The organism is Pseudomonas sp. GW456-L12 (genome assembly GCF_059424045.1).
On record NZ_JBWKZA010000006.1, the window covers coordinates 142505 to 331110 of the forward strand.

The following is a 188606-nucleotide window of genomic DNA, read 5'->3' on the forward strand; positions in this document are numbered from 1 at the left end:
GCCAGGCGGCGCGGTGCATCAGGCGGATCGAGGTGGATGGTTTTGCGTCTGCTGCGCGCCCGATCGCAGCCTGCGGCAGCGGCTACAGGGAACGTGTTCTCAGACAGGCCGACCGGCAGGTCGCCTCGCGTTGTTTTTGATTTTCTTGCCCCGTCGGGAGGCCGAGTGGAGGTTCTGCGCAGTGGGCAACCCGGCAGGGATGCCGGGTTAGCCGCCCCAGGCCATGGATGGCCTGGGGCGGCGGCCCACGGAGCAGGACCGGAGCGAGGGAATCCGAGCCCTAGCGAGGACCGGACGCTGGGGGCAAGAGCCTTTTGGTTACTTTGGGGCTTTTCCAAAGTGACTCGCCGTAAGGGCGAAACCGCCAGTGGCCGTTACCGCAGCAACGGATATGTACCCCGACCCCGCCGTAAGGGCGGAACCGCCAGCCGCCGTGACCGCAGCAACGGATATGTACACGGTCAAGCCCACGACCACGGCCAAGCCCCGGAGTTACTCCCATGAACCCCCAACTCCCTTACGCCTGGGCCAAATCCCAACGCATCCTCCTGCGCCATGGCGAGGAGGGCGCCGTACTCCTGGTCTGCCCCTCGACCCCCGGCTGGTCGATCAGCGAAGCGCGCCGCCAGTTCGGCCCGGCGCGGCTGGAGCGGGTGCGCGACGAAGAACTCGACGGCCTGCTGGCCAGCGCCTATTCCGACACCGGCAGCGCCGCCGCGGTGGTCGGCGCCGCCGAGAACGAGGTCGACCTCGACCGCCTGATGCAGGACATCCCGGAAATCACCGACCTGCTGGACACCCAGGACGGCGCGCCGGTGATCCGCATGATCAACGCCTTGCTGACCCAGGCCGCGCGGGACGAGGCCAGCGATATCCATATCGAGCCCTATGAAAGCCATTCGGTGGTGCGCTACCGGGTCGACGGCACGCTGCGCGACGTGGTCTCGCCGCGCAAGGCCCTGCATGGTGCGCTGGTGTCGCGGATCAAGATCATGGCCCAGCTCGACATCGCCGAAAAACGCCTGCCCCAGGACGGTCGCATTGCCTTGCGCGTGGCCGGGCGGCCCATCGATATCCGCGTGTCCACGGTGCCCACCGGGCACGGTGAAAGGGTGGTGATGCGTCTGCTGGACAAACAGGCCGGGCGCCTGCAACTGGAAACCTTAGGCATGGACCCCCAAGTGCTGGGCAAGCTCGACCACCTGATCCGCCAGCCCCACGGCATCGTGCTGGTCACCGGCCCCACCGGCAGCGGCAAGACCACCAGCCTCTATGCTGCCCTGGCACGGCTGGACGCCAGCACCAGCAATATCCTCACCGTCGAAGACCCGGTGGAGTACGACCTGCCGGGCATCAGCCAGATCCAGGTCAACGCCAAGATCGACATGACCTTCGCCCTGGCCCTGCGCGCGATCCTGCGCCAGGACCCGGACATCATCATGATCGGCGAGATCCGCGATCTGGAAACCGCGCAGATCGCCGTGCAGGCTTCGCTCACCGGGCACCTGGTGCTGGCGACCCTGCACACCAACGACGCGGTGTCGGCGGTCAACCGCCTGATCGACATGGGCGTCGAGCCGTTCCTGCTGGCCTCGTCGATGCTCGGCGTGCTGGCCCAGCGCCTGGTGCGGCGGCTGTGCCCGCACTGCAAGGAAGAAGACCCGACCGCCCCCGGCACCTGGCGCCCGGTGGGCTGCCCGGCCTGCAACCAGGTCGGCTACAGCGGGCGGACCGGCATTCACGAACTGTTCTGCATCGACGACGACATTCGCAGCCTGATCCACCAGGGCGCCGACGAACAGGCGCTGCGCGCCGCCGCACGGCGCGCCGGGATGTTGAGCATGCGCGAGGACGGCGAGCGCTGGGTGCGCAGTGGCGCCACCGCCCCTGAAGAAATCCTGCGCGTAACCCGGGACGCCTGATGAACCGCTATCGCTACGAAGCCGCCGACGCCCTCGGCAAGATCGAGTCCGGGCACCTGGAAGCCGACAGCCAGAGCGCTGCTTTCGGCGTGCTGCGCAGCCGTGGGCTGACGGCGCTGATGGTGCAGGTCGAGAGCAACACGCCCAAGGCCGGTGGCGGGAGCCTGTTCAGCGCCAAGCTGTCGGACAACGACCTGGCCTGGGCCACCCGCCAGCTGGCCAGCCTGCTGGGCGCCAGCCTGCCGCTGGAGGCGGCGCTGAGCGCCACGGTCGAACAAGCGGAAAAAAAGCACATCGCCCAGACCCTCAGCGCGGTGCGCGCCGATGTGCGCAGCGGCATGCGTCTGGCCGAAGCCCTGGCGGCGCGGCCACGGGACTTTCCGGACATCTACCGGGCACTGATCGCCGCCGGCGAAGAGTCGGGCGACCTGGCCCAGGTCATGGAGCGCCTGGCCGACTACATCGAAGAACGCAACACCTTGCGCGGCAAGATCCTCACCGCCTTTATCTACCCCGGTGTGGTCGGGCTGGTCTCGGTGGGCATCGTGATCTTCCTGCTCAGCTACGTGGTGCCCCAGGTGGTCAGCGCCTTCTCCCAGGCACGCCAGGACCTGCCGGGGCTGACCCTGGCGATGCTCAACGCCAGCGACTTCATCCGCGCCTGGGGTTGGTTGTGTTTCGGCGTGCTGGCGGGTGGCTTCTGGAGCTGGCGTATGTACCTGCGCAATCCCCAGGCCCGCTTGAACTGGCACAGCCGGGTGCTGCGCCTGCCGCTGATCGGGCGTTTCGTGCTGGGCCTGAACACCGCGCGCTTCGCCTCGACCCTGGCGATCCTCGGCGGAGCCGGGGTGCCGCTGCTGCGCGCCCTGGAAGCGGCGCGCCAGACCCTGTCCAACGACCGTCTGAGCCAGAGCGTCAGCGACGCCACCGCCAAGGTCCGCGAAGGCGTCAACCTGGCCGCCGCGCTGCGGGTGGAAAAAGTCTTCCCGCCGGTGCTGATCCACCTGATCGCCAGCGGCGAAAAAACCGGCGCCCTGCCACCCATGCTCGAACGCGCCGCGCAAACCCTGTCCCGCGACATCGAACGCCGCGCCATGGGCATGACCGCCTTGCTCGAACCGCTGATGATCGTGGTCATGGGCGGGGTGGTGCTGGTGATCGTCATGGCGGTGCTGCTGCCGATCATCGAGATCAACCAGCTGGTGCAGTAACGACATCGATTGCCGGCTCGCTTTTCTGTAGGAGCGAGCTCGCTCGCGAAAAAGGCTCAAGGCAGCGGGATGTTTCGGCAAGAACCGCGTCAAGGTTCAGGGCCATCGCGAGCAAGCTCGCTCCTACAGGGGTAGCCTCGGCCCGGAGAATTTTTTCCGCCTCGTCCTCACCACCCGAGCGGCACATCCGCCGAACTCGGGTTCCTCGTTCTGTCATACACAACCACCCCCAGCGCCCCCAACCAAAGACCCGCGCCGCGCCTGGCCAAGAGCTGGCAAAAGGCCCCGCGACACCTCGCTGTCACCTGCGCTGAAAAGCCCGCGCCAGGGCCCTCGAACACCCGAGAAAGTTTTTGAAAATCAAGGTCTTTCTCCCGAGGTTTTTTCCTTTATCTGTCACCGGAAACTGCGAACTTCTTACCCATGGCCTCACCCCGCACAACGCTCTCAGAGCAGGGCAGAGGATCTGAGCGCCATGGCGTCATGCAAGAACCATTGACCTCCGTATACACACGACGAAAGGAGATTCTTCATGTTTAAGCGCACTATGATCGCAGCTTCCATGGCCGTAGCGGCTCTGGCTTCGGCCCAATCGATGGCTGCTGTTGTGGGTGGCGGTGCCACTCTGCCACAGAACCTGTACGGCACCACCGCCGGTACCGGCATCCTGGCTTCCTCGACTCCTGGCTTCAACCCTTACATCGGCGTAGGCAGCGGCGCAGGCAAGCAGGCCTTCTTCAACAATGACTCCACCAAGTTCAACCTGGCAGCTGGCATCAACGTCGACTACGCCGGTAGCGACTCGATCGTGAGCCTGACCGAACTTAACGCCTACAACGCCAGCGCCGATAAGGGCCGTGCCTCTTTCGGTCCTCTGGTTCAGATCCCGGCCGAAGCCACTTCGGTGACTGTGCCTTACAACATCGCTGGCCAAACCACGCTGAACCTCACCAGTGCTCAACTGGCCGATATCTTCTCGGGCAAGATCACAAACTGGAATCAAGTCGTCTTCGCCGGGGCTGCCGGTCCAGACCTGCCGATCAAGGTTGTTTATCGCACTGACGGCAGTGGCACCACCGAAATCTTCACCACTCACCTGAACGCGGTGAAACAAGCCTCGGTACCCGCCGCCAGCAACAACTTCGCCACCGCCGTGGGCTTCAACCCGGCCACCAACGCTCCAGCCGGCTCGACTTACATCGGCGTTTCCGGTAGCGGCGCGATCGCTTCCAACGTGGCCAGCACCAATGGCGCCATCGGTTATGTCAGCCCTGACTTCGCCGAGTTCAACAACGCTGCCAAGGTGGCAACGGTCAACGGTTTCCTGCCAACTGAAGTCAACGTGCAGATCACCCTGGATACTGAACGTCCACCGACCGATCCTCTCAGCGGCAAGGACGTCACCAATCCACGGGATTGGGTACCGACCTTCCCTAACCCAAGCACCGGCTATCCAATCGTTGGTTATACCAACCTGGTTTTCAGCCAGTGCTACAAGGACGCCGGTGACAACCTGCGCATCCGCAACTTCCTCAATACCCACTACACCGGTGGCAACAACACTGCGGTGTCGAGCCACTCCTTCATCCCGCTGTCGGCTACTTGGCAGGCCGCTGTACACAACACCTTCTACAACACCTCCAGCGCCCTGCGCGTCGGCAACACCAACGTCTGCAACGGCATCGGTCGTCCGGCCTGATACCCCGCCCTCGGCAGGGTTCGCGTAACAGCCGGCAATGGCTCAGGTCATTGCCGGCTTTCTCGTTTCCGCCTGTTGTCGCGCAGATGAACTTTGCATGACAAGAGTTCGGTCGCGCCTGCCCATAACCGCCTTAGCAGTAACCCCGCGAATGTTTTGGCGTCAACCGCTGCATCCGCCATTCGCCCGAACCGTAAGAAGGACTCGCAAGTGATGCGCTCTGAGCCGAATCTACCTGTTTCCCGACTCATCAACGCCTCCGCTGCCGCCGGGCAGCCGGTGCTGCGACTCAAGCCGCTGGCGCATGCCATTGCCTTGTTGATGCTCGCCGGCACGGCCCAGGCGGCGCAGCCCCAGGCTTTCAGTTCGGGCTGGTTCGGGGCCATGGGAGGTGGCCAGAACGGGGGGACGCACGGAGCCGGCGGGGCAGGGCTGGCGGTCGGTACACCGCCGCCCCTGGCGCAACAGCAGCGGGTCAGCAGTCAGCTGCAACGCTCGATGAGCAACCTCAACAACACCGTGGCCGCCATCGCCGCCCAGCAGGCCGCGCAAGCGGCCGGGCGCGCGGCGGCGCTGACCGCTCCACAGACTGTGCATAACGGCCTGGGGGGCAATGGCCTGAATGTGCTGCTCGGGGCCGACGGCAAGCCGCTCTTCGTCAATGCCGAGGGGCCGGTGCAGACCGATGCCAACGGCAAGGCGCTGGTGTCGATCAAGCAGACCGCCGACAAGGCGATTCTCAACTGGGAAACCTTCAATATCGGCCGTGACACCACCGTTGAATTCCAGCAGAACGCCGATTGGGCCGCGCTCAACCGCGTCAACAACAGCACCTCGCCCAGCCAGATCCAGGGCGCGCTTAAGGCCGACGGCACGGTGATGATCCTCAACCGTAACGGCGTGGTGTTCAGCGGCAGCAGCCAGATCAATGTGCGCAACCTGGTGGCTGCAGCCACCACCATCAGCGACGAGCAGTTCAACAACCGTGGGCTGTTCAGCGCCAGCGACAGTGCGCCGACTTTCAGCGACGCCGCTGGCAAGGTGCTGGTGGAGCAGGGCGCATTGCTCCAGACCCACACGCCTGGTTCTTCCACCTCCAGCGGCGGTTATGTGCTGTTGCTCGGCAAGGAAGTGGATAACGCGGGCAGCATCAACACCCCGCGGGGCCAGACCGCTCTGGTCGCCGGCGACAGCTTTGTGATCAAGAAAGGCTACAGCACCGACGGCAACCCGACCTCGACCACCCGTGGTAACGAGGTCGTCGCTTCAGGCGGCGGCAAGGTCAGCAACCATGGCTCGATCCTGGCGGCGACCGGCGACATCACCCTGAGCGCCCAGGAGGTGCTGCAACAAGGCCTGGCCCTGAGCAGCACCTCGGTGGACGCCCGTGGCACCCTGCACCTGAATGCCCGGGGCAGCGACGCCAAGGTCACCCTGGGCGAGGGCAGTACCAGCGCGATCCTGATCGACAGCAGCACGGCCCTGGACAGCCAGCGGGACGGGTTGCTGACGCCCGCCTTGAACCAGGCTGGCAACGCGACGCCGGCCGATACCTATCGTCGCGACCAGTCACTGGTGGAGATCATCAGCGGCGGCACCGTGGACTTCCAGAGCGGTTCGATCACCCTGGCCACCGGCGGCCAGGTCGCGGTGAATGCCGGACAGCGCAGCCTGGTGCGCGACGGTGCGGTGATCGATGTGTCGGGGGCGGTGGGCGTCAAGGTGGCGATGGAGTCCAACAGCGTCAAGGTCAATATCCAGGGCAACGAGCAGCGCGACGCCTCGGTCAACCGCGACAGCAAGAACCTCAACAGCAACGATGTCTGGGTCGACACCCGCGAGCTGGTGCTGGTCCCGGCGGGGACCAACGGCTACGCCACGGATCGCTGGTACACCGCTGGCGGCTTACTGGAGGTGGGCGGTTATCTGGGAACCCAGCCGCACAACATCGGCGAATGGATGGCCCAGGGCGGCAGCGTACGTCTGAGCGGTAATGAGGTAGTGACTCAGCAGGGTTCGCAGATCAACCTCTCCGGCGGCACCCTGGACGTGCAGGACGGGATGATCCAGCAGACCTGGCTGCGGGCCGCCGATGGCCGGCTGATCGAGTTGTCCAGGGCTCCGGGTGACATTCTCTACAGCGGGCTCTACAAGGGCTTCGAAGAACACAGCGTGCGCTGGGGCCAGACCGAGTATCACTACAACCCGTTGATCGCCCCCCGCGAGCGTTTCGAACAAGGCTACAGCGTGGGTCGAGACGCCGGCCGCCTGGAAGTCAGCACTCGCCATGCGGTACTTGAAGGGCAGATCGTCGGTGATACCTTCCAGGGCGATCGCCAGACTCAGGCCCCACGCCCGGGGCTCGATGGCTACCAGCAGGGACAAAACGCCGTGGCCCGGGGCGGGCAGTTGGTGGTGGGGGCTTATGTGCCTTACTACGTCAAGGACAGCGCCAGCCTGCAGTACGCCCTGAGTGCCGATGCCAATACCGTCAAGCAAGTGGTGCTGGGGCAGGCCGCGGCGATAGCCAATGGGCTGGACCTGGACACTGTTCTGCCCGATGAGCGCAAGGGCACCTTGTGGCTCGACACCGAGCAGCTCAACGGCTTCCAGCTCAGCAGCATCAAGGTCGCCGCCACCGGCAGCATTCTGGTTGATGGTGCGCTGCAGGTCAGTTCCGGCGGCGATATCACCCTGTATGGGCCACAGGTGCAGGTTGATGCCGACCTGACAGCCCATGGCGGCAGTCTCGCCCTGGGCAATGTGCTGCAGCAGATCACCAGCAATGGCAAGCTCGACACCACCCTGGCGGCGACGGGGGGCAAGCGCGCGACGCTGACAGTTGGCAGTGGCGTCCGGCTGGACGCCAGCGGTCTGTGGAGCAACCTGTTGCTGGACCCCGCCGATGGCAGTCGCTTGCCTTACCTCAATGGCGGCAGCGTCTCGCTGCGCAGCAGCGCCGATGTCGCACTGGAGAGCGGCAGCCTGATCGACGTGTCGTCGGGCGCGGCGCTGATGAGCGACGGCAAGACCCGCGCCGGCAAGGGCGGCAATGTCACCCTGGCGGCCAATGCCAACAGCGCGGCGGCTATCGGTACGCTCACTTTGGACGGTGAGTTGCGCGGCTATGGCGTGAACGGTGGCGGCACCTTGAGCCTGCAGAGCGGCAAGGTGCTGATTGGTGAGCGCGCCGCCGACACTGCTGCCGACACCCTGGTGCTGGCCCCGCAGTTCTTCGACAAAGGCTTCGCCGCGTATGACATCACCGGCAATCAGGGTCTGAAGGTGGCCGACGGGGCACAGGTCGAGGTGACCCAACCGGTGTATCTGTTGGGCGATCAGGCCAGGAGTATGGCAACGGGCGCGGACCTGACCTCTGTGCTGGAGCGCTGGCTACCGGAGCTTTACCAGGAAGACCCGATCAAATCCGTACTCGGCCAGCGCCAGGGCGCGAGCATCAACCTGCGGGCCGGCACCTTGCGTTCGAGCGCGGCGGACATGGCCAGTACCCAGCTGGTGGTGGGTAAGGGATCGGCCATCAGTGTCGATCCGGGCCAGTCGATCACCTTGGGCAGCATCGGTCAGTTGACCGTGGACGGTGCATTGAATGCCTGGGGCGGCGCCATCACCTTGAGCGGTATCTCGGTTGCGCCGGATGTGGCCGAAGACGTCGAGAGCGCCGGTCATGGCCGCTCGATCTGGGTGGGGGAACAGGCGGTGCTCGATGTCGCCGCGCGGGCGGCTACCGCGACCGATGCCCTGCGGCGTCGCTACGGGAAGGTGGACGCGGGTGGCAGCATCGTGATCGGCGGGCAAATCGATCCGCAGACCGGTATCGCCAGCGCGGCCAATCAATTCGTGGTGGTGCGTGAAGGCGCGCGCCTGGAGGCTTCCGGCGCCCAGGCCATAGTCGATGTGGCGGGTCAAGGGCCGGTGGCGATTGCCAGCGGCGGCGGCAGTATTTCCCTGGCGTCGAACAACGGTTTGTACCTGGACGGCAGTTTCAGCGCCCACGCTGGTGGCAGCGGCGCGGCGGGCGGCTCACTGAATGTGGCGCTGGAGACACCGCTCTACCGCACCAATGCGTCGCAGCGGGTGCGCCAGGCGCGGGAGATGGTGGTTGGCCAGAACAGCGCCGACAGCTTGCTGCTCAGCGGCGCCGGTCCCGAAGCCGCGCAAGGCGACCTTACCTATGGTCATGCCCGGCTGGGGCTGGACAAGGTCCAGGTGGGCGGTTTCGATAACCTGTCGCTGCTCAGCAATGGCCTGATCAGTTTCGACGGCGCGCTGTCGTTGGCCCTGGGGCAGAGCCTGCAGCTGTATGCCGGCGCCCTGGCGTTGAACGATGGCGCCGCGACCGGTTCGCGGGTGCAACTGGCCGCGCCTTATGTACGCCTGGCGGGTGTCGGCGCGGTGGATGCACCTGATCGCTCGATGCGCCCTACCGTGCAGGGTGGGGTTTCGACCCAGGCTTCGACGGGCAGCCTGTTGGTCACGGCGGGTAACGTACTGGACATCCGCGATGGCGTGAGTATCGGTGCCCATGGCACCACCCCCAGCGGCCTGAGCCAGGCCATAGACCGCCGTGCCTTCGATGACACGCAACTGATCAGCCAGGGCGACCTGCGCTTCCTGGCCAGCACCGTCAATACGCGCAACACCAACCTGAGCACCCAGGCCGACCTGCGGCTGGCCGCTGCGCAGATCTACCCGGCCACCGGCGCGGTGGCGCAGGTGCTTGCGGGTTATCGGGGCAATGGCCTGGACTACGACCCGGACCGCACCCTGAGTACCGGGCGCACCGGCAGCGCCAATCCGGCGCAACCCTATTCGGTGTTCGGCAAACTGACCCTTGGTGCGGCCGTCATCGAGCAGGGTGGCGTGCTGCGGGCGCCCCTGGGCAATATTTCCCTGGGCACCCAGGAGGGGATATTGCGCTACACCAAACAACTCAGTCTGCTGCCGGGCAGCCTGACGTCGGTCAGCGCCGCGGGCCTGACCTTGCCCTATGGCGGCACGGTGGACGGCGTGACCTGGCGTTTCGACGGTCAGCAAGTGGATTTGCTGGGTGTGGGCGGCACCAGTTCCAGCGGTAACCTAGTGGTGGGCGCGCAGTTGCTGGGGCAGTCGATCGAGGTGCAGCAGGGCGCGGTACTGGACCTCTCCGGGGGCGGCCAGTTGCTGGGCGCGGCGTTCGTGTCCGGACGCGGCGGTTCGACCGATGCGCGCTATAACCCCTTGGTGCAGTTCGGCGCCGATGGCCGCTTTACCTTGCCGGGGCTGGACACCAACCCGGTGTATGCCATCGTGCCCGGGGTCCAGGCCAATGTCGCGCCCAGCGGTGGCGAGGCGGGGGCGACAACGCCCTTGGTGGGCCAGCAGATCAGCATCGACGCGGGCGTCCCCGGTTTGCCGGCGGGCACCTACACTTTGCTGCCGTCGACCTATGCCTTGCTGCCGGGGGCGTTCCGGATCGAGATCAATGGCTTGGCCGCGCCATTCGGCGCGACCGCGCTGACCCGCGGCGCGGCCATGCGCAACGGCTCCTGGTCCAGCGCCGGCCGGCTGTCCATTGCCCAGACCGGGATTCAGGATGCCTTGAGCCACCTGGTGATCCTGACCCCGGCCGCGGTGCTGCGCAGTTACTCGCAATACAACGAAACCCCGTATGCCGATTTCGTGCGCAGCGATGCCGCGCGCCAGGGCGTGCCTCGGGCGGCGCTGGAGGCCGATGGCAAAACCTTGCGGGTCAGCTTGATCGCGGGCCAGAACGGTTCTCCCAACGGCTTCAAGTTCGCTGGGGTAGCACGTTCGGCGGCGGCCGAAGGCGGTTTTGGCGCGGGCCTGGAGGTGATGTCTGGATCTAGCTCCAGCCCCATCGAGATTCTGCCGGCCGGGGCCACTGCCAGCGGCAACGGGGTGGCGTTCCATGCCGATGACCTGAACGCCATTGGCACGGCCCGCATGAGCATTGGCGGAGCACCGACCGTGGTGTACGGCCAGGGTGGCAATTTTGTTGGCTTCGATGTGAACCAGGCCGCGAACTCGGTGACGTTGCGCCAGGGCGTGACCTTGTCGGCGCCTGAAGTGTTCCTCGTTTCCGGCCGGCCCAGTGGCGCGATCCAGATCGAGCAGGGCGCGTCGATCAACACCCTGGGCCGTGGCGACGCTGCCTATGACTCCACCGACGGTTTTATCTACCAACCCGGAGTTCGCAGCGTGCTGGCTGTCTCCAACGGTGTGCTGCAAATGCTCGCGCCGACCGAGGGCGATATTTCCCGGGGGCCTGGCAGTATCTTGATCGGGGACTGTGCACAGGCTACCTGCCAGGGCGAAACCACGCTGTACTCCCAAGGCACCATTGCCTTCGCCACCACCAACACCTTCAGGTTGGGGGACGCGGTGCGTTACGGCACCCGTCACCTGGCGCTGGCGGTCGGTGGGATCAATGTCGGCAGTCCAGAGGCGTTGGCCGCCGCCCAGGCGCGCAATGCACTGCCGTCGGGGTTGACCCTCAACCAGGACGTCATGAACCGCTTGCTGCGCGGCGATATCGCCAGTGGGGCGCCGGCCCTGGAAACCCTGTCGTTGACCGCCGGCCAGTCATTGAATTTCTACGGCAGCACCACCCTGAGCACCCTGGACAGCAATGGCCAGTCGATGCTCGACAACCTGATGCTCAGTACCCCGGCGATCTACGGCGCCGGCGCGGCCGGCGATGTGGCGCTGATCCAGACCGGCAACCTGATCTGGAACGGGGTCGCCGGTACGCCCGCCGCGGTGATCGCCAACGGTGCCGGCACCGGCAGCGGCACCCTGGAAATCCAGGCCCGGCGCATCGAATTCGGCTATGGCCCCAACACTCAGCCCGATCCTTTGGCCGACTACTCACGCCTGGCCCTGGGCTTTACCAACGTCAACCTCAGCGCCAGCGAACGCCTGACCGCCAACCATAAGGGCAGCCTGGCGGTCTATCAGTCCCAGGGGGCCTATGAAGCCGGCAAGGGCTTCGTCTACAGCGGCGGCAACCTGAATATCAGCACGCCGTTGCTCACCGGCGAGGCCGGTTCGGTCAATCGCCTCACGGCGGGGGGCGACCTGCGGTTGAGCCGCGCGCCGGGTCAGCAGGCGGCCTTGCCGGCCATCGACAGCCTTGGCGCTGAAGTGTTGCTGGCCGGTAACAACGTCGGACTGGACAGCGCCGTGGTTCTGCCTAGCGGCAAGCTGACGGTCAATGCCGAGCATGCCTTGAACCTGACCGACAGCGCGCAGCTGGACCTGGCCGGGCGCCAGGTCACCTTCAACGAAGTCAGCCAATACAGCTGGGGCGGCGATGTGATCCTGCAAAGCCGCGAGGGCGATATCCGCCAGGCGGCGGGATCGCGGATCGACTTGTCGGCAGAGAACAACCACGGCGGCAATCTGAAAGTGCTGGCGGTGGGCGAGGGCGGTGGTCAGGTGGATCTGCAAGGCGCGCTGCTCGGCGCCAGCAGCGGGTATTACGACGCCGGTGGCACCCTGGTGCCCTACAAGGCTGGCAGCGTCGATATCCGCGCGCAGACCCTGGGGGACTTCGCCGCGCTCAACCAGCGCCTCAACCAGGGCCAGGTATTCGGCGCCCGCAGCTTCCAGATCAAGCGCGGCGACCTGACCATCGGCAACGAACTCAAGGCCGGCGAAGTCAACGTGTCCGTGGACAACGGCCAGCTGACGGTGCTGGGCAGCATCGACGCCAGCGGCGAGCGGGTCGGCAGCATCCGCCTGGCCGCCAGCCAGGGCCTGACCCTGGGCGGCAGTGCCTTGCTCGATGCCCATGGCACGGCCCTGCGGGTCGACAGCTACGGCAAGATCATCGATTCGCCGAACCGTGCGCTGGTCGAACTCAACTCTGGCCAGGGCCAATTGACCCTGGCCGACGGCGCACGCATCGACCTGCGCCATGGCACCTCGGTCGCTGCCGGTACGGCGCCCGGCCAGTACGACGACCAGGCCCGCGGGACGCTGGAGCTCAATGCCCCGCGCCTGGATGCCAACGATCCGACCCTGGGCGATATCGCCATCGACGCCAGTGGCCGGCTGAACATCCTGGGGGCCCGTTCCATCGCGGTAAACGGTACCGCCCGTTACACCGATGCCCCCGAGGGCACAGCGCCGGCCGCCAGCGGTCGGCCGTATCAGGTGATCGATCAGGCCTACCTGGACGCCAAGCATCAGGACAGCCAGCGCTTTATCGACAATGCCTTGGGCAATGCTGGCCTGATGAACGGCAAGCTGGCCGGTTTGAACAACGCCAGCTATGCCGACGCCTTCCACCTGCGCCCGGGGCTGGAGATCGTCACCCAGGGCGATCTGGTGATCAGCGGTGACCTGGACCTCTCCGGCTATCGTTATGCCAGCGTCAATCCCCATGCGCAGAAAACTGCGGTGTATGGCTCCGGCGAACCGGGCAACCTGGTGATTCGCGCCGGTGGCAACCTGGATATCTACGGCAGTATCAACGATGGTTTCGCGCCGCCGCCGCCGACCCCGGACGATGCCGGCTGGGTCCTGACTCCCGGTCGTCAGTCATTTGGCGGCGACGTGGTGGTGCCGGGGCCGGGGGTGACGCTGGCCGACGGTAGCCTGTTCCCGCCCGGCAAGACCCTCAACTACGCCTTGCCGATCAAGCCGGTACGCCTGGCGCAGGGGACCGTGCTGCCGGTCGAGGCGACCCTGCAGGCCCCGCTGGAACTGCCGGCCGGCACCGTGCTGCAAGCGGCAGTGCGCGACAGCGCCGGCAATCAGGTGTATGCCGCCGGCACCCTGATCCGCGAGGCCGTGACCCTGGCCAGCGGCATGACCCTGGACGCCGGAACGCGGCTGCCCCGGGCGGCCTCGTTGGGCGCCATGACCTGGCCGGCCGGGGTGCCGCTGCCGAGGCGCGACAGCTTTGGCCCGAACAACCCGGACGGCGTGCAACTGGCAGGCTCGCTGGCGCTCAAGGTGGGCGCGTTGATCCCGTCGGAAACCGATGTCAAGTTGCCGTCCGGGGTGATTTCGGTGCCCCTGCGCACAGTGACCGGCGGGCGCCAGGGCAGCAACTGGGCCGTCGCTCCGTTGTTGCCGGAAGGCTCGTTGTCCTGGTCGATGCGCCTGGTTTCGGGGGCCGATACCCAGGCGGCCGACACCCGGGCGATCAAACCGGTGATGGCTGGCGACCTGACCTTGGCCGACACCCATTACGCGGTCTTCGAGGGGCACGAGACCATCATTATCCCGGGGACTCCGGAGCGTCCGGGCGGCGCATGGTTCTGGAGCGACTTGGGGGTGTTGATCGACCCGAGCTTCATTGAAGGCACGCGGGTTTCTCCAGCCGATGAAAGCTGGTGTGTCGATGGCCTGTGCAATCGCTTCAACTACGTCTGGAGCGATCTCGGGGTGTTGATCGACCCGAGCTTTATCGAGGGTACGCCGGTGACGGCGGAGTATGAGTCCTGGTGTTCGGATGGATTGTGTGTCTCGCTGGGCGAGGCCATTCCCGGCACGCCGGAGCAGGTCATCGTCGGCCCGGTGAACAGAGTGACGCCAGTCACCCAGCACTTCAGCGTATTGCGCACCGGGACCGGGGATCTGGAGCTGCTGGCGGCGGGTAATGTGGCCATGCAGTCGTCATATGGGGTCTATACCGCCGGGGCTTCGACGGCTGCACGAGCCGGCGATCTGCAGGCTGCTTTCGATCAGGCGCGCAGTCGGGGCAGCGATGGCAGTGTCCTGGGCAGTGCAGGGGCTGCTTACGAAACCCTGGTCAACGAGGGCCCAGGGAGTCTGTATGCGGCCTGGTACCCGGATCAGGGCGGCAACCTGCTGTTGCGTAGCGGTGGAAGTCTGACCGGCGATGTGTTCAGCAGCTACACCCTTCCGCGTAACGAGAATGCTCGTACTCAATTGGCCAGTTCTAACCTGGGCAATTGGCTCTGGCGTCAGGGGACGGGCGACACGGCCGGGGTTACACCGATTCCTGCCAGTTGGTGGATCAACTTCGGTACTTATGTGAGTGGCCGCGGAGGCGAGAACACCGGTAATCCCGATAGCAGCTTGATTGCGCAGTTGCCAATGCTGGTGGGCTTTACCGGTATCGGCACCTTGGGTGGCGGCAATCTGACCCTGGACGTGGGGGGGGATGCCGGCTTGCTCAGCCGTCGTGGTGCTCCGGACGCGGTTTCCTCGCCACGCAGTCAGGGGCTGGTGCTGGCGGTGGGCAGCAGCGGCCGAGTGACCCCGACAGGCGAGTTGTTGCTGACCGGAGGTGGCGATCTGGATGTGCGCGTCGGTGGCGGTCTGAACCCCGGATTGTCGGCTCGGGCCGCCACCACTACATCATCGATTACTAATCCGCTCTCCACCGACTACACCAAGCAGGATCTGCGTCTGAACGGAGTCTTGAGCAACCTGCGTGGCGCGCTCGGCCTGCAAGCCTCTAGCCTGGGGGGGATTGCCTTGAACTATGGCAGTCTCGCGCTATCCAACGACCGCAAGGAGACCCGCGCCTACGATCCGTTCAATGCGTCCCTGGGCACCGCGACAGGGGGCATGGTGTTGATGCTCGGCGACGCCACGGCCAGCTTGGCCACCCGTGGTGACCTGGTGCTGGCCGGTACGGGCGACCCAGGGCGGACGTCTACTGAAAACGCCTCGGCATTCACCTATGACGGTACTTCTTATGGAACGGGGGGCTATGGCTGGTTCTCGCTGTGGACCGATAGCACTGCGATCAACCTGTTTTCGGCGGGTGGCAATCTGACCCCGAGCGTGCAGGCCGGTGATATAGGCAGTAACGGTCAACCTATTGGCAACCGCAACAGCTCGCCGACCGATGGCCGATTCATCTTCCCTTCGCAATTGAGCGCAGTTGCCGTCAGTGGCGATGTGTTCATCGGCGGCTCGGCGTTGGGGGGTACGAGTAACAACTCGCAGTACGCGTTGCTGTTGGCGCCGTCGACCCAGGGTCGCCTGGAAGTGCTGGCCGGGGATTCGATTTATGCCGGCGGGTATTCCATCAACCAGTCTGGAGCCGCTCTGAGCGCGATGCCCACGCCTTTTACACCGGCATTCGCGGGTTGGGGTATGGACCCTAATAACCCCATAGCTAACCCCATAGTGACTAATCTGAGCAGCGATGGCATTACGATCCCGAACACCAAGGCCGAGTTTTCGCTGTTTGCCTTTGGTTCCAACACCGCCAGCAATCAGTTTGCCAGCCGTGACGCGGCGCGCTTTTATGCGGTTGGCGGGGATATAGTCGGGTTGCGCAGTGGTGAAATACTGAACTTCGCCGCCGGTTCACGGCTTGGACAAACCTGGTACGAAGCGGCCGGGCCGGTGTGGATGAAGGCGGGGCGCGATATTGTCAACTCGGGAACTGCTTTGGGCGAGCCGACAGGGGTCCCCGGCATCATTGCCAGTTCCCTGGGGAATATAATGCCCGATGTCGGCACCAGCAGCGGCAACCTGTTTGTCCATAACAACCCCAACGATATCTCCATCGTTTCCGCCGGACGCGACCTGCTGTTCAGCTCCTTCAACGTCGCCGGCCCCGGCACGCTGGAGATCAGCGCCGGACGCAATATCCTGATGCAGGACAAGGCCTCGGTGAGCAGTCTCGGTCCGGTGGTGGCCGGCGACTCGCGGCCTGGCGCCAGCATCGTCATGCAGGCCGGTGTCGGGGCCGCCGGCCTGGATTACCTGAAGTTCGTCACGCCGTACCTGGACCCGATCAACCAGGCTCAGGCCGGCGTGCCGCTGGCCGAGCAACGGGGCAAAGTCGCCAAGACCTATGAAGCGCAATTGTTGCAGTGGCTCAAGGAGCGCTTTGCCTTCGAGGGTTCCGGCGACGAGGCGCGGGGCTACTTTGCCAGCTTGCCGGCGGAGCAGCAGCGGGTCTTCGCCCGTCGCGTCTACTTCGAGGAACTGCGTGAGGGCGGCCGCGAATACAACGATGCCAACGGCCCGCGTTTCGGCAGCTTCCTGCGCAGTCGCAATGCGATCGCTTCCTTGCTGCCAACCAAGGATGTGGCGGGCAACCCGATCGTTTACGACGGCGACATAACCATGTACGGCGGCGCGGGCGTACACACCCTGTTTGGCGGCGATATCCAGATGCTCACCCCGGGCGGGCAGCAGGTATTCGGCATCGAAGGCGAAGCGCCGCCGGCCACCGCCGGGGTCATCACCCAGGGCGCCGGCGATATCCAGTTGTATTCCCAAGGCAGCATCCTGCTGGGGCAGAGCCGGGTTATGACCACCTTTGGCGGGTCGATCCTCGGCTGGTCGAACGCCGGCGACATCAACGCCGGGCGCGGCTCCAAGACCACCGTGATCTACACCCCGCCCAAGCGGGTCTACGACAACTGGGGCAATGTCACGCTGTCGTCGAACGTGCCGAGCTCGGGGGCGGGGATCGCCACCCTGGCACCGATTGCCGAGGTGCCCGCCGGGGATATCGACCTGCTGGCGCCCTTGGGCACCATCGACGCCGGCGAGGCGGGGATCCGGGTGTCGGGCAACGTCAATATCTTCGCCCTGCAAGTGGTCAACGCCGCGAATATCCAGACCCAGGGCAAGTCTTCCGGGATTCCGGTGGTGGCGTCGGTCAACACCGGGGCCCTGACGTCGGCCAGTTCGGCGGCGTCTTCGGCGACCCAGGCCGCCGAGGATGTGGCGCGCCAGCAGCGGGCGGCGGCGCGGCAGAATATGCCGTCGGTGTTTAGCGTGCAGGTGCTGAGTTTCGGCCAGGAACGCCTGGCTCCGACCCAGGATGGCGCCAGCCGGGCCAACCCCGGTTACAACCCGAACAGCCCGGTGCAGGTGCTGGGCGCCGGGCCGCTGAGCGATCAGGCGCGTCAGCAGTTGACCGAGGAGGAGCAGCGGCAACTGACCTTATAGGTTCTCTCGTGGCAACACGCTTGGGGGCGATCATTGATCGCCCCCTTTTTTTGTCTGCACCTCTAGCGGTGGTCGGTCGCCGCCTTTGCGATGATTTATGATTTGGATAGTGGCAATTTAATGGCTCTGCACATTATCCTGCGTCGCCCGAATACCCTGGGGGCGTCGGGCGACCTTGTTTTCTGAATCGGAACCGGATGGATGCCAATGATTGAAGTCGCCATGAAATACCTGAAACTCGCAAGCTTGCTGCTGGTTGCCACGGCCTTGTTCGGCTGCGCCACCAGCCGTTCGGTGGTGGGCATCGATGGACCTGAAGTGGCCAGTGGCAACGGCCAGAAGGTGGTGATCAATGTGCTCGACGAGCGTCGTTTTGAAGCCGATCCGCGCAGTGCCGACATTCCTTCGCTGAAGAATGGCGAGATCGACGACAAGGCGATCACCGAGCGCGCGATTGCGCGCAAGCGCAATAGCTATGGCATGGGCCTGGGCGATGTGCTGTTGCCGGAGGGCGTCAAGGTCAGCGCGCTGATTGCCAAGAGCATCGGCGCAGCCTATGGCAAAGCCGGCTATCAAGTGGTGCCGAGCACCGAGCAAGCGCCGGACGCCAGGACCATCACCGTGCATGTGGTCGAGTTCTGGTCATGGATGTCGCCGGGTGCGTTCTCCGTTGCGGTGAACAACAAATCGCACCTGAAGGTGGACACCGGTAGCGCGTCCGCGCCTGTCGAGGTCAAGACCTTGAAACGCGAAGGCATGCAGATGATTACCGAGAATGACTGGAAACTAATCACCGAGGCTGGTTTACAGGCCATCAGCGAGTCCATGGCCAAGCAGCTCTGAATCCAGGTCGTTCAATTGCCGGGCGCCCGCAGGTTGATGGGGCCCCGAGCGCTTAGTTTCCCGACGCTTGCTCTGTAGCCGCTGCCGCAGGCTGCGATAAGGCCGAAGGCCTTCAGCGATCCCAAAACCTTGCGCCTGCTGCGCAGTCGATCGCAGCCTGCGGCAGCGGCTACAGGTACCGGGTGTCAGGCCTGCAGGCGCCAGCCCATGACGTCGAGCAGGTCGCAGCTATCACGCAGCAGGATGGCGCCGGCGTTGGCCAGGTGTTGCAGGTCGGTTCCGTCGGCGTCTTTCAGGTCGAGGCGGGCGAGGCTTTCCAGCACTTGGGTAACGGCCAGCAGGCGGGCTGCGCTGTTGGCGTGGAGGACGTCGAGTGGGGTGTTTTTGTCGATCAGCAGGCAGGGGATGAGGCTGTCGATGCCCGTGAGGGGGATGTATTGCTTGTTCATGGGGTACTCCTTCGCGGATGAGAGGAGCTGCCGTCGTCGCCAAACGAAAGGGTGGCAGCTGCACGCAGGTTGGCGAACCGACCATCCACAAATCGGCAGATCCGAAGATCTCCCGCGCACAGCCGCCATAAAAGATCGCCGCGAACATAAAGGCTCGATGGCAAAGATTGCAAGCGTGACTGCTTGTAGATGAGTGGCCAGGTCGCCAAACCCGGTCGCCTTATGGGCGAGCAAGGAATATAGGACGCGGTTTCCGGGGCGGACAAGTCAGCACTTTCTGCAAGTTGTGTAGGGCCAATCGCCGTCCGTTGTCCTTTGTTCTGCGCGGGTTTCAGAGGGGCAAGCTTTTCAGGATCGCCTGATTCAGCAGTCGATTATGCGTCGTTACGTTCGAGGGCCCATCCCTCACCAGGAACGTACGCCATGGCTTTTGTCATCAGGGAAGGCGACCCCACCACAACCGGCGGCAAGGTCATTGCCGGCTCGGCCACCACCTTTGTCGTGAATCAACGGGTCGCCCGCATTGCCGACCCGGTCTGGTGCCCGGTATGTCAGACGGTCGGTTTTATCGCCGAAGGCCATCACACCTGGGTGGATGACCAGCAAGCCACGGCGGTGGAGGGCGGCCTGGTGCAATGCGGCTGTCCGAGCGGGGCCAATCGGCTTATCGCGACCCAGTGGACGGTCTGCTCCGGGAATCAGCCGACCATCCCGCTCGACAGCGATTGCGTCGGGCCGGCGGTGATCAATACCCAACGATGGGCCGACGCCATTCATAAGGGCTACCCGCAAAACGAGTTTGCCGATGCGGTGCCGCGGGATCAGGTGCGCGGCCTGAGCGTTGCTCATGGCGATATCGTTTCACCGCCGCTGTCCGTGCAGGACACGCAGCATCTGGTAGAGCCGGGGTTTCATATCGTGCAAACGCCCATGAGCCGAGCGGCGCTGGAGACGGTGCTGTTCGGTCAGGCCGATGAAGCTGTGCTGGAGAAATTTCGCCGGCTCAATCCTCAACTCTCAAACGATGCCAAGCCTGGGCAACTCGTCGTGCTCAGTCATCCTGACAACTACCAGTGCACTCGCGAAGAAGCGCTGCTGATGGAAGCGGCGGAGAAGGTCAGCGCGGTGTTGGCGTCCATGAGCGATGAGGAAGCGGCCTTTATGCTCAAGTACCGGGCGCAGGTTGAATCGATACTGTCCTATGGCTCAACGGCATTAAACGTGGGGGCGGCGGCCGCGGGCAATCATATGGATGGCCTGAAAAGAACCTTGCTGGATATCGAAGCGCTTCATCAGAAGTTCTTTCTGCGGGATGGGCATCTGCGCAGCGTTGAGTTCTTCAGTGAAAGGAGAAAGCTGTTTGCACAGTTGGACGCTAGCCTGCTGTCCATTACAAAAATGAGCATTGCCTTTCCCGATCACCCCAGCCTTAAGAGTGCCTTGGGGATCTCCAGTCGGAGTCTGGTGCATCGCTGGACCCAGGCGGGCGCGGTGGGGCAGATACCGGGATATGCAACGCATATTGAAGGTGTTTCCCGAGCCTCCAGGATTCTAAAGTGGGGCGGTTGGCTTGGGACAGCATTGGGTGGTGGAGCGTCTTATGTGAAGGTTCAGGATGTTTGCTCAGCGGGGAGTAAGGAGGCTTGTGAGAAGGTACGGCTTACAGAAGCCGGAAGCTTTACGGGGGGAGTGGCCGGTGGTGCCGTTTTGGGGGGATTAATCGGTCTGGGTGGCGCGGGAGGAGTTTGTTTGGCTATTGGAGTCCCTACGGGTGGTATTGGCTCTGTAGTCTGTGGCTTGGTTGTGGCAGGTGGTGGGAGCTACTTTGCCACTAAAGGCGGAGAGTCAGCCGGAGAGTTTTTGGGAGAGTTGATTTATGAGGGAGTAAATACATGGTAATCATCACAACGCATATTGTTCTGGGTGTGTTTATTGGAGTTACGTTTCTCGGAATGTTTACCCTGATTGGGTACTACTTTTATTTAGGCTATACCCGCATGGATAGCATTCTGGAGGCGGTCAAGAACTGCTCGCTGATCAATAGCTATCGGTTTTATCTATTCATGGGGCCTTGGGGGAAGATGATGATGGTGGCGGGAGTGGGCAACTGTTTGTTGTTCTCGAAATATCTCATTAAGCATGGGGCGTTGGACAAGGGGGATATCGAGAACTTTCCGGAGCCTCTCAAGGGGCGATTGCTTATGTTGCAGTACATCGGATGGGTGTTGTTGGTGAGTCTTTTTTTGGAAGTTATCGCAGTCAAAATTCTTAGAGGTTAAATACAACTATAAGGAGCGACTGCCGAGCGAGCGCTTTTCATGTTCAGTATGGGAAATACCATCCTGTCTGATCAATTTCAGTAAACCGGCATGCAAGCATATCGCTGTATCCACCAGGTCATTCCAGACAAGGACAAACCCATGACAGACCTCAAGCCCTCGCAACCGGGGGCTGTCGATGCTATTGCCTACAACCGGGCCTCTTCAGCCTTGCAGCAAGCATTTGCCTTGTTGCAGCAGCGGGTCTATCCCGAGCCGGACGCGCCTGAAGAAGCGGCGGTCGCAGCGCTGCACGATCCTGTGTTCGACGCATTCTCGTTTTATATCTGCGCGCCTGACAGGGTGGTCAGCTATGCCGCCGTTGTCATGAAGACCATCGAACATGGCGGCGATACCTTCGAGATTGGCGGGCTCAGCTGTGTCATGACCGATCCCGACTGTCAGGGCCAAGGCCTGGGGCTGAGGACAGTCGCCGCGGCCACTCGCTGCATGGAACACAGCCATCTCGATATTGGCGTCTTTACCTGCGATCCGCCGCTGGTTCCTTTTTATGCCCGGGCCGGCGGTTGGACGATTGCGCCGGATGTGGTCCTGATCGGTAACCGGCACGACGGGGCGTTGCGCAGCGATACGCTGGGGAAGGTCGTGCTGTTGCGGCTGCTTTCGGCGAAGGCCAGGGCGGTGGCTTCGGCATTGGCCAGTGGGGTTATCGATCTGGGCCTGCCAGACGGGCAGTTTTTGTAGGGGGTTGTACCCCATCTAGCATCACCCGCGACAGTGCCGACGCTATCGCGGACAATCGAGCGCCGACAGGCCGCTCCTGCAGGTCTCCGGACTAGCTTGCCGATGAACGCGGGCCCCCAGTCTTCTCCAGCCTGCTTTTCTGCGGGCTGTCTCGCCGATTCCCCCGTCTTTCCTGCAGGCCGCCATCCCGTATTTCCTAGTCGGGTGCGCAGGTGTTCCTGGGCATCTCGGACAAGTCCCTCCCTCTCCTGAATGAAGCTTTTGTGACAAAAGTTCGGTAGCACTTCGCCAGTCCCGTCATGGATATGTGACGCGCTTGAGGGGGCCTTCTGGCCACTGTTCTGAGCCGAGGCGGGACGCCGGGAGTGAGGTGATGGGGACTATGGAACGCTACGCGAAAGTGGGCATGCAGGAGCTGGACCAGCGGCTGTCGAAGATCGTCGAGGCCGCGCGCAAGAAGCCGGTGTCGGTCTATCGCTACGGTGCGCCGTGGGTCTGGATCGTTTCCCAGGATGACTGGCAGGGCGCCTTGAAGGAGGTGTCGAGCTACATCCCGCCGGGCCATTCGCTGGTGTTGCTGCGCCCGCAGATCGACGCCTTGCTCGACCAGCACCGCGACATTCTCCAGGGCCTGGATGCCGAGCCCGGCATGCTTATCGCCCCACGCACGGTGATGCACATCCTGCTGTTGCAGCTGCTGTATTCGGTGCCCGGCGAGCAGCAGTTGTACGAGCAGCTCAATTACAACCTGCTGTTTCGCTGGTTCGTCGGCCTGGACCTGAACCACAAGGTCTGGAGCCTCGGCGTGCTGAGCCGCGATATCGCCACGCTGTTGAACGACGCGCGGGCGGTGCTGCTGATCCAGAAAATCATCGGTGAAGTGTTCTGTGGCGCCTTGCTGCAAATGCCTGAGTTCTCGTTGAACTTCGCGCTGCTGCACAGCTGGCTGGCCAAGCACGCCACGACATCGACCTTGAGCAATTGAGGCGGCCAAACGCCGTACAGACGGCGACGGCGGTTTCGACGCGGTTGGACATTCTTGGAAATCTAGGGGGCGGTGTGGAGCATCTGTTCGATAGGGGGCGGCCGGGGCCGACCAGGCGCTGGCTGCCGGTGTGCGGCTGGCTGGCGCTGGTCGCGCTGAGCCAGCCGTTGTTGGCCGAGGAGGGCGGCCCGGTGGAGGGCGAACCGGTGCAAGGCGGCGCGGCGCAAGGCGAGGCCGCGCCCGCGCGGCTGGTGGATGTGAATGAGTACTTCGTGCGCGGCAACACTGTGCTCGATGCCCGGGCCATCGAAGAAGCGGTGTATCCCTTCCTCGGCCCGCAGAAAGCCCTGAGCGATATCGAGGGCGCCCGCGATGCCTTGCAGAAGGTCTACCAGGCCCGCGGCTACCAGTCGGTGTTCGTCGAGCTGCCGGAGCAGAAGGTCGAGGACGGCATCGTCTACCTGCAGGTCAGCGAGACCAAGGTCGGGCGGGTGCGGGTGGTGGGGGCCAAGCATTATTCGCCGGTGGAAATCCGCGACGAGGTGCCGGCGCTGCAGGAAGGCGAGGTGCCGGACTTCGCCAAGGTCCAGGGCCAGCTGGCGAGCCTGAACAAGACCCCCGGGCGCCAGGTCATGCCGCTGGTCCGCGAAGGCCAGCGCCCCGGCACCATGGACGTCGACCTGCAGGTGGAAGACCAGAACCCGTGGCAGGCCAGCGTCGGCCTGAACAACGACTACAGCGCCGACACCAAGCACCTGCGGGCGGTCACTAGCCTGGGCTACAACAACCTCTGGCAGCTGGGCCACAGCATTTCCCTGACCTATTTCACCGCGCCCGAGGATCAGGACAACGCCAAGGTCTGGTCCGGTTCCTACACCGCGCCGCTGAACGAGCGCTGGAGCCTGCAGTTCGCCGGCTACCAGTCCGACAGCAACGTCGCCACCATCGGCGGCAGCAACGTGCTGGGCAAGGGCCATTCCTACGGCCTGTCGCTGATCTATAGCCTGCCGGCCAGCGGCAGCTGGGCCAATTCGTTCTCGGTCGGGGTGGACTTCAAGGACTTCGAGGAGGAGCTGAGCCTGGGCGGCGACAGCGACAAGGTGCCGCTCAAGTACGCGCCGTTCACCTTCGCCTACAACGGTTTCCGCTACACCGAGACCTCCCAGCTGGGCCTCGGCCTGAGCCTGGTGGCCGGCACCCGCAGCCTGTTCGGCTATGGCAGCTCGGACGAAGACTTCGACTACAAGCGCTACCGCGCGAACCCCAGTTTCGCCGTGCTCAAGGGCGACCTGAATTACACCTACACCTTCGCCAACGACTGGCAGACCGGGTCCAAGGCGGCCTTCCAGCTGGCTTCGGGGCCGCTGGTGTCCAACGAGCAGTTCTCCGCCGGCGGCGCCACCTCGGTGCGCGGCTACCTGGCGGCCGAGCGCACCAGTGACGACGGCTACCTGTTTTCCCAGGAGCTGCGCACGCCGTCCCTGGCCAAGTACCTGGGTGGCTATGTCAACGAATGGCGCTTCTATGCCTTCGCCGAAGGCGCGCGGATGTACCTGCGCGACGAGCTTCCCGACCAGGAGGCCGACTACAGCCTGGCCAGCGTCGGCCTGGGCACCCGCGCCAGCTTGAGCAAATGGCTTTCCGGCAGCCTGGACTGGGGTTACCCGCTGCTTGATGGACCGAACACCCAGAAACAGGACTCGCGCGTGCACTTCAGTGTGCAGGCGACGTTTTGATCTTTCACGGAGTAACTTTCATGCAGCGCTTACTGATTTCCCTGTTGATCTGCCTGGGCTTAGTGCTCCCGGCGACCGCCCAGGCGTGGTGGCAGGACGACTGGCACTACCGCAAGCAGATCTCGATCGACACCACGCCGCAAGGCGCGGCCATCAACCAGGCCCTGGGCCGCACCGCGCTGCTGGTGCGCCTGCACACCGGCAACTTCAGCTTCGACGGGGTCAAGGAAGACGGCTCCGACCTGCGTTTCGTCAGCGCCGATGACAAGACCGTGTTCAACCACCAGATCGAAAGCTTCGACCCGCTGATGGGCATGGCCCTGGTCTGGGTCGATGTGCCGAACGTGGAGGGCGGCCAGCGCCAGGACATCTGGATGTACTACGGCAACCAGAAGGCCCCGGCCACCGCCAACGGCCAGCTGACCTTCGACCCGAACTACATCGCCCTCTATCACTTCGACGGCGCCAACGGCACCCCGGCCAAGGACACCACGGCCTACGGCAACCATGCGCAGAACGCCACCGGCGCGAGCATCGACGGGGTCATCGGCCGGGCCTTGCAGTTCAACGGCCAGCCGCTGCTGTTGCCGGCCAGCCCGTCGCTGCAACACACCGCCGACGGCGCCTTTACCTTCAGTGCCTGGCTGCGCCTGGACCAGGCCAGCGGCGAGCAGTTGCTGCTGGCCCGGCGTGAAGGGGCCAGCAGCCTGCTGATCGGGGTCAACCAGGGCGTGCCTTTTGTCGAGGTCGACGGCCAGCGCGCGGTGTCGACCCAGCCGCTCAACCCCGGGCAGTGGCAGCACCTGGCCCTGACCGCCCAGGGCAGCCAGTTGGCATTGTTGGTCAATGGCCGCGAAAGCGCCCGCCTGGCGGTGGCGCTGCCAGCGTTCAATTCGCCGCTGGCCATCGGCGCCGATTTGCCGCCGGCATCAACGCCAGGGGCAGCGGCCGAGGCCGAGGCCAGTGCCTTCCTGCCGTTCAATGGCGCCATCGACGAGTTGCGCCTGTCCAAGGTGGCCCGTCCCGCCGGCCTGCTGCTGGCCGATGCCGTGGCCCAGGGCGCCGAGTCGAAGCTGGTGGTGTACGGCGTCGATGAAGAACAGTCGGGCTTCGGTTTCGGCAGCCTGGGCTTTTTGCTCAAGGCCGTGCCGGTGGACGCCTGGGTGATCATCGCGGTGCTGGTGCTGATGATGTTCCAGTCGTGGATCATCATGATCCGCAAGAATCGCATGGTCGGCCGCGTCAGCAGTGCCAACCAGCTGTTCCGCGAGCAGTTCGCCCGGGTCGGCACCCGCCTGGAAATGTTCGCCGACGACCGCGAGCTGGCCCAGCGCCTGGAGCATTCCTCGCTGTGGCGCCTGTACCAGGTGGCGGTCCAGGAGATTCGCACCCGCCGCGAGCAGGGCGCCGACACCTCGTCGGTCTCGGCGGCGACCATCGAGGCCATCCGCTGCTCCATGGACGGCGTGCGCACCCGCGAGAACCAGCAGCTCGGTTCCAAGCTCTCGACCCTTTCCAACGCTATCGCCGGCGGGCCCTACATCGGCCTGCTGGGCACGGTGCTGGGGATCATGGTGGTGTTCCTCGGCACAGCCATGGCCGGCGACGTGAACATCAACGCCATCGCCCCGGGCATGGCCGCGGCCCTGCTGGCCACCGCCATGGGCCTGTTCGTCGCGATCCCGGCGCTGTTTGGCTACAACCGGCTGATCACCCGCAACAAGGAAGTCAGCGCCGACATGCGGGTGTTCGTCGACGAGTTCATCACCCGCCTGGCCGAGTTGCATGGCGCCAGCCAGTCCAGTGAAGCCGCGCCCGCGCGGGCTCATAACGCCAGCGTGCCGGCCTGAGGAGAAACGCCATGGCTTCTGTGAACGCCTCCCACGACGACGATGACGACGCGCCAGTGGACAGCATCAACATCACGCCCCTGGTGGACGTGCTGATGGTGGTGCTGGTGATGTTCATCCTCACCGCCACCGCCCAGGTCTCCGGGATCCAGATCAACCTGCCCAAGGCCAGCGCTTCGGTGTCGCTGTCCGAGGCCAAGACCAAGGCGATCTCGGTCAACGACGGCGGCCAGGTATTCCTCGACGCCTACCCGGTGACGCTGCCGGAGCTGGAAGAACGCCTGCGCATGGAAAAGGCCCTGAACCCGGACTTCCCGGTGATCGTGCGCGGCGACGCCACGGTGCAGTACCAGAAGGTCATCGAGGTCCTGGACCTGTTGCGCCGGCTGGAGCTGTCCCAGGTCGGGCTGGTCACCGGCAAACCGAGCCAGGGCTGAGCCATGACCGCACAACAACCTATCCAGTTGCCGCCAGTGAAAAACCGCACGGCGCCGCGCCTGCTCAAGTGGGGCGTGGGCCTGCTGCTGGGGGCCGGCGCCGCCTGGCTGCTCTGGCAGTGGGCCAACGACATGAGCGGGGTGCGCCGCGAGGCGCCCAAGGTGCCGACCATCATCCCGTTGCCGCCACCACCGCCACCGCCACCGGAAAAACCCAAGGAGCCGGAGCCGCCGGTCGAGGAGAAGGTGCCCGAACCGGAACCGACCCCGGAGCCGGAGCAGGTCAAGCCCGAGGAAGAGGCGCCGCCGTCGCCGGTGGACGACCTGGCTAACCCGATGCAGATGGATGGCGATGCCCAGGCCGGCAGCGACGCTTTCAACATCGGCGCCGGCAAGGGCGGCGGCATGGCCGGCTCCGGCGGTGGGCGCCTGGGCAACGGCACTTACAGCCAGTTCCTGGCCTTCACCTTCCAGCGCGTGCTGCGGGAAAACCCGGACCTGCGCAACCAGGCCTTTTCGCTGCAAACCGACGTCTGGCTGAGCGCCGTCGGCGAGATCACCCGGGTCGAGCTGGTCAAGTCCAGCGGCAACCCGCAAATCGACACCCAGGTGCTGGCCGCCTTGCGCGGCGCGGCGCATTTGACGGAGCGGCCACCGGCCTCCCTGACCTTGCCTGTACGCCTGTCCCTGCAGGGGCGGCGTCCGGGTTAACCGAACGACTGATGCAAGTTTTGCCAAAAGGAGCTGTGTGCAAATGATTTCCAACGTGAATCGATTGTCCCTGGCGATCGGCATGGTCATCGCGACCCTGGTGGGACCGGTAGCGGCCGCGCCCGCTGCGCCCTCGGAAAACGCCACAATCAATCTGATCCGTTTGCTGGTGCAGCAGGGCGTGCTGAAACAGGAACAGGCCGACGGCCTGATCGCCCAGGCCGAGCGCGAAGCGCAGCAGGCGCGCCAGGCCAGCACCGCGGTGGCGGCAGGGCCGGCGGCAACGCCGGGGGATGTGCGGGTGCAATACGTGCCGGCCATCGTCCGCGACCAGATCCGCGACCAGGTCAAGGCCGAGGTCATGGCCACCGCCAAGCAGGAGAACTGGGCCCAGCCCAATACCTTCCCGGACTGGGTGTCGCGCATCAGTTTCGACGGCGACATTCGCCTGCGCGACGAGTCGCGCTACTACTCGGGCAGCAACAGCAACGAAATCGTCGACTTCGCCAAGCTCAACGACAAGGGCCCGTACGACGTCAACCCCAACAGCAGCTCCAACCTGCCGCCCTTGCTCAACACCCGCGAGGACCGCGAGAACCTGTTCCGCCTGCGCGCCCGGCTGGGCATGAAGGCCCAGGTCGCCCAGGACTGGACCGCCGGCATCCGCATCGGCACCGGCTCGGACAACAACCCGGTGTCCACCACCCAGACCCTGGGCGGCGGGTTCGGCAAGAAGGACATCTGGCTCGACCAGGGCTACCTGACCTGGAAGGCCACCGACGCGCTGACCCTGACCGGCGGGCGGATCGCCAACCCGTTCTTCTCCACCGACCTGCTGTATTCCAACGACCTGAACTTCGACGGCGTGGCGGCGATCTTCAACCACAAGCTCAATCGCGACTGGGGCCTGTTCGGTACGGTCGGTGCGTTCCCGGTGGAGTACACCAACGACACCTCCACCAGCAACGGCTTCGACAAGGAAGAAAGCGACAACAAATGGCTGTACGGCGCGCAGATCGGCGCCAACTGGGCGATCAACGGCAACCACCGGCTCAAGGGCGCATTGGCCTACTACCGCTTCGACGACATCGAGGGCCGGCGCTCCGGTGCCTGCGAACCCTGGGCCGGGGCCCCGGGCTGCGACAGCGACGGCAGCCGCGTGGCCTTCATGCAGAAGGGCAACAGTGTGTTCCTGTTGCGCGACATCACGCCCAACCCGCTCAACCCGGCCGCCACCGCGCAGCCGCAGTTCGTCGGCCTGGCTTCGGAGTTCAACCTGCTGGACTTGAACCTGGTGTGGGACGCCGACCTGCCGGAGAACTTCAAGCTGCGCAGCCAGGCCAACTACGTCCACAACCTGGGTTACGACGAAGGCGAGATGCGCAAGCGCTCCGCGGGCCAGATCGTCAACAACCTGGACAGCAATGGCGAGCTGGAAAGCGGCGCCAACGCCTGGATGGTGCAGTTCACCCTGGGCAACAGCCTGGAGCTGGCCAGGCAGGGCGACTGGAACCTGTTCGCCGGCTACAAGTACATCCAGCCCGATGCGCTGCCTGACGGTTTCAACGATTCCTCGTTCCACCTCGGCGGCACCAACGCCAAGGGTTATTTCCTCGGCGGCAACTACGGCCTGGCCAAGAACGTCTTCGCCACCGGCCGCTGGCTGAGTTCCGAGGCGGTGTACGGCGCGCCGTTCGACATCGATGTCTTGCAGCTTGAAATCAACACGCGCTTCTAGGGCGCAAGGGGCATTGTCATGACCAGTCTTGCTATGAACAGCACGGCGATGAACACGCGAGCCAGGGCAGGGCGCTGCCTGTTGTTGGCCCTGGGCGTGCTGATGGCCAGCGGGGCCAGCGCCGAAGGCATGGAGGAGCGCTTGCGCACCCAGTTGCGCAGCACCACCCAGCAGTTGCAGGCCCTGCAGAGCGAACAGGCCCAGGCCAGCGCCGCCCGTGTCGCCGCCGAAAACCAGGCCAAGCAGGCGCAGGCGCAGATCAAGCAACTGACCGCCGACCTGGCCAAGGCCCGCGGCGTCGCCGAGCAACTGGCCGGCCAGCAGCAGAACCTGCACAGCCAGGCCCAGGCGCAGATGGCCGCCAGCAGCGAGCAGATCGGCAAGTTCAAGAAGGCCTATGACGAACTGCTGGTCATGGCCCGGGCCAAAGAGGCCGAACGGGCCAGGCTTGAGGCGCAATTGAGCGAACGTGACACACAAGTGCAGCAATGTTCGGTCAAGAATCAGCAGATGTATGGCGTGGCCAAAGAGATCCTCGCGGCCTACGAGAAGATCGACGTGGCACAGGTGATGAAAATCCGCCAGCCCTTCGCCGGCGGCGCCCGGGTCAAGTTCGAGGAACTGGCCCAGGGCTTTGGTGACGAGTTGTACAAAACCCAGTTCGATGCCCCACGGGCAGCGAGCACCCACTGAATACCAGGGAAGAATCGAGCATGACTGAACAAGCGCAACTGATCGCCAGCGTCACCCCGCAGAGCCTCACCGAGCTGCTGCAAGGCGCCGGCTACCGGGTCAACCAGACCGACCAGAACGGCATCGTGCAACTGCTCAGCGCCAGCCAGGGCATCGGCTACGCCGTGCGCTTCGGCAACGCGGCGGGGGTTGAACAGGGCCGCTATGTGGACTTCACCTTCAGCTGCGCGCTGCGAGTCCAGGGCGAGTTGCCGGCGGGCCTGGCCGAGCTGTGGAACGCCTCGCGGCGCTTTGCCCGGCTGTCGGTGCAGGGCGAGTTCCTGGTGATGGAAATGGACGTGGTGGTGGCCGGGGTCGGCCACGATCACCTGCGCAGCCAGCTGGAACTGTGGGATCGGCTGTTGCAGGAGTTCATCGTCTACCTGCGCGACTACAGCCAGCACGCCGCGCGCCTGCAGGCCCAGCCTGAAGCCACGCCACGAGCCACGCCGCAAGCCACGCCAGAAACCATGCCTGAAGCAGCGCCCGAGGCCGTCGCCGAGGCTGTCGTTGAGGTGCCTGGGCAGTGAAGAAGCCAAGCCTGGTGGTCGGTGTCGGCGCCCTGGCCCTGGTGGCGCTGGCGGTGTGGCTGGGCGTGCGTCCGGGCAGCGATCCGGTGGCGGCGCAACAGCCCAGGGTGGCGGTAGCCAGCCCGGTCGACGACGGCCCGGCGGTGGCGCGCCTGGGTAATCAGCGGGTGGCGCCGGAGGAGCTCAAGGCGCTGTTCGCGGCGTTGCCCGAGGCGTCCCGCGAGCAGCTGCGGGGCAATCGCCCGGCCCTGGAAAACTGGATTCGCACGCGCCTGGCGGAAAAGGCCGTGCTCGAACAGGCCGACGCCCAGGGCTGGCGCCAGCGTCCGGAGGTGGCCTTGCAGACCAAGGTGGCCACGGAACAGATCGTCTTTCGCGACTACTTGCGCTCAGTCAGCCAGGTGCCGGCCGGCTACCCGAGCGAGGCCGAGTTGCAGCAGGCCTACGACGCCGGCAAGGCGCAGTGGCAGACCCCGGCCTTGTACCGGGTCAGCCAGATTTTCCTCGCGGTGAATGAGCCGCAGGCGCTGGAGGCGACACGCAAGCAGGCCCAGGAACTGAGCAAGAAGGCCCAGGCCGCCCCCGGCGAGTTCGCCGCCCTGGCCAGCCAGTATTCCCAGGACCCCGACAGCGCCCGGCGTGGCGGCGACTCCGGGTTGCAGCCGTTGCAGCAACTGCTGCCCGAGGTCCGCGGCGCGGTGGCGCGCCTGAAGGTCGGCGCGGTGTCCGATGCGGTGCAGAGCGCGGCGGGTTTTCATGTGCTCAGGCTGACCGAGCAGCAACCGGCCCGCACGGCGACCCTGGACGAGTTGCGCGAACGCCTGACCCAGGCCCTGCGGGCGCAGCGCCAGGAACAGATCGCCAAGGCCTACCTGGAAGGCATGCTCGACACCGCGACCCTGAGTATCGACGGCGCGCAGTTGAACAAGGTGCTGGAGGAGAAGCTTTAGGCAAGCGGTGTGGCCGCTACCGCTTCGCGAGCAAGCTCGCTCCTACAGGATCGATGCAGTCCCCTGTAGGAGCGAGCTTGCTCGCGATAGACGGCAAAGCCGTCGCTGCCCGTACAACGCGCAATGGATGCCATCACCCACACGACAGGGAGTCACTCATGTCCTTTCTCGAACCCGTCCCGATCTCGGGCATCACCCCCTACATCGCCCAGGCTGAACCCCGGGAAGCCTGGCTGGCCCTGGCCGCCGGGATCGAGCCGGAGCTGGCCCAGTATTTCCTGGTCACCGCCCGTTGCGGCTGCTTCATGCAGGCGGCGCGCAGCCTGAACATCAAGTCGACGCTGCTGCGCAAACAGCTGGCGCATCTGGAGGAACAGTTGCGCCGCCCCTTGTTCAGCTTCCAGGGCAGCGCCCTGAGCCTCAGCCGCGAAGGCCAGCAGCTCAAGGCGCAACTGATCGCCCTGGCCCATGAGCGCATGCTGCCGGTGCTCGAACAGCCGCTGCTGCGCCTGGCCGTGGCCGAATCGATCCTGCACGACATCCTCGGTCGCGACCTGATTGCCCTGTTGCGGCGCAACGCCAGCGTGCGCCTGGAGATCATCTCCATCGACAGCGAGCTGTCGCTTCGGGCCCTGAGCGCGGACGTGGTGGTGTGGCTGGGCGGGGTGGATTCGCCCAAGCCGGGGCCGAGTTTCGTCACCAGCGCGCCGCAGCCGCTGGTGCGCCTGGACTACCTGCCGCATATCGCCAAGCGTTATTCGCGGGTCGCGGCGCGCCCCGACAGCCTGGACGACCTGGCCGACTACATGCTGGTGCAATGGCAGCAGGACCGTCAGGTCGAGCCGCTGCGGCCATGGAACCAGCTGGTGGAGCAGCGCCTGGCGGGGGTGGTGCAGGTGCATTCCTACGAGCTGATGCTGGAGATGATCCGCTGCAGCGCCTGCATCGGCCTGCTGCCTCATTACATGAGCCGCTTCGACCGTGGCCTGACGGCACTGCCGGGGCTGTTCGACGAGGCCATGGCGCGCCAGGTGTGGATGGCGGTGAACGCCGAAGTGGAGCACGACGCCGAGGTACAACAACTGGTCGACCTGATCCTCAATACCTTCCGGGAACGCAGCGAGTGGTTCGACTTCGACGACACGCCTCCGTAGGAGCGAAGCTTGCTCGCGATGGCGTCCTGCCTGATACACCGCGGCGCAGGCATCGCCAGCAAGCTGGCTCCTACAGAGAGAATCCCTGTGTCCGGCGCTCGCCATCCGCGGCGCTGGCGCTCTACACTCATCGGCCGTATCGCATGAACCAAGGAAGACTTATGCCCGCAGAGATCCCCAGCATCGTCATCGAACGCTTCAGCGAAGCCCATGTGCCGGGCATTACCGCGCTGTACAACGACCCCGCGGTCGCCCGTCAGATGCTGCAAATGCCGTTTCAACCTTCCGAGGTCTGGCGCAATCGCCTGGCGCCGAGCAACGAACGACTGGTGGCCCTGGTGGCGCTGCACCAGGGCGCGGTGATCGGCAGTTGCAGCATCGAGCAATACTCGCGCATCCGCCGCGCCCACTGCGGCAGCGTCGGCATGGGCGTGGCGGTGGAATGGCAGGGCCAGGGCGTCGGCAGCCGGCTGTTGGCGACGGTGCTGGACGTGGCGGACAACTGGATGAACCTGCAACGGGTGGAACTGAGCGTATTCGCCGACAACGAAGCCGCCCTGGGCCTGTACCGCAAGTTCGGCTTCGAAAGCGAAGGCCGGCTGCGCGACTACGCGGTGCGCGACGGCCAGTATGTCGACGTCATGAGCATGGCCCGCCTGCGCCGCACGCTCCAGGCCTGACTCGCCCCTGTAGCCGCTGCCGCAGGCTGCGATCGCCCGGAACGGGCGTGGCGATCTTCCGGGCGCCAGAGGTCCTACGACCAGCGTGGCCCGGACCATCGCAGCCTGCGGCAGCGGCTACAGATCATGTCTCTTGATCGCCCAGGGCAAACGCCACCGCCGCCCGCGCATGCAGCTCGGTGGTGTCCAGCAGCGGCAGGGGGCTGTGTTCAGGCTTGAGCAGCAGGCCGATCTCGGTGCAGCCGAGGATGATGGCCTGGGCGCCGCGCTCCATCAGGGTCTGGATCACCTGCTGGTAGCGCTGGCGCGAGCTGTCGCTGATAACGCCCACGCACAGCTCGTCGTAGATGATCCGGTGCACGGCCTGGCGGTCCGTGGCGTCCGGCACCAGCACCTTGAGGCCGCGATCAACCAGGCGCTGCTTGAGAAAATCCTGTTCCATGGTGAAGGCCGTGCCCAGCAGGCCCACGCTGAGGGTGCCGGCCTTGAGCGCGGCCTCGGCGGTCGGGTCGGCGATGTGCAGGAAGGGCACCGAGAGCACGGCCTGAATCTCGTCGGCGACCTTGTGCATGGTGTTGGTACAGAGCACCACGCATTCGGCGCCACCGGCCTCCAGGCGGCGCGCCGCATCCACCAGGATCCCGGCCGCGAGGTCCCAGCGCCCGGTGTGCTGGGCCTGTTCGACAGGCCCGAAGTCGACGCTGTACATTAGCAACCGCGCCGAACGCAGCGGCCCGAGACGGTCCCGTACCTGCTGGTTGATAAGGCGGTAATACTCGGCGCTGGACTCCCAGCTCATGCCGCCGATAAGGCCTATGGTGCGCATACACAGCTCCTGTTGCTGACAAACCTGAATGCCGAGAGTGTCCCGTGACGCAGCCCCGCGATCTATCAAGAAATTTCACATGCCCGGCGTGCTGAGCAGCAAAGTCCAGGATCACGAGCTGCTGCGCCGCGAACTGCTGGGCGGCACGCTCGACCTGCAACTGCTGCCGCGCGCGGCCTACAGTGCGCGCGATCCGCTGCAGTGGCAAAGCCTCGGCGTGAGCCTGGAGCGTCAGCAGGGCGTGCATGCCATCGGCAGCGACCGGCGCGAGGATTTCGACAGCTGGCCGGGGACCCTGGCCTTGACCCCGGCCGGGGTCGAGGTGTTTTCCGAGTCGCCCCAGGGCGGTGAATACCTGCTGCTGCGCTGGCTGGCCGACCCCCAGGCCCTGGGTATCGCCCGCGGTTCGCGACGCCTGCAACGGCCCGGACATGCCCGGGCCCTGGCGTTGGGACGCCAGGCGCGGCGGCTGTTGCTGGAACCCGCCGGCGATCCGTTGGCCCTGGAACAATGTGCCCTGCAGTTCGCCGGCCTCGCCGCCTTCGACCCAGCACCGGCCAAGGCCGCCAGGCGCACCGAGTTCAGCCGGGTGCTGACGCTGATCGAGCAGCAGTACGCCGAGCCGCTGTCGCTTGGTGAACTGGCGGCCTGCACCGGGCGTAACGAACTGCGTTTTCTGCGCGACTTCACCCGCGCCATCGGCATGACGCCCCATGCCTGGCTGGTCGAAGTCCGGGTGCAGGCGGCGCGCCGGCTGATCGAGCGCAGCGACCTGCCGCTTGCCGCCATCGCCCTGGAAACCGGCTTCGCCCACCAGTCCCATATGGGCAGCGCCTTTCGCAAGATCCTCGGCCTGACCCCGAGCCAGTACCGCGCAGGTTTTTAGTCATACGCCGACACCCCCCATCTGCCATGCTCAAGGTCCGCAACCGCGGTTTTTCGAAGAGGTATGAACATGGACGACGTACGGCAACTGGGCGAGATGCTTCGGCGCTATGCAGAAAGCGAAGTACACAAGAAACAGCTGTTCGAAAGCCAGAAGGTGCTCTGGGCGAGCCGTATCACCGAGCTGTTCGAGCATATCCAGCAGTGGCTGGCACCGGTGCTGATGCCGGACCTGCTGGCCTTGAGCCGGGAACCCTACTTGGCTTTCAGCCCCAGCGTCCCGGTGAAAACCTCGACCTTCAAGACCGAGAAGCTGACCATCGTCATCGCCGGCAAACCGGTGGAGTTCGTGCCCGATGTGATGGGCGCCGCCGGGCAGATTTCCCTGGCGGTCATGGGCCTGACCGCCGCGCGTTACGGCAGCGTGTCCCTGGTGGGCTTAGCCGACGGCAGCTGGCAATGGCGCCAGGCCAACGGCCTGAAGGAGTCCGACGTCTTTACCTTCGACGGCAACTTCCTGGCGTCGCAGCTGCAGGCGCTGATTCCCCGGGAGCGTGGGTGAGGGCCCGGGATCAGGGCTGCGCAGCTTCCAGCACCTTGAGTTGATAGGTCCTCTGTGCTTCCTGCCCTGTGCATTGAGTACCGTAGCTGCTGGTATACGCGTTGATGGTATAGGTGCCCGGTGTCAGCGGTTTACCGGTGATCAGCGCGTAATGGGTTCTTTTCTGGTAACTCAACTCCAGCCCCTCGGGTAACGGATGGTCGGGGTGAATATAAAAACCGGTCAGTGGCGTATCGGCGCCCACCACCTCCAGCTTGACGCTGAACGGCTGGCCGACGACGGCGGTGGGCAGGGTCTCTGGCTGCATCGTGAGATCCGGGCGGGTATAGCAGCCCGGAAGAAATCCCAGCCCACAACCGCTGAGCATGAGTGAAAGACCAATAGATGAAATCAGTGCGCGCTTCATGGGAGTTTCCTGGGAGCTGTTCAAGGGATCTTGCTGAACACAAGGCCGCCGTATATGTATTTGAGAATGGTCTGCAGGGTCGATCCCGCGGGGATCTGATGCAATAACTCACCCCAGGAAAAGATCATCGAGGAACTGATGGTGTCACTGGGTGCCGTGGTCGAGGTGATGGGGCCGGATAAGGTTTTCGCTGGTTGCTCCCAGGTCACCCAGTGGTTTTTCATTTGCCCTGCATTGGCTGCCAGCATCCCCGCACCGATAAGGGTCGCCATATGAGTGCCGGGGCGGATGTACTGGAACAGTTCGCTCAACTGATCCTGGTTTATATGGGACGAGAACTGGATGTTGTCGAAAAGAATCTCGGCTCCCGCTTGTTTGAACCATTTTCCGAGCCCGGCGGGCAGGGTGATCCCGGAGAACATGTCATCCGGCTCGTCATAGGCGAACAGCAGGTTTTCACTGTCGCGCAAGCAGGCCAGGGTGATCCAGTCGATAGCCCAAATGCGGTCGCCTTCTGTGCCACGGCTGAAGTTTTTCGGATTGCAGGCGCCGTGGCTCGGCTTGATGTGCAACTGCCCGATGGTGGTTTCACCCGTTTCCCATAGCTCGGTGATGGCTTTTGCGTACAGGTCGGGACGGTCCATCAGCAAGGCATAGAAGAAGGTGGCCGGACCGCAGAGGCTGGTGTCTTTCTGGTCGGGGTAGGGGCTGATTGGATGAAAACGTTTCAGGCTGCCGCCTTGCGCCTTTGCCAGGCGAGCCTCGATCTGCTCGTGAATCTTGCTCTTCTCGAACGGGTCTTGCGGGGTGCCCATGGGGTGAGCCTGATCGTTGAAAATCCGCTCCTTCATAGGCGCCGCTTGAAAGTCGTCGAGAATTTTTGCTGCCGCTGCCCGCGGATCAGCGACGACCGCCGGGATGGTCGGAGCCAGTGCCGCCACGGCTGGCGCGCCAGCCAGCGCTGCGGCCTGTGGGGCAGCGGCAGGCACTAGGGCCGCTGTGGCCGCCGCCAGGTTCGGCATCGCCGACACCGCGCTGACCGGCGCCGCTGTAACGGTATCGCCAATGATCACACTGCCCGAACCGCCGACGATAATGCTGCCGTGGCTACCGGTACTGCTCTGTACCGCTGCATTACGGCCATTGATGAAGACGGTTGCCGACACCCCACCGACGATCGCCGCGCCGCAGGCGCTCTGGTCGTCGCGCCGGGCTGCGGCCAGGCCGTCGAACAGGACATCGGGGGAGCCGCTGACGATGGGGTTGGTGCCATGGCCCGGCATCGGGCAGGAGGTCGGGTCGGTTACCCGGGCTGCTGGTTTTCCGCTCATTTTCGAAACGTCCGTGTTTAGTCAGCGGCGAAGACTAAGCGAAACCCCGGCCGCTGGCCAATCGGTTGTCCTTGGCGCGCAGTGGCGATCAGGCCGCGAGGCGGGGTCAGACCTCCATATTGCCCCAGCCGGGCCTGGCGGTTTGCGGTTCCGGCGCCACGGCGTTGATTTTCTTGCCGGTGGCCAGTTCCACCCGGCGCGCCACGTCCGGGTCGTCGGCGAAGGGGATCAGGCTGGCGTCGTCGAGGCTCTTGGCCGATTGATGGCGCAGGCAGTAGCCGATGCTGAGGTAGAGGAAGGTCACGCCGAGCAGGTCAAGGGCGAATTCGATCATCGGGGGGCTCGCTGTGCTGCAGGAGGGATGAGCGACGCGGGCCGGGTGTGGCCCGCGTCGTGCTCTTGGGCGATCAGGCGATCTGGGCGTCGCTGAGGGCGAGGCGCGGGTCGGCCACGCGCACGGTGCGCCATGTGTTGTAGGCCATCAGCAGCATGCCGCTGAGGAAGAACACGCCCCCGGCGAAGCGCACGATAAAGCCCGGGTGGCTGGCCTGCAGGGCCTCGACGAAGGAGTAGGTGAGGGTGCCGTCGTCGTTGACCGCGCGCCACATCAGGCCCTGGGTGATGCCGTTGACCCACATCGAGGCGATGTAGAGCACGGTGCCGATGGTCGCCAGCCAGAAGTGCAGGTTGATCAGTGGGATGCTGTGCATCTGCTCACGGCCGAAGACCTTGGGCACCATGTGGTAGATGGCGCCGAAGGTGATCATCGCCACCCAGCCCAGGGCGCCGGCGTGGACGTGGCCGATGGTCCAGTCGGTGTAGTGGGACAGGGCGTTGACCGTCTTGATCGCCATCATCGGCCCCTCGAAGGTCGACATGCCGTAGAAGGCCAGGGACAGCACCAGGAAACGCAGGATCGGGTCGGTGCGCAATTTATGCCAGGCGCCCGAGAGGGTCATCATGCCGTTGATCATGCCGCCCCAGCTCGGCGCCAGGAGGATCAGCGACATGGCCATGCCCAGCGATTGCGCCCAGTCGGGCAGGGCGGTGTAGTGCAGGTGGTGCGGACCGGCCCAGATGTACAGGGTGATCAGCGCCCAGAAGTGCACGATGGACAGGCGATAGGAATACACCGGGCGCCCGACCTGCTTGGGCACGAAGTAATACATCATCCCGAGGAAACCGGTGGTCAGGAAAAAGCCCACGGCGTTATGGCCGTACCACCACTGGACCATGGCGTCGGTGGCGCCGGAGTACACCGGGTAGGACTTGAACCAGTCCACCGGAATCGACAGGTGATTGACCACGTGCAGCATGGCGATCACCAGGATAAAGGCGCCGAAGAACCAGTTGCCGACGTAGATGTGTTTGGTCTTGCGCTGCACCACGGTGGTGAAGAACACGATGCCGTAGACCACCCAGACCACGGCCATCCACACCGCGCCGGAGAATTCGATTTCCGCGTATTCCTTGGTGGTGGTGTAGCCCAGCGGCAGGGTGACCAGCATGATCAGGATCACCGACTGCCAGCCCCAGAAGGTGAAGGCGGCGAGCTTGTCGGAATACAGCCGTACCTGGCAGGTGCGCTGCACCGCGTAGTAACTGGCGGCGAACTGGGCGCTGCCGGCGAAGCCGAAGATCACCAGGCTGGTGTGCAGCGGGCGCAGGCGGCCGAAGCTGGTCCAGGGCAGGTCGAGGTTCATTTGCGGCCAGACCAGCTGGGAGGCGATCCACACCCCCATGGCCATGCCGATCACGCCCCAGACCACGGTGGCGATGACGAATTGGCGTACCACCTTGTAGTTGTAGGCCGGTTCCATTGTTGCTGTGCTCATGGTCAATGCTTCCACGGTTGCAAAGGCTTGCCAGGCCACCCGGCCTGGCATGCCATGCACTGTAGAAAGCACGAGCGAAACAAAACAGGCTCAGAAAAACTGCATTAATACGGATCAGATTGACCGCCTGCCAGCACAGGTCCGAGAGCTGCTGATACGGTTTTTTAGTGTTTACCTGAATCTGTAACGTCCTGAGCTGCAAGTGCATAGTCACCGCCACACCAAAACCCCCCGGATCACCCCTGGAATGCATAACCCCGTGGCCACCCTGGCCCTGTAGCCGCTGCCGAGCGCAGCGAGGCAGCGAACGAGTTGGGCGGCATCCCGATGGAGCGCTCGCAACCCGGATGGTGCGGTCTGGCTGACAGAGCGCATATGCCGGTTTTGCGGCTGCCTTGCAGCCGATCGCAGCCTCGCTGCGCTCGTCAGCGGCTACAGATTGCGAGGCCAGCTCCAGGGGACAGGATCGGGGGCAGCACTGATGAGGCCGTGACATGTATCACTATGACGAGTACGACCGGGCCCTGGTCTTTGAACGGGTGGCGCAGTTTCGCGATCAGGTCGAACGCTTCATGGCCGGCGAGCTGAGCGAAGAGGAGTTCCTGCCGCTGCGCCTGCAGAACGGCCTGTACATGCAGAAGCACGCCTACATGCTGCGGGTGGCCATTCCCTACGGCACCCTCAGTGCGCGGCAGATGCGCACCCTGGCCAGCATCGCCCGCGACTACGACCGCGGCTACGGCCATTTCACCACCCGGCAGAACATGCAGTTCAACTGGATCGAGCTGGCCCAGGTGCCGGACATCCTCGAGCGCCTGGCCAATGTCGAGATGCATGCGATCCAGACCTCCGGCAACTGCGTGCGCAACATCACCACCGAAGCCTTCGCCGGGGTGGCCGGCGACGAGCTGATGGACCCGCGGCCCCTGGCGGAGATCCTGCGCCAGTGGTCGACCATCAACCCGGAATTCCTGTTCCTGCCGCGCAAGTTCAAGATCGCCATCTGCTCGGCCCGCCAGGACCGGGCGGCGATCATGATGCATGACATCGGCCTGTACCTGTACCGCGACTGGCGCGGGCAGATGCTGCTGCGGGTGATGGTCGGCGGCGGCCTGGGGCGCACGCCGATCCTCAGCCAGCAGATCCGCGACGGCCTGCCGTGGCAGCACCTGCTGTCTTACGTCGAGGCGGTGCTGCGGGTGTATAACCGCCACGGCCGGCGCGACAACAAGTACAAGGCGCGGATCAAGATCCTGGTCAAGGCCCTGGGTATCGAGGCCTTCGCCAAAGAGGTGGAGGAGGAGTGGCAGCACCTCAAGGACGGCCCGGCGCAACTGACCGAGGCCGAATACCAGCGGGTCGCCAGTGCCTTTGTGCCGCCGCTCTACGAACGCCAGCCGGCCACCGATCTCGACTACGGCAGCCGCCTGGCCGAGGAGCCGGCTTTCGAACGCTGGGTGGCGCACAACGTGCAGCCGCACAAGGTGCCGGGCTATGCCAGCGTGGTGCTGTCGACCAAGCCCGGCAGCGCCTCACCGCCCGGAGACGTGACGGCGGCGCAGATGGAGGCGGTGGCCGACTGGTCCGAGGCCTTCGGTTTCGGTGAAATTCGTATCGCCCACGAACAGAACATCGTCCTGCCGGACGTGCCCAAGACCGCGCTGCATGAACTGTGGCGGCTGGCCGGCGAACAGGGCCTGGGCTGCGCCAACGTCGGCCTGCTGACCGACATCATCGCCTGTCCCGGCGGCGACTTCTGCGCCCTGGCCAACGCCAAGTCGATCCCCATCGCCCAGGCGATCCAGGCGCGTTTCGACAACCTCGATTACCTGCACGACCTGGGCGACATCAGCCTGAACATCTCCGGCTGCATGAACGCCTGCGGCCATCACCACATCGGCAATATCGGCATCCTCGGCGTCGATAAGAACGGCAGCGAGTGGTACCAGATCACCCTCGGCGGCGCCCAGGGCAAGCACAGCGCGTTGGGCAAGGTCATCGGCCCGTCGTTCAGCGCCGAGCAAGTGCCGGGGGTGATCGAGCGCATCATCGCCACCTTCGTGCGTTACCGGGAGAGCGAAGAGCTGTTCGTCGACACCGTGCAGCGCATCGGCCTGGAGCCGTTCAAGGAGCGGGTCTATCCGAAAGTTCTGGAGATGCAGCCATGAGCCCGCAGCGCGAGCGCGCAATAGAAAGCACAGCCGTGAGCGAGGAATTAAAGCCGTGAGCGAGGAATTACAGCCATGAGCCAGGAGTTACAGCCATGAATAATCTGCTGCGTCTGCAAGATGGCCAGGCCGGGCGGGTCGAGGACGATCCCTGGAGCCTGGTGCGCGAGGTGGACGGCCCGCTGCCCCAGGGCCCGTTGATTCTGCCGCTGGCCCGCTGGCTGATCCGCCGCATCGAGCACGAGTCGGCGCGGGACGGGGTCTGGCTCGGCCCGGACGATGAGGTGGAAAGCCTGCGGCCCTGGCTCAAGCTGATCCCGCTGATCGCCCTGGACTTCCCCAGCTTCCGTGACGGCCGTGCCTACAGCCAGGCCTACCTGCTGCGCACCCGGCTGGGCTGGATGGGCGAACTGCGGGCGGTGGGCGATGTGCTGCGCGACCAGCTCAGCCATATGCGCCAATGCGGTTTTGACAGCTTTGCCATCCGCGCAGACAAATGCGCCGACAACGCCCTCAAGGGGCTGGCGGGCATGAGCGTGCTCTACGGGCGCTCGGCGATCGAGCCGCGGCCGCTGTTCCGGCGCCGCTGAGATCCGCCGCCGCTGAAGAGCAGCGCCTGCCCGGGCCGGCGCTTCGATCGATGCTCACAGTCGCCCGGGAACAGGGCAGGCAACGGCCATTGTCTGGTCGCCAGGGGCATTTGTCCTTGGGTCGATGATGGCGCTTTGGTAGAGTCGCACCTCTTATGAAGGAGCCAGGGATTGGCGTCCGGCGATCAGTCGCTGGCGTGCCTGGCATGAGCTATCCATGGAAGAGAGTCGCGGCTGTGAGCGTTGCTAAAAAGATACTCGGGTTGTTTTCGTTGTTGCTGCTCCTGACCCTGTGGGTCGGCTATTTCTATGTGTACCAGGATGCCCGCAGCGGGCGCCTCGGCGACCCTCTCGACAGCTACGGCTGGTGCGGCCCCGCCGCGGATTCGGTGCACTCCTTCAAGCGCGACTACCTGCTGCTCAGGGTGACCAACAGCACTCAGGGCGAGTTCAAGGTCTCGGGGGAGGTCAACGTTTCCGAGCGCACCTACAACCGCTACGAGCTGGGCCGCTACCCGCTGAAACTGCGCCTGGAACCCTTGCAGTCCACCTACAGCATGCCGCCGTTGTTCTTTGAAGAGGTCAAGGTCAAGCCCTTGAACCGCAACTTCAGTTCGCCGCACAAGAATGCCTACGCCGACCTGGAGAGCCGGCCGATCCGGGTCAACGGCGAGTCCAGCCGGTTTCCCTTCGAGGTCTACCGTTACGGCTACAAGCCGGTGCTGTACATCCTCAAGGGCAACGAGCAGGTCGACCTGCCGTTCAAGCGCATCACCACGCAGTTGAACCTGTCCAATACCTTTACCCCGACCCGCCTGTACAACCCGGCGGACTACATCGCCGAGCAGAACAGCCTGGTCCAGCCCGGCGACTATCCCGCCTATGGCGCCAGCGAGTGCGCCTTCAGCATCGAGCGCAAAGGCTCGTTCAAGATCATCGTGCTGCTGTTGTTGCTGGTGCTGTGCCTGCCGCTGTTGATGGTGCTGTATCGCGACGAGCCGACCATCGACTTTCTTGCCACCTTGCTGGGCGTGGCGGCGGTGCGGGTGTTCCTGGTCGGGCCGTTGCAGGACTACCAGTTGTACGGCATCGACTTCGTATTTGGCGCCGTGATCATCCTGGCCGGGACCTTTTCCCTGCTCAAGGCCATGCGCATCAACGCCTTGCGCGAGGCGGCGGCAAGGCGCGGAACCACCTGGTAATGGGGAGAGGTGCAGCGTTGACGCTGCACCTGTATCTTTCCGATCTGCTAAGAATTCTCTGGCCTGCTTTGGCGATTAATCCGCTTTTGCTGTGCTGATATGCCCGCTATTGGCTATACCTACACTTCCTAAAACCAGTAGCGCTTCCGGATTTCTGACAGGAGTTACCCTATGAAGCTCGCATCAATGATGAGCACGCTGTGCCTGGCCTCCCTAGGGTTGGTGGGCTGTTCCAGCAACGTCACCCAACCCGACGAGTACTCCGGTTTTCTCGGCGACTACAGCCAGCTCAAGGAAGCCAAGTCGCCGTCCGGCGTCGAGGTGATGCGCTGGGTCGATCCCAAGCTGGACCTGAAGCAGTACCGCAGCGTCTATATCGAGCCCACCCAGTTCTACCCCAAGCCGCAGCCGACGGTGAAGATCCCGCAGAACACCTTGTACGGCATCAACCGCTATTACGACGAGGCGCTCAAGCGCGAGATCGGCAAGGACTTGCCGCTAGCCACCGCGCCGGGGCCGGGGGTGATTGTGGTGCGCGCGGCGATCACGGCCGTGAGCAGCAAGACCGAAGGCCTGAAGCCTTACGAAATCATTCCCATCGCCCTGGTGGCGGCGGCGGTGAGCACGGCCAGCGGCATCCGCGACCAGGAAACCACCCTGGGTACCGAGGCGCAGTTCATCGATGGCGGCAACAACAAGGTGATCGCCCAGGTGGTGCGCAAGGGTAGCGGCAAGCCGCTGCAGAACGACACCCAGGTCATGCAGCCTGCGGATGTGAAAAACGTCATCGACGGCTGGGCCGCCGACCTGCATCAGTCCTTCCAGAAACTGAAAAAACAGTAGGGCCGGGGTTTCTCCCCGAGCTTTTTTTGCCCGCTGCGTCGGGGTCAGGGCGAATACCTGACCCCTTCACTGAGCAGTTCCGGCAGTCAATCAAGAACACAGGTTTCGCTGGCGAGGCGAGGGCGCAAGGCCTGCTGACGGCATCGTCCGTGACAGGTTTTCACGTCCGCGGCAGGGTGGCCAGCTCCAGGATCGAGTGGCGGCGGAGCTTCAGGCTGTGCCTTCTTGTTCATGTGGAGTGTGATTATTTCCATTCTTTTAGAGTGGTTAAGTTAAAGTGATTTGTTAAGTTAAATAAATTCAATAAAAACATATAGATAGAAAGTGTTTATGATGTCTTGAGTGAGGTTTTTTGAGGCTTTCAAGAGGATTTTCCAGCCTGCCTGTGCTCGAACGCACGACTTTCATTGCCGGTCGCAGCCCGGCCCAGGTGCTGGATTTCTGTCTTGAAGGCGCCAACTTCCCGAAGATCTTTCCCGAACGCATCACCCCCTTGCGGGGCGTGGATATCAATGACCTGCGGATCAGCGTCGGGCGCCAGTTCAGCTTTCGCCACTGGATGTGGAGTGTCATACCGGTGACATGGACGGTGGTTATACGTGAAGCAGGCTGCGATCGACCGCAACGCGGGTGCGGGATGCCGATATCGCCGAAGGCCTGCGGCCTTATCGCAGCCTGCGGCAGCGGCTACAGTGTTTTCGTGTTCCGCCGGTATTTCAACGGCCTCCAGAGTTGCGCTCCGCTCTCGGGGCTTGTTCTACAATTTGTATCCCGGGCATAGGTGGCCGGGCCATTTCATGTTTAACTTCCGGCCTCTCGATTTTCTTTACAGCTGTTCAATGACCATCGTTTAAAAGGACTCCGTTCATGGCTCAAGTCACCCTTAAAGGCAACCCGGTTCAAGTCAACGGCCAACTGCCACAAACCGGCGCCAAGGCGCCAGCGTTCTCCCTGGTGGGCGCCGGTCTGGCCGACATCACCCTGAGCAGCTTTGCCGGCAAGCGCAAAGTGCTGAACATCTTCCCGAGCGTCGACACCCCGACCTGCGCCACTTCCGTGCGCAAGTTCAACGCCCAGGCCAGCGGCCTGAACAACACCGTGGTGCTGTGCATCTCGGCTGACCTGCCGTTCGCCCAGGCCCGTTTCTGCGGCGCCGAAGGCCTGGAAAACGTGCAGAACCTGTCGACCCTGCGTGGCCGCGAGTTCATCGAGAACTACGGCGTGGCCATTGCCGACGGCCCGCTAGCCGGCCTGACCGCCCGCGCGGTGGTGGTGCTGGACGAGAACGACACCGTGCTGCACAGCGAACTGGTCAAGGAAATCGCTGAAGAACCGAACTACGACGCGGCCTTGGCCGTTCTGAAGTAACAGGTTTTACAATTATTCACGGCCTGGCCCTGTCCAGGCCGTTTTTATTTGTGCTTCAGTGGCTTAGCAGACACTTGCAAACGTAAGCCCAAGGTAAATTGCCGGTAAAGGCGCTTTGCTAAACACCGGCCAGTGCTTATCTTTCAGCCTTCTGAAAAAGATCCCCTCGCGCCCAATGGTTGATCACTCCATGCAATCCTCCGTTTCCCGCAACTCCCGTCGCTGGCTGCTCGGCCTGCTTGTCCTGTTGGCCATCGTCGGCCTGTGCTGGAAGTTCTGGCCGGCCTCGACCACCCCAAAGGATGCCGCCGGGCAAAAGGCCGCAGCCGGACACACCGGTCGCAGCGGGTCTATGCGGCCGGGGTTTGGCGGCGCGAGCGGGCCGATCCCGGTGCGGGTGGCGCCGGCCACGCGCGGGGACTTCGCGCTGTATTACAAGGCACTGGGCACCGTCACCGCGCTGAACACCATCAATGTGCGCAGCCGGGTGGCCGGTGAGCTGGTCAAGGTGGCCTTCGAGGAAGGGCAGATGGTCAAGGCCGGCGACCTGCTGGCGGAAATCGACCCGCGGCCTTACCAGAACGCCTTGCTCCAGGCCGAAGGCACGCTGTTGCAGAACCAGGCGCAACTGAAGAACGCCCAGGTCGACTACGAGCGTTATCGCGGCCTGTATGCCCAGGACAGTATCGCCAAGCAGACCCTGGACACCGCCGCGGCGCTGGTCGGCCAGTACCAGGGTACGGTCAAGACCAACCAGGCGGCGGTCAACGACGCCAAGCTCAACCTCGAATTCACCAAGATCCGCGCGCCGATCACCGGCCGCGTCGGCCTGCGCCAGCTGGACGTCGGCAACCTGGTGGCGGCCAACGACACCACCGCGCTGGCGATCATCACCCAGACCCAGCCGATCAGCGTGGCCTTCACCTTGCCGGAGAACAACCTGAGCAGGGTGCTGGAGCGTTATCGCAGCGGCGCCAGGCTGCCGGTGGAAGCCTGGGACCGCGGCGACCAGGCGCTGCAGGCCAGCGGCGTGCTGCAAAGCCTCGATAACCAGATCGACACCACCACCGGCACCCTGAAGTTCAAGGCGCGCTACGAGAACCGCGACCAGGCGCTGTTCCCCAATCAGTTCGTCAACGTGCGCGTGCTTGCCGACACCCTGAAAAACGTGGTGCTGGCGCCGTCGGCGGCGATCCAGTTCGGCACCAACGGCACCTTCGTCTATGCCCTGGACGGCGCCAACAAGGTCAAGATCCGCCAACTGCAGGTCGGCGACAGCAACGGCGATTCCACCGTGATCAAGGCCGGCCTGGAAGCCGGCGACCGCGTGGTGCTGGAAGGCACCGACCGCCTCAAGGACGGCAGTGAAGTGGAAGTGGTCAACACCCCCGAAGAAGTGCCGGCCACCCCGACCCAGCACCTGCAGGGCCAGCCGGCCAGCTCGGCGACCACGCCGGCCACCGAGACGCCGGCGGGCAAGGTCGGCGCATGAATATCTCGCGGCTGTTCATCCTCCGCCCGGTAGCCACCACCCTGAGCATGCTGGCCATTGTCCTGGCCGGCCTGATCGCCTATCGCCTGTTGCCGGTCTCGGCGTTGCCCCAGGTCGATTACCCGACCATCCGGGTGATGACCCTGTACCCCGGTGCCAGCCCCGACGTGATGACCAGCGCGGTCACCGCGCCCCTGGAGCGCCAGTTCGGGCAGATGCCCGGCCTGACCCAGATGGCCTCCACCAGCTCCGGCGGCGCCTCGGTGCTGACCCTGCGCTTCAACCTCGACATCAATATGGATGTCGCCGAGCAGCAGGTGCAGGCGGCGATCAATGCCGCGACCAACCTGCTGCCCAGCGATCTGCCGGCGCCGCCGGTGTACAACAAGGTCAACCCGGCGGACACCCCGGTGCTGACCCTGGCCATCACCTCCAAGACCATGCTGCTGCCCAAGCTCAACGACCTGGTCGACACGCGCATGGCGCAGAAGATCGCGCAGATCAGCGGCGTCGGCATGGTCAGCATCGCCGGCGGCCAGCGCCAGGCGGTGCGGATCAAGGTCAACCCCGAGGCCCTGGCGGCCAACGGCCTCAACCTGTCGGACGTGCGCACCCTGATCGGCGCCTCCAACGTCAACCAGCCCAAGGGCAACTTCGACGGCCCGACCCGGGTGTCGATGCTCGACGCCAACGACCAGCTGACCTCGCCCAAGGATTACGCCGAGCTGATCCTGGCCTACAAGAATGGCGCGCCGCTGCGCCTGAAGGACGTCGCGCAGATCGCCGGCGGCGCCGAGAACGAACGCCTGGCGGCCTGGGCCAATGAGAACCAGGCGGTGCTGCTGAATATCCAGCGCCAGCCCGGGGCCAACGTGATCGAGGTGGTGGACCGGATCAAGGCGCTGCTGCCGAGCATCACCGACAACCTGCCGGCGGGCCTCGACGTCACCGTGCTCACCGACCGCACCCAGACCATCCGCGCCTCGGTCACCGACGTGCAGCACGAATTGCTGATCGCCATCGCCCTGGTGGTGATGGTGACCTTCCTGTTCCTGCGCCGGGCCAGCGCCACGGTGATCCCGTCGATCGCCGTGCCGTTGTCGCTGATCGGCACCTTCGGCGTGATGTACCTGGCGGGCTTCTCGGTCAACAACCTGACCCTGATGGCCCTGACCATCGCCACCGGCTTCGTGGTCGATGACGCCATCGTGATGCTGGAGAACATCTCGCGCTTCATCGAGGAGGGCGACAGCCCGATGCAGGCCGCGCTCAAGGGCGCCAAGCAGATCGGCTTCACCCTGGTGTCGCTGACCCTGTCGCTGATCGCCGTATTGATCCCGCTGCTGTTCATGGCCGACGTGGTCGGGCGGCTGTTCCGCGAATTCGCCATCACCCTGGCGGTGGCGATCCTGATTTCCCTGGTGGTGTCCCTGACCCTGACGCCGATGATGTGCGCGCGCCTGCTCAAGCGTGAACCCAAGGAGCAAGAGCAGGGCCGGTTCTACCGGGCCAGCGGCGCCTGGATCGATTGGCTGATCGCCAGCTACGGGCGTCGCTTGCAGTGGGTGCTCAAGCACCAGCCGCTGACCCTGCTGGTGGCCGTCGGCACCCTGGCGCTGACCGTGTTCCTGTATATGGTGGTGCCCAAGGGTTTCTTCCCGGTGCAGGACACCGGGGTGATCCAGGGCATTTCCGAAGCGCCGCAGTCGGTGTCCTTCGCCGCCATGAGCCAGCGTCAGCAGGACCTGGCGAAAATCATCCTGGCCGACCCGGCGGTGCAAAGCCTGTCGTCCTATATCGGGGTCGACGGCGACAACGCCACCCTCAACAGCGGCCGGCTGCTGATCAACCTCAAGCCGCACCGCGAACGCGACCTTAGCGCCGCCGAGGTGATCGCGCGCGTCCAGCCCCAGGTCGACCAATTGGTGGGCATCCGTCTGTTCATGCAGCCGGTGCAGGACCTGACCATCGAGGACCGGGTCAGCCGCACCCAGTACCAGTTCAGCATGTCGTCGCCGGATGCCGACCTGCTGGCCCTGTGGAGCGGGCGCCTGGTGGATGCCCTGACCCACAGGCCGGAGCTGACCGACGTCGCCAGCGACCTGCAGGACAAGGGCTTGCAGGTGTACCTGGTGATCGACCGCGACGCCGCGTCGCGCATCGGCGTCTCGGTGTCGAACATCACCGACGCGCTGTACGACGCCTTCGGCCAGCGGCAGATTTCCACCATCTACACCCAGGCCAGCCAGTACCGCGTGGTGTTGCAGGCCCAGGCCGGGGAAACCATCGGCCCGCAGGCGCTGGAACAGATCCATGTGAAAACCACCGACGGCGGCCAGGTGCGGCTGTCGAGCCTGGCCCGGGTCGAGGAACGCCAGGCGCAACTGGCCATCGCCCATATCGGCCAGTTCCCGGCGGTGATGATGTCGTTCAACCTGGCGCCCGGCGTGGCCCTGGGCGAGGCGGTGAACGTCATCGAACAGGTGCAGCAGGACATCGGCATGCCGGTGGGCGTGCAGACCCAGTTCCAGGGCGCGGCCCAGGCGTTCCAGGCCTCGCTGTCGAGCACCTTGCTGCTGATCCTGGCGGCGGTGGTGACCATGTACATCGTGCTCGGGGTGCTCTACGAGAGCTACATCCACCCGATCACCATCCTCTCCACGCTGCCGTCGGCGGCGGTGGGCGCCTTGCTGGCGCTGATCCTCAGCGGCAACGACCTGGGCATGATCGCGATCATCGGCATCATCCTGCTGATCGGCATCGTCAAGAAGAACGCGATCATGATGATCGACTTCGCCCTCGACGCCGAACGCAACCAGGGCATGGCCCCGGAGCAGGCGATCTACCAGGCGGCGCTCCTGCGTTTCCGGCCGATCCTGATGACCACCCTGGCCGCGCTGTTCGGCGCCGTGCCGCTGATGCTGGCCACCGGTTCCGGCGCCGAACTGCGCCAGCCCCTGGGCCTGGTGATGGTCGGCGGCCTGTTGCTGAGCCAGATCCTCACGCTGTTCACCACGCCCGTTATCTACCTGGCGTTCGACCGGCTGGGGCGGCGGTTTGCCAAGCCAGCCGTAGGAGAAGTGGGGTGAGGGGCGTGAGCGGCAAGCTTCAAGCTGCAAGCGGCAAGCTGAATCAAAAGCCAGAGCCGCTGCGTGACCCGCTTTTCTCTTGCCGCTTGCAGCTTGAAGCTTGCCGCTGCTCTCTTGCAGCTTGGAGCTGCCGCCCATGAACCTGTCCGGACCTTTTATCAAGCGCCCCGTGGCGACGATGCTCTTGAGCCTGGCGATTATGTTATTGGGCGGTGTCAGCTTCGGCCTGCTGCCGGTGTCGCCGCTGCCGCAGATGGACTTTCCGGTGATCGTGGTCCAGGCCAGCCTGCCGGGGGCCAGCCCCGAGGTGATGGCGTCCACCGTGGCCACGCCCCTGGAGCGTTCCTTCGGCGCGATCGCCGGGGTCAACACCATGAGCAGCCGCTCCAGCCAGGGTTCGACCCGGGTCATCCTGCAATTCGACCTGGACCGCGACATCAACGGCGCGGCGCGGGAAGTGCAGGCGGCGATCAACGCTTCGCGCAACCTGCTGCCCAGCGGCATGCGCAGCATGCCCACCTACAAGAAGGTCAACCCGTCCCAGGCGCCGATCATGGTGCTGTCGCTGACCTCCGATGTGCTGGAGAAGGGCCAGCTCTACGACCTGGCCTCGACCATCCTGTCCCAGAGCCTGTCCCAGGTGTCCGGGGTGGGCGAGGTGCAGATCGGCGGCAGTTCGCTGCCGGCGGTGCGCATCGAGCTGGAACCGCAGTTGCTCAACCAGTACGGCGTGGCCCTCGACGATGTGCGCAAGACCATCGCCGAAGCCAACGTGCGCCGGCCCAAGGGCTCGGTGGAGAACAGCGAGCAGATGTGGCAGGTGCAGGCCAACGACCAGTTGGAGAAGGCTAAGGATTACGAGCCGCTGATCATCCACTACAAGGATGGCGCGGCCCTGCGCCTGAAAGACGTGGCCAAGGTCAGCGACGGCGTCGAGGACCGCTACAACAGCGGCTTCTTCAACGACGACGCGGCGGTGCTGCTGGTGATCAACCGCCAGGCCGGGGCCAACATCATCGAGACGGTCAACGAGATCAAGGCGCAACTGCCGGCGTTGCAGGCGGTGCTGCCGGCCAGCGTCAAGCTCAACCTGGCGATGGACCGTTCGCCGGTGATCAAGGCCACCCTGCATGAGGCCGAGATGACCCTGCTGATCGCCGTGGCCCTGGTGATACTGGTGGTCTACCTGTTCCTCGGCAATCTGCGCGCCTCGCTGATCCCGACCCTGGCGGTGCCGGTGTCGCTGGTGGGCACCTTCGCGGTGATGTACCTGTACGGTTTTTCCCTGAACAACCTGTCGCTGATGGCGCTGATTCTCGCCACCGGGCTGGTGGTGGACGACGCCATCGTGGTGCTGGAGAACATTTCCCGGCACATCGACGAAGGCATCGCGCCGATCAAGGCGGCCTACCTGGGAGCCAAGGAAGTCGGCTTCACCCTGTTGTCGATGAACGTCTCGCTGGTGGCGGTGTTCCTGTCGATCCTGTTCATGGGCGGGATCATTCAAAGCCTGTTCCGCGAATTTTCCATCACCCTGGCGGCGGCCATAGTCGTGTCCCTGGTGGTGTCCCTGACCCTGACCCCGATGCTCTGCGCCCGCTGGCTCAAGCCCCATGTGCCGGGCCGGGAGAACGGCCTGCAGCGCTGGAGCCAGCACGCCAACGACTGGATGGTGGCCAGATACGCCAGCAGCCTGGACTGGGTGCTGCGCCACAAGCGCCTGACCCTGCTCAGCCTGTTCGTGACCATCGGCGTCAACATCGCGCTGTACGTGGTGGTGCCCAAGACCTTCATGCCGCAGCAGGACACCGGCCAGTTGATCGGTTTCGTGCGTGGCGACGACGGCCTGTCGTTCACCGTGATGCAGCCGAAGATGGAGATCTTCCGCCGCGAAGTGCTCAAGGACCCGGCGGTGGAGAGCGTGGCCGGTTTCATCGGTGGCAATAACGGCACCAACAACGCCTTCATGCTGGTGCGCCTCAAGCCGATCAAGGAACGCAACATGTCCGCGCAGAAGGTCATCGAACGCCTGCGCAAGGAAATGCCCAAGGTGCCCGGCGCCCAGCTGATGCTGATGGCCGACCAGGACCTGCAGTTCGGCGGCGGTCGCGAGCAGACCACCTCGCAGTATTCCTACATCATCCAGAGCGGCGACCTGGGGTCGTTGCGCGAGTGGTACCCGAAAGTGGTCATCGCGCTGCGTGCCTTGCCGGAGCTGACCGCGATCGACGCCCGCGAAGGGCGGGGCGCCCAGCAGGTGACCCTGGTGGTCGACCGCGACCAGGCCAAGCGCCTGGGGATCGACATGAACATGGTCACCGCGGTGCTCAACAACGCCTACAGCCAGCGGCAGATTTCCACCATCTACGACAGCCTCAACCAGTATCAGGTGGTGATGGAGGTCAACCCGAAATACGCCCAGGACCCGGTCACCCTCAACCAGGTGCAGGTGATCACCGCCGATGGCGCGCGGGTGCCGTTGTCGACCATCGCCCACTACGAAAACAGCCTGGAAGACGACCGGGTCAGCCACGAAGGCCAGTTCGCCTCGGAAAGCATTTCCTTCGACATGGCCGAAGGGGTGACGGTGGAGCAGGGCACGGCGGCCATCGAACGGGCGATCGCCAAGGTCGGCATGCCCGAAGACGTGATCGTCAAGATGGCCGGCACCGCCGACGCCTTCGCCGCGACCCAGAAGAGCCAGCCGTTCATGATCCTCGGCGCGCTGCTGGCGGTGTACCTGGTGCTGGGCGTGCTCTATGAAAGCTACATTCACCCGCTGACCATTCTCTCCACGCTGCCGTCGGCCGGGGTTGGCGCCTTGCTGTCGATCTACGTGCTGGGCGGCGAGTTCAGCCTGATCTCGCTGCTGGGCTTGTTCCTGCTGATCGGTGTGGTAAAGAAAAACGCCATCCTGATGATCGACCTGGCGTTGCAGCTGGAGCGTCACCAGGGCCTGGGCCCGCTGGAGTCGATCCGCAGCGCCTGCCTGCTGCGCCTGCGGCCGATCCTGATGACCACCCTGGCGGCGATCCTCGGCGCCTTGCCGTTGCTGCTCGGCAGCGCCGAAGGCGCGGAAATGCGCCAGCCCCTGGGCCTGACCATTATCGGCGGCCTGGTCTTCAGCCAGATCCTGACCCTCTACACCACCCCGGTGGTCTACCTCTATCTCGATCGCCTGCGCCATAAGTTCAACCACTGGCGTGGGGTCCGTACCGATGCCGCTCTGGAAACGCCGCTATGACTGACTGTTCGCCACGCAACCTTCCTCAGCGCCTGGCCCTGGCCCGCGGTTCGCGGCTGTTGAGCCTGAGCTTGAGCCTGGCGCTGCTCAGCGCCTGCGCCATTGGCCCGGACTACCAGCGCCCGCAAGTCGCCGAGCCGGCGCAATACAAGGAAGCGGCGGGCTGGCGCCAGGCCAGCCCCAGCGATTCCCTGGCCCGCGGCGCCTGGTGGGAGCTGTACGGCGACCGCCAGCTCAACGGCCTGATCGACAAGCTCAACAGCGCCAACCAGAGCGTGGCGCAGTCCGAGGCCCAGTACCGCCAGGCCCAGGCCCTGGTGCGCAGCGCCCGTGGCTCGCTGTTCCCCACGGTGGACCTGAGCGCCGGCAAAACCCGCGCCAGCCAGGGCACCGGCAGCAGCAGTTCGGCCCTGAGCAGCTCCTCCAGCGGCATTCGCGATACTTACAACACCCAGCTTGGAGTGAGCTGGGAGGCCGATGTCTGGGGCAAGCTGCGCCGCGGCCTGGAAGCCAACGAAGCCAGCGCCGAGGCCAGCTTCGCCGACCTCGCGGCGATGCGCCTGAGCCAGCAGTCGGAGCTGGTGCAGAACTACCTGCAACTGCGGGTCATCGACCAGCAGAAGCGCCTGCTCGAAGCCACGGTGGCGGCCTACCAGCGCTCGCTGACCATGACCGAGAACCAGTACCGCGCCGGCGTCTCCGGCAAGGACGCGGTGGCCCAGGCGCAAACCCAGCTGAAAACCACCCAGGCCGACCTGATCGACCTGATCTGGCAGCGCGCCCAGCTGGAAAACGCCATCGCGGTGCTGATCGGCCTGCCGCCGGCCGAGTTCAGCCTGGCCGAGACCCAGGACATCCCGGCCTTGCCCCAGGTGCCGCTGAGCTTGCCGTCGCAGCTGCTGGAGCGGCGCCCGGACATCGCCTCGGCCGAGCGTTCGGTGATCGCCGCCAACGCCAATATCGGCGTGGCCAAGGCCGCCTATTACCCGGACCTGACCCTGAGCCTGGCGGGCGGCTACAGCAGCAGTACCTACGCCGACTGGATCAGCCTGCCGAACCGCTTCTGGTCGGTGGGGCCGAAACTGGCCATGACCCTGTTCGACGGCGGCCAGCGTTCGGCGGAAGTCGACCGCACCGAGGCGGCCTACGACCAGACCGTGGCCAAGTACCGCCAGACCGTGCTCGACGGCTTTCGCGAGGTGGAGAACTACCTGGTGCAGCTCAAGGTCCTGGAAGACGAGGCCGCGGTGCGCCAGCAGGCCCTGGATTCGGCGCGCGAGTCGTTGCGCCTGACCGAGAACCAGTACAAGGCCGGGGTGATCGCCTACCTGGATGTGGTGGTGGTGCAGGCCACGGCGTTGAGCAACGAACGTAGCGTGCTGACCCTGCTGCAAAGCCGGCTGGTCACCAGCGTGCAACTGATCGCCGCCCTCGGCGGCGGCTGGGACGGCCAGCTGCAGGCCAGCAAGGAATAACAGGCTGAATCCGCGATCCGCCTGTTTTTCGCAGGCTACGGACAGCCTGTAGCCGATGCCGAGCCTGCGAGGCTGCGAACGGTTCGCGTAGCGACCGCAAACCCTGAATCCGCGCTCCATCTGGCCTCACACGTTGTCCGTCCTACGACCGCTACGGGCTCAATCGCAGGCTGCGCCAGCGGTTACATCGATAGCGGCGTCCCTGGCGTTGTGTCACCGTTGCCAGCGGTCGAGTCGCTGTAACCGGTTTGTTTTATCAACCGGCTACTTTCGTCCGACTGATGGCTTTTTGCTTACTTTGTGAATGTGTTTCTATACGCAAGCAGTACAATTGCGCCTTTTTACCGCCGGGCATGGACGCTTCCGGCTAACGCCACGAGACGTTCATGCTCACCGGTACCTACTCTCCCGCCCTGGTTCTGATTTCCCTGTTTGTGGCGATTCTCGCCTCTTACACCGCGCTCGACCTGACCGGTCGCATCGCCACCACGCGTGGTCGGGCGGCGTTGCTGTGGATGGCCGGCGGCGCCCTGGCCATGGGCATCGGGGTGTGGTCGATGCACTTTATCGGCATGCTCGCCTTCAGCCTGCCCATCGACCTGGGCTACGACACTGGCATCACCGCGCTGTCGCTGCTGATTTCCGTGCTGTCCTGCGGTTTCGCCCTGTGGCTGGTGAGCCAGCAGAGCCTGCCGCTCTGGCAGCTGGCCTTCGGCGCGCTGATCATGGGCGCCGGGATCAGCGCCATGCATTACACCGGCATGGCGGCGATGCGCATGCAGCCGGGCATCGACTACGATCCGAGCCTGTTCGGCGCCTCGCTGCTGATTGCCGTCGGCGCCTCGGCCGCGGCGCTGTGGATCGCCTTTCACCTGCGCCGTAATACCCCTTATGTACGCCTGGCCCGTTGTGGGGCCGCGGTGGTGATGGGCATCGCCATTGTCGGCATGCACTACACCGGCATGGCCGCGGCGCGCTTCGCCGACGGCAGTTTCTGTGGCGCGGCGGTGGACGGCCTGAGCGGCAAGGGCCTGGACAACCTGGTGCTGATCACCACCCTGGCGGTGCTGGTCATTGCCTTGCTGACCTCGGTACTCGACGCGCGCCTGGAAGCGCGCACCGCGGTGCTCGCCGAGTCGCTGACCGTGGCCAACCGCGAGCTGACCCAACTGGCGCTGCACGACACCCTGACCGGCCTGCCGAACCGCACGCTGCTGGCCGACCGTATCGACCAGGCGATGCAGCGGGTGACGGAGCAGGGCGGTTGTTTCGCGCTGATGTTCATCGACCTGGACGGCTTCAAGCCGGTCAACGATGCCTTCGGCCATCACATGGGTGACCAGTTGCTGCGCGAGGTAGCGGTGCGCCTGCGCGAAGACCTGCGCAGCCAGGACACCCTGGCGCGGATCGGCGGCGACGAGTTCGTGCTGCTGGTGCAACTGAACGAGGCGGACGATGCCTTGCGCCTGGCCGCGCGCCAGGTGGGCCTGATCGGCCAGGCGTTCCGGGTCGCCGAACACGAGTTGCAGATCTCCGCCAGCGTTGGCATCGCGGTGTACCCGGGCAACGGCCTGACGCCCCAGGAACTGCTGATGAACGCCGATGCGGCGATGTATCACGCCAAGGGCACCGGCAAGAACGGCTACAGCTTCTTCGACGCCTCGATGAACAGCGACGCGCGCCGGCAACTGCAATTGCTGCAGGACCTGCGCCATGCCGTCGAGCACGGCGAGTTCCGGCTCTATTACCAGCCCAAGTTCGATGCCACCAACGGCTTGCCGGTGGGCGCCGAAGCCTTGTTGCGCTGGGAGCATCCGCAACTGGGGCTGCTGCTGCCGGACAAGTTCATCGACCTTGCGGAAAAGACCGGGCTGATCATCCCCATCGGCGAGTGGGTGCTCAACGAGGCCTGCCGGCAGATGCGCGAGTGGTACAGCGAAGGTTATGAAGGCTGGCGGATCGCAGTGAATATCTCCGCGTTGCAGTTCTGCCATGCCGGGCTGGTCGACAGCGTGGCCAAGGCGCTGAGCCTGCACCGCTTGCCGGCCAACAGCCTGACCCTGGAGATCACCGAGACCACGGCCATGAGCGATGCCGATGCCAGCATGACTGTGCTCAAGCAACTGGCGGAGATGGGCGTGGACCTGTCCATCGACGACTTCGGTACCGGTTATTCGAGCCTGATGTACCTCAAGCGCCTGCCGGCCAACGAGTTGAAGATCGACCGCGGCTTCGTCCGCGACCTGGAGCACGACAGCGACGACGCGGCGATCGTCTCGGCCATCGTCGCCCTGGGCCGGGCCCTGGGCTTGCGGATCGTCGCCGAGGGCGTGGAAACCGATGTGCAGCAGACCTTCCTGACCCAGTTGGGCTGCGATTCGCTGCAAGGCTATTTCCTCGGCCATCCGCTGCCGGCCGCACGGTTCATGCAGAACATCCATCAGGCCGAACAGCTGGCGCTCTGAGCGCGTCGAACGCCTGCCTGCTTCGCAGGTTCGCAGCCTTCGGCAGCGGCTACAGCGCGTCTGTAGGAGCGAGGCTTGCCCGCGATGACGATGGACCAGACGGTACAAAATCCCAAGACCGTGCTACCGCAGTAACATCACGGCCGTGCCGGCCGATCGCAGCCTGCGGCAGCGGCTACATCGATCGCGTTTTAGCCGACTCCTGTAGCCGCTGCCGAGCCTGCGAGGCTGCGTCCGGTCTGGGCGGCATTCCGACGCAGCGAGCGCAAACCCCAAGCCCGCGATCTGCCTGGATAGACACGCCGACCGGCGATCAGCCAGGGGGCGGATGACGGCCCCGAGAAGGTTTGCAACGCTCGCCGCAGGGTGTTTAATTGCTGGCGTTCAAAGATCAGCGAGGGAGTTGGCAGCATGGACAAAGTCATCCTCATCACCGGTGGCGGTCGCGGTATTGGCGCGGCCACCGCGCTGCTGGCCGCGCAACAGGGCTATCGCATCTGCATCAACTACCAGGCCGACGAACAGGCGGCCTTCCAGGTGCTGGAGCAGGTACGCGGCCTGGGCGCCCAGGCGATTGCCGTGCGGGCCGATGTCAGCATCGAGGACGAAGTGATCGCCCTCTACCAGCGGGTCGACGCCGAACTGGGGCGGGTCACCGCGCTGGTGAACAACGCCGGGACCGTCGGGCAGAAGTCGCGGCTCGACGAAATGTCCGAATTCCGCATTCTCAAGATCATCAAGACCAACGTGCTCGGGCCGATCCTCTGCGCCAAGCACGCGGTGCTGCGCATGTCGCCAAGGCATGGCGGGCAGGGCGGCAGCATCGTCAATGTGTCCTCGGTCGCCGCCCGCCTGGGCGCGCCCGGCGAGTACATCGACTACGCCGCCTCCAAGGGGGCGCTGGACACTTTCACCATCGGCCTGTCCAAGGAAGTCGCCGGCGAAGGCATCCGCGTCAACGGCGTGCGCCCGGGCTACATCTATACCGACTTCCATGCCCTGAGCGGCGACGCCGACCGCGTCAGCAAGCTGGAATCCGCCATCCCCATGGGCCGCGGCGGCCGCCCGGACGAAGTGGCGGAGGCGATCATCTGGCTGCTGTCGGACAAGGCCTCGTATTCCACCGGGACCTTTATCGACCTGGGCGGCGGCCGCTGACCGGGCGCTAGAGCCGGTCTTGCAGGCGCCTACCGGCCTGGTATCGGCGGCGGGCTGAAGCGGCGGGCGTACTCGAGCATGTCCCGAGGGAAGACCATATGCCGCACGGCGCTGTCGTCGAGGCCGTACAGGTAGGCGATGGCCGCCGCTTCGAACGCCCAATAACCAAAGTAACCGCCGTCCTCGTCGTCCAGGTGGCTGTCGTGCCAGGAGGCGTGCTCGAACGCCAGGTACCACTGGTTGCAATACTCCACCAGCAACTCGCGGGCCTCGTCCGGGTCATCGACATAGATGGCCTTGACCAGGGGCGTGTAGACCTCGTGGTTCCACTGGTCCACGTCCTCGCGGTCGGGCAGGTAGGCCTTGAGCAGGTCTTCGACCAGGGTGTCGTCACCTTTATAGCCGGCGCGGTCTTGCAGCAACGCCAGGCGTGGCAGCAGGTCGCCGCGTTGCAGCAGGATGCACAGGCCGATGACCTGCACGTACTCCTCGAAGTCGTGCGGGTAGTCATCGATGGCCAGGGGCGCGATGTCCGGCATCTCCTCATGCAGCGCCAGTTTGCGCTGATAGTCTTCGTAGGCCTCGATCACCCCGTCCAGGGCCTGGGCCAGTTGCTCCAGCGGCTCGCCGCCGGTGTAGCCCAGGATCAGGCGGTGCAGCCGTGCCTGCTGGACTTCCCAGGCCTTGAGGGAGGCTTCCTGAAGCGGGCTGTCGGCCATCATCGAGTGGCTCCGCCAGTGGGCTTCGACGCTCTCCAGGCTTTCGCGCTGCTGCTGGTACTGCTGGTGGCTGAGAAACACTTGTCTGCGGTTCATGTCGGGGCCTGGGCTCAGTAAACGGGAATCAGGGTGAAGGGCGCCTTGCGCTGGGAGGCTTCCAGCAGCAGGGTCGGCAGGTCCACCTCGCTCGGTTCCAGCTCAAGGGCTTCCAACTCTTCTTCCAACTGCCGCAGATCGGCTGGCAGGGCGCGGATCGGCAGGCGCTGGTAGGGCCGCGGGTCTTCGCCGTAGTACACCTGGGCCGGGCCGGGAGGAATGCCTTCCAGGCGGGCGAAGCCTTCTTCGTCCAGGCTGCCTTCGGCTTGCGAGCCGTCACTGAAGACGACCCGGTAGGCGGCGCCGGACACCGGTTCCAGGTTGGGGTAATGCAGGTTCAGCTCCAGCCAGTGGCCTTCGCCGGTGAGCGGTTCGAGGCCTTGGTTGATCGCCTGGATGGTGCGGGCGGCGTCGCGGGATTCGGCCGGCAATGCGTCGCGGACGGCTGTCTTGCCCGGCTCGAGGGAAGACTGCGGCTTGGCCAGCAGGGCCGGGCCGCGGCTGTGGGCGGCGGCCGAGTTGTTGCGCTGCACGGCGACCCAGGGCGCGATGCGGTTGCGCACCGACTCCATGAGAAATTCGCTGTGTTCCCGGGCTTCATCGAGGTTATGGATCACCAGCCGCTGTTGCTGGGGTGTCAGGCCATTGAAGGTGGAGGAGGCGCGCACGGCACTGACGATCTCGGGCATTTCCTCGCTCAGGTGCCGCGGGTCCAGGCATTTTTCCAGCAACTGCTCGGGGCTGGTCTTCAGGCGGCAGGCCAGCAGGGTATGGCGGATCAGGTCGAACAGGCTTTCGGCATGACGCTGGGGCGCGCGGTTGATCAGGCGCAGGATGATCTTCAACTCCTGGCCGGGGCCGGGGACCCAGCCGATCAGGGCCAGGGCCAGGTCGAAGAAGGCATCCTCCTCGTCCTTGGGATTGTTCACCGCGTCCAGCTCGAAGATCGCCTGTACACAGTCATAGGCGTTGAGCTCCTGGGCCAGCAGTGGCAGGCGCCCGCGCTGGATGGCCTTGGTCAGCTCGGCCTTGGCCTCTGGATAATCGTCGTAATACAGGTCTTCGACCATGCCGCGTTCCTTCCCTGGAAAATTGGAGCGCGGATGCTGCAGCAATTGTGGTGCGGCAGCAAGGCCTCGGATTAGAACGACCGCACGATCCTGCCCAGGGTTTCCATGGCCTGTTCCGCCGCTTCGTTCCACGGGCTGCCGTAGTTGAGGCGGATGCAGTTTCGAAAACGCTGGGTCGGCGAGAAGATCGGTCCCGGGGCGATGCTGATGCCCTGGGCCAGGGCCATCTGGAACAGCTTCAACGAATCCATCTGCGCCGGCAGCTCCAGCCACAGGAAGTAGCCGCCGGCCGGCTGGCTGACCCGGGTCTGCGCCGGGAAGTAGCGGGCGATGGCGGCGAGCATGGCGCTTTGCTGTTCTTCCAGGGCATAGCGCAGTTTGCGCAGGTGGCGGTCGTAGCCGCCGTGTTGCAGGTAGTCGGCGATGGCCGCCTGGGCTGGCATCGAGGCGCACAGCGAGGTCATCAGTTTCAGCCGTTCGATCTTCTGCGCGTAACGCCCGGCGGCGACCCAGCCGATGCGATAACCCGGGGCCAGGCTCTTGGCGAACGAGCCGCAATGCATCACCAGGCCCTCGGTGTCGAAGGCCTTGGCCGGTTTCGGTGCCTGCTGGCCGTAATACAGCTCGGCGTAGACGTCGTCCTCGATCAGCGGCACCTGATGGCTGCGCAGCAACGCCACCAGTTCCTGCTTCTTCGCCTCGGGCATGGTCGCGCCCATGGGGTTCTGGAAGCTGGTCATGCACCAGCAGGCCTTGATCGGGTGCCGCTCCAGGGTCTGCGCCAGCACTCCCAGGTCGATGCCGTCCCGCGGGTGTACGGGGATTTCCACGGCCTTGAGTTTCAGGCGCTCCAGCACTTGCAGGCTGGCGTAGAAGGCCGGGGCCTCGATGGCCACCAGGTCGCCAGGTTCGGTCACTGCCTGCAGGCACAGGTTCAGGGCTTCCAGGGCGCCGTTGGTGATCAGCAGTTCTTCCATGGGCAGCATCAGCCCGCCGACCATGTAGCGCAGGGCAATCTGCCGGCGCAGCTGCGGGTTGCCCGGCGACATGTCGGTGACCACCACCCGTGGGTCCATCTCGCGGCTGGCGCTGGCCAGGGAACGCGACAGGCGCTGCAGCGGGAACAGGGTCGGGCTGGGAAAGGCCGAGCCGAACGGCACGGTGGTCGGGTCCTTGATCGAGTCCAGCACCGAGAACACCAGTTCGCTGACATCGACCTCGGTGGACTCGTTGACCTGGCTGCTGATCACCGGCTCCGAGAACGGGCTCGGCGCATGGGTGTTGACGAAGTAGCCGGAGCGCGGCCGGGCGCGGATCAGGCCGCGCCGCTCCAGCAGGTAATAGGCCTGGAACACCGTGGACGGGCTGACCCCATAGGTCTGGCTGGCGTAACGTACCGAAGGTACGCGCTGGCCGGGGCCGAGCACCCCGGAGCGGATCAGTTCTGCGATGTCGTCGGCGAATTTTTCGTAGCGTTTCATGGGGCGGCTCGGGTTGGAGGCTGCGGTGGCTGAGCGATTTATCGCGAGCAAGCTCGCTCCTACAAGGACCAATGCGCACCTGTAGGAGCGAGCTTGCTCGCGATAGCCGCAAAGCGGCGCCCAGTCTAAGGGATCAACGGTTCAAGGGCGCAACAAACCGGCTCTTGGCCACGCTGTAGATCTCTGGCTGGTCGGCGTCGACCACCTTGAAGCTGAGTTCCTGGGAACTGCTCTGCGGCTGCTCGGCGATCATCGCCACCGACACTGGCAGGTCGACGATCTCGCCCGCGGCCAGGCTGACTTCGGTCTTGCCTTGCAGCTGGAAGCCGTCGCCGTCCACCAGTTGCAGGCGGTAATCCTGGCGTTGCTGGGTCTTGTTGATGATCTTCAGGCTGTAAATGTTCTCGATCTGGCCCAGGCTGTTTTCGCGGAACAGGCCACGGTCCTTGCTGACGTCCAGCGACACCATCGGCCGCTCCACCAGCGCCAGGGCCAGGGCGCCGATCATCACCAGCAGCACCGCGCTGTAGCCGATCAGGCGTGGGCGCAGCAGATGGGTCTTGCCTCCTTGCAACTGGTGCTCCGAGGTGTAGCTGATCAGGCCCCGGGCATAGCCCATCTTGTCCATGATCGAATCGCAGGCGTCGATGCAGGCGGCGCAGCCGATGCATTCCATCTGCAGGCCGTCGCGGATGTCGATGCCGGTCGGGCAGACCTGCACGCACAGCTGGCAATCGATGCAGTCGCCGAGGCCGATATCGGTGGGTTTCACGCCACGTTTGCGCGGGCCGCGGATTTCGCCGCGGGCCGGGTCGTAGGAAATGGTCAGGGTGTCCTTGTCGAACATCACGCTCTGGAACCGCGCATACGGGCACATGTGCATGCACACCGCCTCGCGCAGCCAGCCGGCGTTCAGGTAAGTGGCGCCGGTGAAGAACAGCACCCAGAACAGGCTGACCCCGCCGATCTGCAGGGTCAGCAACTCCTCGGCCAGCGGCCGGATCGGCGTGAAGTAACCGACGAAGGTCAGGCCGGTGAGCAGGCTGATGGCCAGCCACAGGGTGTGCTTGGCCGAACGGCGGATCAGCTTGTTCAGGTTCCAGGGCGCGGCCGCGAGCTTGATGCGCTGGTTGCGTTCACCCTCGGTGATCTTCTCGCACCACATGAACAGCCAGGTCCAGGAACTCTGCGGGCAGGTGTAGCCGCACCAGACGCGGCCGGCGAACACGGTGATGGCGAACAGGCCGAAGGCGCAGATGATCAGCAACGCCGAGAGCAGGATGAAATCCTGCGGCCAGAAGGTGGCGCCGAAGATGTGGAATTTGCTTTCCGCGAGGTCCCAGAGCACCGCCTGGCGGCCGCCCCAGTTCAACCACACGGTGCCGAAGAACAGCAGGAACAGGAAGCCCGCGCCGCTCATGCGCAGGGTGCGGAACAGGCCGGTGAAACTGCGGGTGTGGATCAGGTTGTCGCTGGATTTGGCCTTCGTCTTTGGGCGCGCAGGCTCGAATGTTTCTACTAATCGGACGGGGATTCTTTCGCTCATGGTCGTTCGCTCATCAGCCTCCATCAGGCAGACGAACTATGCCCAGCGATCTGTTTGCATAACAGACTCAGATATCGCAATAAAAAGCAGATCAGATGCCCGTCAGACGCCGCCCTGCGACAACTTGCCATACCCGGCCAGGCGCCCGCTATCGGGCGCCGTCGGCGTCTGGCACAGGCCTGCGCCGGGCGCCGTGATGCAGATCAGTCAAATCACCGAATCACTGTCGCTGGCGCGCAGATGACGCCGGCCGTCGGTGGCGCCTGCTACGGTCAATGCGTCGGCTTCTGCTTCGGTGATGTAGATACGCCGGCCTTCGAGGTCGACCGCCGACATCGACCTGGCCGCGTCGGTGATCACAGTCACGGCGCTGGCTGGCAGGCGGGCGTGAAGGTCTTCGGTGTCGAAATGGCAGATCCGGTTTTCGATGCGCAGGCTCATGGTCGAATCCTGTTGTGCGGTGGGTACGGTTTTCAGGGCCCGGCTGCCGTCCGGGGTTCTGCCCGACCGATCAATGGTCACCCGCTGGCGGATCGCACCTTTTGCCCGGCGTCGCTGTCCTTTCATTAAGGAGGGCTGCCTCGTTGCCCGCCCGCCAGCCAACAAGAACCTGAGAACCCGAACAGGAAAGGACCTGCACATGAACGCCTGGTGGCATGAAGTCTGGGTCACCCTGCAAGCGGAGTTCGCCGACATCGGCGATGCCCGGCAACTCACCCAGATCACCGTACGCCTGCTGATCGCCGCGCTGCTGGGCGGCATTCTCGGTTTCGAACGCGAGCACAAGGGCAAGGCCGCCGGGGTGCGCACCCATATGCTGGTGGCGCTGGGGGCGGCGCTGTTCGTGCTGGTGCCGCAGATGTCCGGCGCCCAGGTCGATGCCATGAGCCGGGTGGTGCAGGGGGTGATCGCCGGTATCGGTTTTCTCGGCGCGGGCACCATTCTCAAGGGCAAGCAGGACGAGGAAGGGCACGTCAAGGGCCTGACCACCGCGGCCGGGCTGTGGATGACCGCGGCGATCGGCGTCTCGGCGGGCGTCGGCCGCGAAGCCACGGCGGTGTTCAGTACCCTGCTGGCGCTGGCGGTCTTCAGCGTGATGCCCTGGATAGTGCGCAAGCTGGAAGGCGACGATGAACCGCCCGGATGAACTCCCTGAAGCGTCGCGGGCACACTCGCCGCCAGCAACGAAGGGATGCCCGCTGCCGGTTGGCGACGGCAGCGACGGGCAACCGATTGTCTACGCTTGTCATGGTTTGGGCGTAATGCTGTGACCGCAAGCGATGACCGGTGCCGGATCGCTCGGCGGCTCCTCCTTGGGCGGTGGGGTAGTTTCGGGTGGATCTTCCTCGGGCACCGGTTGCGGCTCGGTTGGCGGCAACGTCGGGTGGTCGATGTTCGGGTCGGGCGTTTCCGCCGGGATCGGGATACTCATCGGCATGGCCTCCTTTGTGCTTGGTTTTGCACAGTCTCCCAAGGTGGACCCTCGGCTCGGTGATTTGATTCCCGGCGCGAAGGGAGGCAAATCCGGGTGAACTTTCCCGGCCCTGGTGTCTCGGAACCTAAGTGCTTCGCTGATCCGCGCGGGTCGTCGCCGACCCTGGGGGCCGCTCCCAAGAGAGGGCCCGCGCCGGAATAGACCAGCAACAGAGCGTCCATGGGGCGTAAGGAGTGATGCTCGATGACTGCCGAAAAAAGACCGACTGAACTGCAATACAACCCGAACCTGCCCCTGTCGCAGGCCTTGCTGCTGCCGCGTATCGTCATCGAGAACACCCGGCCGCTGATCGACGGTGGCCAGTTCGCGGTCAAGGCGGTGGCAGGGCAGGTGGTGCGGGTCAGCAGCAAGGTGTTCGCCGACGGCCACGACAAACTGGCCGTGCGCATCCGCTGGTGCGCCGAAGCCGACAGCCACTGGCACAGCGAAACCATGGAAGACCTCGGCAACAACGGCTGGGAAGGCCAGTTCACAGTGCCCAGCCAGGGCCGCTACCTGTATTGCATCGAGGCCTGGATCGATCAGTTCGCCAGCTTCTGCTACGACCTGCAGAAGAAACACCAGGCCGGCATCGCGGTCAGCCTCGAATTGCAGGAGGGCCGCAGCCATGTGCTGCACGCCGCCGAGCGCAGCGAAGGGCCGCTACGCGAGCAGTTGCTGGCGCTGCACCATGAGCTGGCGACGCTGCTCGAAGCCGAGCAGGTGGCGCTGTTCCTGCACGAACGCAGTGCACGGCTGATGGCCGAGTCCGACTACCGTCCCTACCTGAGCCTGAGCCCGGAATACCCGCTGGACGTGGAGCGCGAACGCGCGCAGTTCGCCAGCTGGTACGAGCTGTTTCCCCGCTCGATCACCGATGATCCGGCCCGTCACGGCACTTTCAATGATGTGCACTCGCGCCTGGCGATGATCCATGACATGGGTTTCGACGTGCTGTACTTCCCGCCGATCCATCCCATCGGCCGCAGCTTTCGCAAGGGCCGCAACAACTCGCTGACCGCCGGCCCGGACGAGCCGGGCAGCCCCTATGCGATCGGCAGCGAAGAGGGCGGCCACGAGGCGATCCATCCGCAGCTCGGCAGCCGCGAGGATTTCCGCCGCCTGGTGGCGGCCGCCGCCGAGCACGGCCTGGAGATCGCCCTGGATTTCGCCATCCAGTGTTCCCAGGATCATCCCTGGCTCAAGCAGCATCCGGGCTGGTTCAACTGGCGCCCGGACGGCAGCATCAAATACGCCGAGAACCCGCCGAAGAAATACCAGGACATCGTCAACGTCGACTTCTATGCCATCGAGGCCATCCCCAGCCTGTGGCTGGAGCTGCGCGACATCGTGGTTGGCTGGGTCGAGGAGGGGGTGAAGATCTTTCGCGTGGACAACCCCCATACCAAGCCACTGCCGTTCTGGCAGTGGCTGATCGCCGATGTGCGGGCGCGCTACCCGGAGGTGATCTTTCTCGCCGAGGCCTTCACCACGCCGGCGATGATGGCGCGCCTGGGCAAGGTCGGTTATTCCCAGAGCTACACCTATTTCACCTGGCGCAACACCAAGAGCGAACTGGCGACTTACTTCACCGAACTCAATCAGTCGCCGTGGCGCGAATGCTACCGGCCGAACTTCTTCGTCAATACGCCGGACATCAACCCGTTCTTTCTCCATGACTCGGGGCGCCCGGGGTTTCTCATCCGCGCCGCGCTGGCCACCATGGGCTCGGGCCTGTGGGGCATGTATTCGGGGTTCGAGCTGTGCGAGGCGGCGCCGGTTCCGGGGCGCGAGGAATACCTGGACTCGGAGAAATACGAGATCCGCCCCCGGGACTTCAGCGCCCCCGGCAACATCATTGCCGAGATCGCCCAGCTCAACCGCATCCGCCGACAGAACCCGGCGCTGCAGACGCACCTGGGCTTGCAGGTCTACAACGCCTGGAACGACAACATTCTGTATTTCGGCAAGCGCACCGCCGACCTCGGCAACTTCATCTTGGTGGCGGTCAGCCTCGACCCGTTCAACGCCCAGGAAGCGCATTTCGAATTGCCGCTGTGGGAGCTGGGCCTGCCCGACGATGCGCAGACCCAGGGCGAGGACCTGATGAACGGCCATCGCTGGACCTGGTACGGCAAGACCCAGTTCATGCGGATCGAACCCTGGCAGCAACCGTTCGGCATCTGGCGCATCAGCGTTGCCTGATTCACACCGGTAGCCGCTGCCGCAGGCTGCGATCGGCCCGGAACGGGACGCGCTCTTGAGGCCGTCGAAGGTCCTTCGGACCTTATCGCAGCCTCGCAGGCTCGGCAGCGGCTACAGGTGCAGCGCTATCTGCGCGGCACAGACCCATGAATGTTCAGGAGTTACCCATGGCGAAGAAACCCAGGTCAGCCACCTTCATCAAGGACCCGCTCTGGTACAAGGACGCGGTGATCTATCAGGTTCACGTCAAATCCTATTTCGACTCCAACAACGACGGGATCGGCGACTTTCCCGGGTTGATCGCCAAGCTCGACTACATCGCCGACCTGGGGGTGAACACCATCTGGCTGCTGCCGTTCTACCCCTCGCCGCGCCGCGACGACGGTTACGACATCGCCGAATACCGCGGCGTCAGTCCCGACTACGGGACCCTGGCCGACGCCCGGCGGTTTATCGCCGAGGCCCACAAGCGCGGGCTGCGGGTGATCACCGAGCTGGTCATCAACCACACCTCGGACCAGCACCCCTGGTTCCAGCGGGCGCGCAAGGCCAAGGCCGGCTCCAAGGCGCGGGACTTTTATGTGTGGTCCGATGACGATCAGAAGTACGACGGCACGCGGATCATCTTTCTCGACACCGAGAAATCCAACTGGACCTGGGACCCGGTGGCCGGCCAGTACTTCTGGCACCGCTTCTATTCCCACCAGCCAGACCTCAACTTCGACAACCCGCAGGTGATGAAGGCGGTCCTGTCGGTGATGCGCTACTGGCTGGACATGGGCATCGACGGCCTGCGCCTGGACGCTATTCCTTACCTGATCGAACGCGACGGCACTAACAACGAGAACCTGCCCGAGACCCACGACGTGCTCAAGCAGATCCGCGCCGAGATCGACGCCAACTACCCGGACCGCATGCTGCTGGCCGAAGCCAACCAGTGGCCGGAAGACACCCAATTATATTTTGGCGATGTGAAAGGCGACGACGGCGACGAATGCCACATGGCCTTCCACTTCCCATTGATGCCGCGCATGTACATGGCGCTGGCCCAGGAGGACCGCTTCCCGATCACCGACATCCTGCGCCAGACCCCGGAGATTCCCGCCAACTGCCAATGGGCGATCTTCCTGCGCAACCACGATGAGCTGACCCTGGAGATGGTCACCGACCGCGAGCGCGATTACCTGTGGAACTACTACGCTGCCGACCGCCGCGCGCGGATCAACCTGGGCATTCGCCGGCGCCTGGCACCGCTGATGGAGCGCGACCGCCGCCGCGTGGAACTGCTCAATAGCCTGCTGCTGTCGATGCCGGGTACGCCGACCCTGTATTACGGCGACGAGATCGGCATGGGCGACAACATCTACCTGGGCGACCGCGATGGCGTGCGCACACCGATGCAATGGTCGATCGACCGCAACGGCGGCTTCTCCCGGGCCGACCCGGCGAGCCTGGTCTTGCCGCCGATCATGGACCCGCTGTACGGCTACCAGTCGGTGAATGTCGAGACCCAGGCCGGCGACCCGCATTCGCTGCTCAACTGGACCCGGCGCATGCTGGCGATCCGCAAACAGTCCAAGGCCTTCGGCCGCGGCAGCCTGAAGATGCTGTCGCCGAGCAACCGCCGGATCCTGGCCTATACCCGCGAATACACCGGGCCCGACGGCAAGCACGAAATCATCCTCTGCGTGGCCAATGTGTCGCGCAGCGCCCAGGCGGCGGAGCTGGACCTGTCGGCGTTCGCCGGCATGGTGCCGGTGGAGATGCTCGGCGGGAATGCCTTCCCGCCGATCGGCCAGCTGAATTTCCTCCTGACCCTGGCGCCCTACGGTTTCTACTGGTTTGTCCTGGCGGCGGAAAACCAGATGCCGAGCTGGCATGTGGAGCCGGCCCAGAGCCTGCCGGACTTCACCACCCTGGTGCTGAAAAAACGCCTCGAGGAATTGCTCGAAGCGCCGTCGCGCACCACCCTGGAGCAGAGTTCGCTGCCGACCTGGCTACCCAAGCGTCGCTGGTTCGCCGGCAAGGACAGCGCCATCGAACAGGTGCACATCGCCTATGGCGTGCGCTTTGGCGATCCGCAGCATCCGGTGTTGCTCAGCGAGCTGGAGGTCAGCGGCGGCGGTCAGAGCGGGCGCTACCAGCTGCCGTTCGGCCTGCTCGGCGAAGAGCAGATCGGCGCCGCGCTGCCGCAGCAACTGGCCCTGGCGCGGGTGCGCCGTGGCCGCCAGGTGGGGCTGATCACCGACGCCTTCGCCCTGGAAAGCTTTGTGCACAATGTCCTGCAGGCGATCCAGACGCACACCGTGTTGCCCTGTGGCGATGGCGAGATCCGCTTCGAGGCCACGGAGCAGCTGGCGGGGCTCGGCCTGGGCGCGGAATCCGAAGTGCGCTACCTGTCCGCCGAGCAATCCAACAGCTCGGTGGTGATCGGCACCAGCCTGGTGCTCAAGCTGATCCGCAAGGTGGCCAGCGGCGTGCACCCGGAACTGGAGATGAGCGCCTACCTGACCGCCGCCGGCTTCCAGCACATTTCACCCTTGCTCGGTTCGGTGATTCGCCGGGACGGGCAGGGCGAGGACAGCCTGCTGATGATCGCCCAGGGCTACCTGAGCAATCAGGGCGATGCCTGGGAATGGACCCAGAACAACCTGGAGCGGGCGATCCGCGACGAACTGGCCGACGCCATGTCCGAGCAGGACCAGCACTACAACGCCCTGGGCGAGTTGCGCGACTTTGCCGGCATGCTCGGCCAGCGCCTGGGGGAAATGCACCAGGTCCTCGCGGCACCGACCGCCAACCCGGCCTTCCGCGCGCGGCCGAGTACCGACAAGGACGCCCAGGCCTGGGCCAGGCAGATTGGCGCGCAACTGGAACGGGCCTTGCACTTGCTCAAGCAGCATCAGGCTGAGCTGACGGCTGAGGATCGACAGCGCGTGGCGTCGTGGAGCCAACACAAGACGGCGATCCTGGCGCATATCCAGGGCCTGGCGAAACAGGCGGTCGGCGGCCTGCGCATGCGCGTCCACGGCGACCTGCACCTGGGCCAGGTGCTGGTGATCAAGGGCGACGCCTACCTGATCGATTTCGAGGGCGAACCGGCCCGGCCGCTGGACGAGCGGCGGGGCAAGCACAGTCCGTACAAGGACGTCAGTGGGGTGCTGCGCTCCTTCGACTATGCTGCGGCGCTGGCCCTCGGCGGCCAGAGCCTCGACGCGTCGGCCCACGCCCTGGCGGCCCGGCAGCGGGTCACCGAGCGTTATCTGCGCGAAGCCCGCGAGTCGTTTGTCCAGGCGTACCGGCTGGCGGCAGCTAGTCTTGCTCATGCCTGGCAGGAAAAGAATGGCGAGGACGCCGCGCTGGCCTTGTTCAGCCTGGAGAAAGCAGCCTACGAAGTGGCGTATGAAGCGGAAAACCGTCCGGCCTGGCTCGCGGTGCCGCTGCGGGGGCTGCATGTGCTGCTAAGTGATATGAAGGTTGAGTGATGTGAAACCCTTTTCCGATACAAAAAGTGCTGGAGAGCAGTCATGAGTTTCTCGAACAAGGAACAGGGTGAGGTCAAACAGGCAATGCCCGCCGCGCGGGATATCGAGGCACTGGTGCGTGCCGAGCACCAGGACCCCTTTGCCGTGCTCGGCCCCCATGGCGACGGCGCCGGCGGCCAATTCATCCGTGCCTTCCTGCCGGGCGCCCTGAGTGTGCAGGTGCTGGCTCGCGATGGCGGGACAGTGCTGGGCAGCCTGGAGGGCACCGAGGTGCCGGGGTTGTTCGTCGGGCACTTTGCCCAGGCCCAGCCCTATCTGCTGCGCACGCAATGGGCCGGTGGCGAGCATATTGGCGAAGACCCTTACAGCTTCGGCCCGTTGCTGGGGGAGATGGACCTGTACCTGTTCGCCGAGGGCAACCACCGCGACCTCAGCGCCTGCCTCGGCGCGCAGCTGAAAACCGTGGAGGGCGTCGACGGCGTGCGTTTCGCGGTCTGGGCGCCGAATGCCCGGCGGGTCTCGGTGGTCGGCGACTTCAACGTCTGGGACGGACGGCGGCACCCGATGCGCCTGCGTCATCCGTCCGGGGTCTGGGAGCTGTTCGTGCCGCGCCTGGGCCCGGGCGAAGCCTACAAATATGAAATCCTCGGCGCCCACGGCATCCTGCCGCTGAAGTCCGACCCGGTGGCGCTGGCCACCCAGCTGCCGCCGGATACCGCCTCGAAAGTCGCCAGCCCGCTGAGCATCGACTGGCAGGACCTCGACTGGATGCAGGCCCGCGGCGAACGCCAGCGCACCGACGCGCCCTTGTCGATCTACGAACTGCATGCCGGCTCCTGGCAATGCGAGGTGGACGATCTGGGCGAGGTGGCGCGCCAGTACGACTGGCACGAACTGGCCGAACGCCTGATCCCCTATGTGCAGAACCTGGGGTTCACCCATATCGAGCTGATGCCGATCATGGAACATCCCTTCGGCGGTTCCTGGGGCTATCAGCCGCTGTCGCAGTTCGCCCCCAGCGCCCGCTACGGCAGCGCCGACGACTTCGCGGCATTCGTCAACGCCTGCCACCTGGCGGGCATCGGGGTGATTCTCGACTGGGTGCCGGCGCACTTTCCCACCGATGCCCACGGCCTGGCGCAATTCGACGGCACCGCGCTGTACGAGTACGGCAACCCGCTGGAAGGTTTCCACCAGGACTGGGACACCCTGATCTACAACCTGGGGCGCACCGAGGTCCACGGTTTCATGCTGGCGTCGGCGCTGCACTGGCTCAAGCATTTCCATGTCGACGGCCTGCGGGTGGATGCCGTGGCCTCGATGCTCTACCGCGACTATTCGCGCAACGCCGGGGAGTGGGTGCCCAACCGCCATGGCGGGCGCGAGAACCTCGAAGCCATCGACTTTTTGCGTCACCTGAATGACGTGGTGTCCCTCGAGGCGCCGGGCGCCCTGGTGATCGCCGAGGAGTCCACGGCCTGGCCGGGCGTCAGCCAGGGCACACAGCAAGGCGGCCTGGGCTTCGCCTATAAATGGAACATGGGCTGGATGCACGACTCGCTGCATTACATCCAGCAGGACCCGGTGTACCGCGCCCATCACCACAACGAACTGAGCTTCGGCCTGGTGTATGCCTGGTCCGAGCGCTTCATCCTGCCGATCTCCCACGACGAAGTGGTGCACGGCAAACGCTCGCTGATCGACAAGATGCCCGGCGATCGCTGGCAGAAGTTCGCCAACCTGCGGGCCTACCTGAGCTTCATGTGGACCCACCCGGGCAAGAAGCTGCTGTTCATGGGCTGCGAGTTCGGCCAGTGGCGCGAATGGAATCACGATCAGCAACTGGACTGGTACCTGCTGCAATACCCCGAGCACCGCGGCGTGCAGAAGCTGGTGGGCGATCTCAACCGGCTGTACCGCGAGCAGCCGGCGCTGCACGACCAGGACGACGCGCCCCAGGGCTTCCAGTGGCTGATCGGCGACGACGCGATCAACAGCGTCTACGCCTGGCTGCGCTGGAGCAAGGACGGCAAGCCGCTGCTGGTGGTGGCCAACTTCACCCCGGTGCCGCGCCAGGCCTACCGGATCGGCGTGCCCTTCGCCGGGCGCTGGGGCGAGTTGTTCAACAGCGACTCCGATACCTACGCCGGGTCCAACTATGGCAATGGCGGCGGGGTGTTCACCGAGGACGTGGCGAGCCACGGCCAGGCGTTGTCGCTGGCGTTGAACCTGCCGCCGCTGGCGGTGCTGATCCTGCAACCCGAAGCGTGATATCGACTGGCCGCTGCGCGCAGCGGATCGCGAGCAAGCTCGCTCCTACAGAGGTTGCGCGTTCCCTGTAGGAGCGAGCTTGCTCGCGATGACATCCGCCCAGACACCCTCAAGTTGTCCCTGAAAACCCAATCCCCTGTAGCCGCTGCCGCAGGCTGCGATCGGGCTCGCAGAGCCCGCAACCCGGACGACGCGTATGGCCGATGCTCCCTTTGCGTCGGCTGCGCCGCCAATCGCAGCTTGCGGCGGCTATAGGTTTTTACCAGCGCATCCGCACACCCAGGCTGCCGATCAGCCCGTTGAGGTCGTTGTCGTCCACGTCGCTGCTGTAGTCGGCGCTCACATACAGGCTGACGACAGGGGTAAGCCTGGCCACCAGGCCCAGGCCGACTTCGACCGTGGAGGACTTGCGGCTGCTGCTGATCTTGTCGACCTTGTCCAGGGTCAGGGTGTCGCCGCTGTACACCGTGTGCCACAAGCTGGTGCGCACATAGGGTTCCACCGAGTGTCCGGCGATGTCGTAACGGCCTTGCAAGTGGGCCCCGACGCGGCCGCTCCAGGCGTTCAGGTTGCCGGCGGAGTGGGTGCTGCTGTCGGCATTCGGGTTGTCCAGGCTGACGCGCTGGTTGATCAATTGCGCCTGGGGTTCGACCACCCAGTTGTCGCTGATGCCGATGGGAATCCCGCCTTGCACCGACAGGGTCACCGCGCTGCCTTCGGCGGCTTGCCGCTGGCCTTGCTCGGTGCGGCTGAAGCCGCTGACCCGGGCGCCGCTGGCCGACAGATCGACGTGCCAGCCCTGCGGACCGGTCAGGCTCCAGAACGCGCCAAGACTTTGACCCTGGACACTGAAACGGTCGTTACGCGGGTCGCTGAAGCCGCCGGGCACGCCCTGGCCGTTGGCCTGGAACTGGCTCTGGCCGCCCAGCAGGCCGATGCGCTGGGTATGCCCGCTGCTGCTTTCCAGGGTGTAGAGCACCGGGCCGCCGGGCGTGTCGTTGATGCTGCTGGCAAAACGCGAACCGAGGTAGCCGACTTCGGTCTGCCGCGCCGCGGGCCCGTACAGCGGGTCCCAGACCTGGGGGCTGCCTTGCACGATACCCAGGCTGTTGCCCTGGGGCTGGCTGGCCGGCATGGGCGTCGGGGATGTCGCGGGTGTCAACAGGCGGTTCAGGAGCAGGTCCTGGCGATACCAGAGCTGCGCCTCGTCCTCGGCAGGGGACGCTTGTACCTCCATGGAAGAACACAGCAATACCGAAGCGGAAACTGTGCACAGAATGATCTTGATCTCTTGTGGGGTGAGTGAAGTTTTCATGGAGGGCTACCTTGCAATCGCATGCCGTGTCTCGCCGTGGCGTCTCTCCTACCCCGAATGAGGGGCGACCGAGTTCGTTGAGGCAAGGCTCGGCGACCCGCTCTAGAGCAGGTATCCGAGGCTTGCCCCTGGTTGTATTTCCGGGGGTAGTAAGCTGTAGCTAAGGAGACGACTCCGCGATCGTCAAGAAAATGACCGACCAATGGCGTAGGTAATTCAGGCGCTGTAACCGACTGAAAAAAAGCGATTCTCTAAGTTCTTGTTTGTGCGAAAAAACGTCGGGAGAGACGGGGGAAAGCGATTTTCGGTAGCCCACTACCGACTCGTCCTTTGCGGGCGAGTCGGTGATTTTCCTGGGCCAAGGGCCGCGTCAGGCCTTGGCCAGCGCGCTGGCCGCTTCGTCGATCAGGCCGGCGACCGCGGTTGCCGGAGAAGCGAGAGTGGCCTGGTGGGCCGCCAGACAGATGATCCTCGAGGCCTGGGCGAAGGCATCAGAGGTGCACTTCCACCGCCAGCGGCAGGTGATCCGACAGGTGAGTCCAGGGCTTGTGCCCGAGGATCTTCGGTGCGTGGCTGCTGGCGTTGCGCAGGTAGATGCGGTCCAGGCGCAGCAGTGGCCAGCGCGCCGGGTAGGTCTTGGCCGGCCTGCCATGGTGGCGTTCGAAGGCTTCGTGCAGGTCGTCGCGGCGGGCGAGGGTGGCATTGCCATGCAACTGCCAGTCGTTGAAGTCGCCGGCGATGATCACCGGTGCATAGTCCGGCAGCGACTCGAGCAACTGGCACAACAGCGCCAGTTGCAGCTGGCGATGGCTTTCCAGCAGGCTCAGGTGCACGCAGATCGCGTGCACTTCGGCATGCCCCGGTACATCCAGCACGCAGTGCAACAGCCCGCGGCGCTCCGGGCCGGTGATCGAGACATCGAGGTTGCGGTACTGGCGGATCGGGTATTTCGACAGCAGGGCGTTGCCGTGATGGCCATCGGGATAGACCGCGTTACGCCCGTAGGCGAAGTCGCTCCACATGCTGTCGGCGAGAAACTCATATTGCGACTGCTGGGGCCAGTTGCCGTAGCGGCTGGCGTGGCGGTCGTGCTCGCCCAGCACTTCCTGGAGAAACACCAGGTCGGCCTGGGTGCTGCGGACCGCGTCACGCAGCTCCGGGAGAATGAAACGGCGGTTCAGGGCGGTGAAGCCCTTGTGGGTGTTGACGGTCAGGATGCGCAGGCGATGGACCGCCGGGGTTTCGTCTGGCGCTGCCGACGTGACCGGACGCCTGGTTGAATCGGTGCTCACGCTCACTCCTCGTAATCAGGGCGGTTACTCATGCGACTGACACTTTGCCGGTCAGTTCAGGTTTTCCCCCGGTCTGCCCGCATCGGGGCAGCCCTACATGAAAAAGATTTCGTAGGACTGGCGCAGCCGCTCCAGCACCACCGGCGTCAGGGTCGGGGCCAGGCCGATGCCCGGATCGCCCTGCAACTGGCTGGCATAGGCATGCGCCGCATGGCGCTTGCGGGCCACGGTCCAGGTGTCGAGGCGCAACTTGCGGGCGCGGTGCCAGGGCAGCAACTGTTCATCGCGCGCCGGCCAGTGCCAGGCCCACACCGGCACTTCGTGGAACGCCACGCCAGCCTGGGCCGCGGCCTTGGCGCTGGCCCGGCCGACGGCGTCGTGATCGTCGTTGCCGTCTTCGCGCCAGGTGCTGAACACCACGTCATCGGGGCGCAGGTAACGGCCAATGAACTGGCTCAACTGATGCTCGCGTTCCTGCAGCCCACTGTCGGCAAAGCCGCCGCGAATCCACTGCAGGCTGTGCAGGGGCAAACCCAGGCGGCGCAGGGCCTCGACACTTTCCTGGGGGCGGAACACGCTCAGGCGCCGCTCCGACCACAGGTCGGAGCCGGGGTGGCTGGCGCTGCCGTCGGTGATGGAAATCAGTTGCAGCGGATGGCCATGGTGGGCCAGTACCTGCAGCAGGCCGCCGCAGGTCAGCACTTCGTCGCCGGGGTGCGGGGCAATGACCACCGCACGAAATCCGGGCGGCACCAGGCTGGCAAGGTTGATGGAGGGGACGTCGAGCAGTTGGCGGGCGCCGTTCCAGACCTGCTCCGGCCAGTTGTCGCTCAGGGGTATGGATCTCATGGGTGTCACATCCTTGTTCCGGGGCAGTCGGCGCGCGGTGACGGACCGGGCCGCTTGGGTTCGCACCCGGTATCGGTCCGGGTGCCGGCGCTCCATACCTTGGATTGCCGTCTTGCAAGAGCGTTCAATCATACACAGCCGTTGGCCACCGTCGCAGGGGGCAGCGATTTTTTCCGATGGCGACGCTCAGCTGTTCAAGATAGCGGGGAATGGATATCCGGCACCATCGTACATGTGTCTGATGGGCTGGCCACTGCCCGCCATTCAATCCGGCAAATGGCCAATAACCTGTTCAATCGTCATCCTCGTGCTGCAGTTCGAACAGCAGCAGCGAGCGCCCGGTCACCGAGTACCGGTGGCCGAACTCGAAGCGTTCCTGGCCTTTCACCGAGGGCTGGTTGGTGTCGATCATGCAGGTCCAGAAGCCGCCGTCGGGCACTTCCGGCAGGCTGAAGTTGACGATGTCGTGATGGGCGTTGACCACCAGCAGCAGGGTCGCGTCGGCGCCGGGGCGGCGTATCCCGGTTTCCTGGGCGCGGCCGTCGAGCAGCATGCCCAGGCAGCGGCCGTGGCTGTCCTGCCATTGTTCGATGGTCATCTCGCTGGCGTCCGGGGCGAGCCAGGTGACGTCCTTGACCCCGATATCCTCGTTGTAGTTGCCCACCAGGAAGCGTCCGCGGCGCAGGATCGGGTAGGTCATGCGCAGCTTGACCAGGCGCTTGACGAACTTGAGCAGCGACTTGCCGTCCTCGTCCAGGTCCCAGTTGACCCAGCCGATTTCGCTGTCCTGGCAATAAGCGTTGTTGTTGCCGTGCTGGGTGCGGGCGAACTCGTCGCCGGCAACCAGCATCGGCGTGCCCTGGGCCAGCAGCAGGGTGGCGAAGAAATTGCGCATCTGGCGCAGGCGCAGCGCATTGATCTGCGGGTCGTCGGTGGGGCCTTCGACGCCGTGGTTCCACGACAGGTTGTGGTTGCTGCCGTCCTGGTTGTCCTCGTCGTTGGCTTCGTTGTGCTTGTCGTTGTACGACACCAGGTCATGCAGGGTGAAGCCGTCGTGGGCGGTCACGAAATTGACAGAGGTATAAGGCCGCCGGCCGCGCTGGTTGAACATCTCGCCGGAGGCGGTCATGCGCGCGGCGAAGTCGGCGAGCTGGCCGTCGTCGCCTTTCCAGAAGGCGCGCACGGTGTCGCGGAACTTGTCGTTCCACTCCACCCAGCCCGGCGGGAAGCCGCCCACCTGATAACCGCCGGGGCCGATGTCCCACGGCTCGGCGATCAGCTTCACCTGGCGCAGCACCGGGTCCTGGCGGCAGGCCACGAGGAAGCTGTGGCGCTCGTCGAAGCCATCGTGGTAACGCCCGAGAATCGTCGCCAGGTCGAAGCGAAAACCGTCCACGTGCATTTCCGTGGCCCAGTAGCGCAGCGAGTCGGTGACCATCTGCAGCACGCAGGGGTGGCTCAGGTCGAGGGTGTTGCCGGTCCCGGAATCATTGATATAGAAGCGTTTGTCGTCGGGCATCAGGCGGTAGTAGGAGGCGTTGTCGATGCCGCGCATGGACAGGGTCGGGCCTTGCTCGTTGCCCTCGGCGGTGTGGTTGTAGACCACGTCGAGTATCACTTCGAGCCCGGCTTCGTGCAGGTGCGCGACCATTTCCTTGAATTCGGCGATCTTGCCGCTGGCCAGATAGCGCGGGTCGGGGGCGAAGAAGGCGATGCTGTTGTAGCCCCAGTAATTGGTCATGCCCTTGTGCAGCAGGTGCTGGTCGTTGACGAAGGCATGGATCGGCAACAGCTCCACCGACGACACCCCGAGCTTGCGGATGTGCTCCAGCACGTCGTCGACCATCAGCCCGGCGAAGGTGCCGCGCACCGCCTCCGGCACCGAGGGGTGACGCATGGTGAAGCCACGCACGTGAGTCTCATAAATGATCGTTTTGTCCCAGGGCACGCTGACCCGATGATCGTGGCCCCAGGTGTGGGCCGGGTCGATCACTTTGCATTTGGGCACGAAGGGCGCGCTGTCGCGCTCGTCGAAACTGAGGTCGGCATCGGGGTGCCCGATGGTGTAGCCGAACAGCGCCTCGGACCATTTCAGCTGGCCCACCAGCTGCTTGGCATACGGGTCGATCAACAGCTTGTTGGGGTTGAAGCGATGACCGTTGGCCGGGTCGTAGGGGCCATGCACCCGATAGCCGTAGATCAGCCCAGGGTGGGCGTCGGGCAGGTAGCCGTGGAAGATCTCGTCGGTGTATTCCGGCAGTTCGATGCGTTCCAGCTCGACTTCGCCCGTGGCATCGAACAGGCATAACTCGACCTGGGTGGCATTGGCCGAGAACAGGGCGAAGTTGACCCCCAGGCCGTCCCAGGTCGCGCCGAGCGGGAAGGGCAGGCCTTCGCGGATGCGCGAGGGCTCGGTGGCTTGCGGGGTTTTCGGCGTGGCGGCTGCTTTGGCGGTGGTCATGGGTGCTCCTGCGAATCAGATGGGCGAATGGGCTCCCTGTGGCGCTCGGGCGCGCCACGCACATGGGCAAGGTCGGCAGTGGAGGGTGGCGCGAGCGCCTCGCGGCAGAGGCGTCAGCTGGCCGCTGGCTTGCGCGGTGCCCGCGGCTTTTTCGCCGCGCTGCTTTTGCCTCCGGGCGGCACCCTTTCTCCAGAAGGTAGCTTTTCTCCAGGAGGTACCACGGGTGCTGCCGCCGCGGGTTTGGCGACGGCCTTGGGCTTTGCCGCGGGCTTGCCAGGCTTGGCGCTGGCGGCGCGGGTCGCCCTGGGCGGCTTGCTCGGGGCCAGGGCCTCGGCTTCGGCCAGCTTGCGGGCCATTTCCCAATGCCGGTGTTCCTGGCCGTCGGGCCGGCCTTCCGATTCCCAGATTTGATAGGCGAACTCACGAATGCGTTTGTCGTCGGTACTCATCGCAATGCTCCTGAACTGAACTCAAGTTTGGATGAAAAGGTTGACCGGGAAATCCCGCAATGCGCTGCTGATCATCAGATCCTTGTGGGGTGTGACTGCCCCCGTGGAAAAAAGTCCCTTCAGGTTTTGTCCTGGCGCGGCGAATGGCAGATGCACACGCGTATCGCCCCAATCCGGCGCGTCGACCTGCGGTTGCGCGCCGCTTTCCAGCAGCCCGGCGACCAGCCTGGGCACAATCACCACGGCGCGCTGGCCCTGGTGTTCGCGCATGAAGGCCAGCACCTTGCCGGCGTGTCGGCCCTGTACCGGCAGCGGCTGGTAAGTGCCCCGGCGAAACAGCTGCGGGTACTCGCCCCGGCGCGCCAGCGTGGCGGCGATCAGGGCCTGCTTGATGCGCCCGTCACGCCAGTGGGCCAACAGTTCCATGGTTTCGCCGCAAGGGTCCAGAGCCTGCTGTCGGGCGGCGAAATCCACCGGGCGACGGTTGTCCGGGTCCACCAGGCTGAAGTCCCAGAACTCGTTGCCCTGATACAGGTCCGGCACGCCGGGCACGGTCATGCGCAGCAAGGATTGAGCCAGGCCGTTGAGGGCGCCAGCGGGCGCGATGACCTGGACGGCTGTGCCTATGGCGCTGCGCAACGGCAGGCCCTCGGGGCTGAGCAACAGGCGTTCGATGAAGTGGTGCACGGCACTTTCATAGGCCTCGTTGGCCGCCGCCCAGCTGCTGTGCAGCTTGGCTTCGCGCAGGGCTTTTTCCTGCCATTGCCAGAGGCGCTGGGCATAGTCGCGCAGGCCCTGGCGGTCGTCGCTGTGCAGTTCCAGCGGCCAGCTGCCGAGCAGGGCCTGATAGAGGATCAGCTCGTCGCCGGGCCCGGGCGCCTGGGGATCGCTGCGCAGGGCCTGGGCCAGGCTGCGCCAGTGTTCCACCTGTTCGACGTACCAGGGGCCGAGTTCGCTGAGTACCGCCAGGCGCGCGCGGGTATCTTCGCCGCGCTTGTGGTCGTGGGTGGCGCTGGCCAGCAGGTTGTCGGGGAAAGCCTCCAGGCGCTCGCGGCAGGCGGCGTGGAAATCTTCCACCGTGGCGCAGAACTGCTCGGTGGAAAAGCCGACGTCGTTGCGTGACAGCAGCACCGCCGAGCGATAGAGCGCGGTGTCTTCCACCGCCTTGGCCGCCGCCGGCGAGGTCAGTTGCTGGAAGCGCACGCAGGCATGCTTGAGCACCTTGCGCGGGCGCCCCGGTGGCAGCTGGCGCCAGCCGCGGCCGCCGAGCCACTGTTGCAGGTAGGCCAGCACCGGCCAGTCGGCTTCGCCCAGGGTGTCACGGGCGCCTTGCAGGGCCTGCTGGAAAAACCCCTCATCTGTCGCCGAGCGCCCGCAGGCACCGATGTAGGTGCGGTACACCGGGAAGTGCACGATCAGTTCCTGCAAGGCACGGCGAATGGCGCCGAGGGTCAAGTCGCGGCTCATCACATCGTTGCGCGCCACTTGCAGCAGGGCCTGGGCCACGCTTTCAAAATCGCTGGCCAGCGAGCCGTTGAGCAATTGCTGGCGCGCCAGCCGGGCCTCTTCGAGAAAGGCCGCCGGCCGTTCGCTGTGCCGACTCCAGAGTTCGGCCAGGGGGGCGGCGCCTTGCGGGTCGTGTTGCAGCAGCGACAGCTGGTTCATGAACTCATAGCCGGTGCTGCCGTCCACGCCCCAGTCGCGGCGCAGGGTTTCGCCAGCGCCGAGGATCTTCTCGACATAGATCGGCAAGTGCTGGCCGGGACGCAGGGCGTCGACCCGGCGCCGCAGTTTGCGGCAGTAGCCGCGGGGGTCGGCCAGGCCGTCGATATGGTCGATGCGCAGCCCGTCCACCAGGCCGGCGGCGATCAACTGGAAGATTTTGCCGTGGGTGGCCTCGAACACCGCCGGGCGCTCGACCCGTAGCCCACCCAGCTCGTTGACGTCGAAGAAGCGCCGCCAGTTGATGTCGTCCGCCGCGGTGCGCCAGCTGGCCAGGCGGTAGCTCTGCTGCTCCAGCAGGGCGTGCAGGCGGGCGAAGCCCTGCGGCTGGCGCGAATCGTAGCGCGCCAGGTGCTGCTCGATGGCCGCGCGGACCTGCGGTTCATGGGCGGCTTCCTGCAGTTGCTGTTGCAAGGGCTCGGCCTGGGTGTGGGCGTCGGACTGGTAGCGCAGGGTGCTGAAGGCATCGGCCAATGGCTTGAGACGTTCGGCCGGTTCGGCGTCCATCTCGCCCTGGAGCCGCAGCAGTTCGCCATAGTCGCTGGGGCAGATCGGGAAATGATGCTGGTAATGCTCGACATGAAACTCGCCCCGTTCGGCATCGAAGCACAGCCTCAGCGCGCCTTCCTGCAGGGCCACGCCGTAGTCGCTGCCGAGGAACGGCAGCAGCAACTGGCCTTCCAGCAAGGGGTCGGGGGAGTGCCACTGGATATCGAAGAATTCGCCGTAGGGGCTCAGGCGGCCCCAGCGCAGCAGGTCCTGCCACCAGGGATTGTCCGCGCCGCCGACCGCCATGTGGTTGGAGACGATATCCAGCAGCAGGCCCATGTCGTGCTGGCGCAGGCTGCGGACCAGGCGCTCCAGGGCGGCCTCGCCACCCAGCTCGGGATTGACCCGGGTCGGGTCGACCACGTCGTAGCCATGCATCGAGCCGGCGCGGGCGCACAGCAGCGGCGACGCGTACAGGTGGCTGATGCCCAGGCGGGCGAAGTAGGGCACCAGCGGCACCGCGTCGTCGAGAGTGAAGCCGCGATGAAACTGCAGGCGCAGGGTGGCCCGCATGGGCGGGCTGTGGTGCGTGGAATCCTTCATCGGTCGCGCTCGTGGGCCTGTTGCCGGGCGCAGGCCAGCAGCTCCAGGCGGCGCGCGGCGTCCGGGTCGTCGAGCAAGGCCGCGCTGCTGCCGGCCAGGCGCCGACGCCAGTTGGGATGGCTGTCGAGGGTGCCGGGCAGGTTGGCCTGTTCGTCGATGCCCAGGGCGTCCTCCAGAGGCAGCAGCACCAGCGGCGCGCGGGTATGGCCGAGGAAGCGCACGCTGGCGTCCACCACCTGATCGGCTTCGTGGGTGTCTTCACGAAAATTCTGCGGGTCGCGACTCAGGGCGTGGCGCAGGCCCTCGCGTTCGCGCTGGCGATGTTCGCGCCAATGGGTTTCGCCGCTTGCGTCCACCAGGCCCAGGCGCGCGCTCCAGTCGATGTCGCGGCCCTGCCACCAGCCGTTGAGGGTCGGCAGGTCGTGGGTGCTGGTGGTGGCCAGGGCGTTGTCCGGCCAGTCGAGGATCGGCCGGAAATGCGTGCCGTGCTCCTGCTCGAACAGCAGCACGCGCATGCCGAGCATGGCCCGCGCGCTGAGTTTTTCCCGCAGGCCGTCGGGCACCGTGCCGAGGTCCTCGCCGAGGACGATCGCCTGGTGCCGGTGCGATTCCAGGGCCAGCAGGCGCAGCAGGTCGTCCACCGGGTAATACAGGTAGGCGCCGTCGCAGGGCGGGGCGCCGAGGGGGATCACCCACAGCCGCTGCAAACCCATCACATGGTCGATGCGCAGGCCGCCGGCATGGGCGAAGTTGGCCCGGAGCATTTCGATGAAAGCGTGGAAGCCATTGCGCACCAGGCCCTCCGGGGAAAAGGCGGAAATGCCCCAGCCCTGGCCCTGGCGATTGAGAATGTCCGGCGGCGCGCCGACGGTCAGCGCCGCCAGCAGTTCGTCCTGGCGGCTCCAGGCCTGGCTGCCGCCGCCGTCGGCGCCCACCGCCAGGTCGGCGATCAGGCCGATGCCCATGCCGCTGCTGCGGGCGGTGGCCTGCACCCGCTCCAGGCAACGGGCGATCAGCCATTGGCAGAAGGCATAAAAGCCGATATCGGCAGCGTGCTCCTCGGCGAACTGTGCCAGCGCCGGACTGCGTGGGGTGCGCCAGGCGTCGGGCCATTCGCGCCAGTCGAGGCTTTCGCCGCGGGCCGCGCGCTGGGCCTGGATGGCTTCGAAGCGGCAGTGGTTTTCCAGGGTCTCGCCACTGGCGTGGCGGAAGCTGGCGAAGTCCTGGTGCAGCGGATGCTCGCCCTGGCAGAAGCCGTCATAAAGCGCGCGCAGGACTTTCTGCCGGGCCTGGGCCGCCACCGGCCAGTCGACCATCGGCTGTTGTTCCAGCTGTTGCAGTTGCGGCCCGAGGCCGCTGGCATCGATCGCGCTGCGCCAGGCCCGCTCGCCGAGAATGGTCCCGGGCGCGGCGTACAGGTTGTTGAGAAACAACCGGCTGGACGGCGAATAGGGGCTGTAGCGGCCGGTGTCGCTGCTGAACATGGCATGCAGCGGGCTGATGGCCACGGCCTCGGCGCCCCGTTCGCCGGCGACCCGGACCAGGTCTTCGAGCGCTTGGGTATCACCATAACCGCCGTCGCCTGCGCGGCGCAGCGAATACAGCTGCACGCTCAGGCCCCAGGCGCGGGGCGTGGCCTGGTCCACGGCGTCGGCGACGCTGTAGCAGCGCTCGGGCGCCACGGCCAGGGTGAAGTGCTGGCCGGCGATGCTCACCTCCTGGTAACCCACCGGCACCAGGCCCGGCAGCATGGAGTTGGCGTCCAGCCTGAGGTTGAGCACACCGCCGTCTTCCAGGTGGATTTCGCAGGGCGTGTCCGGGGCGAAGTAATGCCCCAGGTCCAGGCCCTGGCCGGCGTCGGCGGTCAGCAGCGGCGGCAGTTGCCGGCTCTGCTGCACCTGTAGCAGCTGGCGCAGGCTGGCTTCGATCTGCCGGTCGTTGTCGGCCGGATGCCCGAGGCTGGCCAGCACGGCGCGCAGCACCCGTGGCTCGACCCGTTGCGGGCGGCCGTTGGCGTCGATCCAGTCGACGGCCAGGCCGGCCCGGCTGGCGAGGATTTCCAGTTGCGCGTCGCTCATGGGTGTTCTCCGTCAAGGTCTGGCGTGGGGGCGACTGCGCCGAGGCTGACCAGCGCGCTATAGGGGGCGAGAGTGCCTTGGTGCAACCGCTCGAACGCCTGGGCCGGGTATTCGAACAGGCGCTGCGCCGCGCTTGGCGGCTGTTGCTCGACGTTGTGCGGGCTCAGGTTGAGGTCGATGCGCAGTTCCTGGCCATTGCCCAGGCGCCAGCGGGCACAGAGCGCGCCTTCGGCCAGCACCTCGGCGCCCAGGGCTTCGGCGCCGGGCAGGTAGGGCACGATGTGCTCGCGGCGCAGTTGCAACAGCTGGCGATACAGCGCCAGGGTCTGCTCGCCCTGGGCCGGGTCCGCCTGCGGCCTCGACGCGAGGAAGGTGTCCGGCGCGTTCGGGTCGGGAATCTGCTCGCGTTTATGCGGATCGGCGAAGGCGCTGAAGGCGGCGAATTCGCCGCGCCGGCCTTCGCGCACCGCGTCCGCCAGTTCGCCGTGGTGGCTGGTGAAAAACAGGAAGGGCTGCGGCGCCGCCAGTTCGTCGCCCATGAACAGCAGCGGGATCATCGGCGACAGCAGCAACAGCACCGTGGCCGCCTGCAATGCCTGTGGCTCGGCCAGGCGCACCAGGCGCTCGCCGAAGGCGCGGTTGCCGATCTGGTCGTGGTTCTGCAAAAACAGCACGAAGGCGCTGGGCGGCAAATGGCTGCTGGGTTCGCCGCGAGGGGTGCCGTGGCGGGTGACGTGGCCCTGATAGACGAACCCCTGGCTCAGGCAGCGCGCCAGTTTCTCGGTGGGGCGCTCGGCGAAGTCGGCGTAGTAGGCGTCGGTCTCCCCGGTGAGCAGCACATGCAGGGCGTTGTGGCCGTCGTCGTTCCACTGCGCGTCGAAGTGCTGCTCCAGCAGGCTGGCCTGGTTGTACTCGTTTTCCACGGTCAGCCAGACGTGCCGCGCCGGGTCGATCCGGCGGCGTACCCGCTGCGCCAGTTGGTGCAGGAAGTCCGGGTCGTCGATTGCATGCACGGCGTCCAGGCGCAGGCCGTCGAAGCGGTACTCCAGCAGCCACATCAGGGCATTGTCGATAAAGAAGTCGCGCACGGGCTGGCGGCGAAAGTCGATGGCCGCGCCCCAGGGCGTGTGCCGGTCTTCCCTGAAGAAGGCCTTGGCGTAGTGGTGCAGGTAATTGCCGTCGGGGCCGAAGTGGTTGTAGACCACGTCGAGTATCACCGCGAGATCCAGGCCGTGGGCGCTGTCGATGAGGTGCCTGAGGTCGTCGGGCGAACCGTAGGAGGCTTCCGGCGCATAAGGCAGGACGCCGTCGTAGCCCCAGTTGCGATCGCCGGGAAACTCCGCCAGGGGCATCAGCTCGATGGCGGTGATGCCCAGCTCGGCCAGGCGTGGCAAGTGTTTTTCCACTGCGCGGTAACCGCCGAGCACGCCCACATGCAGCTCGTAGATCACCGCTTCGTGCCACGGCCGGCCTTGCCAGTGCGGGTGCCGCCAGCGATAGGCCCGGGGATCGACCACCAGGCTGGGGCCGTCGATGTCGCCGTCCTGGGCCCGGGACGCCGGGTCGGGCACGCGGATCTGGTCATCGACATTGAAGCGGTAGCGGGTGCCGGGCGGGCACTGGCCGATGACCATGAACCAACCGTTGGCCTGGGGCAGCATGGGCAGCGACACGCCGTCTTCGAGTTCGACGCTGACGTGCTGTGCGTCCGGCGCCCAGAGGGCAAAGCGGGTGCGCTCGGCATCGAGCGCAGTAGCGCCGTGGGGCCAGGTTTCCAGAGTCCTTGACGGCATCCAGGGGCCCTCTCAGGGTTTGGCCGATTTTCCCAAGGCCTTGGCCACCAGCTGTTCATAGAGTTCGGCGTAGGGTTCCACCGCCTTGCACCAGTTGAAGGGCGCGGCCATGGCCCGGCAGCGCATGGCGTTGAGCAACTGCGGATAGGCGAACACCTTGAAGGCGCGGCCCAGGGCCTCTTCGTAGCTGGCCACGGTGGATTCGTCGAACAGAAAACCGGTGACGCCGTTCTCGATGGTGTCGGCCAGGCCGCCGGTATTGCGCGCCACCGGCAGCGAACCGAAGCGCTGGGCGTACATCTGGCTCAGGCCGCAGGGCTCGTAGCGCGAAGGCATCAGCAGGAAGTCGCTGCCGGCGAACATGCGGCGGGCGTCGGTTTCGTTGAAACCGATGTTCACCCCGATGCGCCCGGGGAAACGCGCGGCCAGGGCGCGCATGGCCTGTTCTTCCTCCGGCTCGCCGCGGCCGATAATCGCGATCTGGCCGCCGGACTTGACGATGTACTCGGCCACGCCTTCGGTAAGGTCCAGGCCTTTCTGGTAGACCAGCCGCGAGACCACCGCGAACAGCGGGCCGCTGCTGGGGTCGAGGCCGAACATCCGCCGCACATGGGTGGCATTGGCGGCCTTGCCTTGCCAGTCGCCAATGGCGAAGGGGGTGGACAGGTGCGGATCGGTGGCGGCGTCCCAGCTTTCGTCGATGCCGTTGGGGATGCCGCTGAGCAGGCCTTGCTGGGTCTTGCTGGCGAGGAAACCGTCAAGCCCGCAGCCGAAGGCCGGGGTGGTGATTTCCTGGGCATAGGTGGCGCTGACGGTGGTGATGTGGCTGGCGTAGGCCATGCCCGCCTTGAGGAACGACAGCTTGCCGTAGAACTCCATGCCTTCCTGTTGCAGGGCATGTTCGGGGATGCCCAGCTCCGGGCAGGAAGCCAGGCTGACCACGCCCTGGTACGCCAGGTTATGGATGGTGAACAGGGTCGGCGTGCGTTGCCCGCGCCAGTGCATATAGGCCGGCGCCAGCCCGGCGGGCCAGTCATGGGCGTGCACCAGGTCCGGGCACCAGTGGATCTGTGCCAGGTTGGCGGCGATGTCGGCGGCGGCCAGGCCCAGGCGGGCGAAGCGGATATGGTTGTCCGGCCAGTCGCGGCCGTTGTTGGCGCCGTAGGGCGAGCCTTCGCGCTCATAGAGTTCGGGGCAGATCAGCACATAGATCACCAGGCCGTCGGGCATGTCCATGCGCCCGATCTTGCAGGCCGGCAGGGCCGCGTGGCCGCCCAGCTCGCCAATGATATGAATCGGGTTTTCGCTGTGCATCACCTGCCGGTAGCCGGGGATCAGCAGGCGTACATCGTGCAGGTGCGCCATGGCGCGGGGCAGGGCGGCCGACACGTCGCCCAGGCCGCCGGTCTTGACCAGGTCGGCGATTTCCGAAGTGACGAACAGGACCTTCTTGCGATTGGGGTTGTGGCGGATCAAGGGCAGTGACGTCTTGCCACCTGGGGCGAGAATCGATGTGGAGACCGTTTCACCGGCCAGCGGCAGAGGATGCTTTCCCTGGGTTTGCAATACGGCACTGGTCATCTGTTTCTCCCGTTTTATTGATCTGTTCCTGGCATCTGCCGGCGGTGTCAAAAGGCCAATCCGGTGGCCGGGCACAAAAAACGTTGCGCATGCGAAAGCCGAACGCAGCCTCATGCGTCGACGCAAAGAGGGTGAAGGGGCCATTGCAAGGATTGCACCAGTCGCGAAGGCCCTACCTTTAACCTGACCCAAGGCGTGAGCCAAAAGTTTCGACTTTATTTCCCTGGGAGTGACTGTCCGGTCACTTTTCGAATTCCAGTCTAGGACAGAAGTTAGAGCGCGGGCGTGACGATTAGGTTTTCTCGGGACGAAGGTTGCGCTGCCCCGGAATAAAGCCGACGAAAGGCAGTCTCGCGCACCGGCCGGGGGCGAGGTTTTTTCGTCTTGGCGCGAAAACGGTGAGGGGCTGCAAGGGAGCGGTGCGGGGCGAAGGTGCTGGCGCTCGATGATGGTGCAGGGCAGTGCTGGCGCAATGCCCTGGCGTGGTTCAGCCCAACTGACGGATCGGCTGGCCGGCGGCCCAGGCCTGGATGTCTTCGATCATCTGGGCGAAGAACTGCCGGTAGTTCTGTTGGCTGACATAACCGACATGGGGCGTGGCCAGCACGTTGGGCAGGCGGCGCAATGGATGATCGAGGGGCAGCGGTTCCTGCTCGAACACATCCAGCGCCGCGCCGGCCAGGCGCCCGCGTTCGAGGGCGCTGATCAGCGCCGCTTCATCGACGATCGGCCCGCGGGCGGTGTTGACCAGCAGCGCCGAGGGTTTCATCCAGGCCAGCGCCTGGGCGTCCACCAGGCCGCGGCTGCGTTCGCTGAGCACCAGATGCACCGAGAGCACGTCGGCCTGTTCGAACAGCTGTTGCTTGTTCACGTAGGTCACGCCGGCCGCCGCGGCCCGTTCGGCGGTGAGGTTCTCGCTCCAGGCGATCACCCGCATGCCGAACACCTGGCCGAACTGTGCCACCCGCTGGCCGATGCTGCCCAGGCCGAGAATGCCCAGGGTCTTGCCGTGCAGGTCGCCGCCCAGCCCCTGTTGCCAGAGGCCGGCGCGCAGCGCGCTGGCTTCGCTGAGCAGGTTGCGGGTCTGGGCCATGATCAGCGCCCAGGTCAGCTCCGGCGCCGCGTGCTTGTAACTGTCGGTGCCGCACACCTGGATGCCCAGGCTGGTCGCGGCGGCCAGGTCGATGGCGGCGTTGCGCATGCCACCGGTGAGCAACAGCTTGAGCCGCGGCAGGCTGCGCAGCAGGGCCGCGTCGAAACGGCTGCGCTCGCGCATCACGCAGATCACCTCGAACGGCGCCAGGCGCTCGCTCATGGCGGCGGTGTCGCTGGGGTAGTCATGGATAAAGCTGACCTGGCCGATGCCTGCCAGCACCGACCAGTCGACGACGTCACGGGCAACGTCCTGCCAATCATCGATTACCGCGATCTGCACACTCATGAAGGCTCCGGGGAAAACGCATCAATGTGACGCCAGCCAGCCCAGCAGGGCCTGGTGGAATTGCGCCGGTTGTTCCATCTGCGGGGCGTGGCCCAGGCCCGGGAACTCGATCAGGGTCGAGTGCGGGATAAGCCCGGCCACCTGCTTGCCCAGCACCTGGTAGTTGCCGATCCGCGCCTTGACCGCCGGCGGCGCGATATCGCTGCCGATCGCCGTGGTGTCGGAGGTGCCGATCAACAGCAGGGTCGGCATCTTCAGGTCCTTGAACTCGTAGTACACCGGCTGGGTGAAGATCATGTCGTAAATCAGCGCCGAGTTCCACGCCACCCGCGTGTGCCCCGGGCCCTTGTTGAGGCCGGCGAGCATGTCCACCCAGCGCTCGAATTCCGGCTGCCAGCGGCCGCCGTAATAAGTGCTGCGCTCATAGTTGCGGATGCCTTCGGCCGACAGCTTGAGCTCGCGGGCGTACCACTGGTCGACGCTGCGGTAGGGCACGCCGAGGGCCTTCCAGTCTTCCAGGCCGATCGGGTTGACCAGCGCCAGTTGCTGCACCTGCTCGGGGTATTGCAGGGCATAACGGGTGGCCAGCATGCCGCCGGTGGAATGGCCCAGCAGGCTGACCTGCCGGACGCCCAGCCGGTCCAGCAGTTGCCGGGTGTTCTGCGCCAGCTGCTGGAAGCTGTATTGATAGTGCTCGGGCTTGCTGGAGGTGCAGAAGCCGATCTGGTCTGGGGCTATGACCCGGTAACCGGCGTCGCTCAAGGCCTTGATCGAGGTGTCCCAGGTCGCGCCGCAGAAATTCTTGCCGTGCATCAGCAGCACACTGCGACCGTTGGGCGTGCCCTTGGCCGGCACATCCATATACCCCATCTGCAAGGCCTGGCCCTGGGACTCGAAGGCAAAGTGCTGCAGCGGGTAGGGATAGTCGAAGCCTTGCAGCTCGGGACCGTAGGCCGGGCCTTCGGCGGCAAGGGCGGGCAGGGTGGCGGTCAGCAACAGGCCGGGTAACCAGCAGGCGAGGCTCCAGTGGGTGGGGCTTAGGGACATACATGACCTCCGAGAGAAATGAGCCGATCCTGGCGCGGCGTGATTAGCGCGACATTAATAAGCAGAGGCCATCGTCAGGGCGAAACGTTCCCTTCGTGGTCATGCTTATAAGCCTGGAGGCGTGCCCCGTCAGCTCAACCGAACCAGCCGAGAGTCATCCAGGCCAGCACGCCATAACGCGCGCCCTTGGCCAGGGTGACGACCAGCAGGAAGCGCTTTAGCGGTTCGCCCATGATTCCGGCCACCAGGGTCAGCGGGTCGCCGATGATCGGCAGCCAGCTCAGTAGCAGGGACCAGTGGCCGTAGCGCTGGTAATGGTTGCGGGCCCGTTGCAGATGGCGTGGGCCGACGGGGAACCAGCGGCGGTCCTTGTAGTGTTCCAGGCGCTGGCCCAGCCACCAGTTCACCAGGGAACCCAGGACATTGCCGAGGGTGGCGACGGCCAGCAGCAACCAGACCGGGTGCTGGCCGTTGAGCAGCAGGCCCACCAGCACGGCCTCGGATTGCAGCGGCAGCAGGGTGGCGGCGCCGAAGGCCGCCAGGAACAGGCCGAGGCAGGCGGTGAGGATCAATGGGCCGGGTAGTCCGCGACCACCACGTCCTTGCCGTCCCTGGTCAAGCCGATGACCTGGTAGGCGTCGGCGGGCATGCCGTCCATTTCCATGCCGGGCGAGCCCATGGGCATGCCGGGAGCGGCGACGCCGAGCAGGTCATCGCGCTTGCTCAGGGCCAGCACCTGGTCCGCCGGCACATGGCCTTCGACGAATTTGCCGTTGATCACCGCGGTGTGGCACGACGCCAGGCGCGGGGCCACGCCCAGGCGCTGCTTGACTTCGCTCATGTTGCTTTCGACGTGGTCGTTGACCTTGAAGCCGTTGGCTTGCAGGTGCTCGATCCATTTCTTGCAGCAGCCGCAATTGGCGTCGCGGTGCACATCGATCGGGATCAGGTCGGCGGCCTGGGCCAGGGAGCCGACGAGCAGGGCAGACAGGGCTGCCAGGCGCAGAGTGTTGTTCATAGGAAGTCTCTTGATCATCAGGGCGCCTTGGGGCGCGGTGTTGGGCCGACAGGGTGGCGTATTTTGCTACTTTTCTCGAGCGCGGCGCGGCGCTTGTGTTTCAACGTTATACCGAGCGCTGGCCATTCAGGTTGTCTGGTACTGCGCGTTGTCGTTCATCGCGGGCAAGCCTCGCTCCTACAGAAGCGTGCCCGCGATAGGTGTTCATTCGGGAACCGGGCTCAGGATGCCGAGCATGGCCACCAGGCCTAGGATCAACAGGGCTGCCGCCAGTTCCAGGACCATGCTGCGACGCAAGGCGGGCAGGGCTGCCTGGGGCGAGGCCTGGTGCAGCGCCTGTTCCAGCTGCGGAACCAGATGGAAGCGGTTCAATGTGGCGAACACCAGCATGCTGGCGAACACCGCCACCTTCAGGCTGAGGAGCAGGCCATAGGTGCTGGCGCTCAACGTTGCCAGGTCCGGGCCGACGATCAGCAGGTAGTTGAGCACGCCGCTGATGGTCAGGACGACCACGATCAGCGTGCCCAGGCTGGCAAACCCCTTCAGGGCATCGAGCAGGTGGCCTGCCTGCGGTTCGTCTTCGCAGGCGCTACGACGCAGCAGCAGGGCGAAAGCCGCCAGTGCCCCCAACCAGGCGCCGGCACCCAGTAAATGCAGGATGTCGCTGCCCAGGTGCAGGTAATGCCGGCCACCTTCGCTCATCGCCCCGTGGCCGCCCCAGGCCAGGGTGGCCAGGGCTGCCGCCGTGCACAGAATCAGGCCGTAGAGGGTGAACCTCGGCCAGCCACTGCTGAACAGAAGCAGCCCCCCCGCCAGCAGCAACGCCGCCAGGCGCAGCAGCCAGCTTTGGCCGACAGCGGTTTCCAGCATGAGCGCAGACAGCAGCGCCGGGTCCAGTTCGGCCAGGCTGGTCGCGCCACTCATCGACAGCGCCAGCTGCAGCAGCGCGGCGCCCGACAGCAGCGCGCCCAGCACCAGGGCGGTCGCCAGGGGCCGGCGAAAACGCCATTGGCTCTGCGCGCCACGCAGCCCGTAAAGGCTGAACAGCGCCAGGCCAAACAGCAGCGTCAGATCGAGGTACAGGGCAAAACGCAGGGCGAGGTTGATGGGTTCGCCCATGGCTCAGTTGACTTCGAAGGTCAGGTTGCCGGTGATCGGATGGGTGTCGGCGGACACCGCCCGCCACTCGACTTTGTAGTTGCCCTTCGCGAGCGGGGTAGCGGGGCTGATGATCATGCTTTTCGGATCGCTGCCGCCGGCCACGCTGGCCTTGACCGGCATCGGCGCGTGGCTCATCCCGGGCATGCCGGTCATCAGCAGCCGAGCCCCGGAGAACTGGGTGGTGAGGGGTTCCGAGAATTGCAGCTCGATTTTCGTCGGTGCCGCGCCCTTGGCGCCTTCGGCCGGGGTCGAGGCCAGCAGCTTGGGGTGCGCCTGGGCGACGCCGGTGAGTAACAGGCCGGCACCGAAAGTGGCGGCGATGACGAGATGCTTGAGGTGGGACATGCAAGGCTCCAGGCGGCATTGGCCGCGTGATGTTTTTAGTTATCTATTGAAGGGAAGTCAGAACCACAGGCGCACACCGAGCACCAGACGGGCTTCGCTGTTGTCTTCGCCTTCTTCACGGGCGTAGTCCGCGGTCTTGCCGTAGCTGCGGCTCCAGGTCACGCCGACGTAGGGCGCGAACTGGCGGTGCAGCTCGTAGCGCAGGCGCAGGCCGGCCTCCAGCGAGGAGAGCCCCGAGCCGACGCCCCGTTGCGGGTCGTTCTTGCCGTACAGGCTGACCTCTGCGTTGGGTTGCAGGATCAGGCGGTTGGTCAGCAGGATGTCGTATTCGGCCTGGAGCCCCAGGGCACTCTGGCCGCCTTCGCCGAGGTAGGCGGTGGCCTGGCTTTCGAAGTTGTACAGGGCCATGCCTTGCAGCCCGAGGGCGGCCCAGGTCTGCGGCGCGCCGGGCTTGAAGTCCTGGCGCACGCCGCTGACCACATCCCACCAGGGGCCGATGGCATGGCCCCAGAGCGCCTCGACCTGGGCGTTTTCGGTCCGGCCGTTAGTGCGCTCGCCCTCGCTGCGCAGCCATAGCCGGTCGATGTCGCCGCCGATCCAGCCGTTCATTTCCCAGGCCAGGGCACTGCCGTCATCGGCGTCCTGGTACTCCAGGCGATCGACCAGCCACAGCGAGTTGATCGCCTTGTCGTGCACGCCGTGGCCGGACACCGGCGGGAAGGCGGCGCGGCGGTCGGCGTCGGTGAGTACCGGGATCGGCGTGCGGCTGCGGGTGGGCGCCGCGGATTCCATGGTCTGCAGCGGTTCGCCGTCCATGCCGGTCATCTGGCTGTGGTCCATGCCGGGCATCGGGTTGCCTTGCATCGCGGAAGCCGGCATGGACGAATGATCCATGCTGGAGTGATCCATGCTTTCGGCGGCCTGCAAGGTGGCGGCGCCGAGGCCGAGCAGGGTGGTGAACAGGGTCAAGGCGTTTTTCGGCATCATGCGGCGCTCCCGGCTTCGTCCACTCGTACTTCGCGAAACATGCCCATCTCCATGTGGAACAGCAGGTGGCAGTGATAGGCCCAGCGCCCCAGGGCATCGGCGGTCACCCGGTAGCTGCGTTTGCTGCCCGGTGGCATGTCGATCGTGTGCTTGCGCACCAGGAAGCGCCCCTGTTCGTCTTCCAGGTCGCTCCACATGCCGTGCAGGTGGATGGGGTGGGTCATCATGGTGTCGTTGACCAGGGTGATGCGTACCCGCTCGCCATAGGTCAGGCGCAGGGGCTCGGCGTCGCTGAACTTGATGCCGTCGAACGACCAGGCGAATTTTTCCATGTGCCCGGTCAGGTGCAGCTCAATGGTGCGGCTCGGTTCGCGCCCGTCGGGGTCTTCGAAGGTGCTGCGCAGGTCGGCGTAGGTCAGTACCCGACGGCCGTTGTCGCGCAGGCCGATACCCGGGTCGGCGAGTTTCGGCGTCGGGCTCATGGTCTGCATGTCCACCAGCGGGTTGCCGTCCTCCGAGGCCGGGTGGCTTTGCATGGCGCCGCCCATGGTGCCGTGGTCCATGCCCGACATGCCGGCCATACCGCTGTGGTCCATGCCGGCCATGTTGCTGGAATCCATCCCCTGCATCTGGCTGTGGTCCATGCCCTGCATCTGGCCATGATCCATGCCGGGCATGGCGCCCATGCCAGCCATGCTGCCGTGGTCCATGCCCATGTCGGCCATGCTGATCAGCGGCCGCGGGTCCAGGGGCGGCACGGGCGCGCTCAGCCCAGGACGCTGGCTCAGGGTGCCGCGGGCATAGCCGCTGCGGTCCATGGCCTGGGCGAACAGGGTGTAGGCCTCCTGCGAGCCGGGCTCGACCAGCACGTCGTAGGTTTCCGCCACGGCGATGCGCAGTTCATCGACGCTGACCGGCTGCACATACTGGCCGTCGGCGGCGACCACGGTCATCTTCAGGCCGGGAATGCGCAGGTCGAAGTAGCTCATGGCCGAGCCGTTGATCAGGCGCAGGCGCAGCTTCTCGCCGGGCTTGAACAGCCCGGTCCAGTTGCCGCCCGGGCTCTGGCCGTTGATCAGGTAGGTGTAGGTATGACCGCTGACGTCCGCCAGGTCGGTGGGGGTCATTTTCATCTGCGCCCACATCTTGCGATCGGCGAGGGTGGCCGCCCAGCCGTCGCGGCTGACGTCCTCGATAAAGTCGCCGACCGTGCGCTTGTGGAAGTTGTAGTAGCCGGGCTGCTTTTTCAGGATGTGCATCAGGCGCTCGGGCGCCTCGTCGCTCCAGTCGCTGAGCATCACCACGTAGTCGCGGTCGTACTGGAAGGGTTCCGGCTCGCGGGCCTCGATCACCAGTGGTCCGTAGACCCCGGCCTGTTCCTGCAACCCCGAGTGGCTGTGGTACCAGTAGGTGCCGTTCTGCCGGACCTTGAAGCGGTATTCGTAGAGGCCGCCGGGGGCGATGCCGTGGAAGCTCAGGCCCGGCACGCCGTCCATGTTGGCCGGCAGGATCAGGCCGTGCCAGTGGATCGAGGTGTCCTCCTGGAGGCGGTTGCGCACCCGGATGGTCACGGTGTCGCCCTCGCGCCAGCGCAGCAGCGGGCCGGGCAGGCCGCCGTTGATGGTCATCGCGGTGCGCGACGTGCCGCTGTAGTTGACCTGGGATTCACCGATGAACAGGTCGAACTGCTGGCCGCTGAGGGCGGGCAGCTGGCCGTCTTCGCTGCGTGCCCAGAGCGGCTGTTGCCACAGCCCGGTGCCGGCCAGTACGCCGCCGGCGGCCAGGCCCTTGATAAAACTGCGTCGTGTGGGTTTTACATGCATGCCCCAAGGCTCCCTCGATCCTGCTGGTCAGGTATGAGGCGACCTTAAGCGGCGCGGCCTGTCAGAAAACTGAGGTGAAGATTACAGATTTGTCAGCCAGCGCGGCGCCACCCGTTGCCGGATCAGTGGGCGATCTGTTCCAGGTTGCGCTTGAGGTTGGCCAGCGCCAGTTGGGACAAGTGCTCGATACGCGGGCGCAGGCTGAGCAGGTTGAGGTCGGAGCAGTAGTGCAGGGTGCGCTTGAACAGGGTTCCGTCCCCGTATTTGCACAACTGATAGTGGATCGAGCCGTCTGCTGGCGCAGAACTGAAGACGATCTTGAACTCCTTGGGAAACACCGCGACCAGTACCCGGCAGCTCAGGTGGATCTGCAGGCCGAGCAGGTCGATGGTTTTGCTGAAGCGATGCCCCGCTGGCAACGAGCCGGCCAGGCCGGTGTCGGCGCGCAGGGACGCGGGATGCCACTCGGGCCAGCGATCCGGCTGAGTCACGTAGTAGTAGACGGTATCGATCGGCGCGTGGATGTAGAGCTCATGGCGGATGAGCTCGTCCAAAAGGTGCTGCTGACGTTGTTCCATGATGCACCTCCTTGTTGTAGGGACCCTCAAATATAGTTGCCCCTGCGCCTGTCATGGAGGTGTGGAACAGACCGTTCGGCGGACTTCGGACAAGCCCGTCCAGGCAACTAACCAGTCGCTACGCTAGAGGCCGAAAATCACTGCTTAGTTGTCATGGGTTTGATTGTTAAATAATTGTTTCGGCCAGCAAAAACGGGCCTTCCGGCATTTGTATCGGAAATGTACAAAAATTGTAAAAACCAGAAATATTTGTTGGTGAGACGCCTTGGCGCGTCGATACTCGCGACCATCGTTTTCCCTCAATCAGGCTTTTCAGACGTTTCTTAGTTGAACTTGCGCGATCCTCTTGTTGGCCGCGCAAGACGTATGTCGAAAGTCCGTACACAGGAGTCTTTTTATGGCAATCGGATATGTCGGCGGCTGGACCAGCAAGGCTGGTCTGTTGGTGCAGGACACGGGCACCCGGGGCAAGCCGGTCAGCCAGAGCACCAAGGTCAAGCAGATGCTCGCCCTGGTCGGCCAGAACCCGCTGGCGCTGAACGTGTTCAAGATGGACGAAATGAAGCTGCACAAGCAGATCAAGGGTTTCGATCCGGAGAATGTCAGCGCCAAGCAGCTGGGCAACATGAGCACCTTCCTCAAGCAGAAGGGCCTGATCAGCGACGTGACGGCGATGACCCTGCTCAACGCCGGCGACAAGTTCGACCGCTTCGGCGTGCAGGCCGACCCGGATGCCAAGTTCAATGCCCTGGAGTACTTCGCGATCCAGCTGGACAACATCCAGACCAACAACCTCAAGGGCAACAAGTACGCCAGCTACCTGATCCCCGAGTACAAGAAAGCCATCTACGTGCTGCAGAACCTGCAAAGCTACGGCAAGGGCAACGGCACCACGGTGACCGACAAGAATCGCTCCACCAAGGCGTGAGGCGACAAACAAAGGCCCTCGACCGATAAACCGGTCGAGGGCCTTTTTTGTGGCTGGCTGTTTACCGGTCGAGCAAGGCCATCACCGCTTGCGGGTAACGCTCGCCGGCGGTGGCGTCGGCGGTGAATATCCGTTCCAGGGCCTGCAGTTCGTCAGCGCCGAGGCGGACCTGCAGCGCGGCGACATTCTCCTCCAGGTATTTGCGTTGCTTGGTGCCCGGAATCGGGATCAGGTAATCGCCCTGCGCCAGTACCCAGGCCAGGGCCAGTTGCCCGGCGGTGATGCCCTTGGCCGCCGCGAGTTGCTTGACCTGTTCCACCAGCAGCAGGTTCCTGGTGAAGTTCTCACCCTGGAAGCGCGGGCTGAAACGCCGGTAGTCGTCGGCGGCGAAATCCTCCGGGCTCTTCAGGGCGCCAGTGAGAAAACCTCGCCCCAGCGGGCTGTAGGGCACAAAGGCGATGCCCAGGCGCTGGCAGGCCGCCAGGCAGCCGTTGTCTTCCTGGTCGCGGCTCCACAACGAATATTCGCTTTGCAGGGCGCTGATCGGATGCACCTTGTGGGCCCGCTCCAGCGTTGCCGCCGAGGCTTCGCTGAGCCCCAGGTAGCGGACCTTGCCGGCCCGCACCAGCTCGGCCATGGCGCCGACGGTTTCCTCGATGGCCACGTCCGGGTCGATGCGGTGCTGGTAATACAGGTCCAGGGTGTCCACGCCCAGGCGCTGCAAGGTGCCGTCGATCGCCTGGCGAATGTAGTCGGGGCGGCCGTTCACTCCGCGCGCCGCCGGGTCGCCGGGGTTGCGGACGATGCCGAACTTGCTGGCCAGGAACACCTGGTCGCGTTTGCCGCGGATCGCCTGGCCGATCAGGATTTCGTTGCTGTGGGGGCCGTACATGTCGGCGGTGTCCAGCAGGTTGATCCCCAGTTCCAGGGCGCGATGCAAGGTGGCGGTGGCTTCCCGGGTATCGGTGCCGGTGGTGTAGAAATCGGTCATGCCCATGCAGCCAAGGCCGATGGCTGACACTTGCGGGCCGTTCTTGCCCAGTTGACGGGTTTGCATAGGAGAAGCTCCGGTGGATGGGGTGGCGGCCATTGTTCTCCTCGACAAAAACAAGATAAACCGGCTAAAAGCGCTATCACTATTCGTAAATTCTAAATAATTCGCGACAGGCCAAGCCAATGGACCGTTTTAATGCCATGCGTGTGTTCACCCGCATCGTCGACCTCGGCGGTTTCGCCAAGGCCGCCGACAGCCTGCAGATGCCCCGGGCCTCGGTGACGGTGCTGATCAAACAGTTGGAGGCGCATTTGGGCGTGCAGCTGCTGTTGCGCACCACCCGCCAGGTCACGCCGACCCTGGACGGCGCCGCCTATTACCAGCGCTGCGTGCGGCTGCTGGCGGACCTTGAGGAAACCGAAGCGGTGTTTTCCGCCGCGCGCCACAACCCGCGCGGCACCTTGCGCATCGACATGCCAGCGGGGATCGGGCGGCTGGTGGTGATCCCGGCGTTGCCGGCATTCTCCGAGCGCTACCCGCTGGTCGACCTGGAAATCGGCCTCAACGACCGGCCGGTGGACCTGATCCGCGAAGGGGTGGACTGCGTGTTGCGCGGCGGCCTGTGCCTCGACGACTCGCTGGTGGCCCGGCCGTTGCTGGCGCTGGAGCAGGTGACGTGCGCCAGCCCTGCCTACCTGCGCCAGCGCGGTGTGCCGCAGAGCCTGGACGAGCTGGCCGGGCATCAGATGATCGAGTATTTCTCCAGCGTCAGCGGCAAGCGTTATGGCCTGGAGTTCGAGGTGCAGGGCCAGGTACTGTTGCCTGAGTTGCCCAAGCAGGTGTCGGTCAACAGCGCCGATGGCTACCTGGCCGCCTGCGAGGCCGGCTATGGGTTGGTGCAGACGCCTTACTATCACGTCGCCCAGCAGCTGGCCGAAGGTCGCCTGAGCGAAGTGCTCCGGCACATTCCGCCACCCAGGATGCCGTTGAGCGCGCTGTACCCGCCGCACCGGCACCTGTCGACGCGGGTCCGGGTGTTCGTCGACTGGCTGGTGGAGCTGTTCGCCCAACCGGGGATTCACAACACCCGGCTGGCGTAGCTCGACAGTAAAGACAGACGCCCGCGGCGAGGCGGGCGTCGGGCAATTTCGTGGTGGGTTACAAGGGGGAAATACTGGCGCTCTGGATGACTTAGCGGTGGTAGTAGTAGCCGGGGCCGCCGTCGTAATGGCGGTGATGCCAGCCGTCGTGAGGGAAGATGATGCAGCCGGACAGGGCCAGCATCGCCAGCAGGGGAATCAGCCGGGTGATTCGACGGAACATTGCGCAGTCCTCAAAGGGCTCTGGGGTTAAAACCGCCGCGATGCAGCGAAAACTCTTCGGCGGCTGTAACATGAGACCCCGTTCGCCCGCGCCCATCCCCGATTCTCGGTAGGCGTTTGGCATCTGTTTCGATACAGAGTCGATACATTCACATGCGGCATTTTCAGGCCGCACCTTTACAGGTTCAGGAACCCGCAATGACCCAGAAGCAACGCTTGATCTATTCGATTGTGATTTCCCTGGTGGTACTGGGAATCATGCTTGGCCTTTCTTACCTGCAGAACGCCGGGATGATCACCGAGAAAATGTTCCAGTACATCGCCATTGGCGTGGCGGTGACCGTGGTCGTGATCAATGGCGTGATGCGGCGCAAGGTCAAGCCTTGAGAGACACCCCCCGACGGCCTCAGTCGCGGCCGTCGAGTATGGCTTCAGCCTGTTGATGCAGGCTGAAGCTCTTGTCCGCATTGAGGGTAATCACGCCTTCGCTGCACAGCCGCTTCAACACCTCGCGCACGCTGAGGAACGACAGCGGGATATCCAGCTCCAGCAAATGACTGTGAATGCCTCGCACCCCCAGGGCGCGCTGGCTTTCGGCTGCCTGCAGCAAGGCATCGATGACTTTCAGGCGAATCAGGCTGGTGCGCAGGCCGAAGCTCTTGAGCAGGTGCCTGATGCGTTCGTTGCGGTTGCGCTCGGCTTGCTTGCCGAAGACACCGGCGCCGGCGTTCAGGGAGGACGCGGGTTGTGCGGTGTGGCCATCCGTTGGCAGTTGCGGGTCGTACATGCAAAAACTCCTTTTCAGAGCCTGATCAGGAAAATGACGGGTGCTCTCACATAACTAGACGAACGAGCCGCACAAATCATGAGGAATCAGTTGTAGAAAATTTGTGAGGGCTTTGTCGTCGCCAGGTTGGCGGGCGATCGGCGCCTGGCGCGAGGGCGCTAAATTTTCCGTGGCGGTTTCGTCTGTAAGGGCAGGCGGGCTTTGGCTGATGCCGGGTCGCGCCGTCCTTTACCGGGCTGGAATCCGTATCCCCTGTGTGCTCATCGGCATGCCGCGCCAGCCTGGGTTGTGCATCTTCTTTCGATCAGGAGTCGGCGTGATTATTTCCAGCCAGTTGCCCAGGTTTTGCCTTGCGGGTTTGTTTCTCGGGCTGAGCCTTGCGGCTCAGGGACGCGAGGTCCAGGGCGGCGAGGCAAGCGCCGATATTCGCCGCACCGGTTTTGGCGTCCCGCATATTCGCGCCGCCGACGAGCGCGGGCTGGGTTACGGCATCGGTTACGCCTATGCCCAGGACAACCTGTGCCTATTGGCCAACGAAGTGCTGACGGTCAATGGCGAGCGTTCGAAGTATTTCGGGCCGCAGCAGCAGACCGTCGAGCAGCGGGAAAACCTCACCAGCGACCTGTTCTTCAACTGGCTGAACACGCCCCAGGCGGTGTTCGGCTTCTGGCAGGCGCAGACGCCGCAGGTGCGGCAACTGATCGAAGGGTATGTCGCCGGCTATAACCGCTCCCTGGCCGAGCGCCGGGCCCAGGGCCTGCCCGAGCAGTGCCAGGGTGACTGGGTACGGCCGTTGACCGCCCTGGACCTGGTCAAGCTGACCCGCCGGCTGTTGGTGGAGGGTGGCGTCGGCCAGTTCGCCGAAGCCCTGGTGGGCGCGACTCCGCCATCCGCCACGGCGCAGCTGAAGCCATCGGCCCAGGCCTTCGCCCAGGCGGATGCCCGCGGCCAGCGGTTCGCCCTGGACCGTGGCAGCAACGCGGTGGCCGTGGGGCGCGAGCGCTCGTTCAATGGTCGCGGCATGTTGCTGGCCAACCCGCATTTTCCATGGGTGGGCGGCATGCGCTTCTATCAGATGCACCTGACCATTCCCGGCAAGCTGGACGTCATGGGGGCCGCCTTGCCCGGCCTGCCGATGATCAATATCGGTTTCAGCCAGCACCTGGCCTGGACCCACACGGTGGACACCTCCAAGCATTTCACCCTGTACCGCCTGCAACTGGACCCCAAGGACTCGACCCGCTACTTGCTCGACGGCAAGTCCCTGCCGTTGGAGAAACAAACGGTCAGCGTCAAGGTGCAGGGCGAGGACGGCCAGCTCACGACCGTCAGCCACAGTGTCTACAGTTCGCAATTCGGCCCGCTGGTGCAGTGGCCCGGCAAGCTGGACTGGGACAACCGTTTCGCCTACAGCCTGCGCGACGCCAACCTGGAAAACGATCGGGTGCTGCAACAGTGGTACGCGATGAACCAGGCCCGCAGCCTCAAGGAGTTGCAAGCTTCGGTGCATCGACTGCAGGGTATTCCCTGGGTCAATACCCTGGCCGTGGATGACCAGGGTCAGGCGCTGTACATGAACCAGTCGGTGGTGCCCAACGTCAGCGCGGAAAAACTCGCCCACTGCAGCGACCCGCGGATCGGCACCCAACTGATCATTCTCGACGGTTCCCGCGCGGCCTGTGCCTGGGACATCGACCCGGCGGCCGCGCAAAAGGGCATCTACCCGGCCAGCCAGCTGCCGCAACTACTGCGCAGCGATTACGTACAGAACTCCAACGACTCGGCGTGGATGGTCAACCCGGCCGCGCCGCTGCAAGGCTTCTCGCCGCTGATCAGCCAGCAGGACCTGCCGCTGGGGCAGCGCGCGCGTTTTGCCCTGAATCGCCTGATCGGCACGGGCAAGGGCGAGCCGCTGAGCGCCGCCGACCTCAAGCACATGGTGATGGACGACCAGGTGTACCAGGCCGGGCAGGTGATGCCGGACCTGCTGCAGTTCTGTGCCGCCGACCTGGGCAGCGATGCCCAGGCCCTGGCGCCGCTGTGTGCCAGCCTCAAAGCCTGGGACCGCAGCGCCAACCTGCAAAGCGGGGTGGGCTTGGTGCATTTTCGCAACGTCATGGAACAGCTGGAGGCTGTCGATAATCGCTGGCGCGTGGCCTTCGATGCCCGGGACCCGCAGCACACGCCGCGCGGCCTGGCGATCGACCGGCCGCCGGTGGCCAAGGCGCTGCGCGCGGCGATGCTGGCCTCGGTGCAACAGGTGGCCGAGTCGGGCCTGAAGGCCGACAGCCGTTGGGGCGATATCCAGGTGGTCAGCAGCGGCGGCCGGCAGACGCCGATTCATGGCGGCCCGGCCAGCCTGGGCGTGTACAACGCGATCCAGAGCATCCCGGCGGCCGACGGCAAGCGGGAGGTGGTCAGCGGCACCAGTTACCTGCAAGTGGTGACCTTCGACGAGCAGGGGCCGCATGCCCAGGGCCTGCTGGCGTTTTCCCTGTCCAGCGACCCGGCGTCGCCGCACTCGCGGGACCAGACCGAGGCGTTCTCGAAGAAGCAGTGGAGTGTGTTGCCGTTCACCGAGCAGCAGATCCAGGCGGACCCGCAGTATCGGTTGCAGGTGATTCACGAAGTGGATGATCGGTTGCGCAAGGTCGCGACCCAGTAAGCGCGTTCAATCTGCCGTCAAGCGCAGGCCGCACCCGTGAGGGTAGCGGCCTTCAGCTTTTTGGCGCGGTGCCTGGCAGCGAATTGATGACCGGGTTGCCGTCCTGGTTGCGGGTCAGGTACACCGGCAACACCTTGGGCAGCGTGGTCACCAGGCTCTTGACCGCGGTGACGTCGTAGATGCCGCCGACCCGAATGTTGCCCGTGGCGCTGTCGGCCAGCATCACCGGCTTGCTGAGGTAGCGGTTGATCAGCGGCAGGGCCTCGCCGAGCGCCAGGTTGTCCAGCACCAGCTTGCCCTGGCGCCAGGCCAGCGAGCTGTCGTTGGCAGCGGTCTGGCTGATCAGTGGCTGGTAATCGCCCTGGCGATAACGCGCCTGCATGCCCGGATCGAGAGGCAAGCCAGCGTCGGGGTGGCTGTTGTCGCTGTTCACCAGCACCGAACCTTCGAGCAGGGTGACCCGCACCTGATCCTCGTACATCCAGACGTTGAACTCGGTACCGGTGACCCGGACCTGGCCGCTGGCCGCCTTGACCACGAACGGATGGGCGCTGTCGTGGCTGACCTTGAAGAAGGCTTCGCCTTTTTTCAGGGTGACCCGGCGCTGGTCCTTGTAGTTGCTGTAGGTCAGCTCGGTGCCCAGGTTGAGTTCGACCTGGCTGCCGTCGGCCAGGGTCACCTGGCGCATGCTGCCGTCGGCCTGGAAATGTTCGTAGGAGGAGGGCAGCCAGCCCAGGCTCCAGCCGCTGTAGGCGGCCAGGGGCAGGGCCAGGGCGCTGATCGCCGCGGCCATGCCGTAGGCGCGCCAGGGTTTGCGCGGCGCCGGCAAGGGCAGGACGGTGGTGGCTTGAGGGCGAGGCAGATGGTCGGCGACTTCCCAGATTTCCTGCATCGCTTCGTATTCGAAGGCATGCAGCGGGTGGGCATCGCGCCATTGCTCGAAGGCCTGGTGTTCGGCGGCCGTACAGTCCGCGGCATGCAGACGCATGCACCACTGCGCGGCGGCATCGGTGATGGCGTCGTATTCGGCTTCTGTGAGGTGCTGTTCGCTCATTGGCTCTTCCTGGTTTCGCGCATTCTACCCTTCGCAGCCAGGCTTGGAGAACCGCCGTCATGGCTAATGCATATCAAAGTTGAGGTTATTTTTGGAGCAAAGCCTCTGAAACACAGGACTTTTGTCAGCAGTATCCACAGCTGGAGTGAAAAAAAGATCAAAAACACCCTGGCCGCGGTCATCGCCACTGCCACCTTGCCGAGCTCCGGTGCACCATCCTCGGCTGACGGCGTGTTGGTGGCGGCTCTGTCTCTTGCTGGCATCGCCGGTGCCAGGCCATGGCCGAGGTTGACAGGGCGCGCGCAAAGCGTTGTTTAATCGTCGGGCGCACTCTCCTGGGTGCCTTCTCATGCGCTGTAGCCCATTCCAATAATTAATCCGGAGCTCCAGATGTCTGTATCGCCCCCGGCTGTTGAAACACCGCAGGAACACCTGTCGCTCGAGGCACTGGTGCAACTGCTGGAAACGATCTTCCTGCGCCATGGCACCAGCGCCGAAGTGGCGCGCAGCCTGGCGCACAACTGTGCCGCTGCCGAGCGCGACGGCGCCCACAGTCATGGCGTGTTCCGTATTCCCGGTTATGTCTCGACCCTTAACAGCGGCTGGGTCAACGGCAAGGCCGTGCCGGTGGTCGAAGACGTGGCCCCGGCCTTTGTCCGGGTCGATGCCGGCAACGGTTTCGCCCAACCGGCGCTGGCGGCGGCGCGGGCGTTGCTGGTGGAGAAAGCGCGCAACGCCGGGATCGCCATTCTGGCCATCCGCAATTCCCATCACTTCGCCGCGCTGTGGCCGGACGTCGAGCCGTTCGCCGAGGAAGGGCTGGTCGCCCTGAGCGTGGTCAACAGCATGACCTGCGTGGTGCCCCACGGCGCCGATCGGCCATTGTTCGGCACCAACCCGATTGCCTTTGCCGCGCCCCAGGCCGGGGGCGACCCCATTGTCTTCGACCTGGCCACCAGCGCCATTGCCCATGGCGACGTGCAGATCGCCGCGCGCAAGGGCGAACGCCTGCCGCCGGGCATGGGCGTGGACGGTCTCGGCCAGCCCACCGACGATCCGAAAGCCATTCTCGAAGGCGGCGCGCTGTTGCCGTTCGGCGGGCACAAGGGTTCGGCGCTGTCGATGATGGTCGAGCTGCTGGCGGCGGCGCTGACGGGTGGCCATTTCTCGTTCGAGTTCGACTGGTCCAACCACCCGGGCGCGAAGACGCCCTGGACCGGCCAGTTGCTGATCGTCATCGATCCGAGCAAGGGCGCCGGGCAGAATTTCGCCGAGCGTAGCCAGGAGCTGATCCGCCAGATGCATGGCGTAGGGCTCAAGCGCCTGCCGGGGGATCGCCGGCATCGCCAGCGGGAAAAGTCCCTGCGCGAGGGGATTGCCCTGGACGCCGCGGAGCTCAAGCAGTTGCGGGAGCTGGCGGGGCTTTAAAACGCGCTTTCAACACGCAAGGACCAGGCAAGCATGCTGCAAGCCTGGTCCTTTTTTTAGCGGTCGCGGGTGGCGCTGGTCGTTACAGAAAACCGGTTACGAACGACGCCCCAGCAACAGGCCCACCACCAGGCCGACGCCGGCGGAGATGGCCACGGTCTGCCACGGATGGCCGCCGATGTATTGCTCGGTAGCGTCCACCACCGGCTTGCTGCGCTCGCGCACGCTGGACACCGAGTCCAGTGCCTGCTTGAGTTTCAACCCGACCTGTTGGCGCAGGTTCTCGCCTTCCTCACCCACCAGCGATGCGCTGCTTTTCAGGAGCTTTTCCGATTCTTCGATCAACGCTTGAAGCTCGCTGAATTCCTGGTCCTTGATTTGTTCGTCAGCCGCTTGCGCAGCAGTTTTACGAGCCATTGAGTTACTCCTTGCGGGTCAGTGATGCGATGAACAATGGAGTTGCGGGGCCGGCGAAAAGTTGCAGATATTTTCTCCACCCGCTCCATGCCGGCGGGAAAACCCCAGCCGTCACAGTGTAAGATGTCGGCTATTTTACGCAGCAGGAAATTCCCATGAGCTTCAATCTGGCCAACAAGACTCTCGCCGAGCGTGCAGAGATCGAAGATGAAAAGTCCCGTCTGTTCGAGCTGTGGCAGAGCAACCTGGGCAAGGCCAAGGGCGAAGCCGCACGGTTGTTCGGCGAGCGCGGCAAGCGCAAGGGCAAATGGGCCGAATGGGTGCGTGCCGAACTCGACGGCATGTCGCCGCCGGAATACGCCAACATGGTGCGCAGTGAAGTCAATCGCCTGATGGCGGCGAACAAGTAAGCTCGAAGCTGGCGACGATCGCCTCGCGCACTTTCAATACCACCGGATCGATCTGCGCGCTGGTGCGCCAGCCCAGCTCGATCGGGTAGCGCGGCAGGTCCAGCGGGCAGGGCAGCAGCGCCAGCCCGGTCAGTTCGGCGATGCTCCGCGCGGCGTGGGCCGGAATGGTCGCCACCGCCTGGCTGCCCTTGAGCAGATGGGGCAGCGCGGCGAAATGCGTGGTCGAGGCGCAGACCTGGCGACTCAGCCCTAGGGCCGCCAGGCCCTCGTCGGTAATCCCGATAAAGCCTTGCGACGACACCAGCACATGCTCACGGGCGACGAACTCGTCGAGGTCGATGGCCTGCTGTCCCGGGCCCAGGCTCGCCGGGTCCGCCAGACACAGATAACTGCCTTCCCCCAATACCTGACGGCTGAGCATGCGTTCGGCGAAACCGCCGGCGCTGATGGCCAGGTCGATGCTGCGCTGCAACAGCGCTTCGCCGACGATCTGGCTGTGGCTCTGGCGAAAGATCAGCCGCAGCTTCGGCGCCCGCCGGGCGACTTCCTCGATCAGGCGCCGACCGTAGGCAATCTCGAAATCGTCCGACAGCCCGATCGCCACCGAGCGGCCCTGATAATGGCTGGCATGGGGATCGACCATGGCCAGGCTCTGCCGGCATTTGTTCAGGGCCTCGCTGACCACCGGCTTGAGCTGGTTGGCCCGCAGGGTCGGCGCCAGGCCGCGCCCGGTGCGCACGAACAACTGATCGCCGTACAGCTCGCGCAGGCGCCGCAGCGCCGCGCTCATGGCCGACTGGGTGACGCCCAGGCGCAAGGCGGCGCGGCTGGCGCTGGATTCGTCATGCAGGGCTTCGAAGGCCTTGAGCAGGTTGAGATCGACCTGGGCGATATTCATCTGGTTCATATCATTCAGTATCAGGAGGGGCTTTCTGCATGATCGGCGAGGGCCGGACAATGGGCAACACTTCATCGCCACAGGAGTTTCCCCGATGTCCAAGTCCGTTGTCGCCGCGTTGCAGATCGGCTCCCTGCCAGGGGGCAAGGCCGATACCCTGGAGCAGATCCTGTCCTTTGAAGCCGCCATCATCGAGGCCGGCGCGCAGCTGGTGGTGATGCCCGAAGCCTTGCTCGGCGGCTACCCCAAGGGCGAGGGCTTCGGCACCCAGCTCGGCTATCGCCTGCCGGAAGGCCGTGAGGCCTTTGCCCGTTATTTCGCCAATGCGGTCGATGTGCCGGGCGCGGAGACCGAGGCCCTGGCCGGCCTGGCGGCACGCACCGGGGCCAACCTGGTGCTGGGGGTGATCGAGCGCGCTGGCAGCACCCTGTATTGCACGGCGCTGTATTTCGATCCGCAGCACGGCCTGGTGGGCAAGCACCGCAAGCTGATGCCCACCGGCACCGAGCGGCTGATCTGGGGCAAGGGCGACGGTTCGACCCTGCCGGTATTCGACACCCAGGTCGGCCGGGTCGGCGCGGTGATCTGCTGGGAAAACATGATGCCGCTGCTGCGCACCGCGATGTACGCCAAGGGCGTGCAGGTCTGGTGCGCGCCGACCGTGGACGAGCGCGAGATGTGGCAGGTCAGCATGCGCCACATCGCCCATGAAGGCCGCTGCTTCGTGGTCAGTGCCTGTCAGGTGCAGGCGTCACCCCAGGCGCTGGGGCTGGAGATCGCCAACTGGCCGGCCGAGCGCCCGCTGATTGCCGGCGGCAGTGTGATTGTCGGGCCCATGGGCGAGGTCCTGGCCGGGCCGCTGGTGGGCCGCGCCGGCCTGCTGACGGCGCAGATCGATACTGACGAGCTGGTGCGGGCGCGCTATGACTACGACGTGGTCGGCCACTATGCGCGTCCGGATGTGTTCGAGCTGACGGTGGACGAGCGGGCCAAGGCCGGCGTGCGTTTCATCTGAGGCGACGCCACTCTTCGCGGGTGATTTCCCAGATATCACGGGGCAATCGCCCGCAGACGAAGTCGTCTTCGTCACTGCGGATCAGGCGCATGCCGGCGCGTTCGGAAATCCGCCGCGAGGCCAGGTTCGGCGCGGCCTTGGGCACCCGCATGACCTCACGCCCCAGCACCTCGAACCAGTACTCGGTGACCGCCGCGCTGGCCTCGCTCATATAGCCCTGGCCTTGCCACGCCGGAGCCAGCCAGAAACCGCGGTTGTTGTCGGCCTGGTCCATCAGGCTGACATTGCCGATCAATTGTTCCGGCGCGCTTTTCAGGCGAATCGACCAGTGCCATTCCTCGCCGCGCTCGATGGCCGGCAGCGCCAGGTCGCGCAGGTAACTCAGGGCACCATCGGCGGGATAGGGCCAGGGCACCCGCGCGTTGAGGTATTGCACCACTTGCCAGTGCGCAAACTGCAGCTGGACAGCCTCGGCATCGGCCAGCTCCAGCGGACGCAGGATCAGGCGTTCGGTGTACAGGGTGGGTATCGGTTGCATGCTTGCGGTACATTCCTTGTGATTGGCCTTATAAGGGCGTTTCAGCGTCCGCCCAGCACCAGGCGTTCGCTGAGAAAGTCGACGAACACTCGCAGTTTCGGCAACAGATGTCGACTGCCGGGCCAGAGCACCGAGAACTTGCCGCTGTCGATCTGATAGTCGTCCAGCACCGACACCAGCGAGCCGTCGGCCAGGGCGTCACGCACCACGAAGTCCGGAACGAAGGCGATGCCCAGGCCCTGGGTGGCGGCGTGGATCAGCGATTCCAGGTTGTTGCTGGTCAGGGCGCTGCGTAGCAGCAGCGGTGGGGCGTCGGCGGGCAGGCGCAGTTTCCATTCCTGCAATTGCACAGTGCCGGGAAACTTGTAGCGCAGGCAGGCATGTCGCTCCAGGTCAGGTGGGCACTGGGGCACACCATGGCGGGCGAAGTAGTGGGGGGCGCTGACCAGGACGAAACGGAACGGCCCCAGGGTGCGCGATTTGAGCTGGGAGTCCGCCAGCTCGCCGCTGCGGATCACCGCGTCGACGCCTTCGGCGATCACGTCGATCAGCCGGTCGTTGAAGTCCAGGTCCAGTTCGATCTCCGGGTAGCGTTCGGCGAACTCGGGCAGGATCGGCAGCAGCATGCGATAGCCGATGGCGGGCAGGCTGACCCGCAGCTTGCCGCGGGGCTTGTCGCTGATGCGCGCCAGCTCGGCTTCGGCGTCTTCCACCTCGCCGACGATGCGCTGGCAGCGCTCGAAGAACAGCGTGCCTTCGTCGGTCAGGCTGATGCGCCGGGTGCTGCGATTGAGCAGGCGCACGCCGAGCCGTTCTTCCAGGCGCGCCAGGCTTTTGCCCACCGCCGAAGCGGAGATGCCCAGGCGTTGCGCCGCACCGACAAAACTGCCGGCCTGCACCGTGCGCACAAAGGCCAGCATGCCACTGAGGTTGTCCATGGGGATCTCGATTAGAGCGTTAATGTCCGTAAAGAACGGACTTTAGCCCTGTTTGTGGATGATTGCGGCGAATCTACCATTGATCGCACCCTAACGTTCCCCCTGAGGTGCTGATGAGTTCGCCAACCGATGTGCCTGCTGCCTTAAATCACACTGTCGCCGGCGGTTCTTCCTACGCCGTGCTGGCCGCGGTGTGCCTGGCGGCGCTGATCCTGCCGCTGACCTTCGTCGGCGTGGCCGTGGCGACCCCGGCCATCGGCCGCGAGCTGGGCGGCGGCCCCCTGGCCCTGAGCTGGATCACCAATGCCTTCATGCTGAGTTTCGGCAGCGCGCTGATGGCCGCCGGCACCCTGGCCGACGAGTACGGACGCAAGCGCGTGTTCAGCCTCGGTGTCAGCCTGTTCGCCCTGACGTCGCTGGCCCTGGCTTTTGCGCCTTCGGTGCTCTGGCTCGACCTGTTGCGGGCGGTGCAGGGGCTGGCCGGTGCGGCGGCGCTGGCGGGCGGCTCGGCTGCTTTGGCCCAGACGTTCGAGGGCCCGGCGCGGACCCGCGCCTTCAGCCTGCTGGGCACCACCTTCGGCGTCGGCCTGGCATTCGGGCCGATCCTCGCCGGGGTGTTGATCGAAGCCTACGGCTGGCGTTCGATCTTCGTCTCCGGGACCTTGATTGGCGGTCTGTCGCTGCTGTTCGGCGTGCCGCGCATGCCTGAGTCCCGCGACCCGGACGCGGCGGGGGTCGACTGGCCCGGCACCTTGAGTTTCACCGCGGCACTGGTGGCGCTGACCTGGGGCATTTTGCAGGCGCCGCAAAGCGGCTGGGGCAGCCCGCTGGTCTGGGGTCTGCTGCTGGTGGCGCTGCTGGCGTTGCTGCTGTTTATCGTGGTGGAGCTGCGGGTCAAGCGGCCGATGCTCGACCTGTCGCTGTTTCGTTATCCGCGCTTTGTCGGCGTGCAGCTGCTGCCGATCGCCACCTGCTATTGCTTCGTGGTGTTGCTGATCCTGCTGCCGATCCGCTTTATCGGCGTGGAAGGCTACAGCGAGATCGATGCCGGACTGATGATGATCGCCCTGTCCGCGCCGATGGTGGTGGTGCCGTTGCTGGCCGCGTGGCTGACCCGTTGGTTCGGCGCCGGGACCCTGTCCAGCGTCGGCCTGGTGATTGCCGCGCTCGGGCTCTATCTGCTCAGCCGGATCGCCCCGGGGCAGGCGCCGGCGGCTAATGTCTTGCCCATGCTGTTGATCGGCTTCGGTGCCGGTTTGCCCTGGGGCTTGATGGACGGCCTGTCGGTCAGTGTGGTGCCCAAGGAACGGGCGGGGATGGCCACCGGCATCTTCAGCACCACCCGGGTGGCGGGCGAGGGCATTGCCCTGGCCCTGGTGGTGGCCCTGCTGGCCGGCTTGCTGCAACTGTCCATGGCCGCGGCGCTGCCGGAACATCCGCAGCTGTCGCTGGCCGCGCAGCAACTGGCCAGCGGCAACCTGCAGGCCAGCGCGGCCTTGTTGCCCGAGCTGGGCCGGGAGCTGCTGCTCGGGCTCTATGCCAAGGCCTTTACCTGGCTGCTGTATGCGCTGATCGCCATCACCCTGGTCGCGGCGCTGGTGGTGCGGCTGATGCTGCATGAGCCGCGCCGGACTTGAGAGCGTTCAACGAAACTCGAAGAACTCGTAGTGCAGGTTGCGCTCGGGAATCGCGTATTCGCGCATCAACGCCTTGACCCGTGCCAGCAAGCCCTTGGGCCCGCAGAAACTGATCTGGATCTGTTGCGGATCGGTTTCGCTGGCCAGCCGTTGCAGGGTTTCGCCCAGGCGGTCGGCGCCGTCGGTGTGGCCGATGAAAGCCACCCCGCGCTGCTCGGCCAGGCCCTGCAAGGTTTCGAGGCTGGGGAAGGCCCGTGACGGGTTGCAGCAGTACACCAGGGTCGCCTGGTCGAAGCGCCCGGCGGTGGCATCCTGCAACCATGAGATAAAGGGTGAGATACCCACGCCACCGCCGATCCAGATTTCCCGGCCGGCATCGAGCCGACGCTTGAAGCGGCCATAGGGCGCATAGAGGTCGGCGAGCATGCCGACCTTGACCTGCTGGCGCAACTTCTGGGTGTAGTCGCCCAGGGCACGGATTACGAACTCGATGCGCCCGTCGCTGGCGTGAGCACTGGCGATGGTGAAGGGGTGCGGTTCGCGCAGGCCTTTTTCACGCATGGCGAGAAAGGCGAACTGCCCGGCCTTGAAGGCGAAACCGCGGTGCAGCGGGGTCAGCTCCAGGTGCAGGGAGTTTTTCTCCAGGGTCACCGCGCTGACCCTGTATTCGCCGGCCTTGGCCAGCAATGGATAGAGCAGCAGCTTGTACAGGGCGCCGAGCAGGCCCAGGCCGCAGAGCGCGGTGAGCCAGATACCCGAGGGGTTATCCAGGGCAATCGGCGACTTGAAGCTCAGCCAGTGCAGGATGACGATCGCGAACAGCGGCCCGGACAGCTTGTGCCACCAGCGCCACTGGCCGTAGGGAATGTTGCGGTTCAGCGCCAGCAGCACGATCAGGCCGAGGGCGACGTAGCTCAGTTGGCGCACCATGCGCGTCCAGTACTTGGACAGCTCGATGATCGGCACGCTTTGCCAGGTATCCAGGTTGGCCTTGAACACCAGGTGATAGCTGGCGAAAACCAGCGCCCAGATGCCCAGCCACTTGTGGGTTTCATAGACCCGGTCGAGGCCGCCGAACAGCCGCTCGACCCAGCGCCAGCGGCTGGCCAGCAGGCAGGACAGGGCCATGTAGGCCAGCGCCGTGGCGCCGAGGACCAGGCTCAGGGTGGCGGAGGTCAGCCAGGTATCGCTGGGGATTTCCAGCAGCACGGCGAGGGTGGTGATCAGCAGGACGCCGACCACCGAGTACCAGGTTTTCAAGGGGGACACCTCCAGAAAGATGGCGCCAGTGTCGGCGCATAGGATGGGTCGCGGGCTGTGTGGGGGGCAGGGCACAGCCGGGTGAGGGGGTATTTTACTGGCAGGGCGGCAGTCCTGAGCTGATCTGCATCAGCGCCTGCTCAGTGCGGGTGTGGCAAGGGGTTTTCCACCAGCCAGGCCTGGGCGAAATCCAGGTAGGCGCGGACGATGTTCGAGGGCGGGCGCTGGTTCGGATACAGCAGGTGCAGCTGTTGTTCCGGCATCGGCAGGTGCGGCAGCAGGGCTTGCAGGCGACCGTCGCGCACGGCTTCGGCGGCGAGAAAGGCCGGCAGCTCGGTGACCACCTTGGCGGTCAGCGCCAGTTGGCGCAGGTGCAGGTAATCGTTGGCGGCGAACAGCGGATCGGGGCTGTAGCATTGGTCGCCCAGCTGCCACTGTTCCCGGGCATCGGCCTGGCGCGACCAGACGGCACAGGGAAATCCGCGAAGGTCGGCGGGGGTTTGCGGGGTGCCGAGGCGCTCCAGCAGCAGCGGGCTGGCGACCAGCATATGCCGGTAACTGCCGAGCAGGCGCGCCGGGCGCTCCTCGTCGAACAACGGCCCGGCGCGCAAGGCGACGTCGACCCCATCCTGCGCCAGGTCGCTTTCCCGCTCGCTGGTATAGACCGCGACCTGGACCTCGGGATGGCGCCGCTGGAACTCGGCCAGCAGCTTCCACCAGCTCTCGAATGCTGCAGGCACCGACACACTCAGGCGGCCCTGCAAGTGCATTCGATCATTTCTGACAGCCTGTTCGCCCTCGGCCAGGGCTTCGATACCGCGGCTGGCGTGTTCATAGAGCTGGCTGCCGGCGGCGGTCAGCCGGGTGCCGCGGGTGGAGCGTTCCAGCAGTTGCACGTTGAGGCTGCGTTCCAGTTCACGAATGCCCCGGCGGATGGTGGCCAGCGGTAGTTGCAGCAGGTTGGCGGCGGACGAAATGCTGCCGCATTGGACCACGCTGACAAACATCCTGGCGGCGTTGAGATCCATGAGCGCTCCCTGTCGAATGTAGTGGAAAGCCTATCAGCTGCGGCTCTGCCCGATCAAAAATGCGCGGTGCGCGGGCGATTTTCATCGACGGTTTTTTCTCCCGCGCGGGGACGGTGCGAGCGGCCGCGCCAGGGATGGCCACGACAACTGTGTTCTCGACGCGGCGGGATGCGTCTAGCAGCGATAGCTTCGCGGCGGTGCGAGGCGGAACGTGCGAGTCTGAACATGCAAGCGTTGTTGAACGAGATCCTCGACGAGGTCCGTCCCCTGATTGGCCAGGGCAAAGTGGCCAGCTACATTCCGGCGCTGGCCGACGTGCCGGCCAACCAGCTGGGGATCGCCGTGTATGGCAACGATGGCCAGGTGTTCAGCGCCGGCGACGCCGATACGCCGTTCTCGGTGCAAAGCATTTCCAAGGTGTTCAGCCTGGTACAGGCCATCGGGCATTCCGGCGAGGCGATCTGGCAGCGCCTGGGGCATGAGCCTTCCGGGCAGCCTTTCAATTCCCTGGTGCAGCTGGAGTTCGAGCGTGGCCGTCCGCGCAACCCGTTCATCAACGCCGGGGCGCTGGTGATCTGCGATATCAACCAGTCGCGTTTCGCCGCGCCGGCGCTGTCCATGCGCGATTTTGTGCGGCGCCTGTCCGGCAATATGCAGGTGCTGGTGGACGGCCGCGTCGCCGATTCGGAATACCAGCACCGCGCGCGCAATGCGGCGATGGCCTACCTGATGCAGTCCTTCGGCAACTTCCACAACGACGTCGAGGCGGTGCTGCGCAGCTACTTCAGCCACTGCGCGCTGCGCATGAGCTGCGTCGACCTGGCGCGGGCCTTCTGCTTCCTGGCCAACGATGGCTTCTGCAAGCACAGCGGCGAGCAGATCCTCACGGCGCGCCAGACCCAGCAGGTCAACTCGATCATGGCCACCAGCGGCCTGTACGACGAAGCCGGCAATTTCGCCTACCGCGTCGGCCTGCCGGGCAAGAGCGGCGTGGGCGGCGGCATCGTCGCGGTGGTGCCGGGGCAGTTCACGGTGTGCGTGTGGTCGCCGGAATTGAACGCGGCGGGTAACTCCCTGGTGGGCATGGCGGCGCTGGAATTGCTGAGCCAGCGCATCGGTTGGTCGGTGTTCTAGCGGAGGGGAGTTGGCGACGGCTGCGCCGCCGATCGCAGGCTGCGCTCGGTTTGGGCGGCATTGCGACGTAGCAACCGCAAAGCCTGAGTCCGCGGTCTGTCTGGATAAGCGTATTTGCGAGCGCAGCGCGTGCGCTTACCAGGTGAAATTGGCGGTCTTGGGCAGGCTCAGCTGGCCTTTGTCGACGAAACGCATCGTGCCGAACGGGCCGCCGGCGAGCTTGCCGCGCAGCACGTAGGGCAGGTCGTCGAGGCTTTGCGTCTGGCTCAGGCCCAGGGTCTGGCGCAGCACGGCGAAGGCCGAGACGCTGACCGGCACCACCAGCACCCCCTCGGAGAAACGCCCGATGCTGCCGCTCTGGTCACTGACCCCGGAGGCCAGCGGCCGGCCGTTGACCTCCAGGTCCAGGGCCACGCCGTTGTAGTTGATCGCGGTTTCGTTGGGGTTTTGCAGGCGCAGCTTGACCGCGAAGCGCATTTCCAGGTCCTGGCTGGGCAGGGGTTCGATACCGACCACATTGATGTGCAACTGATCGCGCTGGGGAAACAGGGCGCAGGCGCTCAAGCTGAGCAACAGCAAGGAAAGGGTGAGGCCGAGGAATCTGCGCATCAGGGTTCGTCTCTGCGGGAAGGGAGGCACTGATGAATCTAGCGCGGCCAGGTCTGCACCACAAACCACGATGTCAAGAACGCCCGGTTTCTGTAGGAGCCAGGCTTGCCGGCGATTGGGCCGGCAGGGCTGGTAGTGAGCTTGAGGCCTGCCGTCTGGTGGTGTCGCCACCGACGCCATCGCGAGCAAGCTTCGCTCCTACAGATGCCAGTTTGGCGGTGCGGCTAATGACGCCATCGCGAGCAATCGAGCGTCGACCGGCTGCTCCTACAGATGCTCGGGGTCAGGCGTTGGCCTTGGCGCTCACATCCGGGTCCTGCATGACCTTGAGGGTCGCCGCTTCCGGGTCGAACTCGTCTTCTTCCAGCTCGATGAATTCTTCCGGCAGGAAGATGTTCAGCAGGATCGCGCACATCGCGCCCACGGTGATCGGTGATTCGAAGATGTTGTGCAGCGCCTTGGGCAGTTCGCGCAGGACTTCCGGCACCGCCGCCACGCCCAGGCCCATGCCCAGGGAGATCGCCACGATCAGCACGTTGCGTCGATGCAGCCCGGCTTCGGCGAGGATCTTGATCCCGGCCACGGCCACGGTGCCGAACATGATCAGGGTCGCGCCGCCCAGCACCGGCTTGGGCATCAGTTGCAACACCGCGCCGATCACCGGGAACAACCCGAGCAGCACCAGCAGGCCGGCGATGAAGTACGCCACGTAGCGGCTGGCCACGCCGGTCAGCTGAATCACTCCGTTGTTCTGGGCGAAGGTGACCATCGGCAGGCTGTTGAACACCGCCGCCACCATCGAGTTGAAACCGTCGGCCAGCAGCCCGGACTTGATGCGCTTGATGTACAGCGGGCCCTTGACCGGCTGCTGGGAAATCATCGAGTTGGCGGTCAGGTCGCCGGCCGCTTCCAGGGGCGAGATCAGGAAGATCACCGCCAGCGGAATGAAGGCGATCAGGTCGAAGGAGAAACCGTACTTGAACGGCACCGGCACGCTGACCATCGGCACGTCCGGCATCGCCGCCATGTCGACCCGGCCCAGCAGCCAGGCGACCACGAAGCCCAGGGTCAGGCCGATGACGATCGAACCCAGGCGCAGCATCGGATGACTGAAGCGGTTGAGCACGACAATGGTCAGCAGCACCAGGGCGGCCAGGCCCAGGTTGCTGGCGGCGCCCAGGTCCGGCGCGCCGAAGCCGCCGGCCATGTCGGTGACCGCCACCTTGATCAGCGACAGGCCCATCAGGGTGATGATGGTGCCGGTCACCACCGGGGTGATCAGCTTGCGCAGCTTGCCGATGAACTGGCTGAGGAACATCTCGATAAAGGCCGCGCAGAAGCAGATGCCGAAGATGGTCGAGAGGATGTCCTCGTTGCTGCCACCACGGCCCTTGACCATCAGGCCGGCGCTGAGCAGCACGCTGATAAAGGAAAAGCTGGTGCCCTGCACGCACAGCAGTCCGGAGCCGATCGGCCCCAGGCGCCGGGCCTGGACGAAGGTACCCAGACCCGAGACGAACAGCGCCATGCTGATCAGGTAGGGCGTTTCGTTCTGCAGGCCCAGCACGCCGCCGAAGATCAGGGTCGGGGAGATAATGCCGACAAAACTCGCCAGCACATGCTGCAGCGCGGCGAAGATCGCCGCGCTGAAATGCGGGCGGTCCTCCAGGCCATAGATCAGGTCGGACTTGTAGCGCGGCGTGGAGCGATCAGGTGCGGTCATGGGAAAAAGCCTGCCAATGACGTGTCGATAGGGCATGAAACACGTGGAGAAAAGGGGCGCGACGCGGGCTGTCGGAGGACGTAAGGCAAAATCTGCGGACCCGGTCAGAAAAATGGAGGCGCAGGATGCCAGAAAGGCGCCCGGGCCAGAAGGGCCAGCCTCACAATCACCCAGACACCGCCGGTCTCTGTAGCCGCTGCCGCAGGCTGCGATCGGCAACGCAGTTGCCGCAAAACCTGAGCCTGCGGTGCATCAGACAGAGTGCGTTGTCCGGATTGCGGCCGATCGCAGCCTGCGGCAGCGGCTACGGGGCTCGCTACTGACAGAACCTGACAGGGGGCTCTGCTAAGCTGCGCCGATCTTTCCCTGTCGAGCCTGATGCCGTGTCGCGTACCACGCGTTTGTTGACCCTGTTGCAAGTGCTGCGCGGCAAGCGCTGCCCGGTGACCGCCGCGGCGCTGGCGGCGGAGCTTGCGGTGTCCGAGCGCACCCTGTACCGCGACATCGCCGAGCTGACGGCCCTGGGCGCGCCTATCCATGGCGAGGCCGGGATCGGCTATGTGCTGCGCAGCGGTCTGTTCCTGCCGCCGCTGATGCTCAACGCCGACGAGACCGAAGCCATCGTCCTTGGCCTGCGCTATGTCGACCAGCGTGGCGACGAAGTCCTCGGCAAGGCCGCCGCCGATGCCCTGGCAAAGATCGCCGCGGTGCTGGCGCCGTCGGCCCAGGAAGCCTTGCACAACCCAACCGTGCTGCCCGGCCCGCCGGCGTATCGCTACCCGGAAAACGTGGTGCCGCTGAATGTGTTTCGCCAGGCGATCCGCGAGCAGGCCAAGCTGCACATCGATTACGCCGACGTGAACAAGACGCCGAGCCAGCGCCTGATCTGGCCGCTGGCCCTGGGCTTCATGAACGAGGCGCGGGTGATCGTCGCCTGGTGCGAGCTGCGCGACGATTTCCGCACCTTTCGCACCGACCGCATCGCCGCCGCGAGCGAGCAGGGCCAGCGTTATCCGGGACGGCGCAGCGACCTGTTGCGCACCTGGCGCCAGCGCATGCAACTGGACGATGCCGGACGTTTCACTCCTGACAAGAACTGACGCGACGGCGTTTTAGCATGGCTCCAGCAATGACAAACAAGGAGCCGCAGCACCATGTCCAGCACAGCCATTTCTCTCGCACCGGCCATCGCCGCCTACCTCGCGGCCACCAATGGTCGTGACAGTTCGGCGGTCGCCAGTTTCTTCGCCGAAGACGCCCAGGTGTTCGATGAGGGCCAGCACCAGGCCGGCACCCGGGCCATCGCCCAATGGATGGAAGACCGCGCCCGCCGTTACCAGCCACGGCTCGAGGTGCTCAAGGTCCAGCAACGCACTGGCAAGGTGCTGGTGGACAACCTGATCTCCGGCAGCTTTCCCGGCAGCCCGCTGGAATTGCGCTACGTGTTCCGGCTCGACGAGCAGGGCAAGATCGCCCGGCTGGATATCTCGCTATAGCCATCGCGCCCGCGCTCGCTGTAGCCGCTGGCGTAGCCTGCGATCGGCAACGCAGTTGCCGCAAAACCTGGGCACGCGGTGTATCAGGTAGAACGCGCGGCCCGGATTACGGCAACTGCGTTGCCGATCGCAGCCTCGCGCTGCTCGGCAGCGGCTACACCGGCGCCGTGTTCCCTGTAGCCGCAGCGGTCGCCAGGTGAGGCATGGCATACTGCGCGGCCCATTTGCGGATGCGTGGCCCCCATGCCTTTCGATTCCCCCCTCAGCGCCTATCAGTACGCCCTCCAGGAGCGCGGTTTCGTCGCCGACGAGGCCCAGGAGCGGGCGATGCTGGCCCTGCAGCAGTGCCATGTCGCGCTGCATGAAGGGCGACGCTCGATCTCCGGGGTCTATCTGTGGGGCCCCGTGGGCCGGGGCAAGACCTGGCTGATGGACCAGTTCTATCAAAGCCTCGAGGTGCCGGCGCGGCGTCAGCACTTCCACCATTTCATGGGCTGGGTCCATCAGCGCTCGTTCCAGCTGACCGGCACCGCCGACCCGTTGCAGGCCCTGGCCCGCGAGCTGAGCGAAGAGGTGCGGGTGCTGTGTTTCGACGAACTGTTCGTCAACGACATCGGCGACGCGATCATTCTCGGGCGCTTGTTCCAGGTGATGTTCGAGCAGGGCGTGGTGATGGTCTGCACCTCCAACCAGCCGCCGCAACAGCTGTATGCCGACGGCTTCAACCGCGAGCGTTTCCTGCCGGCGATCGCCGCGATCGAGGCGCATATGCAGGTGGTGGCGGTGGACGGCGCCCAGGACCATCGCCTGCACCCGGGGGCGGCCACCCAGCGTTATTGGCTGACCCCGGCCGGCCAACCGAGCGCCCTGGGCCCGGCGTTCGAACAACTGGCGGCGGGGCAGGCGGTGTCCAGCGCGGTATTGTCGGTGGGCTACCGCGAGGTCCGGGTGATCAAGGCCAGCGAGCGGGTGCTCTGGTGCCGTTTCGCCGACCTGTGCGAGCAGCCGTTTGCCGCTATGGATTTCATGGCCCTGTGCGACCGCTTCAGCGCGATCCTGCTCAGCGAAGTGCCCGAGCTCAGCGCGCAACAGCGCCCGGGGCGGATTGCCCGGGGTACCGAGGACGGCGCCGAGCGAGTGGTGGCGGGTGATCGCGAGCTGCCGCAGCTGTCGGTGCACGATGACAGCGTGCGGCGTTTCATCGCCCTGGTGGACGAGTGTTATGACCGCAAGGTGCCGCTCTACCTCGAAGCGCGGGTGCCAATGGAGGCGTTGTACACCGAGGGCTACCTGGAGTTTCCATTCCGCCGTACCCTCAGTCGTCTGAAGGAGATGCAGCTGCAGCGTTTCGGCTGAGCACGCCTGATCATTACAAGGGAGACCTGACCGTGAACCAGCCCCTGTCCCATCATCTGCTGACCATGGCTTACCAGAACGCCTGGGCCAATCACCGCCTGGGCAAGGCCTGGGAAATACTCACCCCGAGCGAGCTGGCGGCGCCGCGGGTGAGTTTCTTTCCCAGCCTGAAAGCCACCCTCAACCACATCCTTACCTGCGACTGGTTCTACGTCGACGCGCTGGAGCGAGAGCTGCGCGGCGAGGCACCACGGGCCGACTGCTATGTGTTTTTCGAGGTCGAGGAACCCTTCGACCAGGCCGCCGACCTGCGCCGCGAGCAGGCGCTGGTGGACCGCCGGCTGATCGCCTATTGCGCGCAGCAACGGGATGTGGACCTTGCGCGCATCGTCACCATCGCCCGGGAAAAGCCGCAGTGCGATACCCGCCTGCGCATGCTTTCGCATCTGTTCGAGCACCAGTTGCATCATCGTGGCCAGGTGCACGCCATGCTCAGCGGCACCCGGGTGGCGCCGCCGCAGCTGGACGAGTTTTTCTGCGCGGGCGAGGCGGCCCTGCGCGCCGAAGACTTTGCCGAGCTGGGCTGGAGCGAAGCGCAGATCTGGGGCGCGAAGGCAGTCGAGGAAAAAGGACGGTAGCGCTTGACGCGCTAGCCGCTCGTTTGGTCATGTGCCGGTGTTTACAATCGCTCTCCCGGGGACCCGCCCGGATCAATAACTGTTGAGGACAGACATGGACGTTGCAGACGTATTGGTACTCCAGGCCAGCTACACCAACCCGGTACACGCCGAGGCGATCGCCCTGGTGCTCAACCACTATGCCCAGGACCCGATGGGCGGCGGCCAGCCGCTGGACGCCGATCTGTTGCGGCAATTGCCCGGCGAACTGGCCAAGCGGCCACACGCGTTCAGCGTGCTGGCCTTTGTCGGTGGCGAACCGGCCGGCCTGGTGAATTGCTTCGAGGGTTTTTCCACCTTTGCCGGCCGGCCGTTGGTCAATGTGCACGATGTGTCGGTGATCGATAAATTCCGCGGCCTGGGCCTGAGCCAGAAGATGCTGCACAAGGTCGAGGAGATCGCCCGCCAGCGCGGCTGCTGCAAGATCACCCTGGAGGTGCTGGAGGGCAACGCGGTGGCCCAGGCGTCCTACCGCAAGTTCGGCTTCGACGACGCCAGGCTCGACCCGAGCCATGGCCGGATGCTGTTCTGGAACAAAACCCTGTAAGGCCCTGGAGCCCGCCGGCCGATGAACTCATCTCCCCTGGATGCCCCCGTGACCCGCCGTGACAGTGCCTGGACGGTGTTCCTGGTGTTCTTGCGGTTGGGCCTGAGTTCCTTCGGCGGGCCGGTGGCGCACCTGGGGTATTTCCGCACCGAATTCGTCCAGCGCCGCGCCTGGCTGAGCGAGGCGGCCTATGCCGAGCTGATCGCCCTGTGCCAGTTCCTCCCGGGGCCGGCCAGCAGCCAGGTGGGCTTTGCCCTGGGCTGGTCGCGGGCGGGGCTGGCCGGCGCGCTGGGCGCCTGGCTGGGTTTCACCTTGCCTTCGGCGCTGATCCTGATTGCCCTGGCCATGGGCCTGAGCGGTAGCGGCACAGGGTTGCCCGGCGGGCTGGTGCATGGCCTGAAGATCGTCGCGGTGGCGGTGGTGGCCCAGGCCCTGTGGGGCATGGCCCGTGTCTTGTGCCGCGGGCCGTTGCGCATGCTGATCACGCTTGTCTCGGCGATCAGTGTACTGCTCTGGCCGACCACCCTTGGCCAGGTCTGCGTGATGTTGCTGGCGGGGATGATCGGCGCAGGCCTGCTCCAGCCGACTTTCGATCAGCGCGAGGACGGGCTGGCGATCGCGGTCGGCAAGCGCACGGGCTACCTGGCCCTGGTGCTCTTTGCCCTGTTGCTGGCGGGCTTGCCGCTGCTGGCCGGGCTCTGGCCCAGCCTGTCGCTGCTGCTGGCCGACAGTTTTTATCGCGCCGGTGCCCTGGTGTTCGGCGGCGGCCATGTGGTGCTGCCGCTGCTGCAGAGCGAGGTGGTCGCACCGGGCCTGTTGAGCAACGATCTGTTTCTCGCCGGTTATGCCGCTGCCCAGGCGGTGCCAGGCCCCTTGTTCTCTTTTTCGGCCTTTCTCGGCGCCGCCATCGACGGCTGGCGCGGCGCGCTGGTGTGCCTGGCGATGATTTTCCTGCCGGCCATGCTGTTGATCGTCGGCGTCCTGCCGTTCTGGCAGAACCTGCGCCACCTGGGCCGGGTCCAGGCCGCGCTGGCCGGCGTCAACGCGGCGGTGGTCGGCCTGCTGGCGGCGGCGCTGTACGACCCGCTGTGGACCAGCAGCATCCTCAAGCCGCTGGACCTGGGGTTGGCCCTGCTGGCCCTGGCCGCGCTGATGCGCTGGAAGCTGCCGCCCTGGCTGGTGGTGCTCGCCGGTGGCGCCGCCGGCCTGCTGCTGGGTGCCTGAGGCCAGCGTCGTCAGGTGCGCGGCGGGTGATTGAGCCGGGCAAACACCAGGCGGAACAGGGTGAAGCTTCCCGGCACGCTGCTGACCTCGGTCCGGCCCTGATGCAGGTTCATGATCGAGCGCACGATCGCCAAGCCCAATCCCGTACCGCCTTCGGCGCGCGAGCGGCTGCTGTCGACCCGGTAGAAACGCTCGAACAGGTGCGCCAGGTGCTGCTCCGGGATACCGGCGCCGGGGTTGCCCACCGACAGCGACACGCTCGATTCATGCTCCTCCACCAGGATCGAAATACTCGACGCCCGCGGGCTGTGGCGGATGGCGTTGGACAGCAGGTTGGAGATCGCCCGCTGGATCATCAGGCGGTCGCCGTACACCAGGCCATCGCCGGACAGGCTGATGCCCAGGTGCTTTTCCTCGGCGCTCAGGGCGAACAGTTCCATGACCCGCCGCGCTTCCTCGCCCAGGGAGATTGCTTCGAACGCCACCTGGGAGGCCGGATGGCTGACCTGGGCGAGGAACAGCATGTCGCTGACGATCCGGGTCAGGCGCTCCAGCTCTTCGGTGCTCGACTCCAGCACCGCCTTGTACTCGTGGGGCGGGCGCTCCCGGGACAGGGTGACCTGGGCCTTGCCCATCAGGTTGGTGATGGGCGAGCGCAACTCGTGGGCCAGGTCGTCGGAGAATTGCGAGAGCTGCTGCACGCCGCCGTCGAGCCGGTGCAGCATGAAATTGATGCTGTGGGCCAGCTCGGCCAGCTCCCTTGGCAGGTTGTCCGGCGACAGCCGATGGGTCAGGTCCTGGGTGGTGACCTTGGCGGCCACCCGGCTGAATTGCTGCAACGGCGCCAGGCCACGCTGCACCACCCACCAGGCGCCGATGCCGATCAGCAGCAGCAGCAGGGGCAGGGCGATCACCGTGGAGCGCAGGTAGGCGCTGAGCAGCGCCTGGTCGTTGGCCCGGTCCAGGGACAGCACCACCCGCACCTGTTCGCCGTTGCGCAGGCTGACCAGGCTGGAGGTGCTGAGCAGCCGGTTGCCGGCGCTGTCGAGCCAGTCGAGGAATACCGGGCTTTCCGGCCGGGTCAGGGCTTCGGGCAGCGGGCCCAGGTTGCGGTTGCCGATGTTCAGCAGCGGTTCGGCCTGGGGATCGGCGGCGAAAATGCTCAGGTGCAGGTTGTCGTGGCCCATCACCAGGTCCAGCAGCGAATGCGGGCGGGCGGCGATATCGCCGGTCTTCAGGTCGCTGGTCAGGGTGTGGCGGATCTGTTCGAGCTTGCTGTCCAGGCTTTCCCGCGCCAGGCTGCCCAGTTCATGGCTGAGGGCCAGGTAGGCCAGGGTCGCGAGCAGCAGCACCAGGCCGGCACCCATCAGGCTGACGGTCAGGCCCAGGCGCATGGACAGGCTGCTGGCGGTGCGTTGCGCGGCTTTCATTGGCGCACTTCCAGGACATAACCGACACCGCGGATGGTGTGGATCAGCTTGATCTCGCTGGCATCGTCGATCTTCGCCCGCAGGCGGCTGATGGAGACCTCCACCACATTGGTGTCGCAGTCGAAGTTCATGTCCCAGACCAGGGAGATGATCTGGGTGCGGGTCAGCACCTCGCCCGATTGGCGCATCAGCACCTGCAACAGGGTGAACTCCTTGGTGGTCAGGTCGATGCGCCGCGAGCCGCGATAGGCCCGGTGCCGGCGTGGGTCGAGCTCCAGGTCGGCGACCCGCAGGGTGTCGGTCGCCGGCAGGTTCTCGCTGCGCCGCAGCAGGGTGCGCACCCGCGCCAGCAGCTCGGGAAACTCGAACGGCTTGACCAGGTAATCGTCGGCCCCCAGGTCCAGTCCCTTGACCTTGTCGGCCAGGCGCCCGCGCGCCGAGAGCATCATCACCCGGGCGTTGCTGTCCTTGCGCATGTCCTCCAGCACCTGCCAGCCGTCCTTTTCCGGCAGATTGACGTCCAGAATCACCAGTTCGTAGTTTTGCTGTTCGATCAGGTAAAGCCCGTCGACACCGGTGGCGGCGCGGTCGACTACATAACCGCTTTCGGTCAGGCCCTGATGCAGATAATCGGCAGTTTTACGCTCGTCTTCGACAACCAGAATGCGCATGGAAAAGTGACCTCTTGATCATTAATACGATTTCAATGGCGCTGGATATGAAGTTGTTGTTGGACCAGCCATAAAGCCCGCGAAGTTGCTGCTGATAAATAGCCTCAGCCGTTTGGATCGGGGGAATGCTCAAGCCTGAAGTGGCTTTAGGGTCAAGATTTAAGGTGCTTGATATCAATGGCTTGTGCCTGTTTTCGACAGCCGGTAACTAACTGATCCAATAGCAAGTCAAGTGAGGTGATTCATCGTAGGAGCGAAGCTTGCTCGCGATGATCGTTAACGCTACTGCGTATTGACTGGAGGCACGCGGGGCTCTCAAGTTCATCGCGGGCAAGTCGGATCGCCGCCCGCTCGCTCCTACAAACTGATCATGTGTCATTTACTGTTTCAATATATGTCGAAGTTTGGTGGAAACTTATATTAATACAGCGCTCAGTGACGCTTGCTTAGATGGCGTAATTGTCATTTTGACGTCAGAAAGTTGATAGCCCCTGGTCATGTCGCTGATATCGACGGCAATAAAAAAGGCGCCCGTGAAAGGGCGCCGGAAGATCCTCTCTGGCAAGGGAGCATGATCGTCAGAGAGGAGTAGAGCTCGGGGCGTTTCAGGTGTCCGGTTGCGCGCTGGCGCGGGTCGGGTCCTCGGCGGGTGCCTGAGTTTTTTTCCCACTCTCGGAGGACGCCTGTTCGCTATCGGTGCGGGGTATCTGCTGGCTGATGGGGAAGTTGTCCCAGTAGTGCTTCATGCGTTCAGCGCCGCCTTCGGCGAACGCTGCACCCGAGCTGGCAATCATCAGACCGGCGAGCAGGAGTGTGGAGGCTTTCATGTGTGGTGTCCCATTAACAGTGATCGGAATTCCGTCGCGTCCCTGTAACGAAGCAGTAATAGAAGTATGGCCCGATCTTATTAACGGGGGGTTAACAGGGTGCTGAAGGCGGGATGACAATGCTGTCATCCCGGATGAGAGGCACTGACGGCCCACTGATATGGGCCGTGTAGGAAGAAGGGCGGGTTACAGCTTCCAGTCCAGGCTCAGGGTCATGGTGCGCGGTTCGCCCCAGTAGACGCCGTTATAGAAGCCGACCCGTTCGTAGTACTTTTTGTCGAACAGGTTGGTGACGTTGAGCGAGGCCGACAGGTGCGGGTCGAACTCGTAGCGCGACATCAGCCCGGCCACGCTGTAGGCCTGCTGATGGATGCGGGTGTTTTCGGTGACGATACGCCCGTTGCCGTCGCGCCCCACCGGCCGCCGGCTGCTGCCGTAGATCTCGCTTTGCCAGTTCAGGCTGCCGCCGACGGTCAGCGCCCGCCACTGGCCCGGCAGGCGATAGGCCGTCGACAGGCGCAGCATGTTCATCGGCTCGCCGCCGTTGGCGCGCTGCTTTTCGCCGTCCAGGGCGTGGGTATAGGTGTAGCCGGCGGTGAGGTTCCAGCCCGCGAGGATTTCGCCTGAGACCTCGGCCTCGAACCCACGCACCTTGCCGCCTTTGCCGCCCGACTTGTAGAACTCCTCGCCAGTGACCGGGTCCGGCGGCACCGAGCTGTCCAGTTCGGCGACGTTGTCCTGCTTGCTCCAGAACACCGCGGTGGCCAGGTTCAGGCGCTCCTCCAGCAGGCTGCCCTTGAGCCCCACTTCGTAGTTGCTGCCGACCACCGGTTCCAGGTATTTGCGGCTGGCGTCACGCTGAGTCTGGGGCTTGAAAATGTCGGTGTAGCTGACATACGCCGTGTATTCGGGAGTGAGGTCGTACAGCAGGCCGGCGTAGGGGGTCCACATGTCGTTGTGCTGCTGGCGGGTGTCTTCGAGGCTGGTCAGCTGGTTGTTGGCATCGTAGCGGCGAGAACGACTGTGGGCGCTCCAGCTACCGTAACGGCTGCCGAGCACCGCATGCAGGTCGTCGCTCAGGCTCAGGCGGGTGGCCAGGTAGCCGGCCTTTTGCCGGGTGCTGTCGCCGGAACCGGGCAGGTTGGTCACGGTGTCGGGAAACTTGGCGATGCCGCCCATGTATTTCCAGTCGGCGATGCTGGCGTAACCCGGTGGTGTCGGGCCGCCGACCGTGTACGGCGACGACTCGCGGCGCTCGGCCTCGCCATAGCCCAGCATCAGCTCATGTTCGCGGCCCAGCAGGCTGTAGGGACCGGCCAGGTTGAAGTCGTACACGCGCATTTTCTGCGTGCCGATCATATGGCTGGCCCAGGCGGTCATGCCCGAGCGGTCGGCTTCCGGGAAACCGGCACCGCCGTAATAGACCTTGCCGTCGCTGTCGCTGTCGCGGTGGGTGTAGGCGGCTTTCAGGTGCCAGTCGTGGCCCAGGCGCTGGTCGAGGGTGGCGAAGGCGGTCTTGTCCCTGAGCGGCCAGGAACTCCAGTGCGCCGCCATGTTGGTGGAGCGCGGCAGATTGGCCTTGCCGCCCGCGGCGTTCCAGTAGGGCACGGTGCCCCAGGAGGTGCCCTGGACCTGCTTGTCCTGGTAGTCGTAGCCCACGGCCAGGGTGGTGCTGTCGCTCAGGTCGGCCTCGAGAATGCCGTAGCCGACTTCCCGCTGCAGCTGGTAGTGGTCGCGAAACGACTGGCTGTCGCGATAGGCCAGCACCGTGCGCCCGCGCAGGCGGCCGTCGAACCCCAGGGGGCCGCCGACATCGACGTAGCTGTAGTAGTTGTCATAGCTGCCGCCGCTGACGCCGGCCTTGGCCGCCCACTCGTAGGTCGGTCGCTTGCGCACCATGTTGACGGTGGCCGAAGGGTCGCCGGCGCCGGTGGTCAGGCCGGTGGCGCCGCGGACCACTTCGATGCGGTCGTAGATGATGGTGTCCGAATCGGACTTCATGCGGTTGAAGGTGTTGAGCATGCCATCGATCTGGAAGTTGTTGATGGAGTAGCCGCGGGAGGAATAGCTCACCCGGTCGGAGTCCAGGTGCTGGACCACCACCCCGGTGGTTTGCCCCAGCACCTCGGACAAGGTGTCGAGTTTGAAATCGTCCATCTGCTGGCGGGTCACCACCGACACCGATTGCGGGGTTTCCTTGATCGACAGGTTCAGGCGCGTGGCGGTGCTCATGCTGCCGGTGGTGTAGGACCCGGTATTTTCCGTGGTGGCGCCCAGGCCCTGGGCGGTGACGCTGGTGGCATCGAGCTCCAGGGTCCTGGCGCCGCGGTCGGGGTTCCGGGCGGGGTCGCTTTCGGCCAGCAGCTCGGGGCTCAGAACCGCGCCGCACAGGCCGAATGTCAAAGTCATGGAACGGGTGAATGGCGCGAGCATCGCTGCCGTCTCCTTGTCGTCGAGGGAAAAAATCCGTTTGCACTGAGACGAAAAGGCGGAAGGGTATTTAGGCTAAACGAGAATAATTATTATCTTTGAGATACAAAAATGCCCCATGAAGGGGCATTGAGGGCCGGTATTACGGGGCTGCGTGAGCCCCGTAGGAAACGGCTTATTTTTGCATCGCTTATTTCTGTACGACTTACTTCTGCACGACTTATTTCTGCACCACCGCGGCGGCAGGCGGGGCCTTGGGCTTCATCAGGCTGAAGTCGATCAGGGCTTTCTCGTTGCGTTCATAAGGGTTGCCGATCAGCAGCGGGCGCGGCTTGAAGCTGTCGCTGACCAGGCTCTTGCTGCGGTCCAGTTCGTCGGAACTCAGGCCGGCCATGTCGGCCCAGGTATGGATCAAGTGCGAGCTGCTGTAGGGGCGGCCGAGGTCGCCGGCGAAGTTCCAGTCATGGTCCTGCTTCCATTTCGGCGAGGCCCAGGCGATGAACGGAATGGTGTACATCGGCGCGGTCGGCTTGCCTTCGTTGCGGCCCAGGGTGTTGTGGCCGGCGGAGTCGAACACGTCTTCGCCGTGGTCTGACAGGTACAGCAGGAAGCCGTTGGGGTCGGTCTTGGCGTAGTCCTTGATCAGGCTCGAAACCACGAAGTCGTTGTACAGCACGGCGTTGTCGTAGCTGTTGTAGGTCGGCACCTGGTCGTCACGCACGCCGGCCGGCACGCCAGTGCGGTCGGTGAACTTGTCGTAGCTCGGCGGGTAGCGGTACTGGTAGCTCATGTGGGTGCCCAGCAGGTGGACCACGATGAACTTGCGCGGCGCGCCGTCGGCCAGGGCCTTGGAGAACGGCTCCAGCACGTCACCATCGTACTGGCGGGCGTTCTGGTTGCGGTTGTTGTTCAGGTAGACCTGCTCGTCCGCCTGCTCGGAGAAGGTGGTGAGCATGGTGTTGCGTTTGGTCATGGTCTGCTGGTTGGTGATCCAGTAGGTCTTGTAGCCGGCCTGCTTCATCACGCTGACCAGGGACGGGGTCTTGAGGTACAGGTCGGGGTTTTCTTCGTCGGCGAAGGTCAGCACCTGCTGCAAGGCTTCGATGGTGTAGGGGCGCGGGGTGATGACGTTGTCGAAGATCGCCAGCTGGTCCTTGAGCTTGTCCAGCTCCGGCGTGGTCTGGCGCGGGTAGCCGTAGAGGCTCATGCGCTGGCGGTTGGTCGACTCGCCGATCACCAGGACCAGGGTCGAAGGCTGGTTGGCCATGCTGTCCTTGAGGTTGTGCAGCGGCGGGATCTTGCTCACGTTGTCGAGCATGCCCTGCATGTTTTCCAGCTGCTCGCGGTAGCGCCGGTAGGCCACCACCATCTGCCACGGCACCGCGGGCTCGATGCGCGTCTCGAATTTCTCCAGGCCGCCGGCGAAGCTGCCGGTGCGCGCGGTCTGCTTGATCAGCGGGTAGCCGATGACGGCGATCAGGATGGCCATGGCCGCCACCAGCGCGCGACCGCGCGGCAGGTAGACCGGGCGCAGGCGGGTCCAGAGGAAGAGGGCGAAGGCGGTATGGGCGAGGAACGCCAGCACCATCCACCAGGCGAAGTACTGGGTCAGGTACTCACCGGCTTCGGAGGGGTTCGACTCGAACATGATGAAGATGACGCTCTGGGAGAACTCCTGCTGGTAAATGAAGAAGTAACCCAGGCTGGCCATGGAACAGGCCCAGAGCACGATGCCGATGACGGCGGCCATCGCGCGGGTGCGGGCCGGGAACAGCAGCATCGGCGCCAGCCAGATGGCGCTCATGATGAAGGCCTGGCGGAAACCGGCGAACCCGGAGGTATCGGTCAGTTGGATCAGTAACTGGGTGATGCCGGAGAAGTACCAGAAGAACAGGAAGAGCCAGCCCAGGCCCGCCCAGTCAAACCCTTTCGCGGATGTCTTATCGCGTTTAAACACTGCCATCGAGCGCTCCAGCTTCATTGAACATGACATTCGCCGGAAAGCTTCGACTACCTCGGCGAACGCGCGCCGCGCCCGTGGGGGCGGCAATATTGCGCCGGAGTATCCACAAGCAGGTGTGAAAACTTTGTGAGTTGGTACCTACGTGTCAGATAATGCCGTCGCCAGGAGGCGGGTAGGGTAAAAAACGACGGGCAAAAAGAAGCCGGCGATCCATCAAGGACTCAGCCGGCTTCATTAACAACCTGTTGCAAGGACCGGCCACGGCGGGCGGGTTCCTCGGATTCTCAGGCGTGTAGCTGGGTGACGGCAGCCACCTGACCCTGGTTCTGCAATGCCAGGCGCAGTTGCGCCAGCTCTTGCTTCAACTGGTCGCGCTCGTTCTTCAGTTCGCGCAACTCGTCACGACGGATAGTGACGTAGAGGGTTTGTGCTGGTCGTGCCGGTAGTACTGTGCCCATTGCTCACCTCGCAAATGGCGTGCATCAACTGTGGTCCGGCCGCTCGAATTCCGGGGCCTGAAACACTATCGGCGGCAATTTTGATTTCTTTTGCCGGCAAAGGGAACTTTTTTATTTTCAGTGGTCGTTGTGCCTTCGAAGCGATTCGCGTCGTTATCCACTCACTGCTTGGGAAACACTGCTTTGGAAACTTAGTCCAGATGCTCTGGACTAACCCTCACTGGCCTCGTTGGGCTATAACCTTTTGACACAATTTAGTAGTAAGGAGCATCAGCACATGCAACTGGGGATTATCGGACTGGGCCGCATGGGCGGAAACATTGCGCGGCGCCTGATGCTCAATGGGCATGAAACCGTGGTCTATGACCGTAACCGCGCTTTTGTCAGCACCCTGAGTGGCGAAGGCGCCAAGGGCGTTGCCGACCTGCCGGCCCTGGTCGCCGGCCTGGAGAAGCCGCGCGCGGTCTGGGTCATGCTGCCGGCTGGCGCGCCCACCGAAGACACCATCGAAACCCTCAGCCAGTTGCTCGAACCGGGCGACGTGATCATCGATGGCGGCAACACCTACTATAAGGACGACATCCGTCGCGCCCAGGCGCTGGCGGAAAAAGGCCTGAACTACATCGACGTCGGCACCTCCGGCGGCGTCTGGGGCCTGGAGCGCGGCTACTGCATGATGATCGGCGGCGACGCCGAGGTCGTCCGCCGCCTGGACCCGCTGTTCGATGCGCTGGCACCGGGCATGGGCGACATCCCGCGGACCAAGGACCGGGTGGCCGAAGACGATCGCGCCGAGCGTGGTTACATCCACGCCGGCCCCGCCGGTGCCGGGCACTTCGTCAAGATGATCCACAACGGCATCGAGTACGGCATGATGCAGGCCTTCGCCGAAGGCTTCGACATCCTCAAGACCAAAGCCTCGCCAAGCCTGCCGCAAGACCAGCGCTTCGACCTCAACGTCGCCGATATCGCCGAAGTCTGGCGCCGTGGCAGCGTGGTCTCGTCCTGGTTGCTGGACCTGACCGCCGACGCCCTGGCCACCGATCCGCAGCTCGACGGTTTCTCCGGCGAAGTGGCCGACAGCGGCGAAGGTCGCTGGACCATCGAAGCCGCCATCGAGCAGGCGGTGCCGGTTCCTGTGCTGTCGAGTTCGTTGTTCGCCCGTTTCCGCTCCCGCCAGCAGAGCACCTATGGTGACAAGATGCTGTCGGCCATGCGTTTCGGCTTCGGCGGCCACGTGGAGACTCCGAAAAAATGACCTCCTCGCGAAAGAAGTCCAAGGCTCAACCCGCTCCACCCACCACACTGTTTCTGTTCGGCGCCCATGGCGACCTGGTCAAGCGCCTGCTGATGCCGGCGCTGTACAACCTCAACCGTGACGGTTTGCTGGATGAGGGGTTGAAGATTGTCGGCGTCGATCACAACGCGATCAGCGATGTGGATTTCGCCAAGAAGCTCGAGGACTTCATTCGCACCGAGGCTGCCGGCAAGGTCGGCAGCGGCGCGCAAGCGCTGGACCCGGCGCTCTGGGCCAAGCTGGCCAATGGCATCAGCTATGTCCAGGGCGACTTCCTGGACGACAGCACCTACGACGCGCTGGGGGCGAAAATCGCCGCCAGCGGCACCGGCAATGCGGTGTTCTACCTGGCCACCGCACCGCGCTTCTTCAGTGAAGTGGTGCAGCGCCTGGGTGCGTCGGGGTTGCTGGTCGAAGGCGACAACGCGTTTCGCCGGGTGGTGGTGGAGAAGCCGTTCGGCTCCGACCTGCACACCGCGCAAGCGCTGAACGAATGCCTGCTCAAGGTGATGAGCGAGAAGCAGATCTATCGGATCGACCATTACCTGGGCAAGGAGACGGTGCAGAACATTCTGGTCAGCCGTTTCTCCAACAGCCTGTTCGAGGCTTTCTGGAACAACCATTACATCGACCACGTGCAGATCACCGCGGCGGAAACCGTCGGGGTGGAAACCCGTGGCAGCTTTTATGAAAACACCGGCGCCCTGCGCGACATGGTGCCCAATCACCTGTTCCAGCTGCTGGCGATGGTCGCCATGGAACCGCCGGCCGCCTTCGGCGCCGACGCGGTGCGCGGCGAAAAGGCCAAGGTGGTGGGGGCGATTCGTCCCTGGAGCACCGAAGAGGCCCTGGCCAACTCGGTGCGTGGCCAGTACGTGGCGGGCAAGGCGGGCGACAAGCCGGTGGCCGGCTACCGCGAAGAGGCCAATGTGGCCCCGGACAGCAACACCGAAACCTACGTCGCCCTCAAGGTGATGATCGACAACTGGCGCTGGGTCGGCGTGCCGTTCTACCTGCGCACCGGCAAGCGCATGAGCGTGCGCGACACCGAGATCGCCATCTGCTTCAAGCCTGCGCCGTACGCGCAGTTCCGCGATACCGAGGTCGACCACTTGCAGCCGACCTACCTGCGCATCCAGATCCAGCCCAATGAAGGCATGTGGTTCGACCTGCTGGCGAAAAAGCCCGGGCCGACCCTGGAGATGGCCAATATCGAGCTGGGGTTCGCCTACAAGAACTTCTTCGAGATGCAGCCTTCCACCGGCTACGAGACGCTGATCTACGATTGCCTGACCGGCGACCAGACCCTGTTCCAGCGCGCCGACAACATCGAAAACGGCTGGCGCGCGGTGCAGCCGTTCCTCGATGCCTGGAAGGAAAAGGCCAAGGTGCATATCTACCGGGCCGGTGAAGACGGACCGGCGGCCGGCGACGAGTTGCTGACCCGCGACGGCCGTGAATGGCACAGCCTCGGATGAGGGGCGAGGGGCAGCATCCCATCCAGTTCCTGCTCAGCGACATGGACGGCACCTTGCTGCTGCCCGACCACAGCCTGAGCCAGCGCACCATCGTCGCGGTGCGCGCGTTGCGCGAAGCCGGGGTGTTTTTCAGCCTCGCCACCGGGCGACCGCCGCGGGCCATGTTGCAGCAGATCGAGGCCCTGGGCGTCGACCTGCCGACCGCGGCGTTCAATGGCGGCACCCTCGTCAATCCCGATGGCAGTTTCCTGGTGCGCCACCATGTGCCGGTAGCGGTCGCCAACACTGTCCTGGCGCTGTTGTCGCCGCAGCCGGAAGTCGAAGTCTGGGTGTTCGCCGACGGTGAATGGCTGCTGCGCAATCCCCATGGGCCGATGGTGCCGCGCGAGCAGCATGGCCTGGGTTATCCGCCGGTGGTGGTGGAGAGCTTCGAGGACTACCTGCCGCGCATCGACAAGATAGTCGCCGCCAGTGCCGACACTGAACTGTTGGTGGAACTGGAGGCGCGTTTGCTGGAGCAGGTCGGTGGGCAGGCGCAGGTCTCCCGTTCGCAGCCGGTGTACCTGGATGTGACGGCGCTGCAGGCCAACAAGGGGCAGGCGCTGATCACCCTGGCGGAGTTTCTCGGGGTGCCGCTTGCGCGCACCGCGGCGCTGGGCGATGGCGGCAACGACCCGGCGATGTTCCAGCAGGCTGGGTTGTCGATTGCCATGGGCCAGGCCGAAGCGGCGGTGAAACGCCAGGCCGACCTGGTGACGGGGAGCAATGTCGTGGATGGCGCCGCCGAGGCGATCGAACGATTCATCCTGCCGCGCTAATGCAAAACCTGTAGCCGCTGCCGCAGGCTCGGGCCGCGTTCGGACGATAAGGCCGAAGGCCTTCAGCGATCTGGAGACCGCCGCGACCCTGCGGGTCGATCGCAGCCTACGGCAGCGGCTACATCCTTACAGCCAGTAGCTCACCGCATACCAGCCCAGCACCCCCATCACCACGGTGTAGGGCAACGCCATCCACACCATGCGTCCATACGACAGGCGCACCAGCGGCGCGATCGCCGAGGTCAGCAGGAACAGGAACGCCGCCTGGCCGTTGGGCGTGGCCACGCTCGGCAGGTTGGTGCCGGTGTTGATCGCCACCGCCAGGGCTTCGAAGTGTTCGCGGCTCATCAGTCCGGAAGCGAAGGCCTGTTTCACTTCGGTGATGTAGATGGTGGCGACGAACACGTTATCGCTGATGGCCGACAACAGTCCGTTGGCGATAAACAGCATGCCCGGCTGCTGGCTCGCCGGCAGCGCCAGCACCCACTGGATCAGCGGGGTGAACAGCTGCTGGTCGTGAATCACCGCCACCACCGCGAAAAACACCACCAGCAGGGCGGTGAACGGCATCGCATCCTTGAACGCGCTGCCCAGGCGGTGCTCGTCGGTGATGCCGGTGAACGCGGTAATCAGCACGATCACCATCAGGCCGATCAGGCCGACCTCGGCGATATGCAGGGCCAGCGCGGCAATCAGGATCAGCGCGGCCACGCCCTGTACCAGCAGCGCCGCGCGTTGCCGGTCGGTGCGTTCGGCGTTGTCTTCGGCGGCGTAGTTGGCCAGCACCGCGCGCACGTTGTCCGGCAGCAGGGTGCCGTAGCCGAACCAGCGCAGTTTCTCCAGCAGCACGCAGGTCACCAGCCCGGCCACCAGCACCGGCAGGGACACCGGGGCGACCTTGAGGAAGAAGTCGGCGAAGTGCCAACCCATTTCATGGCCGATCAGCAGGTTCTGCGGCTCGCCCACCAGGGTGCAGACGCCACCCAGGGCGGTGCCCACCGCGCCATGCATCAGCAGGCTGCGCAGGAAGGCGCGGAACTGTTCCAGGTCCTGGTGATGCAGTTGCGGCAAGTGCTGGTCGTCGTTGAATTCGCTGTCCTGGCGCGGGTCGTTGCCGGACGCCACCCGGTGATACACCGAATAGAAGCCCACCGCGGCGCTGATGATCACCGCAGTCACCGTCAGGGCATCGAGAAACGCCGAGAGGAAGGCCGAGAGAAAGCAGAACAGCAGACCCAGCAGCGCCTTGGAGCGCACCCCCAGCAACAGCCGGGAGAACAGGAACAGCAGCAGCTCCTTCATGAAATAGATGCCGGCCACCATGAACATCAGCAGCAGGATCACCGGGAAGTTGTGCACCAGTTCGTCGTACAGCGCCTGGGGCGTGGTCATGCCCAGCGCCACGGCTTCCAGCACCAGCAGGCCGCCGGGCATCAACGGGTAGCACTTGAGGGCCATGGCCAGGGCGAAGATGAACTCGGCCACCAGCATCCAGCCGGCCGCCACCGGGCCGACCGTGAACAGCAGCAAGGGATTGAGCAGCAGGAAGGCGAGGATGCTGGCTTTGTACCAGCGCGGTGAATGGCCGAGAAAGTTGTGGGTGAAAGCCTGGGCCAGTGAACCGGACATTGGCTGCTCCTTGTATTGAAGAAGCGCGCAACTTGCCGCAAGCACCGGTGAAGATCAAGAAACTCTGAAATCTTTTGCCACAAATACTGCCCCGGGCTTTTGTAGGAGCCAGCTTGCTGGCGATGAGGCCCTTCGATGTCGTTCTGCAGGCCGTCATCGCGAGCAAGCTCGCTCCTACAAGTTTGAGGTATGTCGGCGATCCGGGCGCGCGGTCAGTCTTCGCGTTTGACCACCAGGGTCAGGATGTCGTAGCTGGCCACCAGCTCGCCCAGCTGGTTGCTGACCTCCACGTCCCAGGCCACTACACCCTGGGGGATGCCTTGCGGGCTCTGCTTGCCCTGGTCGATCTTGCGTTTGCAGGTCAGGCGCGCCTGGATGGTGTCGCCGATGCCCACCGGGTTGATGAAACGCAGGGTGTCCAGGCCATAGTTGGCCAATACCGGGCCCGGCGCCGGGGACACGAACAGCCCGGCCGCCGCCGACAGCACGAAGTAACCGTGGGCGATGCGTTTGCCGAACTGCGACTCCTTGGCCGCGATCTCGTCGAAGTGCATATAGAAGTGGTCGCCGGACAGGCAGCCGAAGTTCACCAGGTCGGCCTCGGTCACCGTGCGCCTGTGGGTCAGCAGCGACTCGCCGATCTGCAGGTCCTGGAAGAACCGGCGGAACGGATGCACCTCGGTCTCGATGACCTTGGCGCCACGCACGTATTCGCCGGTGACCGCCGCCAGCATGGTCGGCGAGCCTTGCACCGCCGCCCGTTGCAGGTAGTGCTTCACCGCGCGCAGGCCACCGAGTTCTTCACCGCCGCCGGCGCGGCCCGGGCCGCCGTGCTTGAGCTGCGGCAGCGGCGAGCCATGGCCGGTGGATTCGGCGGCGGATTCACGGTCCAGCACCAGCAGGCGCCCGTGCCAGGCCGCGGCCACCGGGATGGCCTTGGCGGCGATGCGTGGATCGCGGGTCACCAGGCTGGCCACCAGGCTGCCTTTGCCTCGCGCGGCCAGGGCCAGGGCTTCGTCGAGGTCGTCATAGGCCATCAGCGTGCTGACCGGGCCGAAGGCCTCGATATCGTGGGCGCCGCCTTCGGCATGCGGGTCGCGGGCCTGCAGCAGGGTCGGGGCGAAGAACGCGCCCTCTCGGGTGTTTGCCCCGCGCGGCTCGAAGCCGTCGCGGGCGCCGAACAACAGGTCGCTGCTCTGCAACAAGCTCTCCAGGCGTTCGGCCACGTCCCGTTGCTGGTCGTGGGAGGCCAGCGCGCCCATGCGCACGCCTTCCACCGCCGGGTCGCCGACCACCACCTTGGCCAGCCTGTCGCGCAGGCGGCTGGCAACCGCGTCGATGTGCCTGGCCGGCACGATGGCGCGGCGAATGGCGGTGCATTTCTGCCCGGCCTTGGTGGTCATTTCCCGGGCCACTTCCTTGATGAACAGCTCGAACTCTTCGTCGTCCGGGCTTACGTCTGGGGCGAGGATCGCGCAGTTAAGCGAGTCGGCTTCGGCATTGAACGGCACCGAATTGCGAATCAGCTGCGGATTGGCGCGCAGCTTGGCCGCGGTATCGGCCGAGCCGGTGAAGGTCAGCACGTCCTGGCCCTGCAGACGGTCCAGCAGGTCACCGGTGCCGCCGATCACCAGTTGCAGGCTGCCGGCGGGCAACAGCCCCGATTCATCCATCAGGCGTACCACGGCCTCGGTCAGGTAGCTGGTGGCGGTGGCCGGCTTGACGATGCACGGCATGCCGGCGAGGAAGCTCGGGGCGAATTTTTCCAGCATGCCCCAGATCGGGAAGTTGAAAGCGTTGATATGCACCGCCAGGCCACCGCGGGGCACCAGGATATGGGTGCCGGCGAAACTGCCGAGCTTGCTCAACTGCAGCGCCGGGCCTTCGTGGACGATATTGCCCGAGGGCAGTTCCCGCGAACCCAGGCTGGCATAGGTGAACAGGGTGCTGTTGCCGCCCTCGATGTCGATCCAGCTGTCGGCGCGGGTGGCGCCGCTGTGGTGGGAGATGGCGTACAGCTGTTCCTTGCGCTCGCTCAGGTACAGCGCCAGCGCCTTGAGCCGCTGGGCACGCTGCTGGAAGTCCAGGGCCATGAGGGAGGCGATGCCCTGGTGCCGGCCATGGTCGAGCGCCTCGGCGAAATCCAGGCGTTCTTCGTGGGTGCGGGCCAGTTCGTGGCCGTCGATGGCGCTGCGCAGCACCTGGGCGCCGTGTTGGCCGATCCAGCGGCCGGCGATGAAGCTTTGCAGGGTAGGGGCGTGAGGCATCACGATTCCTCCGGATGATGAATGAGGCCGGCGCGGCCAGCGACCGCGCCGGCGGGGTTTACCAAAGAGCCAGGGTGTAGCCGAGGATCAGGCGGTTCTCGTCGAGGTCGGTGGTCAGGCCGTTGCCTGAACGAAAGGTCACGTTGCGCCAGCGGATGCTCAGGTCCTTCAGCGGTCCGCTCTGGATCACGTAGGTGATGTCGGTGTCGCGTTCGGTCTCGCGGCCGTTGTCGATGCTGCCCGCCTTGACGTGGCGGCCGTCGGTGTAGCGGGTCATGAAGGTCAGGCCGGGCAGGCCCATGGCCGCGAAGTCGTAGTCGTAGCGCAGCTGCCAGGAGTCTTCCTCGGCACGGGTGTAGGTGTTGTAGGTCACCAGGTTGACCACATAGGGATCGCCGCCGTTGAGGAACGGGAAGGCGCTGTCGCCGGACAGCTGCTGCCAGGTGGCGCTGATTTTGTGCGCTCCCTTGATCAGGCTGAACATGCTGTTGAAGTTGCGGTTGTCGATCCGCCCGGCGCGCTCGGCGCCGTCGCCACGGCTGTCGAAGTAGCGCAGGTCGCTGCGCAGGCTGAAGCCGCCGCCCAGGGGCTGGGTATGCAGCAGGCCGAGGTAGTGCTGGCGATAGATCTGTTCGAGCTTGCCGTAGTAGTAGCTGAGGCTCAGTTGCGGGTTGAAGGCGTAGCTGCCACCGGCGAAGTCGAAATGATCGCTGCGGGCGGCGCCATAACCGATGTCGTCGTTGCTCGAGGAGTCCCGCAGGTTGGCTTCGGTCAGGCGCCCGGCATTTACCGTCAGGCCGCTGATTTCCTGGCTGGTCAGCAGGCCGCCCTGGAAGGTCGAGCCGAGCAGGCGGGTGTCGTTGTAAGTCGCCACGGGCAGCAGCGGTTGCAGGGTGCCGATCTTCAAGACGCTTTTCGACAGGCGCAGCTTGCCGGTCAGGCCCAGCTCGCTGAACTCGTCCGCAGGTTCGTGGCTGTTGGGGCCGAACGGCAGCAGGCCAGTGCCGCGGCGATCCGCGCTGGAGTCGAGCTTGAGCCCGAGCTCGCCGAGGGCGTCCAGGCCGAAACCCAGGGTGCCCTCGGTGTAGCCGGACTCGATCCGCGCGGTGAAGCCCTGGGCCCATTCCTCGGCCTTGGACTGCGCGGCGTTGGCCTGGCGGAAGTCACGGTTGATGTAGTGGTTGCGCATTTCGATCCGGGCCTTGCTGTCGCTGATGAAGTCGGCTTGTACGCTGCAGGTGAACAGGCCCAGGCCCAGCGAGGCCATGGCCGGCAGCAGGTGTTTCGGTGAGGCGATGGAAACGGGGTTCATTGTTGTTATTCCCTGTCATCGATCGGAACGGGTTCAGTGTTTGCTGGCGCCGGAGGCGCCGATGCCGGTCATCGAGCGGATGAACTGCGCGAGGTAGCGTCCACGCTCCAGTTCGGCCCGCGCCGAGGTGTCGGTCACCGAGAACAGCCAGGCACTGAGGAACGCCAGGCTCATGGAAAACAGCGCCGGGTTGGAGTAGGGGAACAGCGCCCGTTCGTGATGCAGCACGTTGACCCAGACCGCCGGGCTCAGCACCAGCAGCACGATCGCCGACACCAGTCCGGCCAGGCTGCCGGTCACCGCGCCGCGGGTGGTCAGGCCTTTCCAGAACATCGAAAGGAACAGCACCGGGAAATTCACCGAGGCGGCGATGGCCAGCACCAGCCCGGAGAGGAAGGCGATGTTCTGCGACTCGAACAGCAGGCCGAGGACGATCGCCAGCACGCCGATGCACAGGGTGGCGATGCGCGACACGCGCATTTCCTGCTGCTCGCTGGCCTGGCCCTTGCGCAGCACGCAGGCGTACAGGTCGTGGGACACCGCCGAGGCCCCGGACAGCGCCAGGCCGGCGACCACCGCGAGGATGGTGGCGAAGGCCACCGCCGAGATGAAGCCGAGGAACAGGTTGCCGCCCACCGCCTGGGCCAGGTGCACGGCGATCATGTTGCCGCCGCCGATGATCGCGCCGCTGGCGTCGCGGAACGAAGGATCGGTGCCGACCATGACGATCGCGCCGAAGCCGACCACGATCAGCAGTAGATAGAAGTAGCCGATGAAACCGGTGGCGTAGAACACGCTCTTGCGTGCTTCCTTGGCGTCGCTGACGGTAAAGAAGCGCATCAGGATATGCGGCAGGCCGGCGGTGCCGAACATCATGCCCAGGCCCAGGGAAATGGCATCGATAGGGTTCGACAGCAACCCGCCCGGGGCCATGATCGCGCTGCCCTTGGCGTGCACGGCGCTGGCCCCGGCGAACATCGCCTCGGTGCTGAAGCCGAAATGCCTGAGCACCATGAACGCCATGAAGCTGGTGCCGAACAGCAGCATCACCGCCTTGATGATCTGCACCCAGGTGGTGGCGAGCATGCCGCCGAAGGTCACGTAGAACACCATCAGCACCCCGACCAGCATCACCGCGTAGAGGTAGCTGATGCCGAACAGCAACTCGATCAGCTTGCCGGCGCCGACCATCTGCGCCACCAGGTACATCAGGGCCACGGTCAGGGTGCCGAAGGCCGAGGTCAGGCGCACCGGGGTCTGTTCCAGCCGGTAGGACACCACGTCGGCGAAGGTGTACTTGCCCAGGTTGCGCAGGCGTTCGGCGATCAGGAACAGGATGATCGGCCAGCCGGCGAGCACGCCCAGGGCGTACAGCAGGCCGTCATAGCCGTTGAGGAACATCATCGCCGAGATGCCCAGGAAGGACGCTGCGGAGATCATGTCGCCGGCGATCGCCAGGCCATTCTGCAAGCCGCTCATGCCGCCGCCGGCGGTATAGAAGTCGCTGGCCGAGCGGGTGCGCAGGGCGGCCCAGCGGGTGACGCCGAGGGTGAACAGGACAAACACCAGGAACATGCCGATGGCGTTCCAGTTCAAGGGGCGCGCGCTGCCTTCGGCGGCCAGCGCCAGGTCGGTGGCGAACAGGCACGGCAGGGCGAACAACGCCAGCAAGCGCTTCATTGGGCGCACTCCTGCTTGAGCTTTTCGTTCAGCGGGTCGATCACGTTATTGGCGCGATAGACATAAAAGCCGGTGAGGGCGAAGGCCAGCAGCACGATCGCCACGCCCACCAGCATGCCCACCGTGGTCACCCCGCCACTGAGCGAGCGCCCCAGGGTGCTGGGGGAAAACGCCACCAGCAGCACGAAGCCGTAGTAGATCACCAGCATGGCCAGGGTCAGGGACCAGTAGAGGTTCTGTTTGCGCCGCACCAGCTGGATGAAGTCGGGGTGCCGGCGGATCTGTTCGATGTCTTGCGGGGTCATGGGAGCGCTCTCTTGATGTTGTTTTTGTTTTGGTTGAAACGCGGTGAATTTTTTCTGTAGCCGCTGCCGGAGGCTGCGATAAGGCCGAAGGCCTTCAGCGATCTCAAGATCGTGCGCCCGCTTCGTCGGAGTGCCGCCCAAGTCGATCGCAGCCTCCGGCAGCGGCCACAGGTCAGAGCTGGTCGAAGTCCAGCACCACCTTGTCGCTGACCGGGAACGACTGGCACGACAGCACGTACCCGGCCGCCACTTCGTAGTCCTCGAGGGCGTGGTTGCTGTCCATCTCCACTTCGCCCTCGATCACCTTGCACTTGCAGGTGGAGCACACCCCGGCGCGGCACGAATAGGGCAGCTCGGCGCCCTGGGCATTGCCGGCGTCGAGGATGCTCTGGCTGTTGCGCGGCAGGTCGAAGGCCAGGGCGCGACCGTCGCTGATCACGGTGATCTGGCTGACCGCCGCATCGAGCTGCCGGGCGGCTTCGCGCGCCTCGCGCTTGTGCGGGCTGCCCGCGGCGGCGAACAGCTCGAAGTGAATGCGCTCGGCGGCCATGCCGTGGGCTTTTAGGCTGTCGCGCACGGTTTCGGTCATCGCCTGCGGACCGCAGATGAAGGCGGCGTCCAGGGCCTTGACGTCGAGCCAACGGGAGAACAGCCGGGCGCATTTGTCGGCGTCGATCCGGCCGTTGTAGAGGTCGACGTCCTGCTGTTCGCGGCTGAACACGAAGATCAGGTTCAAGCGTTGCAGGTAGCGGTTCTTCAGGTCTTCCAGCTGTTCGCGAAACAGGGCGGCGGAGCTTGCACGGTTGCCGTACAGCAGGGTGACGCGGCTGTGGGGCTCGGTTTCCAGGGTGCTCTTGATGATCGACAGGATCGGCGTGATGCCGCTGCCGGCCGCCACCGCCAGGTACTGGCCATGGCGCGCGGGGTCGAGTTCGACATGGAAGTGCCCGGCGGGCGGCATCACGTCCAGGCAGTGCCCGGGCTTGAGCCGGTCATTGGCGAACGCCGAAAAACGCCCGCCGGCCACGCGCTTCACGGCAATGCGCAACTCGCCGTCGTTGACCCCGGCGCAGATCGAATAGGAACGGCGCACTTCCTCGCCATCCAGTTGGGTGCGCATCACCAGATGCTGGCCCTGGGTGAAATGAAAGCTGTCCTGCAGGTGCTGCGGAATCTCGAAGGCGATAGACACCGCATCGCGGGTTTCGCTGCGCACATCCTTGATGGTCAGGCTGTGGAATTTGCTCATGGTTGTTCTCCCACTGACACGGCGTCAGATGCACTTGAAATAGTCGAACGGCTCCAGGCAGTCCCGGCAGCGATACAGCGCCTTGCAGGCGGTCGAGCCGAATTCGCTGAGCTGTTCGGTGTGGCTGCTGCCACATTGCGGGCAGCAGATGGCGGCGCTTTCGCCCAGCAGGCTGCGCTTGCTGCCACTGCCCACGGGCGGGGCGATGCCGTAGGCCCGCAGCCGTTCGCGGCCGCTGGCGGTGATCCAGTCGGTGCTCCAGGCCGGGGTCAGCCGGCGTTGCAGCCGGGGCGCGGAAAACCCGGCGAGTTCCAGGGCGGCGCGGATATCGCCCTCGATCACCTCGGTGGCCGGGCAGCCGGAGTAGGTCGGGGTGACCACCACCTGCAGGTGGCCGTCGTGCCAGTCGAGGTCGCGGACGATGCCCAGCTCCACCACGCTGACCACCGGCACCTCCGGGTCCATGACCGCGCCCAGGATGTTCCAGGCCGCCTCCAGGTCGCCCGGTTGCAGGGCCCGGGCGCCGCGGTCGCTGGAAATCAGCTCACCAGGTCGCATCGGGGTACGCTCGTGGCAGCGCCTGCATTTCCGCCAGCAGAATGCCCAGGTGTTCGCTGTGCAGGCCGCGGCGAGCGTCCAGGTAGAAATGGCTGGGGGCCGGCGGCAGGGGCAGGGTGGCGCTGGCGAAGATTCGCGCCACCGTCGCCTGCCAGGCACTGGCGACCTGCGCGGGGTCGGCGATGATGCCGGCGCCGTGCAGGTGGTTTTCGCTGTCGTCGCCGCCGATCAGCTCGACGGTGAAGCGCCAGAGCAGGGGAATCGCCTCCAGCATGCGCTGGTGGCTGTGCTCGGTGCCGTCGCCCAGGCGTTCGACCCATTCGCTGGAGCGGCGCAGGTGATAGGTGACTTCCTTCACCGCCTTGGCGGCGATCCCGGCGATGCGTTCGTCGCTGGACTGGGCCAGGCCCTTGAGCACTTCCAGGTGCCAGGCATCGTAGAGAAACTGCTTGAGCATGGTCACGGCGAAATCGCCGTTGGGCTGTTCCACCAGCAGCAGGTTGCGATAGGCCCGCTCGTCGCGGCGGAACGCCAGGTGGTCGGCATCGCGGCCGTCGTCCAGCAGTTCGGCGGCGTAGTCCAGCCAGTTGCGGGCCTGGCCCACCAGGTCGAGGCCGACGTTCATCAGCGCCAGTTCTTCTTCCAGGGCCGGCGCGCGGCCGCACCACTGGCACAGGCGCTGGCCCTGGACCAGGGCGCTGTCGCCCAGGCGCAGCAAGTATTGGATCAATTCGCTTCGCGTGTTCATGGTCGACCTCACATGTGCCCGACTTCGGCCGGCAGCTTGTAGAAGCTGGCGTGGCGATAGACCTTGTCGTCCGCCGGGTCGAACAGCGGGTCCTTTTCATCCGGGGACGAGGCGACGATCAGCGCCGAGGGCACCACCCACAGGCTCACGCCTTCGCTGCGGCGGGTGTAGAGCTCGCGGGCGTTCTCGATGGCCATGGCGCTGTCGGCGGCATGCACGCTGCCGACATGTTTGTGGTTGAGCCCGTGCTTGCTGCGCACGAAGACTTCGAAGAGGGTCCATTCGGACATAAGGGTGACTCCACATCAGGGGCTGAATTCATGTAGCCGCGGCCGCAGGCTGCGATCGACCCCGAAGGGGGCGCGCTCTTGAGGCCCTCGAAGGCCCTTCGGGCCTTATTGCAACCTTCGGCAGCGGCTACGATTCACGCGGCGTTTTTATTGGTTTTCTTGCGGGCGTGGGCGACCGCGGCTTCGCGCACCCAGGCGCCGTCCTCGATGGCCTTGCGCCGGGTAGCGACGCGTTCCTGGTTGCAAGGGCCGTTGCCCTTGAGCACTTCGTAGAATTCGTCCCACTGGATCTCGCCGAAGTCGTAGTGGCCGCGTTCGGCGTTCCACCTAAGGTCCGGGTCCGGGCAGGTGCAGCCGAGCAGCTCCAGCTGCGGGATGGTCTGGTCGATGAAGCGCTGGCGCAGTTCGTCGTTGCTCTGGCGCTTGATCTTCCAGGCCATGGACTGCGCGCTGTTGGGCGAGTGTTCGTCGCTGGGGCCGAACATCATCAGTGCCGGCCACCACAGCCGGTTGATGGCGTCCTGGACCATGTCCTTCTGCGCCTGGTTGCCCTCGCGCATCATGGTCAGGAGGATTTCGTAGCCCTGGCGCTGGTGGAAGCTCTCTTCCTTGCAGATGCGCACCATGGCCCGGGAGTAGGGGCCGTAGGAGGTGCGCTGCAGCACCACCTGGTTGACGATCGCCGCGCCGTCCACCAGCCAGCCCACCGCGCCCATGTCGGCCCAGTTCAGCGTCGGGTAGTTGAAGATGCTCGAGTACTTGGCGCGGCCGCTGTGCAGCTTGGCGATTTCCTCGTCGCGGTCGGCGCCCAGGGTTTCCATCGCGCTGTACAGGTACAGGCCGTGGCCGGCTTCGTCCTGGATCTTGGCCATCAGTTGCAGCTTGCGCTTGAGGGTCGGCGCGCGGGTCACCCAGTTGCCTTCGGGCAGCATGCCGACGATTTCCGAATGGGCGTGCTGGGAAATCTGCCGGATCAGGGTTTGCCGATAGGCATCCGGCATCCAGTTCTTGGCCTCGATCTTGATTTCCGAATCGATTTTGTCCTGGAAGGCGCGTTCCTGTTCGGACATTTCCGAACGGGGCTTGATGCTTTTGACTCCGGTCTCTACCAGCTGTGCGTACATGGTGCGTCTCCTGCCGTGAAGGATTGCCTGGGCATGGAGAACTTTATATGTGATACAAAAATAAATATCAAACAAAAAATAACGTGTCGCATATAGTTTTGTATCGCTTTGCTCGCTGAAGGCTTTCCCTTGGGCAAAAAAAAGCCCCGCCGAAGCAGGGCTTTAAGCTTGGAATGGCTTATTTCTGCCGGTTATCCATCACGTGGCTGGCCTTGCCCTCGGAGCGCTTGAGGGAAAAGGCCGGGCGCAAAACGATACGCGAGCTGATACCGATGTAGGTCTTTATGTGCCGGCTTAGTTCGTCGCAGATGGCTTTCTGCTGCTCGTCGCCCAGCTGTTGATTCTCGTTCTTGAGTTCCACATGCACCTCGACGCTGTCGAGGTTGCCATTGCGGTACAGGTGGATCTCGTAGCATTCGCAGAGTTGCCGGACCTTGAGCACCTGCTCCTCGATCTGTGTCGGGAACACGTTGACTCCGCGAATGATCAGCATGTCGTCGCTGCGCCCGGTGATCTTGTCGATACGCCGCATGGGTCGCGCGGTACCGGGCAGCAGGCGGGTCAGGTCGCGGGTGCGGTAGCGGATCATCGGCAGGGCTTCCTTGCTCAGCGAGGTGAACACCAGCTCGCCCATCTGGCCGTCCGGCAACACCTGGCCGGTCACCGGGTCGATGATCTCGGGGTAGAAGTGGTCCTCCCAGATGGTCGGCCCGTCCTTGGTCTCGGCGCATTCCATGGCCACGCCCGGGCCCATGATTTCCGAGAGCCCGTAGATATCCAGCGCGGTGATGCCCAGGCGCTGTTCGATGGCGCTGCGCAGCTCGGCGGTCCAGGGTTCGGCGCCGAAGATCCCCAGGCGCAGGGCGAGCTTTTGCGGATCGATGCCCTGGCGCTCGATCTCGTCGGCGATGTTGAGCATGTAGGAGGGCGTGACCATGATGATGTCCGGCTGGAAGTCCTTGATCAGTTGCACCTGTTTTTCGGTCTGGCCGCCGGACATCGGAATCACCGTGCAGCCCAGGCGTTCGGCGCCGTAGTGGGCTCCCAGGCCACCGGTGAACAGGCCATAGCCGTAGGACACATGGACCTTGTCGCCACGTCGGCCGCCGGCCGCGCGAATCGAGCGCGCGACCACCCTGGCCCAGGTGTCGATGTCGTTCTGGGTGTAACCGACCACCGTCGGCTTGCCGGTGGTGCCGCTGGAGGCGTGCAGGCGCACCACGTCCTGGACCGGCACGGCGAACATGCCGTAGGGATAGTTGTCGCGCAGGTCGGACTTGCTGGTGAACGGGAACTGCGCCAGGTCCTCCAGGCTGCGCACATCGTCCGGGTGCACGCCCAGCTCGTCGAAGCGCTGGCGGTACAGCGGCACATTGCGGTAGGCGTGGTTCAGGCTCCAGCGCAGGCGTTCCAGTTGATGCTGGCGCAACTGGTCGACGCTGGCGGTCTCCAGCGGGTCCAGCAGGGGATCAAGCACGGCTTTGGCAATTGGCATGTTCATGGCTTCACTCGAATTATTGTTGTGTCGAGCCGCCGGCGGGCGGCTCCTGAGTGCCTGCGCCCAGGATACCCGTGGGGGCTCCGGGCGCGGGTGTATCCCGTCTTAAAGTCGTTCGATGATCAGCGCGATGCCCTGGCCCACGCCGATGCACATGGTGCACAAGGCGTAGCGACCCTGGCGCTGCTCCAGCTCATGCAGCGCGGTGGTCACCAGGCGCGCGCCGCTCATGCCCAGGGGGTGGCCCAGGGCGATGGCGCCGCCGTTGGGGTTGACCCGCCCGTCGTCGTCCGCCAGGCCCAGCTCGCGCAGCACCGCCAGGCCCTGGGCGGCGAACGCCTCGTTGAGCTCGATCACGTCCATGTCCGCCAGGCTCAGCCGGGCCAGTTCCAGCACCTTGCGCGTGGCCGGCACCGGGCCGATGCCCATGATCCGTGGCTCGACCCCGGCGGTGGCCATGGCGACCACCCGGCCGCGTGCCTTGAGGCCGTAGCGTTGCGCGGTTACCGCGTCGGCCAGCAACAGGGCGCAGGCGCCGTCGTTGACCCCCGAGGCGTTGCCCGCGGTGACGCTGCCGCCCTGGCGGAACGGCGTGCCGAGCTTCTGCAATTGTTCGAGGGTGGTGTCGCCCCTTGGGTGCTCGTCGTGTTCGACCAGGGTCGGCGGGCCTTTGCGCTGGGGGATGGGCACCGCGACTATTTCCCTGGCCAGGCGTCCGCTGGCTTGCGCCGCCGCGGCCCGCTGCTGGCTGCGCAGGGCGAAGGCGTCCTGGTCGGCGCGGGAAATGCCGAACTGCTCGGCGACGTTTTCCGCGGTTTCCGGCATCGAGTCGATGCCGAAACCTTGTTCCATCAACGGGTTGACGAAGCGCCAGCCGATGGTGCTGTCGAACAGTTCGGCCTGGCGCGAAAACGCGGTCTGCGCCTTGCCCATCACCAGCGGCGCGCGGGACATCGATTCGACGCCGCCGGCCAGCACCAGCCCGGCCTCGCCACAACGCAGGGCGCGGGCGGCGCTGCCAATGGCGTCCAGGCCGGAGCCGCACAAGCGGTTGAGGGTGGTGCCGGGGACCTCCACCGGCAACCCGGCCAGCAGCGCCGACATGCGTGCCACGTTGCGATTGTCTTCGCCGGCCTGGTTGGCGCAGCCGTAGATCACTTCATCGACCCGGCTCCAGTCGACTCCGGGGTTACGCTGCACCAGGGCGCGTAACGGCACCGCGCCCAGGTCGTCGGCGCGCACGCGGCTCAGGGCGCCGCCGTAACGGCCGATGGGGGTGCGGACTGCATCGATGATCAGGGCGTCATTCATTGGGGGCCTCCTGCGCCAGCACCGGGCCGCGCACTTTGTAGGATTTGCCGTGGAACAGGGCGATCAGCACGCCATGCTGGTTTTCGATCCGCACGTCGTAGTTGCCGGTGCGGCCGCTGCGGCTTTGTTCGATGCAATCGGCGGTCAGGGTGTCGCCCAGGCGGGCCGGGGCGATGTAGTCGATGCTGCAGCCGATGGCCACCGTGGCTTCGTCGTAGGTATTGCAGGCCAGGGCGAAGGCCGAGTCTGCCAGGGCGAACAGCAAGCCGCCGTGGCAGGTGCCGTGGCCCTGCAGCATGTCTTCGCGCACGCTCATGCCCAGCCGGGCGGTGCCGGGCGCTACCGACAATAGGCGCATGCCCAGGGCCTGGCTGGCGTTGTCGCGTTTGAACAGGCTCTGCGCGCAGGCGCTGGCCAGGCTCATGGCGGGGTGGTCAATCATGCAGGTTTCTCCCTTCGGTGACCCGCTGACGCAGCAGCAGGGAGGTTCGATAGCGTTCCTCGCCGTAGGCGGCCTGCAGGTTTTGCAGAATCTCGAGCACCCTTGGCAGGCCCAGGCGGTCGGCCCACGCCAGGGGGCCTTCGGGGTAATTGACCCCGGCGCGCATCGCCAGGTCGATGTCCACCGCCGAGGCCACGCCTTGCAGCAAGGCGTCGGCGGCCTCGTTGGCGAGCATCGCCACGGTGCGCAGGACCAGCAGCCCCGGGCTGTCGCTGAGCTGGCTGACCTTGAACCCGGCGCGTTGCAACAGTGCCACCGCCTGGTCGCGGGCCAGTGGGTCGGTGCCGGCGCAGCAACTGATGGCCAGGCGACCGGCGCTGGCGTAGTCATGGGCCAGGTCCAGCAAGATCAGGTTGCTCAAGCCTTGGTCGCGGGCGCGCTGGCTGGCCAGGCGTCCATCGCTGATGGCCAGTACCGCATCGCCGACCCGCAACAGGCCAGGGCCATCACGCTCAACCAGACGCACGCCGGACTCGCGCAGGCGTTGCAGCAAACCTTGGGCAACCCCCAGGTCGCCCTCGATTACGCAGTGCTCGATGTTCTGCTCGCTGTGCAACTCCACGGGGGCGGGGCGTTCGACGCCCTCGGCATAGGCATAGAAACCCTGGCCGGTCTTGCGTCCGAAGTGCCCGGCATCCACCAGTTCCTGCTGAATCAGCGATGGCTGAAAGCGCATGTCGCCGTAATAGGCCTCGAATACCGAGCAGGTCACCACGTAGTTGACGTCATGCCCGATCAGGTCCGTCAGTTCGAAGGCGCCCATGGCAAAACCACCGGCCTCGCGCAGCAGGGCGTCGAGCGTGGCGCAGTCGCCTGCGCCTTCCTGCAGCAGGCGCAGGCTTTCGGCGTAGAACGGCCGGGCCACGCGGTTGACGATAAAGCCCGGGGTGGAGCGGGTGTGCACCGGCTGCTTGCCCCAGTTCGTGGCGGTGTCGTACAGGCACTGCGCCAGTTGCCGGTCGCTGGCCAGTCCCGAGACGACCTCGACCAGCGGCATGGCCGGCGCCGGGTTGAAAAAGTGCAGGCCCAGCAGGCGTTCGGGTCGTTTCAGGCCGGCGGCGATGCGGGTGATCGATAGCGAAGAGGTGTTGCTGGCGAGGATGCAGCTGTCGCGGCACAGGCTTTCCAGCTGGCGAAACAGCTCGCGCTTGGCCTCGAGGTTCTCGGCGATGGCTTCGATGATCAGCTCGCTGTCGGCCAGTTGCTCGATGGCTTCGGCCGCCTGCAGTCGGGCCATGGTCGCCCTGTGCGCCTGAGCATAGAGCTTGCCATTGGTCACGCGCCTGGCGAGTTGCCGGTCGATGCCGGCGATGGCTTGCGCCGCGGCGCCCGGACGGTTGTCCAGCAGCCATACCGGGTGGCCGGCCTGGGCCGCGACCTGGGCGATGCCGGCGCCCATCGCGCCGGCGCCGATCACCGCGACGCGGGCCTGGGGTGTCAGTGCGTTCATGTTCAACGCCCCTTGAAGGTCGGTGTGCGTTTGTCCATGAAGGCGCTCACGCCTTCGCGGTAGTCCTCGCTGCGTCCGGCCAGGCGTTGCAGGTCTTTTTCCAGTTCCAGCTGTTCGTCGAAGCTGTTGTTCAGGCTGGCGTTGAGGCTGCGCTTGATCAGTGCCAGGCCATAGGTCGGTTGGGTGGCCAGGTGGCGCGCAAGCTTGAGGGCCTCATCACGCAATTCGGCATCTTCGACGCAGCGATAGATCAGGCCCCATTGCTCGGCCTGTTCGGCCGTCAGGCGATTGCCCAGCAGGGCCAGGGCCTTGGCCCGCGCCATGCCGACCAGGCGCGGCAAGGTCCAGGTGCCGCCGGAGTCGGGGATCAGGCCGATCTTGCAGAACGCCTGGATAAAGCTCGCCGAACGGGCGGCCAGCACCAGGTCGCAGGCCAGGGGAATGTTGGCCCCGGCCCCGGCGGCCACGCCGTTCACCGCGCAGATCACCGGCAGCGGCAGGTCGCGCAACTGGCGGATCAGCGGGTTGTAGAAACGTTCGATGGATTCGCCCAGGTCCGGCACCTCCGCGCCGGGTGCCACATTGCGGTCGCTCAGGTCCTGACCGGCGCAGAAACCCCGGCCTTCGCCGGTCAGCAGCAGTACCCGGGCCTCGGGATTGGCGCGCAGTTGCTTGAGCGCTTCGCGAACCTCGCCATGCATCTGCGCATTGAAGCTGTTGAGCTGCTCGGGGCGGTTCAGGCTGAGGAGGGCGACGCCTGCCTCGACGGAAAACAGGATGTGTTCGAAGTTCATGTTCTGGCGCTCTCTGACAGGTCGTGTGAGTCGTTGGCCGCTGCGGCGGCCTAGTGGCCGGTGAAGCGGGGCCGGCGTTTTTCCTGGAAGGCACGGATGCCTTCTTCGCGGTCGCGGGTGCCGGCCAGTACCGTGAAGGCATGGCGCTCGAAGCGCAGGCCGCTGGCGAGGTCGGTGTCCAGCGCCTTGAGCAGCGCCTCCTTGGCCAGGCGCAGGGCCAGCGGCGCCTTGCCGGCGATCAGCCGCGCCAACTGCAGGGCACGCTCGACCGTGAATTCCGGTTGGGTAACTTCGCTGACCAGGCCGGCGCGCAAGGCATGGCGGGCATCGATCGACTCGCCGCCGAGGACCATCTGCATGGCCAGGGACTTGCCGACCGCCCGCAGCAGGCGCTGGGTGCCGCCGGCGCCGGGCATGATCCCGAGGTTGATTTCCGGCTGGCCAAAACGGGCGTCCTCGCCGGCGATCAGGATGTCGGCGTGCATGGCCAGCTCGCAGCCGCCGCCGAGGGCAAAGCCGTTGACCGCGGCGATCAGCGGTTTGCTGAAGGCGGTGATCTGCTGCCAGGAAGCCTGGCGCGGGTCATTGAGGATGCCGGTGAGGTCGCGCTCGGCCATTTCATTGATGTCGGCGCCGGCGGCGAAGGCCTTGCGGCTGCCGGTCAGCACCACGACCTGGACAGTGTCATCGGCCTGGGCGGCGTCCAGGGCGGCTGCCAGTTCGCCGAGCAATTCGCTGGTCAGGGCATTCAGGGCGGCGGGGCGTTGCAGGGTAATCAGTCGAACGCCGCCATCGAGGCTTTCGACAGCAAGGGTTTGAGGCATGGCGGATGCCCTCACGGTGCACGCTCGGCGCAGGGCCGGGTCATTATTGGATCGGCTGGGAAGCCGGTTTTCGCCGAGTATATCGCCAATGCGATACATAAATGCAACGTAAAAATACTATTGTTGTGTCTTTAAGTTGGGGGCTTGAATCGATTGCACCAGGACGGAGAGGGTCGATCAAGTCGTGATTTTCTAGATTTTACTGGGGCTATGGCCTTTGCTTAGCGGCCTTCGCTGAGCAAAGACGCGATACTGTTTTTCGCTTTTTCGTTTAAGCTTTATGTGATACAAAATAAATCCTGATCGGCATCGCTTTGCGTAATGTTTCGACTTGCTGCCCTAGCCAAGGAGTACCTCATGACCTGCTACAGCCTCGACGGCCTGACCCCGGTGGTCCATCCCAGTGCTTATGTGCATCCGTCCGCCGTGCTGATCGGCGACGTGATAGTCGGTGCCCATTGCTACATCGGCCCGCTGGCCAGCCTGCGCGGCGATTTCGGGCGGATCGTGCTGGAGGAGGGGGCCAACCTGCAGGACACCTGTGTGATGCATGGTTTTCCCGACAGCGACACGGTGGTCGAGCGCAACGGCCATATCGGCCATGGCGCGGTGCTGCATGGCTGCCGGATCGGCGCCGATGCGCTGGTGGGGATGAACGCGGTGGTGATGGATAACGCGCGGATCGCGCCACGCTGCTTCGTGTCCGCGGCGGCCTTCGTCAAGGCCGGCTTCGAGTGTGCGGAGCAGTCGCTGGTCATGGGCGCCCCGGCCAGCGTCAAACGCCGCCTCAGCGACGAAGAGCTGCACTGGAAGCAGGCCGGCACCCGTGAATATCAACAGCTGGCCAGGCGCTGCCTGGAGCAGATGCAGGTCTGTGAGCCGCTCGCGGAGCCCGAAGCCAATCGCCCGCGGATCACTGACCGCGGCCTGCGCCCGAAAAATACCGGCCAGTGAACAGCCAAGGCACAGTGGGTCGTGCGGTCCAGGCCACTCCAAGCCGGTGAAACCCGGTATATTTCTTCCTTTTTGTCCGGTACGCCCATGTCGTCCCTAGCACCGTTGCATCACCTCGTGACCCGTTTCCAGGAGCAGACGCCGATTCGCGCCAGCTCCCTGATCATTACCCTGTACGGCGATGCCATCGAACCCCACGGCGGTACGGTATGGCTGGGCAGCCTGATCCAGTTGCTCGAACCCATCGGCATCAATGAGCGGCTGATCCGCACCTCGATCTTTCGCCTGACCAAGGAAGGCTGGCTGAGCGCCGAGAAAGTCGGGCGCCGCAGCTATTACAGCCTGACCGGTACCGGTCGCCGGCGTTTCGACAAGGCCTTCAAGCGGGTCTATAACGCCAGCGTGCCGGCCTGGGATGGTTCCTGGTGCCTGGTCATGCTGTCGCAGCTTGGCCAGGACAAGCGCAAGCAGGTGCGCGAAGAGCTGGAATGGCAAGGTTTTGGCGCGATTTCGCCGGTGGTGCTGGCCTGTCCCCGCAGCGATCGGGCGGATATCAACGCGACCCTGGTGGACCTTGGTGCCCAGGAAGACACCATTGTGTTCGAGACCACTGCCCAGGATGTGCTGGCCTCCAAGGCGTTGCGCTTGCAGGTGCGCGAAAGCTGGAACATCGATGAGCTGGCGGCTCACTACAGTGAGTTCATCCAGCTGTTCCGGCCGCTGTGGCAAGCGCTGCGCGAGCAGGAGCAACTGCAACCGGCCGATTGTTTCCTGGCGCGCCTGCTGCTGATTCACGAGTACCGCAAACTGCTGTTGCGCGACCCGCAGTTGCCCGATGAACTGCTCCCTGGCGACTGGGAAGGCCGGGCGGCGCGCCAGCTCTGCCGCAACATCTATCGCCTGATCTACGCCAAGGCCGAGGAATGGCTCAACGACGCGCTGGAAAACGCCGATGGTCCGCTGCCCGACGTGGGCGAAAGTTTCTATCGGCGGTTTGGCGGTTTGAAGTAAGGCGCTCGCAAAGTGTCCCCCGGATACTGACTGACCAGGTTCTTGGCCGCAGGGTGTCGCCATGGTCGTGCAGGATGGCATCAGCCCGCTTGCCGATCCGGCAGCTGCGGCCATGTCACTTGTGGTGCGAACCCTCGTGCTTGAATTCGACGAGCAGCAGACGTACCGGTCGCCATCGCTGATATAAGCCACCTCCGGATGTCCTGCCTGTTGCAAATGACCCTCAGGATCGTCGGCAGCCCTGGCCGCGATCTCGTCAACCTTCCCGGATAGAAGTGCTCGCCGGACAAAACTGTTCCCGGTTTCTCCCCTCCATCAAAGACTCGCGCCCCGATACAGAGTTGGGGCGGCGGCGAACGGCTGTCGATCGGAACGATAACCCCGGATAGGACCCAGTCCTTGTGTTCAGATATTGCCGTGGAGATTCTGCTTGATTCTCTTTTTTAATTAAGTTTTATCTTATGAGTGCAAAGGAAATATCTTATGGATATTGGATTTTCGTTAAATATATTATTTCGCGAGAATTCGTGAGTGCGTATCTTTCTCGATTGGTGATCATAAATACTTATTTAACTTGGAGTCTGTGCTGGTGAAAGGCAGATGAAGGGTCGGGTTGGGGCTAAGAGGAACATAATTGAATTAAGAAACAGGCACGCTTTTCGGCTTTGGCCCAAGGCAAAGGATTTTTAATCGTAGTCTTGTTTTTAGTGGCGAGAGAGTCTCTCGTTAAAATGCGACGATCAGTTTAGACGTGAAGGCTCACTCTAATAAACCTTAAGGATATCGTATGTTTTCTGCCTCGCCTTACACCAGGGTCTTCTGGGATGAATATATTATCAAGCCGCAATCATGCGAATATAACCTGGTTCTGGATCAGGATATCGAAGGTGACCTGGATTTAAATAGGCTGTGTTTGGCCGTAGAGGGTATAAGTCGAGACTATATTCTGTTTAATCATGTTCTCGATGAAAAAGATGGACAGCTTTTTTGGGTGAAAGCCGATAATCCTATAACCCTCGAGTATTTCGATTCACCCTGCGATGCCCAATCCCTGGTACGTACTCCCTTTGACCTCCGCCAAGGGCCTCTCTGTCGCTTCCATCTGATCAAGACTGGCGAACGGCGTTACAACTTTCTTGTCGTCGTACACCACGTGCTGCTGGATGGCCTGTCTGGCGACGAGTTTTATGCCTTGATATCTCAATATTACAACAAGGGCCCGCTAGGGCTCGCGCCGGCAGAGGCGTTTAGTGATCTCATCGATCTATATGCGCGCTATGAAGATGACGTTGCTCAATTGCGTGGACAGTTTGACTCGACGGGGTTCTGGCGTGACTTGTTGTCTGGTTGTCCGCGGCGTGCCGAGTTGCCCTGCATACCCTCCGGACAGAGGCAAGAGGCAGCGGGCGAAGTGCGTTTTGATGTCTCGTTCGCCGACTGGCGAGATCTGAAGGCCGGGATCAAATATGCCAATCATTTTCTAATATTCAAGACGTTGTGGGCGATCTTGATTGCCCGTCAGACGGGGCAGGAAAAAGTTTGCATCGCCTATCCTGTCGCAGCGGAAGGAGGGGAGAAAGTCTATTATGGCGGGCAGGTGAATACCGCGGTTTTTCCCTTGGCGTTACTTGCTGATTCTAACTTTTCAAGCTTGTACAAATCGACCCTCGACTATACCAAAAAACTTAAGGTCTCGGGACGGCTGCGCCACTCCAAGTTGCCGGTTCATTACATGCTCAGCGAGAGTCCGGTTGCCGAATTGAACGTCAGTTTTTCCCAGGGTTTTCTGAAGAATTTTCCGTTGACATTTGATGGTTGCCGGGCACAGGTCAATCATCGCTTCAATAACGACCTGGCAGGCACTGAATTGTTGTTGGAGTATCAGCAGTCGAAAGACGCCTTTGAGTTCAGGCTCAGGTATGACGCGAATCTATTCGACGCGGTACAAATGGCTGAACTCGCGGAGCAATACCAACATTTGCTGTGGTCGTCACTAAGCGAGCCGGATCGGCCGCTTTCCACGCTGCCATATTTATCCGAAGAGCAGGCGCAGCGTCTAGAAAATCAATCCAATAACGACAGTGAAGTGCCGCTGGAGCACGTCACGACGCTGTTCGCCGGTTTTGAGGAAAATGCCCGTCTTTACCCCACGCGGATGGCATTGGTCGACAGCCGGCAGACATTCAGTTATGGGGAGCTCGCGCAGCGTAGCAGCGGCCTGGCGCGTAGGTTGCGTGAGGAATACCTGCGTATTTGCGGCGAGGAAATGCCGGCCGATACCTTGATCCCCTTGTATGTGCAGCGGGGGGCCAACGCAGTCGTGGCCATGCTGGCAATCATGAAGGCTGGCGCGGCCTATGTGCCTTTGGACCCTTACGCCCCCGCGCAACGGCTGGCGTATATCCTGAGCGATGTGGGCAGCCCCATTGTCTTGACCGAAACGGCTCTTGAAAACTCATTGAAGGAAAGTACGGCCGATAGCTACTGCCTGCTGATTGATCGGCCGGAAGAACGAGCGTCTGGCAAAGAGCCGATACTGCTTCCCGAGGTGAGCGGCGAGCAGTTGGCTTATGTCATTTATACCTCCGGGACAACAGGGAAGCCCAAAGGCACGCTGTGCGAACATCGGGGTGCCGCGAACATGATTCTGGGTCATGGCCGCCGGCTGCTGAGTCGTGAGCAGGGTGTTCTGAACTGTCTGCAATTTGCCACCCTGGCCTTCGACGCGCATGTGTTCGAAATCTTCATCGCTCTTAACAACGGGCATCGCCTGTGTATCGCCAGCGAACCCCAGCGCCTGGATCTTGAGTTGCTCACCGCGCAGATGCACGAGTGGCAAATCAACTTCTGCTTTCTGCCGCCCGCACTGCTGGGGACCCGTCCTCTGTTGCCAGACTCTCTGCGTTGCCTTGCCGTAGGCGGGGAGTCGACTTCGCAGGATGTGCTCGATCACTATCTAGCGACGGGTTTGCAGGTTGCCAACCTGTATGGGCCCACCGAAGCCTCGGTCAGTGTGAGCATCAACCTGTATCGAAACAATGGTGCCCGCAATATTGGCCTGGGCATTGCCAATATGCGCTGCTACGTGGTGGATGAGCATTTTCACCCGCTGCCATTGGGGGTTGAAGGCGAGCTTTGCCTGGCGGGAATCGGCCTTGCCCGCGGTTATCTCAATTTGCCGGAACTGACGGCCTCGGCGTTTATCGAAAACCCCTTCAGCCAGGATCCGGACTACCGTCGGCTGTATCGCACCGGCGATCGTGTGCGGCGCCTGGCTGATGGCAGCCTGGAATACTGTGGCCGAGCGGACCAGCAGGTGAAAATTAACGGTTACCGCATCGAGTTGGGTGAGATCGAGAGTGTAATGCGTGCCGTGCCGGGAGTGGCCGAAGCACTGGTCACGGCGCGCAAGGAGCCTGCGCCGCAGCTTCAGGCCTGGTTCGTAGTCGCTTCCGGCAGCGATCTGACGGTCGAGGGGGTGTGGCGGCAGTTGAGTACCCAATTGCCGGCCCATATGGTGCCAACGGCGATGATGGCGATCCCGAGGATTCCGCTGACGGTCAGTCGAAAAGTGGATTACCGAGCGTTGCCCGAGCCGGCGATGATCGATCAGAGTGTCCCTTTCCGCGCGCCAGGCAATGAATTGGAAAGCCGGTTGCTGGCGTTGTTCAACCGCCTGCTTGGTAGCCACGCAGGCATTGACCATCACTTCTTCCGCTTGGGCGGAAACTCGATTCTGGCGATCAGGTTGTGCCATGAAATCTATAAGGCCCTTGGCATAAAAGTATCGGCGCTGACACTGAACCGGTATCCGACGGTGGCGCTGCTGAGTAAGCATCTTGCCCAGCAAGAGCGGACGCTGTCGGAACCCTCGATCGCAAGGAGCGGGCGCAGCCAGGCGCCGCTGTCTTTCCAGCAGTCGCGCTTGTGGTTTATGGAGAATCTGTCGGGTGGCGCCACGCATTACCTGTCGCCGGTGCTGTTGCAGCTGTCCGCCGATACCGACTGCGCGACCTACATCAAAAGTTTACAGGCGGTGGTGGCTCGTCATCAGGTGCTGCGGAGCCTGATTCGCCAGGATGAAACGGGCGAGGCGTATCTGCATGTCACCGAGCAGGAGCTGGCGGTACCGATCCATTCGGTGACGCAAGTGCAGTTCACTGCCTGCCTGCAACAGGCGCTGCAGCAGCCGATTGACCTGCTGCGCGATCTGCCGTTGCGGGCAGCGATCTACCGCTACCGGAATGAGGTCGGGGCAGAGATTACGGTGAGTCTCCTGGTGTTCCATCACATTGCTTTCGATGGCTGGTCAATGGACGTGCTGCTGCGGGAGTTGGCGGCGCTTTATCAATATTTCCTCGGGCAAACGGAACAAGCTCCCCCGGCGCTTGATGTGCAATATCTCGACTATGCGGTTTGGCAGCGTGAGCAGTCCGATGACCGGGCCAGTGCCGAGGCCCTGGCATTCTGGGATCAGGCGCTGGATGGCTACCAGCAGCTGGATATTGCTCCGGATTACCTTCGGCCCACGTTTTTTGATGCGCGCGGCAGTCACTGCGAGGTCCTGCTGACTGCATCCTTGGTGGCAGCACTCGAGTCGTTGGCCCGCAAGGAAGGGGTTACGCTGCATGCCGTGCTGTTGGCCGGCTTCACCCTGTTACTGGCACGTTATACCAACCAGGATGACATCGTGATCGGGACACCGTTGGCCAACCGCAGCCAGCCGGAGTTGGAAAGCCTAATCGGCTTTTTCGTCAATAGCTTGCCGCTGCGCAATCGGGTGCCTGACGAACTCTCGGTGTGCGAGTTTATCCGCCAGGTCGCGGCCAATACGGTGCAAGTGCAACAACATCAGAGCTTTCCCCTGGAGCAACTGGTGGATCGCCTGGGAGTGCCACGGGACTTTTCGCGGCATCCACTGTTTCAGGTGATGTTCGCTCTGGAAAGCACGCTGGGCACCGCTTGCCCAGATTGGCTTTCGGTGGTGGATCTGAGTGCGTATGAGCAAACGGCCAAATTCGACTTGACCCTCACGTTGACGCCCGTTGCCGGGCGGATCAATGCCCGGTTTAACTTCGCCACCGCGCTGTTCAGCCAGGACACGATCAGTCGCCTGGCCGGCTACTACGTCACGGTCTTGCAGCAGATGGTCGAGGGGGCCGAGCAGCCGCTGAGAAGCCTTGGCCTGGCGAGCGCCGCGCACATGCAGACGCAGCTTGCGATGGCTGAGGAGCGGCGTTTCGAGTATTCGTTCGAGCGTACCCTGCAGCACGATTTCATCCGTTACGCGCAGCAGCATCCGCGGGCCGTGGCGGTGATCGATGAGCTGGGTGAAATGACCTATGGCGAGCTGTATCTGGCGGCCCTGACGCTGTCTACCCAGTTGCGCTTGCAGGGCGGCATGACAGGTGAGGCGATTGCGATACTCGCGGACAAGGGACGCCTGCAGCCTGTGGCGATACTGGCGGCGCTGATGTGTGGCAAAGCCTTCCTGCCGATGGATAAAGGCTGGCCGTTGCAGCGCCGCCTGGGCGTGATGGCCCAGGCGAGCATCAATACCCTGTTGAGCAGCGAGCCATGGGAGACGTCGCAGATCAATGTCGTCGGCCTGAGCGCCACGGGGCAGGCCCTCACGCTACCACCGCCGGCGCGGCTCTTGCCTGCCGTCGATGCCGCTGCGGACAGCCTGGCCTATATCATCTTTACCTCTGGTTCTACAGGCACGCCAAAAGGCGTGGCGATCGAGCATCGCAGCGTGGTGAATATGCTCGAAGGTACCCGTCGTTATTTCGCTATCGACGCGTACGACCGCAGCCTGGCCCTCAGCGCGCTGAGTTTCGACCTGGCCATTTTTGACATCTTCAGCCCTCTTTCAGTGGGGGGCGCGGTCGTCATGCCGGCCGAGAACGATCGGGTCAACCCGCAGGCCTGGTATCAATCGATCATCAACCATCGCGTTACGGTGTGGCTGAGCGCGCCCGCGCTGCTGGAGCTGTTGCTGGACTATGTCGGCAATGCCGGACTTCTCTCCGGCCCGGTACCCGCGTTGCGCGCGGTGATGGTAGGGGGGGACTGGATTGCCACGTCATTGCCTGAACGCTGTCGGCAGTGGGCCCCGCACAGTCGTTTCTGCAGTGCCGGTGGCGCAACGGAGGCGGCGGTCTTCTCGATTCTTTATGAGGTGCCGCAGGAGCCAGTCCGGTCGGTCAGCATTCCGTATGGCAAGCCGTTGCCACACGAGCGTTTCTATGTTCTGGATGCTGAATTGCGACCGCTGCCTGTGGGGGTGAAAGGCGAGATGTATATCGCCGGTGAAGGGTTGGCGCGCGGCTATTACGCGGATGCACAGCGCACCGCCGACAGCTTCTTCTGGCATGAGCACTTGCAGGAACGCGTCTACCGTACCGGGGATGCCGGGCGTTTCCTCAGCGACGGCAACCTCGAGTTCATGGGGCGGATAGACCAGCAAGTCAAAATCAACGGTTACCGCATTGAACTGGGGGAAATCGAGAACATCACGCTGTCCTATCCCGATATAACCATGTGTTGCGTGGTATTGATTCAGCATCCGCAACCCTATCTGGCGGCCTACTTGGTCGCTACCAAGGCGGTGGACATTCAAGCGCTGAGTCAGTATCTGCGCGGTGAGTTGCCGCCATACATGCTGCCAAAGGCGTTTATCCAGCTGGACAGCATGCCGCTGACCGAGAACGGCAAGATCGCCCGAAAATCGCTGCCGCTGCCCGAGAGCGAACAACGCCCTCTGGTCGCCGCCGAGAGTGATCTGGAGCGCGAGTGCTGCCTGATCTGGGGTAGATTGTTGAAGTTGGAGCGCGTCAGCGTGGAAGACAACTTCTTCTCCCTGGGCGGCAACTCCATTCTGGCAATCCAGGCCTGTTACCAGATCAGCCGCAGGTTACGGAGGGAGGTCACCCTGGGCGAACTGGGGCAATATCCGACGATTCGCGCCTTGTGCCGTTACCTCAAGCTTAACGGCAATGAGTCCGGGCTTTTGCTGATTCCGGCGCTGCAGCGTGATACCTGGCCACTGTCGTTCTCGCAGATGCAGCTGTGGTTTATCGAGAAGCTCAACGGTGGCAGCAATCTGTACCACGTACCGATGCTGTTCCGCCTGAGCACCGAGGTCGATCTGAGCGCTTATCGCCAGAGCCTGAAGTCCATCGTTGCCCGCCATCACGTGCTGCGCAGTGTCATTTGCCAGCCGTCGGCTCTTGCCGCATTGTCGAAGTTGACCGACAACGAGTTGCGGGTGCAGCAGTTGCGGCTCGATGCCGCTGGCTGGCAACAACAGTTGCTCGGCGACATTGACCGGCCATTTGCACTCGATTCGGAAATTCCCCTCAGAGCCAGTCTCTATGAGGTCCGCCAGCCTGACGGCAGTACGATCTTGTACAGCCTGATTGTCGTGCATCACCTGGCTTTCGATGGCTGGTCACAAAACCTGTTCCTGGAGGAGTTGCGAAATCTCTATGAGTTGTACCGACGAGGTCAGCAACCGATATTGCCGGACCCGCTCCTGCAATATGGAGATTACGCTTGCTGGCAGCGTGAATACCTCGATTCAGCTCGGTTGTCAGAACTGAAAACCTTCTGGCAGCACCAACTGCAGGGCTGGCAAACGCTGGAGATGCCGCTCGATTTTGTGCGGCCGGCGCAGTTTGACCACCGCGGGGCCAACCATGGCATCGTATTGCCCGAGGCTCTGATGGCTCGGGCCGAGCAGTTCATTCGACGGGAAGGCGTCACGTCTTTTGCGCTTTTCCTGTCGGCATTCAATCTGCTGCTCAGCTGTTTCAGCGGCCAGCAGGATGTTCTGGTCGGTACGCCGGTAGCCAACCGACCGACGACGGAAACCCGATCGGTAGTGGGTTTCTTCGTCAATACCCTGCCGTTGCGCACGCAGATCAACGACGAGATGCCGTTGTCCGAGTACGTGCGCGAAGTCTTCAACTCTGTGCTTCAGGTGCAGAAGTATTCGAGCCTGCCGCTGGAGCAGTTGATCGATGCTCTGCAGGTACCACGCGATCTGTCGCGGCATCCGCTATTCCAGGTGCTGTTTGTGCTGGAGGATGACGGGCAGACCCCGAAGTTGCCTGATTGGCTGGAACCGCAAAGCCTGATGGAGCAGTACCAGGCGGCAAAGTTCGACCTGACCCTGAACATACAGAAAGAAGGTGAGCGCGTGCAGGCCGTATTCAACTACGCGACCGCGCTCTTCACTGCCCCAACCATGAGCTGCCTGTCTCGGTACTATCTGCGCATTCTTGAACAGATCGTCGGGGAGGGGCATTTGCGGATCAAGCAGCTGGAGCTGGTACCCGCTGTAGAGGTCCGGCGGCAGCGCGAAGCCTGGAAGTCCTGTCCGCCAGCCTATGATTTCGAACGGGCGATCCATCACGATTTTATCCAGCATGCCCGGCAGCAACCGCGAGCCATTGCGATTATCGACGGCCTTGGCGAACTGACCTACGGTGAGTTGTATCAGGCTGCTCTGACTCTGTCGTTGCAGCTGCGCCAGCATGTGGACATGGACGCCGAGACCATTGCGGTCATGGTCGACAAAGGTCGGGCCCAGATCATCGCGGTGCTGGCGATCGTGATGTCCGGCAAGGCTTACCTGCCACTGGACAGCTCCTGGCCGGAAGGTCGGCGGCGGGATGTTCTCAGGCAGTCGCAAACCAGGGTGGTGTTCAGCAGCAAGCCATGGAAGGAGGAGCCCGAGGCCAGGCTGCTATTGATCGATCCATACGGCGCGGTTGCCATGTTACCCGCCGCCAGTATGGGTGAACCCATGCTCCCCGACGCGTCTGAACTCGCCTATGTCATCTTTACTTCAGGTTCTACCGGTGTCCCCAAGGGCGTCGCCATTGAACATCGGGGGGCGGTGAACAGCATTGTCGACACCATTCAACAGCTCAATCTCAATGCCCTGGATCGTGGCCTGGCCCTTAGTGCTCTGAGTTTTGATATTTCGGCGTTTGATATTTTTGGCCTGCTGTCGGTGGGTGGCACCATGGTGATGCCATCGGAAGCGGAGCGTTACCAACCGGATGCCTGGCATCGTTTGATGGTGACCCATGGGGTGACGTTCTGGAACTCCGCGCCTTCGGTGATGACATTGCTGGTGGAGTACCTCGAATCCGTCCAGGCCGATGAAAATGGCTGGCCGATGCTACGTACGGCGGTATTGGTAGGGGAGGTGATTGCCAAACCGCTACCGGCGCGTATCCGCCAATGGAGCCGAGGTTGCAGGGTGGTCAGTGCCGGCGGCGCGACGGAAAGTTCCATCTGGTCGATTCTCTACGACATTCCGGATACTCCGATACTGGCGCCGAGCGTGCCTTATGGCAAAGCCATGGCGCATCAGCGCTTTTATGTACTGGACAGCCACATGCGCTTGCTGCCGCCTTGCTTGCCCGGTGAGCAGTACATCGGTGGAGCAGGCGTTGCCCGAGGCTATTTCCGCAATGAGCCGATAACCCGGGAGCGATTCATTTACCACCCTGAATTGGAGGAGCGGCTTTACCGGACCGGGGACGCGGGACGTTATCTACCTGACGGCAACCTGGAGTTCATGGGGCGCATGGACTTCCAGGTGAAAATCAATGGCTACCGGGTCGAGTTGGGGGAGGTGGAAAGCCAGGCTCTGGCCTTTGACCCGATAAAATCCTGCTGCGCCATCGTCTGCAAGGATGAAGTTCAAGAGCGTCTGGCGTTGTACTACGTCTGTGACGAGCCGCTGGTGGAGTCCGAGCTGCTGGAGTCCATGAGTCAGCGGTTACCGCTGTACATGATCCCGACCGTCTTGATACGCCTGCCGGCGCTGCCTTTCAACTCCAGCGGCAAGCTGGATCGCAAGGCGTTGCCCGCCCCCGGGCAGAGAGAGCAGAACCACTACGTTGCACCCGCCAATGGACTGGAGCAGCAATTGTGCGAGCTGTGGCAGGCCACCCTGAAGCGCGAGCAGGTCGGTATGACGGATGACTTCTTCAGGTCGGGAGGTACTTCGCTCATGGCGATCTCGGTCTGTATGAAGATGTCGGAGTTGCTGAAAACCTCGATCCCTGTCGTCAGGCTTTTCCAGTGCCGTACGTTGAGAAACCTGTTGGCGGTCACTGAAAGTGGCCTGGTGATACCGTTGAGTCCGGTAGCGAGCGACGCGCCAGTGTTGTGGATGATTCATCCGGCCCTGGTTGGGGCCGAAGTCTTCTATCCCCTCGCGCAGGAGTTCCAGGGCAGGATGAACTGTCAGGGCATCGATAATCACAACCTTTATCACCAGCCGACGATCAGCTCACTTGGGGCGCTGGCTGACCGATACCTGGATGAAATGATTGTCAATGGACTGCAGGTGGATACCGGCAGGGTGCATATCCTTGGCTGGTCGCTGGGCGGATTGATTGCCCTGGAAATTGCCGCCAAGTTGGAGCAACAGGGAGCTACCGCTGTTTCGCTCTATCTGCTCGATAGCTTCTACCAGCAGGGCACGGCGGAGATTCCGCTTGCCGCACTGCTGCCAGTGCTGGGGCTTACGGGAGCCGCCGCCGACCGTGCCCGGAGGGTCGCCGAAGTGGAGGAGCAGTTGTCGCAAGGGCAGTTGAGCGTCAAATTGCAGGCGACGACGGTCACATTGTTCAAGGCGATGCAGGCCAATCCGCAGTTGCCGGGCTCTATGATGAGGTCGCTTGTTGCTGTCGCGGATAACGGGTTGGGCGCGGCTTGCTCGCAGCTGAGCGTCGTCCCGCTTGCCTGCCATCATCACAACATTCTGGAATCCAGCGACGAGATCATCAGGGTCATTACCGGATCAATAATCTGAGAAGGAAGCTCGGCAGCGGCCATGTGGGTCGCTGCCGGTCCTGAAAAGAGCCACGGTATGACAAGATGATTGGACTTTACCCCATCGAGCTGGCAACGCATTTCATTACGGACGGCATCGGCATGGTCTGTCTCCGCCTGGACAGAAGCCGTATTGATCTGGGGCAGTTGCTGCAATATGGCGCTGAACTGCCTGTAGACATTCAACGTAGTGTGCACACGAGGAGAGTCGAGTACCTGGCGGGCCGCTATTGTGCCCGCCAAGCGCTTGGCCAGCTGGGGGCCGCTACATGGGCAGTAGGGCGCAAGGCCGATGGTGCACCCGACTGGCCCGAGGGCATTCTGGGCAGTTTGTCTCATACGGAGGAACGGGTTATTGCCTGCGTGGCGTGGCAGTCCGAATGGAGCGGGCTGGGTATCGACATCGAAAAGATCGTGGGTACAGAGATGCTCCTGTCGCTGGAACATCTGGTTTTCACCCAGGCAGATAAATTGCAGATGCAGGCATCGCACTTGAACTTACTTGAAACAGCTACGCTGATCTTCTCCGCAAAAGAGGCGTTTTATAAGTTTATCCATCCACAAACCTATGCCAGTCTGGACTTTAAGGATGTGTCTTTGCAGGCAATGGATAGTGACGGGTTTACCATCGAGCTTCATAAGGGTCTTGGCGCGTCCTGGGGAAAGGGTAGGCGGGTGCGAGGGAGTTACCTGTTCGAGTCGAACCATGTAATTACCCTCATCGCCAAGTCCAGGACTCATCCCGATAGTTAATTCTGAATGAGTCAAAATGTCGCAGGGGAATGTACTAAAAGCGCGGAGGATATAGTCAGATGAATAAGAAAGACGGATCACTGGATAGTGATCCGTCTTTTCCGTTTATTCCGGCATGGCCCAGGATTGCAGTGTGTAACCTTCCTGGCTCAGTTCGGCGCGGGCCTGTTTCAGCAGGTCTTCCAGTTGCGCCGGGTCGGAGTAGGCGCTGCTTGGAATCTGTTTGCGGCCAATACGGGTATTGGTGCGGTCGATGACGGTCAGGCTCAGTTCGCCGTTACCGTCTTGTGGGGCCCAGGCTACGCATTGGAATGGCTGGAATGCGCGGTCGGCGATCAAAAGTGCTTCGTTGATACGGAGCGGGGCGTTCATGGGGTCTTCTCTCTATGTGCCCAATCAAATGATGTGCCGTCGGTTGGGCTTACCGTTCGGCTGGTTACTTGTACTGATGTCTCGAACCAGGGATCAGGTCACATAGAAAGACCAGAATTTACAACTTTTGTTCACACCCGCGATTCAGAGCCTTCTTTTGAAAGCTGAATGAAAGATTGGCGCAGGGAATTAAACCAGGCTTTTGGATCCATGTAATGGTTAGTCCAAATGGTGATTGGCGCTATAAACAATCGATACAAGACCGCGTCAAGTTATTGCTAATGTTACAGCCAGGTTTGCCAAACTACTGTTTCTAATAACTTTTCCTCTTTTTGGCGCCAAGGAACAGTCATGCTTGAAGCGACCGCCTTACGCCGCCTTTTAGTGGTTGACCCGTGCGACGATTGCCATCGTCTGCTGCCTGGATTACGCACGGTGGGCTGGGATGTCGACAGTTGTGACCTGGAATCGGCCGTCGATCGCGGCTGTGACGTCGGCCTGCTGCGTTTGCAGGCTTTTCACCTGGAGCGACCGGAAGCGGTCAAGGACCTGATCAGCCGCAGCGGCACCGAGTGGATTGCGGTGCTCAGTCCGGACGTGCTGCGCCTGCAGAAAGTCGGCGATTTCGTTTGCGAGTGGTTTTTCGATTTCCACACCCTGCCGTTCGATGTCTCGCGCGTCCAGGTGACGCTCGGACGGGCTTTCGGCATGGCCCGCCTGCGTGGCCAGGGGCATATTCATGTCGCTCAGCCCGAGCATGAGTTGCTGGGCGACAGCCGACCGATCCGCGACTTGCGCAAGCTCTTGAGCAAGCTGGCGCCCACCGAGTCGCCGGTGCTGATTCGCGGCGAAAGCGGTACGGGCAAGGAACTGGTGGCCAGGACCCTGCACCGCCAGTCGCAGCGCCACAGCAAACCCTTCGTGGCGATCAACTGCGGGGCGATCCCCGAGCACCTGATCCAGTCCGAACTGTTCGGCCATGAGAAGGGCGCGTTCACCGGCGCCCATCAACGCAAGGTCGGGCGTATCGAGGCGGCCCATGGCGGGACCCTGTTTCTCGACGAAATCGGCGACCTGCCGCTGGAACTGCAGGCCAATCTGTTGCGCTTTTTGCAGGAAAAACACATTGAACGGGTGGGTGGCAGCCAGCCGATTCCGGTGGATGTACGGGTGCTGGCGGCGACTCACGTCGACCTCGAGGCGGCGATCGACAAGGGGCGCTTTCGCGAAGACCTGTATTACCGCCTGAATGTGTTGCAAGTGGTCACCGCGCCATTGCGTGAACGGCATGGCGATATCGGCATGCTGGCCAGCCACTTTTCTCACTTCTATAGCCAGGAAACCGGGCGCCGGCCGCGCAGTTTCAGCGAAGACGCGCTGGTGGCCATGGGCAAGCATGACTGGCCGGGCAATGTCCGCGAGCTGGCCAACCGGGTGCGGCGCGGCCTGGTACTGGCCGAGGGCCGGCAGATCGAGGCCCGGGACCTGGGCCTGCTCAGTCCGCAGGCGAGCATCGCGCCCATGGGGACGCTGGAGGACTACAAACATCGGGCCGAGCGCCAAGCCCTGTGCGATGTCTTGAGCCGGCACAGCAACAACCTGAGTGTCGCGGCCAGGGTGCTGGGCGTATCGCGCCCGACCTTCTACCGGTTGCTGCACAAGCATCAGATCCGCTAGGGCGGTGCGACGAAAAGGCCCGCGGCGAGGTGATCGCCGCGGGCCTTTTTTTGGTTGGCGTTTAGAAGTAGTAAGGGAATTTCAGGCTGAAGGTGAAGTCCGGCGCATCGTCGGTCAGTCCGATGGACAGGTTGGGCACTATGGTCAGGTTGTCGGTGGCCGCCACGGTCATGCCGACGTTGAAGTAGCCGGCGTTGGCATCGCTGGATACCACGGACTGCCAGTCGCCGCCATCTTCCTTGAGCTTGCTCTTGCGCTGGACCAGGTCCGAGAAGGAGAACGACATACTCATCTTCTCGTTCAGGGCGAAGGCGATGCCCATGCCGATCTGGAAGCTGTCGCCGAGCTTGACCTTGCCCGGGGTCTTCAAGTTGACCGTGGAGCTGATGTCGTCGAACGATTCTTCCAGGTTGTGGGTGTAGGAGAGGGTGCCGAACAACACCGCCGGGTCGAAGGTCTTGACCAGCGAGATGCCGGGGGTGATCGACCAGACGCCGTTACCGGTCGGCAGGTCATCCGGGACGAACAGGTTGGTGTTGTCCTGGACCTGGCGCAGCTTGATGCCGAACGGCTCTTCGCCGGTCGGTGCCTTGACGCGCAAGGTCAACACCGCGTCCGGGGTATTGACCGATTCGTCGAGGAATTTGTAGGCGATGCCGAAGTTCACGTCGCCGAGGGTCGGGTCCTTGGACACGGTCTTTTCGCTGGTGACGCCCGCCGCGCCGTTTTGCGCGCCGCCGGACTGGTAGGTCGATTCGCGGTAGACCACCGGTACGTTGACGTCGAACTGCCAACGGTTGTCCAGGTTGTAGCGGGCCGTGAGGTCGAGGGTCCAGTTGTCGGCCTTGATCCGGTCCAGGTTGATGTTGCCGAGGAAGATCGAGTCCAGCGCCAGGAAGCCGTTGAGAATCAGCTGGCGGGTGTCATAACGGGAGTAGGTCAGGCCGGTCTCGACACTGAACTTGCCGCCGCCGAAGAAGCCGCTGGCTTCGTCGTACAGGTTGGACACACTCTGCGCCGGTTGCGAATCATCCTTGAGCGACTCCCCGTAGGAACTGCCGCCGGCCGGGGTCGGGCCTTGGCCCGTGGTCCCGGCCACCTGCTGGTTGCCACGCATGTCCGCTGGCGACTTGGCCAGGCGTTTCGGGGGGGGCGCAGCCGGTTGCTCCTCGACCTGGCGTACCCGTTGTTCCAATACCGCCAGTGCTTTCTGCTGCACTTCGTAACGTTGCTTAAGCTCCAGTAATTCTTGTTTCAGGGCCTCTACGTCGGCATCCGGCGCTGCCTGCAGCAGTGCGGTCGGGAGGAGGGTGCTCAAACATACAACTGCGCGCAGCGAGACTGATCGATACATGAATAAGCCGTCCCTTTGAGCCTAATGATCGAGAATCAGCGTAGTTCAATATCCCAGGTTACGAAGGCCCTTGAGCTGGGTCAGATTGCAATCCAAAGCACCGGTGCTCGCCCCGTTATTGTTGAGCACGACGTTCAGTTGGGTCAGGTTGCTGACCAGGTTGCTGTCGCCCAGCAGGCGGGTGTTTTGCAGCAAGCCGCCCTGGGCCACTTGCTGCAGGGCTGAGCCCTGGTTGTTGCTGGCCTGGATGGCCATCTGGATGCCACCACCGGTGGCGGACACGGCCACGCTGCCCGCGGCATTGCTGCCGCTGATGGTTTGCCCGTTCATCAACAGCTGGCCTTGCGCCGGCACCAGCGCCGGGGCATGCCTGGCTTCCTTGACGTCGATGGAAACGTTGTTATAGGCGCTGTTGCCGTCGCCCGCCGCGCGTACGCTCTGGGTCACCCCTTGGGTGGTGGCCAGGCCCGCGCCGCCGATCACGTTGCCCGAGCCCTGGGTCGGCGTCGAGCCGTTGCCGGTTTCGTTGATCGTGGAAACATAGAATTCCGGCTTGATCGTCGATTGCTGGATCTGCATGGAGGTCGTGGCGCCGATCAGATCGCCCGAGGCATTGCGCCAGGTGCTGCTCATGACAATGCCGAAGCTGATGATCCGCCCTGGCATGACGTAGCGACCGCGGAGCTCGGAGAGTTCCTGGTCCTTGATTTCTATAGGCTTGAACCCTGCGTTGGCGTACGCAGGAAAACTTGTGACCAGGCAGGCAGCGGCCAGCCAGTAAGCGCTTTTCATCTGCTGCTCCCGGAGCATCCTGCCCCTTTATCCTTAGGGCGACCCTAGAAGAAGTCGCTCTGAATGAAACCGAATTCCATCAGTTCTGCGTCTTTGACCGGGTTGAAGGTATCCAGCTTGTTCTTGGCCGTCAGCGGGTTGGGCGGGTCGCGCAAGGCGTTGGCCTTGTCGTAGCCGGGGCCGAGGATGGCGAAGACGATACCGTTCCAGCCTTTGACAAAGTCTTCGTGGGAGTAGCGTTTATGGCCGAGGACGGGGTCGCCGATATAGACCCAGTCTTTCTGCGCCCGCTGCATGACCACGAAGTGCTTGTAACCACGAATGTCCATCAGTACCACCACCGGAATGGAGACCGCCTGCAGTTTGTCGGGAGGTATCCGGTAGCCCCGGGCGCGCATGCCGATGCTTTCCAGGTAGCGCTTCATGTCCAGCATGGAGAAACCCTGGGTACGCACAAGGTCCTGGTCAGCGGTGGCCAGCATGCCTTTGATGACGTGCTCCTCATCGACGTCGAGCCAGTAGGCCTGGCGCAGCACCGTCGCCAGCGCGGCGGCGCCGCAACTGAAGTCGGTTTTCTGCTCGACCAGGTCGGCGAATTTGCGTTCCCGCACGCTCTGCACCTGCTTGTACACCAGGTTGCCGCCAGGCAACACGGCCACCGGCATCTGCGCGGCCTGAGCCAGGCCAGTCAGGCAAAGCAAAAGGGAGAAGGTCGCCATTCGCATGATCGCTACGCCTTGTGGGACGGTGGAAAAGCCCCGTTTCCGGGGCTTTCGTCACTCTCGTGATTACAGGCAGGCTCTGCAGCCGGCAGCGATGGACAGCGAGTTGCTTTGTTGGTTGCCGACCCCCGCCGAGACGTTGGCACCGCCGTTGCCGGAGAAGCCGTTCATCGAGCCAGACATCGACGCGTTGTTGATCACAGGGTTTTTCCAGCCGTCTTTGGTCAGCACTTGCTTGGTCCAGACGCCGGAAAGTTCGATCGTGCCTTGTTCCTTGAAGGTGAACTTCTGATTGCCATTATCGTGATCGCCACCGCCGCTACGATCGTCGTAGCCATGACCGCCACCATGGTGATCGTCGTCGCCTTGGATCTTGCCGTAGCCGGTGCCTTTGTAGGTGCCGGAGGCATTGAACTCGCCGGTGAGGGTGTCTGTTTTGTAGGTACGCACACCCTTGTTGTCCACGTCCAGGCCAGTGGAGGTCTGGTCGGCCGAAGCTGACGCAGTCGCTACGCGTCCGCCGGATACGGCGATTGCCAGGTTGTTTTTCTGTTGGTTGAAGTCGCCGGCGGTGACGTTGATGCCGATGTTGCCGGAGCCGCTGTTGCCTGCATTGTCGAGTGTTGCGCTGTTTTGCGTGGACCAGTTTTTCACCGTGTTGTTGGTGTTGGTCTGGGTTGCGCTGGAAGTGGCTACCGCGCTGCCGAAGATGAAGCTTTCATCGGCGGTGGCCAGGGCGACGGCGTTGTCTTGCTGGTTGCCGTCGCCGGCAGCCACGTTGGCGCCCATGTTGCCGTTGGAGTTGTTCATCGAGTCGCTGGCGTCGGCGTTGTTGTGGGTGCCGCGGTTGCTGACGCTGTTGCCCGAGCTGTACTGCTCATCGGTCACGTTGGCCACGGCACCGGCGGTGAGTTGCAGCTTGGTGTTGAGGTCTTGGCCGCCGTTGCCGCCATGTCCACCGTGGCCGCCGTGGTGGCCATTGTGACCGCCATGGCCACCGTGACCACCGTGTCCGCCGTGGTTGTCGTCATTGCCACCTGCCTGTGCCGCGATTGCCATCACTGCGGCGAGGGCAAAAACCAGTGGCTTGAGAGCCATTGTAGGTTTCATGGTGTTTCTCCGTGCTTATTAGTTGGTTAAGTGTTGGTACTTTCCAATCGCACTGCTGCGGGTCAGTCAGCGACCCGTATGCTCAGGGTGTTAGCCATTCGGTTCCCCACCCCGGCACTCTGGTTCACCTGAATCACTCCCCGGCTGCCGGTGAAGGCCTGGTCGCTGGTAACGACCTGGCGGCTGCCTTTGGAAGCGTCAGTTGCTCCCGAGCCTGGTAACAGCGCCACGTTCTGTTGGGACAGGACGCTGTCGTCGATGCTTTGCGGCTGGGCACTGATGCTCACCCGCATTGCGTTGACCATCTGGTTGTTGGCGCCGGCTCCCTGGTTCACGCCCAGGACCCCGTTGCCGTTGCTGAAAGCGTTGCCGCCGATGCTGCTGCTGGCGTCGATCGCGCTGCTGGCCGGTGTGCCGAGCTTCTGCCGGACCACAGTGGTGGCCTGGGCGTCGGTGCCGATGGCAATGGCGCGTGTGTTGGTCTGTTGCTGCTGGTCGCCGGCGGCCTGGTTGACGTTGAAGTTGCCGTTGTAGCGGGCGCCGGAGTTATGAAGGGTGGCGGTGTCCACCGCCTGGATGCCTGGGTCGGCCATCACCGAAGCGCAGCCGAACAGGGCAAGCCATACGAGGGTACGAGTCATCTCATTGGCCTCCGGCCATTCTGCCCAAAGGAGCCAGGCCAGAATTCAGCGAGCGGTTGATGGTGCCGGAGATGGCGCCACCGCTGCCGCCACCATGGCCGGCGCTCATGCCGGTCAGGCCATTGGGGTTGGTGACGGTGTTCAGCCCCTGCAGGTTCACGCCGTTGGGCATGACGCTGCCACTGATCGTTGAGCCGCTGCTGACCCCGGCAAAATCGCCGTCGCTCAATTCGGTGTTGCTGGTCATCTGTTTGACCCGGGCCGATGGGTTGGCATTGACGGTGGTCGGGTAGGGGTCAGGATGCAGCGGAGGGCGGCCGACGGTATGAGGTTGCACGTCGCGGTCGAGAACGATCCTGCCGTCCCTGATGTCGCCGGCAGCCTGGACCGGGAGACTGAGCAGCGAGCCGATGGCACAGCCGATCAGCAGGAGGCGGGTCAGAGCTGAATTGAGATTCTCCACGGCAGCATTCCCTTCTTTTTCGCTGGCCCTAGTCAGCGTTGCGAGGGTAGAGAGCAGAAGCCGTGCCGCTTTTTGATTGTTTCAAAAATTCAACAGGTTACGAATAACCAGGTGTGTTGCCGGGGCAGGGGTGTTTCAACGATGAGACCCGTGCCGCCTTCGACAGCCCGGTATGGCCGTGGCGAGGCTCTGGATCGGAGGGCTCGCGGCGGGTTGTATCAGCGTTTTAACAGATGGCTGAAGGGCAATGAGAAGCCCTTTGATTTGGCCGTTTTGCGCAGCGGCGGGTGTTTCAGGGATGGACGTTTTTCTCGCCAGCAGAGGAGAAAAAAAGCGGACAGGAAAAGGATTCGGTTAACCCCCAAGTAAACGCTCGACCAGCTCGAACGCCCGTTGCCGACGGGCTTCCCAGTCGCCGCGAATCACTTCGAAGGGCTGCTGGTGTTGCACCAGCCAATCACCTGTGGCCTTGAAGAAGGCCAGGCGCTCGCTCAGTTCGGGTTGGCAGCGCTGGCCGTCGTTGCTCCAGCCGACATCTTCGGGGGAGAGTAGCAGGTGCAGATCGTAGCCGCGAGCCAGCAGCTCGAGCTCCAGCCAGTCCGGGCAGGCGCCGAACAGGGTCTGGCTCCAGAGCATATTGCTCAGCAGGTGAGTGTCGAGAATCAGCAGCGGCGGCTGTTGTGCCCGGGCCTGGTCCTCCCAGGCCAACTGGCCGCGGGCGATCTCCGGGATATCCGCCAGGCAGGTGTCGCGTCGCTGCTGCTCGATGAAATGGCGGACGTATTCGCCCACCTGGATGCCGCCGAAGCGCGCCTGCAAGTGGCCGCTGAGCCAGCTTTTGCCGCTGGACTCGGGGCCGGTCAACACCAGGACCTTCATGCCGGGCGCAACGCCGGGTCGGCCCGCCAGGCGCGCCAGCCCTGCACGGCCAGCAGGGTGAATAGCCCGTAGAGGGCCGCCGTCAGGTACAGGTCCTTGTAGATGAACAGGCCGACAAAAATCACGTCGACGGCAATCCACAGCGGCCAGCATTGCACGCGCTTCTGCGCCATCCACCATTGCGCCACCAGGCTGAAGCCAGTCAGCGCGGCGTCCAGCCAGGGTTGCGCGGCATCGGTCCAATGGGCCATGGCGGCCCCCAGCAGCAGGCTGCCGATGGCCCCGAGGCTCAGGCCCAGCAGCATCGAGCGGGGCGCCAGCAGGCTGACCGGACGGCCCTGATGGCTGGCGCCGCCGCGGGTCCACTGCCACCAGCCATAGAGTTGCAGGGCGGCGTAGACCACTTGCAGCAGCATGTCCGAATACAGTTTCACTTCGAAGAAGATCCAGCTGTACAGCAGCACCATGACCAGGCCGATCGGCCAGCACCAGGGGTTCTGTCTGACTGTCAGCCAGACGGCGATCACGCCGAGTGCGGCGGCGAACAGTTCAAGCCCGGACATGAAAACTACCTGGAAGCGGAGGAGGGTGCGGATTGTAACCAGAAGCGGCCTTGCATGTTAGTGAAGGCCGGCAACCGTGGCGGGGGGAACCCCCCCCCCCCCCCCCCACGACCTCAGACCCGGAACTGGCGCAACAGGCCGTTGAGCTGCTCGCTCAGTTCCTTGAGGTGCAGGCTGGCGGCACTGGACTGCTCGGCCGCCAGGGCGGTGCTGTGGGACAGGCCGGCGGCCTGGGTCACGTTCTGGTTGATGTCTTCGACCACATGGGCCTGTTGCAACGTGGCGCTGGCAATCGAGGCGTTCAGCCCGTTGAGGTTGCGCAGGGCCTGGCCGATGGCGTTCAGGCTTTCACCGGCCAGCCCGGCCTGCTCGATGGTCTGTTGCGAAGCCCGGCTGCTGTCGCCGATGACCTTCACCGCGGCTTCCGAGTGCCCTTGCAGGCGCTCGATCATCGACTGGATCTCGGCGGTGGACTTCTGCGTCCGCTGGGCCAGCAGGCGCACCTCATCGGCCACCACGGCGAACCCACGGCCCTGTTCGCCGGCGCGGGCGGCTTCGATCGCCGCGTTGAGCGCCAGCAGGTTGGTCTGCTCGGCGATCGAGTGGATCACCTCCAGCACGCTGCCGATCTGGGTGCTTTCCTGGGCCAGGGTGCGAATCACTTCCACGGCCTGGTCGATGGTGGCCGAGAGCCGGTCGATCTGTTGCAGGCTGCCGTCGATATTGACCTGGCCCTGCTGGGCCTGGGCTTCGGCGTCGCGCATCTCGCTGGCGGCATGTTCGGCGTTCTTCGCTACGTCCTGTACGCCGTAGGTCACTTCGTTGATGGCGGTGGCCACCAGCTCCATCTGCTGCGACTGCTGCTGGCTGCGTTCCTGTGCCTGGCTGGCATTGCTGCCCAGGTCGGTGGAGGACTGCGCCAGGGCTGCGGCCGACACCTGCAGCTGGCTGACTACAAGACGCAGCTTGGCGGTGAAACCATTGAAGTGCCGGGCCAGTTCGGTGACTTCGTCCTGGCCGTGGGTGTCGAGGGTGCGAGTCAGGTCGCTTTCGCCGCTGGCGATATTGGCCATGGCGTGCACGGTTTCCTGCAGCGGGCGGACGATGCTGCGGGCGATCAGCAACACCAGCAGGGCCATGAGCAGGGCAATGGCGATACCGACGACCGAGGCCTTCAGCACCTGGCTGCGGAACTCGGCCTGCACGTCATCGATGTACACCCCCGAACCGATGATCCAGCCCCAGGGCTGGAACAGCTGGACATAGGAGGTCTTCTGCACCGGCTCGCTGGCGCCCGGTTTCGGCCAGCGATAGTTGACCATGCCGGCGCCCTTGGCCTTGGCGATGGCCACCACTTCGTTGAACACGGCAAAGCCGTCCGGGTCGCGAATGGCCGCGAGGTTCTGGCCGTCGAGCTTGGGGTTGGTCGGGTGCATGACCATGACCGGGGTCAGGTCGTTGATCCAGAAGTAGTCGCTCTGGTCGTAGCGCAGGTTGCGTATGGCGCTCAGCGCCTGCTTCTGCGCCGTCGCGCGATCGAGGCTGCCGGTACTTTCCAGACCCTGGAAATAGGCCAGCACACCGTTGGCGGTCTGCACCACATGCTGGGTTTTCTGCGCCTTGGCCTGGTACAGGTCGTCGTGAATCTGCTTGAGCATCAACATGCCCAGGGTCATCAGCATCAGTACCGCGACAATCAGGATGAGCCACAGCCGGCGGCTGATCGACATTCTGCGTAAGCTGTTCATGAATCTGTCACTCCCGATTGTTGTTCTTGTAATAGAAACACCCCGTACATCCGTCATGCGCTCCTTGCAGTCCGGTCCCGCTGATTCTCTCAACGCGACAGCGTTTATCGAGTATGTCTGCTAGGATTTCGGCCTCATCGCGAAAAACCTGAATCCGGCTGATTTTTCACGGAATTTTCAGGGGCGATGATGATCCTATTGCGGCTGCGAATCCGCGACGCACGTGTCAGTGAACATTGAAGAAAAACTAAAAGGCATGCCACGGCATGACCTTCGGGGGATTGATGGAGCTTTGGACTGCCGCACAGGCATTGATTTTAGGGATTGTGGAAGGGCTGACGGAGTTTCTGCCCATCAGCAGCACGGGCCATCAGATTATCGTTGCCGACTTGCTCAACTTCGGTGGCGAGCGCGCCATGGCGTTCAACATCATTATTCAACTGGGGGCCATTCTCGCGGTGGTCTGGGAATTTCGCCGCAAGATCCTCGACGTGGTCACCGGCCTGCCGACCCAGCGCAACGCCCAGCGTTTCACCATCAACCTGCTGATCGCCTTCCTGCCCGCCGTGGTGCTGGGGGTGATTTTCGCCGACCTGATCCATGAATACCTGTTCAACCCGATCACCGTCGCCACGGCGCTGGTGGTGGGGGGCATAGTCATGCTCTGGGCCGAACGCCGGCAGCATGAAATACATGCCAACACGGTGGACGAGATCAGTTGGAAAGATGCCTTGAAGGTCGGTTTCGCCCAGTGCCTGGCGATGATTCCAGGCACCTCGCGCTCGGGCTCCACCATCATCGGCGGCCTGTTGTTCGGCCTGTCGCGCAAGACCGCCACCGAGTTCTCGTTCTTCCTGGCGATGCCGACCATGGTCGGTGCCGCGGTCTACTCGGGCTACAAGTACCGCAACCTGTTCCAGCCTGACGACCTGCCGGTGTTCGCCATCGGCTTCATCACCTCGTTCATCTTCGCGATGATCGCGGTCAGGGGCCTGCTCAAGTTCATCGCCAACCACAGCTACGCGGCCTTTGCCTGGTACCGCATTGCCTTCGGCCTGGTGATCCTCGCCACCTGGCAGTTCGGCTGGGTCGACTGGACCGCGGTCCATTCCTGATGGACGCACGCAACCCGAACCGCCCCGGTAACGTCGCCGGGGCACGGATCCCGCAGCCAAGGCTCAAGGCGGTGATCTTCCTGCTGCTCTGCGCCTTGCCGCTGTGCGGTTCGCTGCTGTTGGGCGTGAAGGGGATTTCCTGGGTACCGCTGGCGGCCTACGGCGCGGTCAGCGTGCTGACGTTCTTCCTCTACTGGAGCGACAAGCGCAAGGCCCGTAGCGACAGCTGGCGGACCCCGGAAAACGTCCTGCACGCCGTGGAGCTGGCCGGTGGCTGGCCAGGCGCCTTGCTGGCGCAACAGGCGTTTCGCCACAAAACCCGCAAGCTGTCCTATCAACTGGTGTTCTGGCTGATCGTGCTGCTGCACCAGGTGTTCTGGATCGACCGGCTGTTTCTCGAAGGCAGCCTGTTCTCGCTGTTCTAAAGCAACAGGCCCACCTGTACCCGCTTGGGCAGCTTGCTCACCACCAACTGGTGCGAACGCTGCAGCAAGTCCCGCAGTTCGCCGGCGCCCAGCGGGTAGGGCGTCTGCATGATGATCCAGTGCGCCCGGGCCAGGTACGGCGCCGGCGCGATGCCGGGACGGTCGACATGGCCGAGGAACAGCTCCTTGTCCACCTTGAACGCCAGTGACTCGCCCCGCAGGTTCTGCAGGGCGAACATCTTGTTGCCGGCCACGGAAAACACCCGCACGCCGCCCCATTTGTAGTCTTCGCGCGCGCCCGGCAAGTCCAGGCAGAATTGCGCCACATCCGCTTCAGTCATGGGTTTTTCCTTTTGTCGCGCTGTCACAGTGTGCGGTCCCCGCAGCCTTTGAAGGCTTCGCTGACATGCTCGATCCAGGCCCTTACCGCTGGCAATACACCGCGCCGGTGAGGGTAGACCGCCTGCAGCCAACCGCCAGGCAGCGACCACTCGGGCAGCAGTTGCACCAGTTGCCCGGTCTGCAGTTCTTCCTCGCAATACATCATCGGCAGGATGGTACAACCAAGTCCGGCGAGGGCGCAGGAACGGCGCACCAGAAAATCGTCGATGCCCAGGCGCGCCTCCAGGACCAGGTCGCATTTCTCGCCCTGGGCGTCGAGCAGGCGCAAATGCACCATGCGGTCGGCCTCCAGGGCTCCCAGCACCGGCACCTTGTGCAGGTCTTCGGGACTGTGGATCGGCCATTCCCGGGCGAACCCCGGACTGGCGACCATCACAGTCTGCGCCTGGCGCAGGCGTCGGGTCACCAGCAAGGGGTCTTCGTCGCCATGCTCGCGAACCCGCAGCGCCACGTCGATGCCTTCGGCGACCACGTCGACCCGGCGGTTGAGCAGCTGCATGTCCAGCTGGACCTGGGGATATTGCTCGAGGAACGAGCTGATAACGGTCGGCAACATATGATGGGCCAGGCCCACCGGGCAGGACACCCGCAGACGCCCGCGAGGTTCGCTGGACATGCTGGCCACGGCCTCGTCGGCCATTTCCGCTTCCAGCAGCATGGCCTGGCAGTGACGCAGATAACGTTCGCCGACCGCGGTCAGCTTCAATTGGCGGGTAGTGCGTTGCAGCAATCGGGTGTGCAGGCGTTCTTCCAGTTCGGCGATACGCCGCGACAAACGGGATTTGGGCACCCCCAGTAAACGCCCGGCGGCGGCAAAACCACCGGCTTCCACCACCTTGGCAAAGTAATAAAGATCGTTGAGGTCTTGCATATCCTGACTCTACTGTCCTGCTGATGGGACAAACTATCGCATTTATGCCGACTAATCAGCTATTGGTTTCATCTGTAGGATTGTCCTCAATTGATCGCCCGGTGGCGATCCTCACTTGGAGAATCCCAGATGAAACTGTTGCATATCGATTCGAGCATCCTTGGTGACAACTCGGCTTCCCGTCAGTTGAGCGAAAGCGTGGTCAAGGCCTGGAAAAACGCCGATGCCAGCGTTGAAGTGACCTACCGCGACCTGGCCGCCGATGCCATCAGCCATTTCAGCTCCGCCACCCTGGTGGCCGCCGGTACCCCGGCCGAAGTGCGCAACGCTGCCCAGCAGCACGAAGCCGAGCTGAGCGCTTCGACCCTCGCCGAATTCCAGGCCGCCGACGCTGTAGTGATCGCCGCGCCTATGTACAACTTCACCATCCCGACCCAACTCAAGGCCTGGATCGACCGCATCGCCGTCGCCGGCCAGACCTTCCGCTACACCGAAGCCGGCCCTGAAGGCCTGTGCGGTGGCAAGAAAGTCGTGGTGGTCTCCACCGCGGGCGGCCTGCACGCCGGCCAGGCCACTGGCGTGGCTCACGAGGATTACCTGAAAGTGCTGTTCGGCTTCCTCGGCATCACCGACATCGAATTCGTCCGCGCCCACGGCCTGGCTTATGGCGACGAAGTCCGCAACAAGGCCCTGAGCGACGCCCAGGCGCACATCAGCGAGCAACTTTTTGCTGCCGCGTAAGGCTTGTGTAAAAGTCGCTTACGCTCCAGGCAACGCCCTTTAAACTCTGTATTCTGATGCCCTCCAGGCAGCGGAATACGGAGTTTTTCGTGTTCGTGCTATTTGTTCTGGCTCGGGTTATGCAGTGGCTTGACCAGGCCCGGCAGCTCCAGGCAACAGGCCAGCGGAATCCTGGCCAGTGAAGCAATGAACCGGCGTTTTCATCAGGTAGGGAAGGTGGTGCATCCATGATGCGTCTTTGGGCAATGTCACTGATCTGCCTGCTCGGCGGCCCGATTATCGTGCACGCCGCGCCCGCGCCCCATCCGCACTGGAGCGTGGGCTTCCACGAAATGAGTTTTCTCGACCCGCTGGACCAGCAGCCGATGCGCGCCATTGCCTTCTATCCCTCCACTGGCATCGAACACAGCAGCAAGGTCGAGGGTTATCAGATCGCCGCCTCCCGGGATTCGAAGGTCGCCATCGGCCGTTTTCCGCTGTTGATGCTGTCCCACGGCAATACCGGCACGCCGCTGGCCCTGCACGACCTGGCCACCTCGCTGGCGCGCAAGGGCTTCGTGGTGGTGGCGGTGATTCATCCGGGCGACAACTACAAGGATCACAGCCGGCTGGGCACCCTGAGCAATCTCTATGGCCGGCCGATCCAGATTTCCGAAGCCATCACCGCGACCCTGGCCGACCCGATGCTGTCGCCTTTCGTCAACGCCGGGCAGGTCGGGGTCATCGGTTACTCGGCCGGTGGCGAAACGGCGTTGATCCTGTCTGGAGCGACCCCCGACCTGGATCGCCTGCGCCGCTACTGCCAGGAGCGCCCCGACGATCACGATGCCTGCAATACCCAGGGCGAGCTGATCGTCGATCGCGACGACCTGCAACCGGTCGCCGACCCGCGGGTCCATGCGTTGCTGCTGATGGCGCCGCTGAGCCTGAAGTTCGGGCGCCAGACCCTGTCCGGCGTGCATGTGCCGGTGCTGCTCTACAGCGGCGACGTCGACAAGCTGGTGGCTCTGGACAAGAATGCCGCGGCCCTGGCCCGCAAGCTGCCGGTCGCGCCGGACTTCAGGCTGTTGGCCGGGGCCGGGCACTTCGTGTTCATGGCGCCGTGCACCGAGGAGCAGTTGCTGAGCATGCCGGCCTTGTGCACCGACGCCGATGGCGTCGACCGCGAGGACATCCACCGCAATCTGATCGCCGAGGCCGGCCGCTTCTTCGCCCAGGCCCTGGGCAAGCCGAGCCGGGCCGGGATGCAGACCGCGGATCAGTGACTCAGGCGTCGGCCCGGCGCTTGAGCAGCAGGGTCAGGCCCAGGGCGCTGAGCGACAGCAGCGCCGCGCAGAAGAAAATCCACGAATACCCCAGGTTCAACGCCACCGCGCCCATCAAGGGCCCTGCAATCGCCAGCGCCAGGTCGAAAAACACCGCGTAGGCGCTCAGGCCGGCGCCGCGGCTGGTGCTGGGCACCTGCTTGATCGCTTCCACCCCCAGCGCCGGGTACACCAGCGACAGGCCGAAGCCGGCGAGCCCGGCGCCGATCATGGCGAACGCCGTCGATGGCGCCAGCCACAGCAGGATCAGGCCCAGGGTCTCGATGCTCATGCAGGCGATGGCCGCGCGATAACCGCCAAACCGGCTGATGCTGGAGATGAACAGCAGGCGCGAGAGGATGAAGCAGATGCCGAATACCGTCAGGCAATAGGCCGCGCCGGTCCAGCCGCGGCTGAGGTAGAACAGGGTAATAAAGGTGGTCAGGGTGCCGTAGCCGATGGACGCCAGGCTCAGGCCGGCACCGTACGGCGCGATACGGCCGAACACCGCGCGAAACGACAGGCGCTCGCCACGGATCACCGGCACCGATGGCTTGTTGCGGATCAGCAGCAGGGCCAGGGCCGCCAGCAGCGACAGGGCCAGCCCCAGGCTTTCGAAACCGTAGTCGGCGACCATCACCACCCCCAGCGGCGCGCCGATGGCAATCGCGCCATAGGAGGCGATGCCGTTCCAGGAAATCGAGCGCGCGGTGTGCTCGGCGCCGACCTGGCCCATGCACCAGCTGATGGTGCCCACGCCGATCAGGCCCTGGGCCACCCCCAGCAGCAAACGTCCCAGCAGCAGGATGCCCAGGCTGAGCAGCGGCAATGCCTGCAGCAGGCTGGACGCCAGGGTCAGCAGCCCGCTGAGGAAAATTCCCGCCAGGCCGTAGACGATTGCCCGTTTGGTGCCGATGTTGTCCGACAGGCGCCCGGCCATGGGCCGGCTGAGGAGGGTGGCCAGGTACTGCGCGCCGATGGTCAGCCCGGCCACCACCGCGCTGAAGCCCAGTTCGCCGTGGACGTAACCCGGCAGCACCGCGATCGGCAGGCCGATGCAGAGAAACGCGATAAAGGTATAGAAGACGATAGAGACGATCTGCAGGGTGATCGCCATGGAGCTGGGCACGGGCTGTTGTTGCGCAGACATGAGGGCTCGTTCGCGGGCGGGCGGTTGGAGAACTGCATCATGGCGCGGGCCGGAAATAAAAGGAAGCAGGCTAACGATTTCTTTATGGCCGGCTATTTGTGGGGGCAGGGAGGACGCCATCGCGGGCAAGCCTCGCTCCTACGGAAACGCGTACGCACGCTTGCCCGCGATGCTTTTATAGCCGCACAAAAAAAGCCCCGTCACCAGGACGGGGCTTGCAAGCCGGCAACTGGTTGGCGTTCCTTAGAACACCACGCCCTGGCTGCGCAGGTAGTCGTCGTAGGTGCCGCTGAAGTCGGTCACGCCATTCGGGCTCAGCTCGATGATGCGAGTGGCCAGGGACGACACGAACTCCCGGTCGTGGCTGACGAAGATCAGCGTGCCCGGGTAGTTTTCCAGGGCCAGGTTCAGCGCCTCGATGGATTCCATGTCCAGGTGGTTGGTCGGTTCGTCCATCACCAGTACGTTGGGCTTTTGCAGGATCAGCTTGCCGAACAGCATGCGACCTTGCTCACCACCGGAGATGACCTTGACCGACTTGAGGATCTCGTCGTTGGAGAACAGCATGCGGCCCAGGGTGCCACGGATGATCTGCTCGCCCTGGGTCCACTGGCCCATCCAGTCGAACAGGCTGACGTCGTCTTCGAAGTCATGGGCGTGGTCCTGGGCGTAGTAGCCCAGCTCGGCGCTTTCGGTCCACTTCACCGAACCGGCGTCCGGGGTCAGCTCGCCCATCAGGGTGCGCAGCAGGGTGGTCTTGCCGATGCCGTTCGGGCCGATGATCGCCACGCGCTCGCCGGCTTCGACGGTGAAGCTGAAGTTCTTGAACAGGGTCTTGCCGTCGAAGCCCTTGGACATCTGCTCGATGGTCACGGCCTGGCGGTGCAGCTTCTTGGTCTGTTCGAAGCGGATGAACGGGCTGACGCGGCTCGATGGCTTGACCTCGGCCAGCTGGATCTTGTCGATCTGCTTGGCGCGGGAGGTGGCCTGCTTGGCTTTCGAGGCGTTGGCCGAGAAGCGGCTGACGAAGGTCTGCAGCTCGGCGATCTGGGCTTTCTTCTTGGCGTTGTCCGACAGCAGTTGCTCGCGGGACTGGGTCGCCGCGGTCATGTACTCGTCGTAGTTGCCCGGGAACAGGCGCAGCTCGCCGTAGTCCAGGTCGGCCATGTGGGTGCAGACGCTGTTGAGGAAGTGACGGTCGTGGGAAATGATGATCATGGTGCTGTTACGCGCCGTCAGAATCGTTTCCAGCCAGCGGATGGTGTTGATGTCCAGGTGGTTGGTCGGTTCGTCGAGCAGCAGCACTTCCGGATCGGAGAACAGCGCCTGGGCCAGCAAGACCCGCAGCTTCCAGCCCGGAGCCACTTCGGTCATCGGACCGAAATGCTGTTCCAGGGGAATGCCCAGGCCCAGCAGCAGTTCACCGGCGCGGGACTCGGCGGTGTAGCCGTCCATCTCGGCGAAGTCGGTTTCCAGCTCGGCCACGGCCATGCCGTCTTCTTCGCTCATTTCCGGCAGCGAGTAGATGCGATCGCGCTCGGCCTTGACCTTCCACAGCTCTTCGTGACCCATGATCACGGTGTCGATCACGGTGAATTCTTCGTAGGCGAACTGGTCCTGGCGCAGTTTACCCAGGCGAACGTTCGGCTCCAGCATGACCTGGCCGCCGGACGGCTCGAGGTCGCCGCCGAGGATTTTCATGAAAGTCGACTTGCCGCAACCGTTGGCGCCGATCAGGCCATAGCGGTTGCCGCCGTTGAACTTGACCGAAACGTTCTCGAATAGCGGCTTGGCGCCGAACTGCATCGTGATGTTAGCTGTGGAGATCAATTACTTTACCTATCAAGGGGTTGCGAGCATCGTGTGGGCTCTTGGGCCATTCCCGGGGCATTCTGGAGCTTTTCCATTTCGCCAGGGTCGAGCCAGGGTCGAGCCAGCGAGCATAAGTAGACAGCAACATCTGGACGCTATGGCCAAGTTGCTGGGCAATAAAGGTGGGAGGTCATGTTGGAATTTGGCGCGCATTGTCGCATATGTGCGCCGGCAGTTGTATGACAGTGACCTACGGATTTTTCATCCAGGCCGGTAAACGTCAGGCGTTGTAAAAATTGCCGCTGCGGATTTGTCCCGGGCAATGCGACTTAGGTCGTGGCATAGCGGACGGACACATTTTCACAAATCGGAGTTAACCTTTGGTTACAAACTGTGGCTAAAATGCCGACCAGTTGCCACATGCCATCATTGGCATGGGCTCAAGGACGTGCCTTCAGGACCTCTTATCGCTTTCGGACGCTGCATATGACCCCGGCCCAGGTGGCCCACGTGGGGGCGCAGTATGTTCTCTTCTGACATGTGACGATTTCCGTGAAACTCATCATTGCCGCTGTTTACGTTTTATCCATCGCGTATGTGCACCTGCGTGGTCGCGTGCGCCATAAACTGGGCCGCCAGCTGAGTGATCACTCGACCTTCCTGGCCCCGATCAACTGCTTCCTTTATCTGTTCTCGAAGATCCCCAATCGCCCGTACCTCGATCCGGCCGACTTTCCCGACCTGAGCCCGTTGCAGGTCCACTGGGAAGAAATCCGCGCCGAGGGCCAGAGCCTGCTCAGGGCCGGGGAGATCAAGCGTTCGGAGCAGTACGACGACGTTGGCTTCAACTCGTTCTTCAAGACCGGCTGGAAGCGCTTCTACCTCAAGTGGTACGGCGACAGCCACCCTTCGGCGATGAAGCTGTGCCCGCGGACCACCGAGCTGGTGCAAAGCATCGGCTCGATCAAGGCGGCGATGTTCGCCGAACTGCCGCCGGGCTCGAAGCTGGTGCGCCACCGCGACCCTTATGCCGGTTCCTACCGTTACCACCTGGGCCTGGAAACGCCCAACAGCGCCGGTTGCTACATCAATGTTGACGGTGAGCACTATCACTGGCGCGACGGCGAGGCGGTGATGTTCGACGAGACCTACATCCACTACGCGGAAAACACCACCGAGCAGAACCGCATCATCCTGTTCTGTGACGTCGAGCGGCCGATGAAGTACCGCTGGGCCGCCGCCTTCAACCGCTGGTTCAGCCGTACCGTGATGGCCGCCGCCGGTTCGCCCAACGATGTCGGCGACCGCACCGGGGGCCTGAACCGCGCCTTCACCAAGCTGTACAAGATCCGCCTGCGTGGTAAAGAGCTGAAAAAGCGCAACCGCAAGCTTTATTACCTGGAAAAGTGGGCGATCTTCGCTGCGCTGTTGTTACTGTTCATCTTCATCTGATTTGCCCCTGATCGCGGGCCAGCCTCGCGCCTACGAGCCCGTGGCAGGAGCGAGGCTGGCCCGCGATCACGTCCTCAAGGTTTGTCCACTCCCAACTGCTGCCACATCTTCGCGGTGATCCGCTGCCGATGGGCGTAGCCGTGCCACGGATCCCGGGGCAGGGCCTCCAGGCGTTGCCTCAGGTTCGCCACATTCCACTGCTGGGCATGCCGGACATCGCCCAGTTCATCCCGCGCGATCGGTACCGAGACCGGCAGCCCGGGGCGGGCCCGTACCGAATAGGCGGCCACGGTGCTGGCGCCACGGGTGTTGCGCAGGTAATCGACGAAGATTTTGCCGACCCGGTTTTTCGGGCCCATGGTCGCGGTGATGCGCTCTGGCAACTGCTGCGCCATGAATTGCGCGATGGCCTTGGCGAAACCCTTGACCGTATCCCAGTCGGCCTTGCGCGCCAGCGGCACGATCAGGTGCATGCCTTTGCCACCGCTGGTTTTCAGGAAGACCTGCAAACCCAGTTCATCGAGCACCGAAAGGGTCAGCTGGGTGGCCTCCAGCATGCTTTTCCAGGGCAGCGCCGGGTCCGGGTCGAGGTCGAGCACGAACAGGTCCGGGGTTTCGATCTGGTCGTGGGTCGCGCCCCAGGTGTGCAACTCGATGGCGCCCATCTGCACCACGCCGATCAGTGCCGCAGTGCTGTCGATTTCCATCAGGCGCGCGTGGCCGGGGTCCAGCGCCGGGTCGAGGTGGCGGATATGGGGGATGGCCAGGTGCTCGGCATGTTTCTGGAAAAACTGCTCGCCTTCCACCCCTTCAGGAGCCCGCAGCAACGACACCGGCCGGTCGCGCAGGTGCGGCAGGATCTGCTCGTCGATGCTGGCGTAGAACTGCGCCAGTTGCAGCTTGGTGGTGCCAGACTGCTGGTCGATGACCCGATCCGGGTGGGTGATCCTGACCCCGGCGACGCTGTGAGCGGCCGACTTATCCGAACGGGAGGCCGTGCCCCGGCTGCGCGTCTCGACGGCCTTGGAGGTCTGCGGCTGCTCGCGAACGATCTCCCTGGCCGGCTTATCGCTGCGCAGAGCGATGAACGCCGCCTGGCGCACCACCTGCTCGAGGGTCCACTCGGCGAATTCGACTTCGGCCACCAGCTGCGGCTCGATCCAGTGCACGCCGCGGGCCTGGGCCGCAGTCAGGGGCTTGGCCAGGGGCGATGAGTCCCGCTCAAGTTCCTGCATCCGCTCATGCAGCTGCTTCAAGGTCTGCTGGTCGAAACCGGTACCGACCCGGCCGGCGTACACCAGCCCGCTAGTGTCGTTGACTCCCAGCAGCAGGGCGCCAAAGCCGCTGCGCGAACCTTGCGGGCGGGTATAGCCGACCAACACGAACTCCTGGCGCAACCGGCATTTGAGCTTGATCCAGTCGCTGCTGCGGCGCGACACATAGGGGCTGCCGGCCCGCTTGCCGATCACCCCCTCCAGGGACAGGGCACAGGCGCTTTCGAGGATGTCGTGGTGCTGGGCGGCAAAGGCTTCGGAAAAACGCAGGACCTTGCTCAACTTGCGCCCGAGCGCCTGCTTGAGGGCCTGACGGCGTTCTTCCACCGGCGTTTCGCGCAAGTCCTCGCCCTGCAGAAAGGGTGCGTCGAACAGGTAATAGATGATGTCCACGCTGCGACCGATATCGAAGGCGTTCTGCAGCGCCTGGAAGTCCGGCAGGCCTTCGTCGTTGAGCACCACCATTTCGCCGTCCAGCCAGCTGTCCTTGAGCTTCAGGGCAGCCAGGGCCTTGGCTTGCTGGGGCAGGCGGCTGGTCCAGTCGTGACCGTTGCGGGTCAGCAGGCGCACCTCGTCGTCCTGGATCCGCGCGAGGATCCGGTAGCCGTCGAACTTGATCTCGTAGCGCCAGTCGCCGCTGGGCGCCTTGTCCACCAGGGTCGCCAGCTGCGGCGCCAGGCTTTGCGGCAGGACCACGGCTTTTTTCCCCGATGGTCTTTTCTCGGCTTTTTTTGTGGTCTGGGACTTGGCGCTCTTGTTGTCGCCCACCGTGGCGCCACTGAGCACGCTCCTGGGCAGGGCCCGGACCACGTCGTACTCGTCGCTCGGTCGCGCCTGGGCATCCTGCTCCTTGATCAGCAGCCACTGTTCCTTGTCGCCGCTGCCGTGCATATGGGTGCGCACCAGGGCCCAGTCGCCGCCGAGCTTCTCACCGATCAGGGTGAACTTGAGCTTGCCCGCCCGATAGCTGGCGTCGGGGTCGTCATGGGGTTGCCAGACGCCATGGTCCCAGACGATCACGTCGCCGGCGCCGTATTGCCCGGCGGGGATGCTGCCCTCGAAATCGCCATAGCTCAGCGGGTGGTCCTCGACATGCACCGCCAGGCGTTTTTGTGTGGGGTCCAGGCTCGGGCCCTTGGGCACCGCCCAGCTTTTCAGGCTGCCGCCCAGTTCCAGGCGAAAGTCGTAATGCAGGTTGCGCGCATCGTGCTTCTGGATCACGAAACGCAGGGCCGAGGTGGATTTGACGGAGGCTTTGTCCGCCGCCGGCTCCGAGGTGATCGCGAAGTTGCGCTTGCGCTGGTATTCACTCAGGGATTTGGCCATGACCCACTACCTTGTATGGCGAGCCGCGCGGTTCAGGCACGGGATCGCTTAGTGGCTTTCTTGGCTGTCGCGGGTTTGCCCGCGGCCTTGCCGGGTTTGTCCGGGCTGGCGGGCGCCTTGCTCCTGGACTTGCCGCCCAGGCTGCGCTTGAGCATCTCGGTCAGGTCGATGATGTCGGCGCTCTGGCGTTGCTCTTCGCCTGCGGCGCTTTCCACGTCCTCGATCTTGCCGGCCCGGGCCTTTTTCTCCACCAGGGCCATGATTTTGTCGGTGAAGCTGTCGCGGTATTCCTCCGGCTGCCAATCGGCGCTCATGTCCGCCACCAGGCGCCTGGCCATGTCCCGCTCGCCCTTGGTCAGGTCCGGCTTGGCCACCTCCGGTCCCAGGGCCAGTTCGTCGAGGCTGCGTACCTCGGCCGGCCAACGCAGCATTACCAGCACCAGCGCCGACTCCAGCGGCATCAGGGCCGCCAGATGCTGGCGGGTGTGCAGCACCACCAGGGCCAGGGCGACTTTCGAGGTGCTCTGCAGGGTTTCGCGCAGCAGCGCATAGACCTTGCCGCCACGCTTGTCGGGGGCCAGGAAGTAGGGGGTGTCAATGTTCTGCAGCGGGATCTGCTGGCTGTCGACGAAGGCGAAGATGTCGATGGTCTGGGTCGACAGCGGGTGGGCCGAGCGGATCTCGTCCTCGCTGAGCAGCACATAGCGGCCTTTTTCGTAGGCCACGCCTTTGACGATATGTTCCTTGCCGACTTCCTTGCCGGTGACCTTGTTGACCCGCTTGTAACCCACCGGGTCCATGCTGCGCTGGTCCAGCCAGTCGAAGTCGACGCCCTGGGAGGAGGTCGCCGAGACCAGCGCCACCGGAATGTGAACCAGACCGAAACTGATCGCGCCTTTCCAGATTGCCCGTGCCATGAGCCTGTCCCCGTATTGACTGTGGAATCGCCATGCAGCGACTGGTTTTCAGGTGACCCGTGGCGCGGCGCGAAAGTTTCCCTGGGCTGCTGGGCTGCATGGGCAAGCCGATAACTCGTGTTACATGTCTGACGGATTATTTAATTAACAAGGCCGAACGCGCGACGTAGCCTGGACTCGAATGCGATAACTCGTCGCCATCCAAGAGGGTCGCCATGAACAGCCTGCTTCGCGGTCTTGCCGCTTTTGCACTGATGAGCGGGGCCAGCACTGCGGTGTTCGCCGCGCCCCAGGCGGCGCATACGGGCAGCAGCCCAACGTCCGCCATGCTGTTGGCACAGAACCTGCCCGGCAGCAACAACAACCCCTACAACAGCCCGATTCGCCGGGCCAACCCCAACAGCATGCAGGGCACCCAGCCCAGCGCCCCGGCTGTCCGTGGGGTTAATCCGGTACCCGTGCAACGCCCTCCGACCCTGGAGAACGGCGGTATCGGCAACGGCTACCCGCGCACCATCACCCAGCCAAGGATCATCGATCCGACACCCGTGACCCCACCGCGTAACCAACAGCAGCGATAAACGCTGACCGCCCGAGGCCGATGCCGGCCCCGGGCGGAAACCTTTTTATCGACAGAAGGAATCGTGCATGTTGCGTAAAACCCTCTTGGCAACCGTCTGTGCCAGTCTTTTTCTGAGCAGTGCGCTACCGGTCGCGGCCGCCCCCAGTCAACAGTTGCAGAGCGAGCTGGGCCCCCTCAGCGTGACCCCACTGGTCGAAGGCCTGGATCACCCCTGGGCCCTGGCGTTCCTGCCGGACCGCCAGGGCATCCTGGTGACCGAGCGTCCAGGCAACCTGCGGCTGGTTGGCGCCGACGGCAAGCTCTCGGCGCCCCTGGGCGGCGTGCCGCAGGTCTGGGCCAAGGGCCAGGGTGGCTTGCTGGATGTGGTGCTGTCGCCGGACTTCAAGCAGGACCGTCTGGTCTACCTGTCCTACGCCGAAGGTGGCGGCGAGGGTGGCACGGCGGGGAC

The 188606-nt window shown here is 64.3% G+C and carries 147 protein-coding genes and 1 pseudogene; 68 read left to right on the forward strand and 80 right to left on the reverse strand.

Annotated elements, in window-relative coordinates; genetic code table 11:
- Positions 1–500 precede the first annotated feature (500 nt).
- From gspE to AC07Y9_RS10220, 5 genes are all read left to right on the forward strand, one after another.
- Positions 501–1922, forward strand: a complete 1422-nt coding sequence (gspE, locus tag AC07Y9_RS10200) for a type II secretion system ATPase GspE (protein WP_007928981.1) — start codon at positions 501–503, stop codon at positions 1920–1922.
- Positions 1922–3133, forward strand: coding sequence for a type II secretion system inner membrane protein GspF (gene gspF / locus AC07Y9_RS10205; RefSeq protein WP_087091134.1), 1212 nt, complete (start codon positions 1922–1924; stop codon positions 3131–3133). The genes gspE and gspF overlap by 1 nt, the downstream gene beginning before the upstream one ends.
- Positions 3134–3665: 532 nt before the next feature.
- A complete protein-coding gene (locus AC07Y9_RS10210; RefSeq protein ID WP_102681193.1) occupies positions 3666–4832 on the forward strand; it encodes a substrate-binding domain-containing protein in 1167 nt (388 codons plus the stop codon).
- A gap of 213 nt (positions 4833–5045) precedes the next feature.
- Positions 5046–17753 (forward strand): filamentous hemagglutinin family protein, encoded by a 12708-nt coding sequence (locus tag AC07Y9_RS10215; protein ID WP_102681192.1) that lies wholly within the window; start codon positions 5046–5048, stop codon positions 17751–17753.
- Between the two features lie 207 nt (positions 17754–17960).
- Positions 17961–18596 (forward strand): YajG family lipoprotein, encoded by a 636-nt coding sequence (locus AC07Y9_RS10220; RefSeq protein ID WP_256580998.1) that lies wholly within the window; start codon positions 17961–17963, stop codon positions 18594–18596.
- Positions 18597–18781: 185 nt separating this feature from the next.
- Here the strand turns inward: AC07Y9_RS10220 and AC07Y9_RS10225 are convergent, their stop codons facing one another.
- Positions 18782–19045, reverse strand: a complete 264-nt coding sequence (locus AC07Y9_RS10225; RefSeq protein WP_062825742.1) for a hypothetical protein — start codon at positions 19043–19045, stop codon at positions 18782–18784.
- 423 nt (positions 19046–19468) lie between these two features.
- Between AC07Y9_RS10225 and AC07Y9_RS10230 the strand changes: the two genes are divergently transcribed.
- From AC07Y9_RS10230 to AC07Y9_RS10295, 14 genes are all read left to right on the forward strand, one after another.
- Positions 19469–20944 carry a PAAR domain-containing protein gene (locus AC07Y9_RS10230; RefSeq protein WP_102681191.1) on the forward strand — a complete coding sequence of 492 codons (1476 nt, stop codon included), beginning with the start codon at positions 19469–19471 and terminating at the stop codon, positions 20942–20944.
- Positions 20938–21324, forward strand: coding sequence for a hypothetical protein (locus tag AC07Y9_RS10235; protein ID WP_102681190.1), 387 nt, complete (start codon positions 20938–20940; stop codon positions 21322–21324). Before AC07Y9_RS10230 ends, AC07Y9_RS10235 begins: the two co-directional genes overlap by 7 nt.
- A 141-nt stretch (positions 21325–21465) precedes the next feature.
- Complete coding sequence (locus AC07Y9_RS10240) at positions 21466–22068, forward strand: GNAT family N-acetyltransferase (RefSeq protein ID WP_102681189.1); 603 nt, start codon at positions 21466–21468, stop codon at positions 22066–22068.
- Between the two features lie 373 nt (positions 22069–22441).
- A complete protein-coding gene (locus tag AC07Y9_RS10245) occupies positions 22442–23053 on the forward strand; it encodes a transposase (protein ID WP_007928988.1) in 612 nt (203 codons plus the stop codon).
- A 74-nt stretch (positions 23054–23127) separates the two neighbouring features.
- Positions 23128–24789: a ShlB/FhaC/HecB family hemolysin secretion/activation protein gene (locus AC07Y9_RS10250; protein ID WP_256580997.1), complete on the forward strand. Its 1662-nt coding sequence runs from the start codon at positions 23128–23130 to the stop codon at positions 24787–24789.
- Positions 24790–24809: 20 nt separating this feature from the next.
- Positions 24810–26639, forward strand: a complete 1830-nt coding sequence (locus AC07Y9_RS10255; protein ID WP_102681187.1) for a DUF2341 domain-containing protein — start codon at positions 24810–24812, stop codon at positions 26637–26639.
- An 11-nt stretch (positions 26640–26650) separates the two neighbouring features.
- Complete coding sequence (locus AC07Y9_RS10260; RefSeq protein WP_007928991.1) at positions 26651–27076, forward strand: ExbD/TolR family protein; 426 nt, start codon at positions 26651–26653, stop codon at positions 27074–27076.
- A gap of 3 nt (positions 27077–27079) precedes the next feature.
- Entirely contained in the window at positions 27080–27787 is a 708-nt protein-coding gene (locus AC07Y9_RS10265) for an energy transducer TonB family protein (protein WP_053260994.1), read from the forward strand.
- Positions 27788–27830: 43 nt separating this feature from the next.
- Positions 27831–29525, forward strand: coding sequence for a putative porin (locus AC07Y9_RS10270; protein WP_102681186.1), 1695 nt, complete (start codon positions 27831–27833; stop codon positions 29523–29525).
- A 48-nt stretch (positions 29526–29573) separates the two neighbouring features.
- Complete coding sequence (locus AC07Y9_RS10275; protein WP_102681194.1) at positions 29574–30218, forward strand: DNA repair protein; 645 nt, start codon at positions 29574–29576, stop codon at positions 30216–30218.
- Between the two features lie 20 nt (positions 30219–30238).
- Positions 30239–30787, forward strand: a complete 549-nt coding sequence (locus AC07Y9_RS10280; protein WP_102681185.1) for a YbjN domain-containing protein — start codon at positions 30239–30241, stop codon at positions 30785–30787.
- Positions 30784–31737 carry a peptidylprolyl isomerase gene (locus AC07Y9_RS10285; protein ID WP_102681184.1) on the forward strand — a complete coding sequence of 318 codons (954 nt, stop codon included), beginning with the start codon at positions 30784–30786 and terminating at the stop codon, positions 31735–31737. The genes AC07Y9_RS10280 and AC07Y9_RS10285 overlap by 4 nt, the downstream gene beginning before the upstream one ends.
- A gap of 158 nt (positions 31738–31895) precedes the next feature.
- A complete protein-coding gene (locus tag AC07Y9_RS10290; protein WP_087091121.1) occupies positions 31896–32891 on the forward strand; it encodes a LysR family transcriptional regulator in 996 nt (331 codons plus the stop codon).
- Between the two features lie 161 nt (positions 32892–33052).
- Positions 33053–33571, forward strand: coding sequence for a GNAT family N-acetyltransferase (locus tag AC07Y9_RS10295; RefSeq protein ID WP_102681183.1), 519 nt, complete (start codon positions 33053–33055; stop codon positions 33569–33571).
- Positions 33572–33695: 124 nt separating this feature from the next.
- On the opposite strand, the gene AC07Y9_RS10300 is transcribed toward AC07Y9_RS10295, so the two are convergent.
- Positions 33696–34397, reverse strand: coding sequence for an aspartate/glutamate racemase family protein (locus AC07Y9_RS10300; protein ID WP_102681182.1), 702 nt, complete (start codon positions 34395–34397; stop codon positions 33696–33698).
- 79 nt (positions 34398–34476) lie between these two features.
- Between AC07Y9_RS10300 and AC07Y9_RS10305 the strand changes: the two genes are divergently transcribed.
- Positions 34477–35283 carry a helix-turn-helix domain-containing protein gene (locus AC07Y9_RS10305; protein WP_102681181.1) on the forward strand — a complete coding sequence of 269 codons (807 nt, stop codon included), beginning with the start codon at positions 34477–34479 and terminating at the stop codon, positions 35281–35283.
- 69 nt (positions 35284–35352) lie between these two features.
- Entirely contained in the window at positions 35353–35844 is a 492-nt protein-coding gene (locus tag AC07Y9_RS10310; protein ID WP_173679812.1) for a hypothetical protein, read from the forward strand.
- 10 nt (positions 35845–35854) lie between these two features.
- Here the strand turns inward: AC07Y9_RS10310 and AC07Y9_RS10315 are convergent, their stop codons facing one another.
- The 4 genes and pseudogenes from AC07Y9_RS10315 to ccoN form a co-directional block, all read right to left on the reverse strand.
- Positions 35855–36250 carry a hypothetical protein gene (locus AC07Y9_RS10315; protein ID WP_007930255.1) on the reverse strand — a complete coding sequence of 132 codons (396 nt, stop codon included), beginning with the start codon at positions 36248–36250 and terminating at the stop codon, positions 35855–35857.
- A 1016-nt stretch (positions 36251–37266) separates the two neighbouring features.
- Positions 37267–37581, reverse strand: a pseudogene (locus tag AC07Y9_RS10320) (PAAR domain-containing protein); the annotation flags it as partial.
- A 106-nt stretch (positions 37582–37687) separates the two neighbouring features.
- A complete protein-coding gene (locus AC07Y9_RS10325) occupies positions 37688–37915 on the reverse strand; it encodes a CcoQ/FixQ family Cbb3-type cytochrome c oxidase assembly chaperone (protein ID WP_102681179.1) in 228 nt (75 codons plus the stop codon).
- A 73-nt stretch (positions 37916–37988) separates the two neighbouring features.
- Positions 37989–39416, reverse strand: coding sequence for a cytochrome-c oxidase, cbb3-type subunit I (ccoN, locus tag AC07Y9_RS10330; RefSeq protein WP_037035619.1), 1428 nt, complete (start codon positions 39414–39416; stop codon positions 37989–37991).
- A 494-nt stretch (positions 39417–39910) separates the two neighbouring features.
- Between ccoN and AC07Y9_RS10335 the strand changes: the two genes are divergently transcribed.
- From AC07Y9_RS10335 to AC07Y9_RS10390, 12 genes are all read left to right on the forward strand, one after another.
- Positions 39911–41584: a nitrite/sulfite reductase gene (locus AC07Y9_RS10335; RefSeq protein WP_102681178.1), complete on the forward strand. Its 1674-nt coding sequence runs from the start codon at positions 39911–39913 to the stop codon at positions 41582–41584.
- A gap of 95 nt (positions 41585–41679) precedes the next feature.
- A complete protein-coding gene (locus AC07Y9_RS10340) occupies positions 41680–42174 on the forward strand; it encodes a DUF934 domain-containing protein (protein ID WP_102681177.1) in 495 nt (164 codons plus the stop codon).
- 236 nt (positions 42175–42410) lie between these two features.
- Positions 42411–43376 (forward strand): hypothetical protein, encoded by a 966-nt coding sequence (locus tag AC07Y9_RS10345; protein WP_102681176.1) that lies wholly within the window; start codon positions 42411–42413, stop codon positions 43374–43376.
- 171 nt (positions 43377–43547) lie between these two features.
- Complete coding sequence (locus AC07Y9_RS10350) at positions 43548–44219, forward strand: DUF3313 domain-containing protein (RefSeq protein ID WP_053261005.1); 672 nt, start codon at positions 43548–43550, stop codon at positions 44217–44219.
- Positions 44220–44598: 379 nt separating this feature from the next.
- On the forward strand, positions 44599–45000 hold the full coding sequence (locus AC07Y9_RS10355; protein ID WP_256580945.1) for an SRPBCC family protein: 402 nt from the start codon (positions 44599–44601) through the stop codon (positions 44998–45000).
- A gap of 86 nt (positions 45001–45086) precedes the next feature.
- The gene (gene tpx / locus AC07Y9_RS10360; protein ID WP_087091112.1) at positions 45087–45587 is read left to right on the forward strand and encodes a thiol peroxidase; all 501 of its coding nucleotides are present in this window, start codon (positions 45087–45089) and stop codon (positions 45585–45587) included.
- Between the two features lie 175 nt (positions 45588–45762).
- Positions 45763–47079: an MdtA/MuxA family multidrug efflux RND transporter periplasmic adaptor subunit gene (locus AC07Y9_RS10365; protein ID WP_102679996.1), complete on the forward strand. Its 1317-nt coding sequence runs from the start codon at positions 45763–45765 to the stop codon at positions 47077–47079.
- A complete protein-coding gene (locus AC07Y9_RS10370; RefSeq protein ID WP_102679995.1) occupies positions 47076–50168 on the forward strand; it encodes an MdtB/MuxB family multidrug efflux RND transporter permease subunit in 3093 nt (1030 codons plus the stop codon). Before AC07Y9_RS10365 ends, AC07Y9_RS10370 begins: the two co-directional genes overlap by 4 nt.
- Before the next feature lie 136 nt (positions 50169–50304).
- Positions 50305–53412, forward strand: coding sequence for an efflux RND transporter permease subunit (locus tag AC07Y9_RS10375; RefSeq protein ID WP_102679994.1), 3108 nt, complete (start codon positions 50305–50307; stop codon positions 53410–53412).
- The gene (locus AC07Y9_RS10380; protein ID WP_102679993.1) at positions 53409–54887 is read left to right on the forward strand and encodes an efflux transporter outer membrane subunit; all 1479 of its coding nucleotides are present in this window, start codon (positions 53409–53411) and stop codon (positions 54885–54887) included. Before AC07Y9_RS10375 ends, AC07Y9_RS10380 begins: the two co-directional genes overlap by 4 nt.
- 386 nt (positions 54888–55273) lie before the next feature.
- Entirely contained in the window at positions 55274–57352 is a 2079-nt protein-coding gene (locus tag AC07Y9_RS10385) for a putative bifunctional diguanylate cyclase/phosphodiesterase (protein WP_102679992.1), read from the forward strand.
- A 411-nt stretch (positions 57353–57763) separates the two neighbouring features.
- Positions 57764–58510 carry an SDR family oxidoreductase gene (locus AC07Y9_RS10390; protein ID WP_053261011.1) on the forward strand — a complete coding sequence of 249 codons (747 nt, stop codon included), beginning with the start codon at positions 57764–57766 and terminating at the stop codon, positions 58508–58510.
- Between the two features lie 29 nt (positions 58511–58539).
- Here AC07Y9_RS10390 and AC07Y9_RS10395 read toward each other — a convergent pair whose 3' ends face one another.
- The 5 genes from AC07Y9_RS10395 to AC07Y9_RS10415 all read right to left on the reverse strand — a co-directional run bounded on the left by AC07Y9_RS10395 (position 58540) and on the right by AC07Y9_RS10415 (position 63863).
- Positions 58540–59325 carry a PoNe immunity protein domain-containing protein gene (locus AC07Y9_RS10395; protein ID WP_102679991.1) on the reverse strand — a complete coding sequence of 262 codons (786 nt, stop codon included), beginning with the start codon at positions 59323–59325 and terminating at the stop codon, positions 58540–58542.
- Positions 59326–59339: 14 nt separating this feature from the next.
- Positions 59340–60395, reverse strand: coding sequence for a hypothetical protein (locus AC07Y9_RS10400; RefSeq protein WP_102679990.1), 1056 nt, complete (start codon positions 60393–60395; stop codon positions 59340–59342).
- Positions 60396–60466: 71 nt separating this feature from the next.
- The gene (mapR, locus tag AC07Y9_RS10405) at positions 60467–61876 is read right to left on the reverse strand and encodes a GntR family transcriptional regulator MpaR (protein WP_007930974.1); all 1410 of its coding nucleotides are present in this window, start codon (positions 61874–61876) and stop codon (positions 60467–60469) included.
- A gap of 133 nt (positions 61877–62009) precedes the next feature.
- Positions 62010–63422, reverse strand: a complete 1413-nt coding sequence (ccoG, locus tag AC07Y9_RS10410) for a cytochrome c oxidase accessory protein CcoG (RefSeq protein WP_102679989.1) — start codon at positions 63420–63422, stop codon at positions 62010–62012.
- 207 nt (positions 63423–63629) lie between these two features.
- Positions 63630–63863 carry a DUF3203 family protein gene (locus AC07Y9_RS10415; RefSeq protein ID WP_102679988.1) on the reverse strand — a complete coding sequence of 78 codons (234 nt, stop codon included), beginning with the start codon at positions 63861–63863 and terminating at the stop codon, positions 63630–63632.
- A 199-nt stretch (positions 63864–64062) separates the two neighbouring features.
- On the opposite strand from AC07Y9_RS10415, the gene AC07Y9_RS10420 reads away from it, so the two are divergent.
- Complete coding sequence (locus tag AC07Y9_RS10420; RefSeq protein ID WP_087091105.1) at positions 64063–64569, forward strand: MgtC/SapB family protein; 507 nt, start codon at positions 64063–64065, stop codon at positions 64567–64569.
- A gap of 99 nt (positions 64570–64668) precedes the next feature.
- Here AC07Y9_RS10420 and AC07Y9_RS10425 read toward each other — a convergent pair whose 3' ends face one another.
- Positions 64669–64854, reverse strand: a complete 186-nt coding sequence (locus AC07Y9_RS10425) for a hypothetical protein (RefSeq protein ID WP_087091104.1) — start codon at positions 64852–64854, stop codon at positions 64669–64671.
- A 246-nt stretch (positions 64855–65100) separates the two neighbouring features.
- Between AC07Y9_RS10425 and AC07Y9_RS10430 the strand changes: the two genes are divergently transcribed.
- From AC07Y9_RS10430 to glgB, 3 genes are all read left to right on the forward strand, one after another.
- Positions 65101–67101 (forward strand): alpha-1,4-glucan--maltose-1-phosphate maltosyltransferase, encoded by a 2001-nt coding sequence (locus AC07Y9_RS10430; protein ID WP_102679987.1) that lies wholly within the window; start codon positions 65101–65103, stop codon positions 67099–67101.
- Between the two features lie 167 nt (positions 67102–67268).
- The gene (gene treS / locus AC07Y9_RS10435; protein ID WP_087091102.1) at positions 67269–70586 is read left to right on the forward strand and encodes a maltose alpha-D-glucosyltransferase; all 3318 of its coding nucleotides are present in this window, start codon (positions 67269–67271) and stop codon (positions 70584–70586) included.
- A 42-nt stretch (positions 70587–70628) separates the two neighbouring features.
- Entirely contained in the window at positions 70629–72857 is a 2229-nt protein-coding gene (gene glgB, locus AC07Y9_RS10440) for a 1,4-alpha-glucan branching protein GlgB (RefSeq protein ID WP_087091101.1), read from the forward strand.
- Between the two features lie 259 nt (positions 72858–73116).
- Here the strand turns inward: glgB and AC07Y9_RS10445 are convergent, their stop codons facing one another.
- The 18 genes from AC07Y9_RS10445 to AC07Y9_RS10530 all read right to left on the reverse strand — a co-directional run bounded on the left by AC07Y9_RS10445 (position 73117) and on the right by AC07Y9_RS10530 (position 95889).
- Entirely contained in the window at positions 73117–74172 is a 1056-nt protein-coding gene (locus AC07Y9_RS10445; protein WP_102679986.1) for an autotransporter domain-containing protein, read from the reverse strand.
- 491 nt (positions 74173–74663) lie between these two features.
- On the reverse strand, positions 74664–75464 hold the full coding sequence (locus tag AC07Y9_RS10450; protein WP_102679985.1) for an endonuclease/exonuclease/phosphatase family protein: 801 nt from the start codon (positions 75462–75464) through the stop codon (positions 74664–74666).
- Between the two features lie 93 nt (positions 75465–75557).
- A complete protein-coding gene (locus tag AC07Y9_RS10455; protein ID WP_007926788.1) occupies positions 75558–76313 on the reverse strand; it encodes a PIG-L deacetylase family protein in 756 nt (251 codons plus the stop codon).
- Positions 76314–76605: 292 nt separating this feature from the next.
- Positions 76606–78774, reverse strand: coding sequence for a glycogen debranching protein GlgX (gene glgX, locus AC07Y9_RS10460; protein ID WP_102679984.1), 2169 nt, complete (start codon positions 78772–78774; stop codon positions 76606–76608).
- A gap of 113 nt (positions 78775–78887) precedes the next feature.
- Complete coding sequence (locus tag AC07Y9_RS10465; RefSeq protein WP_102679983.1) at positions 78888–79223, reverse strand: DUF2934 domain-containing protein; 336 nt, start codon at positions 79221–79223, stop codon at positions 78888–78890.
- A 21-nt stretch (positions 79224–79244) separates the two neighbouring features.
- Positions 79245–82037: a malto-oligosyltrehalose synthase gene (locus AC07Y9_RS10470; protein WP_102679982.1), complete on the reverse strand. Its 2793-nt coding sequence runs from the start codon at positions 82035–82037 to the stop codon at positions 79245–79247.
- Complete coding sequence (malQ, locus tag AC07Y9_RS10475) at positions 82034–84115, reverse strand: 4-alpha-glucanotransferase (RefSeq protein ID WP_102679981.1); 2082 nt, start codon at positions 84113–84115, stop codon at positions 82034–82036. Before malQ ends, AC07Y9_RS10470 begins: the two co-directional genes overlap by 4 nt.
- Positions 84112–85908 carry a malto-oligosyltrehalose trehalohydrolase gene (treZ, locus tag AC07Y9_RS10480; protein WP_102679980.1) on the reverse strand — a complete coding sequence of 599 codons (1797 nt, stop codon included), beginning with the start codon at positions 85906–85908 and terminating at the stop codon, positions 84112–84114. Before treZ ends, malQ begins: the two co-directional genes overlap by 4 nt.
- Before the next feature lie 12 nt (positions 85909–85920).
- Entirely contained in the window at positions 85921–87489 is a 1569-nt protein-coding gene (gene glgA, locus AC07Y9_RS10485) for a glycogen synthase GlgA (RefSeq protein WP_102679979.1), read from the reverse strand.
- A 487-nt stretch (positions 87490–87976) separates the two neighbouring features.
- A complete protein-coding gene (locus AC07Y9_RS10490) occupies positions 87977–88930 on the reverse strand; it encodes a D-2-hydroxyacid dehydrogenase family protein (protein WP_102679978.1) in 954 nt (317 codons plus the stop codon).
- A gap of 21 nt (positions 88931–88951) precedes the next feature.
- Positions 88952–89977, reverse strand: coding sequence for an alpha/beta fold hydrolase (locus AC07Y9_RS10495; protein WP_102679977.1), 1026 nt, complete (start codon positions 89975–89977; stop codon positions 88952–88954).
- A 134-nt stretch (positions 89978–90111) separates the two neighbouring features.
- Positions 90112–90549, reverse strand: a complete 438-nt coding sequence (locus AC07Y9_RS10500; protein WP_102679976.1) for a YqaA family protein — start codon at positions 90547–90549, stop codon at positions 90112–90114.
- Positions 90546–90995: a DUF411 domain-containing protein gene (locus AC07Y9_RS10505; RefSeq protein ID WP_053261030.1), complete on the reverse strand. Its 450-nt coding sequence runs from the start codon at positions 90993–90995 to the stop codon at positions 90546–90548. The genes AC07Y9_RS10500 and AC07Y9_RS10505 overlap by 4 nt, the downstream gene beginning before the upstream one ends.
- Positions 90996–91199: 204 nt before the next feature.
- The gene (gene copD / locus AC07Y9_RS10510) at positions 91200–92114 is read right to left on the reverse strand and encodes a copper homeostasis membrane protein CopD (RefSeq protein WP_102679975.1); all 915 of its coding nucleotides are present in this window, start codon (positions 92112–92114) and stop codon (positions 91200–91202) included.
- 3 nt (positions 92115–92117) lie between these two features.
- Positions 92118–92501: a copper homeostasis periplasmic binding protein CopC gene (copC, locus tag AC07Y9_RS10515; protein ID WP_102679974.1), complete on the reverse strand. Its 384-nt coding sequence runs from the start codon at positions 92499–92501 to the stop codon at positions 92118–92120.
- A gap of 57 nt (positions 92502–92558) precedes the next feature.
- Positions 92559–93488 (reverse strand): copper resistance protein B, encoded by a 930-nt coding sequence (locus tag AC07Y9_RS10520; RefSeq protein WP_102679973.1) that lies wholly within the window; start codon positions 93486–93488, stop codon positions 92559–92561.
- The gene (locus tag AC07Y9_RS10525) at positions 93485–95311 is read right to left on the reverse strand and encodes a copper resistance system multicopper oxidase (protein WP_102679972.1); all 1827 of its coding nucleotides are present in this window, start codon (positions 95309–95311) and stop codon (positions 93485–93487) included. The genes AC07Y9_RS10520 and AC07Y9_RS10525 overlap by 4 nt, the downstream gene beginning before the upstream one ends.
- Before the next feature lie 122 nt (positions 95312–95433).
- Positions 95434–95889 (reverse strand): SRPBCC family protein, encoded by a 456-nt coding sequence (locus tag AC07Y9_RS10530; RefSeq protein ID WP_102679971.1) that lies wholly within the window; start codon positions 95887–95889, stop codon positions 95434–95436.
- Between the two features lie 397 nt (positions 95890–96286).
- On the opposite strand from AC07Y9_RS10530, the gene AC07Y9_RS10535 reads away from it, so the two are divergent.
- A complete protein-coding gene (locus AC07Y9_RS10535) occupies positions 96287–96817 on the forward strand; it encodes a hypothetical protein (protein WP_102679970.1) in 531 nt (176 codons plus the stop codon).
- 61 nt (positions 96818–96878) lie between these two features.
- On the opposite strand, the gene AC07Y9_RS10540 is transcribed toward AC07Y9_RS10535, so the two are convergent.
- Positions 96879–97874, reverse strand: coding sequence for an aldo/keto reductase (locus AC07Y9_RS10540; RefSeq protein ID WP_102679969.1), 996 nt, complete (start codon positions 97872–97874; stop codon positions 96879–96881).
- A gap of 119 nt (positions 97875–97993) precedes the next feature.
- On the opposite strand from AC07Y9_RS10540, the gene AC07Y9_RS10545 reads away from it, so the two are divergent.
- Positions 97994–98911 (forward strand): LysR family transcriptional regulator, encoded by a 918-nt coding sequence (locus AC07Y9_RS10545; protein WP_101337856.1) that lies wholly within the window; start codon positions 97994–97996, stop codon positions 98909–98911.
- A 91-nt stretch (positions 98912–99002) separates the two neighbouring features.
- Here AC07Y9_RS10545 and AC07Y9_RS10550 read toward each other — a convergent pair whose 3' ends face one another.
- Positions 99003–99134, reverse strand: a complete 132-nt coding sequence (locus tag AC07Y9_RS10550; protein WP_007928589.1) for a hypothetical protein — start codon at positions 99132–99134, stop codon at positions 99003–99005.
- Positions 99135–99331: 197 nt separating this feature from the next.
- On the opposite strand from AC07Y9_RS10550, the gene AC07Y9_RS10555 reads away from it, so the two are divergent.
- Positions 99332–99520: a hypothetical protein gene (locus AC07Y9_RS10555; protein WP_007928588.1), complete on the forward strand. Its 189-nt coding sequence runs from the start codon at positions 99332–99334 to the stop codon at positions 99518–99520.
- 19 nt (positions 99521–99539) lie between these two features.
- Here the strand turns inward: AC07Y9_RS10555 and AC07Y9_RS10560 are convergent, their stop codons facing one another.
- Positions 99540–99920, reverse strand: a complete 381-nt coding sequence (locus AC07Y9_RS10560) for a hypothetical protein (protein WP_007928587.1) — start codon at positions 99918–99920, stop codon at positions 99540–99542.
- A gap of 316 nt (positions 99921–100236) precedes the next feature.
- Here AC07Y9_RS10560 and pvdQ point away from each other — a divergent pair, with 316 nt between their 5' ends.
- Positions 100237–102585 (forward strand): bifunctional acylase PvdQ, encoded by a 2349-nt coding sequence (gene pvdQ / locus AC07Y9_RS10565; RefSeq protein ID WP_102679968.1) that lies wholly within the window; start codon positions 100237–100239, stop codon positions 102583–102585.
- A gap of 52 nt (positions 102586–102637) precedes the next feature.
- Here pvdQ and AC07Y9_RS10570 read toward each other — a convergent pair whose 3' ends face one another.
- On the reverse strand, positions 102638–103639 hold the full coding sequence (locus AC07Y9_RS10570; protein WP_102679967.1) for a FecR family protein: 1002 nt from the start codon (positions 103637–103639) through the stop codon (positions 102638–102640).
- A 390-nt stretch (positions 103640–104029) separates the two neighbouring features.
- Here AC07Y9_RS10570 and AC07Y9_RS10575 point away from each other — a divergent pair, with 390 nt between their 5' ends.
- On the forward strand, positions 104030–105067 hold the full coding sequence (locus AC07Y9_RS10575; protein ID WP_102679966.1) for an Ldh family oxidoreductase: 1038 nt from the start codon (positions 104030–104032) through the stop codon (positions 105065–105067).
- Between the two features lie 96 nt (positions 105068–105163).
- Here AC07Y9_RS10575 and AC07Y9_RS10580 read toward each other — a convergent pair whose 3' ends face one another.
- The gene (locus AC07Y9_RS10580; protein ID WP_009043722.1) at positions 105164–105484 is read right to left on the reverse strand and encodes an ElaB/YgaM/YqjD family protein; all 321 of its coding nucleotides are present in this window, start codon (positions 105482–105484) and stop codon (positions 105164–105166) included.
- Between the two features lie 155 nt (positions 105485–105639).
- On the opposite strand from AC07Y9_RS10580, the gene AC07Y9_RS10585 reads away from it, so the two are divergent.
- Positions 105640–105894 (forward strand): hypothetical protein, encoded by a 255-nt coding sequence (locus AC07Y9_RS10585; RefSeq protein ID WP_007928582.1) that lies wholly within the window; start codon positions 105640–105642, stop codon positions 105892–105894.
- On the opposite strand, the gene AC07Y9_RS10590 is transcribed toward AC07Y9_RS10585, so the two are convergent.
- A complete protein-coding gene (locus AC07Y9_RS10590) occupies positions 105866–106801 on the reverse strand; it encodes a LysR family transcriptional regulator (protein ID WP_037004701.1) in 936 nt (311 codons plus the stop codon). The genes AC07Y9_RS10585 and AC07Y9_RS10590 overlap by 29 nt on opposite strands.
- Before the next feature lie 85 nt (positions 106802–106886).
- On the opposite strand from AC07Y9_RS10590, the gene AC07Y9_RS10595 reads away from it, so the two are divergent.
- Entirely contained in the window at positions 106887–107807 is a 921-nt protein-coding gene (locus AC07Y9_RS10595; protein ID WP_053261042.1) for a carbon-nitrogen hydrolase family protein, read from the forward strand.
- Here the strand turns inward: AC07Y9_RS10595 and AC07Y9_RS10600 are convergent.
- Positions 107800–108345 (reverse strand): GNAT family N-acetyltransferase, encoded by a 546-nt coding sequence (locus tag AC07Y9_RS10600; RefSeq protein WP_102679965.1) that lies wholly within the window; start codon positions 108343–108345, stop codon positions 107800–107802. The two genes, AC07Y9_RS10595 and AC07Y9_RS10600, sit on opposite strands and share 8 nt — an antisense overlap.
- 41 nt (positions 108346–108386) lie before the next feature.
- Positions 108387–109283, reverse strand: coding sequence for a LysR family transcriptional regulator (locus AC07Y9_RS10605; protein WP_102679964.1), 897 nt, complete (start codon positions 109281–109283; stop codon positions 108387–108389).
- Between the two features lie 113 nt (positions 109284–109396).
- Between AC07Y9_RS10605 and AC07Y9_RS10610 the strand changes: the two genes are divergently transcribed.
- A complete protein-coding gene (locus AC07Y9_RS10610) occupies positions 109397–110920 on the forward strand; it encodes an MFS transporter (protein WP_102679963.1) in 1524 nt (507 codons plus the stop codon).
- 6 nt (positions 110921–110926) lie between these two features.
- Here AC07Y9_RS10610 and AC07Y9_RS10615 read toward each other — a convergent pair whose 3' ends face one another.
- On the reverse strand, positions 110927–112180 hold the full coding sequence (locus tag AC07Y9_RS10615) for a ferredoxin reductase family protein (protein ID WP_102679962.1): 1254 nt from the start codon (positions 112178–112180) through the stop codon (positions 110927–110929).
- A 140-nt stretch (positions 112181–112320) separates the two neighbouring features.
- Positions 112321–113208, reverse strand: coding sequence for a LysR family transcriptional regulator (locus AC07Y9_RS10620; RefSeq protein WP_102679961.1), 888 nt, complete (start codon positions 113206–113208; stop codon positions 112321–112323).
- A gap of 225 nt (positions 113209–113433) precedes the next feature.
- Here AC07Y9_RS10620 and glsB point away from each other — a divergent pair, with 225 nt between their 5' ends.
- The gene (gene glsB / locus AC07Y9_RS10625; RefSeq protein ID WP_007928538.1) at positions 113434–114342 is read left to right on the forward strand and encodes a glutaminase B; all 909 of its coding nucleotides are present in this window, start codon (positions 113434–113436) and stop codon (positions 114340–114342) included.
- 135 nt (positions 114343–114477) lie between these two features.
- On the opposite strand, the gene AC07Y9_RS10630 is transcribed toward glsB, so the two are convergent.
- Both AC07Y9_RS10630 and AC07Y9_RS10635 read right to left on the reverse strand, forming a co-directional pair.
- Positions 114478–114951 (reverse strand): LEA/WHy family protein, encoded by a 474-nt coding sequence (locus AC07Y9_RS10630; protein ID WP_053261049.1) that lies wholly within the window; start codon positions 114949–114951, stop codon positions 114478–114480.
- Positions 114952–115234: 283 nt separating this feature from the next.
- Complete coding sequence (locus AC07Y9_RS10635) at positions 115235–116674, reverse strand: nucleobase:cation symporter-2 family protein (RefSeq protein WP_009043732.1); 1440 nt, start codon at positions 116672–116674, stop codon at positions 115235–115237.
- Between the two features lie 383 nt (positions 116675–117057).
- Between AC07Y9_RS10635 and AC07Y9_RS10640 the strand changes: the two genes are divergently transcribed.
- From AC07Y9_RS10640 to chrA, 6 genes are all read left to right on the forward strand, one after another.
- Positions 117058–117774: a helix-turn-helix transcriptional regulator gene (locus AC07Y9_RS10640; protein ID WP_102679960.1), complete on the forward strand. Its 717-nt coding sequence runs from the start codon at positions 117058–117060 to the stop codon at positions 117772–117774.
- Between the two features lie 54 nt (positions 117775–117828).
- Positions 117829–118170, forward strand: coding sequence for a nuclear transport factor 2 family protein (locus AC07Y9_RS10645; protein WP_007920497.1), 342 nt, complete (start codon positions 117829–117831; stop codon positions 118168–118170).
- 243 nt (positions 118171–118413) lie between these two features.
- Positions 118414–119526, forward strand: a complete 1113-nt coding sequence (gene zapE / locus AC07Y9_RS10650) for a cell division protein ZapE (RefSeq protein ID WP_102679959.1) — start codon at positions 118414–118416, stop codon at positions 119524–119526.
- A 32-nt stretch (positions 119527–119558) separates the two neighbouring features.
- Positions 119559–120164 (forward strand): DinB family protein, encoded by a 606-nt coding sequence (locus AC07Y9_RS10655; protein ID WP_102679958.1) that lies wholly within the window; start codon positions 119559–119561, stop codon positions 120162–120164.
- Between the two features lie 94 nt (positions 120165–120258).
- Positions 120259–120750 (forward strand): GNAT family N-acetyltransferase, encoded by a 492-nt coding sequence (locus AC07Y9_RS10660; protein WP_009043737.1) that lies wholly within the window; start codon positions 120259–120261, stop codon positions 120748–120750.
- Positions 120751–120771: 21 nt separating this feature from the next.
- Positions 120772–121974 (forward strand): chromate efflux transporter, encoded by a 1203-nt coding sequence (gene chrA / locus AC07Y9_RS10665; protein ID WP_102679957.1) that lies wholly within the window; start codon positions 120772–120774, stop codon positions 121972–121974.
- 11 nt (positions 121975–121985) lie between these two features.
- Here the strand turns inward: chrA and AC07Y9_RS10670 are convergent, their stop codons facing one another.
- The 6 genes from AC07Y9_RS10670 to AC07Y9_RS10695 form a co-directional block, all read right to left on the reverse strand.
- On the reverse strand, positions 121986–123404 hold the full coding sequence (locus tag AC07Y9_RS10670) for a heavy metal sensor histidine kinase (protein ID WP_102679956.1): 1419 nt from the start codon (positions 123402–123404) through the stop codon (positions 121986–121988).
- Positions 123401–124075 (reverse strand): heavy metal response regulator transcription factor, encoded by a 675-nt coding sequence (locus tag AC07Y9_RS10675; protein ID WP_007922715.1) that lies wholly within the window; start codon positions 124073–124075, stop codon positions 123401–123403. Before AC07Y9_RS10675 ends, AC07Y9_RS10670 begins: the two co-directional genes overlap by 4 nt.
- Positions 124076–124680: 605 nt before the next feature.
- The gene (locus AC07Y9_RS10680) at positions 124681–124902 is read right to left on the reverse strand and encodes a hypothetical protein (protein WP_053261056.1); all 222 of its coding nucleotides are present in this window, start codon (positions 124900–124902) and stop codon (positions 124681–124683) included.
- Between the two features lie 186 nt (positions 124903–125088).
- On the reverse strand, positions 125089–127335 hold the full coding sequence (locus tag AC07Y9_RS10685; RefSeq protein ID WP_102679955.1) for a TonB-dependent siderophore receptor: 2247 nt from the start codon (positions 127333–127335) through the stop codon (positions 125089–125091).
- A 217-nt stretch (positions 127336–127552) separates the two neighbouring features.
- Positions 127553–129295, reverse strand: coding sequence for a phosphoethanolamine transferase CptA (locus AC07Y9_RS10690; protein ID WP_102679954.1), 1743 nt, complete (start codon positions 129293–129295; stop codon positions 127553–127555).
- Positions 129296–129579: 284 nt separating this feature from the next.
- Entirely contained in the window at positions 129580–129753 is a 174-nt protein-coding gene (locus tag AC07Y9_RS10695; RefSeq protein ID WP_007922719.1) for a DUF6026 family protein, read from the reverse strand.
- 244 nt (positions 129754–129997) lie between these two features.
- Between AC07Y9_RS10695 and gnd the strand changes: the two genes are divergently transcribed.
- From gnd to AC07Y9_RS10710, 3 genes are read left to right on the forward strand one after another with little or no spacing between them, the layout of a single operon-like run.
- Positions 129998–131011 carry a phosphogluconate dehydrogenase (NAD(+)-dependent, decarboxylating) gene (gnd, locus tag AC07Y9_RS10700; RefSeq protein WP_256580943.1) on the forward strand — a complete coding sequence of 338 codons (1014 nt, stop codon included), beginning with the start codon at positions 129998–130000 and terminating at the stop codon, positions 131009–131011.
- Positions 131008–132528 carry a glucose-6-phosphate dehydrogenase gene (zwf, locus tag AC07Y9_RS10705; protein ID WP_009043744.1) on the forward strand — a complete coding sequence of 507 codons (1521 nt, stop codon included), beginning with the start codon at positions 131008–131010 and terminating at the stop codon, positions 132526–132528. Before gnd ends, zwf begins: the two co-directional genes overlap by 4 nt.
- Positions 132525–133346, forward strand: a complete 822-nt coding sequence (locus AC07Y9_RS10710) for an HAD family hydrolase (RefSeq protein WP_102679952.1) — start codon at positions 132525–132527, stop codon at positions 133344–133346. The genes zwf and AC07Y9_RS10710 overlap by 4 nt, the downstream gene beginning before the upstream one ends.
- A 126-nt stretch (positions 133347–133472) precedes the next feature.
- Here the strand turns inward: AC07Y9_RS10710 and nhaB are convergent, their stop codons facing one another.
- The 16 genes from nhaB to paaF form a co-directional block, all read right to left on the reverse strand.
- Positions 133473–134975, reverse strand: coding sequence for a sodium/proton antiporter NhaB (gene nhaB / locus AC07Y9_RS10715; protein WP_007926524.1), 1503 nt, complete (start codon positions 134973–134975; stop codon positions 133473–133475).
- A gap of 212 nt (positions 134976–135187) precedes the next feature.
- A complete protein-coding gene (paaZ, locus tag AC07Y9_RS10720; RefSeq protein ID WP_102679951.1) occupies positions 135188–137242 on the reverse strand; it encodes a phenylacetic acid degradation bifunctional protein PaaZ in 2055 nt (684 codons plus the stop codon).
- 58 nt (positions 137243–137300) lie between these two features.
- Positions 137301–138554 carry an OprD family porin gene (locus tag AC07Y9_RS10725; RefSeq protein ID WP_102679950.1) on the reverse strand — a complete coding sequence of 418 codons (1254 nt, stop codon included), beginning with the start codon at positions 138552–138554 and terminating at the stop codon, positions 137301–137303.
- Positions 138555–138587: 33 nt separating this feature from the next.
- Positions 138588–140234 carry a cation acetate symporter gene (locus tag AC07Y9_RS10730; RefSeq protein WP_102679949.1) on the reverse strand — a complete coding sequence of 549 codons (1647 nt, stop codon included), beginning with the start codon at positions 140232–140234 and terminating at the stop codon, positions 138588–138590.
- On the reverse strand, positions 140231–140539 hold the full coding sequence (locus AC07Y9_RS10735; protein ID WP_007926513.1) for a DUF485 domain-containing protein: 309 nt from the start codon (positions 140537–140539) through the stop codon (positions 140231–140233). The genes AC07Y9_RS10730 and AC07Y9_RS10735 overlap by 4 nt, the downstream gene beginning before the upstream one ends.
- 172 nt (positions 140540–140711) lie before the next feature.
- On the reverse strand, positions 140712–141788 hold the full coding sequence (gene paaE, locus AC07Y9_RS10740) for a 1,2-phenylacetyl-CoA epoxidase subunit PaaE (protein WP_102679948.1): 1077 nt from the start codon (positions 141786–141788) through the stop codon (positions 140712–140714).
- Between the two features lie 24 nt (positions 141789–141812).
- Positions 141813–142346 (reverse strand): 1,2-phenylacetyl-CoA epoxidase subunit PaaD, encoded by a 534-nt coding sequence (gene paaD, locus AC07Y9_RS10745; RefSeq protein ID WP_102679947.1) that lies wholly within the window; start codon positions 142344–142346, stop codon positions 141813–141815.
- A complete protein-coding gene (gene paaC, locus AC07Y9_RS10750) occupies positions 142333–143094 on the reverse strand; it encodes a 1,2-phenylacetyl-CoA epoxidase subunit PaaC (RefSeq protein ID WP_102679946.1) in 762 nt (253 codons plus the stop codon). The genes paaD and paaC overlap by 14 nt, the downstream gene beginning before the upstream one ends.
- Positions 143095–143102: 8 nt before the next feature.
- Entirely contained in the window at positions 143103–143384 is a 282-nt protein-coding gene (paaB, locus tag AC07Y9_RS10755; RefSeq protein ID WP_102679945.1) for a 1,2-phenylacetyl-CoA epoxidase subunit PaaB, read from the reverse strand.
- Between the two features lie 134 nt (positions 143385–143518).
- Positions 143519–144508, reverse strand: a complete 990-nt coding sequence (gene paaA / locus AC07Y9_RS10760) for a 1,2-phenylacetyl-CoA epoxidase subunit PaaA (RefSeq protein ID WP_007926503.1) — start codon at positions 144506–144508, stop codon at positions 143519–143521.
- A gap of 178 nt (positions 144509–144686) precedes the next feature.
- The gene (gene paaK, locus AC07Y9_RS10765) at positions 144687–146009 is read right to left on the reverse strand and encodes a phenylacetate--CoA ligase PaaK (protein ID WP_102679944.1); all 1323 of its coding nucleotides are present in this window, start codon (positions 146007–146009) and stop codon (positions 144687–144689) included.
- Positions 146010–146111: 102 nt separating this feature from the next.
- On the reverse strand, positions 146112–147317 hold the full coding sequence (gene pcaF, locus AC07Y9_RS10770) for a 3-oxoadipyl-CoA thiolase (protein WP_102679943.1): 1206 nt from the start codon (positions 147315–147317) through the stop codon (positions 146112–146114).
- Positions 147310–147759, reverse strand: a complete 450-nt coding sequence (paaI, locus tag AC07Y9_RS10775) for a hydroxyphenylacetyl-CoA thioesterase PaaI (RefSeq protein WP_102679942.1) — start codon at positions 147757–147759, stop codon at positions 147310–147312. Before paaI ends, pcaF begins: the two co-directional genes overlap by 8 nt.
- Positions 147752–149269: a 3-hydroxyacyl-CoA dehydrogenase PaaH gene (gene paaH, locus AC07Y9_RS10780; protein WP_102679941.1), complete on the reverse strand. Its 1518-nt coding sequence runs from the start codon at positions 149267–149269 to the stop codon at positions 147752–147754. Before paaH ends, paaI begins: the two co-directional genes overlap by 8 nt.
- Before the next feature lie 2 nt (positions 149270–149271).
- Positions 149272–150063: a 2-(1,2-epoxy-1,2-dihydrophenyl)acetyl-CoA isomerase PaaG gene (gene paaG / locus AC07Y9_RS10785; protein WP_102679940.1), complete on the reverse strand. Its 792-nt coding sequence runs from the start codon at positions 150061–150063 to the stop codon at positions 149272–149274.
- A 50-nt stretch (positions 150064–150113) separates the two neighbouring features.
- Positions 150114–150887 carry a 2,3-dehydroadipyl-CoA hydratase PaaF gene (paaF, locus tag AC07Y9_RS10790; protein ID WP_102679939.1) on the reverse strand — a complete coding sequence of 258 codons (774 nt, stop codon included), beginning with the start codon at positions 150885–150887 and terminating at the stop codon, positions 150114–150116.
- A gap of 357 nt (positions 150888–151244) precedes the next feature.
- Here paaF and paaY point away from each other — a divergent pair, with 357 nt between their 5' ends.
- The 5 genes from paaY (at position 151245) to AC07Y9_RS10815 (ending at position 164465) form a co-directional block, all read left to right on the forward strand.
- Positions 151245–151841 (forward strand): phenylacetic acid degradation protein PaaY, encoded by a 597-nt coding sequence (gene paaY / locus AC07Y9_RS10795; RefSeq protein WP_102679938.1) that lies wholly within the window; start codon positions 151245–151247, stop codon positions 151839–151841.
- Between the two features lie 87 nt (positions 151842–151928).
- Positions 151929–152852, forward strand: coding sequence for a phenylacetic acid degradation operon negative regulatory protein PaaX (paaX, locus tag AC07Y9_RS10800; protein ID WP_102679937.1), 924 nt, complete (start codon positions 151929–151931; stop codon positions 152850–152852).
- Between the two features lie 61 nt (positions 152853–152913).
- Entirely contained in the window at positions 152914–153039 is a 126-nt protein-coding gene (locus AC07Y9_RS10805) for a hypothetical protein (protein WP_256580942.1), read from the forward strand.
- A gap of 600 nt (positions 153040–153639) precedes the next feature.
- Positions 153640–163692 carry a non-ribosomal peptide synthetase gene (locus tag AC07Y9_RS10810; RefSeq protein WP_102690467.1) on the forward strand — a complete coding sequence of 3351 codons (10053 nt, stop codon included), beginning with the start codon at positions 153640–153642 and terminating at the stop codon, positions 163690–163692.
- A 65-nt stretch (positions 163693–163757) separates the two neighbouring features.
- The gene (locus tag AC07Y9_RS10815) at positions 163758–164465 is read left to right on the forward strand and encodes a 4'-phosphopantetheinyl transferase family protein (RefSeq protein ID WP_102679935.1); all 708 of its coding nucleotides are present in this window, start codon (positions 163758–163760) and stop codon (positions 164463–164465) included.
- 105 nt (positions 164466–164570) lie between these two features.
- On the opposite strand, the gene AC07Y9_RS10820 is transcribed toward AC07Y9_RS10815, so the two are convergent.
- Positions 164571–164837, reverse strand: a complete 267-nt coding sequence (locus tag AC07Y9_RS10820; protein WP_007926479.1) for a hypothetical protein — start codon at positions 164835–164837, stop codon at positions 164571–164573.
- A 351-nt stretch (positions 164838–165188) separates the two neighbouring features.
- Here AC07Y9_RS10820 and AC07Y9_RS10825 point away from each other — a divergent pair, with 351 nt between their 5' ends.
- Positions 165189–166514: a sigma-54 dependent transcriptional regulator gene (locus tag AC07Y9_RS10825; RefSeq protein WP_102679934.1), complete on the forward strand. Its 1326-nt coding sequence runs from the start codon at positions 165189–165191 to the stop codon at positions 166512–166514.
- Positions 166515–166575: 61 nt separating this feature from the next.
- On the opposite strand, the gene fapF is transcribed toward AC07Y9_RS10825, so the two are convergent.
- The 9 genes from fapF to AC07Y9_RS10870 all read right to left on the reverse strand — a co-directional run bounded on the left by fapF (position 166576) and on the right by AC07Y9_RS10870 (position 174786).
- Positions 166576–167868, reverse strand: a complete 1293-nt coding sequence (fapF, locus tag AC07Y9_RS10830; protein WP_102679933.1) for a fibril amyloid transporter FapF — start codon at positions 167866–167868, stop codon at positions 166576–166578.
- Positions 167869–167913: 45 nt separating this feature from the next.
- Complete coding sequence (fapE, locus tag AC07Y9_RS10835; RefSeq protein WP_173679780.1) at positions 167914–168660, reverse strand: fibril amyloid subunit FapE; 747 nt, start codon at positions 168658–168660, stop codon at positions 167914–167916.
- 44 nt (positions 168661–168704) lie between these two features.
- Positions 168705–169385 carry a fibril amyloid maturation endopeptidase FapD gene (gene fapD / locus AC07Y9_RS10840; RefSeq protein ID WP_102679931.1) on the reverse strand — a complete coding sequence of 227 codons (681 nt, stop codon included), beginning with the start codon at positions 169383–169385 and terminating at the stop codon, positions 168705–168707.
- Positions 169386–169448: 63 nt separating this feature from the next.
- On the reverse strand, positions 169449–170492 hold the full coding sequence (gene fapC / locus AC07Y9_RS10845; protein ID WP_102679930.1) for an amyloid-like fimbrin subunit FapC: 1044 nt from the start codon (positions 170490–170492) through the stop codon (positions 169449–169451).
- A 62-nt stretch (positions 170493–170554) separates the two neighbouring features.
- On the reverse strand, positions 170555–171133 hold the full coding sequence (fapB, locus tag AC07Y9_RS10850; RefSeq protein WP_102679929.1) for a fibril amyloid subunit FapB: 579 nt from the start codon (positions 171131–171133) through the stop codon (positions 170555–170557).
- Position 171134: 1 nt separating this feature from the next.
- Positions 171135–171596 (reverse strand): functional amyloid chaperone FapA, encoded by a 462-nt coding sequence (fapA, locus tag AC07Y9_RS10855; protein ID WP_102679928.1) that lies wholly within the window; start codon positions 171594–171596, stop codon positions 171135–171137.
- A gap of 354 nt (positions 171597–171950) precedes the next feature.
- Positions 171951–172475: an AAA family ATPase gene (locus tag AC07Y9_RS10860; RefSeq protein WP_102679927.1), complete on the reverse strand. Its 525-nt coding sequence runs from the start codon at positions 172473–172475 to the stop codon at positions 171951–171953.
- Positions 172472–173038 carry a nicotinamide riboside transporter PnuC gene (gene pnuC, locus AC07Y9_RS10865; protein WP_053261070.1) on the reverse strand — a complete coding sequence of 189 codons (567 nt, stop codon included), beginning with the start codon at positions 173036–173038 and terminating at the stop codon, positions 172472–172474. Before pnuC ends, AC07Y9_RS10860 begins: the two co-directional genes overlap by 4 nt.
- Positions 173039–173151: 113 nt before the next feature.
- A complete protein-coding gene (locus AC07Y9_RS10870; RefSeq protein WP_102681218.1) occupies positions 173152–174786 on the reverse strand; it encodes a methyl-accepting chemotaxis protein in 1635 nt (544 codons plus the stop codon).
- 284 nt (positions 174787–175070) lie between these two features.
- Here AC07Y9_RS10870 and AC07Y9_RS10875 point away from each other — a divergent pair, with 284 nt between their 5' ends.
- The gene (locus tag AC07Y9_RS10875; RefSeq protein ID WP_102681219.1) at positions 175071–175901 is read left to right on the forward strand and encodes an undecaprenyl-diphosphate phosphatase; all 831 of its coding nucleotides are present in this window, start codon (positions 175071–175073) and stop codon (positions 175899–175901) included.
- A complete protein-coding gene (locus tag AC07Y9_RS10880; RefSeq protein ID WP_102681217.1) occupies positions 175901–176326 on the forward strand; it encodes a DUF1294 domain-containing protein in 426 nt (141 codons plus the stop codon). The genes AC07Y9_RS10875 and AC07Y9_RS10880 overlap by 1 nt, the downstream gene beginning before the upstream one ends.
- On the opposite strand, the gene AC07Y9_RS10885 is transcribed toward AC07Y9_RS10880, so the two are convergent.
- Both AC07Y9_RS10885 and AC07Y9_RS10890 read right to left on the reverse strand, forming a co-directional pair.
- Positions 176323–176667, reverse strand: coding sequence for an MmcQ/YjbR family DNA-binding protein (locus AC07Y9_RS10885; protein WP_025809028.1), 345 nt, complete (start codon positions 176665–176667; stop codon positions 176323–176325). The genes AC07Y9_RS10880 and AC07Y9_RS10885 overlap by 4 nt on opposite strands.
- Positions 176668–176690: 23 nt before the next feature.
- A complete protein-coding gene (locus AC07Y9_RS10890) occupies positions 176691–177599 on the reverse strand; it encodes a LysR substrate-binding domain-containing protein (RefSeq protein ID WP_102681216.1) in 909 nt (302 codons plus the stop codon).
- A gap of 129 nt (positions 177600–177728) precedes the next feature.
- On the opposite strand from AC07Y9_RS10890, the gene AC07Y9_RS10895 reads away from it, so the two are divergent.
- The gene (locus tag AC07Y9_RS10895) at positions 177729–178340 is read left to right on the forward strand and encodes an FMN-dependent NADH-azoreductase (RefSeq protein ID WP_053261073.1); all 612 of its coding nucleotides are present in this window, start codon (positions 177729–177731) and stop codon (positions 178338–178340) included.
- Positions 178341–178567: 227 nt separating this feature from the next.
- A complete protein-coding gene (locus AC07Y9_RS10900; protein WP_007926435.1) occupies positions 178568–179605 on the forward strand; it encodes an alpha/beta hydrolase family protein in 1038 nt (345 codons plus the stop codon).
- Between the two features lies 1 nt (position 179606).
- On the opposite strand, the gene AC07Y9_RS10905 is transcribed toward AC07Y9_RS10900, so the two are convergent.
- Complete coding sequence (locus tag AC07Y9_RS10905; RefSeq protein WP_102681215.1) at positions 179607–180794, reverse strand: MFS transporter; 1188 nt, start codon at positions 180792–180794, stop codon at positions 179607–179609.
- A 243-nt stretch (positions 180795–181037) separates the two neighbouring features.
- A complete protein-coding gene (locus AC07Y9_RS10910) occupies positions 181038–182624 on the reverse strand; it encodes an ABC-F family ATPase (RefSeq protein ID WP_009043780.1) in 1587 nt (528 codons plus the stop codon).
- A gap of 534 nt (positions 182625–183158) precedes the next feature.
- On the opposite strand from AC07Y9_RS10910, the gene lpxO reads away from it, so the two are divergent.
- A complete protein-coding gene (gene lpxO / locus AC07Y9_RS10915; protein ID WP_102681214.1) occupies positions 183159–184058 on the forward strand; it encodes a lipid A hydroxylase LpxO in 900 nt (299 codons plus the stop codon).
- Positions 184059–184132: 74 nt separating this feature from the next.
- On the opposite strand, the gene ligD is transcribed toward lpxO, so the two are convergent.
- Both ligD and ku read right to left on the reverse strand, forming a co-directional pair.
- A complete protein-coding gene (gene ligD / locus AC07Y9_RS10920) occupies positions 184133–186658 on the reverse strand; it encodes a DNA ligase D (protein WP_102681213.1) in 2526 nt (841 codons plus the stop codon).
- Between the two features lie 32 nt (positions 186659–186690).
- Positions 186691–187575, reverse strand: a complete 885-nt coding sequence (gene ku, locus AC07Y9_RS10925; protein WP_102681212.1) for a non-homologous end joining protein Ku — start codon at positions 187573–187575, stop codon at positions 186691–186693.
- A 215-nt stretch (positions 187576–187790) separates the two neighbouring features.
- On the opposite strand from ku, the gene AC07Y9_RS10930 reads away from it, so the two are divergent.
- Together AC07Y9_RS10930 and AC07Y9_RS10935 are read left to right on the forward strand one after the other, a co-directional pair.
- Entirely contained in the window at positions 187791–188156 is a 366-nt protein-coding gene (locus AC07Y9_RS10930; protein ID WP_102681211.1) for a hypothetical protein, read from the forward strand.
- Positions 188157–188223: 67 nt separating this feature from the next.
- Positions 188224–188606 (forward strand): PQQ-dependent sugar dehydrogenase (locus AC07Y9_RS10935; RefSeq protein WP_146021870.1); only part of this gene is annotated, 383 nt, incomplete at its 3' end.

Bases quoted from the DNA above. Each gene is read 5' to 3' on its own strand.
- gspE (WP_007928981.1), top strand. From the start codon at position 501: ATGAACCCCCAACTCCCTTACGCCTGGGCCAAATCCCAACGCATCCTC.
- gspF (WP_087091134.1), top strand. From the start codon at position 1,922: ATGAACCGCTATCGCTACGAAGCCGCCGACGCCCTCGGCAAGATCGAG.
- AC07Y9_RS10210 (WP_102681193.1), top strand. From the start codon at position 3,666: ATGTTTAAGCGCACTATGATCGCAGCTTCCATGGCCGTAGCGGCTCTG.
- AC07Y9_RS10215 (WP_102681192.1), top strand. From the start codon at position 5,046: ATGCGCTCTGAGCCGAATCTACCTGTTTCCCGACTCATCAACGCCTCC.
- AC07Y9_RS10220 (WP_256580998.1), top strand. From the start codon at position 17,961: ATGATTGAAGTCGCCATGAAATACCTGAAACTCGCAAGCTTGCTGCTG.
- AC07Y9_RS10225 (WP_062825742.1), bottom strand. From the start codon at position 19,045: ATGAACAAGCAATACATCCCCCTCACGGGCATCGACAGCCTCATCCCC.
- AC07Y9_RS10230 (WP_102681191.1), top strand. From the start codon at position 19,469: ATGGCTTTTGTCATCAGGGAAGGCGACCCCACCACAACCGGCGGCAAG.
- AC07Y9_RS10235 (WP_102681190.1), top strand. From the start codon at position 20,938: ATGGTAATCATCACAACGCATATTGTTCTGGGTGTGTTTATTGGAGTT.
- AC07Y9_RS10240 (WP_102681189.1), top strand. From the start codon at position 21,466: ATGACAGACCTCAAGCCCTCGCAACCGGGGGCTGTCGATGCTATTGCC.
- AC07Y9_RS10245 (WP_007928988.1), top strand. From the start codon at position 22,442: ATGGGGACTATGGAACGCTACGCGAAAGTGGGCATGCAGGAGCTGGAC.
- AC07Y9_RS10255 (WP_102681187.1), top strand. From the start codon at position 24,810: ATGCAGCGCTTACTGATTTCCCTGTTGATCTGCCTGGGCTTAGTGCTC.
- AC07Y9_RS10260 (WP_007928991.1), top strand. From the start codon at position 26,651: ATGGCTTCTGTGAACGCCTCCCACGACGACGATGACGACGCGCCAGTG.
- AC07Y9_RS10265 (WP_053260994.1), top strand. From the start codon at position 27,080: ATGACCGCACAACAACCTATCCAGTTGCCGCCAGTGAAAAACCGCACG.
- AC07Y9_RS10270 (WP_102681186.1), top strand. From the start codon at position 27,831: ATGATTTCCAACGTGAATCGATTGTCCCTGGCGATCGGCATGGTCATC.
- AC07Y9_RS10275 (WP_102681194.1), top strand. From the start codon at position 29,574: ATGAACACGCGAGCCAGGGCAGGGCGCTGCCTGTTGTTGGCCCTGGGC.
- AC07Y9_RS10280 (WP_102681185.1), top strand. From the start codon at position 30,239: ATGACTGAACAAGCGCAACTGATCGCCAGCGTCACCCCGCAGAGCCTC.
- AC07Y9_RS10290 (WP_087091121.1), top strand. From the start codon at position 31,896: ATGTCCTTTCTCGAACCCGTCCCGATCTCGGGCATCACCCCCTACATC.
- AC07Y9_RS10295 (WP_102681183.1), top strand. From the start codon at position 33,053: ATGCCCGCAGAGATCCCCAGCATCGTCATCGAACGCTTCAGCGAAGCC.
- AC07Y9_RS10300 (WP_102681182.1), bottom strand. From the start codon at position 34,397: ATGCGCACCATAGGCCTTATCGGCGGCATGAGCTGGGAGTCCAGCGCC.
- AC07Y9_RS10305 (WP_102681181.1), top strand. From the start codon at position 34,477: ATGCCCGGCGTGCTGAGCAGCAAAGTCCAGGATCACGAGCTGCTGCGC.
- AC07Y9_RS10310 (WP_173679812.1), top strand. From the start codon at position 35,353: ATGGACGACGTACGGCAACTGGGCGAGATGCTTCGGCGCTATGCAGAA.
- AC07Y9_RS10315 (WP_007930255.1), bottom strand. From the start codon at position 36,250: ATGAAGCGCGCACTGATTTCATCTATTGGTCTTTCACTCATGCTCAGC.
- AC07Y9_RS10325 (WP_102681179.1), bottom strand. From the start codon at position 37,915: ATGATCGAATTCGCCCTTGACCTGCTCGGCGTGACCTTCCTCTACCTC.
- ccoN (WP_037035619.1), bottom strand. From the start codon at position 39,416: ATGAGCACAGCAACAATGGAACCGGCCTACAACTACAAGGTGGTACGC.
- AC07Y9_RS10335 (WP_102681178.1), top strand. From the start codon at position 39,911: ATGTATCACTATGACGAGTACGACCGGGCCCTGGTCTTTGAACGGGTG.
- AC07Y9_RS10340 (WP_102681177.1), top strand. From the start codon at position 41,680: ATGAATAATCTGCTGCGTCTGCAAGATGGCCAGGCCGGGCGGGTCGAG.
- AC07Y9_RS10350 (WP_053261005.1), top strand. From the start codon at position 43,548: ATGAAGCTCGCATCAATGATGAGCACGCTGTGCCTGGCCTCCCTAGGG.
- tpx (WP_087091112.1), top strand. From the start codon at position 45,087: ATGGCTCAAGTCACCCTTAAAGGCAACCCGGTTCAAGTCAACGGCCAA.
- AC07Y9_RS10365 (WP_102679996.1), top strand. From the start codon at position 45,763: ATGGTTGATCACTCCATGCAATCCTCCGTTTCCCGCAACTCCCGTCGC.
- AC07Y9_RS10370 (WP_102679995.1), top strand. From the start codon at position 47,076: ATGAATATCTCGCGGCTGTTCATCCTCCGCCCGGTAGCCACCACCCTG.
- AC07Y9_RS10375 (WP_102679994.1), top strand. From the start codon at position 50,305: ATGAACCTGTCCGGACCTTTTATCAAGCGCCCCGTGGCGACGATGCTC.
- AC07Y9_RS10380 (WP_102679993.1), top strand. From the start codon at position 53,409: ATGACTGACTGTTCGCCACGCAACCTTCCTCAGCGCCTGGCCCTGGCC.
- AC07Y9_RS10385 (WP_102679992.1), top strand. From the start codon at position 55,274: ATGCTCACCGGTACCTACTCTCCCGCCCTGGTTCTGATTTCCCTGTTT.
- AC07Y9_RS10390 (WP_053261011.1), top strand. From the start codon at position 57,764: ATGGACAAAGTCATCCTCATCACCGGTGGCGGTCGCGGTATTGGCGCG.
- AC07Y9_RS10395 (WP_102679991.1), bottom strand. From the start codon at position 59,325: ATGAACCGCAGACAAGTGTTTCTCAGCCACCAGCAGTACCAGCAGCAG.
- AC07Y9_RS10400 (WP_102679990.1), bottom strand. From the start codon at position 60,395: ATGGTCGAAGACCTGTATTACGACGATTATCCAGAGGCCAAGGCCGAG.
- mapR (WP_007930974.1), bottom strand. From the start codon at position 61,876: ATGAAACGCTACGAAAAATTCGCCGACGACATCGCAGAACTGATCCGC.
- ccoG (WP_102679989.1), bottom strand. From the start codon at position 63,422: ATGAGCGAAAGAATCCCCGTCCGATTAGTAGAAACATTCGAGCCTGCG.
- AC07Y9_RS10415 (WP_102679988.1), bottom strand. From the start codon at position 63,863: ATGAGCCTGCGCATCGAAAACCGGATCTGCCATTTCGACACCGAAGAC.
- AC07Y9_RS10420 (WP_087091105.1), top strand. From the start codon at position 64,063: ATGAACGCCTGGTGGCATGAAGTCTGGGTCACCCTGCAAGCGGAGTTC.
- AC07Y9_RS10425 (WP_087091104.1), bottom strand. From the start codon at position 64,854: ATGAGTATCCCGATCCCGGCGGAAACGCCCGACCCGAACATCGACCAC.
- AC07Y9_RS10430 (WP_102679987.1), top strand. From the start codon at position 65,101: ATGACTGCCGAAAAAAGACCGACTGAACTGCAATACAACCCGAACCTG.
- treS (WP_087091102.1), top strand. From the start codon at position 67,269: ATGGCGAAGAAACCCAGGTCAGCCACCTTCATCAAGGACCCGCTCTGG.
- glgB (WP_087091101.1), top strand. From the start codon at position 70,629: ATGAGTTTCTCGAACAAGGAACAGGGTGAGGTCAAACAGGCAATGCCC.
- AC07Y9_RS10445 (WP_102679986.1), bottom strand. From the start codon at position 74,172: ATGAAAACTTCACTCACCCCACAAGAGATCAAGATCATTCTGTGCACA.
- AC07Y9_RS10455 (WP_007926788.1), bottom strand. From the start codon at position 76,313: ATGAGATCCATACCCCTGAGCGACAACTGGCCGGAGCAGGTCTGGAAC.
- glgX (WP_102679984.1), bottom strand. From the start codon at position 78,774: ATGACCACCGCCAAAGCAGCCGCCACGCCGAAAACCCCGCAAGCCACC.
- AC07Y9_RS10465 (WP_102679983.1), bottom strand. From the start codon at position 79,223: ATGAGTACCGACGACAAACGCATTCGTGAGTTCGCCTATCAAATCTGG.
- AC07Y9_RS10470 (WP_102679982.1), bottom strand. From the start codon at position 82,037: ATGAAGGATTCCACGCACCACAGCCCGCCCATGCGGGCCACCCTGCGC.
- malQ (WP_102679981.1), bottom strand. From the start codon at position 84,115: ATGAGCGACGCGCAACTGGAAATCCTCGCCAGCCGGGCCGGCCTGGCC.
- treZ (WP_102679980.1), bottom strand. From the start codon at position 85,908: ATGCCGTCAAGGACTCTGGAAACCTGGCCCCACGGCGCTACTGCGCTC.
- glgA (WP_102679979.1), bottom strand. From the start codon at position 87,489: ATGACCAGTGCCGTATTGCAAACCCAGGGAAAGCATCCTCTGCCGCTG.
- AC07Y9_RS10490 (WP_102679978.1), bottom strand. From the start codon at position 88,930: ATGAGTGTGCAGATCGCGGTAATCGATGATTGGCAGGACGTTGCCCGT.
- AC07Y9_RS10495 (WP_102679977.1), bottom strand. From the start codon at position 89,977: ATGTCCCTAAGCCCCACCCACTGGAGCCTCGCCTGCTGGTTACCCGGC.
- AC07Y9_RS10505 (WP_053261030.1), bottom strand. From the start codon at position 90,995: ATGAACAACACTCTGCGCCTGGCAGCCCTGTCTGCCCTGCTCGTCGGC.
- copD (WP_102679975.1), bottom strand. From the start codon at position 92,114: ATGGGCGAACCCATCAACCTCGCCCTGCGTTTTGCCCTGTACCTCGAT.
- copC (WP_102679974.1), bottom strand. From the start codon at position 92,501: ATGTCCCACCTCAAGCATCTCGTCATCGCCGCCACTTTCGGTGCCGGC.
- AC07Y9_RS10520 (WP_102679973.1), bottom strand. From the start codon at position 93,488: ATGATGCCGAAAAACGCCTTGACCCTGTTCACCACCCTGCTCGGCCTC.
- AC07Y9_RS10525 (WP_102679972.1), bottom strand. From the start codon at position 95,311: ATGCATGTAAAACCCACACGACGCAGTTTTATCAAGGGCCTGGCCGCC.
- AC07Y9_RS10530 (WP_102679971.1), bottom strand. From the start codon at position 95,889: ATGGAACAACGTCAGCAGCACCTTTTGGACGAGCTCATCCGCCATGAG.
- AC07Y9_RS10535 (WP_102679970.1), top strand. From the start codon at position 96,287: ATGGCAATCGGATATGTCGGCGGCTGGACCAGCAAGGCTGGTCTGTTG.
- AC07Y9_RS10540 (WP_102679969.1), bottom strand. From the start codon at position 97,874: ATGCAAACCCGTCAACTGGGCAAGAACGGCCCGCAAGTGTCAGCCATC.
- AC07Y9_RS10545 (WP_101337856.1), top strand. From the start codon at position 97,994: ATGGACCGTTTTAATGCCATGCGTGTGTTCACCCGCATCGTCGACCTC.
- AC07Y9_RS10550 (WP_007928589.1), bottom strand. From the start codon at position 99,134: ATGTTCCGTCGAATCACCCGGCTGATTCCCCTGCTGGCGATGCTGGCC.
- AC07Y9_RS10555 (WP_007928588.1), top strand. From the start codon at position 99,332: ATGACCCAGAAGCAACGCTTGATCTATTCGATTGTGATTTCCCTGGTG.
- AC07Y9_RS10560 (WP_007928587.1), bottom strand. From the start codon at position 99,920: ATGTACGACCCGCAACTGCCAACGGATGGCCACACCGCACAACCCGCG.
- AC07Y9_RS10570 (WP_102679967.1), bottom strand. From the start codon at position 103,639: ATGAGCGAACAGCACCTCACAGAAGCCGAATACGACGCCATCACCGAT.
- AC07Y9_RS10575 (WP_102679966.1), top strand. From the start codon at position 104,030: ATGTCTGTATCGCCCCCGGCTGTTGAAACACCGCAGGAACACCTGTCG.
- AC07Y9_RS10580 (WP_009043722.1), bottom strand. From the start codon at position 105,484: ATGGCTCGTAAAACTGCTGCGCAAGCGGCTGACGAACAAATCAAGGAC.
- AC07Y9_RS10585 (WP_007928582.1), top strand. From the start codon at position 105,640: ATGAGCTTCAATCTGGCCAACAAGACTCTCGCCGAGCGTGCAGAGATC.
- AC07Y9_RS10590 (WP_037004701.1), bottom strand. From the start codon at position 106,801: ATGAACCAGATGAATATCGCCCAGGTCGATCTCAACCTGCTCAAGGCC.
- AC07Y9_RS10595 (WP_053261042.1), top strand. From the start codon at position 106,887: ATGTCCAAGTCCGTTGTCGCCGCGTTGCAGATCGGCTCCCTGCCAGGG.
- AC07Y9_RS10600 (WP_102679965.1), bottom strand. From the start codon at position 108,345: ATGCAACCGATACCCACCCTGTACACCGAACGCCTGATCCTGCGTCCG.
- AC07Y9_RS10605 (WP_102679964.1), bottom strand. From the start codon at position 109,283: ATGGACAACCTCAGTGGCATGCTGGCCTTTGTGCGCACGGTGCAGGCC.
- AC07Y9_RS10610 (WP_102679963.1), top strand. From the start codon at position 109,397: ATGAGTTCGCCAACCGATGTGCCTGCTGCCTTAAATCACACTGTCGCC.
- AC07Y9_RS10620 (WP_102679961.1), bottom strand. From the start codon at position 113,208: ATGGATCTCAACGCCGCCAGGATGTTTGTCAGCGTGGTCCAATGCGGC.
- glsB (WP_007928538.1), top strand. From the start codon at position 113,434: ATGCAAGCGTTGTTGAACGAGATCCTCGACGAGGTCCGTCCCCTGATT.
- AC07Y9_RS10630 (WP_053261049.1), bottom strand. From the start codon at position 114,951: ATGCGCAGATTCCTCGGCCTCACCCTTTCCTTGCTGTTGCTCAGCTTG.
- AC07Y9_RS10635 (WP_009043732.1), bottom strand. From the start codon at position 116,674: ATGACCGCACCTGATCGCTCCACGCCGCGCTACAAGTCCGACCTGATC.
- AC07Y9_RS10645 (WP_007920497.1), top strand. From the start codon at position 117,829: ATGTCCAGCACAGCCATTTCTCTCGCACCGGCCATCGCCGCCTACCTC.
- zapE (WP_102679959.1), top strand. From the start codon at position 118,414: ATGCCTTTCGATTCCCCCCTCAGCGCCTATCAGTACGCCCTCCAGGAG.
- AC07Y9_RS10660 (WP_009043737.1), top strand. From the start codon at position 120,259: ATGGACGTTGCAGACGTATTGGTACTCCAGGCCAGCTACACCAACCCG.
- chrA (WP_102679957.1), top strand. From the start codon at position 120,772: ATGAACTCATCTCCCCTGGATGCCCCCGTGACCCGCCGTGACAGTGCC.
- AC07Y9_RS10670 (WP_102679956.1), bottom strand. From the start codon at position 123,404: ATGAAAGCCGCGCAACGCACCGCCAGCAGCCTGTCCATGCGCCTGGGC.
- AC07Y9_RS10675 (WP_007922715.1), bottom strand. From the start codon at position 124,075: ATGCGCATTCTGGTTGTCGAAGACGAGCGTAAAACTGCCGATTATCTG.
- AC07Y9_RS10680 (WP_053261056.1), bottom strand. From the start codon at position 124,902: ATGAAAGCCTCCACACTCCTGCTCGCCGGTCTGATGATTGCCAGCTCG.
- AC07Y9_RS10685 (WP_102679955.1), bottom strand. From the start codon at position 127,335: ATGCTCGCGCCATTCACCCGTTCCATGACTTTGACATTCGGCCTGTGC.
- AC07Y9_RS10690 (WP_102679954.1), bottom strand. From the start codon at position 129,295: ATGGCAGTGTTTAAACGCGATAAGACATCCGCGAAAGGGTTTGACTGG.
- AC07Y9_RS10695 (WP_007922719.1), bottom strand. From the start codon at position 129,753: ATGGGCACAGTACTACCGGCACGACCAGCACAAACCCTCTACGTCACT.
- zwf (WP_009043744.1), top strand. From the start codon at position 131,008: ATGACCTCCTCGCGAAAGAAGTCCAAGGCTCAACCCGCTCCACCCACC.
- AC07Y9_RS10710 (WP_102679952.1), top strand. From the start codon at position 132,525: ATGAGGGGCGAGGGGCAGCATCCCATCCAGTTCCTGCTCAGCGACATG.
- nhaB (WP_007926524.1), bottom strand. From the start codon at position 134,975: ATGTCCGGTTCACTGGCCCAGGCTTTCACCCACAACTTTCTCGGCCAT.
- paaZ (WP_102679951.1), bottom strand. From the start codon at position 137,242: ATGCCTCACGCCCCTACCCTGCAAAGCTTCATCGCCGGCCGCTGGATC.
- AC07Y9_RS10725 (WP_102679950.1), bottom strand. From the start codon at position 138,554: ATGAACCCCGTTTCCATCGCCTCACCGAAACACCTGCTGCCGGCCATG.
- AC07Y9_RS10730 (WP_102679949.1), bottom strand. From the start codon at position 140,234: ATGAAGCGCTTGCTGGCGTTGTTCGCCCTGCCGTGCCTGTTCGCCACC.
- AC07Y9_RS10735 (WP_007926513.1), bottom strand. From the start codon at position 140,539: ATGACCCCGCAAGACATCGAACAGATCCGCCGGCACCCCGACTTCATC.
- paaE (WP_102679948.1), bottom strand. From the start codon at position 141,788: ATGAGCAAATTCCACAGCCTGACCATCAAGGATGTGCGCAGCGAAACC.
- paaD (WP_102679947.1), bottom strand. From the start codon at position 142,346: ATGCGACCTGGTGAGCTGATTTCCAGCGACCGCGGCGCCCGGGCCCTG.
- paaC (WP_102679946.1), bottom strand. From the start codon at position 143,094: ATGAACACGCGAAGCGAATTGATCCAATACTTGCTGCGCCTGGGCGAC.
- paaB (WP_102679945.1), bottom strand. From the start codon at position 143,384: ATGTCCGAATGGACCCTCTTCGAAGTCTTCGTGCGCAGCAAGCACGGG.
- paaA (WP_007926503.1), bottom strand. From the start codon at position 144,508: ATGTACGCACAGCTGGTAGAGACCGGAGTCAAAAGCATCAAGCCCCGT.
- paaK (WP_102679944.1), bottom strand. From the start codon at position 146,009: ATGAACATGCCAATTGCCAAAGCCGTGCTTGATCCCCTGCTGGACCCG.
- pcaF (WP_102679943.1), bottom strand. From the start codon at position 147,317: ATGAATGACGCCCTGATCATCGATGCAGTCCGCACCCCCATCGGCCGT.
- paaI (WP_102679942.1), bottom strand. From the start codon at position 147,759: ATGATTGACCACCCCGCCATGAGCCTGGCCAGCGCCTGCGCGCAGAGC.
- paaH (WP_102679941.1), bottom strand. From the start codon at position 149,269: ATGAACGCACTGACACCCCAGGCCCGCGTCGCGGTGATCGGCGCCGGC.
- paaG (WP_102679940.1), bottom strand. From the start codon at position 150,063: ATGAACTTCGAACACATCCTGTTTTCCGTCGAGGCAGGCGTCGCCCTC.
- paaF (WP_102679939.1), bottom strand. From the start codon at position 150,887: ATGCCTCAAACCCTTGCTGTCGAAAGCCTCGATGGCGGCGTTCGACTG.
- paaY (WP_102679938.1), top strand. From the start codon at position 151,245: ATGACCTGCTACAGCCTCGACGGCCTGACCCCGGTGGTCCATCCCAGT.
- paaX (WP_102679937.1), top strand. From the start codon at position 151,929: ATGTCGTCCCTAGCACCGTTGCATCACCTCGTGACCCGTTTCCAGGAG.
- AC07Y9_RS10805 (WP_256580942.1), top strand. From the start codon at position 152,914: ATGGTCGTGCAGGATGGCATCAGCCCGCTTGCCGATCCGGCAGCTGCG.
- AC07Y9_RS10810 (WP_102690467.1), top strand. From the start codon at position 153,640: ATGTTTTCTGCCTCGCCTTACACCAGGGTCTTCTGGGATGAATATATT.
- AC07Y9_RS10815 (WP_102679935.1), top strand. From the start codon at position 163,758: ATGATTGGACTTTACCCCATCGAGCTGGCAACGCATTTCATTACGGAC.
- AC07Y9_RS10820 (WP_007926479.1), bottom strand. From the start codon at position 164,837: ATGAACGCCCCGCTCCGTATCAACGAAGCACTTTTGATCGCCGACCGC.
- AC07Y9_RS10825 (WP_102679934.1), top strand. From the start codon at position 165,189: ATGCTTGAAGCGACCGCCTTACGCCGCCTTTTAGTGGTTGACCCGTGC.
- fapF (WP_102679933.1), bottom strand. From the start codon at position 167,868: ATGTATCGATCAGTCTCGCTGCGCGCAGTTGTATGTTTGAGCACCCTC.
- fapE (WP_173679780.1), bottom strand. From the start codon at position 168,660: ATGAAAAGCGCTTACTGGCTGGCCGCTGCCTGCCTGGTCACAAGTTTT.
- fapD (WP_102679931.1), bottom strand. From the start codon at position 169,385: ATGCGAATGGCGACCTTCTCCCTTTTGCTTTGCCTGACTGGCCTGGCT.
- fapC (WP_102679930.1), bottom strand. From the start codon at position 170,492: ATGAAACCTACAATGGCTCTCAAGCCACTGGTTTTTGCCCTCGCCGCA.
- fapB (WP_102679929.1), bottom strand. From the start codon at position 171,133: ATGACTCGTACCCTCGTATGGCTTGCCCTGTTCGGCTGCGCTTCGGTG.
- AC07Y9_RS10860 (WP_102679927.1), bottom strand. From the start codon at position 172,475: ATGAAGGTCCTGGTGTTGACCGGCCCCGAGTCCAGCGGCAAAAGCTGG.
- pnuC (WP_053261070.1), bottom strand. From the start codon at position 173,038: ATGTCCGGGCTTGAACTGTTCGCCGCCGCACTCGGCGTGATCGCCGTC.
- AC07Y9_RS10870 (WP_102681218.1), bottom strand. From the start codon at position 174,786: ATGAACAGCTTACGCAGAATGTCGATCAGCCGCCGGCTGTGGCTCATC.
- AC07Y9_RS10875 (WP_102681219.1), top strand. From the start codon at position 175,071: ATGGAGCTTTGGACTGCCGCACAGGCATTGATTTTAGGGATTGTGGAA.
- AC07Y9_RS10880 (WP_102681217.1), top strand. From the start codon at position 175,901: ATGGACGCACGCAACCCGAACCGCCCCGGTAACGTCGCCGGGGCACGG.
- AC07Y9_RS10885 (WP_025809028.1), bottom strand. From the start codon at position 176,667: ATGACTGAAGCGGATGTGGCGCAATTCTGCCTGGACTTGCCGGGCGCG.
- AC07Y9_RS10890 (WP_102681216.1), bottom strand. From the start codon at position 177,599: ATGCAAGACCTCAACGATCTTTATTACTTTGCCAAGGTGGTGGAAGCC.
- AC07Y9_RS10895 (WP_053261073.1), top strand. From the start codon at position 177,729: ATGAAACTGTTGCATATCGATTCGAGCATCCTTGGTGACAACTCGGCT.
- AC07Y9_RS10900 (WP_007926435.1), top strand. From the start codon at position 178,568: ATGATGCGTCTTTGGGCAATGTCACTGATCTGCCTGCTCGGCGGCCCG.
- AC07Y9_RS10905 (WP_102681215.1), bottom strand. From the start codon at position 180,794: ATGTCTGCGCAACAACAGCCCGTGCCCAGCTCCATGGCGATCACCCTG.
- ligD (WP_102681213.1), bottom strand. From the start codon at position 186,658: ATGGCCAAATCCCTGAGTGAATACCAGCGCAAGCGCAACTTCGCGATC.
- ku (WP_102681212.1), bottom strand. From the start codon at position 187,575: ATGGCACGGGCAATCTGGAAAGGCGCGATCAGTTTCGGTCTGGTTCAC.
- AC07Y9_RS10930 (WP_102681211.1), top strand. From the start codon at position 187,791: ATGAACAGCCTGCTTCGCGGTCTTGCCGCTTTTGCACTGATGAGCGGG.